The following is a 229,847-nucleotide window of genomic DNA, read 5'->3' on the forward strand; positions in this document are numbered from 1 at the left end:
CGGCGTGGCGCTGCGCCGACGGGATGCGCAGCTTGTCGGCGACCCGGGTGAGGGTGGCGGGGGTGCGGGTCTGCAGGTGCAGTTCGATCCCGGGGAGGGCGGCGAGCACCGGCAGGTAGGCCTTCTGCGCGATGTCGCCGAGTCCGATGCAGCCGACCTTCACGGGATGTGCTCCTCTAACGCTCGTAACGCTCGCCGACCTGGGTCCGCCGGGAAGCATACGGGGGCTGCGGGGGCCGCCAGTCGGCGATGCCGTCGAAGCCGCGCAGGAACAGGGCCGGACCGGCCTTGGACAGGGCGAGGATCGCGGCGTCGCGGACGGCGGTCCCGGGGCGGTTGCGCATCAGGTTGAGGCGGGCGACCCTGACGGCCTGGCGGGCGATCGCGGTGGTGCGGGGCAGCCGGGCGGCCGTGTAGGCGGCGAGGTCCTGGCTGTGGTGGGCGAGCACGACCGCGTCCTCGATGGCCTGGTTGCCGCCCTGGCCGAGGTTGGGCGGCATGGCGTGCGCGGCGTCCCCGAGGAGGGCGATCCGGCCGCGGTGGTGGGCGGGCAGCGGCTGGGCGATGTGGTGCACGTCGTGACGCAGGACGTCCTCGGGGCGGGCGGCGGCGAGGACGGCGGGGATCGGGTCGTGCCAGTCGCCGTAGCGGTGCAGCAGTTCGGCCCGCTCGTCGGCCGCGTGCCCCGCGGCCGGGGTGACGGCGGCGGCGTAGGCGTAGACCCGGCCGTCCTTGAGCGGGTGCGTGCCCCAGATGCGGCCCCGGCCCCAGGTCTCGTGGGAGGCGAATTCCACGCCGGGGACGGGGATCACCACCCGCCAGGTGGTGAAGCCGGAGTAGACCGGGCCCGGGTGGTCGGGAAAGAGCGCGCGGCGCACGACGGAGTGGATGCCGTCGGCCGCGACGACCAGGTCGGCCTCCAGCTCGCCCCGTGGGGTGCGGACCGTGGCCGGACGGTCACGGTCCCCGGGGTCGGCGACCCTCGCGTCGGCGGCCGTGCGGACGGCGTCCGGCGGCAGCAGCGCGGCGAGGCGTTCGACGAGGGTCGAGCGGTGGAGCAGCACCAGCGGACCGCCGAAGCGGGCCGCGGCGGCTTCGGCACTGGAGCGGGACAGCCAGCGCCCGCCGGGGGTGCGCAGTCCTCCGTCGCCCTGCCAGGCGGCGAGGTCGCGGATCTCGTCGCCGAGGCCGATCACGTCCAGGGCGCGCAGGGCGTTGGGCGACAGCGAGATGGCGGCGCCGATCGGCCGGAGCGAGGGGGCCCGTTCCAGGACGGTGACCCGCAGGCCGCTCTGGTGCAGGGCGGCCGCCGCGGTCAGGCCGCCGATGCCGCCGCCGATCACGACGGCCCTCCTCGTGCGTGTCATGGCTCTCCTCGGCGCTCTCCTCGACGCGGGGCTCACTACAGATGTAGTAGCACCTGCCGGCGACTGTACTACAGGCGTAGTGAGGCGGGTAGGTTGATCTCCATGCCCGCACACACCGCACCCCCCGGCGCCTCAGCGGGCGCCTCCCGCGCCGACCTGGTCGCCGACACAGCTCTGGCCCTGCTCGCCGAACGCGGGATGCGCGGGCTCACGCACCGGGCGGTCGACGAGACGGCGGGACTCCCCCAGGGCTCCACCTCCAACGTCGCGCGGACCCGGCAGGCGCTGCTGGAGCTGGCGGTGCGGCGGCTGGCCGACCGGGAGGCCCGGGTGCTGGCGCTGCACGAGATGCCGGACCCGCGCGCCGGCCTGGACGCCCTGGTGGACGCGCTGGCGCTGGCCACGCACCGGGCCCTGACCCACAACCACGCGCTGACGCTCGCCCGGTACGAACTGGCGCTGGAGGCCACGCGCCGCCCGGAGCTGCGGGCGCATTTCGACGCCGCGGGCGCCCGTTTCCGGGAGCAACTGGGCGCCCTCGTCACCGCGACGGGCTCGGCCGACCCGGCCCGGCACGTCCTCTCGCTGGTCGCCTGGGCCGACGGTCTGATGTTCAGTTGCGTAGCGGGGACCTTCCACGCCGAGGTGCCGGGCCTCCAGGCGGTGCGGTCGGGGCTGCGGGAGCTGCTCGACGGCATGCTGGGCGACCTGCCCCACAGCTGAAATCCCCTGGTGGGACCGGCCGTTCTGGGCGAGGATGCCGACATGACGACCGAACGCCACGAACCCCCCGTCGACGCCGACGAACGCACCATGCTGGAGGGCTGGCTCGAGTACCACCGGCGGACCCTCGACTGGAAGTGCGAGGGACTCACCGACGAGCAGTTGCGGACGACCGCCGTGGCACCGTCGACGTTGTCCCTGATGGGACTGGTCCGGCACATGGCGGAGGTGGAGCGCAGCTGGTACCGCAGGGTGCTGGCGGCGGAGGACGCCGGCCCGATCTACTACTCCGACGAGGACCCGGACGGCGAGTTCCGGCTCACCGGGGCGGACACGTTCGCCGAGGCCCGGGCCACCTGGCAGGCCGAGATCGAGGCGGCCCGCCGCAACGCGGCCGGCGTTTCCCTGGACGAACCGACCCGGGGCAGGCACCTGCGCACCGGCGAGCGCTACACCCTGCGCTGGATCCACACCCACATGATCGAGGAGTACGCGCGTCACAACGGGCACGCGGACCTGATCCGCGAACGCCTGGACGGTGCCACGGGCGACTGACGTCACCCCGGGTCGCCCACGGGACTCCGTACGGGGCCGGAGATCACCCGTGCGGGGCAACCTCCGCTTGTCCGGCGCCGGTCGTGCCGCCCGAACCAGCAGAGTGGCGCGGGTGCATCGAACGACGACCACCGCAACGCTTCTCGTGACCGTGGCCGTGTCGGCCCTGACCGGCTGTACGACGGTCCGGGGCCCGGCCGCGGCCGACCCGTCGGCGGTCGGCGCCCGCTCGTCCGCACCGCGCCCGGACGGCGCGGCCGAGCCACGCGTGGTACAGGCCCCGGCCCGGGAGGCGCTGGAGATGATCGGCCCCTCCCCCACCCCGGAGCGCGCCACCGGAGAACCTCGCCGTACCACGGCCCCGACGCCCCCGTCCGCGCGGCACCGTCCCCCGGCCGCCGGCGCCACCGAAGAGCGGCCCGACCGTCCGGCGGCACCCGAGCACACCCGTGCGCCCGCGACCTCCCGGCCCCGGGTGCCCGAACTGCCCGGCGGGTCCGGCGAAGGCACCGGCGGGAAGGCGGACGTGTGCTCCCTCGGCAAGCGGTACGGCGGCTGGCGGCCGGGCAGCCCCGAGGCCCGCATCTGCGAGCACGCGTACGGCCGCTGAACCTGGCACTGCCACGATGACTGACAGGGCCGCGCCGGGCCGCGCCTAGGGTCGCTACCGCGGCGGTCGGCCCCGCTCCTCGGGGCCATCGGGACGGCCGGGCCCGTCGGCGCCCCGGCCGGCGCGGTCCAGGCGCAGCTCCAGCCGGTCGATCGAGGCGCGTACGCCCTCTTCGTAACGCCCGGGGGCGAGGATCCCGGCCGCGGTACGGGCGTGCCTCAGGTGCAGCCGGGCCGCCTCGCGGTGACCGAGCCGGTCGTAGTCGGCGGCCAGGTTCAGGTGGAGCGAGGGGTAGAGGGCGCGGGCGGCGGGCGTGCCCTCGTGCCGGTCGGCGGCCAGGTCCCCCGTCAGTTCCTCGGCGGCCGACAACGCCCGCAGGTCCCAGGCCAGTTCCTCCTGCGGGTCGTCCTGGGTGTCGGCCAGGTAGTGGGCCAGCGTGCAGCGGTGCAGGGCGTCGCCGTGCTCGCCGATCTCCGCCCACAGGGCGAGGTAGCGGTGCCGGGCCTCCTCGCGGTCGCCCGCGTGATGCAGCATGGCGACCTGGCCGATCCGCGTCAGCACGGCATCCGGCGCCGCCTGCTCCTGTCCCTTCGCCACCGCGTCCTCCGTGCCCCTCGTCGGCTGTCCCGACGACGCTAACCGCACGTGCCCGCTTTCCCGGTCAGGCGGCACCGGGGGTGCGCGGGCCGGCCGGTGACGGACCGGCCCGAGCGTCGGGCCCGGCTCAGCCCAGGTTCGGAATGGTCCAGTCGATCGGCTCGTGGCCCTGCCCGGCGACCGCCTCGTTGATCTGCGTGAAGGGGCGGGAGCCGAAGAACTTCTTCGCGGACAGCGGTGAGGGGTGCGCCCCCTTGACCACGACGTGCCGCGTCTCGTCGATCAGCGGCAGCTTCTTCTGCGCGTAGTTGCCCCACAGTACGAACACCGCGGGGTCGGTCCGGGCGGCCACCGCGCGGATCACCGCGTCGGTGAACAGCTCCCAGCCGCGTGACTTGTGCGAGTTCGCCTCACCGGCGCGGACCGTGAGCACCGCGTTGAGCAGCAGGACGCCCTGCTTCGCCCACGGCATCAGATAGCCGTTGTCCGGGATCGGGGTGTCCAGCTCCGCGTGCATCTCCTTGTAGATGTTGCGCAGGGACGGCGGGACCTTCACCCCCGGCCGGACCGAGAAGCACAGCCCGTGCCCCTGGCCCTCGCCGTGGTAGGGGTCCTGGCCGAGGACCAGCACCTTCACCCGGTCGAACGGCGTGGCCTCCAGCGCGGCGAAGACCTCCTCGCGCGGCGGGTAGACGGGGCCGTTCGCCCGCTCCTCCTCGACGAACTCCATCAGCTCCTTGAAGTAGGGCTGCTGCAGCTCGCCGCCCAGCACCTCGCGCCAGGACTCGGGCAGCATGGCGATGTCGGTCACGTCAACTTCCTTACGCTGTGCGGTGGCTTCCAGTGCCCAAGAACCTACCGCCGGCCACTGACAACGGGAGCGGCTACCAGCTCGTCTTCCGCTGGAGCTGCCACATCATCATGATCGTGGACGGGTCCAGGGCCTGCTCCGCGCCCGAGATGTCCGTGCTGGCGGCCACGTACTGCTTGCCCTGCCACAGCGGCAGCAGCCGCGCGTCGTTCACCATGATCTGCTGCGCCTGCTCGAACTCCCGCTCCACGTTGGCGCGGTCGCTCTCCCGGCGGGAGCGCGGCAGCAGGTCGCCGGTGATCTCCGGTGTGAGGTACGGCGTGCCGAGCGCGTTCTGCTCCCCGACGAAGGGCGCGATGAAGTTCTCCGCGTCCGGGAAGTCCGGGGACCAGCCACGCCCGAACACGGGGTACTCGCCCTTCTGGTATCCGGCGACGTACGTCTTCCAGGGACGGCTCTTGAGGGTGACCTTGAACAGGCCGGAGGCGTCGAGCTGCCGCTTGATCTCCTCGAACTCCTTGGCCGTCTCGGAGCCGTAGCGGTCGGTGGTGTACCAGAGGGTGAGCGGGACGGGCTCGGTGATGTCGGCGTCCTCGAGCAGCTCGCGGGCCTTGGGGACGCTGGGGTCGCCGTAGTCGTCGAAGAAGCCCGTGGTGTGACCGGTGAGGCCCTTGGGGACCATCGAGTACAGCGGATCGACGGTGTCCTGGTAGATCTTGTGGGCGATCATCGTCCGGTCGATCACCTGGGCGACGGCCTGGCGCACTTCCTTGCGTCCCGCCCAGGGGTCCTCGGGGTTGAAGACGAGGTAGCTGATCTCCGTGCCGGTGCCCTCGACCAGCTGGAGGCCCTCCTCCTTGCCCTCCTTGCCCTGGAGGGTGATGACGTCGTCGGCGGCGAGACCTCGGTAGGTCACCTGGATGTCTCCGTCGCGCAGCGCCTTCACCATGCCGGCGGAGTCCTTGAAGTAGCGGACGGTCACGGCCTTGTTCTGCCGTTCGGCGAAGCCCTTGTAGTGGTCGTTGCGCACGAGTTCGGCCCGTTCGCCGTCGTCGTACGACTCGAGCGTGTACGGGCCCGAGCCCACGACGCCGCTGCCTTCCCGCAGGGCGTCCGCGGGGTAGTCGCCGGGGGCGACGATCGACATGGCGGGCGTGGCGAGCACGAACGGGAAGGTGGCGTCGGGCTTGTTGAGGTGGAAGACGACCTCGCGTTCGCTCGGCGCCTGGACCCGTTCGAGGCTGCCGAGCAGACCCGCCGGTCCACCGTTGACGTTGATGTCCTTGATCCGGTCGATCGAGTACTTGACGGCCTGGGCGTCGAGGGGATCGCCGTTGGAGAAGGTCAGGCCCTCGCGCAGCTCGCAGCGGTACACCCGGTTCGTGGTGTCGGCGAACGCGCACTGCTCGGCGGCGTCGGGCTGCGGCGCGGTGGCGCCGCTCGGGTAACTGAGCAGCGTCTGGTAGATGTTCCGGAACAGCTCCCAGGAGCCGTCCCAGGAAGCGGCCGGATCGAGGGTGCTGGGGGCGCTGGTCGTCCCGACGACGATCGGCTCCTCGTCCTCCGGACCGTCGGACGACAGGATGCCGCATCCGGTGACCAGTGACGATATGGACACGATGGCCGCGACCCGCCGCAGGCCCCGCTTCCGGTTGAACACGCGCACGCTCCTCGATCCGCCGTACCAAGGTCGGCAGACCATACCGCAGCGCCACGCCCCCTGAACCCCCCTTCTGAGCAGGGGTTTTGATCATTTTGCGATGACTACGTTGTCATCGTGCACCGGGTTCCGATACGCGGACACGGGCGCCGTTCTCGTCAACGGCGCCCGTGTCCGGGATCGATCTTGAGGGGTCCTCGTGGGCGAGATCAGGCCACGCCGGCGTTCAGGAAGATGCCGCCGTCGACGACGAGCGTCTGACCCGTGACCCAGGCGGACTGCTCCGAGGTGAGGAACTCGGCGGCGCCCCCGATGTCGGAGGGCACGCCGAGCCGGCCCAGCGGGTAGCCCGAGGCGGCCTCCTCCTCGCGGCCCTCGTAGAGGGCGGCGGCGAACTTGGTCTTCACGACCGCCGGGGCGATCGCGTTGACCCGCACCTTGGGCGCGAACTCGTGCGCCAGCTGCGCGGTGAGGTTGATCAGCGCGGCCTTGCTCACGCCGTACGCGGCGATGAAGGGTGAGGGCGAGAGGCCCGCGACCGAGGCGATGTTGACGATCGCGCCGCCGTTGTCCTTCTGCCAGGCGTGCCAGGTGCGCTGGGCGAAGCCGAGCGCCGAGATCACGTTGGTCTCGAAGACCTTGCGCGCCACGTTCAGGTCGAGGTCGGCGATCGGGCCGAACACCGGGTTGGTCCCGGCGTTGTTGACCAGGAAGTCGACTCGGCCGAAGGCCTCCATCACGCGCTCGACGGCGACGGCCTGGTGGGCCTCGTCGTGCGCCTTGCCTGCGACACCGATGACCCGCTCGGAGCCGAGCCGGTCGACGGCCTCCTTCAGAGCGTCCTCGTTGCGGCCGGTGATGCAGACCCGGTCGCCACGGGCGACGAGCGCCTCGGCGACGCCGTAGCCGATGCCGCGGCTCGCGCCCGTGACGAGCGCCACCTTGCCGGAGAGGGCGGGCAGTTCAGTCATGTCAGTGGTCCCCAATCCCAGTGTTCCCTAGTCTCCGCGCGCCCTAGTCGAGCGGTCCGCCGGCCACGTACAGCACCTGGCCGGAGACGAATCCTGCGGCCTCGCCGGTGAAGAAGGCGATGGCGTTGGCGATGTCGTCGGGCTCGCCGACGCGCGCGACCGGGATCTGGGTGGCGGCGGCGGCTTTGAAGTCGTCGAAGCCCATGCCGACGCGGTCGGCGGTGGCCTTGGTCATCTCGGTGGCGATGAAGCCGGGGGCGACGGCGTTGGCGGTGACGCCGAACTTGCCCAGCTCCTTGGCGAGGGTCTTGGTGAAGCCCTGGAGACCGGCCTTGGCGGCGGAGTAGTTGACCTGGCCGCGGTTGCCGAGGGCGGAGGAGGAGGACAGGTTGACGATGCGGCCGAACTTGGCGTCCACCATGTGCTTCTGGCAGGCCTTCGACATCAGGAAGGCGCCGCGCAGGTGCACGTTCATGACGGTGTCCCAGTCGGAGACGCTCATCTTGAACAGCAGGTTGTCGCGCAACACGCCCGCGTTGTTGACGAGGATCGTCGGCGCGCCCAGCTCCTCGGCGATCCGCGCGACGGCCGCCTCGACCTGGACCTCGTCCGAGACGTCGCAGCCCACCGCGATCGCCTTGCCGCCGGCCGCGGTGATCTTCTCGACGGTGTCCTTGCAGGCGGCCTCGTCGAGGTCGATGACGGCGACGGCGCGGCCCTCGGCGGCCAGTCGTACGGCGGTGGCGGCACCGATGCCGCGCGCGGCTCCGGTGACTACGGCGACCCGCTGCTCAGTGGTGGACATTCGCTGCTTCTCCTCGTCCTGGGGATGCGGCCCGTGCGGAGCGTGTGCCCTGGGTGAGCGACCGCTTAGTACCTTCCGCAGACGTGACGCTAGAAGCCCTGGCACCCGGTGTCAACGGGACACCGGGCCGGTGTGATCCATTACCTGGTCCTCGCCCTGCGCCGCTCCGCCTCGATCGCCCGATCGGCCCAGCGCTGCGGGCCGCCCGGCCGCCGGGCCCCTAGCGTCGAAGCGCGAGCCACCCGTGGCCGGAAAGGAGGCGTCCATGCGCCGTCGAACCGGTGCAGCAGGCATAGCAGTCGCGATCGCCGCGATCGTGCCGCTGGCCGACCCCGCACCCGCCCAGGACCTCACCGCGAGCCTGGAGCCGGACTGCCGGAGCTTCACCTACCAGGAAGCGGTACCGATCGGGCTGGAGGAGGACCCGGGCAAGGACCCGCTGTGCGCGGACGAAGGGTACGAAGACCCGTCCGGCGAGGCCCCACCGGACGAGGAGGGCCGGACCGATGACGGCCGGCTCGACCCGGGCGGAGCCGACGACGGGCGACTCGACGGAGGTCTGCCCGACGGAAGCGGACCGGGTCAGGTCCGACCGGACGGGAACGGCCCCGACGGAGGCGGACCGGGCCGGACCCGGCCCGACGAGGGCCGCCTCGACGAGGGCCGGCTCGACCAGGACCGGCCCGGTCAGTCGCACTCCGCCGGCCAGGGTCCCTTCGACCAGGGCGGGATCCGTGAGATCCGGGAGGCGGACGACGGCGCGGGCGGCGCGACCCGTCCGGACCGGGACCAGCTCCCGACCATCTCCGCCACCTCCGTGCCGCGTCCGGCCACCACGGCGCCGGCGCCGGCCCCGGTCGTCACCACACCGGCGCCCGTGGCCTCCCCCGCCGTGACGCCGACGCTCGGCACCCAGGGCGGCCTGGGCGGCGCCTCGGGTACCGGTCCCAGCGACTGGGACATCGGCATCGGCCTGAGCTTCGTCACCGGCGCCGCGCTCGCGGCGGGCTACGTGATCAGGCGCCGCCGACGCGTCTGACGCACGGGCCGGGCAGCGCGTGCCCGATCGTCCGGGCGGGCCCCGCCCCTACCACCGCACCAGCAGCTCGAGAAGCCGTTCCGTCTCGACTACCGCACCAGCAGGTCGAGAAGCCGTTCCGTCTCGGCCGCCGGGTCGGCCGTGAGGCCGGTGTGGACGGGGCCCGGCTGGACGATGGTCGAACGGGGCGCGATCAGCCAGCGGAACCGGCGGCCGGGGTCGTCCTCGGCCGCCTGGCCCGCCGCGTCCCCTCCGGCGCACACGCCCTCCACCGCGCGCAGCGCCGCGCGCACCCCGGGCAGGTCCACGCGCGGGTCCAGGGCAAGCAGCCGGTCCTCGTCGAGATGGGTGCGGGCACCGACGTAGGACCTGGCACGGCAGTAGACGAGTACGCCGGCGTTGACGCACTCCCCGCGCTCGACGCGCGGCACGACGCGCAGCAGCGCGTACTCGAAGACGTGGCGGTCGCTCACCGCACCCCCTTGACACGTTCGTGGATCGTGGCGGCCCGCGCGAGCAGCGGCCCTGCGTAGGCGCGACGCAGGTCGTCGGGTGCGGCGAAGCCGGGTTCGTCCCGCAGCCAGACGTCCGGGATCTCGGCGGTGACCTCGGCGAGGAGTTCCTCGGTGACCAGCGGTGCGAGCGCGGCGGCGGCCGAGCGGACGTCCGGCGCGAAACGCGCGAGGGCGTGGTCGGTGGCGTCGTAGGGGCGGGCGGCGGATGCCTCGGCGCCGGGCCAGTTGTGGTGCCAGATCATGGTGGCGCCGTGGTCGATCAGCCACGTCTCGCCGCGCAGGCACAGCAGGTTGGGGTTGCGCCAGGAGCGGTCGACGTTGTTGACCAGCGCGTCGAACCAGACGATCCGTCCGGCCTCCTCCCCGCTCACCTCGAAGGCGAGCGGGTCGAAGCCGAGCGCGCCGGAGAGGAAGCCCATGCCGAGGTTGGTGCCGCCGCTGGACTTGAGCAGTTCCTGCACCTGCTGGTCGGGCTCGCCGAGCCCGAGCACCGGATCGAGGCCGACGGTCACGAGCGGCGGCACCCTGAAGCCGAGCCTGCGGGCGAGTTCGCCGCAGACCACCTCGGCGACGAGCGTCTTGCGGCCCTGCCCCGCGCCGGTGAACTTCAGGACGTACGTGCCGAGGTCGTCGGCCTCGACGAGTCCCGGCAGCGAGCCGCCCTCACGCAACGGCGTGATGTAGCGGGTCGCGAGGACCTCTCTCAACACTTGTGCCGGCCACCCGTCTCTTCAGCCCTGCCCGTCCCCGCGGGGAGACTTCCCCCGGACCCGAGTGAGCATAGTCACCGCGGGTGACCGTCGGCGAGACCGGCCCGGACCCACGCCCGGGAGTCCGTCCGCGGGCTCAGCCCGCGAAGCGGGCCATCCATGCCTCGACCTCGTCGGCGCTGCGGGGCAGGCCCGCGGACAGGTTCTCGTTGCCGTCCGCGGTGACGACGAGGTCGTCCTCGATCCGGACGCCGATGCCACGCCACTCCTCGGGCACGGTCAGGTCGTCCGCCTGGAAGTACAGGCCAGGTTCGACGGTCAGGCACATGCCCGGCTCCAGCACGCCCTCGACGTACTCCTCCGTGCGGGCCCGCGCGCAGTCGTGGACGTCCAGGCCCAGCATGTGACCGGTGCCGGCCATGGTGAAGCGGCGCTGCAGACCCAGCTCGTACGCCCGCTCGGCGGGGCCCTCGATGAAGCCCCACTCCACCAGCCGCGCCGCCAGGTGGCGCTGGGCGGCCCCGTGGAAGTCCCGGTACGCGGCGCCCGGCTTGACCGTGGCGATCCCGGCCTCCTGTGCCTCGTACACCGCGTCGTACACCTCGCGCTGGAGCGGCGTGAAGGTGCCGCTGATCGGCAGGGTGCGGGTGACGTCGGCGGTGTAGAGGGAGCGCGTCTCCACCCCGGCGTCCAGGAGCAGCAGGTCCCCGGGGCGGACCGGGCCGTCGTTGTCCGTCCAGTGCATGATCGTGGCGTGCTCGCCGGCGGCGCAGATCGTGCCGTAGCCCACCGCGTTGCCCTCCAGACGTGCCCGGCGGAAGAAGGTGCCCTCCAGCCACCGCTCCGACGAGGCGACGGCCCGGGACAACTCGCCCACGACGTCGGTGAAGCCGCGCACCGTGGAGTCCACCGCCGCGCGCAGCTCCCCGAGTTCCCAGGCGTCCTTGACCAGGCGCAGGTCGCTCAGCGCGTCCTCCAGCTCGGCGTCGCGCTCCTCGTCGGTGGTGACGGCCGCCTCCAGGGCGGGGTCGACCCCGCGCACGACCCGGGTCCGCACATCGCTGACGGCGGCCAGGTCGGCGGCCGCGGTGCGCACGTCGCGGCACGGCAGGCCGAGCACTCGCTCCGACTCGGCCAGCGAGCGGCGCCGCCCGGTCCACAGTTCGGCGTGGGCGCCGGTCCAGAACTCGTCGTCGTCGCGGCCGTCCCGGGGCAGTTGGTAGCAGTAGGCGTCGTGGCCGCCCTCCGCGCGGGGTTCGAGCACGAGGGCTCCGTCCCGGGCCTGGTCTCCGGTCATGTGCACGTAGCCGGAGTACGGCCGGAAGGGGTAGGTGTCGTCGTTCGAGCGGACCTTGAGGTTGCCCGAGGGGACCACCAGCCGTTCGCCGGGGAACCGCGCGGAGAGCGCGGCACGGCGGAGGGCCGCGTACGGGGCCTGTTCGGCGGGCGGGAGGTCGTGCCGCTCCGTGTCCGCCCAGCCCGTGCGCATCAGGGCGGACAGCTCCGCAGAAAGCGTGGGGTACAGGCTGTTCTTCCGACGGTTCGCCACGTCGTGCACCTTCTTTCGCTGGTTCTTCCGCCGGTTCTTCCGCTGGGCTGCCACGGGGTCGGCGTGCGGGTCCGGGCCGGACCGTATCGCGTCGTGGCGCGCTCGGGGTCTCAGTAGTGCCAGTGGCACCGATCCGCCACATCGGGACCGGTCGGGCCGACAATCGCCTCATGGCGAACGAGAAACTCGGCGAGTCCCTCCGCGTACTGGGGCTCGACCCCACGGCCGGCCGGCTCTACCTGGCCCTGCTGGAGCTGTCCCCCGCCCCGCTGGAGGCGATCGGCGCGGCGACCGGCCTGAGCGGCGCCCGGCTCTCCGCCGCGTACGCCACGCTGGCGGACACCGGACTGGCCAGTGCCGCGGCCGGCGACGCCGACGTCGTGGCCCCGGTACCGCCCGCGGCGGGCCTGGAGGTGCTCGCGCGGCACCGGGCGGCCGAGCTGGAGGAGTCGCGCATCGCCGTCGGGGGTGCGTTCGAGTCGTTCCGTCGTCGGCGCCTCGCCGCCTACAACGACGGCCTCGTCGAGGTTGTCACCGGGGAGGACGTCGGTCCGCGGATGCGCCACGCGTGGGCCAGTGCCCGGGAGCAGATCCGGCAGTTCGAGTCCCCGCCCTACGTCCACCTGGCGGGCGCGACGGACGACGCGCTCGCGACGCTGGCCCGCGGGGTGACCCAGCGTGTCGTCTACGCGCGCGAGGCACTGGAGCGGCCCGGGCAGCTGGAGAACGTCATCGAACCCTGTGTCGAGGCGGGTGAGCAGGCCAGGGTGCTGCCGTCGGTACCGGTCAAGCTGCTGATCATCGACGAGGCGTTCGCGCTGGTGTCGTTGTCGATCAAGGACGCCGACGTGCACAACACCATGCTGGTGGTGCAGCCCTGCGGTCTGCTCTCCGCGCTGGCGGCCCTGTTCGAGCAGACCTGGCGCGACGCGGTCCCGCTGCACGGTCTCGCCGCCCGCCCCGCCGGACTCCCGCCGGCCGACCGCCGCCTGCTGCGGCTTCTGGCCGGCGGTGCGACCGACGAGCTGGCCGCCCGCGAGCTGGGCATCAGCCGGCGCACGCTGTTCCGGCGTCTCCAGGTCCTCATGGCCCGCCTCGGCGCCGCGAACCGCTTCCAGCTGGCCCTGCAGGCCCAGCGCGCGGGCTGGCTGTGAACCCGCCCCGACGGCTGCGTACTCATGACGGAGAGGGTCGGCGGGCGCGCTGCCGCCGACGCCGGTGACCGTGAGGGGGACTCGACGACGGCCCTTTCGCGTCGGCCACGCCTCCCGGGGTGGGGATCGGTCGGCGAGGGACGGCTGCCGGCCTTGAACAACAAGCGCCGCGGGGCCGTACCTCTCGGCAGATCATCACGCATCCACCCCCGGAAGGGACCCAGCATGACCAGCGCATCGTTTCATCCCGCAGCGGGACCGGCCCGTCGTACCGTCGTGGCGGCGGCGGGGGCGGCGGGACTCACCGCCGTGCTGGCCGCCTGCGGAGGCTCGGACGACGACGCGTCCGGCGACACCGGCGGCGCTCCCTCCGGCAGCCCTTCCCAGGAGGCGGGCGGCGGCGGTTCGGGCGGCGGCGAGAACGCGGGCGCCGGGGCCGCCCTCGCGGCGACGGCCGACATCCCCGAGGGCGGCGGGAAGGTCTTTCCCGACCAGAAGGTGGTGGTGACCCAGCCCGCGGCGGGCGACTTCAAGGCGTTCTCCGCCACCTGCACCCATCAGGGCTGCGCCGTGAAGAGCGTGGCCGACGGTCTCATCAACTGCCCCTGCCACAACAGCAGCTTCTCGATCACCGACGGCAGCGTGCAGGGCGGCCCCGCGCCCAAGCCGCTGCCCGCCGTGCAGATCACGGTCAGCGGGGACTCGATCCGGCTGGCCGGATGACCGTGACGCAGCGCCGGGGGCGCCGGATCATGATGACCCCCGGCGAGCTGGAGGCGTTCCTCACCACCCAGCGCACCTGCCGGGTCGCCACCGTCTCGGCCGACGGTGCCCCGCACGTGAGCACGCTGTGGTTCGTCTGGGACGGTGCCTCGATGTGGCTGTACTCGGTCGTGCGCAGCCGGCGCTGGACGGACCTGCGGCGCGATCCGCGGGTGGCGATCGTCGTCGACACCGGCGAGGAGTACGACGAGTTGCGGGGCGTGGAGCTGTCCGGCCGGGTGGCGTTCGTGGGCGAGGCGCCTCGCACCGGTGAGCTGTGCGCCGAACTCGACTTCCCGGAGACGCTGTTCGCCCGCAAGAACTTCGGCCTCCAGGAGATGCCGCACGACGGCAGGCACGCCTGGCTGCGGCTGACGCCGGAGACGGTCGTCTCCTGGGACTTCCGCAAGCTGGCGCCGGTGTAGCCGGGCGCCCGCCCGAGCGGCGTCCGGATGGCCCGGCGCCGCCCGAGTGGGCCCGCCCGCCCCATCGCGCGCCCGCCCGGTCTCACCCCGCCTCACCCACCTCCCGCGCCGTCGCCCGCAGGGCGTCCACCGCCGCCCGGATCGACGGGCGGCGGTCGGCGTCCGCGCGCCAGACGACGTACACGTGGCGGCGCACCCGCTGCTTCAGCGGCACGGTGACGACCGAGGCGGGCATCGGATGGCGTCCGAGCAGGGGTGCGATGCACACGCCGAGTCCGGCGGCGACCAGCCCGAGCTGGGTGTGGGTCTCGGCTGCGCGATGGCCGACGATCGGCTCGATGCCCTTGGAGCGCAGCGTGAACATCAGCCACTCGTGGCAGAACTCGCCCTCGCCCCACGTGATCCATTCGTCCTCGGCGAACTCGGCGAGGTCCACCTCGTCCCGGCCGGCCAGCCGGTGGCCGACGGGCAGGGCGACATCGGCCGGGTCGTCCAGGAGCGGCGCCTTGACGAGTCCGTCGGGCAGCGGCATCGGCTTGTTGTACCAGTCGAGGACGACGGCCAGGTCCAGGTCGCCGCGCACCACGCCGTTGATACCGCGCTCCGGCTCCAGCTCCGAGGAGCGGATGCGCAGGGCGGGGTGCTCGGCGCGCAGGGCGGCCAGCGCGGCGGGGAAGAGTCCGCGGGCGGCCGTGGGGAACGCCGACAGCCTCAGTTCGCCCGCCACCTGGCCGCGCTGCGCCTCCAGGTCGGCCTGGGCCAGCTCGACCTGGGAGAGGATGCGGGCCGCGTGCTCGGCGAGCAGCCGGCCGGCGTCCGTGAGGCGTACGCCCCGCCCGTTCTTGGCGAGGAGCCGCTGACCGGCCTCCCGCTCCAGCTTGGCCATCTGCTGGGAGACCGCCGAGGTGGTGATGTGCAGGCCGGCCGCGGCGCCGCTGACCGATCCGTGCCGGGCGAGGGCGTCGAGGGTCCGCAGGCGCTCCAGGTTCAACATGTAAGCGATACTACGAGATATTCGGTGCGAATTCTCGATTGTGCTACGAGGATGACTGCCTCATCGTTGCCTGCATGAGCTGCGTCCCGTCCCCCTCCGCCCCCTCCCCGGCCCGCCGCGTCCTCGACTGGCGGCTGCGCTTCGGGCTCCTCTCCCTCGTCTGGGGTTTCAGCTTCCTCTTCATGAAGGTGGGCACCGAGAGTTTCGCCCCGTTCCAGGTCACGCTCGGGCGGCTGGTGTTCGGCACGGCGGTGGTCGCCGCGGCGATGGCGGTGAAGCGGGAGCGGCTCCCGCGCGGGACGTGGACGTGGGTGCACCTGACGGTCGCCGGCTTCCTCCTCAACGCCCTGCCGTTCTCGCTGTTCGCCTTCTCGGAGCTGACCATCCCGTCGTCCCTCGCGGGCATCTGCAACGCGACCTCGCCGCTGTGGGGCATGGCCCTGTCGCTGGTCGCGCTGTCCGAGGACCGGCCGACGCGTCGCCGGGTGGCCGGCCTCGGCATCGGCTTCCTCGGCGTCCTGACCGTGCTGGGCGTCTGGCAGGGCTTCCACGGCCTCGACGTCACGGGCACGGCGCTGGCCCTGCTGGCCTCGCTCAGCTATCCGGTCGGCTGGATCTACGTCCGCCGCACCCTGGCGGGCTCCAGCCACTCCCACCTCTCGCTGACCGGTGCCCAGCTGGGCCTGGCCACGCTGCAACTGGCGGTCGTGACACCGCTGTTCACCTCGGTGCCCACCAGCTTCCCGATGCTCCCCCTGTTGGCGGTCGCGGCCCTGGGCGTCCTCGGTACCGGGCTCGCCTTCCTGATCCAGTACGACCTGGTCGCCGAGGTCGGCCCGACGACGGCCCAGATGGTCACCTACTTCACCCCGGTCATCGCGACGGCCGCGGGCGTCGCCCTCCTCGGCGAGTCGCTGTCCTGGTCGACCCCGGTCGGCGCGGCCGTCGTCCTCGCCGGCGCGGCGCTGACCCAGTCCCGGCCCAGGACCGACCGGCCCAGGACCGACCGGCCCGGGACCGACCGGTCCGGGACGGACGGGGGCGGGGCCACGCCCGCGTCGGAGACTCGGGGGGCGGCGGGGGTACGTCCGGGCTCGCGGGTCTGAGGACGGCGGGGCCATGGGCGTGCCTCGCAGGACGCACCCGGTGGGAACGGCTCGCCGGATCGCCCACCGTCCGTGCCGGCAGCCACTCGCCTCCGGGTTCGCCGGGGGCGGTTCAACGCGGCCCGGAACGCCCTGCGGCAGTGCGCCCGGAGCGAAAGCACGCCCCACGCTGCCCTGGCACGCCCCGCACACCCCGCACGCCTCACACCCCTCGCACGGCCGAGCGGGGTGGCGCGCGGTGGAACGCGACGCCACCGGACACCCCGCGCCGTCGGGCCCCGGCCAGGCACGCGGACCCCGGCCCAACGGTCGCCCGCCGGACCCGGGGAGCACCTACCGGACGCCCTGCGACGAGACCCACGGCACCGGCGCGATTCACCGCTCCGGCCACTCCAGCCCCTCGGGGCGCACTGGGCACCCAGCCGCCCTGACCGCCGTACGAGCACGGCATCCGGCACCGCGGCCACCGGCGGCGAAGCCGGCACCCGGGCCGGCGCGAACCCCGCCTCAGACGTAGCTCCGCGGTGCCCCCGACCCCGGCCCCGTCGCCGCGGCGACCGCCTCCGCCAGCGGTCCGAGGTCGTCCTCCGCCAGCGTCGAGACCGTGATCCGGATGCCGGGCGGCGCGCCCAGGCGGAAGCGGGCGCCGGGGGCGACCGCCCAGCCGGCGTGCAGGAGCCGGGCGACGGCACCCGTCTCGTCCGGCACCGGGATCCACACGTTCATGCCGCTGCGCCCGTACCCGGCGACCCCGTGTTCCGCGAGGGCACCGAGGAGACCGTCCCTGCGTCGCCCGTACACCCCCGCCACCGCGCGGGCGTCCACCGCGCCGTCGGTCCACAGCCGGGCCACGGCCCGCTGGGTGATGCGGCTGACCCAGCCGGGGCCCAGCCGCTGCCGCCCGCGCACCCGGTCGAGGGTGACGGGGTCCCCGGTGAGCACGGCGAGCCGCAGGTCGGGGCCGCAGGCCTTGGCGGCGGACCGGACGAAGGCCCAGTGGCGGGTCGTACCGGCGAGGGGGTGCAGCGGGAGGTCGACGATGCCGTGGCCGTGGTCGTCCTCGATGAGCAGCGCCCCGGGGTGCTCGCGCAGGACGGACCGCAGCGCACGCGCGCGTGCCGCGCCCACCGCGGCTCCGGTCGGGTTCTGCGCGCGGTCCGTGACCACCAGGGCGCGGGCACCGGCCGCCAGGACCCGGCGCACGTCCTCGGGCAGCGGCCCCTGGTCGTCGACCCCGACGGGGACCGTGCGCAGGCCGAGCGCGGGCACCAGGTCCAGGAGGCTGCCCCAGCCCGGGTCCTCGACGGCGACGGCGTCACCGGGCTTGAGATGGGCCGCGAGGACCCGCTCCATGGCGTCCAGGGAGCCGGACGTCACCGCCACGGGCCCGTCCGGCACCCCGTCGGCGTCCAGTTCGGCCCGCGCGACGCGGGCCAGCTCCGGGTCCACGGGCGCGTGCCCGTACAGCACCGGTTCGCGGTCGCCCTGTGCGGCCGCCACGGCGAACACGGGCCCCAGCGCGGGCAGCAACGCCGGGTCCGGATTGCCGTCGGACACGTCGCGGACGCCCGCGGGCACGTCGACGCGGATGAACTCCCGCCCGGTGGTCGCCGGTTTCGCGCGCACCCGGCTGCCCCGCCGCCCGGCCGTCTCGATGACCCCGCGTTCGCGCAGGGTGCGGTAGGCGGCGGCGACGGTGTTCGGGTTCACCCCGAGCCGCTGCGCCAACTCCCGCATCGGGGGCAGGGGTTGCCCCGGTTCCAGCTCTCCCGAGCCCACCGCGCGCTCGACGCTCGCGGAAATCTCCGCTGCGCCCCGCCCTGTGATCCGATACTCTCCTAGCACAAAGTCGATTATGCACTAGTGCAATGGAGATCGCCATGCAGGGGACCACGGGGACGCCGGCGCAGCCCGGCGGCACCTACCCGCCCACCGACCGCACCGTCCCCACCCGCTCCCCCGAGCGGGCCGGGTACGACAAGGAGCTGGTGCACGCGATACTCGACGAGGGGTACGTCTGCCATCTCGGCTTCGTCCGCGACGGCGCCCCGGTGGTCCTGCCGACGCTCTACGGCCGGGTGGGCGAGCGGCTCTACGTGCACGGCTCCACGGGTTCACGCCCGCTGCGGATGACGGGCGCGGCCGACCCGGGTCTGCCGGTGTGCCTGACCGTGACGCATGTGGACGCTCTGGTGCTGGCCCGCTCGGCCTTCCACCACTCGATCAACTACCGGTCGGTGGTGGTGCACGGCACGGCGTACGAGGTGACGGATCCCGAGGAGCGGCGCACGGCCCTGGACGCCCTGGTCGACCACGTCGTCCCGGGCCGCTCCCGCGACTCGCGGCCGGCCAACAAGAAGGAGCTGGCCGCCACCGCCGTGATCCGCCTCGACCTGAACGAGGTCTCCGCCAAGCTCCGCACCGGCGGGGTGAACGACGAACCGGAGGACCTCGCCCTCCCGCACTGGGCCGGTCTCGTCCCGTTGCGCAAGGGGTACGACGCTCCGGTCGCCGACCCGGCCCTGACGCCCGGCACGGCGCTGCCGGACTACCTTTCGGCCGGGTGACACCGGCCCGCGCGGGCGGCGCGGGGCCCGAGGAGGCCTCCGCCGTCGCGCGGGCTCCCGTCGTCACGCGGGCGCCGGCCGCGTCCGCGCCTCCCGCGCCGCCCGTGTCTCCGCCACCGCGAGCCCCGCGACCGAGCCGAGCATCAGCAGCGTGCCGGCCAGGGTCGCCGCCGTGAGGTGCTCGCCGAGCAGCAGGACGGCGAGCGCGGCCGCGCTGACCGGCTCCAGGAGCATGATCACGGAGACGGTCGCGGACCGGACGACGGCCGCGCCGGCGAAGTAGAGCCCGTAGGCGAGCGCGGTCGGGACGGCCGCGACGTAGGCGAGGAGCCACAGGAGCCGGACCGGTTCGGCGGTGTGCGGCAGCAGGCCCTCGGCCAGGGCGAGCGGCAGCAGGCACAGGCTCGTGACGGCGAACGCCCCCACGGACGTACCGGCCGCGTCGGCCCCGCCGTCCCGGCCCCACCATCGGGTGAGCAGCGTCATCACCGAGTACCCGGCGGCGGACAGCAGCGCGAGGAGCACACCCGACAGCCGGACGGTGGCACTCCCGCCACCGAGGACGAGCACCAGGAGCCCGGCGAGGGCCCCGGCCACGGCGGCGGCACCCGCCGCTCCCAGATGCTCACCGAGGGCGAGGCGCGCACCGAGGGCGATCAGTACGGGCCCCGCACCGAGGGTGACCACCGTGGCCACGGCGAGTCCGGTGGACTGCACGGCGGCGAAGTAGGCGGTCTGGAACACCGCGAGCCCGATACCGGTGACGACGGCCCGCAGCGACTTGCGGGCGAGCGGTTCGCGGACCGCGGGGCGCACCCGCGGGCGCAGCGGGCGGACGGCGAGCAGCAGCACGAGCCCCACCGCGCAGCGCCAGAACGACAGGGCGACGGGCCCCATGTCGCTGGCGCGGTAGACCAGCGAGGCGGCGGCACCGGCGGTGCCCCAGGCCACACCGGCGACGATCAGACAGAGCAGGCCACGCCCTACGGGCAGGCCGGAGACGGCATTCGACACGAGTTCTCTCCGCAGACGCGCACGAGGCGCGGAAGTTCGGGGCGGCCCGGAACGACCGGGGCGCGAGGACTTCGTCTGCGGGCAGCACCGTCCGGCCCGGCGACAGTGCGCCGGGCTCGCTACAGGGCCCGCCTCAGGCGGCCGGAGGCGGGAGGACGAGCGCGTCGGAATGCATGAACCGCACCCTAGGTCGGCGTCCCCCGGCTCGACAACTCCCTTTCGGGACCGCCACCGGCCACCGGGTCCGCGGAGCCCTTCGCCGGGGTCGAGGACTGGGCGATGAAGGCGCCCGCCAGCACCACGACGCCGCCGACGACCTGCGGGGCGGAGAGGTGCTCGCCCAGCAGCACCCACGCCAGGACGGTCGCGATGACCGCTTCCAGGCAGGCCACGACCCCGGCGACCTGCGGCGACAGCCGACGCACGGCCACGATCCCGGTGACGTAGGCGAGCACCGTGGCGATGAGCACGATCCAGGCCAGCAGCAGGGCGGCGGCGACGGGCGTGCCGTCCATGGGGGCCGTGCCGGCGAGGACGGACCAGTCCATCGACCAGGGGCGGGCAACGACGGTGAGCACGGCGGCGCCGACGAGCAGGCCGTAGGCGATGACGCCGAGCGGGTCGGGCGCCTCCTCGCCGGCGTCGCTGCCCTGGTCGGACAGGACGAAGTAGCCGACCTGGCAGCACGCGGCACCGAGGGCGAGCAGCAGTCCGAGGGCGTCGAATCCCAGCCCCGACCAGACCTCGACCACGCAGGCGAGTCCGCCGACGGCCAGGACCACACCGAGCGCAGCGGCCCGCGTGACCGGCCGCCGCTGCACGAACCGCACCCAGCCGAGGACCAGGGCCGGAGCCAGATACTCGACCAGCAGCGCGACGCCGACGGGGATGCGCGAGATGGCGGCGAAGTAGCAGGCCTGCACACCGGCCACGGCGAACAGCCCGTATCCGGCGACCAGCGCGGGGCGGCGGCGCGGCAGGGCGCGGTGGCGCACGGCGAGCGGCAGCATCACCAGGGCCGCGCCGGCGACGCGCAGCCAGACCACGTGGAGCGGATCGAGTCCGGCCTCGATCAGCGGTTTGGCCGCGACTCCGGAACCTCCGAAGGCGACCGCGGAGGCCAGTGCCAGGCCGAGCCCGGTGCCCTTGCCGCGGCTGCCGCGGACGTTGTCAGACGTATGCACCGGCACATGATGACAGGGGTCGACATGACCGTCACCCCCGATGACACCTGTCTCGCCGGCTGGACGGCGCAGTGGCGCACGCGCGGGAGGTACGCGGGAGGGAGAGGGAAGGGACGCGGGAGGGGACCAGGACGTGCTCAGGGCGTCGGCTCGAAGTGGCTCTCCACTCGGGCGAGCACGGTGTGCGGCTCGACGGCGGCGCGGGCCAGCACCTCGGCGGCGCGCGTCCGCGGGTCCGCGACCAGGGCGGCGAGCAGGTCCGGGCCACCGGCCCGGACCGCCCCGCGCCGGGCCGCCCGTGCGCACGCGTCCTCCATGGCCGCCGCGGCGGGCGGCGAGAACCCGGCGGCTCCGGTCACGACGGGTACGGCGCCGGAGTCCTCGACGGAGCTCTGCCAGCGCAGGCCGTAGCCGATGCTGCGCTGCACGAGGTAGCCGAGGACGCGGACGACCCGCGGGCCGTCCCCGAGCAGCTCGCGGGAGTCCGCGTCGCATTCGAGGAGCGAGTGCAGCAGATGGGCCGTGTCGATCTGCCGGTCCCCGTCCCGCACCGCCCGGCGGCGGGCGCCGGAGACCGCGGAGGCCAGTTCCACGCCGAACCGGTCCTCGAGGTCGGTGCCGTCCGGCCACCGGCCGCCTTGCTCGCCGGCCGACTGCCGGGGGATACGGGGTTGCACATCCCCAGCTCATCAGTCCCACGGAGCCCGGTCATCCCCGAAGGGAAGCATTTCGCCGTCCCACGCCGAGTGGACCCGCCCGGACAGATCTCCTCCTTGCGGATGAGATCAGGCCGTTTCGGCCCGGCGGGCGCGCGCCGTCTTGCCACACGCCCCCCGGGGCAACCGAAACGTGTCCCCGCGGGTCGAACAGGGGCATGAGGAGCAGGTGCTGGCTCGTGGCGCTGCCCGCCGTCGACGGCAGGCAGTACGTGTACCGGGTGGACGCCCCCGCGGAGGCGCTGCTCGCCGACCTGTTCTGGGAGGCGTGGCACTGCCACGACGAGAGCGCCTTCCCGCGCGCGTGGGACGTCTTCGACACGGCGGTGATACGGCGGGTCGACTGAACGCCCCGCGAACGCCCTGCCGGGCACGAGCACCCGGGACGCGAAGGTGCCCCGCGGATCCGCTCCGCGGGGCACCGTCGTCCTCGTCCGCAGCGGTGCTCGCCTGCGTCAGTCCTCGTCGGCGAGGATCAGGTACAACTTCTTGCGGGCGTCGCCGATGACGGCGAGCGCCTTCTCCCGCTGTTCCTTGCTGCCGGTCTTCCAGACCTGGCCGAAGGCCTCCATCAGTCCGAATCCGGCCTGCCGGATGTCATTGAGGGCCTCCCAGTCGACGCCTCGCGAGGCCTCCTCCCAGGGCGCCTCCGGGCCTTCCTCGGCCGCGGTGCGGCCCGCCTCGGTGAGTGCGAAGAGCTTCTTGCCGCCCTCGCTCTCGCTGGCGATCAGCCCCTCGTCCTCCAGCAGCTGGAGGGTGGGGTACACCGAACCGGGGCTGGGCTTCCACGCCCCGCCGCTGCGCTCGGCGATCTCCTGGATCATCTCGTAGCCGTGCATCGGCCGGTCCTTCAGGAGGGCCAGGATCGAGGCGCGTACGTCGCCCCGCCGTGCCCTTCCCCTCGGTCCGCCGCGCCCTCGGCCGCCCCAGGGGCCACCGTGCCCGAAGCCGGGTCCGAAGGGACCGCCGGGGCCGCCGCCGGGACCACCCGGCCCGAAGGGGCCGAACGCCGCACGCCGGCCGTCGAAGCCGCCTCGCCCGAAGGGGCCGCCCTCTCCGTGGCCGGGGCCGTGTCCACCGTGTCCATGCTCGTATCCGTGGTTACGCATCGCCATCACTCCATTCAGTCGTTGATCTGTCGCGATGCCTCAACGATATATCGGAAGAGGTTCCGTGGCAAGGCCTGCCGACCGGGTCGGGTGCCGGCGGTCAGCCGCCTCCGCATGCCGGCACGCGGAGGCGGCCGTCCTGGACCTCGGCGATCCGGTCGGCTGCGGTGAGGTGGGTGCGGTCGTGGGTGACCAGAACGGTGGCGCTCGCCCGCTGGTGGGTGAGGCGGGTGATCAGTGCGATGACGGCGGCGCCGCGCTCGTGGTCGAGGGCACTCGTGGGTTCGTCGACCAGGAGGACGGTGGGGTCGTTCATCAGGGCCCGGGCCAGGGCGACGCGCTGGCGCTGGCCGCCGGAGAGCTGATGGGGACGGCGGCCCGCCTGTCCGGCCAGCCCGACCGCGTCGAGGAGCTCCATCGCCCGGCCCCGGGCGGCGCGCGGCCTGCGGCCGTCGATCCGGGCCATCACCTGCAGTTGTTCGACGGCGGTGAGGGAAGGAAGCAGGTTGGGCTGCTGGAAGACGATGCCGATCCGGTGGCGGCGCAGTGCGGTCAGCTCGCCGCGGCTCAGGCCGGTGGTGGGGGTGCCGTCGACGGTGACGGTCCCGGCGTCGGGCGTGATGAGCGTGGCGGCGACGGCCAGCAGACTGGACTTGCCGGAGCCGGAGGGTCCGACCACGGCGGTCAGGCTGCCCCTGGGGACCTCCAGGCTGACCCGGTCGAGCGCGGTCAGGCGCTCCCCGCCGTCGGGGTAGGTGAGGGTGACGTCGGTCAGGTGCAGGCTCATCGGGCGCTCCCCAGGGCGGTCAGCGGGTCGACGGAGGTGATCCGGCGGATGGACAGGGCGGCTCCGAGCGCGCCGAGGAGGACCATCACGGCGGCCGGGAGGAGCACGGTCGCGGGAGTGAGGAGGAACGGCACGGACGAGCCCGCGGCGAGGGCTCCGAGGGCCGCGGCGGCGCCGGTGCCGAGCAGGGTGCCGCCGACCAGCAGGACGACGGCCTGTCCGAGGGCGTCCTTGAGGAGACCGGCCGTGGAGGCGCCGAGCGCCTTGAGGACGGCGACGTCACCGCTGCGCTGAATGGTCCACACGGTGAAGAAGGCGCCGACGACGAGCGCGGAGATGGCGAACAGGAAGCCGCGCATCAGCTGCAGGGAGCCGTTCTCGGAGGTGTAGGAGCCGATCGCGGACAGCGAGTCGGCGGTGGCGACGGTTGTGGTGCCGGCCTTCTCGTCGACGGCCGCCAGGTCGGCCTCCGAGGTGGTGTGCAGCGCGATGACCGTGGCAGTGGGTCCGTCCTCGCCACCACCGGCGTTCGCGCCGTCGCCGCCGGTGGGAGGCGCGGCCTTCCGCCACACGTCCAGGCTGGTCCAGACGACCGGGGTGTGGCTGAAGAAGGCGTCCCCGCGCACCGCGGCCACCCTCAGCCGCTGCCCGGCCAGGGCGAAGAAGTCGCCGCGCCGCACTCCGAGATCGTCGGCGGCCGTGGTGGACAGCACCGCCGCGCGGTCGTCGATTCCGCCGCCGTCGGGGGCGAGGCGGGAACCCGGCCGCACGCCGAAGGCGGAGACGCCGGCGCTCCGGTCCCCCGCGGTGGCCTTGGTGGTCGTGATGCCGAGCGGTTCGGCGCCCTCGACGCCGGGGGCCTCGGACCACTGCCGCCACTGCCGCTCGGTGACCGTGGAGTCGGCGTACGACAGGTCACCTCCCCCGCCGGGAGCCCGGAAGGCGATCCGGTCGGCGGGCAGGTCCGTGATGGCGGAGGTGTTCTGCCGCCCCAGTCCGGCCGTGAGTCCGGACAGCAGCCCGACCAACAGGGTGATCAGCACGATGACGGTCCCCATCAGGGCGAAGCGCCCCTTGGCGAACTTGAGGTCTCTCCAGGCGACGAACACGGCCTCGGCCTGTCCTTTCCGACGGTGGAAGCGGTACGGCCCCAACCGTCGCCGCCGGCCCCCCGCAGGCGCGTCCGGCGCAGGAGGTCACTTCCCGGGCCGGAAGGCGGCACGCGGGTTGTAACTTTCGATGGAGGCTCCGGGGCGTCGGCCTTTCGTAGCCTTGGACGCACTGTGAACGTTTCCGCCCCCGCCCCGACCCCGACCACCCGGGCCCTGGCCTGGTGCCTGCACCTGCTGGTCGTCGGGCTGCTCGTCCTGGTCGCCGCCCGGGCCGTGACGGACGGCCGGTCCCCCGCCGGACCGATCGTCGCCGTCGCGGCGGCCTGCGGCCTGGTGTACGCGGCCGGGCCGCTCCTGCCCCGGGTGCGGCTCGTCCGGCGGGTCGCCGCCTGGTGGCTGGCGGCGGTGGGCGCCGTCTGGCTGGTGCTGCTGGCGCTGTCGCCCGAAGCGGTCTGGGTCGCCTTCCCGCTGTACTTCCTCCAGCTCCACCTGCTGCCGCGCCGCGCCGGACTGGCCGCCGTGACCGCCACCGCCGTGGCGGCCGTCGCCGGGTTCGCCGCCCATACCGGCTCCTTCGGCCCGGCGATGGTGATCGGTCCGGCGCTGGGCGCCGCGGTCGCCGTGGCGGTGGTGTGGGGCTATCAGGCCCTCTACCGCGAGAGCGAACGGCGCAGAGGGCTGATCGAGGAGCTGACCGCCACCCGCGCCGACCTGGCCCGGGCCCAGCACACCGCCGGTGTGCTCGCCGAGCGCGAGCGGCTGGCCCGCGAGATCCACGACACGCTCGCCCAGGGCCTGTCGAGCATCCAGCTGCTGCTGCGCGCCGCCGAACGCGCGCTGCCCGAGCGGCCCGGTGCCGCCGCCGGCCACGTCGTCGCGGCCCGGCAGGCCGCCGTGGACAATCTCGCCGAGGCCCGCCGCTTCGTCGCCGCCCTCACCCCGCCCGCCCTGGAGGGCACCACGCTGGCCGACGCCCTGGAGCGCCTGTGCGCCACGGCCCGCGTCCGGCACCGGATCACCGCCCGCTTCCACCTCGCCGGCTCCCCGGTCCCGCTGCCGACCGCCCACGAGGTCGCCCTCCTGCGCGTCGCCCAGTCCGCCCTGGCCAACACGGTCCGCCACGCCGACGCCGGCACGGCCGAGATCACCCTCAGCCACCTCGGCGACCACGTCGCCCTGGACGTCGTCGACGACGGCACCGGCTTCGACCCCGACGAGCTGCCCCCGCCCGACCCGGAGGCGGGCGGCTTCGGGCTGGCCGCCATGCGCGCCCGCGTGGACGCCCTGGGCGGCACCCTGTCCATCGAGTCCGCGCCCGGTCACGGCACCGCCCTGACCGCCCGGCTGCCCCTCACCCCGCCCACCGAGCCCGAGGCCCGCCCGTGACCGACAGCCCCGTCCGCCTGCTCCTCGCCGACGACCACCCCGTGGTCAGGGCCGGGCTGCGCGCCGTACTGGAGACCGAACCCGGCATGGTGGTGGTGGCCGAGGCGGCCACCGCCGAGGAGGCCGTCGCGCGCGCCGCGCGGGGCGACATCGACGTCGTGCTGATGGACCTGCAGTTCGGCGGGGGAATGAACGGCGCCGAGGCCACCGCCGCCATCGCCGCCCGCCCCGGGGCCCCGCGGGTGCTGATCGTCACCACGTACGACTCCGACGCCGACACCCTGCCCGCCATCGAAGCCGGCGCCACGGGCTACCTCCTCAAGGACGCACCGCCCGAGGACCTGGCCGACGCCGTACGCACCGCCGCCGCCGGACGCACCGCGCTGGCGCCCGCCGTCGCCGACCGGCTCATGAACCGGCTGCGCACCCCGAGCACCACCCTGACCCGGCGCGAGACGGAGGTCCTGGCGCTGGTGGCCGGTGGTCTGTCCAACCAGGCCATCGGCCAACGGCTCCACCTCACCGAGGGCACCGTCAAGTCCCACCTGGCCCGCGTCTACGCCAAGCTCGACGTCGACTCGCGCACCGCCGCCGTCGCCACCGCGGCCTCCCTCGGCCTGATCCGCCGCTGACCGCACGCGCGCGGCGTCGAAGCCCGCACATTCCGCGAATCCGCAAGAAGACCGACCTCGCAAGAAGGCCAACCCCACGAGACGGCCGACCCCACGAGAAGGCCAACCCGTGAGACGGCCAACCCCACGAGAAGGCCAAGCCGCGAGACGGCCAACCCCACGAGAAGGGGTCCAGCACTCCGGGATTGGCCTTGGTCCACGGCCCGGGGCAGGCTCTAGCGTCGGGCCATGCGCATCCGAATCGTCGACGCCTTCACCGACCGGCCCTTCGCCGGCAACCCGGCCGGGGTCCTGCTCCTCGACGCCTTCCCGGACGACGACCGGCTCCAGCGGGTCGCCCTGGAGGTCAACCACTCCGAGACCGCGTTCGCGCACCGCCTGCCCGCGGGCGGCGAGGCGGACTGGGCGCTGCGCTGGTTCACGCCGGCCACCGAGGTCGCGATGTGCGGCCACGCCACGCTCGCCACGGCGCACGTCCTGCACACCACCGGCGCCCACGAGGGGCCGGTGCGGTTCGCCACCCGCAGCGGCGTCCTGGTGGCGACGCCCCGCGAGGACGGCTCGTTCACCCTGGACTTCCCGACCGCGCCGCTCACCCCGGTCGGGGCACCGCCGGGCCTCGCCGCGGCCCTCGGCTCCGAGCCCCGCACCGTCCTGGACACCGGGCCGAACGTCGGGGACCTGCTGGTCGAGGTCGCCGACGAGAAGACCGTCCGCGGCCTGACGCCGGACCTGGAGGCACTGGCCGCCCACTCCGAGCGCGGCGTCATCGCCACCGCCCGCGCCGAGGACCCGGCCCGCGGGTACGACTACGTCTCCCGCTGCTTCTTCCCCAACGTCGGCATCGACGAGGACCCGGTCACCGGCAGCGCGCACACGGCCCTGGCACCGTTCTGGTCCGAGCGCCTCGGCCGCCCCGACCTCACCGGGCTCCAGGCGTCGTCCCGCTCCGGCCGGGTGCGCACGGAACTGCGTGGCGGGCGCACGCTGCTGAGCGGGCACGCGGTGACGGTGATCGACGGCGAACTGCTGGCCTGACCCGGCGGCGGGCGCGGACCCCGGCCGGTCACGCCGTCGGCAGCCAGTCCACCTTCCCGGCAAGCAGCCCGTAGCCGACGAAGGCCCCGATGTCGAGCAGCGAGTGCGCCACCACCAGCGGGCCCACGCGGCCCCAGCGGCGGTACAGGTAGACGAACACGACGCCCATCACCATGTTGCCGACGAACCCGCCGATCCCCTGGTAGAGGTGGTACGACCCGCGCAGCACCGAACTGGCCGCCAGGGACGCGCCCGCGCCCCAGCCGAGCTGGTCGAGCCGGCGCAGCAGGTAGCCGACGACGACGACCTCCTCCAGGACGGAGTTCTGCACCGCCGAGAGGATCAGGACGGGGTACTTCCACCACACGTCGGGCAGGGCCTCGGGCACCACGGTGAGGTTGAAGCCGAGGCCCCGCGCGGCGAGGTAGAAGGCGATGCCGGTGCTGCCGATGACGGCGGCGACGGCGGCCCCGCGGCCCAGGTCCGGCCACGGACGGGTGCGGTCGAAGCCGAGGGTGCGCAGACTGCGCCCCTCGCGCAGCAGGAAGTGCGCGACGAGGGCGACCGGGACGAGCGCCGTGGTGATCCCGAAGAGCTGCCAGGCCAGGTCGAGCCAGGGGCGGCCGGGCGCGGCGGAGGCGTTGAGGGTGGCCGCCTGGTCCTTGAGCCCGCCCGGCCGGGTGACCGAGCCGATGAAGCTGATGAGTGCGGACACACCGCTCGCACCGAGCGACAGCGCGAGGACGAGCAGCGTCTCGTCACGCAGGATCCGCCGCGTAGACCGCTCCTCGGTCAAGGACTGCTCGCCGAGTCGCTTCTGAGGGAACGCATCGTCCACCGGGCCCGCCTCCGCCATGCACACCTGCCTCCAGCTGGGACGTCACAGCTTGCCCGATCAGTATGGGGCGGCGCGCGGCGGGGGCGGGTCGGGCGGCGGTCAGCTCAGCGGCACCGGTTCCGGAAAGCCCACCGGCCACAGGTGCACCGGCTCCCCCTCGCGCATCAGCTCGACGTACCGCCGGGTCGTGGCGGCCAGCGCGGCCTCCCGGGACAGTCCGGCCTCCAGCGCCCGGTGGAACGTGGCCGCCTGCCAGGAAGCGCCGTTGGCCCGGCGCCGGCACCGTTCCTCGATCACGCCGAGGTAGAGGTCCCGGTCGGCCGGCTCCACCCCCCAGGCGTCGAGACCGGCCTCGGCGAGCGGCAGCAGTTCGTCGCGTACGAGGACGGCGGCGTCGACCTCGGTGGTGCCGCCGAGCCGCCCGCGCCGGGGCCACTCGAAGCGGGCGTCGATGCCGTGGCGGCAGGCGGCCTCGAAATTGGCGGCGGCGGCCTCGAACGGCATTCGGGTCCACACCGGCCGGGGCTCCTCGGCCAGCGCGCGCACGACGCCGTAGTAGAAGGCCGCGTTGGCGATGACGTCGGTGACCGTCGGCCCCGCGGGCAGGACGCGGTTCTCGACGCGCAGGTGCGGGACGCCGTCGGCGATGTCGTAGACGGGGCGGTTCCAGCGGTAGACGGTGCCGTTGTGCAGGACGAGTTCGGACAGGGAGGGCACGCCGCCCGCGTCGAGGACGTCGAGCGGGTCCTCGTCGTCGCAGATCGGCAGCAGCGCCGGGAAGTAGCGCCGGTTCTCCTCGAAGAGGTCGTAGGCGGAGGTCACCCACCGCTCCCCGAACCAGGTGCGCGGCCGCACGCCCTGGGCCTGCAGTTCGGGCGGGCGGGTGTCGGTGGACTGCTGGAACAGCGGGGGCCGCGACTCGCGCCACAGTTCGCGGCCGAAGAGGAAGGGCGCGTTGGCGCCGACGGCGATCTGGGCGGCGGTGACGGCCTGGGCGGCGTTCCACACGTCGGCGAAGCGGTCCGGGGTGACCTGGAGGTGGAGTTGCACCGAGGTGCAGGCGGCCTCGGGGGCGATGGATTTTGATGTGCAGGTCAGTCGTTCGACGCCCTCGATGTCGAGGGTGAAGTCCTCTCCGCGGGCGGCCACGATCTGTTCGTTGAGCAGGGCGTAGCGGTCGACGGCGGAGAGATTGGACGAGACCAGGTCGTCCCGGTCCAGCGTCGGCAGAATGCCGATCATCGCGATTCCCGCGTCGACCTCGCCCGCCTTGCGGTCCGCATATGCCAAGGACGTACGGATCTCCTCGGCGAGCCGGTCGAATACCCGGCCGCCCAGGCGGTGGGGGGCTATGTTGACTTCCAGGTTGAACATGGCGAGTTCTGTCTGGAAGTCACGGCTCGCGATGCGCTCGAGGACTTGTGCATTCAACATTTTCGGCATCCCGTCGGCACCGACGAGATTCAATTCGATCTCCAGCCCCATCAGGTTCTTCGGGCGGTCGAACCGCTTCTCCGCCAGAAGTCGCTCCAGGCCCGTCAGGCACCGCTGGAGCTTCTCGCGGTAGCGCTGGCGATCGGACAGGTCGAACTGACCCGCCACGACCTTCTCCCCCATGGAAGAGTCCCTTCTCGGAGCGATGAGTGGAAGATCCGGCCGCCACTGGCCGGCGGCCGGTCAGGTGGAAGGATGCCCAGCCGAAGCGATCGATAACGTCCCCGCACCGGCCCGGCAGCCGCTACGCTGTGCCGGTGTGACCGGTGGCACATTCACCGGGCATGGCACGTCGAGCAGTTTCCCGGGTCGACAACTCGTGAAAAACGCCGACGACAATTGGCCGACCGCTCGGTGAACATTCCCCGAGGTCACCGCCGTGTACCCGGTCCGAAATGCGGAGGATTACCGCATGTCGACGGCCGAATGCAACCTTGTACTGGTTACCGGAATCGGCTAGCCGAAACACAGTCTGAACACATGTCGTATAAACTCCGCGGACAGGCAGTGGACCGGCGCCCACGGTCGCAGGATCCTGCCGTCGAGCTGACGCGCGGCAGGCCTCTCCCACTTCTCGGTTCCCGGACCCGGCCCCTGCCTCTCCCAGCCCTGTGAGCCGACAACGTCGTCCGCCCAGCTCCGCCCTCGCGCCACCGTGCCTTCGAATGAGAGGCGACCCATCATGCCCCTGCGTGTCCCCCCGGCCCCCGCGCCCGCCCTGCGTTCCGTCCTCACCGCCCTCTCCTCGCCCACCGCGGTCCGCGAGGCCCGGACCCCCGCTCTGCTCGGCGCCCAGGGACCCGCCACACCCGAACTGCCGCTTCCCGTGCACGTCCTCGACCGGGTCACGACGGAGGGCGCGGCGGCGACGCGGCTGGCCGGGTGGCGGTTCCACATCAGGTTGGGCGACCGGGCGGTGGCGGCGGCGGAGACGATGCTGACCCCCGACGGCTGGGCGTTCTCGCACTTCTTCGAGGGCCCCTACGTCGCCTCGACCGAACGCGCACTGCGGCAGGCCGAGGCGGTGCCCCAGCCCTACCAGCCGCGCCTCCTGTCGGTGCCCGAGCTGTACATGCTCACGCTGTGGCTGCACGGCGACTGCACGGCGGACGCCGCCGCGGGACACCCCGCGGCCACCGATCTGCTGGTGCCGCTGGCGCCGGCCCCGCCCGGCATCGCGGCGCACCGGCCGCACCGGGTCGCCGAACTGCTGCCGGTCCTCACGCACCGGGTGACGCCGACGCGGTTGCTGGGTTCTCCCGCCTGACCTGCCCCGCTCCCCGCTCCCCGCGCCGTCGTCCCGTCGCCACCCGCGCGGACTAGCTCCATTCGGCCATGCCGAACCATCCGAAGTGACAGTGCGGTTCGGCTGAACCGTCCGCGCGGGTGATGCGTCATCAACCTGTGAGAAGCGGTGCTGCGAAATGCCTGCGGATCGAGGCCCGCGGGGCAACACTGGGTTCCGAACGACTCGACAACGGGGGGCGGCCATGAACGAGGCTTCACGCCGCAGGACAGACAACACAGCGAACCCATCCATCACCACAGACCGAGAGACCCCACTCATGTGTCAGCACCAGCCACCGTGCCCCTCAGCCGTCTCCGCCGACCGGGAGTCCGCCCGTCTTGTGGCGCACCACCCGGAGCAGGGCTGGAGCCTGCTGTGCAACGGCGTCGTCCTCTTCGAGGACACCGGTGAGCTACTGCCGGACGGTCAGGTCATCGCCCCGCACCGTCCCGTCGGCGCGGGCCTGACCACCGCCGCCTGACCACCGGCCGGGCGAGGACGTCCCACTGCGCCCGGTGCATCACGGGGCCGGCCCGCAGCCACGGCTGCGCACCGGCCCCCACGCGTGTCCAGGGCCGCTCACTCCGCGTAGCCTGCCCGCCCGGACCTGGTGACTGCCCGGTTTCCGGGACCGGAACGCCTTCCCCCGAGCACCCGGTTTCCGGAAGACTCCGGGAAGTCCGGCGGTCGGCGCCGGCGGGAGGTGGGAGGGAAGTGGCAGCAGACGAGGCCCGGGCCGAAACGGCCTCCGGCCGCCGGGGCCGGGTCACGATCACGGACATCGCCCGCCGGGCGGGCGTCTCGGTCCCAACCGTGTCCCGGGTGGTGAACGGCCGCTCGGACGTGTCGCCCGGGACCAGGGCGCGGGTGGAGGAACTGCTGCGCCGGCACGGGTACCGCAAGCGCGCCACGGCGCCCGGCCGCCGGGCCGCCCTGATCGACCTGGTCTTCAACGACCTGGACAGCCCCTGGGCCATGGAGATCATCCGCGGGGTCGAGGAGGTGGCACACGCCGCCGGCGTCGGCACCGTGGTCTCCGCGATCCACGGACGTTCGGGCGACGCCCGTCAGTGGATGCGCAACCTGCGGGCCCGGGCCTCCGACGGCGTCGTGGTCGTCACCTCCGCCCTGGACCCCGTGCTCCACCAGGAGCTGCGAATCCTCGGCGTGCCCCTGGTGGTGGTCGACCCGGCAGGCGCCCCCGCCCTCGACGTGCCCACCGTCGGCGCCGCCAACCTGTCGGGCGGCCGGGCGGCCACCGAGCATCTGCTGGCGCTGGGACACCGCAGGATCGGGCTGATCGCCGGCCCGCCGCTGCTGCAGTGCTCGCGGGCCCGCCACGACGGCTACCGCGCCGCCCTGGAGGACGCCGGGGTCGCCGTGGACGAGTCCCTGGTCGTCCCCGGGGACTTCCGTCACGAGTCCGGCTTCGCGGCCTGTGCCACCCTGCTGGGCCTCGCCGAGCCGCCGACGGCCGTCTTCGCGGCCAGCGACCAGATGGCACTCGGCGCGATCGAGGCGGTGCGCCGCCGGGGGCTGCGGGTGCCGCAGGACATGAGTGTCGTCGGTTTCGACGACCTTCCGGAGGTCCGCTGGTCGGCCCCGCCCCTGACGACCGTGCGCCAGCCGCTCGCCGAGATGGGCCGGACGGCCGCGCGCACGGTGCTCCGCCGTACTCGCGGCGAACGGCCGGACCCGCCGCGGACCGAGCTGGGCACGGACCTGATCGTCCGCTCCAGCACGGCGCCACCACCCCCGCCCGCTTCGGCGACACCCTCCCGCTGAGGTCTCGCGCCGGTCGCGCTACGCCCGGCGCCCGAGCCGGCGGCGCGGCGAGCGCACCACGACCTGGCCCCAGCTGATCGCACCCGCGATCTCCACCCTCAGCTCCACCGGTGCCACGGTGTCGACGGTCCGCGGCGTCTTCACCTCGGCGTAGCTGGTCGCCAAGGAGTCGGTGTCCACCACGATGCCGGGGCGGGTCACGACCTTCAGCACCCCGGCCCGCATGTCGAGGTCGATGTGAAGGGTGTCGTGTGCGATCACGGCCCGGGCGAGGTCGAGAACCACCTCGCCCCAGGCCGACCGGATCTCCATCCGCCGTGGGACCACCCAGCCCTCGCCCCGCCGGGTGGACGCCCCCTCCTGCTCGATGCGCACGACGTCCTTGGCCGCGACGACCGGGCGGCCCTCGGCCGCCGTCGGCAGGTCGGCGGTGAGGGCGGCCAGCTCCCCCTGGGTGCGCGCGGTGAGCGCCGCGCCCACCCGCTCGTCCAGTTCCTCCGGGGTCAGCCGTCCGTCGCCGGCGGCGGCGCTCAGGAGGTCCACGGCCCGGTCCCGGTCCGTGTGCGAGGCCCGGAGTGCGGGCATCCCGCCGTCCGGTGAGGGCTGCACCGACATAGCTCGACCCCGATCTCCCCGGGGCGTCCCGCGAACGCCCCATCCACTGCGGCACACTAACGCTATATCGCGTTATACCCAACGGCCAACCCCGCGTCCACGGGTGCTTCCCCGCGGCGCGGCGCCCTTCACCGGGCTACGGTGCCCCCATGAGCCTGAGCATCCGCAATCAGCTCCCCGGCACCGTCACCGCCGTCACCCCGGGCGAGGCCATGGCGACGGTCGCCGTCCGCCTCTCCGGCGGCCAGGACCTCACCGCGGCGATCACCCGGGAGGCCGCCGAGGACCTCGCGCTCGCCCCCGGCACCGCCGTGCGGGCCCTGGTGAAGTCCACCGAGGTCGCTCTGGCCACCGGGCCCGTCGACGGGCTGTCCATCCGCAACCGGCTGCCGGGCACGGTCACCGCCGTGACCACCGGCGCCGCGATGGCCACGGTCGCGGTCGCCGTCGAGGGTGCCGAGCTGACCGCGGCCGTCACCCGGCAGGCCGCCGAAGACCTGAGGCTGTCCGTGGGCGTTCCCGTCGTCGCGCTGGTCAAGTCGACGGAGGTGTCGCTCGCCACGGCCTGAGACGCCGGGAGGCCCCGCCCGGACACCGCGAGCCCGGACGGGGCCTCTCTCTCGCTTGCGCGGCGGGACTCAGTCCTCGTACGCGTCCAGCGGCGGGCAGGAGCAGACCAGGTTCCGGTCGCCGTAGGCCTGGTCGATGCGGCGCACCGGCGGCCAGTACTTGTCGGCGGCGGACACACCGGCCGGGAAGACGGCCTCCTCGCGCGTGTACGCGTGGTCCCAGTCACCGCCGAGCGCGCCCGCGGTGTGCGGGGCGCCGCGCAGCGGGTTGTCGTCCGCCGGCCAGGCGCCCGAGCCGACCTTCTCGATCTCCGCGCGGATGGCGATCATCGCCTCGCAGAACCGGTCCAGCTCGGCCAGGTCCTCGGACTCGGTCGGCTCGATCATCAGCGTGCCGGCCACCGGGAAGGACATCGTCGGCGCGTGGAAGCCGTAGTCGATGAGCCGCTTGGCGACGTCGTCGACGCTGACGCCGGTGGCCTTGGTCAGCGGGCGCAGGTCGATGATGCACTCGTGCGCGACCAGCCCGCCGGGGCCGGTGTAGAGCACCGGAAAGTGCGGCTCCAGCCGCTTGGCGATGTAGTTGGCGGACAGCACGGCCACCTGCGTGGCGCGCTTGAGGCCCTCGCCGCCCATCAGGCGGACGTAGGACCAGGAGATCGGCAGGATGCCGGCCGAGCCCCACGGCGCCGCCGAGATGGGACCGACGCCGCTCTGCGGACCGGCCGCGGGCTGCAGCGGGTGGTTGGGCAGGTACGGCGCCAGGTGCGACCGTACGCCCACGGGGCCCACGCCGGGACCGCCGCCGCCGTGCGGGATGCAGAAGGTCTTGTGCAGGTTCAGGTGGGAGACGTCGCCGCCGAAGTGCCCGGGCTTGGCGAGGCCGACGAGGGCGTTCAGGTTGGCGCCGTCGACGTAGACCTGGCCGCCCGCGTCGTGCACCTGCGCGCAGATGTCGGCCACGTGCTCCTCGAACACGCCGTGCGTGGACGGGTAGGTGATCATCAGCACGGCCAGCTCGTCGCGGTGCTTCTCGATCTTGGCGCGCAGGTCCTCGACGTCGATCTCGCCGTCCTCGGCGGTCTTGACGACGACGACCTTCATGCCGGCCATCACGGCGCTGGCGGCGTTGGTGCCGTGCGCGGAGGACGGGATGAGGCAGACGGTGCGCTGTTCGTCGCCGTTGGCCCGGTGGTAGCCGCGTACGGCGAGCAGGCCGGCGAACTCGCCCTGCGACCCGGCGTTGGGCTGGAGCGAGACCTTGTCGTACCCGGTGACCTCGGCGAGCCGCTCCTCCAGCTCACGGATGAGGGTGAGGTAGCCCTGCGCCTGGTCGGCGGGCGCGAAGGGGTGCAGCGCGCCGAACTCGGGCCAGGTGACCGGCTCCATCTCGGTGGTCGCGTTGAGCTTCATGGTGCAGGAGCCCAGCGGGATCATGCCGCGGTCCAGCGCGTAGTCCCGGTCGGCGAGGCGGCGCAGGTAGCGCAGCATCGCGGTCTCGGAGCGGTGCTGGTGGAAGACGGGGTGGGTCAGGAAGTCGTCGGTGCGCAGCAGCGACTCGGGCAGTCCCTGTGCGGTCTCCGCGTCCAGCGACTCGATGTCGCCCTCGACGCCGAAGGCGTGCCACACGCCGCCGACCTGGGCGCGCGTGGTGGTCTCGTCGCAGGCGAACGACACGTGGTCGGCGTCGACGAGCCGCAGGTTGATGCCGTTCTCGCGAGCGGCGTGCACCACCTCGGCGGCCCGGCCGGGCACCCGCGCGGTGACGGTGTCGAAGTAGGAGCCGTGGACGATCTCGACGCCGCCCGCGGCGAGGCCGGCGGCGGTGATCGTGGCGTACCGGTGGGTGCGGCGGGCGATGGCCCGCAGGCCCTCGGGGCCGTGGTAGACGGCGTACATGCCGGCCATGACGGCGAGCAGCACCTGCGCGGTGCAGATGTTGCTGGTGGCCTTCTCGCGGCGGATGTGCTGCTCGCGGGTCTGCAGGGCCAGGCGGTAGGCCTTGTCGCCGTCGGCGTCGACGGAGACGCCGACCAGACGGCCGGGGAGGCTGCGGGCGAACTTCTCGTGCACGGCCATGTAGCCGGCGTGCGGTCCGCCGAAGCCCATCGGCACGCCGAAGCGCTGGGTGGTGCCCACCGCGATGTCCGCGCCCAGCTCGCCGGGCGAGGTGAGCAGGGTGAGGGCGAGCAGGTCGGCGGCGACGGTGACGAGCGCGCCGAGCTCGTGCGCGCGGTCGATCACCGGCTTGATGTCGCGGACGGCTCCGGAGGCACCCGGGTACTGGATCAGGACGCCGTTGATCTCCCGCTCGGCGACCTCGGCCGGGATGCCCTCGCTCAGGTCGGCGACGACGACCTCGACGCCGGTCGGCTCGGCGCGGGTCCGTATCACGGCGACGGTCTGCGGCAGGGCGTCCGCGTCGACCAGGAACAGGCCCTTCTTGTTCTTGCCCATGCGCCGGGACAGCGCCATCGCCTCGGCGGCCGCGGTGCCCTCGTCGAGCAGCGAGGCGCCGGAGGTGGGCAGGCCGGTCAGCTCGGCGACCATGGTCTGGAAGTTCAGGAGGGCCTCGAGCCGGCCCTGGGAGATCTCCGGCTGGTAGGGCGTGTACGCCGTGTACCAGGACGGGTTCTCCATGACGTTGCGCAGGATGACCGGCGGGGTGAAGGTGCCGTAGTAGCCGAGGCCGATCATGGAGTCGAGGACCTGGTTGCGGTCGGCCAGCGAGCGGAGCTCGGCCAGGACCTCGGCCTCGGAGCGCGCGCCCGGCAGGTCCAGCGCGTCGGCGTTCTTGATCACATCCGGCACCGCGGCGGCCGTCAGTTCGTCGAGCGAACCGTAACCGACCTGCGCGAGCATCTTGGCCCGGGCCTCGTGGTCGGGGCCGATGTGACGCTGCTCGAACGGCATGGCCTGTTCGAGTTCGGAGAGCGGAGTGCGGTGGGCGGTCATTGCGGAGGCCTCCTGGTCTGACGACCTTCGAGGGGCACCACGGCGCGGGTACCCGGACGGCCTCCCCCTCTGTCATCTCAACCTGAGAGCTTCACCGGGCGAGCCCTGGGGCTCTCCCGGCTTTCACCGTCGGTGAGAGCGGAAGCCGTCGACACCCGCCCTGCTTTCCAGAGTGACCTCGTCCGTGCGGTACGTGAGCCTGAGAGATTCCGGGGAGGATTTGCTCCTTCGGCGCCTCCGGTGGTGTCCGGAGGACTCTCCCGCGCGGGGTCAGCAGCCGTTTGCCAGCGTACCAGCGAGGTCGCCGCACGGACTTCGAGTGGCCGACCGGGCACTTGTGCTCTTTTGTAGTACTTACGGATGATTAGGCGGCTGGTGTCGTGACCCCAGTCCGGCCCAGTGGTGCGATCAAGTGGAGGGCCCCGTGCGTACTGACATCGATCCGCGGAACCTGATCGGCCGCAAGGCGTTCGACCGCGACGGCACCAGGATCGGCACCGTGGACGAGGTCTACCTCGACGATGCCACCGGCGTCCCCGAGTGGGCGGCGATACGAACGGGTCTCTTCAGCCGGGACGCCTTCGTCCCCCTGGAGCCCAGCGAGCTGGTCGACGGCACCCTGCGCGTGCCCTTCGACCGGGCGCTGATCAAGGAGGCGCCCGACTTCGGCGTCGGCCGCCACCTCTCGCCGGAGCAGGAACTCCAGCTCTACCACCACTACGGCCTGGACGTGGCGGCCGCTCCCCCTCCTCCCGATCACGACTTCGGCAAGCTGGCCGGCAAGGGCAACGACGACGGCTGACCGCTCTCGCCGCTCTCCGTCCCGGCGACCAGCGGCAGCGGGTCCGCCGGTGTCAGCTCCGGGTCGTCCACCGGGAAGGTCCGCACCCGCCCGACCGCGGAGTACGGCGTCTCGAAGCGCACGGTGACCCGCCCGAGACCACTGCCCTGCACCCAGCCGTGCCCCAGCTCCGCGTGCCGCACGTCGTGCCCCGACGGCCATCGCCGCTCGGCGGGCGAGGTGCTCTGCTCCTCGGCGGGCCCGGTCCCGGGTTCCTCGGCCGGTTCCTCCGCGCGGTCCCCCGCCGCCTGCGCGAACAGGTCCTCCTGCGTGTAGTCGGCGAGCCCGCTGACACCCACCCCGAGCAGCCGCACTCCGCCCGTGGTGTCCACCGAGTCCAGCAGTCTGGCGGCCGCCTCCCGCACCACCGCGGCATCGTCGGTGGGGCCGCGCAGGGTCTCGGAACGCGTGAGCGTGGAAAAGTCGTATCTGCGCACCTTGAGCACGATCGTCCGCCCGGAGAGGCCGGAGGCGCGCAGCCGCCGCACGCAGCGGTCCGCCAGCCGCCCCACCTCGACGCCGACCCGCACCCGGTCGTGGATGTCCACGTCGTAGGTGTCCTCCACGGACACCGACTTGGTCTCCCGCTCGGCCACCACCGGACGCTCGTCCCGCGCCAGCGCCATGGCGTACAGGGCGTGGCCGTGCGCCTTGCCCAGCAGCCGCACCAGCTCGTCCTCGCCCGCCTCGGCGATCTCGCCGACCGTGGTGATCCCCGCCCGCCGCAGATGGTCTCCCGTGGCCGGTCCCACCCCGGGCAGCGTCCGCACCGTCATCGGCTCCAGCATGGCCCGCTCCGTACCCGGCGGGATGAGCACCAGTCCGTCGGGCTTGGCCGCCTCCGAGGCGATCTTGGCCAGCATCTTGGAGGCGGCGAGGCCCACGGATCCGGTGAGGCCGGTGACGGTGCGGATGTCCGTGCGCAGCTTCGCTCCGGCCAGCTGCGCCGACTCCGCGTCCCGCGCCGCCCCGCCCGCGTCCAGGTCCACGAAGGCCTCGTCCAGGCTCAGCGGCTCCACCAGCGGCGACAGCTCCCGCAACAGCCGCATCACCTGCTCGCTGATCGACCGGTAGAGCTCGAAACGCGGCACGAGGTAGGCGGCGTGCGGCGCGAGCCTTCGGGCCTGGCCCATCGGCATCGCGGAGTGCACCCCGAACACCCGCGCCTCGTACGAGCAGGTGGCGACCACACCGCGCGGTCCGAGGCCGCCCACCACTACGGCCTTCCCGCGCAGGCTCGGCTTGGACGCCTGCTCCACCGAGGCGAAGAAGGCGTCCATGTCGAGATGCAGGATCGTGGGCGCGGTTCTCACATCTACGATGCTGCCCTACGCCACTGACAATGGCGTCGCCGGACGGCTCCGTGCGCCGCGGGGGTCAGACCGCCCGGTTGTTCCGCCGCCGGGCCAGCTCGTCGGCCGGATTGTGCCCGACCAGGGTCTCGCCCGTGTCGATCCGCTCACCGTGCAACTGGGACAGCGCGCTCTCCACGTCCCGCCACACCACGCCGACGGCGATCCCGAAGATGCCCTGCCCGCCCTGGAGCAGGGCGTGCACCTCCTCGGGCGACGTGCACTCGTAGACGGTGGCGCCGTCGCTCATCAGCGTCATCCGCTCCAGGTCGCGGAAGCCGCGCTCCCTGAGGTGCTGGACGGCGGTGCGGATGTTCTGCAGGGACACACCGGTGTCGAGGAAGCGCTTGACGATCTTCAGCACGACCACGTCGCGGAAGCTGTACAGCCGCTGCGTCCCGGATCCGTGCGCGGGCCGCACGCTGGGCTCGACCAGGCCCGTACGGGCCCAGTAGTCGAGTTGCCGGTAGGTGATGCCGGCGGCCGCGCAGGCCGTCGGCCCGCGGTAGCCGATCTGCTCGGACGCCATGGACGTCGCCCCTCCGCTGGTCGGCACGGCTGCCGGTCGCTGTGGACCGGGATCGGCCGCAACACCGTGCTGGGCGTGGCCCGCGCCTGCGCGAAGCCGGGAGCCCGGGGGAGGGTACGGACCACCTGCCCCGAGGCTGTGCCCGGGGCCACCCCCAACCGTACCGTCGCCGCTGATTCTCACGCCGACCTCCGTCCTTGACCTGCCTCCTCGAAGGTAGGCAGTCACCAAGGGTGCGTCAACGATCGCCACACTCGGCACGCCGAGTGATAATCACCCTACGAGTGGTTTCCCGTGTCTCATCCCGGGAAAGGCTAGCCGGATGTGCCCGGACGGGCCCGCGTCTCACTGATTGCTGGTCCCGAAGTCCTCGGGCGAGATCTGGTCGAGGAACTCACGGAACTTCTCCACCTCGTCCTCCTGCTCGTCCGGAATGGCGATACCGGCGTCGTCGAGGACCGTGTCGCTGCCGTAGATCGGCGTACCGGTGCGCAGGGCCAGCGCTATGGCGTCGGACGGCCTGGCACTGACCTCGACCCCGCTCGCGAAGACCAGCTCGGCGTAGAAGACCCCGTCGCGCAGGTCGGTGATGCGTACTTCGGTGAGCTCCTGGCCGACGGCTTCCAGCACGTCCTTGAAGAGGTCGTGGGTCAGCGGCCGTGCGGGAGCCATGCCCTGCTGGGCGAAGGCGATCGCCGTCGCCTCCCCCGGTCCGATCCAGATGGGAAGGTAACGGTCGCCGCCCACCTCGCGCAGCAGCACGATCGGCTGGTTGGAGGGCATCTCGACCCGGACACCTACGACATCGAGCTCGTTCACACAGCAACCCTAGGCCGTGCCCGGGACGTTTGGGTAGTCGGGCCGGGATCGGGTGGGCGATCCGGGTCCGGACCGGGTGGGCACCCCGGGCCTCGCCCCGGTCCACGGCCCGGACCCCGGTCCCGCCCGTTTCAGGGCAGCCGCACGCCAAGGGCGGTCTGCACCAGCGCCGCGTGCAGTTTCACCGCGAGCCCCGCCAGCTCCTTGGTGCGGGCTTCCGCGTGTGCCCTGGTCTGGGGGTTGCGGTGACGCTTCAGCGGGGCCACCACCTGGTCGACGAGCCCGGCCTCGCGGTCGGCTGCGGCCTTCATCACCCGCAGGTGCCGCGGTTCGATCCCGAACCGCCCCAGCTGCACCACCAGCGACGCCACCGTGACCGCCTCGGCGTCGTACGCCCCGTCGGGCAGCGGGACGAGGAGTCCGTACGACTCCCACTCCTTCAGCTCCTGCTCGCCGATCCCGGCCGTGGCCAGCAGCTCGTCGCGCCCGATCCGGGCCACCGTCGGGCTCTCGGCGGGCTCGGGCTCGGCCGCCTCCCCGTCCCGCTGCCGGCCGACCCGCGGCAGCGCCACGGCCTCGCCGCGCTCCACGGCGTCCAGGTGCTCACGGATCACCTTGAGCGGCAGGTAGTGGTCCCGCTGCATGCGCAGCACCTGGCCGAGCCGCTCGACGTCGCGCACGCTGAACTTGCGATACCCGGCCGGAGTCCGCCGCGGCTCGACGAGGCCCTCCGACTCCAGGAAACGGATCTTGGAGATGGTGATGTCGGGGAACTCGTCACGCAGCGCGTTCAGCACTGCGCCGATGCTCATCAGCCCACTGTCCGTGACGGCGGCGCCTTGCCCGGCACCGCCGCTCGGTGTTTGAAACATGGACCTTCCCTGGAGGTTCCCCGGGCGGACGGCCCGGGGGCGGGTCAGTAACCCCGCTGGCTCGCGTAGAACACCAGCCGGTACTTGCCGATCTGCACCTCGTCACCGTTCGACAGGGCGACCTGGTCGATGCGCTCCCGGTTCACATAGGTGCCGTTCAGGCTGCCGACGTCGGCGACCGTGAACGACCCGTCCGGGCTGCGCCGGAACTCCACGTGCCGGCGCGAGACCGTCACGTCGTCCAGGAAGATGTCGCTCTGCGGATGACGCCCGGCCGTGGTCAGCTCGCCGTCCAGCAGGAAGCGGCTGCCCGAGTTCGGCCCGCGGCGCACGACCAGGAGGGCGGAGCCCAGGGGCAGCGCGTCCACGGCCGCCTGCGCCTCGGGAGAGAGCGCCGGCATCGCCGTCTGGCCGGTGACCTCGGCGTCGTAGGCCTCGAGACCGGAGATGGAGATCGTGGAGGTGGTCTCGGACGCACGCTCCGGGACCGCGCCGGGCCGCAGCGGAGCACCGCAGTTGGAGCAGAAACGGCTGTTCTCCGCGTTGCGGTTGCCGCACCTCGTACAGACCAGGGCCGACATGGACGGATCCTCCTGCCGCGACTGCCCCGCCGGGGCGTTCGACGCGTACGGGTCGGGGGTGAACCCTCCACCCGCACCCGGGGCCGAGGGCTGGCCGAAACCTATGCCGCCGGACTGAGCAGGGTCAACAGACGGCGCGCCCGGACCACCCACCTGGTCCCGGTACATCGGGCGTCGGCCCTCCGCGTCGGGCTGTGCGCGATGGCGGGCGGTGGCGTTGTCGCCGCTGCCCTCTCGTGCGCTCTTGCCGAACAACTTCGCAAACAACTTCACGGGCGATTCCCCTTGACCGAAACAGACCCGCCCGTGGGGCAGGACGAACCCTTACTGAACGCACTGGCCGACCCGGACACCTTCACAACGTCCGCCTCCACCAGACAGTTTCCACCACGCACCACCCAATCGGTGCGCCGACCCCCCGCAACCTCATGCCCTCGCCGGACGCCCCCCATGCACCGCAGGTTCACTGGGAGGACGACCGAGCGTAGTCAGGCCGCTCCGCCGCTCGCAAGGCGTCCACGACGATCTTGCTCGACCGCTCAACAGTAACGGTGGCCTGTTCCTTCTCCAGAGTCTGCACCACTCCTCCAGGAATGTTGAGAGCCGGTTCGAGGTCCTGCGGCTTGCCGATGACCTGGAAACGATACGGCGCGTTGATCTTGTTCCCGTCGACGCCGACGGAGTTGTCGGCGTCCGCGAGATACGTGCCTGCGACGACCCGTACGCCGTTCACCTGGATCGCCTCCGCACCCGCCGCGCGCAGCTCCTGGATGGCGTCGAGCAGCATGTCCGCCTCGACCGTCCCCTTCGTGTCCTCGATGGTCACCGTGATGCCGGGCCCCTGCGCGGCCACGGTGCCCGCGAGGATGCCCAGTTGCCGCTCCTTCTCGAGCGTCTGTTTGCGGGCCTCCTCCGCCTGGTCGGAGCTGTTCTCCAGCTCGTCGCGCTGCTTCTCGAGGCCCTGCTTCTCGTCTTCAAGACGCTGAGTACGGTCGTCCAGTTCATCCAGGATGCGGACCAGATCCTCCTGGCGGGCGCCCCGCAGCGCACTGTCGCTCTCACTGTTGGACGCCACCTGAACCGCGAGGCCGAACCCGAGCCCGAACAGGAGCAGGGCGACGATCAGTTGGGCCCGAGTCAGACGCGGCGGCCACAGCCCCTTCAGGAGCCGCTGCCTGCCGGTCCCTTGGTTCGGCTCCGGCTGCGCGCCGCCCGGGACGTCGCCCGCGGGGTCGTCCGCCGACGGTGGCCGCGCCGGCGGCACCTCGTCCGGCAGCTCCTTGCGCAACCTGTTCGCGGGCTGCTCGTCGTCGCTCATCGGCCTCACGCCCGGAAGACGTGGCGTCGGATCGCCGCGGCGTTGGAGAAGATACGGATGCCGAGGACCACCACGACCCCGGTGGACAGCTGGGCTCCGACGCCCAGCTTGTCGCCCAGGAACACGATCAGTGCGGCCACGACCACGTTCGACAGGAACGACACCACGAAGACCTTGTCGTCGAAGATGCCGTCGAGCATGGCCCGCAGCCCGCCGAACACGGCGTCCAGCGCCGCCACGACGGCGATCGGCAGATACGGCTCCACGGCCGCCGGCACCTCGGGCCGGACCAGCAATCCGGCCACGACTCCCACGACGAGGCCCAGTACGGCGATCACGATGTGCCCTTCTCGGTTATCGGCTGTGCTGTACGTACGATCACACTCGGTGCGGCCGGCAGCTTGAGGTCGTCCGCGACGGAGATGGCGGTCCGGATGCCGTAGCTCTCCTGAAGGGCATGCAGGTACAGCCCGTCGGCACTGTCCTGGAACCCCTTGCTCAGCCGCTCCCCGTCCCCCACCGCGAGCACCGTGTACGGCGGCACCAGCGGCCTGTTGTCGACCAGTATCGCGTCACCGGCGGCCCTGATCGCCGACAGCGCGGTCAGCCGCTGTCCGTTGATGGAGATCGCCTCGGCGCCCGACTCCCACAGCCCGTTCACCACACGCTGCATGTCCCGGTCCCGCACCCGTCCCGTGTCGGAGAATCCGGAGGTGCCGCGCGGCTGCCCGTCGGCGCCCGTGCCGCCGACGTCCTTGGCGTCGTTCACCACGAGCTTCACGCCGGGGCCGTGCACTTCCACCGCGCCCGACAGGATCCCCACCAGGTCGGACCGGTCGCCGTCACCGCTCTTCTCCAGCGCCTGGCGCCGGCGGGCGTCCACGTCGTCGCGCAGTTCGTCGACGCTCTTCTCCAGCTCGTCGGCCGCCGAGGTCTCCCCCTCTATGCGGTCGACCAGCTCTTCACGCTCCTTGGCGACGCCGGGAGCGGCGACCCGTGCCTGGGCCGCCCCGACCGTCACGACCAGCGCCGCCAGGACCAGACCGGCCGCCAGGCCCAGCTTGGCGCGCAGCGTCTTGGGCATGCCCCCGCTGCCGTCGGCCTTCTTCCGCGCGGCGGCCTCGGCGTATCCGTCGTCGAGGCTGTGGTCCATGACGTTCGTGAGCAGCGACATGGACGCGTCCGGGCGCGCGGGCCGCGTGGGTGTGCTCCGAACGGGGGGTGGCTGCGGCATGCCGCACATCGTCGCACGCCACCGCCACTACCTCCGAACGGCCCCACCGGCGTGCCGGACCAGCCCCCTTGGGGACACTTGTCCGGCACGCGCGCGTGCGGTGTGTTCTCAGCGGCCCGCGCTGTCCACCACCGCGGCCCACTCGTCCAGCAGCGCCTGCGCGGAGGCGTCGTCGGGGCCCTCCGCCCACAGATGCGTGACCGCCTCCGCGGGGTCGGGCAGGACCATCACCCAGCGCCCGTCGGTCTCGACCACGCGTACCCCGTCCGTGGTGTCCACGAACCGGTCTCCGGCCGCCTCGACGACCCGCCGCATCACCAGGCCCTTGACCGCCCACGGCGTGGCCAGATCACGCTTGAGGACGTGCGCCCGCGGGATCCGCGCGTCGATCTGGCTCAACGTGAGCTGCGTGCGTGCGACCAGCCCGATCAGCCGCACGAAGGCCGCCGTGCCGTCGTAGACACTGCTGAACTCCGGGACGATGAAGCCGCCCTTGCCGTCGCCGCCGAAGATCGCACCCTCCTCGCCCCCCACCCGCGTGAGGTCGTCCGGGGAGGTGGTCGTCCACTCGACCTGCGTGCCGTGGTACGCGGCGACCTGCTCCGCGATCCTGGTGGTCGTCACCGGGAGCGCGACCCGGCCGCTGCGCCGCTCGGCCGCGATCAGGTCGAGCATCACCAGCAGCGCCCGGTCGTCCTCGATGATGCGGCCCTTCTCGTCGACGAGCGACAGCCGTTCACCGACCGGGTCGAAGCGCACGCCGAACGCGGCCCGCGAGGACGCCACGATCTCCCCTAGGCGCACCAGACCGGACCGCCGCATGTCGGCCGATTCGGTGGGCCTGGCCTCGTCGAGACCGGGATTGATCGTCAGTGAGTCCACACCGAGCTTCCCGAGCAGGCTCGGCAGCACCAGCCCCGCGCTGCCGTTGGAGGCGTCGACGACCACCTTGAGCCCGGACTCGGCGATGCCGGTGATGTCGACGTTGCGCAGCAGGGACCCGGTGTACGAGTCGAACACGCTGGACGGGAAGTGCAGGTCGCCGATCTCTCCCGGGAACGCCCGCCGGTACTCCTGCCGCGCGAACACCCGGTCCAGCTTCCGCTGGCTCCCCTGCGACAGATCGGCGCCCTGGCCGTCGAAGAACATGATGTCGACGGAGTCCGGCACCCCCAGGGTGGTCCGGATCATGATCCCGCCGGCACTGCCCCGCGCGGTCTGCTGCCGCGCCACGGGCAGGGGTACGTTCTCCAGGTCGCGTACGTCGATGGCGCTGGCCTGCAGCGCGGAGATCACCGCCCGCTTCAGCGCCCGGGCACCGCGGGAGTGGTCACGGGCCGTCGTGACGGTCGACCCCTTCTTCAGGGTCGTCGCGTAGGCACCGGCCAGCCGCACGGCCAGCTCCGGCGTGATCTCCACGTTCAGGATGCCGGAGACTCCGCGGGCCCCGAACAGGTGCGCCTGCCCTCGGGACTCCCAGATGACCGAGGTGTTGACGAAGGCACCGGCCTCGATGGTCTTGAACGGGTAGACCCGCACATTGCCCTGGATGATCGATTCTTCACCGACCAGGCATTCATCGCCGATGACCGCGCCGTCCTCGATGCGCGCGGCGCGCATGATGTCGGTGTTCTTACCGACCACGCAGCCCCGCAGGTTGCTGTGCGGTCCGACGTACACGTTGTCGGCGACCACGGCCTTGTGCAGGAAGGCGCCGCTCTTGACGACGACGTTGGACCCGATGACCGTGTGTTCCCGGATCTCGGCGCCGGCCTCGACCTTGGCGTAGTCGCCGACGTACAGGGGCCCGCGCAGCACCGCGTCGGGGTGCACCTCCGCGCCCTCGGCCACCCAGACGCCGGGCGAGATCTCGAAGCCGTCGATGTCGACGTCGACCTTGCGTTCCAGAACGTCGGCCTGGGCCTTCACATAGCTCTCGTGGGTACCGACGTCCTCCCAGTAGCCCTCGGCGACATAGCCGTAGATGGGCTTGCCTTCCTTCATCAGCTGCGGGAAGACGTCACCGGACCAGTCCACGGGCACATCGGGGTCGACATAGTTGAAGACCTCGGGCTCCATGACGTAGATCCCGGTGTTCACGGTGTCCGAGAAGACCTGGCCCCAGGTCGGCTTCTCCAGGAAGCGCTCGACCTTGCCCTCTTCGTCGACGATGGTGATACCGAATTCCAGAGGGTTGGGCACGCGCGTCAGACACACAGTGACGAGCGAGCCCTTTTCCTTGTGGAAATTGATCAGGTCGGTGAGGTCGAAGTCGGTCAGGGCATCGCCGGAAATGACGAGGAAGGCATCGTCCTTCAATGCCTCCTCGGCGTTCTTGACGCTTCCGGCGGTACCGAGTGGCTTCTCCTCGTTGGCATAGGTGAGCTCCATTCCGAGCTCCTCGCCGTCACCGAAGTAGTTCTTGACCAGTGAGGCCAGGAACTGGACGGTCACGACGGTCTCGTTGAGCCCATGCCTTTTGAGCAGCCGAAGTACGTGCTCCATGATCGGCCGGTTGACCACCGGCAGGAGCGGCTTGGGCATGCTCGAGGTCATGGGACGAAGGCGTGTGCCTTCGCCTCCAGCCATCACGACGGCCTTCATGTCGGAAGCGTCCTCCTCTGAGAGACGACGGTTTAGCCGACTTCACCAGTCCAGGGTCCCGCACTTTTCCAGCGTGGGCCATCCGGCCACCGGGACCGCACAATCAGCGAGTTCAATCGGCTGCGGCGTCCGCACGAACCAGGCGGCGGACCTGCACCACGTAGAGAACACCTGCCCACCAATACAGGGTTGTACCCCATCCGGCGAACGCCCATCCGAAGACGGCGGCGAGTGACGCGATCCATCCGCTGCCGTCGCTCAGCAGAAGCAGGGGGAAGGCGTACATGAGGTTGAAGGTGGCGGCCTTGCCCAGGAAGTTCACCTGCGGCGGCGGATAGCCGTGCCGCCGGAGGATGCCCACCATCACCAGCAGCATCGCTTCCCTGGCAAGCAGTACAAGGGTCAACCAGAGCGGGAGAATCTCGCGCCAGGTGAGACCCACCAGGGTGGAGAGGATATAGAGCCGGTCAGCCGCCGGGTCCAGGAGCCGGCCGAGGTTGCTGATCTGATTCCAGCGCCGCGCGAGCTTTCCGTCCAGGTAGTCGCTGATCCCGCTCAGGGCCAGCACCAACAGCGCCCAGCCGTCGCTCTGCGGGCCGCCGAACTCGGGCCGCAGGATGAGCCACAGGAACAGGGGCACGCCGGCCAGGCGCGCCATGCTGAGGATGTTCGGGATGGTGAGGACCCGGTCGGTCTGCACGCGGGTCTCCTGGACCTCCACGCGGGGGCCTCCTGGGGGAAACGAGCCAATGATGCTCACTGACCCTACCTCAACGCAAAAAAGCTCTGACTCTCGGGCTGCATGCCCAAGAGCCAGAGCTCTAAGAGGAGTTCGGCGGCGTCCTACTCTCCCACAGGGTCCCCCCTGCAGTACCATCGGCGCTGTAAGGCTTAGCTTCCGGGTTCGAAATGTAACCGGGCGTTTCCCCTACGCTATGACCACCGAAACACTATGAAACACTCAACCGCACCACGCTGTGGACGTGGGGTTGTTCGTGGTTTCAGAACCAACACAGTGGACGCGAGCAACTGAGGACAAGCCCTCGGCCTATTAGTACCGGTCACCTCCACACCTCACGGTGCTTCCAGATCCGGCCTATCAACCCAGTCGTCTACTGGGAGCCTTAACCCCTCAAGGGGGTGGGAGTCCTCATCTCGAAGCAGGCTTCCCGCTTAGATGCTTTCAGCGGTTATCCCTCCCGAACGTAGCCAACCAGCCATGCCCTTGGCAGGACAACTGGCACACCAGAGGTTCGTCCGTCCCGGTCCTCTCGTACTAGGGACAGCCCTTCTCAAGACTCCTACGCGCACAGCGGATAGGGACCGAACTGTCTCACGACGTTCTAAACCCAGCTCGCGTACCGCTTTAATGGGCGAACAGCCCAACCCTTGGGACCGACTCCAGCCCCAGGATGCGACGAGCCGACATCGAGGTGCCAAACCATCCCGTCGATATGGACTCTTGGGGAAGATCAGCCTGTTATCCCCGGGGTACCTTTTATCCGTTGAGCGACGGCGCTTCCACAAGCCACCGCCGGATCACTAGTCCCGACTTTCGTCCCTGCTCGACCCGTCGGTCTCACAGTCAAGCTCCCTTGTGCACTTACACTCAACACCTGATTGCCAACCAGGCTGAGGGAACCTTTGGGCGCCTCCGTTACTCTTTAGGAGGCAACCGCCCCAGTTAAACTACCCATCAGACACTGTCCCTGATCCGGATCACGGACCCAGGTTAGACATCCAGCACGACCAGACTGGTATTTCAACGACGACTCCACCCACACTGGCGTGCGAGCTTCAAAGTCTCCCAGCTATCCTACACAAGCCGAACCGAACACCAATATCAAACTGTAGTAAAGGTCCCGGGGTCTTTCCGTCCTGCTGCGCGAAACGAGCATCTTTACTCGTAGTGCAATTTCACCGGGCCTATGGTTGAGACAGTCGAGAAGTCGTTACGCCATTCGTGCAGGTCGGAACTTACCCGACAAGGAATTTCGCTACCTTAGGATGGTTATAGTTACCACCGCCGTTTACTGGCGCTTAAGTTCTCAGCTTCGCCCCACCGAAATGGAGCTAACCGGTCCCCTTAACGTTCCAGCACCGGGCAGGCGTCAGTCCGTATACATCGCCTTACGGCTTCGCACGGACCTGTGTTTTTAGTAAACAGTCGCTTCTCGCTGGTCTCTGCGGCCACCCCCAGCTCACGGAGTAAATCCGGTCACCGAGTGTGGCCCCCCTTCTCCCGAAGTTACGGGGGCATTTTGCCGAGTTCCTTAACCATAGTTCACCCGAACGCCTCGGTATTCTCTACCTGACCACCTGAGTCGGTTTAGGGTACGGGCCGCCATGAAACTCGCTAGAGGCTTTTCTCGACAGCATAGGATCATCCACTTCACCACAATCGGCTCGGCATCAGGTCTCAGACTATTGCCAGGCGGATTTACCTACCTGACGTCCTACACCCTTACCCCGGGACAACCACCGCCCGGGATGGACTACCTTCCTGCGTCACCCCATCACTCACCTACTACAGGTCTGGATCATCGGCTCCACCACTCCCCATCACTCCGAAGAGATCAAGGGCGGCTTCACGGACTTAGCATCGCCTGGTTCAATGTTTGACGCTTCACAGCGGGTACCGGAATATCAACCGGTTATCCATCGACTACGCCTGTCGGCCTCGCCTTAGGTCCCGACTTACCCTGGGCAGATCAGCTTGACCCAGGAACCCTTAGTCAATCGGCGCAAACGTTTCTCACGTTTGTATCGCTACTCATGCCTGCATTCTCACTCGTGAACCGTCCACAACTCGCTTCCGCGGCTGCTTCACCCGGCACACGACGCTCCCCTACCCATCACAGCCGGCGTTGGCCGTATTGCTGCAATGACACGACTTCGGCGGTACGCTTGAGCCCCGCTACATTGTCGGCGCGGAATCACTAGACCAGTGAGCTATTACGCACTCTTTCAAGGGTGGCTGCTTCTAAGCCAACCTCCTGGTTGTCTGTGCGACTCCACATCCTTTCCCACTTAGCGTACGCTTAGGGGCCTTAGTCGATGCTCTGGGCTGTTTCCCTCTCGACCATGGAGCTTATCCCCCACAGTCTCACTGCCGCGCTCTCACTTACCGGCATTCGGAGTTTGGCTAAGGTCAGTAACCCGGTAGGGCCCATCGCCTATCCAGTGCTCTACCTCCGGCAAGAAACACACGACGCTGCACCTAAATGCATTTCGGGGAGAACCAGCTATCACGGAGTTTGATTGGCCTTTCACCCCTAACCACAGGTCATCCCCCAGGTTTTCAACCCTGGTGGGTTCGGTCCTCCACGACCTCTTACAGCCGCTTCAACCTGCCCATGGCTAGATCACTCCGCTTCGGGTCTTGAGCGTGCTACTGAACCGCCCTGTTCGGACTCGCTTTCGCTACGGCTTCCCCACCCGGGTTAACCTCGCAACACACCGCAAACTCGCAGGCTCATTCTTCAAAAGGCACGCAGTCACGAGGATGGAGCAAGCTCCACCCCGACGCTCCCACGGCTTGTAGGCACACGGTTTCAGGTACTATTTCACTCCGCTCCCGCGGTACTTTTCACCATTCCCTCACGGTACTATCCGCTATCGGTCACCAGGGAATATTTAGGCTTAACGGGTGGTCCCGCCAGATTCACACGGGATTTCTCGGGCCCCATGCTACTTGGGTGTCTCTCAAACGAGCCGCTAATGTTTCGACTACGGGGGTCTTACCCTCTACGCCGGACCTTTCGCATGTCCTTCGCCTACATCAACGGTTTCTGACTCGTCTCACGGCCGGCAGACCGTAAAAGAGAGATCCCACAACCCCGCACACGCAACCCCTGCCGGGTCTCACACGTATACGGTTTGGCCTCATCCGGTTTCGCTCGCCACTACTCCCGGAATCACGGTTGTTTTCTCTTCCTGCGGGTACTGAGATGTTTCACTTCCCCGCGTTCCCTCCACACTGCCTATGTGTTCAGCAGCGGGTGACAGCCCATGACGACTGCCGGGTTTCCCCATTCGGACACCCCCGGATCAAAGCCTGGTTGACGACTCCCCGGGGCCTATCGTGGCCTCCCACGTCCTTCATCGGTTCCTGGTGCCAAGGCATCCACCGTGCGCCCTTAAAAACTTGGCCACAGATGCTCGCGTCCACTGTGCAGTTCTCAAACAACGACCAACCACCCATCACCCCGGAACCTACATCCCGAGTGCACTGGGGCCGGCAACTGAAAGCAGGCCAACGGCCGTACCCTCAGATACCCAACAGCGTGCCCGACACGAACCCCTCTCCGAGACCACGTTCCACGCCGAAGCAGTACTAGTGATCCATCAAGAAGACCCGTGCCGAGTAGTCAACGTTCCACCCATGAGCAACCGTGCAGAACATTTGTCTGCAGTCGGCCATGTGCTCCTTAGAAAGGAGGTGATCCAGCCGCACCTTCCGGTACGGCTACCTTGTTACGACTTCGTCCCAATCGCCAGTCCCACCTTCGACAGCTCCCTCCCACAAGGGGTTGGGCCACCGGCTTCGGGTGTTACCGACTTTCGTGACGTGACGGGCGGTGTGTACAAGGCCCGGGAACGTATTCACCGCAGCAATGCTGATCTGCGATTACTAGCGACTCCGACTTCATGGGGTCGAGTTGCAGACCCCAATCCGAACTGAGACCGGCTTTTTGAGATTCGCTCCACCTTGCGGTATCGCAGCTCATTGTACCGGCCATTGTAGCACGTGTGCAGCCCAAGACATAAGGGGCATGATGACTTGACGTCGTCCCCACCTTCCTCCGAGTTGACCCCGGCGGTCTCCCGTGAGTCCCCAACACCCCGAAGGGCTTGCTGGCAACACGGGACAAGGGTTGCGCTCGTTGCGGGACTTAACCCAACATCTCACGACACGAGCTGACGACAGCCATGCACCACCTGTACACCGACCACAAGGGGGGCACCATCTCTGATGCTTTCCGGTGTATGTCAAGCCTTGGTAAGGTTCTTCGCGTTGCGTCGAATTAAGCCACATGCTCCGCCGCTTGTGCGGGCCCCCGTCAATTCCTTTGAGTTTTAGCCTTGCGGCCGTACTCCCCAGGCGGGGCACTTAATGCGTTAGCTGCGGCACGGACAACGTGGAATGTTGCCCACACCTAGTGCCCACCGTTTACGGCGTGGACTACCAGGGTATCTAATCCTGTTCGCTCCCCACGCTTTCGCTCCTCAGCGTCAGTATCGGCCCAGAGATCCGCCTTCGCCACCGGTGTTCCTCCTGATATCTGCGCATTTCACCGCTACACCAGGAATTCCGATCTCCCCTACCGAACTCTAGCCTGCCCGTATCGACTGCAGACCCGGGGTTAAGCCCCGGGCTTTCACAACCGACGTGACAAGCCGCCTACGAGCTCTTTACGCCCAATAATTCCGGACAACGCTTGCGCCCTACGTATTACCGCGGCTGCTGGCACGTAGTTAGCCGGCGCTTCTTCTGCAGGTACCGTCACTTTCGCTTCTTCCCTGCTGAAAGAGGTTTACAACCCGAAGGCCGTCATCCCTCACGCGGCGTCGCTGCATCAGGCTTTCGCCCATTGTGCAATATTCCCCACTGCTGCCTCCCGTAGGAGTCTGGGCCGTGTCTCAGTCCCAGTGTGGCCGGTCGCCCTCTCAGGCCGGCTACCCGTCGTCGCCTTGGTGAGCCATTACCTCACCAACAAGCTGATAGGCCGCGGGCTCATCCTGCACCGCCGGAGCTTTCGAACCTCGCAGATGCCCGCGAGGGTCAGTATCCGGTATTAGACCCCGTTTCCAGGGCTTGTCCCAGAGTGCAGGGCAGATTGCCCACGTGTTACTCACCCGTTCGCCACTAATCCCCACCGAAGTGGTTCATCGTTCGACTTGCATGTGTTAAGCACGCCGCCAGCGTTCGTCCTGAGCCAGGATCAAACTCTCCGTGAATGTTTACCCGTAATCGGGTGACACCACGAGAGCGGAACAGTCGGAGGAATAATCCGACCGTTCACAGCGTCCTCGCTGTTGTGTTACTTCAAAGGAACCTCAACCCGAACGGAAATCCGATCAGGTCGGGGTATCAACATATCTGGCGTTGACTTTTGGCACGCTGTTGAGTTCTCAAGGAACGGACGCTTCCTTTGTACTCACCCTCTCGGGCTTTCCTCCGGGCGCTTCCCTTCGGTGTTTCCAACTCTATCAGGCTTTCCCGATGCTCTTGACCACCGTCCTGCGGGCATGCAGAAGGCGATCCAGCGATAGGATCTGACGAGTTGGATGCTGCCGAAGCGAGGACGCCTTGCTACGCATCGCTCAACCCCAGGCAGGAGTAACGACTGTACACGGGGCCGCGGAACGGGTGCAAATCCGTGAGGAGTGTGGTCTAGACCTCTAAACGGAACACTCATGCGGAACCGGTACTTCCTATGACATACCCTGCTGCTCAGTGTGCCGTCCGGGACAAGGCAGTGACGGCCCGTACAGATCCCCGCCCTGGGAGGCTTCCCATGACCACCGTCTCGTCCCCGCTCGCAGGACGCGCCATCGGCCTCGCCGCCGTGCCCGATCCCGTCTTCTCCGGGGCCATGGTCGGCCCGGGCACCGCCATCGACCCCGTGCGGGAGCCCTCCGAGGCAGTCGCTCCGGTCGACGGCGTCATCGTTTCCCTGCACCCCCACGCCTTCGTCGTCGTCGACGAGAGCGGGCACGGCGTGCTGACCCATCTCGGCATCGACACAGTGCAGCTCAATGGCGAGGGGTTCGAACTGCTCGTGAACAAGGGCGACACCGTTGTACGGGGTCAGGGCGTGGTGCGCTGGGACCCGGCCGCGGTCGAGGCCGCGGGCAAGTCGCCGATCTGTCCGATCGTGGCCCTGGAGGCCACCGCCGAGGCGCTCACGGACCTCCGTGAGGACGGCGACGTGAAGGCCGGCGAGAGTCTCTTCCTCTGGAAGTGACGTCCGTGCCGTCTCACGGCGGCATCGACTGCTGGTAGGACAACCACCGCGGCGGCGGGACCCGCCGCACTATCGGGACGGGTGAGATGGAGACAACGCTGCGAGGCGTCGGTGTGAGCCACGGTGTGGCGATCGGCGAGGTTCGGCACATGGGGACGGCGGTTCTGGAGCCGCCGGCGAAGCAGATTCCGGCTGAGGACGCGGAGCGCGAGCAGGGTCGCGCCCGCAAGGCCGTGGAAGCTGTGGCGGCCGATCTGATGGCGCGCGGCAATCTGGCCGGCGGCGAGGCGCAGGCCGTGCTCGAGGCGCAGGCCATGATGGCCCAGGACCCCGAGCTGATGGCCGACGTCGAGCGGCGGATCACCGTCGGGAGCACGGCCGAGCGCGCCGTGTACGACGCCTTCGCCGCCTACCGCGCCCTGCTGGCAGGTGCCGGCGAGTACCTGGCCGGCCGCGTGGCGGACCTCGACGACGTGCGGAATCGTATCGTCGCCCGTCTGCTCGGGGTTCCGATGCCGGGCGTTCCGGACAGCGACGAGCCGTACGTCCTCATCGCGCGGGATCTGGCGCCTGCCGACACCGCGCTGCTCGACCCGACGCTCGTCCTGGGCTTCGTCACCGAGGAGGGCGGACCGACCAGTCACAGCGCGATTCTCGCGCGGGCGCTCGGCGTGCCTGCCGTGGTGGCCCTGCCGGGCGCCGGTGAGATTCCCGAGGGCACCGTCGTGGCGGTCGACGGAAGCACCGGTGAGATCTTCGTGAATCCCGCCGAGGAGAAGAAGGCACGGCTGGCGGCCGAGGCCGCCGAGCGCAAGGCCGCGCTGGCCGCCGCGACGGGTCCGGGGGCGACCTCGGACGGTCACAAGGTGCCGCTGCTGGCGAACATCGGTGGTCCCGCCGACGTACCCGCGGCGGTCGAGGCCGGCGCGGAGGGGGTCGGTCTGTTCCGGACCGAGTTCCTCTTCCTCGACGACAGCGAGCACGCGCCGTCGGAGGAGAAGCAGGTCACCGCCTACCGCCAGGTGCTGGAGGCCTTCCCGGAGGGCCGGGTCGTCGTGCGGGTGCTGGACGCCGGCGCTGACAAGCCGCTGGACTTCCTCACCCCGGGCGACGAGCCGAACCCCGCTCTCGGCGTGCGGGGTCTGCGGACGCTGCTCGACCACCCGGACGTGCTGCGGACGCAGCTGACGGCGCTGGCGAAGGCGGCGGAGGGGCTGCCGGTCTACCTCGAGGTCATGGCGCCGATGGTGGCGGACCGGGCGGATGCCAAGGCGTTCGCGGACGCCTGCCGCGAGGCCGGGCTGCGGGCGAAGTTCGGCGCGATGGTGGAGATCCCGTCGGCCGCGCTGCGGGCGCGCTCCGTGCTGCAGGAGGTGGAGTTCCTGTCGCTGGGGACGAACGACCTCGCGCAGTACACCTTCGCCGCCGACCGTCAGGTGGGTGCGGTGTCGCGGCTGCAGGACCCGTGGCAGCCGGCGCTGCTCGACCTGGTCGCGCTGTCGGCCGAGGCGGCGAAGGCCGAGGGCAAGAGCTGCGGTGTCTGCGGCGAGGCCGCTTCGGATCCGCTGCTCGCGTGTGTGCTGACCGGTCTCGGTGTCACCTCCCTGTCCATGGGTGCGGCGTCGCTGCCGTACGTGCGGGCGACGCTGGCGAAGTTCACGCTGGCACAGTGCGAGCGTGCCGCGGCCGCCGCCCGCGCTGCGGAGAGCGCCGAGGAGGCGCGGAACGCCGCGCAGGCGGTGCTGTCCGGCGAGTAGGGCCGGTGCGGTCTGCCGCTCAGGCTGCGGTGCGGGGCGTTCCACCTTCGGGTGGGGCGCCCCGCCCGCGTTCAGTGGTGGTGTCCCGGTGGGAGTCGGTCGGCTCCGAGGTCGGGCGGTGCGCAGTAGTCGACGTTGGATTCCGGGGAGATGAGGTCGCCGGACTCGGCATCGGTGCAGTAGGCGTCGAAGACCTGGGCGGCGGTGAGGGGTTCGAGGCCGTATCCCCGCAGGCTCCAGCCGTGGATGCGGTCGGGGCCGCCCGGGGCGCTGATCCGCATGACGAGTCCGCCGGGGCTGTGCGTCGCCAGGCCGAGAGCGAGGACGCTGGTGAACTCCAGGCCCTCGGCCTCGTCGATGTGCGGGGTGCCGTCGGTCTCCTCGTCGACGAGGAGGACGGAGACGAGGGTCTCCTGCGGATGGCCCGAGACGCTGCAGACCAGGTGCCGGCTGCCCGGTGGTGCCGTTTCGAGAACGCGGCGCAGGAGGCCGGAGGCCCGGGTGAAGGCGGCGCGGCCGAGGTCTTCCCCGCAGGTGGCGCAGTTGCCGAGGCGGGCGAGGAGGGTCGAGGTGTACTCCCAGGTGGCCTGGCGGACGGCTTCGTCGACCAGGGCCGGGAGCAGGTCGGTGAGGGGCTGGCCCGCATAGGGCACGGTGGGGCCGTGGGTGGCCAGTTCGGCGGTGAACCGGGCGCGGCTGGCGGAGGCGTCGGCGTCGAGGCCGGCCGCCGTGCAGAAGTCCGCGTACTCGTCCGGGTCGAAGAGCGCGACCGTGGTGTGGGTGCCCTGGGCAGCGCGGGCCCTGAGCAGGGATTCCACCTGGCGGAGGTAGGCGGTGTGGTCGTGGAAGGTGAAGCTGCGGTAGCGCCGCATGGCGCGGAAGTCGTGTTCGTCGGTGAGCAGTCCGATGGTGCCCGCGATTTCGCGGCGCAGGACGCGTCGCATGGTCTGGTCGGTCTGGTCGGTGTGCGCCATGTTTCCCCCTGAGCACGGTCGATCAATGCTCACTCACAGTAATCGACGGCACTGACAACGGGGCCGGGCGGGCGCGGGGAGCCGGCCGCGCCCGGGGCGGCCGGCTCGTCGGCGTGCTGGTCAGGAGCGTTTGCGGGCGAGGTCCTCGTAGAAGTGGAGCAGGTCGAGGTTGTCGATGGAGCCGGGGTTGACGGCCTTGTCGAGCGGGGTGCCCTGGAGGAGGCGCTTGACCGGGACCTCGATGCGTTTGCCGGTGAGGGTGTGCGGGATGCCGGGGACCTCGATGACCTCGTCGGGGACGTGGCGCGGGGACAGGTTCGCGCGGATGGTCCGCTTGATGCGGTCGAGGAGGGCGTCGTCGAGGGCGGCGCCGGGGGCCAGGTGCACGAAGAGGGGCATCCAGTAGCCGCCGTCGGGCTGTTCGATGCCGATGACGAGGGATTCCCTGATCTCGGGGAGACGCTCGACGGCCTCGTAGATGTCGGCCGAGCCCATGCGCACGCCCTGCCGGTTGAGGGTGGAGTCGGAGCGGCCGTGGATGACCACGGAGCCGCGGGAGGTGAGGGTGATCCAGTCGCCGTGCCGCCAGACGCCGGGGTAGGTGTCGAAGTAGCTGTCGTGGTAGCGGCTGCCGTCGGGGTCGTTCCAGAAGCGGATCGGCATCGAGGGCATGGGGTTGGTGACGACCAGCTCGCCGACCTCGTCGGTGAGGGGGTTGCCGCTCGGGTCCCAGGACTGGAGGTCGGTGCCGAGGCCGGGGGCCTGGAGTTCGCCGATGTGGACCGGGAGGGTGGGGACCGCGCCCGCGAAGCAGGAGCACACGTCGGTGCCGCCGCTGACGGAGGCGGTCCACAGGTCGGCGCCGCTCGCGGCGAACTCGTCGTGCAGCCAGCGGAAGCCGTCGGGCGGGAGCGGGGAGCCGGTGGTGGCGACGCACTGGATCCCGGAGAGGTCCAGGTCGCGGGCCGGGTGGACGTCGGCCTTGCGGCAGGCCATGACGTAGGCGGCGGAGGTGCCGAAGAGGGTGGCGCCGGTGCGTTCCGCGATGCGCCACTGGGCGTCGGTGGCGGGGAAGCCGGGGCTGCCGTCGTAGAGGACGATCGTGGTCCCGGTGAGCAGGCCGGAGACGAGGAAGTTCCACATCATCCAGCCGGTCGAGGTGTACCAGAAGAAGCGGTCCCCGGGGCCGAGGTCGCAGTGCAGGCCGAGTTGCTTGAGGTGCTCGACGAGGATGCCGCCCTGGGACTGGACGATGGCCTTGGGCAGGCCGGTGGTGCCGGAGGAGTAGAGCACCCACAGGGGGTGGTCGAAGGGCACCTGCTCGAAGACCGGTTCCGTGTCCGCGGCGGTCAGGGTCTCCCAGTCCAGCGCGCCGTCGGGGGCCTCGGTGCCGAGGAGCGGGATGTGGATCACCGCGCGCAGGGTGGGCAGTTCCCGGCGGAGTTCGGCGACGGTGTCGCGGCGGTCGTGTTCCTTGCCGCCGTAGCGGTAGCCGTCGACGGTGAACAGGACCACGGGTTCGACCTGCTGGAAGCGGTCCAGAACGCTTCGGGCGCCGAAGTCGGGCGCGCAGGAGGTCCAGACGCCGCCCACGGCGGCGGTGGCGAGGAGGGCGACCACGGCCTGCGGGATGTTGGGGAGGTAGCCGCTGACGCGGTCGCCGGGGCGTACGCCGAGGGCGCGCAGTTCGGCGGCGAGGGAGCCGACCTGGCGGCGCAGTTCGGCCCAGGTGACGGGGGCCGGCTCGTGGGTCTCGTCGACGTACAGGAGAGCGGGTTCGTCCGGGCGGGTGTCGGCCGCGCGCAGGGCGTGTTCGGCGTAGTTCAGCGTGGCGCCGGGGAACCACTGGGCGCCGGGCATGGTCCGGTCGCCGAGTACGCGCGCGTAGGGGGTGGAGAAGCGGACGTCGAACCACTCCGTGACGGCTTTCCAGAAGGTGTCCAGCTCGTCGACGGACCAGCGGTGCAGGGCGGCGTAGCCGCCCTCGGCGGGGGCTCCGTGGTGCTCGGCCGCCCAGGCCTGGAACCTGGTGATGCGTGCCTGGGCGATGCGTTGCGCATCCGGCTGCCAGAGCGGCTGGGCGTTCTCGGTCGACATGGGGCGGCTCCCGGACTGTGCGCGTCGTGTGCGTCCTCCGCGCACGGGCTGGGGTGTGCGCGTGACGCGGCTGACAGGGACGATGCCATGTGATCGACTTCCGCACCAGGGCGCGCCACACATAGTCGGTGACATGAAGATGTGGTCCGGTCACGGGTGAACGGCAGTTGAACGACGCCTCCGGGCGCGGCGGTCGATGGCAGGGTGAGCAGCATGGACGGTCGTGACCTGGTGCGTTCGATGAAGACGGTCGGTTCCGTGGGGGTGGCGCAGGGGTTGCGTACGGTACGGGCGGCGTGGCGCAGGCGGAGCGCGGATGCGGCCGGGCTGCCGCCGCGGGGTGCGGAGCGGGCGCGGGTGCCGGGTCCGCTGCGGGAGGTGGAGCCGGGTCTCGGGGGCGGTGTCCTCCGGTTCGGCCGCTCGGAGCTGCGCGTTCTCGTGGCGGTGAACGGAGCCGTCTTCTGGGGGTGGGACGGGGCCGGTCCCGAGCCTTCGTACGCGTTGACGGGCCGCTGTCCGGAGCCGGATCCGCGGGCGGTGCTGGAGCCGGACAAGGACGGCGGCTGGCGGGTGGTGGCGGAGCGCGCCACGGTGGCCGTGTCCCGGCACGGCGCGGTCGAGGTGCGTACGCCGGGGGGTGTGGTCCTGCGCCGTGAGCTGCCGCCCCGCTGGTGGGAGCCGGTCGGCGGCGGTCCTGCGCGGTGGACGCAGCGGTCGGAGGTGGCGGCCGACGCCCGGTTCTTCGGGCTCGGCGGGCGGTCGGCGGGTCCGCGGCTGCGCGAGGGCACGTACCGGCTGTGGAACACCGGTCCCGGCCTGCCCTTCGCCTCCGCCGAGGGCGCGTCGTCCGTCACGATGCCGGTGCAGCTGGTGGTGGCGGACGCCGGGACGCACCTGGTCTTCCACGACAGCACGTGGGACGGCACGGTGGCGTTGCGGGAGGGTGAGGAGGGGGCCGGGTCGGGGCACGACCGGCCGGGGCGGAGCGTGCTGCGGATGGACGGCGGTCCGCTGCGGTGCTGGGTGACGGTGGGTACTCCCGCGCGCGTGCTGCTGGCCTGGGCGTCGCTGACCGGGGCGCCCTCGCTGCCGCCGGCGTGGGCGCTCGGGCATCATCACGCGCTGTGGGGTTCCGGCGACGAGCAGGATCTGAGGCGGGTCGTGGCCGGCCATCAGGAGCGGGATCTGCCCCTGGACGCGGTGCATCTGGGCGTCGGGCACGCCGATGCCCGGCGGATGTTCACCGTCGACGAGGAGCGGTTCCCGAAGCTGCCCGTACTCGCCGAGGAGCTGTGCAGGGAGGGCGTCCGGCTGGTGTCGGCCGTGGAGCCGGCGGTTCGGGCCGAACCCGGCGACGTCGTGTACGACGGCGGTGCCCGCGGGGACGTGTTCGTGCGGGATGCGGCCAAGGCGGTGGTCCGGGGTGTGGTGCGTCCGGGGGACGTGGTCTTCCCGGACTTCACGTACGCGCGTGCACGCGCGTGGTGGGGACGGCTCTACGAGGAGCGGCTCGGGCAGGGGTTCGCCGGGTTCTGGCACGATCTGGACGGGCCCACCTCGTTCGCCGTCTTCGGGGAGTCGATGCTGCCGCGGTCGGCCCGGCACGCGTTGGAGGGCCGGGGCGGCGATCACAGGGAGGCGCACAACGTCTACGCGTTGTGCATGGCGCGGGCCGGTTACGAAGGGCTGCGGGCGCTGGCGCCCGAGGAGCGGCCGTTCGTCCTCTCCCGTTCCGGGTGGGCCGGTCTGCAGCGCTACGGCGGCGTCTGGTCCGGGGCCGTGGCCACCGGATGGCCGGGGTTGCGGGCGTCGCTGGCGCAGGTGCTGGGGCTCGGACTGTGCGGGGTGCCGTTCTCGGGACCGGATGTGGGCTGCTCCGAGGGCGATCCTTCCCCGGAGCTGTATCTGCGGTGGTTGCAGCTGGCCGCGTACCTGCCGCTGTTCCGCACCCACGCGGGCCCGCGGGCAGGGCGACGGGAGCCTTGGGAGTTCGGGGCCGAGGTGCTGGAGCACGCGCGCGTGGCGCTCGTCGAGCGGCGACGGCTGCTGCCGTACTTCGTGACGCTGGCGCACCTGGCCCGGCGTACGGGTGCTCCGTGTGTGCGTCCGCTGTGGTGGTCGGCGCCGGAGGACCGGGCGTTGCGGGACTGCGAGGACGCCTTTCTGCTGGGCGACTGTCTGCTGGTGGCCCCGGTGCTCGGTGCCGGGACGGACCGGCGTGCGGTGCGGTTGCCGCGGGGCCGCTGGTACGACGTGGTGACGGAGCGGGCGTACGACGGACCGGCGCAGGTTCTGGTCGACGCGCCTTCGGCGCGGATACCGGTGTTCGCGCGCGCGGGAGCGGTGATTCCGGTGCGGGGAGCGGACGGCGCGGCGCAGCTCGAGGTCTGGGCGCCCGCGCCGGGGCGGACCGGCGGTGGGCTGGTCGTGCCGGACGCGGGCGACGGCTGGGTGGAACCGGAGATCGAACGGTACGTGTCCCGCTGGGAGGGGCGGCGGGTCGTCGTGGTGCGGGAGGGCGAGGACGGTCTGAGCGAGCCGTCCTGCCCGGTCCGCGTCCGTGGGCTCGCTGAGCGTCCGGCTCAGATGTAGCGGCCCTCGAAGAAGGCGCGTACGGCCCTGGTGTGGAGCGGGAACGCGAGCTCTTCCGACCTGCGCAGGAGGTGCCACCCCTGGGTTTCGTCCGTGGCGGCCGAGGGCGGCAGGCCCTCGGCCGGCCGCTCGGGCAGCAGCCCGAAGAGGAGCAGGTGGCCGTCGGGCGAGCTCATGGCGTCGGCGAGCCGTACGTCGCGGCTCGCGGCGTCGATGCCGGTCTCCTCCTTGAGCTCGCGGACGACGGCCTGTCGCCAGTCCTCACGGTCGTCGATGTAGCCGCCGGGCAGGGCGACGCCGCCGCGCGCGGGGGGAACGGTGCGGGTGATGACGACCAGGGCGGTGCCCTGGGTGTCGTACACGGGCTGGAGGGCCACCGCGACCGGCAGCGGGTTTCGGTAGGCCACGGTGCCGCACCCGGGGCAGGTGCGGGGCCAGCCGGAGACGCCCTCTCCGTAGGGCGATCCGCAGCTCGAACAGTGGGAGTCGGCCGCGGAGTTGGGAACGGAGGTTTGAGTTTCGGACACGCGGCGGACTGTATCCGATTTACGGAGGGGACGGCTCCGGCAGGCCGGTCAGCGGCGGTCGGAGAGCGACTTCGCGGAGACGGGGAAGTCGAAGTAGGTGTCGGGGTAGGGCTCGGGCTGGTAGGTGAAGTGCCACCACTCCTCGGGGAGGTTCACCAGGCCGAGGTCCTCCAGGGTGTCCTTGAGCAGCAGCCGGTTGGCGCGCTGGGCGCCCTGGACTCGGGGGTCGAGGGTGTGCGAGCGGGTGTCGAAGCAGTCGTAGCCGGTGCCCATGTCGACGGAGTTGTCGGGGAAGCGCTCGTCCTTCGGAGCGAAACAGGACACCAGGGGCTGTCCGGGGTGGTACGGGCGAGTGGGCTTCGCCGGGAGCCGCACGAGGGTGAGGTCCATGGTGGAGCCGCGGCTGTGGCCGGACTTCTCGGCGATGTAGCCGTCGGCGAAGAGGCGGGTCTTGTCGACGTCCGGGTAGAACTCGGCCTTCATGTCCTGGTCGTCGAGGTCTTCGGCCCAGCGCACGAAGTGGTCGACGGCGCGCTGGGGCCGGTAGCAGTCGTACACCTTGAGGGAGTAGCCCTGCCGCAGCAGGCGGGTCTGGGCGAGGTGGAGGGCTTCGGCCGCGGGGCGGGTGAGGATGCACAGGGGCTGCCGGTAGCCGTCGATGCGCTCCCCGACGAAGTTGTGCGCGGTGACGTAGCGCATCTCCTCGATGATCGTCGGGTCGACGGCGCGCAGGGCCACGAAGTCCTCGGGGGCCCTCGGTTCGTGCCGTGCCTGCGCGGTGGCGGGGGCGGACGCGGCGGGGACGGCGGTGACGGCGAGCAGGGCGGCGAAGGTGGTGGCCAGACCGCGGAGGGCGGCGGAGAGTCGTGTCATGTCCCCTGCATTTATCAGGGCGGGGCTCCGGGAGGGAAGTGGGCGGCACCGCGACTCGCCGGACACACGCTGCGTGAGCGCACCGGAATCCTGCGTGAACGTCGCGTGAACCGGGCCCGGGTGGGAGCCTGCCGCGCCATCCTGCTCCCGTGCGCTCCTGGACGGACACTCTCCGCTTCGCCTTCCAGCCGGTGGTCAACCTGATGACCGGCGGGGTCGCGGCGCTGGAGATACTGGCCCGGCCGGAGAGCGGCGACGTGCTCGCCGAGGCGCGGCGCGATCCCGAACTCGACGGCCTGCTGGCGGTGTCGGCGCTGCGTGCGGCGGTGCGCCGGGAGACGCTGCTGCCGCTGCACGTCAACGTGTTCGCGGGCACGCTCGCCGACCTCGGTGGTCTCCAGCCCCTGCACGACGCCGTGCGCGAGGCGGGGCGGCTGCCGTGGGAGGTGACGCTGGACGTGTGCCCGCCGTACACGCACGTGCCGCGGCGGGCCCTGCTCGACGCGGTGGGCGTGTTGCGCGGGCAGGGGTTCCGGATCTCGGCGGACGGGGTCGGTGACGGGGACGCGCCGTTGCGGCTGCTGGCGGATCTGGCACCGGAGCTGGTGAAGCTCGACGCGTCGCTGCTGGCGCGGCCGGCGGCCGTGCGGGCGATGCGGGTGCTGTGCGACGAGTCGGGGGCGCTGCTGGCCGTCGAGGGCGTGGAGACGGAGGCGCAGTGTGCCGTCGCGCGGTCGGCGGGGGCGCAGTTGGCACAGGGCGAGCTGTTCGCACCGCCCGCCCGGCTGCCCGCGGCGGATGTGTACGTTCCGCCCGGCTCCCCCGGTCTCGTGCCGACGCCTCGGCCGGGGCCGCCGGTACGGCAGTTCGTGCGCCCGGCCGCGCTGTTGCCGGCGACGGCCTCGGCGGGGCGGGTGCGGGCGCTGCTGACCGGGTCGCCGGACGTCTCCGGGGTGCTGCTCGTGGACCGGGACGGGATTCCGGTGCGCTCGGTGCACCGCTCCCGCTTCCTGTTGTCGATGTCGGGGCGCTACGGGCACGCCCTGTACGCCGACCGGCCCGCCGCGAGGCTCGGCGACCCGCCGCGGACGGTGGGCGTCGACGCGACGGCGTGGGAGGTGCTGGACGTGGTGGCCGTCGGTGGTCCGAGCCGTACGTCGGACGACGTGGCCGTGGTGGACGCCCGCGGACGGTGCGTGGGCGTCGTACGGCTCTCGGACCTGGTGCGGGCGCTGGCGGAGAGCCGGGTGGAGGAGGCGGCCGGGCTCAATCCGCTGACGCGGCTGCCCGGTTCGGACGCGATCACGTACGAGGTGGACCGGCGGGTCGCGGCCGGGCGGGCGTTCGCTCTGAGCTGGCTCGACGTGGACCACTTCAAGCAGGTCAACGACGGGGCCGGGTTCGCCGCGGGCGACGAGCTGATCCGGTCGGTCGGGCGGACGCTCGTGCGGACGGCCGGCGGGGGGACCCGCGTGGGGCACATCGGCGGTGACGACTTCCTGGTGCTCTGCGACCCGGAGGTGCTGGATCCGCTGGCTTCCGCTGTGCTGGACGTGTCGTGGTCGGCCGGCGGGCGGCCCGTCACGCTGTCCCTGGCGACGGTCCTGTGCGCGCCGGGCAGCGTGCCCGACCACCGGCGGGCGGCGGCCTGCCTGGCGCCGCTGAAGAGGGCCGCGAAGGCGTTGCGCGGGGCGAGTTGGGTGCTGGGCAGGCCGGACCTGCCGGGCCACGAGGTCAGGCGCGGCACGGACCGGACGACGGCGCCGGCCGGCTGAGCCGGCGGGGCCGCCGTTCCGCGGGGGGCCGTGCGGGCGGGGCCGCGGTCGCTGTGCGGGTTCCGGTCGGCCTTCACGACCGACGTGCGCCGGTGGAGAAGGGTGCGGCCGCACGGACGACGGGGACGTGCCCCTGGCGGCGTGCGGCGGCCCGGCCGGCGGGCTCTCAGGTCGGGACGGCCCGGCGGCGGTCCGACGCCTGGGTCATCGCGTGCTGGACGACGCCGATGAGGACCTCCTTGACGGACTCCCGGTCCCGGGCGTCGCACATCACCAAGGGCACGTCCCCGTCGAGATCGAGGGCCTGGCGGACGGTCTCGCCCGGGTAGCGCGCCGATCCCTCGAAGCAGTTGACGCCGACCACGAACGGGATGGAGCGCCGCTCGAAGTAGTCGATGGCGGCGAAACAGTCCTCCAGGCGCCGGGTGTCGGCCAGCACGACGGCACCCAGCGCGCCCTCGGACAGCTCGTCCCACATGAACCAGAACCGCTCCTGGCCGGGCGTGCCGAAGAGGTACAGCACCAGGTCCTCGCGCAGGGTGATCCGCCCGAAGTCCATGGCCACCGTGGTGGTGTGCTTGCCTTCCACGCCGCTGACGTCGTCGACGGGCCGCCCGGCCTCGGTGAGCAGCTCCTCGGTGCGCAGCGGCCTGATCTCGCTGACCGCGCCGACGAGGGTGGTCTTGCCCACGCCGAATCCTCCGGCCACCAGGATCTTGAGCGTGACGGGCTCGACCGGCGGCTTGCCGCGCTGGGAACGCCCGAAGATCATCGGTCTCTTCTCCTTAACCTGCCGCCGCCCGACGGGCCCGGGGGCCGGCTCACAGTGCCCTCAACCCGCTGATCACGTCGCGCAGAATGTTCTCGTCCGGCAGTTCGGCCGGGGGCACGGGGCGGTTGACGTGGACGAGTTCGATGTCCACGAGGTCACCGACCAGGACCCGCACGACCCCGATGGGGAGGTCGAGTCCGGCGGCGAGCTCGGCGATCGACTGCGGGGCGTCGCGGCACAGGCCGACGATGTCCACGTGCTCCGGGGAGAGGGTGACGTCCGCCTCCGGATCGTCCGCGTGCGGTTCCGTGACGACCACCGCGATCAGGTCGAGGCGGTGCTGGGCCGCGCTGCTGGTGCGGCCGCGCGTCATGGCGTACGGACGGACGACGGGGCCGGCCTCGTCGTCGAACCAGTGGTTTCTTCCCTGACCGTCTGCGCTCATGTCATCCCACTTACCCGCCCGAGGGCAGATCGGTGCGCGGCGCGGTGCCCAGATGCACGCCGACCCGCTTGACGAGCAGGGTCATCTCGTAGGCGACCTGGCCGACGTCCGAGTCCGCGTCGGAGAGGACGGCCAGGCAGCTCCCGTCGCCGGCGGCCGTGACGAACAGGAAGGCTTCGTCGAGTTCGACGACGGTCTGCCGGACGCTGCCCGCCTCGAAGTGCCGGCCCACGCCCTTGGCCAGGCTGTGGAATCCGGACGCCACGGCGGCCAGGTGCTCGCTGTCCTCCCTGGTCAGGTCCTTGGACACACCCGTGGCCAGGCCGTCGCCGGACAGGACGACGGCCTTGCGGATGCTCGCGACGCGGTCCACCAGGTCGTCGAGGAGCCAGTTCAGCTCCCCGGACTTGGTCGCGGTGTGGCCGGTCGCCTTCGGTGCGGTCATCGACCGTCCCCCTTTGTCGTTCCTCGTGGTGCTGATGGTGCTGTGCCGCCGGGCGGGTCGTCACCCGTGGCGTTCTCCTTGCGGCCGCGCTGCCAGCCGCGCTGGAGCGAGGCCATGCGGCTGCGTACCTCGTCGGCGTCACGGTCGGCGGGGTCGGAGCGGTCTTCGGCGGCCGGTTCGGGGCTCTGCCTGAGCTGAGGGGCCAGACTGGCCTGCCGGACGCGTCGGGGCAGCGCCCCCGCCTCGGCGTCCGGGGGCGGAGCGTCCGCGCGCGCGGAGGGCGCGCCGCCACTGCGCTCGGTCGTGGGGTCCTCGGTGCGGTCGGTGACGGGATCCCGGGTGCGGTCGGCGGAGCGATCTCCGCGTCGGCGGGCGGGCAGGGCGGGCAGCTCGTCCGCCCGGGTGCGGGACGCGTTCGGGGGCTCCGTCCGGTCCGGGCCGCCCTCGGTCGGCCCGTCGGCGCCGTTCCGGGCGCCGCGTTCGGCGACGGGGCGCCCGTGCGAGCTGACCAGCTTGGGGGTGCGGCGGCGGGGCAGTGCCACCGGTGGGTTCGCCCCGGTTTGGTCCTCGGCCGTCGCCTCACCACCCTGCCGGGGCTCGGGGCGTCGCGGTCCGGTGCGGCGGGCCACCTGGTCGTCGTCGGCCGCGACCAGGGAGCGGCGCGGGCGGAACAGGCCGCCGCGTTCGCTGTCCTGGTCGTCGAGCGCGCCCGGGAGGTCGTCGAGAGCGTCCAGGTCTACGGGCGCCTCCAGTTCGACGGGTCCGTCCAGCAGCGCGGCCGGGCGCTCCGGGAGCCGTGCGGGCACGTGGGAGAGGGCGGAACGGCGGTTCTCCTCCCGCTCCTTGTCCTTGACGTGCTGGGGACGGTCGAGGCGGAAGCCGACGCCGTTGGTGTCCGGGGCGTCGTCGGTGAGCAGCGCGTCGGGGACGAAGACGACCGCGGTGGTGCCGCCGTAGGGGGACGGCTGCAGGGAGACCCGGACGTTCTGCCGCTGGGCCAGCCGGCTGACGACGAACAGGCCGAGCCGGTCGGTGTCGGACAGCTCGAACTCGGGTGTCTCGGCCAGTCGGAGATTGGCGTCGAGAAGGGCGTCGGCGGCCATGCCGAGGCCGCGGTCGTGGATCTCCAGGGTGAAGCCGTTGGCGACGCGTTCGCCCAGGACCTGCACCGCGGTGTGCGGCGGCGAGAACACCGTGGCGTTCTCGAGGAGTTCGGCCACCAGGTGGGTGAGGTCGGCGACCGCGGGTCCCGTGACGGCGACGCGCGGCAGCCTGCGGACCTCGATGCGCTCGTAGTCCTCGACCTCGGCGACGGCGGCCCGCACCACGTCCATCAGCTGGACGGGCTTGCGCCACTGCCGGGAGGGTGCGGCGCCGGAGAGGATGACCAGGCCCTCGGCGTGCCGGCGCATGCGGGTGGTCAGGTGGTCCAGGCGGAACAGGTCGGCGAGTTCCTCGGTGTCCTCGGTCCTGCGCTCCATGGTGTCGAGCAGGGTCAGCTGCTTGTGCAGGAGGACCTGGCTGCGGCGCGCGAGGTTGACGAAGACCTCGGAGACGCCCGAGCGGAGTTCGGCCTGCTTGACGGCGGCTTCCACGGCGGCCCGCTGGAGGGTGTTGAGGGCCTGGCCGACCTCGCCGATCTCGTTCCGGTCGTACTCGAGGCGCGGTACCTCGGTCTCGACGTCGACCTCCTCGCCCGCCGACAGGCGGCGCATCACGCTGGGCAGGCGGACGCCGGAGGCCTCGTGGGCCTCCAGGCGCAGCTGCTTGAGGTCGCGGATGAGGGAGCGGCCGATGCGGACGGAGAGGAAGAGGGAGTACAGCAGGGCCAGCAGGCCGAGCGCTCCGGCGACGACGGCCTTGGCGATGGTGCTGGTGGCGACCGGGTCGACGCGGTCCTGGTAGCGGTCGGCGGCGTTGTCGTCGAGTTCGCCGAGTTCCTTCAGGACGCTCCCGGCGGCGGTGTCCCAGCTCTTGGCGGTGACTCCGCGCGGCGTGCCGGTGTCGGAGGAGACGGCGGCCTGCTCGGCGACCCGGAGCGGGGCGGAGGAGGCGTTCTTCCAGAAGCGCTGGTAGCGGCCGCGTTCGGTGGAGGGCAGCAGCGGCAGGTTGATGTCGTACATCACGGTGCGCTGCGCGACGAGGTCGGAGACGTCCCGTATCTCGGTGCGGCTGAGCCGCCCGGTGACCAGCGCGGAGCCGAGGAGGGCGTCCTCGCGGGAGAGGAACTCCCGGGCGCGGGAGACGTTGACGAGCGCGCGGTACTGCTTGTCGAGGCCCACGTCGTCGACGACGTTGAGGTTGGCGAGCAGATCGTGGCAGGGGTCGACCAGGCGGTTGTAGAGGCCGAGGGCCTGGGCGCGGTTCACCGTGCCGTCCTCGACGCTGCGGCGCAGGGAACCGAGGCCGTCGAAGGCGTCCAGTACCGCGGTGAGCCGTTCGTCCCCGGCCTGGCCGAGGTCGTCCCGTACGCCGGCGTCGGCGGCGTTGCGGCGGATCTCGGCGACGGCCCCGTCGGTGGCGGTGCGGCTGCGCTCCAGCGCGGCCAGCCCGTCGGAGGCGCGGGGGTCGGCGAGGTGGACGAGGGTCTGGCGGCGTTCCTGCTGGAGGACCCGGACGGTGTCCTCGACCGGGTAGCCGATCTCCTCGACGACGGTGGAGACGCTGAACAGCCGTGCCGCCTCCCGGCCCGTCAGTACCGTGGCGAAGGCCCAGATCGCGGTCAGGGACACCAGCGGCACGAGCAGCAGCGCCACGATCTTCCGGCGGATCGACTTCCCGCGAAAGCGCATGGCCTCCCCCAGCTCGACCCCCACCGGCGGGGGTACTCATGTGCGTCAACAAACGGCGCGAGCCTACTACTGACGCACAGGTAACTCGAAGACCCGTCCGGAGGCCGAACTTCCGCACCCGGGGCGGGCGATGGTCAGTTGTCCGGTCATTGCGGGAGATTGCCTCCCGGGATCGCCGGACGGGCGCGACGCGGTCGCGACGGCGTGACGGGGGGATTGGCCGAAATTATTCGACTGCGCGGGACTTTCGGGAATCTTGGGGAGCCGTCGTTCGTCCTTCACTACGGGAAACGGAGGCGGAATCGGCCACAGGAGCCGCGTCCCGCCCCTGGGCGGCGTAAAGCAGTGCAAGCCGGGCAGTCAGAGGGGAGACGTGTCCTCGGACACGGACGAGCGGTCTGCCGGCGGTGGGGAGTGACATGTTGATGGGCACGGCGGAGCGGCGCGGGACGCCCGCGGACGACGGTGCGGCCGAGGTGACCGGGGTGCGGGTGCCCGCACCGGCGGCGCCGGATCGTGACGTTCCGGCGACCGGGCCGGACACCCGGGCGGGCGAGCGGCCGTCGGGGTACCGGCCGTTGTGGAGCGAGGAGCCCGCGCGGCGCCGCCGGATGCCGGATCCGGTGCGTACGGCGGCCGTTCGCGCGGTGCTGGTGGTCGCCGTGACGCTGATAATGGCGATGGTGGCCTTCCTGTGCACGCTGGCGGAGTCCTGGCTGGCGTTCCCGATGGTGCTCGGCAGTGTGGCGGGCACGGTGGTGGCCACTTGGGGCGTGCTGGACGTGTGGGTGACCCGGCAGGTGTGGAACCAGCGGCACGGTGTCGTGTCGGTGCCGAGCAGCACCGCGCGGGCCATGCGCCGCGAGCGTCGCCGGGCGAGGCGGCAGGCGCGGGCCGCCGAGCGGGGCCCGGGGCGGATAGGTCGTCGGGGCGGCGCGGGACAGCTGTCGCACCCCTGAGCGGCCGGGCGGCACCGTCCGGACGGCGGGAGTCGCCGGACTACGCCGGCACGGCCGGGTCGGCCTCGCGGGCGAGTTCGCGGCGCGCCCTCAGGAAGGAGCGGGGGCGGTCCACGGCGAGCACGGCGGTGGTCCGGCCGTTGCGTTCGTAGTGGGCGAGAAGACCGTCCTCGCCCGGAGCGCCGTCGTTCACCCCGCCCTCGACGACGCGGACGGTGTCGCCCACCCGTCGCCGGCCGGCGAACTGAAGGCGGGCGCCGTACTGGTCGGACCAGAAGTACGGAACCGACCTCGCGCTCTCCACCGTGCGTCCGGCGAGCAGGTTGGCCACGGCAGCCCGGGGCTGCCGGGTGGCGGAGGTCCAGTGCTCCGCGCGCGTACCGCCGACGCGGGCCACATCACCGACGGCGATTACCTGCGGCAGGGATGTCACACAGCCGCCGTCGCACAGGACGCCGTCGTTCAGGAGCAGCGGCGAGCCCGCCAGCCAGGCGGTGTTGGGCGTGGCTCCGATGCCGACGATCACCACGTCGGCGGGCAGGGCGCGCCCGTCGGTGAGTGCCACCCCGGTGACGGTCCCGCCGCCCCGCAGCGCGCTCACTGAGGCGCCCGTGACCAGCGCGACACCACCCCGGCGGTGCAGCGCGGCGCACACGGCGGCCATCTCGGGTCCGAGCTGGGGCGCGAGGGGGAGGGCGGCGGCCTCGACGACGGTGACTTCGTGCCCGAGGGCGGCGCACGAGGAGGCGGTCTCCGCGCCGATGAATCCGCCGCCGACGACGACCACCCGGCGTGGCTCGCGGGTGAGTTCGGCGCGCAGGGCGCGGGCGTCGTCCAAGGTGCGCAGGGTGTGGACGCCGGGCAGTCGGTCGCCGGACGATTGGTCGCCGGACGGTCGGCCCCAGGTCAGGGACCGGGCCGACGCGCCGGTGGCGACGACGACGCCGTCGGTGGAGAGGGTGCGTCCGCCGTCGAGCAGGACGGTACGCCCGCGCGCGTCCAGCCCGCGGGCGCGGACGCCGAGCAGCCACTCGGCGTCCAGGCCGGCGGTCTCCTCCGCGTCGGTGAGCGCCAGCCGGTCCTCGTCGGCCCGGCCGGTGAGGTACTCCTTGGAGAGGGGCGGCCGGTCGTAGGGCCGGTGCGGTTCGTCACCGACGATCACCAGTCGGCCGTCGAAGCCCTGGGCCCGCAGTTCCCGGGCGGCGTACAGGCCGGCCAGCGAGGCGCCGACGACGGTCACGGTCCTCATGCGGCGCTCCCCTCCTCGGCGGCGAGGTGGACGTGGACGACACCGTCGCCGTCGACGGAGACCCGGTGGGTGCGCACGGGCCTGCGGGCCGGGAGGCAGGTGGGCCGGCCGGTGCGCAGGTCGAACGAGGCGGCGTGCAGCGGGCATTCGACCAGGCAGCCCTCGAGCCAGCCCTCGGACAGGGAGGCGTCCTGGTGGCTGCAGGTGTCGTCGATGGCGTAGAGACCGCCGTCGTCGGTGTGGAAGACGGCGATCGGCGGAGTGGACGCGACGCGGGCGGACTCGCCCTTGGGGAGGTCTTCGAGGCGGCAGACCGGAATCATGGGGGCTCCCCTCTCGGTCCGGAACGCGGGTCCTGTCGGGCCGCGGTACGCGTGCCCTTCCGGGTTCCGGACGCTTGGGTAACATGATGTTTCACATGGCGCACTGGAGAGCGCTATGCGCAACAGAATCCGGGGCGGGTGCCCGTGCCGTCAAGGGCTTCCCGCGGACGCGGTCCCCACAGGGCCGTCAGGTGATGAGAGTTGAGCCATGACCCGCACACAGAGGCAGCCCGACCATCGTGAGGACCGCGTGGCGAACAAGCAGGCCGGCGGCAGGGGCGCGGCCGGCGCCGTGCAGTCGGTGGACCGCGCCGTGAGCGTGCTGGAGATCCTCGCCCGGCACGGCGAGGCGGGCGTCACCGAGATCGCCGACGAGCTGGAGGTGCACAAGTCCACCGCCTTCCGGCTGCTCGGCGTGCTGGAGAACCGAGGCCTGGTGGCCCAGGAGAAGGAGCGCGGCAAGTACTACCTGGGCGCCGGCGTGCTGCGCCTCGCCGGGGCGGCCGCGGTACGGCTGGACATCTCGCAGGAGGGCGTGCCGCTCTGCCGCGAACTCGCCGACGAACTCGGCGAGACGGCGAACATCGCGGTCTTGGACGACGACGCGGCGGTCAACGTCATGCAGGCCCGCGGCATCGCCTCGGTGACCGCGCAGAACTGGCTCGGCCGGCGCACCCCGCTGCACGCCACCGCCAGCGGCAAGGTACTGCTGGCCCATCTGCCGCCCACGTTGCGCGAGGGCCTGCTGGCCCGCCCGCTGCACCGGTTCACCGAGCACACCGTCACCGGCGCGGCGGTGCTGCGCGGCGAGTTGGAGACCGTGACCGGGCAGGGCTACGCGATCACCCAGGAGGAGCTGGAGATCGGGCTGGCCGCGGTGGCGGCACCCGTCCGGTCCCACGACGGCAAGGTGATCGCGTCGATCAGCGTCTCGGGCCCGGTCTACCGGCTCACGCCGGACCGCCTGCCGGACCTGGCGAAGCGCACCTCGGCGGCGGGGGGCGAACTGTCCCGCCGCATGGGCTACGGCGGCTGACCGGGCGTCAGGGTCCGCGCGGACAGCCGGGCGAGCCGTCTCGGCGCGTTTCGGCCGTCCCGTTCCCTTTTGCCGAGGGGTTGACCCGTACCTCTTGACGGCTCCTGGACAGCGTTCTCACTATGTTTCTCATCGCGCAACCCATCGTGCTATGCGCAACAGCAGAGGAGCTTGTCGTGCCACACGAGGTCCGTGCCGTAGTCGCTGTGAAGAGGGGCGCACCCGTCGAGGTGCAGACGATCGTCGTCCCGGATCCGGGGCCCGGCGAGGTGCTGGTCGCGGTGCAGGCCTGCGGGGTCTGCCACACGGATCTGCACTACCGGGACGGTGCGGTCACGGACGACTTCCCCTTCCTGCTGGGTCACGAGGCGGCCGGCACGGTCGAGGCCGTCGGCGAGGGCGTCGGCGGCCTCGCGCCGGGCGACTACGTGGTGCTGGCGTGGCGCGCTCCCTGCGGGGGCTGCCGGTCCTGCCGGCGCGGCCGCCCCTGGTACTGCTTCCAGTCGCGCAATGCCGCCCAGCCGATGACACTGCCGGACGGCACCCCGCTCACCGCCGCCCTGGGCATCGGGGCGTTCGCGGAGAAGACGCTGGTCGCGGCCGGTCAGGCGGTGAGGGTCGACCCGGCCGCCCGGCCCGAGGCCGCAGGTCTCGTCGGCTGCGGGGTGATGGCCGGATACGGCGCCGCCGTGCACACGGGCAAGGTGGGACGGGGCGACTCGGTCGCCGTCATCGGCTGCGGCGGCGTGGGCGACGCGGCGATCGCGGGCGCCGCCCTGAACGGCGCCGTGAAGGTCATCGCGGTCGATGTGGACGGCCGGAAGCTGGACCGGGCGGAACGGTTCGGCGCCACGCACACCGTCGACTCGCGCGGCACCGACCCGGTCGAAGCGGTCCGCGCCCTCACCGACGGCCACGGCGTGGACATCGCGATCGACGCGGTGGGCCGCCCGGAGACGTTCCGCCAGGCCTTCTACATGCGCGACCACGCCGGAGTGCTGGTCCAGGTCGGTGTCCCCACGCCCGGGACGACGGTGGAGCTCCCGCTCGCCGACGTGTTCTCGCGCGGCGGCGCGATCAAGTCGTCCTGGTACGGCGACTGCCTGCCCAGCCGCGACTTCCCGTTCCTGATCGACCAGTACCTGCACGGACTGCTGGACCTGGGTGCCTTCGTCTCGGAGACGACGACGCTGGACGGGGTGGAGGAGGCGTTCGCCAAGATGCACCGCGGCGAGGTGCTGCGCTCGGTGGTGGTCCTGTGAACACCCGTGACCCCGGCCGCCCGCCCCGCGTGGTGGTCATCGGCGCCGGCATCGTCGGCTGCTCCCTCGCCGACGAACTGACCGCCCGCGGGTGGACGGACGTCACCGTCCTCGAAAAGGGCCCGCTGCCCGCCCCCGGCGGCTCCACCTCGCACGCGCCCGGCCTGGTCTTCCGCACCGGTCCGTCCCGCACCCTGACGGCCTTCGCCCGGTACACCGTCGAGAAGTTCACCTCGCTCACCTCGGCCGGTGTGCCGTGCTTCCAGCAGGTCGGCGGCCTGGAGCTGGCGACCACTCCGGAGCGCCTCGCCGACCTGCACCGCCGGGCCGGGTACGCCGCCTCCTGGGGCGTGCGCGGCGAGATCGTCGGCGCCGCCCGCTGCAAGGAACTCTGGCCGCTGCTCGACGCGTCGGTGGTCCTCGGCGGCTTCCACACCCCGGAAGACGGCCTGGCCCGCGCCCTGCACGCCTCCGGCGCCCAGCTGGACCGAGCCGTCGCCCGCGGCGCCCGTGCCCTGGACCGGCACACCGTCACCGGCATCGAGCGGGCGGACGGCAGGGTCACGGGCGTGGTCACCGACCGGGGCGCCTTCCCGGCCGACCACGTCGTCTCGGCGGCGGGTTTCTGGGGGCCGGTCGTCGGTCGCATGGCGGGGGTCGACGTCCCCCTGCAACCGCTCGCCCATCAGTACGCGCGGACCGGGCCATTGCCCGAGCTGCGCGCCGCCACGGCGGAGGCCTCGAAGCCGATCCTCCGCTTCCAGGACCGGGACCTGTACTTCCGCGAACACGGCGACCGTCTCGGCATCGGCTCCTACGCCCACCGTCCGCTGCCCGTGGACCCCTTCACCGTCCCCGGTCACGACGAGGCCCGCGCCCGGGGCATGGACATGCCGTCGTCGTACCCCTTCACCCGGGAGGACTGGGCGCCCAGCTGGGAGGACTGCCGTCGGCTGATGCCGGACCTGCGCCGGGCCGGGATCGAGTCCGGGTTCAACGGCGTCTTCTCCTTCACCCCGGACGGCATGCCGGTCCTCGGCGAATCCCGCCTGCTGCGCGGGTTCTGGCTGGCGGAGGCGGTCTGGGTGACCCACTCGGCCGGGGTCGCCAAGGCCGTCGCCGAGTGGATGGTGAACGGGCGGCCGTCGATCGACGTGCACGAGTGCGACCTCACGCGGTTCGAGGAGGCGCAGCGTTCGCCGGCGTACGTCCGTGACCGTGGTGCACAGCAGTTCGTGGAGGTGTACGACGTCGTCCACCCGCTCCAGCCGATGGAGCGGCCGCGGCCGCTCCGGGTGAGTCCCTTCCACACCCGTCAGCAGCAGCTCGGCGCCTACTTCCTGGAGGGCGGCGGCTGGGAACGCCCGCACTGGTACGAGGCGAACGCCCCTCTCGCCGCGAACCTCCACCTGCCCGAGCGTGACGCCTGGTCGGCCCGCCACTGGTCCCCGATCGCGGCGGCGGAGGCACACGCCACCCGGGAACGGGTCGCCCTGTACGACATGACCCCGCTGCGCCGCCTGGAAGTCGCCGGCCCCGGAGCCCTGGCCTTCCTCGACCGCATGACCAGCAACAACCTCCGCAAGAAGCCCGGCGCGGTCACCTACACGCTCCTCCTCGACGAAAGCGGCGGCATCCGCTCCGACCTCACCGTCGCCCGCCTCGCCCCCGACCGCTTCCAGGTCGGCGCCAACTCCCCCGCCGACCTGGACCACCTGCTGCGCCACGCGCCGGACGGTGTCCACGTCAGGGACATCACCTCCGGCACCTGCTGCGTCGGCGTCTGGGGCCCGCTCGCCCGCGACCTCGTACAGCCGCTCACCCCGGACGACTTCTCGCACGAGGCGTTCGGCTACTTCCGCGCGAAGGAGACGTACGTCGGCCACGTCCCGGTCACCGCACTGCGTCTGAGCTATGTCGGTGAGCTGGGCTGGGAGCTGTACACCACGGCCGACCTGGGGCTCAGGCTCTGGGACACGCTGTGGGAGGCCGGGCGCGGACTCGGCGTGATCGCCGCCGGGCGGTCCGCCTTCAACTCCCTGCGGCTGGAGAAGGGGTACCGGGCCTGGGGCACGGACATGACCGACGAGGACAACCCCTACGAGGCGGGCGTCGGCTTCGCGGTCCGCATGGACAAGGCGGACTTCCTCGGCAGGCAGGCGCTGGAGTGCGCGGGCGAACCGGAACGGCGGCTCACGCCCCTCCTCCTCGACGACCCCGCCGCCGTGGTGCTCGGCAGGGAACCGGTGTACCTGGACGGCGCCCCCGCCGGGTACGTGACCAGCGCCTCGTACGGCTACACCCTCGGCCGCTGTGTCGCGTACGCCTGGCTCCCGGCGGGTCTGTCGGACGGCACCGGCGTGCACGTGGAGTACTTCGGCGAGAAGGTGCCCGCCACGGTCGCCGAAGAGCCCCTGTTCGACCCGAAGATGACCCGCATCCGCCGTTGACCGCCCCCAGGAGGTCCCGAGTTGTCCCCCACCTACGACGTGATCGTCATCGGTCTCGGCGGCATGGGCAGCGCCGCCGCCCACCACCTCTCCGCGCGGGGCGTGCGCGTGCTGGGCCTGGAGAGGTTCGGCCCGGTGCACAACCGGGGCTCCAGCCACGGCGGTTCGCGGATCACCCGCCAGTCGTACTTCGAGGACCCGGCGTACGTCCCGCTGCTGCTGCGCGCCTACGAGCTGTACGAGGACCTGGAACGGGCCACCGGCCGGGACGTGGCCCTGCTCTGCGGCGGGCTGATGATCGGCCGCCCCGACGCGTGGACCGTCTCCGGCTCGCTGCGCTCGGCCCGCCAGTGGGACCTGCCGCACGAGATGCTGGACGCCCGGGAGATCCGCCGCCGCTTCCCCACGCTCACGCCGGACGACGACGAGGTCGCGCTCCACGAGGCCAAGGCCGGGCTGCTCCGGCCGGAGAACACCGTGGCGGCGCATCTCCAGCTCGCCACCCGGCAGGGCGCCGACCTGCACTTCGACGAGCCGATGACCCGCTGGGAGCCGTACCGGGACGGCGTGCGGGTGCACACCGCCGACCACACCTACACCGCTTCCCACCTGGTGATCTGCCCGGGGGCGTGGGCGCCGCGGCTGCTCGCCGACCTGGGTGTGCCGTTCACCGTCGAGCGGCAGGTCATGTACTGGTTCCAGCCACGCGGGGGCATCCGACCCTTCCGACCCGCGAACCATCCGATCTATGTCTGGGAGGACGCGGCCGGCGTCCAGGTCTACGGCTTCCCGGCCATCGACGGCCCCGACGACGGAGCCAAGGTCGCCTTCTTCCGCAAGGGGCGGGCCACGACCCCCGAGACGATCGAGCGCACCGTGCACGAGCGCGAGGTCCGGGCCATGGCGGACCACATGTCCGGCCGCATCCCCGATCTGCCCGGTACCTTCCGCAAGGCCGCGACCTGCATGTACACCACCACGCCCGACGAGCACTTCGTCATCGCCCGCCACCCGGCGCACCCCGACTCGGTCACGGTGGCGTGCGGTTTCTCCGGACACGGCTTCAAGTTCGTGCCCGTGGTCGGGGAGATCCTCGCCGACCTGGCCCTGACCGGCACCACCGCGCACCCCATCGGTCTCTTCGACCCCGCCCGAGGAGTACGCACGTGACGACGACTCCCCTTCCCCCCAGCCTCGTTCCGACGCTGCCGGGCCACTACTACACCGACCCGGAGATCTTCCGCGAGGAGCAGCGGCACGTCTTCGAGGCGCTGTGGTTCTGCGCCGTGCGGGGTGCCGACCTCGAACGGCCCGGCGCCTTCCGCACCGTGCAGGTCGGCCGCGAGAGCGTGCTCGTCACGCGGACCCGCACCGGCGGACTGCGCGCCTTCCTCAACATCTGCCGGCACCGCGGCGCCCGGCTGTGCCTGGAGGAGTCCGGCGAGGTGCGCCGCACCCTCCAGTGTCCGTACCACGCGTGGACGTACGACCTCGACGGCAGGCTGGTCGCCGCGCCCGACCTGCCGAAGATGACGGACGTCGACCGGTCGGCGTACGGCCTGGTCGAGGTGGCCCTGCGGGAGTGGCTCGGCTATGCCTGGGTGTGCCTGGCCGAGGAGCCGCCCTCGTTCGAGGAGACGGTGTGCGGGGCGGTGGTCGAACGGCTCGGCGATGCGGCGGCCGTCGAACGGTACGGGACCGAGGGGCTCGCGCTCGGCCGGCGTGTGCGGTACGACGTGCGGGCGAACTGGAAGCTGATCGTCGAGAACTTCATGGAGTGCTACCACTGCGCGACCATCCACCCGGAACTCACCGACGTCCTGCCCGAGTTCGCCGACGGATACGCGGCGCAGTACTACGTGGGGCACGGTGCCGAGTTCGGTGAGGGGGTCAAGGGCTTCACCGTGGACGGCAGTGAGGGCTTCGGCAGGCTCCCCGACGTCCCGGACGGCCAGGACCGTCGCTACTACGCGGTCACCGTGCGGCCCGCGGTCTTCGTGAACCTCGTGCCGGACCACGTGATCCTGCATCGCATGTTCCCGCTGGCCGAGGACCGCACGGTGGTCGAGTGCGACTGGCTGTACGCGCCCGAGGTCGTGGCGTCCGGGGCGGACCTGACGAAGTCGGTGGAGCTGTTCCACCGGGTCAACGCCCAGGACTTCGCGGCCTGCGAGCGGACGCAGCCGGCGATGGCGTCCCGGGCCTACCGCGCGGGCGGGGTGCTGGTGCCGACCGAGCACCACATCGGGATCTTCCACGACTGGCTGCTCGGCCGGCTCGGCTCGCGGCCGTCCTAGGCAGGTGACTGGGCCGGACGCTTGAACATGCGGGTCGCGGTGATCTCACTGTGCACCGCCTCGCCCTCCCCCTCGGCGGCGGGCGTCGGCTGGGGCAGGCCGGGCCTGAGGTGCTCCTCCACGCTGATGTACTTCAGGCCCGCCCGGAGGTCGGCGTCGTTGCGCAGCCGGATGACCAGCGGGAACTCGGCCAGCGCGGTCGTGTCGAACAGGCCGGTGGTGTACAGGAGCTGGACGCCGAGGGCGTCGGACACAGCCCGCTGGAGCTCCAGCAGATAGGTGGCGTTGGCGCGGCCGATGGGGTTGTCGAGGAACAGGGTGCCGGCGTGGCGGTGCCGGTCGCGGCCCCGGTCGTTGCTGCGCAGCGCGGCCATCGTGCAGTACAGGGCGATGGCCGCGGTGAGCAGCTGGCCGCCGGAGAAGACGTCGCCCATCTGGCCGACGGGGACGCGTTCGGCGCGCAGTACGGCGTCGGGCTTGAGGATCTCGACGGCGACGCCCTTGGGCTGCAGGGCGGCTCCGACGCCGCGCAGCAGCAGGGACATGCCGTCGCGGCGCAGGTCGGAGTTCTTCTTCACGGCCGCGCGGGTCGCGTCGTCCACGACCTCGCCGAGCCGCTCGGTGAGGACGGCCTGGTCGGGCTCCTCGAAGCGGATGCGCAGGAACTCCTGCCCGGACCACTCTCCGAGGCCCTCCGGCAGCCGGGACAGCCGCTGGGCGGAGCGGAGGGTGGCCAGCGCGGACTCGACCAGGCCGCGCAGCCGGTCCACGATCGAGTCGCGGTTGCGCTCCAGCTGGGCCAGCTCGTCGGTGAGGACACGGAGCCGGGGCGCGAAGGCGTCCGCCCACTTGGCGGCGTGCTCGGGCAGCGCGGCGGCGGGCAGTTCGCGGATCTGCTGGCGGGCGGGCGTGCGGACCTGCTCGTAGCGGGTGGAGTTGGCGTGCCGGACGAGGACGTCGCTCGCCTCGCGCACGGCGGCCTCGGCGGCGGACAGGTCGGCGGCGCAGCCGCGCAGCGAACGGCGGGCCTCGGCGGCCGACCGGCGGGCCTCCTCCAGGTCGCCCGCGTAGGGCTCGGGCTCCTCCTGCTCCTCCTCGGGCGCGTGTTCGCGCAGCAGGTCGCGGAGCATGGCGGCGATCTCGTCGAAGCCGCCGGCCGCGTCCTCGGCGGTGCGGTGCGCGTCGAGCAGTTCGGCGTGGGCCTCGCGGGCCCGGGCCAGGGCCTCGGTGCAAGTGGCCAGTTCGGCGGTCGCCGTGCGCAGCAGGGTCTGGGCGTGCTCGGCGTCGCGCGGCAGGAGCTCCTCGGGGAGGTCGGTGTGGGTGTCGCCGTCCTCGGGCGCGTGCCGTTCGGCCTCGCCGCGCAGCCGGCCGAGCTGTTCGCTCGCGCTCGACATGCGTGTTTCCAGGAGCTGTACCAGTTCCTCCGCGCGGGCGGCGGCGGCCTGCCGGGAGGGTCCGTCCGAGCCGTCGGGCGACTCCAGGAGCTGCGCGGCGCGGGTGCGGACCTTGTTGCTGAGCCGGTCGAGATCCGCGCGGGCGGCGCTCTCGTCGCTCTCCGCGCGGGCCTGTTCGGCGCGCAGGTCGGCGCCGACGCCGACCTTCTCGTACACCTGGGAGGCGGCCCGGTAGGCCTCACGGAGGTCGGGCAGGGACGTCTTGGGTGCTTCGCCGCCGTCCCCGGGTGCCTCTTCGGGTACGTCGTCGGGGGCGCCGGCGATCTCGGCGCGCTCGGCGCGCAGCGCGCGGGCGGTGCGGCGGGCGTCGTCGGCGGCGCGCTGGGCGGCCCGCCGGTCCTCGTCGGCGGCGCGGGCCCGCTCCAGGCGGGCCTGGGCGCGGGCCTCGGCCTCGGCGGCCTCGTCGGCCAGTTCACGGACCTTGACCTGCCAGCCGGCGCGTTCGCGCAGCCGGAAGGCGAGTCCGGCGAGGGCGTCGGCGGCGCGGCGGGCCTTCTGCGCGGCCTCCTGCCGCTCGTCCCGCAGGTGGACGGCCTCGGCGGCGCGCTCGTCGGCCTCGGCGCGCAGGCTGCGGGCCTCGGTCAGCTCGGCCTCGGTCTCCCCGGCGAAGGCGCGGGCCTCCTCGGCGGTCCGGGCGAGCTCGGCGAGGCGTCCGGTGGGGCAGCCGGTGCGCCAGGAGGCGAGCCGGGCCGCCAGCTCGCGGTCCTTGCCGAGGCGGGCGGCGAGGGTGCGGATCTCCTCGTCCCGCTCGCCCGCCCGCGCGCGCAGCGCGTGCCGTTCCTCGTCGGCGGCCAGCTCGTCGTGCATGGCCGGGTTCGGCGGTACGAGGAAGACGTCCCCGGCGCCGGACTCGGGGCCCGGGGCCGGGGCGAGGAGGGCGGCGGCCGTGCCGACGGCGACGGCGGAGCGCGGCAGCAGGGCCGCGTCGCCGAGGATTTCGCGGGCGCGGGTGTGCGAGTCCGGGTCGGTGATGATCACGCCGTCGACCAGCTCCGGGCGGGCGGCCAGCACGCGCGCGTGGTCGGCGGGGTCGACGGCCTGGGCGAGGTAGCGCCAACCCGGCAGGGCGGGGATGCCGTGCTCGCCGAGGAACTCGACGGTGGCCAGCACGTCCGGTCCCGGCGGCAGGAGTCCGCCGTCGCCGAGCGCGCCGAGGATGCGGGAGTCGTCGGCCGCGGCGGTGCGCAGGTCGAACAGCTGGCGTTCGGCGGAGGTGACGGTGTCGTCGAGCAGTTCGCGCAGCTCGTCGGCGAAGCGGTCGAGTTCCTCGGGGGTCAGGGCGCCGTCCGCCGCGTCGGGGGCGGCGGCCCGGTCGTCGCGGTCCGTGTCCCTGCGGGGCTGTGGGATGCCGGGGCGGGCCTCGGCGGCCAGCCCGAGCAGCTCTGCGAGCCGCTCCTCCGCGGCCAGTGCCTCGGCGGTGCGCCGCTCGGCCTCGTGGGCGCGCTCGGCCGCGGTGGCGGCGTCCGCCGCGCGGGCCGCGGTCAGTTCGGCGCGGCTCTCGGCGGCGGCGGCCTCGCGCGCGTGCTCGGTGGCCCGGCGGGCCGCCTCGCGGGCGGTGTCCCAGGCGGCGACGGTGGTCTTCTCCGCGTCGCTGGCCGCGAGGGCGGCACGGGCGGGGTCGGCGTCGGGCGCGCTGTCGTCCAGCCAGCCCGCGCGGACGGCCTCGGCGGTCTCCTGCTCGACCTCGGTGAGGCGCTGGCGCAGGTGTCCGGCTTCGCTGCGGGCGCGCTGCGCCTCGGTGGCGGCGGTGGTGGAGTCCCGGTGGGCGGCGTCGCTGACGTCCTGGAGGGCGGCGGACCTCGCCTCCTCCTCGTTGGCGTGGTACTCGGCCTTTCCGGCCGCCGCGTGCAGGGCGCGGACGAGGGCTACGGCGGCCTTGGCGCGGGCGGCGAGCGCCGGGGCGGCGTCCCGCTCGGCTTCCTGGATGGCCGCGGACACGCGGGCGACCCGGTCGGCGGCCGCCCGGTGGCGCAGGACGGCCTCGGCGGCCTGCCAGGCGGAGTGCAGGGTGCGGGCCTCGGCCAGTTCGCGCTTCTGCGCGGCGGCGGCCTTCTCGGCGCCGGTCAGGGCCAACGAGGCGTGCCGGTAGGCGAGTTCGGCGGCGATGAGGGCGCTGCGGTCCCGGGCGGACTCGGCGTGCGTGACGGCGTACGCGGCGGCCGTGACCCGCTGGGCGAGGTCCGAGGCCCGCACCCGCTCCTGGGCTCCGCGCGCGGTGAGCCGCCGGGCCAGGTTCCTGGTGCGGCGTTCGGCGCCGGTGTGGATGTCACGTGTGCGGGTGCGCGCCTCGGCGGCTTCGACGATCCGGCCCAGGAGGTCGACGGAGCCGGCGGTGAAGTCGCGTTCGGCGATCAGCTCGGCACGTCGGCCGAGCTTGTTGCCGAAGCCCCCGACCAGGTCGGCGAGGCCGTCGGTGTCGCGGGTGTCGGTGACGGCCCGCAGCAGCAGGTCGGTGAAGTCGGAGTCCTTCTTGACCGCGAAGAGGCCGGCGGCCTCGCCCTCGTCCGCGTTCATCTCGCGCTGGTAGCGGAAGAGTTCGGGGTCGAGTCCGAGGTCGCCGAGGTGCTCGATCCAGCGGTCGTGGATCTCCTCCCAGTGCACCTCCAGGTACGGGTAGGCCTTGCCGGCCTCGGTGAGCGCGTCCCGGAAGCCCTTCATGGTGCGCCGCCTGCCCTGCGCGCCGGAGGCTCCCTCGACGGGCGGGCGGACGGCGGTGGCCTCGGCGACCGGCAGGTTGTCCAGGGTCAGTCCGGGGCCGGGCCGGAAGGAGTACCAGGCCTCGGCGAACTTCCGCGGGTCGCCCGAGACCTGTCGCCCGCGCCACTCGCTGACCTTGCCGACGACGACGCACTCGCCGGTCTGCACGTGCTGCCACTCCAGCGCCACGTGACCGCAGTCGTCGGCGAGCAGGAACTTGCGCAGCACGCCGGAGCTGGCGCCGCCCAGGGTGTTGCGGTGGCCCGGCAGCATCACCGAGAAGATCAGTTTGAGGAGTACGGACTTGCCGCCGCCGTTCTCCAGGAAGAGCACGCCGGCGGGCGCGGGCCGGCGTGGCGGGCCGACGGGCTCCTCTTCGAAGAACTCCGCCTGCGTGGGGGCGGGGTCGGGCACGGGTTCGCCCACACCGCGCAGGTCAAGCACGGTGTCGGCGTAGCGCGCACCGGCGGGTCCGATGGAGTAGAGGCGGACCCGGGACAGCTCGTACATGGCGGACTCTCGTAAGTCTTCGGACGTCGGGGACGGTGGGGCGGATGCGGTCGGTTCGGACGGGCACGGTTGTGCGGACGGCGGCGGTTGTGCGGACGCGGGCGGTAGTGCGGACGGGGGCGGATCAGGAGGAGTGGAAGGGCAGGCCGGCGTCGGCGACCAGCTCCAGGTCGTCGCTTTCCTCGGCGGGCAGCAGCGTCGCGGTGCCGTCGGTGACCGGGACGACGCCCAGCTCGAGCAGCTCGGTCATGGCGGCGCTGCCCGCCATGTCGCGCACCTGGAGCTGATAGCGGGCCGTCGTCCGGTAGGTGCCGCCGTGGTCGTCGCCGGTGCGCTGGAGGAAGCCGGACTCGGTGAGGAACGCGGCGGCCTTGCCGACGATGCCGGTGGTGGAGCCCGGGAGTCGGCGCGCGTCCTTGGTGGCGCCGGTGGCGCTGCGCCTGACCCAGATCCGCCAGGCGGCCTCCAGGCCCGGGGCGTCGGTGGCCGGGTCGGTGTTCTCGCCCTGCTGCTCGGCCCGCTCCTCGAGTCTCCGGCAGGCCTGGCGGACGAAGGCGTCCACGCCGTTGACCGTGACGCGGCCGATGTAGCCGTCGTCGGCGAGGTCCTCGGGGCGCGGGTAGGCCATGGCGGCCACGGCGAGGTGGGCGAGGCCGTGCAGGAAGCGGTCGCCGGAGTCGGTGGCGGCCCGGCGCGCGTAGTCGCCCATGCGGACGGCGAAGACCGAGTCCTCGGCGGCGGTCACGGCCATCCCCGCGCGCGGGGACACCTCCAGGACGATCAGCCCCAGGCCGGCCGCCACGGCGTCGGCGAGCCGGGCGAAGGGCGGATCCTCGCGGTAGCGGCGCAGCAGGTCGGCGTACTCCTGGTCGCGGGCGGGCAGCAGCTTGGGCTGGAGGCCGAACGCGACGAGCCGCGCCGCGTCGGCGGCGTCGGCGGGCGTGACGGCCGCCGTGGCCGGCGCGGCGCCCGCCTCCGGTTCGCTCCGGTCGACGTACTCGGTCACGGTCGGTACTCCTCGCTGTGCTCTCGCGCTGTGCCGCGGTGGGGGGTCAGGGGGTGGCCAAGGCGGTCGGAGGGGTGGTGCGGCCCGGTCATGCCGCCTCCGTCCGGTCCGCCGCCATTCCCGCCGCGTCCAGCAGCGCCGTGCCGACGATGAGGTCGGCGCCACCGAACTCGGGGTCGTCCAGCTCGGTGCCGTCGTCGACCGCGAACAGCAGCTTCGGCTCCCCCTGGCGGTAGGCGGTGCCGACCGGCGGGCTGGCCGCGTGGACGGCCAGCAGCGCGACGAGGTACGGCAGTTCGGCGTCGCGGGCACGGGCGTCGGCCAGCAGCCCCGAGAGCCGGCGCGGGGCGTCGTGCGGCAGGTCGAGCAGCTCCATGGCCGCGGCGAGCTGCTCCTCGCTGAAGCGGCTGTCGTCCGGGGTGGCGATCAGGTCGGGCTCCGGCATCTCTGCGCCCAGGTGCTCCCGCTCCACGGGTGGGGTGAGGAGTATGTCGACGAGGTCGCCGACCCGGACGGAGACGGGCGTGCGCAGGCCGGTGCCGCGGGCGAAGAAGGCGTCGGTGACGCGCATCGCCCGCTCCACGGGCAACGGCAGCACGGGGGCGACGAGATGGCCGTACAGGTCGAGTCCCGAGGTGGTCAGCGGGGTGGCGAAGGCCTGCCGGTCCTGTTCGGCGCGGAAGAGCGGGCCGGCCTCCAGGAGGCGGGACTGGAGCTGGGTGTGGCGGCGGATGCAGTCCTTGACGATGTCGACCAGCTCGGCGGCGCGGCGTTTGTGCTCGGCGTCCTCGGTCTCGTCGCGGGCCTTGCGGATGTTGGTCAGGATCGCGTTCTCGTGCCGGTACCGGTCGGCGACGTGGTCCAGAGCCTCGGCGATCATGTCCGGGACGGCGCCGAGCCAGTCGACCGCGCGGACGTTGCGCCGGGTGGCGTCCAGGGCGCGGCGCAGGGTCTCCGAGTACTGCACGGTCCGGTACCGGGCCTGTTCGGCGGCGAGCTGGGCGTCGGCGAGGCGGCCGCGGCTGATCAGCACCTCGAGCTTGACCTCGGCGGCGATCTGGGCGCTGGTGACGTCGGTGTCCAGGGCGCCGACGAGGACGTTGACCGCCTCGTCGGTGGTACGCAGGTAGACGGTGCCGCCGGGGCCGGGAACCTCTTCGAGCAGTTTGAAGTCGTAGTCGCGGCGGACGTAGGTGCCGTCGGGCCCGAAGGTGCCGTACACCGCGCGGAAGCCGCGGTCGACGCTGCCGACGTTGATCAGGTTCTCCAGGACCCAGCGGGCCACCCGTTCGTGCTCGGCGGCGGGGCGGGGCGGTGCCTGGGCGGCGACGCGCGGGATCAGCCTGGCCACTATCTGGTCGTGGTCGGCGCCGGTGTCGAAGTCCATGTTCAGCGTGACGAGGTCGATGGCGGCGAGGGCGACCTCCGCCATGCCGTACACCGAGTACTCGCCGGCGAGATTGGCCTTGCGTGCGTCGAGGTCGTGCAGCGGCGCCGTGCAGGCGAGCGCGCGCAGCCGCCGCGCCAGCCCCTCGTCGGCGGCCGGACCCGGTGCGGGGCGCGGCCCCGCGCTGAGCTGGGGCGGAACGCTGTCCGTCGATGCAGGCGAAGTCACGGTGCACAGACTAGGTCCTCGGTCTGACATCGGCCCAAACGACGCAGATGGGCCCCGGCGGGCACCGTGGCCGGCCGCCGTGCCGCCCGGGGGCCGGCCGCCGTGCCGCCCGGGACCTGCCCTCGCGCCCTACCCCTCGTCCCCGACCCGTCGCAGGTAGACCTCCACGACGCGCTTCAGCGAGTTCTCCAGGTAGACCGCGAGCAGCCGCGCCGCCGCCTCCCGCTCGCCGCTCTCCAGCGTCGCGAGGATCTCCGCGTTCCGGGCGATGTACGGCTCGTGCAGCCGGCGGGGGTCGTCCACGACGTGGAAGGCGAGGCGCAGTTCGGCGAAGACGCTGCGCATCAGTTCGTCGGTGCGCTCGCTGCCGGCGAGGGCCACCAGTTCCCGGTGGAAGTGGATGTTGGCCGTACCCACGCCTTTCCAGTCACCTTCGCGGGCCGACCTCCGCCCGTCCTCGACGGCCTCGGCGAGGCCGTCCAGCGGGTACGGCGGCTCGCCGAGGCCGCGGACGACGGCGCACTCCACGAGGGAGCGGGTGCGGTAGATGTCCTCGACGTCCTCGACGGTGAGGACCCGGACGAAGACGCCCCGGTTCAGCTCGTGGACCAGGAGCCGTTCGTGTGTGAGCAGGCGGAACGACTCGCGCAGGGTGTTGCGGGAGACGCCGAGGGCGCCACCGATGCTGTCCTCGGACAAGCGGGTCCCGGGCGGGAAGTAGCCCTCGGCTATCCGGCTCCTGAGGATGTCCGAGACCCGCTCGGCGGTGCTGGTGCGCCCGAGGAGGGCGCGGTCGTCGGCCAGTCCCGTCAACTGCTCTGCCATGCCCGGAATTCAATCGCAGATACCAGAACGAAACAACAGGGGTATTGAGGGATCGTTGAACGATCCCCTACGGTGCCCCCAGTACGTCGCTGTACCGCTCGACCAGCACCCTCCGTCCTCCCACTGCGAGGTGCACCATGAGCACTCCCCCTCCCCCACGGACCCTCTCCTCCGGCACTCGTCCCCCGGGCACGGCCGAACACCCCGCGGAAGAGGGTCCGTTCGGCTGGCTGCGCGCCCTCGGCCCGCGGGGCCGCCGCGCCTTCGGCGGCGCGTTCGGCGGCTACGCCCTCGATTCCTACGACTACTTCACACTGCCCCTGACCATGGTGGCGCTGGCCGCGTACTTCGGTCTGGACAGCGGCCAGACCGGGCTCCTCACCACGGTCACGCTGGTCGTCTCGGCGGTCGGCGGCGCGCTCGCGGGTGTGCTGGCGGACCGCGTCGGCCGGGTCAGGGCGCTGCTGCTCACCGTGATCACCTACGCCGTGTTCACGGTGGCCTGCGGCTTCGCGCCCAACTACGAGACGCTGCTCGTCTTCCGCGCCCTCCAGGGCCTCGGCTTCGGCGGCGAGTGGGCGGTCGGCGCCATCCTGGTCGCCGAGTACGCGAGCCCCAGGCACCGGGGGCGCACGCTGGGCGCGATCCAGAGTTCCTGGGCCGTGGGCTGGGCGCTCGCGGTGATCGTGTACACGCTGGTGTTCTCGCTGGCCGGGGACGATCTGGCCTGGCGCGTCATGTTCTGGACGGGCGCGCTCCCGGCGCTGCTCGTGGTGTGGGTGCGGCGCAGCGTCCAGGACGCGCCGCGGGCCGCCGAGGTCCGGGAGAAGGGCGCCGGCAAGGGCTCGTTCTCGGCGATCTTCAAGCCCGGCACGGGGGACGCACCCGGCCTGTTGCGCGTCACGCTCTTCGCGAGCCTGCTGTCCACCGGCGTCCAGGGCGGCTACTACACCCTCGCCACCTGGGTGCCGACGTATCTGAAGGACGAGCGCGACCTGTCGGTCGTCGGCACCGGCGGCTACCTGACGTTCCTCATCTCGGGCGCCTTCCTGGGCTACCTCACCGGCGGTGTGCTCACCGACGTGCTGGGCCGCAGGCGCAACATCTGGCTCTTCGCGCTGCTGTCGGCGGTCTGCATCCTGGCGTACGCGAACATCCCCAGCGGCGCCGACACCCTGCTCCTGGTCCTCGGTTTCCCGCTCGGCTTCTGCATGTCGGCGATCTTCAGCGGGTTCGGTTCGTACCTGAGCGAGCTGTACCCGACGGCGGTGCGGGGCGCGGGACAGGGCTTCACCTACAACACCGGACGCGCCGTGGGTGCCGTCTTCCCCACCACGGTCGGCTTCCTCGCCGACAGCTGGGGCGTGGGCGGCGCACTGGTCTTCGGCGCCATCGGCTACGGCATCGCGGCACTGGCCCTGCTGGGGCTGCCGGAGACGCGCGGAAAGGAACTGGCATGAACCGTCCGCACTCCGCGACCGGGGACCGGCCGCTCGCCCTCGTCGACGCGCACGCGCGCGCGTGGAGCCCGAAGACGGCCCGCGCCCGCTTCCGGAAGGGGCTGACCGGCCCCACGGCCGGGGTCGCCGCCGGCCGCACCCAGGCGAACCTGATCTCGGTGCCCGCCGACTGGGCCTACGACATGCTGCTGTTCTGCACCCGCAATCCGCAGCCCTGCCCGGTGCTCGACGTCACCGACGCCGGGTCCTGGACCACCGTGCTCGCCGACGGCGCGGACCTGCGCACCGATCTGCCGCGCTACCGGGTGTGGCGGGACGGCGAGCTGGTGGACGAGCCGTCGGACGTGCGCGAGCACTGGCGGGACGACCTGGTGACGTTCCTGATCGGGTGCAGTTTCACCTTCGAGTGGGCGCTGGCCGCGGCCGGTGTCCCGATCCGCCACGTCGAGCAGGGCCGCAACGTCCCGATGTACGTCACCTCCCGGGCGTGCCGTCCCGCCGGGCGGCTGCGCGGGCCGATGGTGGTCTCGATGCGTCCGGTGCCGCCCGCGCACCTGTCGGCGGCGATCCACGAGAGCAGTCTGCTCCCGGCGGTGCACGGCAGCCCCGTGCACTGCGGGGACCCGTCGGCGCTCGGCATCGACGACCTGGACCGGCCCGACTTCGGCGAGGCGGTGGACCGCGAACCGGACGACATCCCGGTGTTCTGGGCCTGCGGAGTGACTCCGCAGGCGGCGGTCATGGCCTCGCGGCCGCCCTTCGCGCTCACCCACGCGCCGGGGCAGATGTTCCTCACCGACGCCCGTGACGAGCAGTACCGCGTGGCCTGATCCCGGGTGCCACGACACGGCTCGGGGACCGGCTGCGGCAACGGCCGAGCCCGCGCCCTCGCGGCGGAGCGGGGCGTGCCGGTCGCCCGCGCCCTCGCGGCCGAGCGGGGCGTGCCGGTCGGTGCGCGGGTCACCTACGGGACCTGGCCGGTTCCGGGCGGCGGGCACGCGCTTCGTGGCGGTACGCAGACGCCGGAACGGCCACGCGCGAGGTACGCGGCCGCGGGGCTCCCGTCCGTCCGGCGGAGCACGCCTCGGGCTGGGGCCTGTCAGGCTTCGGTGGCTTCACCGCGGCCCGGGCCGCCGGACTGGCCGGGCCACCCGGCGTCGACCGGTTCCCGAGGCTCGCGCAGCGGGTGCGTCTCACGGCAATGCCTCCGGCAGCACGGGACGCGTCGGGAGGGTCGCCTCGTGCGCGGCCAGGAACGCCTCGACGGCCGTGCGCCAGCCGAAGCACTCCGCACGCGCGCGTGCCGCCTCCCGGCGGTCCGTCTCCCGGCGAGCCAGGAGCAGTTCCACGGCGTCCGCGAAGGCGTCCCCGTGATCGGCGGCGACGGCACCGGCGGATCCGATCACCTCCGGCAGCGCCGAGGACGCGCTCGCCACCACGGGCGTGCCGCACGCCATCGCCTCCAGGGCGGCGAGCCCGAAGGTCTCGGCGGGTCCCGGGGCCAGGCACACGTCGGCGGACGCCTGGAGGGCGCCGAGCAGCCCGGGGTCGGCGACGTGACCGAGGAAGGTCACCGGCAGCCCCTGGGACCGCGCCCGCTGTTCGAGTCGCGTGCGCAGCGGCCCGTCCCCGGCCACCACCAGCACCGTCCGCCCGCCGCGCCGCCGGAGCTCCGCCAGCGCGTCCAGTGCCGTACCGGGCCGCTTCTCCACGGACAGCCGGGAGCACATCAGCAGCATCGTCTCGTCCCCGCGCGCGTATCGTGCCCGCAGCCCCGGGTCGCGCAGTACGGGGCTGCGGCCGATGAGGTCGACGCCGAGCGGGGCGCGTACGACGTTGCGGGCACCGACGCGGACGAACTCCCGTTCGGCGAACTCCGTGGTGCACACCACGCGCGCGTAGGCGTGCGCCGTACGGACGTTGAGGGCGTCGGCGGTGCGTCGGGCCGCGCCTTCGGGCAGGCCCCAGGTGCGCAGCACGCCGTCGGTGGTCTCGTGGGAGACCATCACGGCGGGGACCCGGGCCCGCCGGGCCCACCTGCCGGTCCACCGCAGGGTGGTGCGGTCGGACACCTCAAGGCGGTCGGGGGCCAGCTCCTCCAGCAGGGCGGCCAGGCGCCTCCGGTCGGTCAGGACACGGTATCCGCCGGTGCCCGGCAGCAGCGGCCCCGGGAGCGTGATCACCCGGCCCTGCCCGGTCTCCCGGTCGTCGGCGCGCCGGCCGGGGACGACGAGTACGGGATCGTGTCCGGCCGCGCGGAACCCCTTGCCCAGCTCGCGCAGCGCGGTGCGCAGGCCGCCGGACGCGGGCGTGACGAAGTTGGCCAGCCGGACGATCCGCAGCGCGCTCATGCCGCCAGCACCGCCTTCCTGGAGGCGAGCACGTCGGTGTAGTGGCCGATCAGCCGGTCGCCGACGGCGGCCCAGGTCCGTCCCTCCACGGTGCTCCCGGCGGCACCGTAGGCGCCCCGCAGTCCGGGGTCCGCGGACAGGGACCACACGGCGTCCCGCACGGCGGCGGCGTCGCGCGGCGGCACGAGCAGCCCGGTGCGGCCGTGGGCCACGAGGTCCAGCGGTCCGCCCGCCGCCGGCGCGACGACGGGCACGCCGCTCGCCATGGCCTCCTGCACGGTCTGGCAGAACGTCTCGAAGGGGCCGGTGTGCACGAAGACGTCCAGTGAGGCGAAGATCCGGGCGAGTTCGTCACCGGTGCGGCGGCCGAGGAAGACGGCGCCCGGCAGCGTCTGTTCCAGACCGGGGCGGCTGGGTCCGTCGCCGACGACCACGACGCGCACGCCGTCCAGGGCGCAGGCGCCGGACAGCAGCTCCACCTGCTTCTCGGGGGCGAGGCGGCCGACGTAGCCGACGATCGGTTCGCCGTTCGGGGCGAGTGCGCGACGCAGCGCCGTGTCCCGCCGGTCGGGCCGGAAACGGTCGGTGTCCACTCCGCGCGGCCACAGGCCCACCCGGGGCACACCGTGCGCCTCGAGGTCGCGCAGGGCCGCGCTGGACGGGGCGAGGGTGAGGTCGGCGGCGGCGTGCACCGAGCGGATGCGCCGCCAGGCGGCCGCCTCGCCCACCCCCATGTACGTACGGGCGTAGCCGGCGAGGTCGGTCTGGTAGACGGCCACGGCCGGGACGCCGAGCCGGGCGGCGGCGGCCATGCCCCGGACGCCGAGGACGAAGGGACCCGCCAGGTGCACGAGGTCGGCGCGGTGCTCGACGATCGCGGCGGCGACCCGTCGGCTGGGCAGGGCGACGCGGACCTGCGGGTAGCCGGGGAGCGGGAGGGAGGGGATCCGGACGACGCGGCACGGAGCGTGCGGGTCCGCCTCGTCGGCGGCGGAGGTGGCGGGTGCGACGACGAGGCAGTCGTGACCGCGGCTCACGAGGTGCCGGGCGGTCTGGAGCGCGCAGTGGGCGACGCCGTTGACATCGGGGGGAAAGGATTCGGTCACGATGACGACACGCATACCGGTGTTGTCGCCGGACTGGACGTGCTCGCGTCAACGTCGATCTTTCCGGCCGAGGAACGTCCCGTGAGCGTTGCCCCGTCCACCCGGCGGGCCGGACCACGGCCACGCCCGGCTGAGCCGCGGTCCACCGGCCGTTCACCCGGCGCGGCCTCGGGCTCGGGTCGCGCGGCCGGCGCGGCTCGCTGCCGCGCCGGACTCCGGGGCTCTCACACGGCGGGCGTGTCCGGTCCGAAGCGGCTGCGTACCGCCGTCTGGACCTCGTCCTCCTCGGCCGGGTCCGCGGCGAGCCTGCGCAGCCGTTCGACCACGCGGTTGTCGCCGGTCTCGGCGTGGCGGGCGGCGACTTCGCGGGTGGTCTCCTCGCAGTCCCACAGGCACTCGATGGCGAAGCCCGCCGCGAAGGACGGGTCGGTGGCGGCCAGCGCGCGGGCGGCTCGGCCGCGCAGGTGGGAGGAGGCTGTTTCGCGGTAGATGTGGCGCAGTACGGGCGCGGCGCAGGCGATGCCGAGCCTGCCGGTGCCGTCGACGAGGGTCCACAGGGTCGGCGCGTCGGGGCCTGCGCCGCGCACCGCCTCCCGCAGCGCCGCCAGGACGAGATCGCGGTCCTGGGCGGCGCCCCGGCAGGCGAGCACCCGGCCGGCGGCGGCCCCCAGGGCGTCGGGCCGGTGCACCCAGCCGCGGGCCCGGTCGACGGCGGCGAGGCTGCGCATGCGCTCGTACGCGGCGACGGCGGCCTCCACGACGGGTGCCGAGCCCGTCGCCACGGCGCCGTCGATCAGGTCGAGGACGTCCGGGTCGTTGCCGTCGGCGAGATAGCGCAGCGCGGTGCAGCGGGCGCCCTCGGTGCCCGACCGCGCGGCCTCGACGATCTCGGGCCGGTCCTCGGGCCCGGCGACGGCCGTGAGGCAGCGGGCGGCCGGCACATGGAGCGGGGTGCCGCGCTCGACGCCCTGCTCGGCCCACTCGAACACGGCTCGCACACTCCAGCCGGGACGCGGCCCGGAGGAGTTCATCTGGCGCTGCCAGCGGTCGAAGCAGCCCGTCTCCTGGGCGGCACGCACGCGTGTGGCGATCGATTCGCGGGGGTCGTCGGCCCACAGGCGCCAGGGCCTGGGCTCGAAGGCGTCCCGCACGGCGGCGGCCAGCTCGGCCTCGCCCTCGGGGTCGCGCGGGAAGCGCGCCAGGACGGGCGCGGCGAGGGCGCGCAGTCCCGCGTCGTCGTCGCGCAGCGCCAGCTCGTCCAGGGCCCACGCCCAGTTGACGCCGTGGGCGGCGTACCGGCGCAGCAGCTGGAGCGCGTCCAGCCTGCCGTAGGAGGCGAGGTGGCCGAGGACGGCGAGGGCCAGCCCGGTGCGCGACTCGTCGGCGTCCAGGACGTCCTCGGGGTCGAAGAGGTGGGCCTCGATCGCGTCCAGCTCGCCGTTCAGGTCGAGGTAGAGGCGGGCGTAGTAGAGGGAGCGGTTCTCGACCTGCCAGTCGTGGCGGGGGTCGTGGAGCACACAGTGGTTCAGCGCCGCGAGCGCTTCGGCGCGCGGAGCGGTGAGCGCGTGCAGCGTGCCGTCGCCGCGACCCCGCTGAAGCAGGCCGAGCAGCGTACCGCTGGGCGCTATGACCGGATCGAACATGGGAAACAGCCTCACATCAAGCGTCGACGCAACCGGGGAGCACGCGTTACCTGGCCGTGCGCCAACACGTCGGAGCGCCCGCCGTCTCTTGCTTGCTGAAGACCATGTTCCTCTGCCTCTCGTCGGTGGCCCTTGCGGGCCGAGTCACGGCCCGCGCGGTGCGGCAACACCTGCCCAGCCATCACGTCCGTGAACCACGTCGTCATGATGGCCCGGCGGTCACATCTGCCGCGACCGAAATTTCGGCGGCCCTGTACCGCCTCCCCCGTTTCCAGTGTTTTCCCTGGTCAGAAAATGTGGAGCGGGTCCCGTCGGGGCCCTCTCCACCGCCCCGTCACTGGGCGCCGAACAGCTCCAGCAGGTCCGTCCGGGCGAACATCCGGGCCGTGTCGACGGCCGACGGGGTGCCCGCCGCCGGATCCGCGCCCGCCTCCAGCAGCGCCCTGGTCACGTCGATCTCACCCTTGAAGGCGGCTCCGGCGAGCGGGGTCTGACCCCGGTCGTTGACGCGGTCGGCGTCGGCGCCACGGGTCAGCAGCGCGCGCACCGCGTCGGCGTGGCCGTGGTAGGCGGCGAGCATGACGAGCGAGTCGCCGCGGTCGTTGGTGAGATCGGCCGGGACACCGGCGTCCACGTACGCCACCAGCTCCCCGGTCCGCCCCTGCCGGGCCAGATCGAAGATCTTGGTCGCCAGCTCCACGACCTCGGGGTCGGGGGCTTCACTCATCGGCCGGACCACCTCTCACTACCTGCGTGACGCTCGTACGGGGCTGACGAACGCCGGGGACAACGGGTACGCACGGTCACGAGCGGTGTGGCCGTGCGGGTGAACCGCCAGGGTACTGGCTCACGGCGCACCCGAGCGGCCCAAGGACCGCTCCGCCACTTGAGGTAATTCGGTCGAATTTCCCCCATTTGCACCTTTTATCGTATGGATACATGCTGTGAGCCTGGAAGTACTCATGGTGACTGTCCCCGTGAACCAGGAGAACTCACATGATCCTCTCGATCTCAGGCGTGGTCCTGCTCGGCATCGTCGTCTTCATCTTCTTCCGCAAGGACGGCCTCAAGGCCTCGCACCTGCTGGTAGCCGTTCTGTTCGGTTTCTACCTCGCGAGTACGGCCATCGCCCCGAGCATCAAGGCGGGCGGCGAGAGCCTGGCGGGCCTGCTCGGCGGCATCAAGTTCTGACGACCCGCTCCCCCGCCCGACATCCGCACGTACGCACCTCCAGGAGGCAGCAGTGGCCCGGCGGCCCCTCCCCCGCATTCTGAGCAACGGCGGCGCGCAGCTCGCCCGGAGCCGGGAGCTGGCCCGGACGGCGGCCGACAGCGCCACCGACGTCCTCCAGCCGCTGATCACGATCGCCCGCGGTCTGCGCCGACTGGCCGCGGCCGCGCGGCGCAGATGGACCGAGACCCCCAAGGACCGGCGCGGCGCGCTGCTGTTCCTGGTCGCCTCGGTGGTCCTGGTCGTGGCGCTCGTGCCGTACGGCCCGCTGCTCGCCGTCATCGTCCTGATGGCGGCGGCAGCCTGGCAGGGCAGGGATCGCACCCCGCCTGCGCCCACGGTCACCGACGACCAGCGGGCCGGGCGCCTGCAGTCGCTCTACGAGGCGCTGGTCCCGTACTTCTCGATCACCGAGGACCCCGACCCCCTGTACGCCCACGGCGGCGGGTGGGAGAAGGCGTTCCCGGCGCACGAGTTCGACGAGGACGGCCGCGTCGCCCACCTGGTGATCCGCTACCCCGCCTACTTCACCGACGGGGAGGCGGAGTCCCGGGCCCGGATCGAGCATCTGCTCACCGCGAAGTCCGGCCGGGGCCGGGAGTACCGCTTCACGTGGGACGAGGAGGCCAACCACCTCTCCGTCGACGTGCTCGCGGCGCTCCCCACCGACATCGCCGCCCAGCGTTTCGTGACGGCGCCCGGGGAGACCGTCCTCGGCTTCACCGACCCGACGCGCGTCCAGCGCACGCTCCCGCTCACCCACGGCGTGGAGCAGCGGGACGTACCGCCGGTCGTCTGGCGCACCGGCATCCGGTCGACCGAGCCCCACCTGCTGGTCCTGGGGCAACCCGGCACCGGCACGTCCACCCTGCTGCGCTCGGTCGCCCTCCAGGCGCTGCACCACGGCGATCTGCTGATCGTGGACGGCGGCGGCACCGGGGAGTACGCCTGCCTGGTCGGCCGGGACGGCGTCCTGGCCGTGGAGTGCGGCCTCACCGGCGCGCTGACCAGCCTGGAGTGGGCCGCCGCGGAGACGGAGCGGCGGCTGATCTCCGTGAACCGGGCCCGTCAGCAGGGCCTGGCGGCACCGGAGGACACCCGGCGACCCCTGTGGGTCTTCCTGGACCGTCCGACCGCGTTCACGCACCTCGCCGACACGGGCGGGCGCCGCGACCCGCAGACCCTGCTCCAGGTCCCCCTGCGGCACGGCCGGGCGGCGAACGTGACGGTGGTCGTCGCCGACCAGCTCGACGCTCTCGACGGCCTCACCGACGCCGTACGGCAGCACACGCGCGCGCGTGTCGTGCTCGGTCCGGCCACCGCGGACGAGCTGGCGAACGCGCTGGGCGCCCCTCCGCACACCACTCCGCTCGACCAGGTCCCGCCCGGCCGGGGCTACGCCCGTCTGGGCACCGGCCCGATGCACCGCCTCCAGGTTCCGGCAACCCCGGACCCCTACGACGACGCGACGAGCGAGGCGCACCGGCAGGCGGTGCTCGACCTGCTCCCCCCGCGCACCACACCGGCGGACGGGGAGCAGGCACCCCTCCCCCCGGAGGCGGAGGCGGAGGTGGAAGCGAAGGCCGAGGCGAAGGCGAAGGCCGTCTCCATGGAGAAGAAGGACGCCCCGGTCCAGGTGGCGGCGAGCCTGCCGGAGGAGACCGCGGCGGAGGCGGAGCCGACCCCGGTGACGGTGGAGAAGGCGACGGCCGGGACGCCGGCCGAGCCGGCGCCCGCTGAGCCGGTCCCCGCCGAGGCGGTCGCGGCGGAGACCTCCTGACACCCCGGCCGGGACGGCACACCCCACCCCCGTCCCGGCCCTCGCCTCTCAGAGCCGCCCGCCCGCGCCCCTTCCCCCGGGCCCGCGAGCGCCGGCGGCCACAGCACCTTCGGGGCCGCAGGACGGCGACGGGTGCGACCTGCCGGTCCACCGGGTCCCGCCCGTCGCGGGCTCCGTCCCGCTCCCGGCCGAACGCACCGGACGCCACCTGCCCCGGCCCCGGCACGGCCGTCGCCGGCCCGCGTCCCACCCGCGCCTCACGGACCGCGGCCACGACACCCCGGCGGGGCACACCACGGCGGGTGCGGCACGCACGCCGCCCGCATCGCCGGCCGTCGCCCACACCGCACATCACGCCGTCCCTGACGCGGTGATGTGCCGACCGGACGGAGCCCCGCCGGCGGGCACTGCGCGAGCGGTGGCGACTCCCCGGCGCACCGGCGCACCGGCGCACCGGACGGGCCCTACGCCACGAACGTCCGCGGTGCCTCGCCGCCGGCCACGCCCCCGCTCTCCACCAGCCGGGCCGCCGCGGCCAGTCGCACCGCCGCCTCCTCGGCCACCGCGCCGCCGACCGTGAACGGCAGCCGGACGTACCCCTCGAAGGCGCCGTCGACCCCGAAGCGCGGCCCGGACGGGACGCGGACGCCCACCCGCTCCCCCGCCTCGGCCAGTCGGGAGCCGGACAGGCCCCCGGTGCGCACCCAGAGGGTGAGCCCACCGCGGGGCACCTCGAACTCCCAGTCGGGCAGCTCCCGGCGCACCGCCGCCACCAGCTCGTCGCGGTTCTGCCGGGCCTGCTCACGGCGCACCGTCACGGCCTGCTCCCAGCCGCCGGTGCTGAACAGCCAGTTCACGGCGAGCTGCTCCAGCACCGGTGTGCCCAGGTCGGCGTAGGCCCGCGCGGCGACCAGGCTGCGGATCACGTCGGGCGCGGCACGGACCCAGCCGATGCGCATCCCGGCCCAGAAGGCCTTGCTCGCGGAGCCGACGGTGATCACGGTGGAACCGGCCCGGTCGAAGGCGCACACGGGACGCGGCATCTCGACGTCGTCGTCCAGCCACAGCTCGCTCATCGTCTCGTCGGCCACGAGCACCGTCCCCGCCGAGCGGGCCGCGTCGACCAGCCGCCGCCGCTGGTCGTCGTCGGCGAGCGCGCCGGTGGGGTTGTGGAAGTCGGCGACGACGTAGGCGATGCGGGGCGCGGCGTCGCGGAGCACCTGGCGCCAGCGGTCCACGTCCCAGCCGGTGAGGCCCTCGGCCATCGCGACCGGCACCAGCCGGGCCCCTGCCTCGCGCATCAGCTGGAGGATGTTGGCGTAGGACGGGGACTCCACGGCGATGCGCTCGCCGCGCCCGCCGAAGAGGTGGCAGATCGCGTCGATGGCGCCCATCGCCCCCGTGGTCACCATGATCTGCTCGGGCATGGTGGGGATGCCCCGCGCGGTGTAGCGCTCGGCGATCATCGCGCGCAGCGCGGGCAGTCCGGCCGGGTAGTCGCCGTGGGTGTGCGCGTACGGCGGCAGCTCGTCGAGGGCGCCCCGCACCGCGCGGGTGAGCCAGGGCTCGGGTGCGGGCAGCGCCGCGCATCCCAGGTCGATCACCGAGCCGAGCGCCTCCGGAGGCAGCGGTTCGAGTCCGCGCGCCGGCAGCGGGTTCCCGGCCGGAACCGCGGTCCAGCTGCCCGCGCCCCGCCGGGACTCCAGGAAGCCCTCGGCGCGCAGTGCCTCGTAGGCGGCGGCGACGGTGGTGCGGCTGACGGTCAGGGCGAGCGCCAGTTCGCGTTCGGCGGGCAGCCGGGCGGCGACCGGGACGCGGCCCTCCAGCACCAGCAGCCGGATGCCGTCGGCGAGCGCCCGATAGGCCGGCGGACGGCGCGTGCCGGGCCCGGCCGGGCGGTCCTGCTGGGAGCCGAGCAGCCGCGCGAGCTGCCCCGCCCCCACGGCCGAGGTCCACTGCGCCATGAAAATCAGTCCACCTTCCCCGAATTGGCCATGGTTGACTCTTCTTCTCAAGCCACAGGGTGTCATGTGGCAGTCCACTACCACCACCCAGGGGGCACTCCTTGCACTCCTTGTCCAGGCAGTCGCGGCAGTCGAGGCCGTCCAGGCAGTCGGGGCGACTCGCACGGCGGCTGACCCAGCTCTACGGCGGTCTCGTCCTGTACGGGGCGAGTTCGGCGCTGCTGGTCAGGTCCGGGCTCGGCCTGGAACCGTGGAACGTGCTGCACCAGGGCCTCGCCGAGCACACCGGGCTGTCGATGGGCGTGGTGCTGACGGTCGTGGGCGCGGCGGTCCTGCTGCTGTGGATCCCGCTGCGCCAGCGGCCGGGCCTCGGCACGGTCTCCAACGTGCTCGTGATCGGCGCCGCGATGGACGCCACGCTGAGCCTGGTGCCGGACGCCCACGGCTGGACGCTGCGGATCGCCGCGATGGTGGCGGGCATCGTCCTGAACGGCGCGGCGACCGGGCTGTACATCGCCGCGCGCTTCGGCCCGGGCCCTCGTGACGGACTGATGACGGGGCTGAACCGGCGCACGGGGCTCTCGGTGCGTCTGGTGCGGACCGCCGTCGAGATCACGGTCGTGGTGACGGGTTTCGCGCTCGGCGGCACGGTGGGCCTCGGCACCCTGCTCTACGCCGTGTCGATCGGCCCCCTCTCCCAGGTGTTCCTGCGCGTGTTCGCCGTTCCGGCGGCGCCCGACGGCAGCACGGTGGTTGCCGCCGGTCAACCCCGGCGCGCGATACTGCGTCGGTGACCAGCCCGATACGCCACCCCTACCTCGACCATCCGGGACCCATCGCCTTCGCCCACCGGGGCGGGGCGGCGGACGGCCTGGAGAACACGCTGCGGCAGTTCCGCCGGGCGGTCGCGGCCGGCTACCGGTACATCGAGACCGACGTGCACGCCACCCGGGACGGGAAGCTCGTCGCCTTCCACGACGCGACTCTGGACCGGGTGACGGACGGCGCCGGGCGGATCGCCGACCTGCCGTGGGAGAACGTGCGCCACGCGCGCGTGGCGGGCGAGGAACGGGTGCCGCTCTTCGAGGAGCTCCTGGAGACCTTCCCCGAAGTGCGCTGGAACATCGACGTGAAGGCGGAGCCCGCGCTGGAGCCGCTCCTGGAGCTGATCGGCCGGCACGACGCCTGGGACCGGATCTGCGTCGGCTCGTTCTCCGAGGCGCGCGTGGTCCGCGCCCAGCGGCTGGCCGGCCCGCGCCTGGCCACCTCGTACGGCACCCGCGGCGTCCTCGGTCTGCGACTGCGCTCCTGGGGCGTGCCGGCCGCACTGCGCCGCTCGGCGGTGGCCGCGCAGGTTCCCGAGACGCAGTCGGGCATCCGGGTGGTGGACCGCCGCTTCCTGCGGGCCGCACACGCGCGCGGGCTGCAGGTGCACGTCTGGACGGTGAACGATCCGGACCGCATGCACCGGCTTCTGGACCTCGGAGTGGATGGCATCATGACCGATCACATCGACACACTGCGCAAGGTCATGGAGGACCGCGGCGCCTGGGGATGAGCCCCCGGCCGCGCCCCGGGGACGGCGCGTTCACGGGGAAGCGAGGCACGGTGGGCACCGACACCCTGCGGACGGATGCGGCGGACGGGGCCGACCCGGTCGCCGAACGGCGGCGCGAGCAGCGTGGCTGGTACTTCTACGACTGGGCGTGCTCCGTCTACTCGACGACCGTGCTCACCGTGTTCCTGGGGCCCTATCTCACCTCGGTGGCGGAGTCGGCGGCGGACGCGGACGGGTACGTCCACCCGCTGGGGATACCGGTGCGCGCCGGGTCGTTCTTCGCGTACTCGGTGTCGCTGTCGGTGATCGCGGCGGTGCTGGTCATGCCCCTGGTGGGCGCGGCGGCCGACCGTTCGGGGCGCAAGAAGCCGCTGCTGGCCGCCGCCGCCTACACCGGCGCCGCGGCAACGACCGGCATGTTCTTCCTCGGCGGCGACCGCTATCTGCTGGGCGGTCTGCTCCTGGTCGTCGCCAACGCGGCGCAGTCGGTCGCGATGATGCTCTACAACTCCTACCTGCCCCAGATCGCCCCGCCCGAGGAACGCGACGCGGTCTCCTCCCGCGGCTGGGCCTTCGGCTACGCGGCCGGTTCCCTGGTCCTGATCGTCAATCTGGTCCTCTACACCGGCCACGACTCCTTCGGACTGAGCGAGAGCGCGGCGGTCCGCATCTGCCTGGCGTCGGCGGGCCTGTGGTGGGGCGCCTTCGCGCTCATTCCGCTCCGGCGGCTGCGCGACCGGCGCGCGGTGGCACGGGAGGCCGCGCTGCCCGGGTTCCGGCAGCTCGCGGCGACCGTCCGCGACATGCGCCGCCGCCCGCTGACGATGGCCTTCCTGCTGGCCTACCTGGTCTACAACGACGGCATCCAGACGGTGATCTCCCAGGCCTCGGTCTACGGCTCCGAGGAACTGGACCTCGGACAGTCCACGCTCATCGTGGCGGTGCTGCTGGTCCAGGTGCTGGCGGTGGCGGGCGCGCTGGCGCTCGGCCGGCTGGCCCGGAGGTACGGGGCCAAACGCACGATCCTCGGGTCGCTGGTCGCCTGGACGGTGACCCTCGCGGCCGGGTACTTCCTGCCGGCCGGGGCGCCGGTGTGGTTCTTCGTGCTGGCCGCCGGGATCGGGCTGGTCCTGGGCGGCAGCCAGGCGCTGTCCCGCTCCCTGTTCTCCCACCTGGTCCCGCCGGGCAAGGAGGCCGAGTACTTCTCGGCGTACGAGCTGAGCGACCGCGGGATGAGCTGGCTCGGACCGCTGCTCTTCGGGCTGACCTACCAGCTGACCGGGAGCTACCGGGACGCGATCATCTCGCTGGTGGCCTTCTTCGTCATCGGGTTCGTGCTGCTCGCGCGGGTCCCGGTGCGGCGGGCGATCGGCGACGCGGGCAACCCGGTACCCGAAAGGATTTAGCACTCGGCGCGAAAGGGCTGTAGTGTACGCGTTTGGCCTGCCAGGCGTACCGTTACTGCGCGTCAAAGGTGCCGAATCGCTATGTCACATCTGCCAGCAGAGGTGACAAACCGGACGTCGGCGGGTACTGCACTGGTTGCAAGGCTGCGGCTGCGACGGCGACGCAGGGCCCGGATCGGGAGTCGGGACGGGAATCTTTACCGCCGCCCGGACGTTGACCGGATGACGACGACAGCGACACCTGTCCTGTGGGCGACAAGCCCGGGAGGCACGATTCATGAGTGAGCGAGCTCTTCGCGGCACGCGCCTCGTGGTGACCAGCTACGAGACGGACCGCGGTATCGACCTGGCCCCGCGCCAGGCCGTGGAGTACGCATGCGAGAAGGGGCATCGATTCGAGATGCCCTTCTCGGTCGAGGCGGAGATCCCGCCGGAGTGGGAGTGCAAGGTCTGCGGGGCCCAGGCACTCCTGGTTGACGGCGACGGCCCTGAGGAGAAGAAGGCCAAGCCCGCGCGTACGCACTGGGACATGCTGATGGAGCGACGCACCCGCGAGGAACTCGAAGAGGTCCTCGAGGAGCGGCTGGCCGTTCTGCGCTCCGGCGCGATGAACATCGCGGTCCATCCGCGAGACAGCCGCAAGAGTGCGTAGCGGGAAACCGTAGGCGACACAACCGAACAAAAACCGCGGGTGCCGTACATGAGTTCCATGTACGGCACCCGCGGTTTTGCCCTGCCGAGCCCGGGCCGCCGGCTCAGCGCGTCAACGGAGGGCGGGGGTCCTGCGGGGCGTCGTCCGGGTCGTCCCGTATGACCTCGCCCTGGACGACCTTGCCGTCCGGCTGGTGCATCCGGGCCTGTCGGAAGGCGTCGCCCAGGGTGCCGGGTCCGGCGTCGCGGAGCTTGCGCTCCACCGTCCGCTGGGCGTAGCGGCTGACGCCCTTCTGCACCGGGGGCAGCAGCATGAGCAGGCCGAGCGCGTCCGAGATCAGGCCGGGCAGGATCAGGAGCAGCCCGCCCAGCATCATCAGGCCGTTGCCCTCGCTGTTCGGGCGGGCCTCGGGCGGCCCGCCCGCCCGCATGGCCGACTGCTGCTGGTTGAGAGTCTCCGTGAGGTTGCGGAAGGCCCGGCGGCCCGCCGCCTTGATGACCATGGAGCCGAGGACGACACCGGCTACCAGGAGCAGGAAGACCACGAAGCCGCTGGACGCCCCCGCGACCACGGTCAGCAGCCAGATCTCCAGCACGAGCCAGGCGGCGGCGCCCAGCGGCAGGAACGTGCGCAGCCGGGAGCGCGGAGGCCGGGCGGGGGACCTGGGGGTCTGAGCGCCAGTCGTCATACTCCCAGTGTGCCTGGCCCCGGCTCAGTGCGGCATAAGAGGGCGGTCAGGCCTTGGCGTCGGACGCCTTGGCCGACTCGTCACGGGAATCCGTCGACTTGTCGCTCGGGGCCGTCTGCTTCTCGCCCGGAGCCGTCTTCCCGTCGGCCGCCGTGCCGGACTGCCTGTCGCGGCCGAGCACCTTGCCGACCCTCTCCCCCACGCCCCACGTGGTGACCCGCCACAGGGCCTCCACCAGGATGTCCCGGCTCATCTTGGAGTCGCCGAGTTCCCGCTCGACGAACGTGATCGGCACTTCCACGACGTGATAGCCGGCCTTGATCGCCCGGCGGGCGAGGTCGACCTGGAAGCAGTAGCCCTGGGAGGCGACCTCCTCGAGGCCGAGCCCCTCCAGGGTCTCGCGGCGGAAGGCGCGGTAGCCGCCGGTGATGTCGCGCAGCGGCAGGTCGAGCGCGATCCTCGAGTACATGCTGCCGCCGCGCGAGATGATCTCGCGGGACTTGGGCCAGTTCACCACCCGGCCGCCGGGCACCCAGCGGGAGCCGAGGACGAGGTCGGCGCCCTTGAGGGCGGTCAGCAGGCGGGGCAGCTCCTCGGGCTGGTGGGAGCCGTCGGCGTCCATCTCGATCAGCACGCCGTAGCCGTGCTCCAGGCCCCAGCGGAAGCCGGCGAGGTAGGCGGCGCCCAGCCCTTCCTTGCCCTTGCGGTGCATGACCTGGACGTGGTCGTCCCCGGCCGCCAGTTCGTCGGCGAGCCTGCCGGTGCCGTCGGGGCTGTTGTCGTCGGCCACGAGAACGTGTGCCTCGGGGACGGCCTCGCGCACGCGCGTGACGATCGCCTTGATGTTCTCCGCCTCGTTGTAGGTCGGGATGATCACCAGGGCCGTGCCCAGCGGGCCGAACCGCCTCTCCCGCCCCGCAGCCGCGGGCGTCCCGTCGCCGTCGTTCACCACTGCCCCTTCGTGTCCGTACACAGAGGTCCACCATAATCGCCGCGGCCTGCGCCGACGTGACAGGACGGCCGTACGGTGGTGTCGTTTTCCCGGAACCGGGGTAGGGATGGCCGATTCAGGCCGTTTGTGCGACGGATGGGGGCCCGGCGCCCTTCGGGCCGGCCAGGGACCCGCCGGCTGCGGGTCGACCTGAGCCGTTGTCTACTGAGCGCCCGGGCCCCACCCGGGTCACACCTCCCGACCGGCCGGAACGTTCCCTCGTCGCGGTGCGGGCGCTGAGCCTGGCTCCCAGTGGCGGTGTCCCGGTGCGGCACACCGTCCCTGACTCAGCGGCGCCGCGACGCGTATGCGGAAGATTCCCCGGTCGGGCGTCCGGTGGTGGACTCCGCCGAACCTACCGGCCCCCAGCCGTCGCCTGTCAACAGTCGTTCCACCTGCACCTTTGATGCCAATGCGCAGGTCAGCGCGGAGGAGACGCAGGTCGTGGCCGCGCGAAGATCATCGCCCCGTCGGCCGTGGAGATCACTCGCCCGGCCGTACGAAGACGGTCCGGCCGCCCACCACCGTACGCAGGCAGACGGGCAGGTCCCGGCCGGGGGTGAGATCGGGCAGGCCGGGGGTGCCGGAGCGCGGGTCGGTCGACCAGCGCGCGACCCGGTCGTCCGGGGCCTGGACCACGAGTTCGCCGGTACGCCACACGGCGTAGTCCGCGGGCACGCCCGGCACCAGGACACCCGCGTCGTCGCGGCCGATCGCCCGCCAGCCGCCGCGTGTGTGCGCCGTGAACGCGGCTCGGACGGAGACCCGGTGCTCCGGCGTGCGGTGGAAGGCGGCGGCCCGGACGGTCCCCCACGGGTCGAGGGGGGTGACCGGGCTGTCGGAGCCGAAGGCGAGCGGCACGCCGGCCCGCAGCAGGGCCGCGTACGGGTTGAGGGTGCGGGCCCGCTCGGCGCCCAGACGCCGGGCGTACATTCCGTCCTCGCCGCCCCAGAGCGCGTCGAACGCGGGCTGGACGGAGGCGGTGAGGCCCAGCTCCGCGAAGGCCGCGACGGTCTCGGGCGTGAGCATCTCGGCGTGCTCGACGCGATGGCGGGCGGCGCGCACCCGGGCGAGGCCGGTCTTGTCGGCGGCCGCGCGCACTCCCGCCACGACGGCACTCACGGCGGCGTCGCCGATGGCGTGAAAGCCCGCCTGGAGGCCGGCCTCGGTGCAGGCGACGACGTGGGCGGCGACGGCGGCGGCGTCCAGATGTTCGGTACCGGTGTGGTCGGCGTCGGCGTAGGGCTGGTGCAGGCAGGCCGTGTGTGAGCCGAGGGAGCCGTCGACGAAGAGGTCACCGGCGGCCCCGACGGCCCCCAGCTCCCGCGCCTTGTCGACGTCCTGTTCCGCCCAGTAGCCGATCACCCGCGGCCCGGGCTCCTCGGCGGACAGGCGCAGCAGGCCGGTCAGGTCGTCCTCGGAGGAGATCTCCGGGCCTGCGCATTCGTGAACGGTTCCGATGCCGAGGGAGGCGGCGTGCGCGAGGGCGGCACGCTGGGCCCCGGCGCGCTGGGCGGGGGTGACGGCCCCCAGGGCCGCGGCGCGTACGGCGTGGTGGGCGTCGCCGGTGAGCGGGACGTCCCCGGGTGCCGGGTCACCGGGCGCCAAATCGAGCAGGGCGGTGGTGACGACGGCCGAGTGGACGTCGATCCGGCTCAGGTAGAGGGGACGGCCGCCGGTCGCGGCGTCCAGTTCGGCGCGCGTCGGCGGCTGTCCGCCGGGCCAGCGGGCGGCGTCCCAGCCGTGGCCGAGGAGCACCCGGTCGTCCGGGCGGGCGGCGGCGAAGTCCCGTACGAGGGCGAGGGCCGCCTCGCGGGTCGGGACGCCGGACAGGTCTAGCCCGGTGAGGGCGAGGCCGGTGGCGGTGGTGTGCACGTGTGCGTCGGTGAACGCCGGGGTGACGAGGGCGCCGTCCAGGTCGATCACCTCGTCGACCCCGTCCGCGAAGGCGTCCGCGGCGCCCTCCGAGCCGACCCAGGCGACCTGCCCGCGTTCGACGACCATGGCCGTCGCGAAGGGGTCGGCGGGACTGTGGACCTCGCCGCGGCGCAGCAGGACGGTCGAGGACGGGGTGGTGGACTCACTCATGGCACCAGTCTCGCCCCTCGCGGGGGCCGCCCGGCAGCCGGGGCGGCCGGGGCGGGGCCGTGGCCCCGCGCTCTCGTGCGGGCGCCGTCAGATGCGCGGCGGACGGGACTCGTAGGGGGTCGAGAGGACGACGGTGGTGCGGGTCGAGACGCCGGCGAGGGAGCGGACCCGGGCGAGCAGTTCCTCCAGCTCGTGCGGGGTGGCCACCCGGACCTTGAGGATGTAGTTCTCGTCGCCCGCGACGCTGTGGCAGGCCTCGATCTCGGGGACCCCGGCGAGGCGGTCCGCGATGTCGTCGGGGGCGCTGGGGTCGAACGGTTTCACCGAGATGAAGGCGGTCATCGGCAGCCCGACGGCCTCCGGGTCGACGACCGCGGCGTAACCGCGGACGACGCCACGCTGCTCCAGCCGCCGCACCCGCTGGTGCACGGCCGACGTGGACAGGCCCGTGGCCTTGCCCAGGTCGGTGTAGCTCATCCGCCCGTCCTTGACGAGCAGCTGCACGATCTGTCGGTCCAGCTCCTCCATGGCGCAAGAACCTACAGTGCCGTTGACCTCCTCGGACACCTGAGCAGCCCGGCTCATGGCCCGTTCGTGATGTGACGGGGCGTCGGACCGTGTCCGGGCGGGGACAAACCCGCCGCACGGGGCATCTGCGAGCGGCATGTGACGAAGACCACACTGGTTGAACGTTCTCCGTGATGTTCTCGTGATTACCCCGGAGGGGGGACGGGAAGTGCTTGCTGTGGTCGAGGCCGCAGTGCCGTCACGGCCCAGCCCGAGGGGGAGAATCCCATGCAGAGTCTTAAGCGCCCTGGTCGTACCGCGCCCAAGCGGCAGCAGCCGGTCGTCGAGCCCGTACCGGAGGGCGTCGAACCGGACGCCTTCGACGACGAGGAACTGGACACCTACGACACCTTCGAGATGTACCGGGTGTTCTGCCCGGACTGCGCGCAGCCCATCGCCCTGCTGGCGGACGAGGAGACGCTGCCGGAGCACGCCCTGTGCGCCTCCCCGTGGAACCCGTTCGGGCTCACGGTCTGCGCCGGCACCGGCCGCAGGGCCACCGAGGCGCGGCCCGCGGACGAGTCGTTCCGGCCCCACGAGCAGGACACCGCCCTGCTGTTGACGCTCCCCCGGGGCCTCGACTGGCGGACCCAGCCCTTCTCCCACGTCGGCGGCCCGGGCTCGCGCCCGATGCGGGTGCCGACGATGCGGCGCGAAGCGGCCTGAGGCGCCCGGGCTGCCGCTTCGAGGGGCTCGCCGACTCATGGGTCACCCCGCCCGCGTCACGGCTCGCAGGACGCCGTGGCGCGGGCCGGTGACGGACGCCCACGAACTCACGCTCGATTGCCTCCGCCGGTGACCTGTCCGCACTTCGCCGCGTTGCCCGGGTATGACCCCCACGTACTCGTCGACCGGGAGTCGGCGCAGTGTGTTCGTGCCGGTGCCCGCGGGACCGGTTCCCCCGGCCCCGCAGATCCCGGACCCGCCGATCTACCGTGAGCTGATGCGGACCTGGGCCGACGGCGGCCGCACTCTGCCCGGGCGCCACGACCCGGAGTGGGTCAGGCTCGCGGAACCCCCGCGCGGCCTCGGCGACTTCTTCGCCACGGGTGACTTCTTCACCACCGGTGACTTCCGCGTCGGCGGCGACTTCGCCGTCGCGGCCGACCTCACCGCTCCTCGGGACCAGCGAGGTGACGGGCGATGACCATCCGCTGAATCTGGTTGGTGCCCTCGACGATCTGCAGCACCTTGGCCTCGCGCAGGTACCGCTCGGCCGGGAAGTCCGCGGTGTAGCCGTACCCGCCGAGGATCTGCACGGCGTCGGTGGTGACCCGCATCGCCGTGTCGGTGCAGTGCAGCTTGGCCATGGCGGCCTGCTTGGCGAACGGCAGCCCGGCGTCGCGCAGGCGGGCCGCCGTCAGGTACAGCGCCCGGCCGGCCTCGATCTGCGTCGCCATGTCGGCGAGCATGAAGCGCAGCCCCTGGAAGTCGGCGATCCGCTTGCCGAACTGCCTGCGCTCGGCCGCGTAGGACAGCGCCTCGTCCAACGCCGCCTGAGCCACGCCGATCGCGCAGGCGGCGATGCCGAGCCGGCCGGAGTCGAGCGCGGACAGGGCGATCGCGAAGCCCTGCCCCTCGTCGCCGAGGCGGCGGGCGTCGGGCACCCGCACACCGTCGAGGTGGACCTGTGCGGTGGGCGAGCCCTTGAGCCCCATCTTCTTCTCCGGCACCGCGGCGCTCAGCCCCTCGGCGTCGGCGGGCACCAGGAACGCGGTGATGCCGCGTGGACCCTCCTCGCCCGTGCGCGCCATGACGGTGTAGAAGTCGGCGATGCCGCCGTGGGTGATCCAGGCCTTGGTGCCGGTGATCACCCAGTCTCCGCCGCTCTCGCGCACGGCCTTGGTGCGCAGCGAGGCAGCGTCGGAGCCGGAGGCGGGCTCGGAGAGGCAGTAGGCGCCGAGCAGACCGCCGCCGAGCATGGCCGGCAGGTGCTCGGCCTGCTGCTCCTTGGTCCCGTGGGCGGCCAGCGCATAGGAGGCGAGCGTGTGCACGCTGACGCCGAGGCCGACGGTGAGCCGGGCCGCGGCCAGCTCCTCGAGGACCTGGAGGTAGACCTCGTACGGCTGCTCGCCGCCGCCGAACTCGGCGTCGTAGGGCAGCCCGAGCAGGCCGGCGTCGGAGAGGAGGGTGAAGACCTCGCGCGGGAAGCGTCCGGTGTCCTCCTCCTCGGCCGCGCTCGGGGCGATCTCACGCTGCGCGATGTCGCGGACGAGCGAGATCAGGTCCCGTGCCTCGTCCGTGGGCAGTTGCCGGTCCACCGGCTGCGGGGCGCGGTCGGGCATGGCGACACTCTCCTCCCTGTCGGGCACATCGGCGGACGTGCGCCTTGGGTGGAGGCGGCGTCGCCGGGTCGTTCGGGCCTGGCCGATGCTCGCACTCCCGGGTCGCGGAAGCTGCTGACCAGCGGCTGTGCGCTGTGAGTATGCCCGATCGGAGGCATGGAGTCACCAGTTAACGACCGCTTACTCAAAGAATTCCGAGAATGGTCCCGGCCGGTCCGGCGGGGGACGGGATTCCGGATGGGTTCCGGCTGTGGGACTCAAGAATGGTCCGAACCATTGACCACACTGGTCTAGTCCTCCTACGGTGACGAACCGAGCGCCTCACCGCGTTCATGCCAATCGGCGCGCGTTTCCCTCATCCCCCCACGAGGAGACACCCGATGCACGTCCCGCACCTCCCTCGCGTCCGCCCCATCCGGACGCTGTTCTCCGCCCTGTGCACCGTCGCCCTCGGCGCCGGGCTGCTGGCCGGTGCCGGTCCGGCCACGGCCACCGCCGCGCAGGCCGAGGCACCCGCCGCGCAGGCCGCGGCCGGGTCCAAGGTCGTCGGCTACTTCACCGAATGGGGCGTCTACGACCGCAACTACCACGTCAAGAACATCGAGTCGTCGGGCTCCGCCGACAAACTCACCCACATCAACTACTCGTTCGGCAACGTCACCGGCGGCAAGTGCGCCATGGGCGACGCCTACGCGGCGACCGATCGTGCCTACACCGCGGCCGACTCCGTCGACGGCGTCGCGGACACCTGGGACCAGCCGCTGCGCGGCAACTTCAACCAGCTGCTCAAGCTGAAGCAGAAGCACCCCGACCTGAAGATCCTCTGGTCGTTCGGCGGCTGGACCTGGTCCGGCGGCTTCGCGCAGGCCGCGCAGAACCCGGAGGCGTTCGCCCAGTCCTGCTACGACCTCGTCGAGAACTCCCAGTGGGCCGACGTCTTCGACGGCATCGACATCGACTGGGAGTACCCGAACGCCTGCGGCCTGAGCTGCGACACCAGCGGCCGCGACGCCTTCCCGAAGCTGATGGGCGCCCTGCGCGCCAAGTTCGGCCAGGACTACCTGGTCACCGCGGCCATCACGGCCGACGCCACATCCGGCGGCAAGATCGACGCGGCCGACTACGCCGGCGCCGCCCAGTACGTCGACTGGTACAACCCCATGACGTACGACTTCTTCGGCGCCTGGGATGCCACCGGACCGACCGCTCCGCACTCGCCGCTGACCTCGTACTCCGGCATTCCGAAGGAGGACTTCCACACCTCGGCGACCATCGCGAAGCTCAAGGGGCTCGGCGTTCCGCCCTCGAAGCTCCTGCTCGGCCTCGGCTTCTACGGCCGCGGCTGGACCGGCGTCACCCAGTCGGAACCGGGCGGCACCGCGACCGGCCCGGCGAAGGGCACGTACGAGAACGGCATCGAGGACTACAAGGTGCTCAAGACCAGCTGCCCCGCGACGGGCACGGTGGGCGGCACCGCGTACGCCAAGTGCGGCAGCGACTGGTGGAGTTACGACACTCCGCAGACCATCGCCGGCAAGATGGCGTACAAGAACGAGCAGGCTCTCGGCGGCACGTTCTTCTGGGAGCTGAGCGGCGACACCGCGAACGGTGAGCTGATCAAGGCGATCGACTGAACCACCCGGCGCGTACGGGGGGCGGAGGGGCGGAGACCGGCTCGGGTCTCCGCCCCTCCGTCACGCGTCGTCGCGGCGGGCCGGGGCCGGGGCCGGGTAAGCGGGGTCCAGTTCCTCGATGGCGCGCAGCGTGCCGCCGAGCGACTTCACGAGCAGCTCGCGCATGGTCTCGCGGGGCAGTTCGGGCCGTCCGATCCAGTCCAGGGTGGCGCCCTCGACGCTGCACACCCAGGCGAGCAGGCCCATGCGGGCCAGCGGGCCGATGTCCGAACGGCCGTACGCCCCTTCGGCGATGGTGGCGACGATCGCCTCACGCACCCCGTCCCGGATGCCGTGCACCTCGGCGTCGAAGCCCACTCCGCCGCTGACGATGGTGCGGTAGGCGGCCTGGTTGTGCTCGGCGTAGCGCAGATAGCCGTCGATGGTGCGGTGGACGCGGTCCACCTGCGGCAGTTCGGTGCCGCGCGCCGCGGTGGTGACGAGGCCGGCGACGGAGTCCTGGATGATCGCCAGGTAGTAGCCCCGCTTGGACTGGAAGTAGTAGTAGATCAGCCCTTTGGCGACATGCGCGTGACGGGCGATGTCGTCCATCGAGAGCGCGTCGTAGGACGTGTCGGCGAACAACCCCCGCCCGATGGCGATGAGTTCGGCGCGGCGTGCCACCGAGCGCTCGGTGCCACGTGCCCGGGGACGGGCGACAGCACGTTGTTGACTGATATTCAATCTCGACCCTGGTCTCCTACGGGCGGCGGGACCTCCGCAGTATGGCAGGCCGGGTCGTGGGGCAGGTCACACGCGGGTCACGTCACAGAAGGCCCAGCTGGACCACGAGCATCGCGACCACCACGACGAGGGTCCAGCCCATGACGTGTTCCAGGATCTTCGGGCCGTCGTCGTCCTTGGGGCCGCCGGTACGGGCACGGGCTGCTGCTGCGGTGTGTGCGGTCATGGCTTCTCGCTGATCTCGGGTTCGGCTTGGCGGAGTCCCCCCGCTCACGGTGTCCACCTTGCCACCGTGAGCGGCTTTTGCGGCCGAGAGCTTGGTCACAGCGCTGCGATGCCGGTCAGCGCACGCCCACCGCCGCGAGGGCCTTGCGCTGACGTGGGCCGGGGTGGGCGGGGAAGTACAGGTAGCAGACGCCGCCGGTACCGGAGACGACCTTGCCACTGGCGTTGTACCGCTTCGTCCTGAGCCAGATGTTCTCCCACTCGCGCCGCTTGTAGACGCGGCGCACGGCGTCGTTGTCGTCCGAGGCCGGGTCGTTGGCGATCACGTCGCCGTCGGCGGTGAAGCCGACCACGGTCATCAGGTGGCCCGAGGTGCCGTACCCCGATCCGGTCAGCTCCTCCTCCAGGAACGACTGGGACGTTATGGCCGGGATGCCGGCCGCGATCAGCGTCTCCAGGTCGGTGAGGGAGCCGAGGCGGGTGACCACGCCCTGCAGACCCTTGAACGTGGCGGCGTATGCGGCGTTGAAGGGCCAGTTGCCGCAGCCCTCGTACTGGTTGTCGTACGTGTACCGGGCGGCGTGGCAGACCTGCGGGTCGGCGTAGGACGGGTCGACCCAGGCGAGCTGCTCCTCGGTGAGACGGCCGCCCCAGTACTCGATGATCATCTGCGAGGAGGTGGGACTGCACCAGGCCTCGCCGCCGTTGTCGTACTCCGGGTACTGACCCTTGTGGATCTCCTGCGAGTAGCGCGGGACGCGCAGTTCCCCGGCGTACTCGGGGGTGGAGGCCGGCACGCTGAAGCGGTCGGGGACGTCGGAGCCCATCGCGCCGAGCCGCCAGACGGTGGGCGTGGTGCGCGTACCCGGGCGGCGGTGCAGGGTGAGCCGGAGCCGGTAGGAGACCAGGCGCAGGCCGGTGGAGGCGTCGTCGATCGAGAACGTGTCGGTCCAGATGCTGCTCTTACCGTCGCCCTGGTCGTCGACCGAGGTCCGCGAGATGTCGTCGGCGCCGTCGCCGGCCGTCCAGCGGCCCATCACGTACCAGGGCGTGTGTGTGCCGTCGGAGTAGGTGCCCGTCAGTTCGACCTGGATCCAGGTGCCGCCCGGCGTGTGCGCGTTCCAGGAGGCGATGACCTCCGTCGAGGGCACCGTGAGCCGGTGGACGGGCGAGGTCCAGGTCGCGTACTCCCAGGCGGAGGTGGTGCCGGTGTGCGGGTCGGTGTAGTCGACGGTGCCTGCCGGGGTGCCGATCACGACGCCCGGGCGGGTGCCCGCGGCGGGCCGGGCGCCCCGCAGGTTCCCGCGCCGCCAGTCGCCGTAGGTGGTCCAGGCGCGGTAGTCCACCGGCCGCCGGGTGCCGTCACGGTCGGGGTCCGCGGCGCCGCCGTCGCCGCCCGGGCCGGACGCGGCCCGCGCGGCCGCCGGGATCGCTCCGCCCGTCACGGCGGCCGCGGCGACGGCTGCGGCCAGGAGGGCTCTGCGGGACGGCTGTTCGACTCTGCTCATGGGCGGGAGACCCCCAGGTGTCCGGGTCGGGCGGGTCCGTCGTTGCACGGTCGTGCGCCAACTATGGCCGCAGGTGCCCGCTCCTGCCAGCACTTCCACGCACGCCACGCCACCAATATTGGTGTCGACCACTGGCTAGAGTGCGAGGGGAACATGTCCGCCGCCACGCCACTCCCAGGATCCGTCATCCTCGACCTCGCAGCCCGGCTCCGCCGGCTTCCCCCCTCCTGCGGGCCCGTACGCCTGATCGGCGTCGACGGGTACGCCGGGTCCGGCAAGTCCACGTTCGCCGGGCGGCTGGCAGCAGAGCTGGGCGGCGCACCGGTGCTGCACCTCGACGACATCGCCAGTCACGACGAGCTGTTCGGCTGGACCGCGCGACTGCTCGCCCAGGTGATCGAGCCCCTGGGGCGTGGTGAGACCGCGCACTACGCGCCGTACGACTGGCGGACCCGGCGTTTCGGAGTACCGACCCCCCTGGAGCCCGCTCCGGTGATCCTGGTCGAGGGCGTCGGCGCCGGCCGCGCGGCGTTGCGGCCGTACCTGGCCGGGCTCCTGTGGATGGACCTGCCCGCGGAGCGGGCGTGGGCACGCGGACGGGCGCGCGACGGAGCGGAACAGCGGACGTTCTGGGACGGGTGGATCCCGGCCGAGCGCCGGCACTTCGCCGAGGACCCCTCGCGCCCCTTCGCGCACCTTCTGGTACGGCAGCGCGAACAGGGGTACGAGGTGCTGCCGGGGCCGGCGGGAACATTCTCCGGAGCCCACTTCCTCACGCAGGGTGACGGACCTTCCGCAATGTGCTGAACTCGTGAAGATCGCGGCCCGGCAACCCGCCGACGTGCCCCAACTTCGCTTGACCCGGGGGCCGTACAGGTCTTACGTTCTGAATGTGCGGCAGTTCGAAGCCGCCGACAGACGCGAAGCCCCCGGTTGTTCCCCCGTGATCGGGGGCTTCGTTCTGCCCTGAACGCCTCTTCCGGCTCCTCCGCGGCGCCGTACGCTCACCCTCGGTCACCGTCCGGTCGTGCGCCCCGCCTGCTCCCGCCTCGCGGAACGACCCCTCCCGCACCCTTCGGGGGAATGACCGCCACGGGTACGATGCCCTCGGTGCGGGTTACGGGAGATTGCCGCACGCACCTGCAACTCCGGTCCGCGGTACAGCCGTTGGCCGAGGCGGCCGACGAGCGACGGCTCGGCGGCATACCGACGGGGGCACGGTAGGTGGGGGACGTGATGGACTTCGGCACGCAGGGCCCACAGGCCCCGGCCGAACTCGCCTGGCTGCGCGGCGTGGACGCCTACACCATGGGGGCCTACCCGCAGGCGGAGGAGGAGTTCCGGGCGGCGGTGCGGATCGATCCCACGATGGCCGACGGCTGGCTGGGACTGCACGCGCTGCGCGTCGACACCACGAACGCGCTCCTGCGAATGTTCCGCAACCGCGACCGCTTCGGCGAGCAGCGGACCCGCCACCGCCGGACGCTCAACTCCTGGTACTGGCTGGGCTGGTGGGTGCAGCCCGTGCTGGAGAACCCGCGTGACCTGCTGCTGGCGCACGCCTCGCACTGGCTGGACGGCCGGCACGTCCCGGAGCTGGACCGCGCCCTGGCCGGACTGCCCCCGGTGGACTCCGACGTGCAGGTCCGCTTCCTGCACGCCTGCCGCGCCTACCTCGTCAAGGACTGGGAGCAGCTCGTCCGGCACACCGACCCGTTGCTGGGCGACCCCTTACTGGGCATCGAGGCCGGGCTGTTCAGCGGGATGGCCCGGGTCCGCCTGGAGATGTACGGGCAGGCCGAGCCGCTCCTTTCGGCGGCCCTGATGCGGTGTCGCAGCGAGCAGCCGCAGCGCAAGGAACTGCGCTACTGGCTGGCGCGGGCCCACGAGGGCACCGGGCGCAGCGCCGCCGCCCTCCCGCTGTACCGGGCGGTGCACCGCGTCGACCCCGCCTTCATGGACACCTCGGCCCGGCTGGCCGCGATCGCCGAGGGCGACGGCTACGACGACCCGGCCGACCTCGCGGGATACGCGCAGGCGGGTGCGGGGACGGACGGCCTGGACGGGCTCGACCCGCTGTTCGGCGCCGAGGAGCGCGGCGTCAAGGTCTCCGCTCCGGAGCCCTCGTTGTCCGCCCCGCTGCCCCCGCTCGGCGGGCCGTCGGTGCGCGAGAAGGCGGGCGGGCCCGACCCGTCCCTGCCCAGCGGGCCCACCGATCCCGCACTGCTGGAGGAGGCGCTCGCCGAGCTGGAGCGGATGGTGGGCCTCGAACCGGTGAAGCGCCAGGTCAAGGCGCTGTCCGCGCAGTTGAACATGGCACGGCTGCGGGCCGGACAGGGCCTGCCCGTGCAGCCGCCCAAACGTCACTTCGTCTTCTCCGGCCCCTCCGGCACCGGCAAGACCACCGTGGCCCGCATCCTGGGCCGGGTCTTCTACGCCCTCGGACTGCTCGGCGGTGACCACCTGGTGGAGGCGCAGCGGGCGGACCTGGTCGGCGAGTACCTGGGCCAGACCGCCGTGAAGGCCAACGAGCTGATCGACTCCGCGCTCGGCGGTGTCCTCTTCGTCGACGAGGCGTACTCCCTGTCCAACTCCGGGTACGGCAAGGGCGACGCGTACGGCGACGAGGCGCTCCAGGTGCTGCTGAAGCGGGCCGAGGACAACCGGGACCACCTGGTGGTGATCCTGGCGGGCTATCCGGAGGGCATGGACCGGCTGCTGGGCGCCAATCCCGGGTTGTCCTCGCGTTTCACGACGCGGGTGGACTTTCCTTCGTACCGGCCGCTGGAGCTGACCTCGATCGGGGAGGTGCTCGCGGCGGAGAACGGGGACGTGTGGGACGAGGAGGCGCTGGACGAGTTGCGGTCGATCGCCGGGCACGTGGTGGATCAGGGGTGGATCGACGAGTTGGGGAACGGGCGGTTTCTGCGGACGCTGTACGAGAAGAGCTGTGCGTACCGGGATCTGCGGTTGTCCGTGTGTCCGGGGGCGTTGAGCCGGGACGATCTGGCGACGTTGCGGTTGCCGGATCTGATGCAGGCGTACGGGGAAGTGCTGTCGGGGCGGGGGCCGGGGGGTCCGTCGGCCGTGTAGGGGCCGAGCCTCGGTGCGGGGGCGGGGCGGGTGCGCGGCCCGGCGTTGCGGGGTGCCGCTGCGCCCACCCGTGCCGCCCCAGCGGCACGACTGCCCGCAGCGGCGGCGGGGGGCGGCACGACTGCCCTCAGTTATGTGGCCAGGGTTACCTCTCTGTTTCTGTGGGCCGGGTCCCGCACCTCGCCGACCAGGAGTTCCAGTACGTCCTCCAGGGCGACCAGGCCGAGCACCCGGCCCGACGGGTCCGTCACCTGGGCCAGATGGGTCGCCGCGCGGCGCATCACCGTGAGGGCGTCGTCCAGGGGGAGTTCGGGGCGCAGGGTGGTCATCGGGCGCCACAGGTGCTGGGGTACGGCGCGGTCGGACTCCTCCAGGTCGAGGACGTCCTTGACGTGCAGGTACCCCATGAAGGCGCCCTGGTCCGCCGCGATCGGGAAGCGCGAGTACCCGGTGCGGGCGGTGAGCGCGACGATCTCCCCGGGCGTGACCGAGGGGCTGACCGTCACCAGGGCCTCACGCGGGAGGACTACGTCCGTCACCGGGCGGGAGCCCAGTTCCAGGGCGTCCTCGAGGCGTTCCTGCTCCTCCGGGTCGAGCAGTCCGGCCTGGCCGGCGTCCTCCACCAGCCGGTTGAGCTGTTCGCTGGTGAAGACGGCCTCGACCTCGTCCTTGGGCTCGACGTGGAAGAGCCGCAGGATGCCCTGGGCGCAGGCGCCGAGCGCGACGGTGATCGGCCTGCACAGGCGGGCGAAGGCGACGAGGCCGGGGCTGAGCCACAGCGCGGCCTTCTCGGGGGCGGCCATCGCCAGGTTCTTCGGCACCATCTCGCCGATGACCAGGTGGCAGAAGACCACGGCGGCCAGCGCGATGACGTAGCCGAGCGGGTGGATCACGCCGTGCGGCAGGTGGATCCACTCGAAGACCGGCTCCAACAGGTGGGCGACGGTCGGCTCGGCGACGGCGCCGAGGGTCAGCGAGCAGACGGTGATGCCGAACTGGGCGGCGGCCATCATCTGCGGCAGTCGTTCCAGGCCGTACAGCACCTGCCGGGCGCGGGTGGTGCCGAGCGGTTCGATCTGGCTGCGGCGCACGGAGACGAGCGCGAACTCGGCGCCGACGAAGAAGCCGTTGGCGAGCACGAGCAGCGCGGCGAAGAGGAGTTGCAGGACGCTCATCGGGCGGCCTCCAGGGCGGAGACCGCGGCGGTGCGCACCAGGCGTATCCGCTCGGCGCGGTAGTGGCCGACCTGGCGGACGGAGAGCCGCCAGCCGGGCAGCTCGGCCCGGTCACCGACGGCCGGGATGCGGCCGAGCAGGTCGGCGACGAGTCCGGCCACGGTCTCGTACGGGCCCTCGGGCGCGTCCAGGCCGACGCGGCGCAGGGCGTCCACCCGGCAGCTGCCGTCGACGTCCCAGGCGGGCCGGCCGTCCTCGGGCGGGGCGGGGGCCAGTTCGGGCACGTCGAGGCCGTCGTGCTCGTCGCGGACCTCGCCGACGATCTCCTCGACGATGTCCTCCAGGGTGACGACACCCGCCGTGCCGCCGTACTCGTCGACCACGACCGCGATGGGCTGCTCGCTGCGCAGCCGGGTGAGCAGCGGGCGTACGGGCAGGGTCTCGGGGACGAGCAGCGCCGGGCGGGCGATCCGGCCGGCCGGGGTGCGCAGCCGGTCGTGCACGGGGACCGCGAGGGCGTCCTTGAGGTGGACCATGCCGACGATCTCGTCGATCTTCTCCCGGTAGACGGGGAAGCGGGACAGGCCGGTGGCGCGGGTCAGGTTGACGACGTCCTCGGCGGTGGCGGAGGAGTGCAGGGCGCTGACCTTCACGCGGGGGGTCATGACGTGCTGGGCGGTCAGTTCGCCGAGGGAGAGGGTCCGCACGAAGAGGTCGGCGGTGTCCTGTTCCAGGGTGCCGGCCCGGGCGGAGTGCCGGGCCAGGGAGACCAGTTCGCCGGGGGTGCGGGCGGAGGCCAGTTCCTCGGCGGGTTCGATGCCCAGGGTGCGGACCAGGCGGTTGGCCACGGTGTTGAGCGCGGCGATCACCGGGTGGAAGAGCCGGGCGAAGGCGTGCTGGGGTCCGGCGACGAAGCGCGCGACCTGGAGCGGCTTGGAGACCGCCCAGTTCTTGGGCACCAGCTCGCCGATCACCATCTGGACCGCGGAGGCCAGCAGCATGCCGACGACGACCGACACGCCGGACACGGCGCCGTCGGGGACGCCGACGGCGGTGAACGGGCCGTCGAGCAGCCGGGCCAGCGCCGGTTCGGCGAGCATGCCGACGACGAGCGAGGTGATGGTGATCCCGAGCTGGGTGCCGGAGAGCTGAAAGGACAGCTCCTTGAGGGACTCGACGACCCGGTGGGCGCGCCGGTCGCCGGCCGCGGCGGCCTGTTCGGCGTCGGGCCGTTCGACGGTCACCAGGCCGAACTCGGCCGCGACGAAGAAGCCGTTGGCGAGGATCAGCAGGAACGCGGCTGCCAGGAGCAGCAGGGGGGTGGTCATGAGGCCGCCGCCTGTGGGGTGTCACAGCAGGGGGCGGCGCAGGTACTGCAGGACGGTCCGTCCATCGCCGGAGGGAGTCACTCCTCGGGTAGCAGGAACCCCGCGCACCGGGCGGAGCGACGGGGGCGAGGACGCGACGTCCGCGTCCTCGTTCCCAGATTAATCACGAAAAGGGGGCCCGCGGCAGGGTCGGCGGCGCCGCGTCTAGTCACGCGGTGCCTCGGGGAGGGCACCGGAACGGGCCTCCACGAGGTCGCGCAGGGCACGTGCGTCGGCGAGGGCCTGCTGCTTGGCGATGCCGGGCTGGATGCCGAGCGCGGGCAGGCTGGTGCCGTCGCTGAGGTCGAGGAAGACCCAGGGGTCGCCCTGGCGGAGGTTGACCCGGAGGATCTCGGGCCACGCGAGGCGCCGCCTGGCGGTCAGGTTGACGACCGTGACGCCCTCCTCGTCGGCCTCGACCCGGGGCCGGGCCAGCAGGACCAGCACGCCCGCCAGGAGGAGGGCCGTCAGCACGAAGCTGAGGCGCTCCCCCGGGCCGAGGCCGGCCAGCACCATCCCGAGCACCGTGACGGTCACGAAGGTGACGACCGCGAGGGCGATCAGGACGGCACGGGTGCGTCCGGGACGGAAGGTGACGGGCAGGGCCGGCAGGTGGTCCGGCGTGGTGTCGGGCATGGCGTGGCTCCGGGCGTGCTCCTGGGGCGGCGGCGGGTCAGAGCCGGCAGGCGTGGATGGCCGTGGTCAGGATGGCCCGGGCGCCGATCTCGTACAGGTCGTCCATGATCCGCTGGGCCTCCTTGGCCGGGACCATCGCGCGGACGGCGACCCAGCCCTCGTTGTGCAGCGGGGAGACGGTCGGGGACTCCAGGCCGGGGGTGAGCGCGACGGCCTTCTCCAGCTGCTCCACCCGGCAGTCGTAGTCCATCATCACGTAGGTCCGGGCCACCAGGACGCCCTGGAGGCGGCGCAGGAACTGCTGGACCTTGGGCTCGGTGGTCTCGTCGGGCTCCGCGTCCGAGCGGCGGATCACGACGGCCTCGGACTTCATGATGGGCTCGCCGAAGACCTCCAGGCCCGCGTTGCGCAGGGAGGTGCCGGTCTCCACGACGTCCGCGATGACCTCGGCGACGCCCAGCTCGATGGCGGTCTCGACGGCGCCGTCCAGGTGGACGACGGAGGCGTCGACGCCCCGGTCGGCCAGGTGGGCGGCGACGATGCCCTCGTAGGAGGTGGCGACGGTGCGGCCCTTGAGGTCGTCGATGCCGTTCGCGGTGCCGGGCTTGCCGGCGAAGCGGAAGGTGGAGCGGGCGAAGCCGAGCGGGAGGATCTCCTCGGCGTGTGCTCCGGAGTCGACCAGCAGGTCGCGGCCGGTGATGCCGATGTCGAGCTTGCCGGAGGAGACGTAGATCGCGATGTCGCGGGGGCGGAGGTAGAAGAACTCGACCTCGTTGACCGGGTCGACGATCCGCAGTTCCTTGGACTCGCGGCGCTGCTGGTAGCCGGCCTCATGCAGCATCTCCCCCGCGGGGCCTGACAGGGAACCCTTGTTGGGGACGGCGATGCGCAGCATGAGGTCGGCTTCCTTTGTGTGAAGGGGTGGAGAGAAGGGGTCCGGCTTTACAGGTGGGCGTAGACGTCGTCCAGGGAGATGCCGCGGGCGACCATCATCACCTGGACGTGGTACAGCAGCTGGGAGATCTCCTCGGCCGCCGCGTCCTTGCCCTCGTACTCGGCGGCCATCCAGACCTCGGCGGCCTCCTCGACGACCTTCTTGCCGATGGCATGGACCCCCTTGTCCACCAGTTCGGCGGTGCGGGAGGTGGCGGGGTCGCCGTTGGCTGCCTTGTGCTGGAGCTCGGTGAACAGCTCCTCGAAAGTCTTCTTGGACATGGTGCCGCCCACTTTACGCGTAGTGCCGACCGGCCTAGCGCCACGGTTCGGATACCGAGCGGAGCGTGGCCGCCGTGGCGACGGCCGCGGTCACCGCCTCGTGGCCCTTGTCCTCGCTGGAGCCCTCGATACCGGCCCGGTCCAGGGCCTGCTCCTCGGTGTCGCAGGTGAGGACGCCGAAGCCGACGGGGACGCCGGTCTCGACGGAGACCTGGACCAGGCCCTGGGTGACGCCCTGGCAGACGTAGTCGAAGTGGGGGGTACCGCCGCGGATGACGACGCCGAGGGCGACGATCGCGTCGTAGCCGCGGCCCGCGAGGACCTTGGCGACCACCGGCAGTTCGAAGCTGCCGGGGACCCTGAGCAGGGTCGGCTCGTCGATCCCCAGCTCGTGCAGGGCGCGCAGGGCGCCGTCCACCAGTCCGTCCATCACCTTGTCGTGCCACTGCGACGCGATCACGGCGACCCTGAGGTCCCCGACGTTGCGTACGGACAGTTCCGGTGCACCCTTGCCGCTCACGTGTCTCCTCGTAGTACTTGCTTACTGGTTGCCGCAGGTGGACACGGGGGTCGTGTCCAGCCAGGGCAGGTCGTGTCCCATCCGGTCCCGCTTGGTGCGCAGGTAGCGGAGGTTGTGCTCGCCGGCCTGGACGGGCATGGGCTCGCGGCCGGTGACCGTGATGCCGTGCCGTTCCAGGGCGTCGCTCTTGTCCGGGTTGTTGGTCATGAGGCGAACGGCGCGCACGCCCAGGTCCTGGAGGATCTGGGCGCCGGCGCCGTAGTCGCGGGCGTCGGCGGGCAGGCCGAGTTCCAGGTTGGCGTCGAGGGTGTCGCGGCCGCGCTCCTGGAGTTCGTAGGCGCGCAGCTTGGACATCAGGCCGATGCCGCGCCCCTCGTGGCCGCGCAGGTAGACGACGACTCCCCGGCCCTCGGCCTGGATGCGGTCCAGGGAGGCGTCGAGCTGGGGGCCGCAGTCGCAGCGCTGGGAGCCGAAGACGTCGCCGGTGAGGCACTCGGAGTGGACGCGGACCAGGACGTCCCGGCCGTCGCCGATCTCGCCGTGCACGAGGGCGATGTGCTCGACGCCGTCGACCGTGGAGCGGTAGCCGTAGGCCGTGAACTCGCCGTGCTTCGTCGGCAGTCGGACCTCGGCCTCGCGGCGGACGGTGGGCTCCTCGGTGCGCCGGTAGGCGATGAGGTCCTCGATGGAGATGATCGTCAGGCCGTGCTTGCGGGCGAACGGGATCAGCTCGGGCAGTCGCAGCATGCGCCCGTCCTCGCCGGCGATCTCCACGATGGCGCCGGCCGGGCGCAGTCCCGCGAGGCGGGCCAGGTCGACGGCGGCCTCGGTGTGGCCGTTGCGGACGAGCACGCCGCCGGGCCGGGCGCGCAGCGGGAAGACGTGCCCGGGGCGGACCAGGTCGGCGGGTTCGGCGGTGCCGCCCGCCAGGAGCCGGAGGGTGGTGGCGCGGTCGGCGGCGGAGATGCCGGTGGTGACGCCGTGCGCGGCGCCGGCGTCCACGGAGACGGTGAAGGCGGTCTTCATCGACTCGGTGTTGTCGTCGACCATCTGCGGGAGCCGGAGCCGGTCCAGTTCCGCGCCCTCCATGGGGGCGCAGATCAGGCCGCGGCACTCGGTCATCATGAAGGCGACGATCTCCTCGGTCGCCTTCTCGGCGGCGATGACGAGGTCGCCCTCGTTCTCACGGTTCTCGTCGTCGACGACCACGACGGGGCGGCCCGCGGCGATGTCCGCGACGGCCTGCTCGACGGGGTCGAGGACGAGGTCCTCGGGGCCTTCGGGGCTGTAGAGGATGGGTGCCGTGCTCATGCGGGCGCTCCTTCCGGGAGGGGGCGGGCCGCGTTGCGGGAGCGCAGCCACCAGTCGCGCAGGCCCCACAGGACGAGCGCGCCGTAGAGGACGTAGACGAAGCCGGAGAAGGCGAAGCCGTTGGCGAAGTTCAGCGGGACGCCGACGAGGTCGACCAGCAGCCAGGCGAACCAGAACTCGACCATGCCGCGGGCCTGGGCGTACATGGCGACGACGGTGCCGACGAAGATGTACGCGTCCGGCCAGGGGTCCCAGGACAGGGTGGGGAAGGCGGTGAACAGGCCGCCGACCGCGAGGGTGCCGACGGCGGCCGCGGCGGCCAGCGCGGCGCGTTCGCGCCAGGTGGCGAACCGTACGGCGACGGAGCCGTCCTGGGTCTGCTGCCGGCCGCGGTTCCACTGCCAGAAGCCCCAGGCGGCGACGACCATGACGACGATCTGCTTGCCGGCGCTGCCGGAGAGGTGGGCGGTGGCGAAGGCCGCGAAGAGGACGAGGCCGGAGGCGAACTGCACGGGCCAGGTCCAGATCGAGCGCCGCCAGCCGAGGGCCAGGCCGAGCAGACCGATCACGTTGCCGATCATGTCCGACCACTTGATGTGCTGGTCGAAGAGCGTGAACGCCTCGGAGTTGAGCCAGTTCACTTGGTACTCCCCTGGGCTCCGAGCAGCCGCTCGACGTACTTGGCGATGACGTCGACCTCGAGGTTGACCGGGTCGCCGGGCTGCTTGATGCCCAGCGTGGTCAGGGCGAGGGTGGTGGGGATGAGGCTGACGGTGAAGAAGTCGGGTCCCGCGTCGACGACGGTGAGGCTGATGCCGTCGACGGTGATGGAGCCCTTCTGCACGACGTAGCGGGCGAGGGCGGCGGGCAGGGAGATCTTGACGATCTCCCAGTGCTCGGAGGGCTTGCGCTCCAGGATCTCGCCGGTGCCGTCGACGTGGCCCTGCACGATGTGCCCGCCGAGCCGGGCGCCGACGGCGGTGGGGCGCTCCAGGTTGACGCGGGAGCCGACGGCGAGGGCGCCGAGGGTGGAGCGGTTGAGGGTCTCGGCCATGACGTCGGCGGTGAACGCGTCGCCCTCGTGGTCGACGACCGTGAGGCAGACGCCGTTGACGGCGATCGAGTCGCCGTGCCGGGCGCCTTCGGTGACCGCGGGGCCGCGCACGCGGAAGCGACAGGCGTCGTCGAGCGTCTCGACTGCGGTGATCTCGCCCAGCTCTTCGACGATTCCGGTGAACACTTCCCGGGTCCTCCTGCCTCTTCGGGCACGGACTCCGGGGCTGTCGGAACGACAGAGTCACGAACGAGGACACCGGGAGCGACGCCGCACAGGGCGCACCCCTGAGGGGCACGCCCAGAAATCGGCGGCGCGCACGTATGCTCGCCCGCCGCGCACTGCCTCCCATCCGGACTTTAACCGTCGGTCCAGGAATTTCACCTGGTCAACCGGTCGCTGGAAGCGACCGGGTCGCGGACTGTAACCGCCGGTTCGGACTTTCACCGACCCCGGAGTGCGCTGCTTCTGGTACACGGCCAGTGTGCCACGACTGGTCCCCGTCCATGCGAACGGAGGGTGTGGAGTGGCTCACAGAACGCTCTTCCCGCGACCGGGGCCAACTGTCGCGGCCACCCCAACCGGGCGACCGTCCAGCCGCGTTGAGATTGGTCCATACCTATGGACTCACTGGTCTAGTCCTCTCTAGGGTCTGCGCAACTTCCGTGGAGAGGAACCGACTGTGCCTTCCCCGTCACGCTCCAGATCCCGCCACAGAGCGGGGCCGGCCCTGTTCGCGGCCGTCGCCGCCGTCGCCGGCCTCCTGCTCGCCGGTCTCCCGGCGACCGCGTCGCAAGCCGCCGACCAGGAGTCCTGTCGCCCCGACGGGCTCTACGAGACCCCCGGCGTCGACGTCCCCTACTGCTCGGTCTACGACGCCGACGGCAGGGAGAGGATGGGCGCCGACCACCCGCGCCGGGTGATCGGGTACTTCACCGGCTGGCGCACGGGCAAGGACGGCAAGCCGGCCTACCTCGCCTCGGACATCCCGTGGGACAAGGTCACCCACATCAACTACGCCTTCGCGCACGTCGACGGCGGCAACCGGCTCTCCGTGGGCGCGGACGGCGAGAAGAACGCGGCGACCGGCATGACCTGGCCCGGGGTCGAGGGCGCCGAGATGGATCCCGGCCTCCCCTACAAGGGCCACTTCAACCTGCTCAACAAGTTCAAGAAGCAGCACCCGGACGTCAAGACGATGATCTCGGTGGGCGGCTGGGCGGAGACGGGCGGCTACTTCGCGGACGACGGCTCGCGCGTGGACTCGGGCGGCTTCTACTCGATGGCCACCAACGCCGACGGCTCGGTCAACCGGGCCGGCATCGACACCTTCGCGGACTCGGCCGTCGACTTCGTCCGGAAGTACGGCTTCAACGGCGTCGACATCGACTACGAGTACCCGACGACGATGAAGGACGCGGGCAACCCGCTCGACTGGTCCTTCGCGGGCGGCCGCCGGGCCGGGCTGGTCAAGGGCTACGCGGCGCTGATGAAGACGCTGCGCGAGAAGCTGGACCGCGCGGGCGCCGCGGACGGCAGGCACTACCTGCTCTCCGTCGCCGCGCCGTCCTCCGGATACCTGCTGCGCGGCATGGAGACCTTCCAGGTCCAGAAGTACCTGGACTACGTCAACATCATGTCCTACGACCTGCACGGCGCCTGGAACGAGTACGTCGGCCCGAACGCCTCGCTCTTCGACGACGGCAAGGACGCCGAGCTGGCCGCCGCGGGCGTCTACGGCAGCGCCCAGTACGGCGGCATCGGCTACCTCAACACCGACTGGGCCTACCACTACTTCCGCGGCTCGATGCCGGCCGGCCGCATCAACATCGGCCTGCCGTACTACACGCGCGGCCACAAGAACGTCCAGGGCGGCACCGACGGCCTGTGGGGCAAGGCCTCCGCGTCCACCTGCCCGGCGGGCTCCGGTCTGACCAAGTGCGGTGACGGCGCCGTCGGCATCGACAACCTCTGGCACGACCTCGACACCAACGGCAAGGAGTCCCCGGCGGGCTCCAACCCGATGTGGCACGCCAAGAACCTGGAGAAGGGCATCGTCGGCGACTACGTCACCGACTACGGCTTCCCGGCGGACACGAAGCTGACGGGCTCCTACGCCCGCGAGTACGACTCGACGCTGGTCGCCCCCTGGCTGTGGAACGCCGAGAAGAAGGTGTTCCTGTCCACCGAGGACGAGCAGTCGGTCGGGACCAAGGCCGACTACGTGGTGGACCGCGGCATCGGCGGCGCGATGATCTGGGAGCTGGCCGGCGACTACGGCTGGAACGCCGCCAAGGGCCAGTACGAGATGGGCGACACCCTCACCTCGCTGATGTACGACACGTTCAGGTCGGCCGCGCCGTACGGCGCGAAGAAGTCGAACGCGGACCTGCCGGCGCAGGCCGTGGACGTGGACGTGGAGTTCACCGACTTCAAGCTGGGCGACTCCAACTACCCGATCACGCCCAAGCTGCGGATCACCAACAACACGAAGAGCGCGCTGCCGGCCGGCACGGAGTTCCAGTTCGACTACGGGACCTCGGCCCCGGGGAACGCCTCCGACCAGTCGGGTTTCGGCACCAAGGTCATCCACAGCGACCACACGGGCGGCAACGCGGGCGGTCTGAAGGGTGACTTCCACCGGGTGTCGCTGAAGCTGCCGGCGTGGCAGTCGCTGGCGCCGGGCGCGACCGTCGACCTGGCGTTCAACTACTACCTGCCCGTGTCGACCCCGTCGAACTGGACGGTCACGATCGGCGGCACGGCGTACGCCCTGGCCGGCGACCTCGCCCGGGATACGACCGTGGTGGACCCCGGGACGCAGACGCCCACCCCCACGCCCACGGGCACCGAGTCCCCTGGGCCGAGCCCCAGCCCGACGGGCGGCGCCGGGCAGTGCACGGCCCCCGCCTGGGACACGGCCTCGTCGTACGGCGGCGGCACCACGGTGTCCCACCAGGGGCACACGTGGAAGTCCAAGTGGTGGACGAAGGGCGAGGAGCCCGGAACCACCGGTGAATGGGGTGTCTGGCAGGACCTCGGCGCCTGCTGACCCCCGCTCGAACGGGCCCGGCGGCGGTGACGAAGGCCCTTGCCCGCCGCCGGGTCCCCCCAACGCACCTGGCCGCATCGGCGCGCCGGCCGCCGGCGGGGGCCCGCCCCCGGACCCGGGCGTCGCGGGCCGCCACCCCGGTGAGGCCGACGGCCGGGCCGGCCGCGCCCGCCGGGCACCCGCATGGCTCCCGGCCTCCCCCGGCTCCCCCTGCCGGGGGACCCGGGGAGACGGGCAGCCCGGACGGCCCCGCGACGCCGCCCGTCTTCCCACCGGCACCCGCCGGGCCCGCGGGCGGCGAGTCGCCGCAGGCTGCGTGGGCCACGCGCGTTTCCCCTGTGGGGGGCGGCCGAGGGATGTCCCCGCACGGGAGGCGGGCGCCCCTCGTCCCGTGTGTGTGGCGGCCGTGTCCGGGCGCGGACGAGTACCCCGCCGAAGCGTCGCGGGCTACCGCTCCGGCGGTGCGAAGAGTTCGTCCTGCGCGCGGTCGCGGGCGGTGAGCAGGGCGCCGCGCAGCACCGCGCCGCCGCCCAGGGTGCTGGGCCGTACCTCCGTGGCCAGCGGTGACATGCGGGTGAGCCGGTGCTGGACGCGGTCGGCGAGGGCGTCGGCACCGGCCCGGCCGATCTCGCCGGCGAGGACCAGGCAGCCGGGGTCGAGGACGGAGACGACGGCGGCGGCGCCGAGGACGACACGGTCGGCGAGCGCGTCGAGGAACCGCTCGGCGGCCGGGTCGCTCCCGGACGCCGACCGGCGTACCGCCTCCCGGACCAATGCCGCGGCGTGCGGCTCGGGCCCGACGGGTCGTGCCGTCACGCCGTGCTCCGCCGCCAGGGCGGTCACCGCCGCCGAGCCCGCCACGGAGTGGAAGCCCCCGTCGCAGTCGGTGGCGGAGGGCAGTCCGGCGGTGCCCGGCACCGGCATGAAGCCGATCTCGCCCGCGCCCCCGGACACGCCCCGGCGCAGGGTGCCGTCCAGGACCACGGCGGCGCCGATGCCGAGGCCGAGCCAGAGGAGGACGAAGGTGTCCCGGTCGCGGGCGGCACCGTCGCGCTGTTCGGCCAGGGCGGCGAGGTTGGTCTCGTTCTCGACGCCGACCCGGGCCTCGGGGAACTTCTCCTGGAGCGCGGCCATCAGCCGGCGATGCCACTCCGGCAGCCCACTGGAGTCCCGGAGTTCACCGCCGACCGGGTCGATCAGGCCGGGCGCGCCGATGCCGACGGTGTGCAGCCCGTCGGCGCCGGCCTCCTTGACCGCGCGCTCGACCACGCTCACCGCCTGCTCCACCGCGGGACCGGTGCCGGAGTGGTCGTCGATGGGCACGGAGGCCTCGGCGAGGACCCGGCCGAGCAGGTCGGAGACGAGCACGGCGACGCCTTCGGTGCGCACGTCGAGGGCGGCGAGGTGGGCGCGCCCCGCGACGATGCCGTACAGCTTGGCGTTGGGTCCGCGGCGCTGCTCGCCCGACTCCCCCGCCACCTCGATCAGTCCTGAGGCGGTGAGGCGTTCGACGAGGTCGGCGACGGTGGGCCGGGACAGGCCGGTCAGCTGCTTCAACTGCCCTGCCGTCAACGGGCCCTCCCGCTGGAGCAGATGAAGGGCGAGCCGGTCGTTGATGGCCCGGGCGGTGCTCGGGGATGCGGGCATGCCGGGATCCTTCCAGATCGGCGGCACGGAGGCCCGCGCCGGTAATCCACTATCTATCAGGCAGGCTCCCTGATAGTTTACGCCGCGACCTGCAGACACGGAGGGGTGGACCATGAGCACAGGGACCTACGGGCGCAGCGAGGTGAAGCGCGCCCGGTACGCCGTGGCGGCCGTGTTCGCCGTGCACGGCTCCGTCACCGGCTCCTTCGCGACCCGCGTGCCCTGGATCCAGGACCACGCCGGTGTGAGCGCGGGCCAGTTGGGGCTGGCGCTGGCCTTCCCCGCGCTCGGCGCGTCCCTCGCCATGCCGCTGGCCGGCCGCGTCACCCATCGCTTCGGCGCCCGCGCCGCCCTGCGCGGCCTGCTGGCCCTGTGGACGCTGGCGCTGATCCTGCCCTCCCTCGCCCCGAACCTGCTCACCCTGTGTCTCGCCCTGTTCGTCTACGGCGCCACGGCGGGCATGTCGGACGTGGCGATGAACGCCCTGGGCGTCGAGGTCGAGAACCGTCTGGACAAGTCGATCATGTCCGGGCTGCACGGCATGTGGAGCGCGGGCGCGCTGATCGGTTCGGCGGCCGGGACGCTCGCCGCCCACCTGGGCACGGACGCCCGGACGCATCACCTCCTGGCCGCCGCGGCGCTGACCGTGGCGGGCCTGGTCGCCTGCACCTGGGTGCTGGACCTCCAGCCCGCCGAGGACGAGGACCCGCCGCCGCGCTTCGCGCTGCCGCCCAGGTCGGCGCTGCTGATCGGCGCGGTCGGGTTCTGCGCGGTGTTCGCGGAGGGCGCGAGCCTGGACTGGTCCGCGGTCTATCTGCGGGACGAGCTGGAGACCTCGGCCGGTCTGGCGGCGGCCTGCACGACGGGCTTCACGCTGACGATGGCGCTGGCCCGGCTCGCCGGGGACAAGGTGGTGGACCGGTTCGGGGCCGTGCGCACGGTGCGGGTGAGCGGGGTGCTGGCCACCCTCGGCGGCCTGCTCGTCGTGGTCGGCGGCCATCCGGCGGTGGCGATGACCGGCTTCGCGCTGATGGGTCTCGGCATCGCCGTGGTCGTCCCGCTGTGCTTCGCCGCGGCCGGCCGGGCCGGCTCCAACCCGAGCCTGGCCATCGCGGGCGTCGCGACCATCACGTACACCTCGGGCCTGGTCGCGCCGAGCGCGATCGGCGGTCTGGCCCAGGCGACCAGCCTGGTGGTGTCGTTCGGTCTGGTGACGCTGCTGGCCTGCTGCCTGGTGGTGTTCGCGCGGGTGCTGCGGTCCGGGGACCGGAACCGCCCGAAGATCAGTCCGCCGGTCGCAGAAGTGCCCGGCCGGCAGTCCTGAACGCCTCGCTCCACGGCGCCGGACGCAGCGTACGCGCGTCCAGCCGGACCAGCACCCGGGTGCCCCGGGCGTAGGTGGTGGCCCCGTCCGCCGAGCAGAACCGGAAGCCGTAGGTGAGACCGGTGGTGCCGAGCCGGTCCACCCACAGGTGGACGGCGTACGCGCCGGGCCTGGTGACCGGCGCCTCGTAGCCGATCGTCAGTTCCCTGACCGCGTTGCAGGCGTCGCCGGCCGCCTCCCAGTCGCCCTCGAACCGGACGCCGTACCCGGCCCACAGCTCCGTCCAGGCCCGCTCGACCATCACCGGGTAGCGGGCGTTGTGCAGCAGTCCGAGGGCGTCCAGGTCGTCGAAGTGGACGGTCACGGGGACGAGCCGGCCGTGGGGGACGGTGGGCGGTACGGGGGCGGCGGGCGCTTCGGCGGTCACGGCGGACTCCTGGATGGTGCGGGTGGTACGTGCGGTGTGTCTGGGCGCGTACGGGGATCCCCACCATCCTAAGCGGACGCTCAGGACACCCTTCGGGGAAGGGCGCAGGTCAACCGCACGGCCGGGCACCCCTGACAATGGTCCGGTCAGACCTCGGTACAGAGAAAGCGAAACCTCACCATGGACCTCGGCGTGCGTTGGAAACTGCACGGGGACGGGAAGGTACCCGCCCCCGGAGCGGTGGTCCGCCCCGACGAACGGCTCTCGTGGCCCCGCACGGCCGGGCTCGGCGCCCAGCACGTGGTGGCCATGTTCGGAGCGTCCTTCGTGGCTCCGGTCCTGATGGGCCTGGACCCCAACCTCGCGATCATGATGTCGGGCGTCGCAACCGTCATCTTCCTGCTCGCCACCCGGGGCCGGGTGCCCAGCTACCTCGGCTGCTCGCTCTCCTTCGTCGGCGTCGCCGCGGTCATCCGGGCGCAGGGCGGCACCAGCGCCACGGTGACCGGCGCGGTCCTCGTCGTCGGCGTCGCGCTGTTCCTGGTGGGGCTCGCCGTGCAGCGGTTCGGGGCGCGGATCATCCACGCCGCGATGCCGCCGGTCGTCACCGGCGCGGTGGTGATGCTGATCGGCTTCAACCTGGCCCCGGTGACCGCGTCCACGTACTGGCCGCAGGACCAGTGGACGGCGCTGTTCGTGATGCTGTTCACCGGTCTGGCCGTGGTGTGCCTGCGCGGCTTCTGGTCCCGGATCGCGATCTTCCTGGGACTGGTCTTCGGGTACGTCCTGTCCTGGGCCCTCGACCGGGTCTTCGGGAAGATCCACTCGGTGGACGGCAGCGGCAAGCCGACCGACCACTGGCGGCTGGACTTCTCCGCCGTGGGCGGGGCCGACTGGATCGGGCTGCCGTCGTTCCACGGGCCGAGCTTCGAGTGGTCGGCGATCCTGGTCGCCCTGCCCGTCGTCATCGCCCTGATCGCGGAGAACGCCGGGCACGTCAAGGCGGTCGGCGAGATGACCGGCGACAACCTCGACGACAGGCTCGGCACGGCGATCTCGGCCGACGGCATCGGCTCGGTGCTCTCCACCGCCGTCGGCGGCCCGCCCAACACCACGTACTCCGAGAACATCGGCGTGATGGCCGCGACCCGGGTCTACTCGACGGCCGCGTACTGGGCGGCGGCCGGTTTCGCCCTGCTCTTCGGCCTCTGCCCGAAGTTCGGCGCGGTCGTGGCCGCGATCCCGGGCGGGGTGCTCGGCGGCATCACCGTCATCCTCTACGGCATGATCGGCCTGCTCGGCGCGCAGATCTGGATCAACGCCAAGGTGGACATGCGCAACCCGCTGAACCTGGTGCCGGCCGCCGCGGGCATCATCATCGGCGTCGGCAACGTCAGTATGGAGTTCACCGACACGTTCTCGCTCAGCGGCATCGCGCTCGGCACCCTGGTCGTCATCACCGGCTACCACGCGCTGCGCGCCTTCGCCCCGGCGCACCTCAAGACCCAGCAGCCGCTGCTGGACGAGGGCACGTCGTCGTACGACGCGAAGACCGAGTCCGGCGGCGCCGGTGGTGACGGCGGTGACGGTGGGACTCAGCGCGCCAGGTCGTAGGCGTACGAGGGCGTGAACGTCCCGGGCTCGCCGCGGCAGCCGTCCGACTCCCCGGGCAGCTTGACCCACAGGTAGGCGTCGACGCGCCCCATGCCGGTGGTGAGGGTCGGTGCGCGGCCGAGGCTGCGGCCGTCCGGGTCGCACCACTCGCCGTCGGCCGGGGCGCCGTTGCCGTTGCGGCTGGTGTCGATGACGGCGCCGAGGCTCGCCGGACCGCCGAGGGCGTCGAGGACCGCGCGGTCGTAGGCGATCTCGTCGGCGGTGGCGTGGAAGTTGGAGACGTTGCTGAAGACGCCGTCGGAGGAGTCTTCCGAGGCGGCCCCGGCCTGCTTCAGCCAGCCCGCCTGCCTGGCGGGCGCGTGCCAGCCGGAGTGACCCGCGTCGTAGTACACCCGGGCGGCCGGGTCGGCGTCCTTCATGACCCTCCCGGCGCGGGCCAGGGAGGCGAAGCGTTCGGCGCGCCCACCGGCGGACAGGCACTCGGACTGGGCGACCGAGTCGGGCTCCAGCACGATGATCACCTCACTGGAGCCCAGCCCCGCGGCGAACCGGTCGATCCAGGCGTCGTAGGCGTCGAGGTCGGGCGCGCCGCCCTCCGAGTGGCCGCCGCAGTCGCGGTCGGGTATCGCGTACGGCACGAGGACCGGCACCCGGCCCTGGGCGGCGCCCGCGGCGGTCACGGCGCGGACCCGGGAGGTGATGGTGGCCGGTGTGTGGTCGGCGAACCAGACGGCGGCCGGGTGGCCGGCGATCCGGGACGCGATGACGTCCCGGCGCGGGTCGCCCGGGTGGGCCCGGACCCAGTCGAGGACCTGGGACTCGGGGTGCCGGTAGAGCCGGGTGGCGGCGGCCGTCGTCCGAGGCTTCTTCTTCGCGGAGGTCCGCTTCGGCGAAGGCGCGGGAGCGGGCTTCTCGGCGGTCGGCGACGGCGACGCGGGGCGCGACGGCGACTCGGGCGCGGACCGGGACGGGGAGACGGGCAGGGCGTCCAGCCGCACCGAGTGGGTCACCCGCGGGTGGCCGGCGCCGGCACCGCCGCCGTCCTCGTCGCCGATCGCGGTGAGCATTCCGGCGGCGGTCCCCACCGCGACGACGACGGACGCCGCCGCGACCATCGCACCACGTCCCGCGGCACCCCTGCGCCCGGCCCTGCGAGCAGCCCGACGCCGGGCACGACGGCCTGACACGTACGGTCCCCCTCCCCCGCGCGGCGGGCGCGTTCCCCCGTTCTGGGGAAGCGTCGGGCCCGCCGGCACCGCCGTCAGCCTAAAGCTGCGACGCTGCGGCCATGGCGCACTGCGAGCAAGTCCCGACGGCCGCCTTGACGGTGGACACCGTCCTGTCCCGGATGCGCGCCCTCGACACCGCGCTGCCGGCCCGGGACGGAGTGGCGGTATTCAACCGCGTCTACCTCGCCGTCACGGCGGCCGTGGACCGGCACATCGACGGCGGCCGGTTCGCGGACGCCTCGGCCGCGACCGCGCTGGACGTGCGGTTCGCGGAGCGCTATCTGGCCGCCGTGGACGCGGCGGCGGAGGACCGCCGTCCGCCCGCCTGCTGGCGCCCCCTGTTCCAGTTCCGCCGCCATCCCGGGGTACGGCCGCTGCAGTTCGCGCTGGCGGGCATCAACGCGCACATCGGCCACGACCTCGCGCTGGCCGTGGTGGACACCTGTCGTACGCTCGGCTGCGAACCCGTCGACCTGGAGGACGAGTTCGACCGCGTGGGTGATCTCCTCGTCTCGCTGGAGGAGCGCATCCGCGACGAGCTGATGCCGGGTCCCGACCTCCTGCAGATCGCCGACCCGCTGACCCATCTGCTGGGTTCCTGGAGCCTGGACCGCGCCCGCGAGGCCACCTGGGCGGCGGCCCGCGCGCTGTGGGCGCTGCGCCGGCTGCCGGACGTCGCCGGGGAGTTCACCGTACGACTCGACGCCGCGGTGGGCTTCGCGGGCCGCATGCTGCTCACACCGCTGCCGGACTGACCGGCCGGTTCTCGCGTGTGCGGTCCCGGAACACCCGTGCGGTCGCTGTACGTTGAAACTGTTGGGTCCCATGGGCAACCTGGTGGGAACCATGGGCGACATCGCACCCCGACTGCGAAGGAGCACCCCGGTATGACGACCCGGCTCGGACTCGGCCTCCCTCAGATGCGGCAGTACGACATCGGCAAGGACGTCCCCGACGTGGCGCGCGCGGCGGAACGGATGGGCTACGAGAGCCTGTGGGTGTTCGAGCGCGCCCTGTTCCCGGAGCCCGCGACCCAGGGGCTCTACGGCATCGAGGGCCTGCCCTGGCCGGACACGTACCGGGGCGTGGCGGAGCCGCTGGTCACCCTCGCCCTCGCCGCCGCGGTCACCGAGCGGGCCCGGCTGGGCACGAGCGTGCTGGTCGCCCCGCTGCACGTCCCCTTCCAGCTGGCCAAGTCGCTGGCCACGCTGGACGCGGCGAGCGGCGGCCGGGTGGTGGCGGGCTTCGGTACCGGCTGGTCGCACGACGAGTACGCGGCGGCGTCCGTACGGCCGTTCGCCGAGCGCGGCGCCGCCCTCGACGAGCTGATCGGGGTGTGCCGCGCGGTCTGGGGGCCCGATCCGGTGGTGTACGACGGGGAGGTCACGAAGATCGCGTCCGCCGTGGTCGGTCCCAAACCCGCCCGGCCGATCCCCGTCCTGCTGGCGGCGGGCGACAGCGGCCGGGCCCGGCGTCGCCTGGTCGACCACGCCGATGGCTGGCTGCCGACCGGCATCGGTGCCGAGGCCGTCGCCGCGCAGTTGCGCAAACTGCGGGAACTTGCCGCCGAGCGGGGTCGCACGAAGCCCATCCGGACGGTGCTGCGGGTCAACACCCGCTACGGCGCGGCGCACTACGAGGGCTCCGACCGCCGCCCCTTCCAGGGCAGCGTCGACCAGATCGTCGAGGACCTGGCCGCGCACGCCGAGATCGGTTTCGACGTGATCCTCATCGACGTGCAGAGCACCACGCGCGACGCCGAGGAACTCAAGGACGTCGCCGCCGAGGTCTACGAGAAGGCGCGGGCGGCCGGGGTCTAGGCCCCGGCCTAGACCCCGGGGAGCTCCACCGGCGCGATCTCCTCGTACAGGTCGCCCGGTCCGGGGTTGGTCGCGTCGGTCTCCCCGCCGAAGTGGTGCATGACGCCCCAGACCGCGTTGAGCGCGGTCTGGACGGCGCCCTCGGCCCAGCCGGCCGTCCAGGAGATGTCGTCGCCGGCGAGGAAGATTCCCCGCTTGTCCTCCGGCAGCCGTTCCTGCATGAAGTGGGTGAACAGGCGCCGCTGGTAGCGGTAGTGCCCGGGCAGGTTGGCCTTGAACGCGCCCATGAAGTACGGCTCGTTCTCCCAGGAGACCGTCACCGGGTTGCCGATGACGTGCTTCCTGATGTCGACGTTCGGGTAGATCTCGCCGAGCGACTTCAGCATGACCTCCATCCGCTCGTTCGCGGACAGCGGCAGCCACTTCAGGCTGTCGTCGCACCAGGTGTAGGAGAGGCAGATGACGGCGGGCTTGTCCGGGCCGTCGTCCAGCAGGTAGGTGCCGCGGGTCATGCGGTCGGTGAGCGTCATCGACATGACGTCCCGGCCGGTCACCTCGTCCTTGTCGAGCCAGAAGGGCCGGTCGACCGGGACGAAGAGCTTGCTGGACTCCATGTAGTGGGTGCGCTCGATCGCGGTCCAGTGGTCGATCGGGAAGAGCGAGTCGTCGCAGGCGATCTTCGAGAGCAGCATCCAGGACTGGGCGGTGAAGACCGCCGCCCCGTAGGTGCGGATGTCGCCGTCGGCGTCGGTCACGGTGATGCGGTTGCCCGCGGTGCGGTTCAGCCGGGTCACGGCCGGACGGGGTTCGCCGTCCGCGTGCAGGGACTTCAGCGAGGTGCCGTACGGCCAGTGGACGATCTTCTCCGGCTCGCGCTCCCAGAGTCGGAGCGGCAGTTGCTGGGAGCCGCCGACGATGCCGCGGTGGTGGTCGTCGGCCTCGGTGTAGACGACGCGGAGGATCTCCAGGATGGAGTTGGGGAAGTCGGTGTCCCAGCCGCCGGTGCCGAAGCCGACCTGGCCGAAGATCTCGCGGTGCCGGAAGGACCTGAATGCCTCGGAGTCGCACAGGAAGCCGTAGAAGGTCTGGTTGTCGAGCTTCTCGACCAGTTTCGACCAGATCTCGCGGATGCGCGGGACGTCTCGCTCGCGCAGGGCGCGGTTCATGTCGGTGAAGTCGGCGCCCTCTTCGAGGCACTTCGCCCAGGCGTCGGCCACGTCCCGGTAGACCTGCGGCAGGTCGTCGAGCGTCTCGGCGTAGTGCGACTCGCCCTTGAGGTCGACGACGGTCGACGGCGTGGCCTCGGCGAGGGGGTTGGGGAAGGCCTGGGTCCGAAGGCCCACCAGGTCGATGTAGTGCTGGAGGGCGGTGGAGGACGGCGGGAAGCGCATCGCGCCCATCTCGGCGGTCAGCGAGGGGTCGCAGCCGTCGAAGCCGACGGTGCGCAGGCGGCCGCCGATCCGGTCGGCCTCGTAGACGACGGGCCGCAGGCCCATCTTCATCAGCTCGTAGGCGGCCACGATGCCGGACAGACCGCCGCCGACGACGGCGACCTCGGTGCCGTGCTCGGTGGCGGGTATCTGGCCGAGTCCCGCCGGGTGGGCGAGGAAGTCGTCGTACGCGTAGGGGAAGTCCGGCCCGAACATGGTGATCGGCGGCTGCTGCTCGGCTGCGTGCTCGATCGCGTTGGGCACGGTGGACGTCATGGGGTACGGACTCCTTGCACGGGTGGAAGGGTGGAACGGGTGGCGGGACGCGCGGTCCGGTACTCAGCCGAGTGAGCCGTAGAGACCGGGGCGACGGTCCTTCAGGTACGGGTTGGTCTCGCGGGACGCGGCCAGGAAGGCCGGGTCGACGTCGGCGAGGATCAGCTCCTCCGCCCGCCCGGCGCGGGCGCGGGCGACGCCGTCGGGCCCCGCGAGGGTGGACAGGCCGACGAACTCGAACTCGCCCTCCCGGCCGACGCGGTCGACGTACGCGACGTACATCTGGTTCTCGAAGGCCCGCACCGGCACGACCGACTCGGCGACGAACTGGAACGGGTGCATCTGCGCGGTCGGGACGAGCAGCAGGTCGGTGCCGGCCAGGGCGTGGGCGCGGACGTTCTCCGGGAACTCGACGTCGTAGCAGATCATCAGGCCCACGGTGAGGCCGTCCAGCTCGGCCTGGACGACGGGCTGCTCGCCGGAAGTGAAGTGGTCGCGCTCGAAGCAGCCGAAGAGGTGGGTCTTGCGGTAGCCCGCGAGCCGGGTGCCGTCCGCGGCGACGAGCTGGACGGAGTTGAAGACGCGCTCGCCGTCCCGCTCGGGGTAGCCGTACGCGACGGCCAGGCCGTGGCGACCGGCGATCTCCGCGACGGCGTCGGCCGCGTCGCCGTCGGCGGGTTCGGCGAGGACGCCGACGGCGTCGCCGATGGCGTATCCGGTCAGGAACAGCTCGGGGGTGACGAGCAGCGCGGCTCCCGCGGCGGCGGCGCGGCCCGCGGCCTCGTCCAGGACCTTGAGGTTCTCGGCGGTGGAGCCGGGGCGGCCGGAGCTCTGGAGCAGGGCGGTGCGCATGCGTGTTCCTCACCGGTCGCAAGGGGGCTTCAGGGGTCGGATAGACGGTACGGTCGCCGGACTCGGCCGGACAAGACGGACCTGTTGCGCGCCGGTGAGCGGATCGTTGCGTGCCCCGGGCACCCCACGGCGATTCGTTGCGCCCCGTGCGGCGGGTGCGGTTCTCGTCCCCCGGGAGCCGACCGGGACGGCCCTGCCCGCCGCGCGGCGGAGGTGGCTCCCGTCCTGGGCCGGCTGTGGTGCGGGTGCGGCGCCGGGACAGTGGGGACCGTTCGGTTCACCGGCTTCGTTCCACGGGAGACGACCGCCATGAAACGCCGTACCGCGACCGCCGCACTCCGCGCCGCCCCGCTGCTCACCGCCGTCACCACGGGCGCGCCCGTCGCCGCCGGCCCCGACGGGAAGCCGCACGACGGTCCGCTCCCGCGGGAGGCCGCCGCCCTGGCCGGCACCGCCAAGCCGTACCGGCCGGCGGGGGACGACGTCACCCTCACCTTCGACGCCCGTCTGGCGGCCGAGGACAAAGAGGACCCCTGGAGGCGCCCGGGACCTTCGAGTGCAGCCACTGCCTGAACGGTGAGGGGCGCGGGCCGAGGCAACCGTGGACTGTCTCCTGACCGGCGGTGAAGTGGCCGTCGTCTCCGGCGTCATCACCGACTCCGGCCTCCCCGGCGCCGAGGGGAAGCGGGTCGGTCGTTCGGATCAGGTCGGATCCAGGCGACGGTGCCTTGTGGCCCACCGAGCGGGGTCTGGTGCGTGCAGCTGCAAGGCGGAGGAGGGCGGCAACGCGATGGGGCCCCGCGCGAGCGCAGCCGAGCGTGGGGGAGCTGACAACCGACGACAACGCCGCTGGGGGCACCTCCCACGCCCTTCGGGCAGTGGGGAGTGCGTGCCAGACCCCGCGAACCCGGCATGATCCGGACGACACCCCGGTGCGTGGGGCCGGCGCCCTTCGAGAAGGTCAGGAAGGGGACCGGCGACTTCGACGTCGTGCCCCGGCAGCCGCGGCTGTGGTTCGGGCGGCGCCGGCCAGCGGCAGCGCCGTCAGGACGTACGGCAGCGCGGAGAGCGCGAAGGCGGTGCCGTGGCCCCAGGCCGTGGCCGCTGCCGCGTAGGCGCCGTAGGTGGCGAGGTTGCCCAGCTCGGTGCCGAGGCCCGCGACCGAGGTCAGGGTGGCCCGCCCGGTGTCGTCGATGCGCTGCTGGAGACGGGCGTCGGCCAGCACGGTCGCCAGCTGGAAGCCGCCGAAGGCGAGCGCCACCAGGACCAGGGCGGCCGGTGTGCCGGCCAGGCCCCCCACGGCCAGGGCGAGCGCGGAACCGGTGAGCAGCGCGGCGAACCCGTTGGCCGTCAGGCGCTCCGCCGCACCGGCCAGCAGGCTGCCGGCGGTGGCACCGGCCCAGATCACCAGCAGCAGCCAGGGCACGGTCTCGGCCGCGACGCCGGTGTCGCGCGCCAGCAGCGGCGTGTACTCGTCGAGCGCGCCCCACACCGCGGTCACGGCCGGTACGAGGAGCAGCGCCCCACGCACGGACCGGTCGGCGCGGGCGTCGGCGAGACCCGCGCGCAGGGTCGCGGACCAGCGTTCGCCGCCGCCGGAGGGAGTGCGGTGCTCGGGGAAACGGGTGGCCACGGCCGCCGCGGCCAGACAGGCCAGCACGCTCGCGGCGCCGACCGCGTGGTAGCCGCCCCAGGCGAACACCGGACCGGCCAGGCCCATGGCGGACATGGTCGCGGCGATGCCGATCGCCCGGGCCCGGCCCATGACGCGGGCGTAGTCGCCGGCCGCGCCGGCCCGCTCGAGTTCGTCGTAGACCAGCGCCTCCAGCGCGCCCGAGCCGAGCGCGCCGCCCGCGCCCCACAGCACGAAGCCGAGGGCGAAGGCGCCGTAGGAGGGCGCGAGCACCCACAGCGCGAAGCCGGCGGCGGTGAGCAGCGGGCCGAGGATCAGCAGCAGCCGGCGGGAGACGGCGTCGGCCCAGGCGCCGGAGGGCACCTCGAGCAGCACGCCGGTCAGCGACCACAGGGCGAACAGCGAGGCCGTCTGCCAGACGGACAGGCCGGTGTCGGCGAACAGCAGCGCGTACACCGGGTAGAGCAGGACGAACTCGTCGCAGAACGCCGAGGCGTACAGCGTGCGCACGAGCCGGTGGGTGCCTGCGGGCGCGTCGGCGGCACGCGCGGCTGAGGGCGGGGGTGAGACGGTCATGAGGCCTTCCCGAGGGGGCGGATCGGACACCGGAGGTACGGCGTCCGGGGCGGCCCTCGGGAGGAGGCGCTACGGGTGGCGCGGGTGGATCAATGTCGCCAGGTCATGGCACCGATGCTAGAGGGCACGCGGCGCCCTGCCCACCGGATTACGTGGGCGAACCCGACGAGGAGCGCCGCAGCAGTGGCGAGAGCACCAGCACGGACTTGGTGCGCTCCACGAACGGCTCCCCGGCGATCCGCTCCAGGACCCGCTCGAAGTGCCGCATGTCGGAGGCGAAGACCTGGGCGACCGCGTCGGCGTCCCCGGTGACGGTGGACGCGGCCACGACCTCCTGGTAGCGATCGAGGCCCCGCTGGATGGTCTCGGGCGAGGTGTTGCGGCGGCAGAAGATCTCGACGAACCCCTCGGTCTCCCAGCCGAGCGCGGCGGGGTCGACCCGTACGGTGAAGCCGGTGATGGCGCCGGTGGCGCGCAGCCGGTCCACGCGCCGTTTCACGGCGGGCGCGGAGAGGCCGACCGACTGCCCGATGTCCGCGTAGGAGCGGCGGGCGTCCTCGGCGAGGGCGTGCACGATGCGTTCGTCGAGATCGTTCAGCACTGCGGGTCGTTCACTTCGCTTCTGGTGCGTCCGGGCCCCGGGCGGGTCCGGTGTGGCGAGTCGGGGGCGGCGGTGGCCGTACCCGAAGTAGAACACGAGCCGGACGGCCACCCGGACACCGAAGACCACCCGGGTGACGGTGTGGACGGGCCGCCGATCAGGCACCCGCAGCGGGCGAAGCCGAGGGCGGCGGGACCGAACGCTACGAGCCGGACGGTCGGTGACTGTCCGGCTCGCCCGCGGCGGCGCGTGCCTCGGCCGCGTCCGCGGCGTCGAAGCCGATCTGTCCTGGCCGGCCGCGGGCGGCCTCCTGGGCGTCGATCCAGCGCGTGTGCGCCTCCCAGGCGGCCTGCTTGCTGGTGCCGAGGGCGGCTCCGATCTGCGCCCAGGAGGCACCGGCCTCGCGGGCGGCGCGGACGGTGAGTTGGCGCCCGTAGGCGGCCTTGCGGGCGACCACCTCGCTGAGCGCGAGCAGTTCGAGGAGCTGGGCGCGGTCCAGGGCCTCGTCGTCGCTGCCGAACCCGGCGAGGGACTCGCGGGCGCGCAGCTCGTCGAGGCGGGCCACGGCGGTCAGCAGGGTGTGCTGCGGCTCGATGCTCTGCGGTGTGGTCATGCGTCCAGCGTCACGTCAGGACGGCTTGACGTCAAGCCGCCCTGACGTGACTGCCGGGCTTCGGGGCGGGTCAGCTCCAGCTGGCGTGCAGCGGCTTGCCCTCGGCGTAACCGGCGGCGCTCTGGATGCCGACGATGGCCTTCTCGGCGAACTCCTCCAGGGAGCCGGCACCGGCGTAGGTGCAGGACGAGCGGACGCCCGCGATGATCGCGTCGATCAGGTCCTCGACGCCGGGCCGGGCCGGGTCGAGGAACATCCGCGAGGTGGAGATGCCCTCCTCGAACAGCGCCTTGCGGGCCCGGTCGTAGGCCGACTCCTCCGAGGTGCGGTTGCGCACCGCGCGCGCGGAAGCCATGCCGAAGGACTCCTTGTAGGCGCGGCCGTTGGCGTCGTGCTGGAGGTCGCCCGGGGACTCGTAGGTGCCCGCGAACCAGGAGCCGACCATCACGTTGGACGCGCCGGCCGCGAGGGCCATCGCCACGTCGCGGGGGTGGCGGACACCGCCGTCCGCCCACACGTGCTTGCCGTACTTCTTCGCCTCGGCGGCGCACTCCAGGACGGCGGAGAACTGCGGCCGGCCCACGCCGGTCATCATGCGGGTGGTGCACATGGCACCGGGGCCCACACCGACCTTGATGATGTCGGCGCCCGCCTCGATCAGGTCGCGCACGCCCTGGGCGGAGACGATGTTGCCCGCGACGATCGGGACCCGCGGGTCGAGGTCGCGCACCACCTTGACGGCGCTGATCATCGACTCCTGGTGGCCGTGCGCGGTGTCGATGACGAGGGTGTCCACGCCGGCGTCGATGAGCTGCTTGGCCTTGCCGGCCACGTCGCCGTTGATGCCCACGGCGGCGGCGATGCGGAGCCTGCCCTGCGCGTCGACGGCCGGGGTGTACAGGGTGGCGCGCAGGGCGCCCTTGCGGGTGAGGATGCCGGCGAGGCGGCCCTCCTTGTCCACGGCGGGCGCGTAGCGGCGGTTGGCGGCGTCGAGGGTGTTGAAGGCCTCGCGCGGGTCCAGGTCGGCGTCGATGAGGATCAGGTCCTTGGACATGACCTCCTCGAGCTGGGTGAAGCGGTCCACGCCGGACAGGTCGGTGTCGGTGACCACGCCGACCGGCCTGTGGTCCTCGTCCACGACGACGCCCGCGTTGTGCGCGCGCTTGGGCAGCAGGGCCAGCGCGTCGGCGACGGTCTGGTGCGGGGCCAGCACGATGGGGGTGTCCAGGACGTGGTGGCGGCTCTTCACCCAGGAGACGACGTCGGTGACGACCTCGATCGGGATGTCCTGCGGGATGACCACGAGGCCGCCGCGCCGGGCCACCGTCTCGGCCATCCGGCGGCCCGCGATGGCGGTCATGTTGGCGACGACCAGCGGGATCGTGGTGCCCGTGCCGTCCGGGGAGCCGAGGTCCACGCCCTGCCGGGAGCCGACGGCGGAGCGGCTCGGCACCATGAACACGTCGTCGTACGTCAGGTCGTACGAGGGCTGGATGTCATTGAGGAAACGCACGTGCTGCACATCCCAGTCGATCAGAGGTGGCCCCCGGACAGGTCAGCCAGGGGGAAAGAGCACGTACTTCATTGTCCCACGGCGGGTGGCCGATCAGCCCCGGGCAGATCATCCAGGCTGGTCAGCGGCCTGCTTGGAGGATCCTCCAGGGCCGAGGGTGACGAAGAGCCCCGGGCCGCGGTCGGTGGCCTCGGCGAAGACCTCCTCGGCGACGGTCCACTCGTCCGGCCGCGCCTCGGCGTACGCCCGCCAGCCCTCCACGACGAGGACCAGGCCCCGGTCCGCCGCGCCCACGGGCCAGACGGAGGGGTCGGCGAGGGAGTCGGCGAGCGCGTCCCAGTTCCGGCCGAACCGGTCGGGCAGCGCCAGGTCGCGGGCGCAGCGGTCCATCAGGCCCGCCTTGTCCGTGACCCCGCCGAGGTCCAGCGTGACCACGAGCCGTCCCGCGGGGTCCTCGGTCATGTCGCGCCCCTTCTCTCCCGCTTCCGGTGCCGATCGGCCGTCAGATCCCGTCGGGGTCGGTCCGGTTGAGCGTCGACTTCGGTGCCGAGCCCGCCGTCATCAGGTAGTCCGCGGCCGAGGTGTCCGTGACCAGGCTGGTGACGAGGCCGGAGCGCAGCACCGCGTCGATGGCCGCCGCCTTGCGCTGCCCGCCCGCGATCGCGACGACCTCGGGGATACGGCGGAGCTGGTCGGCCTTGACGGTGATGCACCGCTCCCCCAGGTCCCGCCCGACCCGGCGCCCTTCGGCGTCGAAGAGGTGCGCGGACATCTCGGCGGCGACCCCGAGCGAGGCGTAGTGCGCGCGCTCCTCGTCGCTGAGCATGTCGTGCACCGTCGAGATCCCGGGCTCCCAGGAGCCGATGGAGACGCAGGCGACCGTGACCTTGTCGAAGTACTCGAAGGCCCGGGCGATCCCGGTCTGGTGCCGCAGCGCCTGCGCGGTGGCCGCGTCCGGCAGGAGCATCGGCGCGTAGATGGGGTGCGCGTCGCCGCCCGACACCTGGGCGGCACGGCGGACGGCCTCCACCGAGCCGCGCTCGGCGGTCCCGGCGTCGTACACGCCCGTCAGCTGCACCACGGTGCACGGCGGCAGCCGGTCGAGGGCCGCCGCCATGTGGATGGTCGACCGGCCCCAGGCCAGGCCCAGCACGTCGCCCTCGTTGACCAGCTCGCCGAGCAGGTCGGCGGCCACCTCGCCCAGGTTCTCCGGGTCCGGTGTCTCCTCGGCGTCGGCCGGGGACTCCACCACGACGGCGTGCCGGAGCCCGTAGCGGGCCCGCAGGGCGTCCGAGCGCTCGGCGTCCAGCTCGGCCGGCACCCGGATCTCGATGCGCACCAGGTCCCGCTCGAGGGCGGTCTCGAGAACCCTGGCCACCTTGAAGCGGCTGACGCCGAACTCCTCCGCGATCTGGATCTTGGACTTGCCCTCGAGGTAGAAGCGGCGGGCCATGGCCGCCGCCTGGACCAGCTCAGCGGGTCCCATCCGCATGGCTGAACGGCCCGCCGACATACCCGACACGGCGATCTCCTCACTGCTGTTCACACTCTGGATACGCCGTTCATCCTCGCAGATTCGGCGCACTTGATCAGCCCTGGCGGGAGCCGTTCACTTTCTGTTCCTCAGTGGTCGCAGGACCAGGATGCCTTGGCGGTCGCCGCATCCGCCTGCGTGCGCAGTGCACGTACCGCCTCGGCCGGGTCGGACGCCCCGTACACCGCGGACCCCGCGACGAAGACGTCGGCGCCGGCGTCGGCGCACCGCTCGATCGTGGACGCCGAGACACCGCCGTCGACCTGGAGCCACAGCTCCAGACCGTGCTTCCTGATCAGCTCACGGGTGCGCCGGATCTTGGGAAGCATGATGTCGAGGAACGCCTGCCCACCGAAGCCGGGTTCAACCGTCATGATCAGCAGCATGTCGAGTTCGGGGAGCAGGTCCTCGTACGGCTCGATCGGCGTCGCGGGCTTGAGCGCCATGGACGCGCGGGCGCCCTTGGCCCGGATCTCGCGGGCCAGCCGCACCGGTGCGGCGGCCGCCTCGGCGTGGAAGGTGACGGAGCCGGCGCCCGCCTCCACGTACTGCGGCGCCCAGCGGTCGGGAGCCTCGATCATCAGGTGGCAGTCCAGCGGGGTGTCGGTCGCGCGGGCCAGGGACTCGACCACCGGCACGCCGAGCGTGAGGTTCGGGACGAAGTGGTTGTCCATGACGTCGACGTGGAGCCAGTCGGCTCCCTCGACCGCCTTGGCCTCGTCCGCGAGGCGGGCGAAGTCGGCGGACAGGATGCTGGGGTTGATCTGCGCGGCCATGTGCCCAAGCCTGCCATGCCCTCCGGGGGTGGGCGGGGATGGGTCCTCGGGTTGTGGGGGTTGTTCTTCGGGTGCGGGTTGTCCGTGGTTGCTCGCGCAGTTCCCCGCGCCCCATTTGGGGCGCGTCTCAGCCGGCGCTGCATACCGGCAGGTTCTGGGACCTGCGGAGCGCTTCGAGTTCTCGCAGGCGGGTGTTCAGGTCGGTCGGGTCGGCGAAGGTGCGCAGGACTGCCTGGTGGAAGGCGTCGCGGGTGGTGCGGGGCATGGCGTCGGAGGCGTCCCAGCAGCGGGTTCGGCCGGGTTCGCGCAGGATGGCTCCGATCTCCCGCTCGGTGGCGTCCTGGTCGCCGTCGGCCGCGGCCGTCCGGTTCGCCGTGTACTCCGGCAGCGCGGTCGCCGGGTCGGCGAGGTAGCGGATCAGCTGCTCGGCCTCCTCGGTCGGGTTCAGTATGGCCGCGAGGTCGCCGGAGACCTCCCACGCGCCGGCGTCTGCTCCGGCGCCGGGCACGACCTCGGAGGAGTGGACGTGGTCGCCGCCCTCCTGCCGCCAGTGCCCGGCGCGGAAGGAACCCTGGTGCTCCAGGCGGCCCGGCGCGCAGTCCGCGTCGAAGGCGGTGGTCAGCACCTGCCCGACGCGGGCACGGTCGCCCGCGCCCACCAGGTCGGCCCAGGTCGTCCAGGCCCTGCGCACGGCGTCGTCGGTCCACGGCAGCCTGCCGTTGGCCCACTCCTCGTACACCCGTGGGCCGGCCTGCTGGAGCAGGATGTCCTCCACCCAGTCGGTGCCCGGCCAGCCGGAGGTCGCGCCGGACTCCAGGCCGGCGCACCACCGTGCGGGAGGGCCGGCCGTCCCGGCCGTCGGTGCCGGTCCGGCGTACCACACCATGCTCTTGAGGCCGGTCTTCACGGGCAGCCAGTACGTGTGGGCGCCCTGCCCCGGCACGGTGACCTCGGGAGCCCAGAACCGGTCGTAGTCCCGGGCGTCGAAAAGGCCGTCCAGCGGGTGGAGCCGGCCGTCGACGGCGTAGGCGAGCAGTTCGCCGGGGCCGGGCAGCACCGCCACGTCGGGCGGGTTGCCGGCCGCCATGTCGGCGGCCAGCACCTGGCTGAGCGCGGAGCTGCCCTGGTAGACGACGTCGATCCGGTACTTCTCCTCGAACGGCTCGACGACGTGCTCCTCGAACTGCTCGCGCTCCGTGCCGCTCCAGTTGGCGAGCAGGGTGACCGAGCCCTGCCAGCCACGCGCCCAGCGCACCCCGGCGTACACGCCGGCGCCGAGCAGGACCAGGCAGAGGCAGAGGATGCCGAGGGTGCGGGTACCCGGGCGGCTCATCGCTGCCCCCGGAACCGGTACTCGGAGATCCGCGGCCACAGTCCCCACAGCGTCAGCGCCACCACCACGGCCCCTCCCAGCAGTATCCAGTCGGACAGCGAGGCCCAGAACCCGGCGTCCGCGAGCGCGCCCTGCACGTCGTCGGCCACCTTGGGGACGGCCTCCGGGGCGGCCGGCGGCACCCGTACCCCGGCGACGGAGTCGGTCATCGCACGGTGGGCCGAGACGGTCTGCCAGGCCAGTACGGGCACGCCGACGGCGCACACCGCGGTGGCGGCCAGCAACCGCAGTTGCACGGGCCGCCGGAAGCGGCGCCGCAGGAACCGCTGGCTCTCCAGCAGCGCCCCGCACAGGGCCGCGTACAGCACCGCGACGGTGCACCAGCCGAGCCACAGCTCCCAGGGGAAGGCGGCCTGCCGCCGGGCCTCGGCCAGCTGTTCGCCGCGCAGGGCGTCCAGGCGGCTCATGATGTCGCCCTCGGTTCCGGCCTCGGCCTCGAGACCGAGGACCTTCTCGGCGTAGTGGAGGAAGGCGGCGCGCAGCGGTGAGCCGTCCGGTTCGCGGCCCCGGCGCTCCACCCAGCCCGAGTAGACGGCGATCAGCCCGGTGACGGTCTGGACGTCGTGGCGGCCCGCCAGGCCGGTGACGTTCTCCGAGGCGGCCAGGGCGAGGCTCTGCTGGGCTACCGAGACCTGGGTGAGGAATTCGCCGCTGGTGTCGCCCTCGGCGCCGGTCTCGCGGACCACGGCGTTCGCCTGGCGCAGCGCGCTCCGCGCGGTGTCGACGGCGCGGATGCCGGGCGTGCTCGCGGTGGACAGCGGAACGGTGTCGTCGTGCACGCCGCGGTAGGCGAAGAACAGCGCGAGGGTGGTCGCGGTCACCAGGACCAGCAGCAGCCTGAGTCTGCGGATGAGGTCCCGGCCGGTGGTGCTCACGGCCGCGCCTCGAAGCGGTGCCCGCAGGCCGGGCAGAACCGGGCGGCCGCCGGAGCCTTCCGCGAGCAGGCCGGGCAGGGCACGGCGGCCCCGCCGCCCGGCGCGCCGCCTGCCGCACCGGAGCCGGTCCCGGTGCCGGTGCCGGATGCGGGGCCGTAGGTGCTGTGGCTGCTCGCGGTGATCAGGTGCTGGAAGTCGACGGCCGTGACCTCGGGGCGCAGGGTGACCCGGCCGGACGACGCGTCCTCGATCCGCACCAGCCGGGCCAGCCGGGCCAGCTGCTCGTCGGCGCCCATGACGTGCGCGAGCAGCACGGCCCGGCCGAGCTGCTGTTCTGCCAGGTCGCGCTGTCCTCGGCGGTGGGCGTCGGTGGCCGCGGCGACGGCCTCGCCGAGCCGCTGGTGCTGCTCGAAGTGCTCGACCTGGGCGTCGGTGTGCCGGGACAGGGCCGGATCGTCGGTCCAGTGCACCAGGCAGGGCTGCGGCGGCGGCAGCCGGACCTCGCCGCCGCCTGGTACGCCGGGTACTTCGATGGCGACCACGGCGAGCTGGAGGTCCTCCCCACGCGGGCGGCCGGTCGGGTCGGCGGCCAGGCACAGCTGGTAGCGGCGCGTCTCGTCGCCCCAGGCCCGGGTGACGAACCGGCCGGTGCCGTCCTCGGCGGTCAGCTCCGCCTCGGTGGGGAAGACCTGTTTGAGGTAGCGCACGGTGCACCCGGGCATGGCGGTCACGGAGACGACCAGTTCGGGGACGGTCTTGGTGAGCAGGCGGTTCATCAGCTGCTCGTACTCCCCGGGCAGGGCCTCCTCCTCGCGCACGGAGGAGGCGCTGCCGTGCAGCCGGCTGGTGATCCGCAGCAGTTCCCGGCCGTCCCAGCCGTCACCGATGCCCCAGGCGTCGCAGACGAACCGGCCCGCGCACGCGTCGAGCACCCGGGCGAGCGGCATCTGCTCGTCGTGCTGGTTCTTGCCGTCGGTGAGCAGCAGGACGTGCCCGATGGGCGCGTCCTGCTCCGTCAGCAGCCGGCGGCTCAGGTCCAGCCAGGCACCGATGCAGGTGCCGCCGCCCGCGACCGTCTCCCGCACGGCCCGCTCCGCCCGCGTCCGGGTGCGGGCGGAGGCGCGGGCCATGCGCGGGGTGTCGGGGTACACCACGGTCGCCTGCTCGTTGCCCCGGATCACCGCGAACGGGGTGCCGTCGGGCAGCTTGCGGATCGCCGCGACGGCCGCCTGCTGGGCCGCGTGCAGCTTCTCCACCGGCCAGGTCATCGAGCTGGAGCAGTCCATGACCAGCACCTGCGCGAGCACCGGGCCGCCCGGGTGGCCGTCGCCCCCGGTGCCGTCCACGCGCACGCTGAGGATGGCGTGCATCCGCGGGTCGCCCGCCTCGCCGGGCAGGTACTTCCACTGGCTGATCTCCAGTCCGGCGGCCACCTGTCCGGCGGCCTCGCCCGTCCGGGGCGTTCCTGTCTCCACGTGTCCGTGCCCCCTCGCCCACGTCGTCGCTGCCTCGCACCCTCACGTGCTCACGTGCTCATGCTGTACGCCGCCACCCCCGCACCAGCTCGCGCAGCCCGGCCGGTGCCGGGAGCACCGCGTACGCGGTGTCCAGCAGGTCGCCGCGCTCGCCGACGCCGCCCGCCTGGTCGGCGAGGCGCCTGAGCGACCCGGACAGCAGCCTGCGCAGCGCCTCCTCGGTGTCCTCGGGTCCGAACAGCTCGCCGGCAAGGAAGCAGCTCCCCCAGCCGCCGGGCGGGCGGCAGTCGAGCGCGTGCTCGCGCAGTTCGGTCACCAGCCGGTCCCAGGACCCGCTGCCGTCCAGGTGCAGCCCCGCCAGCCGCTCGGCGGCCTCGCGCAGTTCGGCGGCGAGCGGGGCGGGCCGGTCCGGCAGCCTGCCGGTCAGGATCCGCACCGCCGCGACGCGGGCGGCGTCGTAGTGCCGGGAGGTGGTCGGCACGCCGTCCAGGACGTCGACGGCCGCCCGGCGTCCGGCGCGGCGCAGCCGGACGCGGGCCAGTCCGAAGGCGGCGCTGCCCTGGGTGGGGTCGCGGCGCAGGACGGCCGCGTAGAACTCCTCGGCCTGCGCGTGACGGGCCCGCATCCGTGCGGCCGTCTGCCCGTCGGCCGGTCCGGCCGGTCCGGCTGCTCCGGCTGCTCCGGCTGCTCCGGCCGGTCCGGCTGCTGAGGCCGGTCCGGCTGCTCCGGCTGCGGGCTCGCGGTCCCGCTCCGCCAGGTACTCGGCGCAGTAGCCGAGCGCCAGCTTGGGCGCGGCCTCGCCGGGCAGCGCCGCGTAGGTGGCGGCGAACTCGTCCTCCGCCTTGTCCACCGCGCCGCGCGTGAGGTGGACCAGTCCCCGGTGCCAGAAGATCCGCCAGTCGTAGTCGCCGCTCCACCCCTTGGCCCGGGCCACCCACGCCTCGGCCCGCGCGGTGTCCCCGCCGTCCAGGTAGGCGCGGCACAGCCACAGCGCCGTCTCCACGGTCCGCAGCGCCGGGTCGCCCTCCGCCCGTTCGGCGATGCGGTCGGGGGTGTCCGCGGCAAGCCCGCCGAGCAGTACGGCCGCCGGGTCCGAGGCGTCGGGGAGCGGGACCGGCAGGGCGCGGGCCACCGCCCGGGGTTTGGGGGCGCCGGCGGGCAGCTCGGGGGTCCCGGCTGTGGGGCGTCGCGTCCACCACTGGAGCGCCGGGACGGTGCCGAGGGCGGCGCCGAAGACCGCAGCGGTCGGCTCGAAGCGGGTGGAGCGCTCGGGATACGGGTCGTGCCCGCCGAGGGCCTGGTCCTCGCGGAGCACCTCCCACAGCTGGCGGGACATCTCGGCCGCGGAACGGAACCGGGCGGCGGGCTCGGGGTGGGTGGCGCGGCGGATCAGCGCTTCGAAGGAGCGGGCGGCCAGTCCGGCGGGCCGGGTGGCGCGTTCGGCGAGCACCTTGAGGGTCCGGCCGACGGTGTACAGGTCGCTGTCGACGTCGAGCCCGCGCCGGTCGCGTTCGCGCTTCGGCGGGGAGTAGCCGTGGGTGTGGACGAGCCCGGAGGAGCGGTCGTCGATCCGGCGGATGGCGCCCAGGTCTATGACCTTGATCTCCCGGCCGTAGTGGATGACGTTCTCGGGCTTCATGTCGCAGTAGAGCAGACCCCGGTCGTGCAGGTACTCCAGGGCGCCGAGGATCTTGCAGCCGTACGTGATGACGTGCCCGAACTCGAAGCCGCCGGCTCCGAACAGCCGCGCCAGCTCCTCCTCCGGGGCGAAGCGGATCCAGGACAGGGACCGGCCGCCGACGTACTCCATCACGATGTAGCCGGTCGGTTCGGCGTCGCCGGGCGCCCGGTGCTGGACGTGGGTGACGATGCGGACGATGTCCCGGTGGTGCAGCGTGGTGAGCGAGCGGCGCTCCTCGACGGCCGCCCGGCGGGCCACGGCGTCGCCGGTGTTGATCAGCCCCTTGAGGACCACGTGCAGGCCGGGCACCCGGGTGTCCTCGGCGAGGTAGACCCAGCCGTGGCCGCCGACGGCGAGGTAGCCGAGCACCTCGTAGTGCCCGCCGACCCGGTCCCCGGGGCGCAGCTTCGGCCGGAACGAGTACTCCGTCCCGCACTCCGGGCAGAACCCGTGGTCGGGCGCGGGGCCGCCGTCGTAGGAGACACCGATGGTGCCGGCGCAGTTGTCGACGCCGCAGCGCCGGCCGCCGGTGGGGGGCCGGGCGACGGTGTCGGCGGCCTCGGAGGGCTCCGGTGAGGGCAGGTGGGGCAGGACCAGCAGCCCGTCGCGGTCCAGCTCTCCGGCGGTCGGGGCCCCTGAGCTCTGCGCGGGCCGGGCCGGCGCGTCGGGGCCGACCGGGCCGGTGTCGGGCCGTGCGACGGAGGGCTCGGGTGCGAGGGGCCGGCGGAAGCAGGTGTCGCAGAACCCGGTGACCATGATGTGGCCGCCCTGGCAGTCCGCTCTGGCGCAGGCTCTCCCGCTCATGCCGGGGGCTCCCCGTGCGGCCGGGGGTCGTGCCGGGGCGTTCTCGGTGTCATGACGCATCCCCTCCGCCGCGTCCGTCCCCTCCGCCGCAGCCATCCCCTGCGCCGCGGCCGCCCCCTGCGCCGCGGCTGCCCCCAGCGCCCCGTCCGTTCCCTGCGCCGCGGCCATCCGGGGCTCCTCGGCCGTCCCGGGCTGCGTGGCCGTGCCCCGCTCCGTGGCCGCCCCCACCCCCGGCCCCGTGCCCGTCCGCAGCCTCGTGGCCGCCCCAGGCTCCGTAGTCGTCCCGGGCGGCCGGTCCGTCGCCTCCGCCGAGCCCGTCCCGGGCTTCGTAGGCGTCCTGGTCTCCCCGGCCGCCTCCGGATCCGTAACCGGCCTGGGCTCCTGGCCCGTCCCCGGCTCCGTGCCCGTCCCCGGATCCGTAGCCACCCCCGGCGCCGCGGCTGTCCCCGGCTCCGTGCCCGCTCCCGGCACCCGGTCCGTCGCCTTCGCTGTGGCCGTCGACGCGCCGGGTGTAGGCGTCCACCGCCGCTTCAGCCGTGCGCACGTCGCAGGGCCTTGCCCGGAGCAGGGTGTGAGCCCGGAGGTAGAGGCCGTCCACCACCGGGTCCTCCTCGCCCCGCAAGGAGTGCTGGTGCAGGACCTGGTAGCTCCGCAGGCGCCCGGCGAGTTCGTCGCGCCGGTCGCGGAGCCGGTCGAGTGCCGCGACGGCCGCCGCCAGCCGGCCCTCGACCCGGTCGGCCAGCCGCTCGTACCGCGCGAGGTCCGGGCCGGGTCCGGGAGCCGGGTCCCCGAGACCTCCCCCGTCGTGGTCCGCTTCGCCCGCCGCGCGGAGCAGGTCGGCGAGGGCGGCGTGGGCGGCCACCAGGTCGGAGTCGAGGGGACGCACGCCCTGGGGCACCACGGCGGCGAGGCGTTCGCGCAGGTCCTCGGCGCGCGGACCGGTGATCTCCTTCAGCCGCTCGACGAGCCGGGCACGCCGTCCCCGCGCGGGTCCGGTGAGCAGTTGCTCGCGGGCACGACGGTGGCAGTCCCCGGCCGTGCGCAGGACGAGCAGCAGACGGCTGCCGTCGGCGCGCAGCACGTCCAGCAGGTCCAGCACGCCGAGCGGATCGACCGCCTCGTCGACTCCGACGACGACCAGGTTGAGGCTGGTCCTCGCGGCCCGGATCCGGTCGAGCGGAGCTTCCTCAGGGTGCCGCGGCAGTCCCAGGCGTTCGGCGATCCGCTCGGCGATACCGGCCGAGGTCCGCCCCTCCGCGTAGACGGCGAGGTCGTGACCACCGGCCGACGGAACGGTGCCCGGCGGGTCGAGGGAGGCCCGGTCGACGGAGACCGGTGTGCGCAACTCGCGGTCGGCGAGGGTGATGGCGCGGCGCAGGGTGGCCTCGCGCGCCGCGTCGCCGTGCCGGACGACGCTGATCTTCACCTGGCTGCCGTCGTCGCGCAGCCAGGCGGCGAGGCGCTGGGCGAACGGCCGGTCGAGCAGCTCCGGGAGTATGTCCTCGGCGGTGGACCGCAGTTGGGGGTCGACGGCGCTGGGACCCGTGGTGACGAGGTCGAGCCGGGGCAGGTGGCGCACGATGGTCTCGACGGGACTCATGAAGGAGAACCGGTTGCCGTGCCGGTCCTCCTGGCCGCTGAGCACCATGCCGATGACCTCGCCGGTGTCGCTGTCGGCGACGCCCGCACCGCTGCACCCCGGGCTGGCCAGCTCACCGGGACTGGCCGGGATCAGCTGGACCTGTCCGTCGCGTCCGCAGACCCCGACGGCGGTGGCGCGGAACCAGATGCCGCCGTTGTGCTGGTACGGGAAGCCGTACATCCGCACCTCACGGTTGGGTGCGGACAGCCGGTGCAGCCGAACCGTTTCCTCGACGGGGCGGGGCCGCTCCAGCCGCAGCAGTGCCACATCGCCGCTGGGGTCGCCGTCGGCGTCCAGCGTCTCCGGCACGTAGGCGTCGCGCTCCGGCCTGGCGGGGACCGCGGGCACGCCGTGGCCGACCGCGCCGACGAACTCCGCGGTCATCGCGTCCGCCGTCCGGTCCACCACATGGGCGCAGGTGAGCACCCACTCCGGAGTCAGCAGAATGCCGGCTCCCGCGATCTCCCCGTCCGCTCCCCGGATCCGCACCGCCCAGCTCGGCGTCGTCATCGGCGAGGCGGCCGGGCCTCCCCCGCCAGCAGCCATATGCGAACTATACGGGCGTCTGCTCCTGTCGCATACTGCTGCGACAAGAGTGAACGGGCTTTGTACGGAGGCGAATTGACGAACGAACCGGGTTTCGTGGGACTGGCCGAGGTGATCGGCCGGATCCGGGGCGAGCTGGAGGAGGCCCGCGCCGACGCCGAGGGCCGGGACCTCGGTTTCGCCGTGGAGAACGTGAGCCTGACCTTCACCGTGCAGGTCCACCGCGCGGGCAGCGGCCGGGGCGGCGTCCGGATCGGCGTGGTGACGGCGGAACTGGGCGGCTCCGTCGACCACCAGACCACCCATCAGGTCCAGGTGGACCTGAAACCGGAGCTGACGGGCGGGGAGCGGGTGAAGGTGCGCAGACGCTAGACGTGCCGGCGGCCGACGTCGTTCAGGAGGTCCGGCGCACGAGCGCCAGGTACATGGCGTCCGTGCCGTGCACATGCGGCCACAACTGGACGTCGGGTCCCTCGCCCAGGCCGGGCACCCCGGGCAGCAGCGGCCGGGCGTCGAGCAGCTCGGTGCCGGGGTGCTGCTTGAGGACGTCCGTCACGACGGCGCGGGTCTCGGCGAGGTGCGGCGAGCAGGTCGCGTAGGCGACGACGCCCCCGACCCGAACGGCCTCCAGGGCATTGCGGAGCAGGCCGCGCTGGAGCGGGGCGAAGCCGTCAAGATCCTCGGGGCGACGCCGCCAGCGCGCCTCCGGTCGGCGCCTGAGGGCGCCCAGGCCCGTGCACGGCACGTCGACCAGAACGCGGTCGAAGCTCCCGGGCCGCCACGCCGGGCGGGTCCCGTCGGCGGCGATCACCTGGTAAGGGCCGGGATTTCCGTCCAGGGCCCTGGCCACGAGCCCGGCGCGGTGCGGCTGCTTCTCGGAGGCCAGCAGGAAGGCGCCCCGCTCGGCGGCCAGGGCGCCGAGCAGCGCGGCCTTGCCGCCGGGCCCCGCGCACCCGTCCAGCCAGCGCCGGTCCGGTCCGTCCAGGGGCGCGTTGGCGAGGGCCAGGGCGACCAGCTGGCTGCCCTCGTCCTGCACACCGGCGCGGCCCTCCCGCACGGCCTCGACGGCCCCGGGTTCGCCGCCCTCGCTCAGCCGCACCGCGTACGGCGACCAGCGCCCCGGTACGGCGGCCTCCTCGCCGAGCAGTTCCTCGCGGGTGGCCCGGCCCGGCCGCGCGACGAGGGTGACCTCGGGGCGTTCGTTGTCGGCGGCCAGCAGTTCCTCGATGCCCGCCCGGCCGCCGCCCAGCGAGTCCCACAGCGCGGAGACGACCCAGCGCGGGTGCGAGTGCACGACGGCCAGGTGGTCCTCGGGGTCCTGGTCGTAGGGCGGGGCGACCCGCTCCAGCCAGCCGTCCAGGTCGTCCCGGGCGACCTTGCGCAGCACGGCGTTGACGAACTTGGCCCGTCCGTCCCCGAGCACGACCCGCGCCAGCTCCACGGAGGCGGAGACGGCGGCGTGGCTCGGGATACGCGTCCCCAGCAACTGGTGCACGCCCAGGCCGAGGACATCGAGCACCGGCGGATCGACCTCGCGCAGCGGCCGGTCCACGCAGTCCGCGATGATCGCGTCGTACGTCCCCTGCCGCCGCAGCGTCCCGTAGACGAGCTCGGTGGCGAGGGCGGCGTCCCGCGCGTCGAACTTCTCGGGGCCCTCCTTCTCCCGCGCCCTGCGCAGCAGCGGCGGCAGGACCAGGTTGGCGTAGGCGTCCCGCTCGTCCACGGCCCGGAGCGCCTCGAAGGCGAGAATGCGGACGGGGTCCTTCTGGGGTCTGCGGTACGGCTTGCCGGGCTTGCCGGGCTTGCGGGGACGGCGGGGCTGCTCGCTCACGAAAAAGGTGCTCCGGGTGTGGGACGAAGGGCGCTCACCAGCGTACGCCGGGCCGGTGAACGGTGAAGCGGAGGCGTGGAGACGCGGAAGCGCGGAAGCGCGGAGGGGGTGGAGGCGCGGAGACGCGGGTCAGTCGCCGAGCACCTCGCCCTCGGTGATCCGCGCCCCGCGCGCCCAGTCCGCGGCCCGCATCGGCTTCTTGCCCTGTGCCTGCACCCACAGCAGCTCGACGGCGTGCGAGCCGGTGCCGACGTACACGTTGTTCTTCCCGGCGGCGAGCTGTCCTGGGGCGAGGTCGCTCCGGTCGGGCAGCGGAACGGCCTGCACGAGCTTGAGCCGCTCGCCGCGGAAGGTGGTCCAGGCGCCGGGGGCCGGAGTGCAGCCGCGCACCACCCGGTCCACCCGCAGCGCCGGGGCGGTCCAGTCGATCCGGGCGTCCTCGACGGTGATCTTCGGGGCGAGGGTGACGCCGTCGTCCGGCTGCGGAACGGCGTCGAGGCTGTCGTCCTCGATGCCGTCCATGGTGGCCGCGAGCAGACCGGCTCCGGCGAAGGCCAGCCGGGTCAGCAGGTCGCCGCTGGTGTCGGTGGGTCGGACGGTCTCGGTGACCGTCCCGTAGACGGGGCCGGAGTCCAGGCCCTCCTCGATCAGGAAGGTGGACGCGCCGGTGATCTCGTCGCCCGCCATCAGCGCGTGCTGCACGGGGGCGGCGCCGCGCCAGGCGGGCAGCAGCGAGAAGTGCAGGTTGACCCAGCCGCGGGCGGGCACGTCCAGGGCGACGCGGGGCAGCAGGGCGCCGTAGGCGACGACGGGGCAGCAGTCGGGCGCGATCTCGCGCAGCCGCTCCAGGAAGTCGGGATCGCGCGGCTTCGCGGGCTTGAGCACCTCGATGCCCGCCTCCTCGGCCCGCTCGGCCACGGGCGAGGCGACCAGCCGGCGTCCCCGCCCGGCCGGAGCGTCCGGCCGCGTGACGACGGCGGCCACCTCGTGCCGCCCGGAGGCGATCAGGGCGTCCAGGGCGGGAACGGCGACCTCGGGGGTACCGGCGAAGACGAGCTTCATGGGTGGGACGGGCCTCTCGGGCGGGGACGATGGCGGGCAACACCCCAGTCTACGAGCCCAAAGGACACGGAAAGCCGCCGACGGCGCAGCACCACGACGGCAGACGCTCACCTCTCGACCAACGGCGAACGGGTGGTGCGCGGGTGTGAGACCCCCGAGGCCGAAGGCCGAGGGGGCGCACGAACAAACCCCCACGCCCCGCCCCGTGACCAACAGCCCACCCACACGTTGGTCAAGGAAGAGTTGACACACCGGGCCGCCCGCGCGGCCCGATTCCTTTCAACGCCGGTTCGAGAGGCTTGTTCATGGCCGACCACGCAACCCACGACGCCCAGGCTCGGGCCAGCCTGCACTTGCTGGTGCGGGACATCGAGCGGGTCCGCCGGCAGGTGGACGCACTGCGCACCCTCACCGCCCAGTTGGGCAACGTCTACCGCCCGCGCCGCTCCGGCCCCTCCACGGGCTTCGTCGTCTACGGACGTGCCCCCGCCCCGACCGTCCGTCTCGCCCAGGAGCTGCGGGACAGTGTCGAGACCCTGGTCACGGCCGCCGTCGACTTCGACCGTTCGCTCGGCTTCTCGTGGGACGCGGTGGGCTCCGCCCTCGGCGTCACCAAGCAGGCGGTGCACCGGCGCTACGGCTCCCGCCGCCCCGCAGCCCAGACGGCGTCCACCGCCGAGGCCGCCGAGCACACCCCGGAGCCGACGGCCACCCACCCGGTCAACGTGGGCTCGGGCCTCCCCCCGGTGCCCACGGTCCCGGCGGCCCGCTCGATGCCGACCCAGCCGACGTCCGGCAGCCCGTCCCTGCGCGACGAGGTCCGCCCGACCGCCTTCCCCGGCCCGCGCAACGGCTGAGCCGCACCGGCAGACCGAGACGTCGAACCGGCCCCGTCCTCCCCGGCACCCCTCCGGGACGGCGGGGCCGCGGCGTGTCCGCGCCTCACCCGATGTCGGGCGGATCGATGCGCACCCACACCGCCGTGTCGCTCCCGCGTGCCGTCCGCGCCGCCTGAGCGGCCTTCAGCGCACCGGCCAGCGCCGCCCCGCGGCCCGGCGGTACCCGGACCAGCGCACGCTCCCAGTGCTCCCCGGGCGGCGGCGCCCCCACCCGCCGCGGTCGTCCCGCCGGCGTGACCGGCAGTGGCACCGGGCCGAGCACCTCCGCCTCCCGGGGCAGTTCGACCGCGTCGAGGAAGCCGGTCACGGCCTCCGGCGGCCCCGCCACGGCCGCCATCCGCGACACCGGCGGAAAGCCCAGCTCGGCCCGCTCCGCCAGCTCCCGCAGCGCGTGTCCGACCGGGTCCCAGCGCACCAGCGCCTGCACCGGCCGCAGTGTCGGCTCGGCGACCGCGACGACGGTGCCCCCGGCGCTCTGCGGGCGCACCAGGGCGGCGGCGGCCAGCCAGCGCCGCAGCGCGTCCTCTCCGGCACGCAGATCGGGGCGGCCGAGCATCGCCCAGCCGTCGAGCAGCAGCGCCGCCGCGTAGCCGCCCTCCGCCACGGGTTCGGCCCCCGGGGTGCTGACCACCAGCGCCGGGGTCTCGGACACGGTGTCCAGCACGTGCTCCCGCCCGGAGGTGCGCACGGGCACGGCCGGGAAGGCCCGCCCCAGCTCCTCCGCGGTGCGGCGGGCGCCCACGATCTGCGCCCGCAGCCGGAACGCCCCGCACTCCGGGCAGTGCCAGGCGTTCTCCTCGCGCCCGCACCAGCCGCACCGCAGGGCGGGTCCGGACTCCTGCCCCTCCAGGGGCCCCGAACAGTTCCTGCACCGCGCGGGCGTCCGGCACGCCGCGCAGGCCATCCGGGGTACGTAACCCCGCCGGGGCACCTGCACGAGTACCGGTCCGTGCCGCAGCCCGTCCCGCACGGCCTGCCAGGCGAGGGTGGGCAGCCGCGCGGCGCGGGCGGCCTCGTCCCGGGCCAGGTCCTGGTCCCCCACGGTCCGCACCAGCGGCACGGCCGCCCGTACCTGCTCCCGCGCGGCGATCAGCGGCCGGGCCCAGCCGGTCTCCACGAGCTGGGCCGCCTCCACGGTGCAGCTCCAGCCGCCCAGCAAGAAGGCGCACCGGTCCTGGGCGGCGCGCAGCAGCAGCACCTCGCGGGCGTGCGGCTGCGGGGCGTGCGGCTCGCTGTGGCTGTCGTCGCCGTCGTCCCACAGGGCGACCAGACCGAGGTCCCGAACCGGCGCGAACATGGCGGCCCGGGTCCCGATCACGGCCCGTACGGCCCCTCGGCGCACCGCGAGCCACTGCGCGTACCGCTTCTCGGGACCGGCGTCGGCGGTGAGCACCGCGTGCCGTCCCTCGCCCAGGAGCTCGGTGAGCGCGGAGTCGGCGCGGGCGACCGCCCGCCCGTCCGGCAGGACCACGAGGGCGCCCCGGCCGGAGGCCAGCGTCGCCGCCACGGCCCGTGCCAGCTCGTCCGTCCACTGCGGGCCGGGCAGCGCGTTCCACACCGCCCGGGGCGCGCCGCCGGACGCGAGGGCGGCCACGAACGCGGCCCCCTGCTCGTACCGCGACCAGGATCCCGGCTCGGGCACCGGCGGTGCGGACAGAGGCTGCGGCGAGGCCCGCTTCTCGGCGCGCGCGTTGCGCGGTGGTACGGCGAGCTGGAGGACGTCGGCGACGCTGCCCGCGTACCGGTCCGCGACCGCCCGGACGAGGCCGAGCAGCTCTTCGTCGAGGATCCGCTCGGGCGAGACGACCTGGGCCAGCGCGGCCAGCGGCCCCGCGTAGTCGGACTCCGCCAGCCGCTCGACCAGGTAGCCGTCGATGAGCCCGCCGCCCTCGCGCCGCCCGTCCCGCACCCGGTGCCGTCCGGCGCCGAAACGCACCCTCACCCGCACACCCGGCTGGGCCTCGGCGTCCAGCTCCTCGGGTACGGCGTAGTCGAAGTACCGGTCGAGGTGCAGCACGCCCTTGTCGACGAGGACCCTGGCGACCGGCAGCTCCTTGGCGAGCGCTGCCCCGCGCCAGGTGCGCGGCTTGGCCCGCGGGGTCTTCGCCTTGCGCACGGTCTCCCGGATGAGCGCGAGCTGCTCGGGCGGCGCGTCCTGCGCGTCGCCCTGCTCCGGTCCGTTCTCGCTGCTCACGCCTGCATTCTCGCAAAGACCACTGACAGCACGGCCGGCGCCGGAACATGCGGCGAGGCCCGGCGCCCTTCAGGGACACCGGGCCTCGCCACATGCCGTCGGGCGCCGCGCGCCCGGGGCCTTACAGCCCCGCGGCCTCGCGCAGCGCGTCCACGCGGTCGGTGCGCTCCCACGTGAAGTCGGGCAGCTCACGGCCGAAGTGACCGTACGCCGCGGTCTGCGCGTAGATCGGGCGCAGCAGGTCGAGGTCGCGGATGATGGCGGCCGGGCGCAGGTCGAAGACCTCGTCGATCGCCTTCTCGATCTTCTCGGTGTCGACCTTGGCGGTGCCGAAGGTCTCCACGAACAGACCCACCGGCTCGGCCTTGCCGATGGCGTAGGCGACCTGGACCTCGCAGCGCGCGGCGAGACCCGCGGCCACGACGTTCTTCGCGACCCAGCGCATCGCGTACGCGGCGGAGCGGTCGACCTTCGACGGGTCCTTGCCGGAGAAGGCGCCGCCGCCGTGCCGGGCCATGCCGCCGTAGGTGTCGATGATGATCTTGCGGCCGGTCAGGCCGGCGTCGCCCATCGGGCCGCCGATCTCGAAGCGGCCGGTCGGGTTGACCAGGAGGCGGTAGTTCTCCGTGTCGATCTTGATGCCGTCCTCGAGGAGCGCCTTCAGCTCCGGCTCGACGACGAACTCCTTGATGTCCGGGGCCAGCAGCGACTCCAGGTCGATGTCGCTCGCGTGCTGGGAGGAGACGACGACCGTGTCCAGGCGGACGGCCTTGTCGCCGTCGTACTCGATGGTGACCTGGGTCTTGCCGTCCGGCCGCAGGTAGGGGATGGTGCCGTTCTTGCGGACCTCGGACAGGCGCTTGGACAGGCGGTGCGCCAGGAAGACCGGCAGCGGCATCAGCGTCGGCGTCTCGTCGGACGCGTAGCCGAACATCAGGCCCTGGTCGCCGGCACCCTGCCGGTCCAGCTCGTCCTCGTCGCCCTCGACGCGGTTCTCGTACGCCGTGTCGACGCCCTGCGCGATGTCCGGGGACTGGGCGCCGATGGAGACCGAGACACCGCAGGAGGCGCCGTCGAAGCCCTTCTTGGAGGAGTCGTAGCCGATCTCCAGGATCTTGCCGCGGACCAGGTTGGCGATGTCCGCGTAGGCCTTGGTGGTGACCTCGCCGGCCACGTGCACCAGACCGGTGGTGATCAGGGTTTCGACGGCGACCCGGGAGGTCGGGTCCTCACGCAGAAGCGCGTCGAGAATCGTGTCGCTGATCTGGTCAGCGATCTTGTCGGGGTGACCTTCGGTCACGGACTCCGAGGTGAACAGGCGACGGGACACAACGCTCCCTGGGGTTGCAGCGGCTGCTGGCTGATCATTGGTGGACGGCACGGGGAGCTGCACCCGGCGACGTCCGAGAACAGTTTATCGGTCGCACTCTGCCGCGGGCCCACCTGTCTCAGCTCTCGGGAGGGCTGTGACCTGCGGCACGGGCATTCTGCCCAGAAGGAAGCGTCCTTGGCCAGGGGCGCCACGCTCGAATGCGTCGTCTTCGCGGCTCCTTCGAGCAAATGGGTCATTCATTCCAGCCGCCGGACGACGAGGTCCCAGACCGTGTCGGCCAGGGCTTCCTTGGGACCGTGGGCGACCGGTGTCTCGCTGCCGTCGGCGCCCAGGACCACCGCCTCGTTCTCCTCGGAGCCGAAGGTCTTGCGCTCCCCCACCTCGTTCACCACGAGGAGGTCGCAGCCCTTGCGTTTCAGCTTGGCCCGGCCGTTGGCCAGGACGTCGTCGGTCTCGGCGGCGAAGCCGACGACCACCTGGCCGGAGCGAGCCCGGGGCGCGGAGATCTCCGCGAGGATGTCCGGATTACGCACCAGGACGATCGGTGCGGGTTCCTGGTCGTCCTTCTTCTTGATCTTCCCGGTGGCGTACGTCGCGGGCCGGAAGTCGGCCACCGCCGCGGCCATGACGACGGCGTCGGCGTCGGCCGCGGCGCGCAGCATCGCCTCGCGCAGCTCCACCGCCGTGCCGACCGGCACCACGTCCACGCCGGCCGGGTCCGGCATCGAGGCGTTCGCCGCGACGAGCGTGACGCGGGCGCCGCGGGCGGCAGCGGTGCGGGCGAGGGCGTAGCCCTGCTTGCCGGAGGAGCGGTTGCCGAGGAAGCGGACCGGGTCGAGCGGCTCCCGGGTGCCGCCGGCGCTGACGACCACGTGCCGTCCGGCGAGGTCGGGCTCGCGCACACCGCGGGCGAGCACCCGGCGGCAGACCTCGAAGATCTCGCCCGGGTCGGGCAGTCGGCCCTTGCCGGTGTCGACGCCGGTGAGGCGGCCTACGGCGGGCTCGATCACCACGGCGCCGCGGCGGCGCAGCGTCGCCACGTTTTCCTGGGTGGCCGGGTGCTCCCACATCTCGGTGTGCATCGCGGGCGCGAAGACGACCGGGCAGCGGGCCGTGAGCAGGGTGTTGGTGAGCAGGTCGTCGGCCAGGCCGTGGGCCGCCTTGGCGAGCATGTCGGCGGTGGCCGGGGCGACGACGACCAGGTCGGCGTGCTGGCCGATGCGCACGTGCGGGACCTCGTGGACGTCGTCCCAGACCTCGGTCGACACGGGGTTGCCGGACAGCGCGGACCAGGTGGCGGCGCCGACGAAGTGCAGTGCGGAGGCGGTGGGGACGACCCGGACCTCGTGCCCGGACTCGGTGAGTCTGCGCAGCAGCTCACAGGCCTTGTACGCGGCGATGCCGCCGCTGACCCCCAGAACGACCTTGGGCTTGTCCACCGTCTCTCCCCGGCTCGGATAACGCGCTCGGACCACGCGCCGGCTCGGACCACGTGCTCGGGCTGCGTGTACGACCCATCACACACCACAGGCCCGACAGTCGGGCTGCCGGGCCTGTGGATAAGTCAGCGTGAGGCTGAAAATAATACCGCCGATGTTGCCGGTGTTACTGCGCCGGACCCTCGATGGCCTCGGAGGTCAGCAGCCCCGCGTTGATCTCGCGCAGGGCGATCGAGAGCGGCTTCTCGTGGACGTGGGTGTCGACGAGCGGACCGACGTACTCGAGGAGGCCCTCGCCGAGCTGCGAGTAGTACGCGTTGATCTGGCGGGCCCGCTTGGCCGCGTAGATCACGAGGCTGTACTTCGAGTCCGTGGCCTCGAGGAGCTCGTCGATCGGCGGGTTGATGATGCCCTCGGGCGCGGAGATGGAAGAGGACACGCTCTACCTTCCGATGGATGGGAAAGATTCGGTCGGGATGACCACGGGGTGACCAGTGGCGATCACACGACGTTCGTCAAGGCTAGCAGCTCGCGCGCCACGTCCTCGACGGAGGTGTTCACCAGGGTCTGGTCGAACTCCGGCTCGGCCGCCAGCTCGACCTTGGCCGCGGCGAGGCGACGCTCGATCACCTCGGGCGGTTCGGTGCCCCGGCCGGTGAGCCTGCGCACCAGCTCGTCCCAGGAGGGCGGGGCCAGAAACACCAGCCGGGCCTCGGGCATGGACTCGCGGACCTGCCGCGCTCCCTGGAGGTCGATCTCCAGGAGGACCGGCTCACCGGCCTCCAGGCGCTCCAGCACGGCCGTACGCGGCGTGCCATAGCGGTTGCCGGCGAACTCGGCCCACTCCAGCAGCTCGCCGTTGGCGATCAGCTTGTCCATCTCCTCGTCGCTGACGAAGAAGTAGTGGACACCGTGCTGCTCGCCGGGGCGGGGCCTGCGGGTCGTCGCCGAGACCGACAGCCATACCTCGGGGTGTTCCTTGCGCATATGGGCGACGACCGTGCTCTTGCCGACCCCCGAGGGGCCGGAGAGCACGGTCAGCCGCGGACGTGCGTCCGGGGGTACGGGGGACGTCCCCCGGGGTGTTGCAGCCATGCAGCGATTATTCCAGCAATCCCGGAGTGGTCCGGACTCAGCTGCCGGTGCTGCCGAACTCGCGCTCCAGGGACGCGATCTGGTTGGACCCGAGACCGCGCACGCGGCGGCTCTCGGAGATGCCCAGTCGCTCCATGATCTGCTTGGCGCGGACTTTGCCCACGCCCGGCAGGGACTCGAGGAGGGCGGAGACCTTCATCTTGCCGATGACGTCGTTCTCCTGACCCTGCTTGATGACCTCGTGGAGGGAGGCGCCGGAGTGCTTGAGTCGATTCTTGACCTCGGCCCGCTCCCGGCGAGCCGCGGCGGCCTTTTCGAGCGCGGCTGCGCGCTGTTCAGGGGTAAGGGGCGGAAGAGCCACGCCTACGTCACCTCGGATGTCGAACTGTCGGATACGGACCGGTGAGGAACCTAGTCGCCCCTCACCTGGTGAGCCACGAGCAACACGCTCGCCCGTTGACTCTCGACGGAGACTAGCGGTCAAGTCCGCCAGAGTCAGCGAGAACAGCGGAAAAGTCCTGGTCAGCCTCCGTCAGGACGGACATTTGGGACATACTCCCTCTGATTTGAGGATGTATTCAGGGTCAGGACGCCGTGACCGCGGTCCGGATCTCCGCCGCGAAGCGGTCGGCGGCCGTCCGCAAAGCGGCCACGTCGGGGCCGTGACGAAGGACACCCCGGCTGACGTTGGGCACCACGTTGCGCACCGCCGCACCGAACACGCGCGGCAGATCCGCGGGCGTGGCCCCCTGGGCTCCGATGCCCGGCGCGAGCAGCGGACCGTTGATGCCCAGGTCGTACGAGGACAGGTCACCGAGCGTGGCACCGACCACCGCGCCGAAGGAGCCCAGCGGTTCCTCCCCCGCGTTCTCGGCGGCCAGGTGCGCCAGCATCGTCGCCCCTACGCTGCGCCCGTCCCCCCGGACGGCGTGCTGGACCTCGCCCCCCTCCGGGTTGGAGGTCAGCGCCAGCACGAACAGGCCCGCGCCGCTCTCGCGCGCCAGGTCGACGGCCGGCCTCAGGGAGCCGTAGCCGAGGTACGGGGAGACGGTCAGCGCGTCCGAGAACAGCGGCGCGTCCTTGTGCAGGAACGACTCGGCGTACGCGGTCATGGTCGAGCCGATGTCGCCGCGCTTGGCGTCCATGACGACCAGCGCACCGGCCGCCCGCGCCTCCTCGACCGACTTCTCCAGGACCGCGACGCCGCGCGAGCCGAAGCGCTCGAAGAAGGCGCTCTGCGGCTTGAGGACGGCGACCCGGTCGGCCGTCGCCTCCACGACGGTGCGGCTGAAGCGCTCAAGCCCGGCCACGTCGTCGTTCAGGCCCCACTCGGCGAGCAGGGAGGCGTGCGGGTCGATGCCGACGCACAGGGGACCGCGCTCGTCCATCGCGCGGCGCAGCCGGGCACCGAAGGGTTCCATCACCGTCATGCGTGCTTCCTTACGTCGGCGCCGACCGCGTCGGCGAGGGTGGCGTACGGGCTCTGCCGCAGGCGCGCGGCGAGCCCCTTGTGGATCGCACGGCCCCAGAAGGGACCCTCGTAGATGAACGCGCTGTAGCCCTGGACCAGCGTGGCGCCGGCCAGGATGCGCTCCCAGGCGTCCTCGGCCGTCTCGACGCCGCCGACGCCGACCAGGGTGATCCGGTCGCCCACGCGCGCGTACAGACGGCGCAGCACCTCCAGGGAGCGCGCCTTGAGGGGGGCGCCGGACAGACCGCCGGTCTCCCCGACCAGCGCGGGCGAGGAGGTCAGGCCGAGGTCCGCGCGGGCGATGGTGGTGTTGGTGGCGATGACGCCGTCCAGGCCCAGCTCCACGGCCAGGTCGGCGACCGCGTCCACGTCCTCGTCGGCGAGGTCGGGCGCGATCTTGACCAGCAGCGGGACACGCCGGGCGGTCACCGCGCGGTCGGCGGCCTCGCGGACCGCGCTCAGCAGCGGGCGCAGCGCCTCGGTGGCCTGGAGGTTGCGCAGGCCGGGCGTGTTGGGCGAGGAGACGTTGACGACGAGGTAGTCGGCGTGCGGGGCCAGCCGCTCGGCGGACTTCACGTAGTCGCCGACGGCTTCCTCCTCCGGGACGGCCTTCGTCTTGCCGATGTTGACGCCGACGACGGTCCGGAAGACGGGCGTGCGGGAGGCCAGGCGGGCCGCGACGGTCAGCGAGCCGTCGTTGTTGAAGCCCATGCGGTTGATCAGTGCCCGGTCGCCCACCAGGCGGAACAGCCGCTTCTTGGGGTTGCCGGGCTGGGGCTCGCCGGTGACGGTGCCGATCTCGACGTGGTCGAAGCCGAGCATCGCCATGCCGTCGATCGCGACCGCGTTCTTGTCGAAGCCGGCGGCGAGCCCGAACGGGCCGTGCATGCGCAGGCCCAGGGCCTCGGTGCGCAGCTCCTTGTACCGGGGTGCGAGCGCGGCGGCGGCGAAGGTGCGCAGGACGGGGACGCGGACGGCGAGACGGATCCACCGGAAGGCGAGGTGGTGGGCGCGCTCCGGGTCCATGCGGGAGAAGACGAGCTTGAAGAAGATCTTGTACATGTGTCCTCGTGAGGCCTCTGTGGTGCGCTGGGGCTCATGAAGAGGGGGACACCGTTTCCGGTGTCCCCCTCGGGGCTGCTAGTCGCGGGCCGCGATCAGGAATTCGGCGTGTTCCTGGAGTGAGCGCACTCCCACGTCGCCGTGGTTGAGGGCGTCGATGCCCTGCACCGCCGCCGCCAGCGCCTGGACCGTGGTCAGGCAGGGCACGGAGCGGGCCACGGCCGCCGTCCGGATGTCGTAGCCGTCGAGGCGGCCGCCGGTGCCGTACGGGGTGTTGACGATGAGGTCGACCTCGCCGTCGTGGATGAGCTGGACGATGGTCTTCTCGCCGTTCGGGCCGGTGCCCTCGGACTGCTTGCGCACGACGGTGGCGTTGATGCCGTTGCGCTTGAGGACCTCGGCGGTGCCGGAGGTGGCCATCAGCTCGAAGCCGTGGGCGACCAGCTCGCGGGCCGGGAAGATCATCGAGCGCTTGTCGCGGTTGGCGACCGAGATGAAGGCGCGGCCCTTGGTCGGCAGCGGCCCGTACGCGCCCGCCTGCGACTTGGCGTAGGCCGTGCCGAAGACGGAGTCGATGCCCATGACCTCGCCGGTGGAACGCATCTCCGGGCCCAGCACCGTGTCGACGCCGCGGCCGTGGATGTCCCGGAAGCGGGACCACGGCATCACGGCCTCCTTGACGGAGATCGGCGCGTCCAGCGGCAGGGTGCCGCCGTCACCGTTCGCCGGGAGCAGGCCCTCGGCGCGCAGCTCCGCGATGGTGGCGCCCAGCGAGATCCGGGCGGCGGCCTTGGCCAGCGGCACCGCCGTCGCCTTCGAGGTGAAGGGGACGGTGCGCGAGGCGCGCGGGTTGGCCTCCAGGACGTAGAGGATGTCCCCGGCCAGCGCGAACTGGATGTTGATCAGGCCGCGCACGCCGACGCCCTTGGCGATGCCCTCGGTGGAGGCGCGCAGCCGCTTGATGTCGAAGCCGCCCAGCGTGATCGGGGGCAGGGCGCACGCCGAGTCGCCGGAGTGGATGCCGGCCTCCTCGATGTGCTCCATGACGCCGCCGAGGTACAGCTCCTCGCCGTCGTACAGGGCGTCGACGTCGATCTCGATCGCGTCGTCCAGGAAGCGGTCGACCAGCACCGGCCGGGACGGGCTGATCTCGGTGGACTCGGCGATGTACGCCTCCAGCCGGGTCTCGTCGTAGACGATCTCCATGCCGCGTCCGCCGAGGACGTAGGAGGGCCGCACCAGGACCGGGTAGCCGATCTCGTCGGCGATGGCCTTGGCCCCGGCGAAGGTGGTGGCGGTGCCGTGCTTGGGGGCAGGCAGCCCGGCCTGCGCGAGGACCTGCCCGAAGGCGCCGCGGTCCTCGGCGGCGTGGATGGCCTCGGGCGAGGTGCCGACGACCGGCACGCCGTTGTCCTTGAGCGCCTGCGCCAGGCCCAGCGGGGTCTGGCCGCCGAGCTGGACGATCACGCCCGCGACGGGACCCGCCTGCTGCTCCGCGTGGACGATCTCCAGGACGTCCTCCAGGGTGAGCGGCTCGAAGTACAGCCGGTCGGAGGTGTCGTAGTCGGTGGAGACGGTCTCCGGGTTGCAGTTGACCATCACGGTCTCGTACCCGGCGTCCGACAGCGCGAAGGAGGCGTGGACGCAGGAGTAGTCGAACTCGATGCCCTGGCCGATGCGGTTCGGGCCGGAGCCGAGGATGATGACGGCCGGCTTCTCGCGCGGCGCGACCTCGCTCTCCTCGTCGTAGGCGGAGTAGAAGTACGGCGTCCTGGCGGCGAACTCGGCGGCGCAGGTGTCGACCGTCTTGTAGACCGGGCGGATGCCGAGCGCGTGCCGGACCTCACGGACGACGTCCTCGCGCAGCCCGCGGATCTCGCCGACCTGCTGGTCGGAGAAGCCGTGCCGCTTGGCCTCGGCGAGCAGGTCGGCGGTCAGCTCGGGCGCGGCGGCCAGCTCGTCGGCGATCTCCTTGATCAGGAAGAGCTGGTCGACGAACCAGGGGTCGATCTTCGTGTGCTCGAAGACCTCCTCGGGTGTGGCGCCCGCGCGGATGGCCTGCATGACGGCGTTGATGCGGCCGTCGGTGGGCCGCACGGCCTCCCGCAGCAGCTCCAGCTTGTCCCCGGGCTCGCCCACGAAGGTGAACTGGCTGCCCTTCTTCTCCAGCGAGCGCAGCGCCTTCTGGAAGGCCTCGGTGAAGTTCCGGCCGATGGCCATGGCCTCGCCGACCGACTTCATGGTGGTGGTCAGCGTGGAGTCGGCGCTCGGGAACTTCTCGAAGGCGAACCGCGGGGCCTTGACGACCACGTAGTCGAGGGTCGGCTCGAAGGAGGCCGGGGTCTCCTGCGTGATGTCGTTCGGGATCTCGTCCAGCGTGTAGCCGACGGCGAGCTTCGCGGCGATCTTGGCGATGGGGAAGCCGGTGGCCTTGGAGGCGAGGGCCGAGGAGCGGGACACGCGCGGGTTCATCTCGATGACGATCACGCGACCGTCCTCGGGGTTCACCGCGAACTGGATGTTGCAGCCGCCGGTGTCGACGCCGACCTCGCGGATGATCGCGATGCCGACGTCGCGCAGGGTCTGGTACTCGCGGTCGGTCAGCGTCATGGCGGGTGCCACGGTGATCGAGTCGCCGGTGTGCACGCCCATCGGGTCGAAGTTCTCGATGGAGCAGACGACCACGACGTTGTCGTTCTTGTCGCGCATCAGCTCCAGCTCGTACTCCTTCCAGCCGAGGATGGACTCCTCCAGGAGCACCTCGGTGGTCGGCGAGAGGGTGAGGCCCTGCCCGGCGATGCGGCGCAGCTCGTCCTCGTCGTGGGCGAAGCCGGAGCCGGCGCCGCCCATGGTGAAGGAGGGGCGGACGACGACGGGGTAGCCGCCGAGCGCGTCGACGCCCTTGAGGACGTCGTCCATGGAGTGGCAGATGTAGGACCGGGCGGACTCGCCGTGGCCGATCTTCTTGCGGACCTCCTCGACGACCTCCTTGAACAGGTCGCGGTCCTCGCCCTTGTTGATGGCCTCGACGTTGGCGCCGATCAGTTCGACGCCGTACTCCTCCAGGACGCCGTTGCCGTGCAGGGAGATGGCGGTGTTGAGGGCCGTCTGGCCGCCGAGGGTGGGCAGGAGTGCGTCGGGCCGCTCCTTGGCGATGATCTTCTCGACGAACTCGGGGGTGATCGGCTCGACGTAGGTGGCGTCGGCGATCTCCGGGTCGGTCATGATCGTCGCCGGGTTGGAGTTCACCAGGACGACGCGCAGGCCCTCGGCCTTGAGCACGCGGCACGCCTGGGTGCCGGAGTAGTCGAACTCGGCGGCCTGGCCGATGACGATCGGGCCGGAGCCGATGACCAGGACGGACTGGATATCGGTGCGCTTAGGCACGCTGGCCCTCCATGAGCTTCACGAAGCGGTCGAACAGGTACGCGGCGTCGTGCGGACCGGCCGCCGCTTCGGGGTGGTACTGGACGCTGAAGGCCGGCCGGTCGAGGAGCTGGAGCCCCTCCACCACGTTGTCGTTGAGGCAGACGTGGGAGACCTCGGCGCGGCCGTAGGGGGTGTCGGAGACCTGGTCGAGCGGGGCGTCGACGGCGAATCCGTGGTTGTGCGCGGTGACCTCGACCTTGCCGGTCGTACGGTCCTGCACGGGCTGGTTGATGCCGCGGTGGCCGTACTTCAGCTTGAAGGTGCCGAAGCCGAGCGCGCGGCCCAGGATCTGGTTGCCGAAGCAGATGCCGAAGAGCGGGGTACCGCGCTCCAGGACGCCCTGCATCACGGAGACCGGGTGGTCGGCGGTGGCCGGGTCGCCGGGACCGTTGGAGAAGAACACGCCGTCGGGCTCGACGGCGTAGACGTCGTCGACGGTGGCCGTGGCGGGCAGCACGTGCACCTCGATGCCGCGCTCGGCCATGCGGTGCGGGGTCATGCCCTTGATGCCGAGGTCGACGGCGGCGACGGTGAACTTCGCGGTGCCGATCGGGACGGCTTCGCCGTCGGGGCCGATCGCGGGGACGACGTACGCCTCGGTGGTGGCGACCTCGGCGGACAGGTCGGCGCCGCTCATCTCGGGGGCCTGGCGGACCTCGGCGAGCATGGTGCCCTCGTCGGGCAGGGCCTGGCCCGAGAAGATGCCGACCCGCATGGCGCCGCGCTCGCGCAGGTGGCGGGTGAGGGCGCGGGTGTCGATGCCGGAGATGCCGACGACGCCCTGGGCGGCCAGTTCCTGGTCGAGGGAGCGGGTCGAGCGCCAGTTGGAGGGCACGCGCGCGGGGTCGCGCACGACGTACCCGGAGACCCAGATCTTCCTGGACTCCATGTCCTCGTCGTTGATCCCGGTGTTCCCTACGTGCGGGGCGGTCATCACGACGACCTGGCGGTGGTACGACGGGTCGGTGAGGGTCTCCTGGTAGCCGGTCATGCCGGTGGAGAACACGGCTTCGCCGAAGGTGGCCCCCACGGCCCCGTAGGCACGGCCGCGGAAGGTCCGGCCGTCCTCCAGGACGAGTACGGCGGGAGTCCGGTGGGCTCCCCTGGTGGAGGTCGTCATCGTGCGCCTTCCGTTTCCGTCTTGTTGATCATGTCGTTCAGTGTTTCGACCCACTCGTTGTGCTCGGCCGCGTGGTCGGAGCGGAAGCCGGAGTCGATCAGCTTGTCGCCGTGCGCCCAGGTGACGACCAGCAGGCCGCCCTCGGTGAGGACCTTGCCGGCGATGCCCTTGTCGAGCCGGGCCTCGCGCAGCGCGGCGACGGGGACGAAGAAGTCCGCCGCGCCGGGGCGTACGACGTCCAGTCCAGCGTCCGTCAGGGTGAGCTCGACCCGGCTGCGGGTGCCCAGGCCGTGCGCGACGATGCGGTCCAGCCACTGCCCTGCCGTGGTGGAGCCGTGGTAGCGGCCGCTCATGCCCAGTTTCGCCGGACCGGGCTCGTCCGGCGCGCCGGGCAGCTCGGGCAGGTCGCCCTGGAGCGTGCCGCGCCACTTCCAGCCCTCGCGCATCAGCCAGTAGACGAGCGCGACGAAGAGGCCGAGGCCGACGACCCAGCCGGCCCGGGCGGCCCAGTCGGTCACTTCCGCCGATTCCTTCTCGGCGGCCAGCAGGATTACCGGTGCTACAGATGTCACGTGAGCTTCCCGTCGACGAGCGTGGCCTTGCCCCGCAGCCACGTGTGCGTCACACGGCCCGGCAGCTCACGCCCCTCGTAGGGGGTGTTGCGACTGCGCGAGGCGAAGCCCGCGGGGTCCACCTGGCCACGGTATGCCGCATCGACGAGGGTGAGGTTGGCGGGCTCACCGGCCGAGACGGGACGGCCGTGTCCGGTGGCCTGTCCGATCTGCGCGGGCTTGAAGGACATCCGGTCGGCGACGCCGGCCCAGTCCAGCAGGCCCGTGTCCACCATGGTCTCCTGCACCACCGACAGCGCGGTCTCCAGGCCCACCATCCCCATGGCGGCGGCGGCCCACTCGCAGTCCTTGTCCTCGTGCGGGTGCGGGGCGTGGTCGGTGGCGACGATGTCGATCGTGCCGTCGGCGAGCGCCTCCCGCAGCGCCATGACGTCGCGCTCCGTGCGCAGCGGCGGGTTGACCTTGTAGACCGGGTTGTACGACCGGACCAGCTCGTCGGTGAGGAGCAGGTGGTGCGGGGTGACCTCGGCGGTGACGTCGATGCCGCGGGACTTGGCCCAGCGGACGATCTCGACGGACCCGGCGGTCGACAGGTGGCAGATGTGCACGCGGGAGCCGACGTGCTCGGCGAGCAGCACGTCCCGCGCGATGACCGACTCCTCGGCGACGGCGGGCCAGCCGCCGAGGCCCAGCTCGGCGGAGACGACGCCCTCGTTCATCTGGGCGCCCTCGGTGAGCCGGGGCTCCTGGGCGTGCTGGGCGACTACGCCGTTGAAGGCCTTCACGTACTCCAGGGCGCGGCGCATGATCACGGCGTCGTGGACGCACTTGCCGTCGTCGGAGAAGACGGTCACGCCGGCCGCGGACTCGTGCATGGCGCCCAGCTCGGCGAGCTTCGCGCCCTCCAGGCCGACGGTGACGGCGCCGATGGGCTGCACGTCGCAGTAGCCGGACTCCTGGCCGAGCCGCCAGACCTGCTCGACGACGCCGGCGGTGTCGGCGACCGGGAAGGTGTTGGCCATGGCGAAGACGTTGGTGTAGCCGCCGCCGGCCGCCGCGCGGGTGCCGGTGAGGACGGTCTCGGAGTCCTCGCGGCCGGGCTCGCGCAGGTGGGTGTGCAGGTCGACCAGGCCCGGCAGCAGCACCTTGCCGTCGGCCTCGACGACCTCCGCGCCCTCGGCGGACAGGTTCGTGCCGACCGCCTCGACGACCGTGCCGTCGATCAGGACGTCCTGCGGCTCGCCGCCGAGCACCTTCGCACCGCGGATCAGGGTCTTGCTCATGTTCTTACTTCTCCTCGGTGGGGCGGGCGTGGGACACGGCGGGCTCGTTGCCGCCGAGCAGCAGGTAGAGGACGGCCATCCGGATGGAGACGCCGTTGGCGACCTGCTCGACGACGGTGCAGCGGTCGGAGTCGGCGACCTCGGCGGTGATCTCCATGCCGCGGACCATGGGGCCGGGGTGCATCACGATGGCGTGGTCGGGCATCTTCGCCATCCGGTCGCCGTCGAGGCCGTAGCGGCGGGAGTACTCGCGCTCGGTGGGGAAGAAGGCGGCGTTCATCCGCTCGCGCTGCACGCGCAGCAGCATCACCGCGTCGGACTTGGGCAGCGTGGAGTCGAGGTCGTAGGAGACCTCGCAGGGCCAGGTCTCCACGCCGACGGGCAGCAGGGTGGGCGGGGCGACGAGGGTGACCTCGGCGCCGAGGGTGTGCAGCAGGTCGACGTTGGAGCGGGCGACGCGGCTGTGCAGGATGTCGCCGACGAGCGTGATCCGGCGGCCGTCCAGGTCCTTGCCGAGCCCGGCGTCGCGGCCGACCAGGCGGCGGCGCATGGTGAAGGCGTCGAGCAGGGCCTGGGTGGGGTGCTGATGGGTGCCGTCCCCGGCGTTGACCACGGCGGCGTCGATCCAGCCGGAGGTGGCCAAACGGTAGGGGGCGCCGGAGGCGCTGTGCCGGATGACGACGGCGTCGACGCCCATCGCCTCCAGGGTCTGGGCGGTGTCCTTGAGGGATTCGCCCTTGGAGACGCTGGATCCCTTGGCGGTGAAGTTGATGACGTCCGCGGACAGCCGCTTCTCGGCGGCCTCGAAGGAGATCCGGGTCCGGGTGGAGTCCTCGAAGAAGAGGTTGACGACGGTACGGCCGCGCAGGGTGGGCAGTTTCTTGATCGGCCGGTCCGCGACCCGGGCCATCTCCTCGGCGGTGTCGAGGATCAGGACGGCGTCGTCGCGGGTGAGGTCGGCGGCCGAGATGAGATGACGCTGCATCTGTCAGGCTCCGTAGGGCGATTCATGCGGAAGAGCGGGATAATTCGGGCGGCCGGGCGCGTGCGGGGGCGCGCCGAGCACGCGTACGGCACGAAGGGGTGCGTACGCGGGCTGCTACGGGTGGGCGCCCGGGGCGGCCGGCTTGGCACCGAGCAGCACGGTGTCGCGACCGTCCTCCTCGGCGAGCTGGACCTTGACCGTCTCCCGCAGCGACGTCGGGAGGTTCTTGCCGACGTAGTCGGCGCGGATGGGCAGTTCGCGGTGGCCGCGGTCGACGAGTACGGCGAGCTGCACCGCGCGCGGGCGGCCGATGTCGTTCAGCGCGTCGAGGGCGGCGCGGATGGTGCGGCCGGAGAACAACACGTCGTCGACGAGGACGACGAGGCGGCCGTCGATGCCGTCACCGGGGATCTCGGTACGGGCCAGGGCGCGCGGCGGGTGCATGCGCAGGTCGTCGCGGTACATGGTGATGTCGAGCGAGCCGACCGGCATCTTGCGTTCGGTGATCTGCTCCAGCTTGTCGGCGAGCCGCCGGGCGAGGAAGACGCCGCGGGTCGGGATGCCGAGGAGCACCACGTCGTCGGCGCCCTTGGCGCGTTCGACGATCTCGTGGGCGATGCGGGTCAGCACCCGCGCGATGTCGGGCCCTTCGAGAACGGGCCGGGCATCCTGCTGCTTGTCCTGTTCCTTTTCCTGCTGCTTGTCCATACGAAACGGACCCCCTTCTCCGCCTCACGGGACGGACTTTAAAGGACGTCGGATATGCGCCACCTACGGTAGCAGGCTCACAGAACCTCTTCGATGGCCCCCCTGACACTCCCCCGTCACCCGTCTGCCGCACATCGATCACCCGCTCGGCGTAATGGATGGCGAATACCACGGAAGAGTCGGTGCGGACCATTCGGCTTGACGCAGCAGAGTAACGCTGCGTAACCTCACAGTGAGTTACCAGCCGCGCGGCCGACAACACAGCCTGCCGCGTCGACACCTTGTCCGGGGAGCCATATGTCCAGCGAATACGCCAAACAGCTCGGGGCCAAGCTCCGGGCCATCCGCACCCAGCAGGGCCTTTCCCTCCACGGTGTCGAGGAGAAGTCCCAGGGCCGCTGGAAGGCCGTCGTGGTCGGTTCGTACGAGCGCGGCGACCGTGCCGTGACCGTGCAGCGCCTCGCCGAGCTGGCGGACTTCTACGGCGTCCCCGTGCAGGAGCTGCTGCCGGGCACCACCCCGGGCGGCGCCGCCGAGCCGCCGCCGAAGCTGGTCCTGGACCTGGAGCGGCTGGCCACGGTGCCGGCCGAGAAGGCGGGCCCGCTCCAGCGGTACGCGGCCACGATCCAGTCGCAGCGCGGTGACTACAACGGCAAGGTGCTCTCGATCCGCCAGGACGACCTGCGCACACTCGCCGTCATCTACGACCAGTCGCCCTCGGTCCTCACCGAGCAGCTGATCAGCTGGGGCGTCCTGGACGCGGACGCCCGCCGCGCGGTGGCGTCCCACGAGGAGCTCTGAGCCCCCACCGCCTCAGCAGAAACGTGCCGCCGGGGTGGCCGGAACCGTTCGTACGGTTCCGGCCACCCCGGCGGCTTCTTGCGTGTGTGCGGCGCGGGCACGGCTCGTGGAGCTACTCCCGGCGCAGCGACGGCTTCAGGTCCTTCAGCCGGCCCAGCAGCCCGTTGATGAACGCGGGCGACTCGTCGGTGGAGAACTCCTTCGCCAGCTGGACCATCTCGTCCAGGACGACGGCGTCCGGGGTCGCGTCGACCCACAGCAGCTCGTACGCGCCCAGGCGCAGGATGTTGCGGTCGACGACGGGCATCCGGTCGAGCGTCCAGTCCACCGAGTACTGGGCAATCAGCTCGTCGATGCGCTGCGCGCGCCCGGCGTAGCCCTCGACCAGCTCCATCGTGTACTCGCTCACCGGCGGCTGCCGGGTGTCGGACCGGGAGTGCCGGACCCAGTCGGCGAGCACCGTCAGGACGTCGGCGCCGCGCTGATCGCCCTCGAAGAGGATCTGGAAGGCGCGCTTGCGGGCCGTGTTGCGAGCAGCCACGGTTAGCTGTTCACCCGGCCGAGGTAGTCGCTCGTACGGGTGTCGACCTTGATCTTCTCACCGGTGGTGATGAAGAGCGGGACGTTGATCTGGTGACCGGTCTCCAGGGTGGCCGGCTTGGTGCCGCCGGTGGAGCGGTCGCCCTGGACGCCCGGCTCGGTCTCCTGGATGGTCAGCTCGACGGCGGCAGGCAGCTCGACGAAGAGCACCTCGCCCTCGTGCTGCGCGACGGTGGCCTCGAAGCCCTCGACGAGGAAGTTGGCGGCGTCGCCGACGACCTTGCGGTCGATCATCAGCTGGTCGTACGTCTCCATGTCCATGAAGACGAAGTAGTCGCCGTCCATGTACGAGAACTGCATGTCACGCTTGTCGACAGTGGCCGTCTCGACCTTGACGCCGGCGTTGAAGGTCTTGTCGACCACCTTGCCGGAAAGCACGTTCTTGAGCTTGGTGCGCACGAAGGCCGGGCCCTTGCCGGGCTTGACGTGCTGGAACTCGACGACGGACCAGAGCTGGCCGCCTTCGAGCTTGAGCACCAGGCCGTTCTTGAGGTCGTTCGTGGAAGCCACGGTTGCGGAATCTCCTGGACTGGACTGACGTGGACGACCCGGGAGCGTACGCACAGCGCGAGGCTAGAGCGCGAGCAGCTCCTTGGTCGTGATGGTGAGTAGCTCGGGTCCGCCGTCCGCCTCGGGGCGCACGACGAGCGTGTCATCGATCCGGACCCCGCCCCGGCCCGGGAGGTGAACCCCCGGTTCGACGGTGACCGGCACACAAGCGTCCAGTTTACCCATGGCCGCGGGGGCCAACTGAGGGTCCTCGTCGATTTCGAGTCCGACACCGTGCCCGGTGAGTGCCGGAAGGTGCTCCGCGTACCCCGCGGAGTCCAGTGGCTGGCGGGCGGCACGGTCCACGTCGCGGCAGGCCGCGCCGGGTGCGAGGGCCTCCCGTCCGGCGCGCTGGGCCGAGAAGACGAGGTCGTACAACTCGATCTGCCAGTCGGCCGGCGAGGTGCCGATGACGAACGTGCGGCCGATCTCGCAACGGTAGCCGCGGTACGTCGCGCCCAGGCACACGGAGAGGAAGTCCCCCTCCTCGACCCGCCGGTCGGTGGGCCGGTGACCGCGGCGCCCCGAGTTGGGTCCGGTGCCGACGGAGGTGGGGAAGGCGGGGCCGTCGGCGCCGTGGTCGACGAGGCGGCGTTCCAGCTCCAGGGCGAGGTGCCGCTCGGTGCGGCCGACCAGGATGGACTCCAGGAGCTCGCCGAGCGCCTGGTCGGCGATCTCGGCGCCGATGCGCAGGCAGGAGATCTCCTCCTCGTCCTTGACCACCCTCAGCTGCTCGACGGCCTGTCCGAGGTCGGTCAGGCGCAGCGCCGGCGCGACGGAGCGCATGGCGCGGTGCCGGACCACGGTGAGGTGGTGGTCCTCCGTGGCGAGGGAGTCGGCGCCCTGGTCCGCGGCGAGGTCGGTGGCCGCGACGGCAGGATCGCCGCCGGGGCCGGGCAGTGCGCGCACCGGCAGCGACTCGTCGGGGCGGCCCTGCGTCGGCCGGTCGTCCGGCGGGCCCGAGCAGACCAGCAGGTCCTCGGTCCTGCCGAGGAGCAGCACGGCGCCGTGCGGGGCGGGGCCCGCGAGATAGCGCACGTTGGCGGGCCGGGAGACGAGCGCCGCCGCGCTGCCGCCCGCGTTGCAGCGTTCCCGTAGGCGCGTCCGGCGGGCCGCGTAGACCTCTGACATGAGCCGAGCGTATGGCTCCGCCGGTTGGTGTGCCGCTCGGGTGGGCCGAGTGGGCGGGGCCCGGGGACGCGGGGTGCGCCAACTGGGGTGGGTCTTCTTGTCGTATGGCGCCTGACAGGCCGGTGGGGGCTTGTCGCGCCCCCGCGGCAGAGCCGCATGTCGATACAGTCCCGCGCCCCTTCGGGGCGCTCTCCTCCCCGGCGCCTACCAGTTCGGAGGGCTGGCTATCGAGCGGGAGAGGACCTCGTCGAGGAGGTGGGCGGTTTCCGGGATGTCGAGCTGGGAGTTGTCGATGATGGGGAGGCCGGAGCCGTACCAGCCGGCCATGCGGCCGTGGATACGGGCGACCTCCTCGTCGGTGAGGCGCCGGTTGCCGCTGCGTTCGGCATTGCGCTCCAGGACGATGTCCAGGCCCGGCAGGAGGACGACCGGGAGCAGACCGGGGCCGACGTGCCGTTTCCACCCGCCGAGGCCGACGACCGGGCGGTCCGGGAAGACCGCGTCGTCGAGGATGCAGGAGATGCCGTTGGCGAGGAAGTTGCGCGCGGAGAAGCCGCAGGTGCGGCGGGCGAGGCGGTACTGCGCCTCCGAGTGCTCGTTCCACCCGGTCTGGGGGTCGGCGAAGCCGGAGCGGACCCATTCGCGCACGTCGTCGAGGCTGATGTGCGCGGTGGGAACCCGGCGGTGGTCCGCCCAGTACTTGGCCACGCTGGTCTTGCCCGCGCCCGCCGGGCCGATGAGCAGCACCGCGAGAGTGGTCGTGGTGGGGTCGGGGGCGGCGGCCGTGGCGGGGGGCACCCTGGGCACGGCCACCGGACCGCCGGGCGGCAGCGGCACGTGGCCGGTGGTGTCTGGCGCGGGCGGGGCGGGAGCCGGCTGGTGCGGGGCCGGGCCGGGACCCGGGTGCGGGGCGGGGGCCTGCCGCGGTGCCACGGGGTACCCAGGCGCCGGAGGGGGCACGGGGGCAGGGCCCTGGGGCGGGCCGGGGTGGTGTGCGGCCGGGGACCAGCCGAGGACCGGTCCGTGCCCCGGCTGATGGGGCGGCGGCAGCGGAGAACCCACGGGGTGCTGCATCCGGTGCCACTCCGTCTCGTACAGGCGATGGGCGCTGACGACGGGAAGGGGGCCCGTCGTCTTGCTACCGAACGGTACCGCCCCCGGCCGTCGTTTGGTGAACGGCCGGGAGCGGCCCGAAGTGCCCGTCCCGCGCGGCGAATCGGGCGGAACGGCGCACCGGGGTACTACTCGCCCACCTCGCCGTAGGCGGCGAGGAGGACGGCGGGGTCGGGGCCCTCCAGCACGGTGGGCCTGGCGAGACCGTCCAGGACGATGAACCGCAGCAGGTCACCGCGGGACTTCTTGTCGACCTTCATGTTCTCGACCAGCTTGGGCCACTGGTCGTAGCGGTAGTGCAGCGGCAGGCCGACCGCTTCGAGGATGCTGCGGTGGCGGTCGGCGGTGGCGTCGTCCAGCCGCCCGGCCAGGCGGCCCAGTTCGGCGGCGAAGTGCATGCCGACCGATACGGCGGCGCCGTGGCGCCACTTGTAGCGCTCGTTCTTCTCGATGGCGTGGCCGAGGGTGTGGCCGTAGTTCAGGATCTCCCTCAGGCCCGCCTCCTTCAGGTCGGACGAGACGACCTCGGCCTTGACCCTGATGGAGCGCACGATCAGCTCGGCGGTGTGCGGACCGGCCGGCGTCCGCGCGGCCTGCGGGTCGGACTCGATCAGGTCCAGGATCGACGGGTCGGCGATGAAACCGGCCTTGATCACCTCGGCCAGTCCGGAGACGTAGTCGTTGACCGGCAGCGAGTCCAGGGCGGCCAGGTCGCACAGGACACCCGCCGGCGGGTGGAAGGAGCCCACCAGGTTCTTGCCCTCGGCCGTGTTGATGCCGGTCTTGCCGCCGACGGCCGCGTCCACCATGGCCAGTACGGTGGTGGGGACGGCGATCCAGCGCACTCCGCGCAGCCAGGTCGCGGCCACGAACCCGGCCAGGTCGGTGCTGGCACCGCCGCCGACCCCGACGACGACGTCGGTACGCGTGAAGCCGGACTGGCCCAGCGCCTTCCAGCAGTACGCGGCGACCTCGGCGGTCTTGGCCTCCTCGGCGTTGGGCACCTGGATCGCGATCGCCTCGTAGCCCTGCCCGGCGAGGTCGGCGCGCAGCGCGTCACCGGTCTCGGCGAGCGCCTCGGGGTGGATCACCGCGACCCGCTTCGCCTTCGCCCCGATCAGAGCGCCCAGCTCGCCCAGGAGCTGACGGCCCACCAGGACCTCGTAGGGCTCGGACCCCGCGGTGCCGCCGATCTCGATCCTTGTCACGTCGTTCACCACAGCGTCCTCCGGCCCGGGGTCCGGGGGTTGTCCCCCAGGAGATTCAGTCTTCAACTCCGCTGCTTCCAGGGCGGCTTGGGTGACTTCTTCCGGCGTGCGGCCGTCGGTGGCCACCACGGCCGTGGCGACCTCCTCGTAGAGGTGCCGGCGGGCCTCCATCAGCTCGCGCCACTGCTTGCGCGGGTTGACCGTCAGCAGCGGGCGCGCCACGTTCAGGCCGGTGCGCCGCACCGCCTCCTCGACGTCCATCGAGAGGTAGACCACCCGGTGCCCGGCGAGCAGCGCGCGCGTGTCCGCGTCGAGGACCGCGCCGCCGCCGAGGCCGAGGACGCCGTCGTGCTCGCCGAGCGCGGTCCGCACGGCCTCCTTCTCCAGCTCGCGGAAGACCGGTTCGCCCTCGTCCACGAAGATCTCGGCGATGCTCCGTCCCTGCACGGTGACGATGTCCTCGTCGGTGTCCCGGAAGAGGACGCCGAGCCGCTCGGCCAGCAGCTGTCCGACGGTGGACTTGCCGACGCCCATCGGGCCGACGAGGACGACCAGCGGGCCCCCGCTCATCGGATGGCCAGGTGGTCGAGGTAGGAGCGCACGTTACGGCGGGTCTCGGCCACGCTGTCGCCGCCGAACTTCTCCGCCACCGCGTCCGCCAGGACCAGCGCCACCATCGCCTCCGCGACGATCCCGGCGGCCGGCACCGCGGACACGTCGGAGCGCTGGTGGTGCGCCTGCGCGGCCTCGCCGGTGGCCACGTCCACGGTCTTCAGGGCGCGCGGCACCGTCGCGATCGGCTTCATCGCCGCACGCACCCGCAGCAGCTCGCCGGTGGTGAGCCCGCCCTCGGTACCGCCGGAACGGCCCGAGACCCGGCGGATGCCGTCGGGCGTGCCCACGATCTCGTCGTGCGCCTGGGAACCGGGCACCCGGGCCAGCTCGAACCCGTCACCGACCTCGACGCCCTTGATCGCCTGGATGCCCATCAGGGCGCCCGCGAGCCGCGCGTCGAGCTTGCGGTCCCAGTGGACGTGCGAGCCGAGGCCCACCGGCACACCGTAGGCGAGGACCTCCACGACGCCGCCGAGGGTGTCGCCGTCCTTGTGGGCCTGGTCGATCTCGGCGACCATCGCCTTCGACGCGTCCGCGTCCAGACAGCGCACGGGGTCGGCGTCCAGCCTCTCGACGTCGGCCGGCGTCGGGTACACGCCGCGCGGCGCCTTCGCCGAGGCCAGCTCGACGACATGGCTGACGATCTCGACGCCGGCGGTCTCCTTCAGGTACGACCGGGCCACGGCGCCCAGGGCGACGCGGGCCGCCGTCTCGCGGGCCGAGGCGCGCTCGAGGATCGGCCGGGCCTCGTCGAAACCGTATTTCTGCATCCCGGCGAGGTCCGCGTGGCCGGGGCGCGGCCTGGTCAGCGGGGCGTTGCGCGCGAGGCCGGCCAGCACCTCCGGGTCCACCGGGTCGGCCGCCATGACCTGCTCCCACTTGGGCCACTCGGTGTTGCCGACCATCACGGCGACCGGGGAACCCATGGTCAGCCCGTGCCGGACGCCGCCGAGGAAGGTCACCTCGTCGCGCTCGAACTTCATCCGCGCACCGCGGCCGTAACCGAGCCGCCGCCTGGCCAGGTGGTCCGCCACCATCTCCGTGGTGATCGGCACACCGGCGGGCAGCCCCTCCAGCGTCGCGACGAGTGCGGGACCGTGGGACTCCCCCGCGGTCAGCCAGCGCAACCTGCTCAACGGTGCTCCTCAGTACTCGCGCCCCGGTATGCCCCGCGTACGCGCCTTCTTCGCGTACGCGACGGTCCGACCGGGTGCGCGGCCCCGGTCCGCCGCCTTTGATCCTCCCACGTCCGGTCGTCGGACCCGGTCGCCGGTCCATCTGACGGACGCCCGGACGGACGGGCGGACGGCCCCGGGCGACGTCAGTCGGGACGGTTGCCCTGCTGCCGAGGCGGAGCGTAGGAACCGAGGAAGTCGGCGCCGCTCTCCTGCCGCCGCGGCGGAGCGTACGGGCCGAGGAAGTCGGCCCCGCTGCCCTGGTCGTACGGCTCCGTCCCGGGCAGGGCCCGGCCCGCGCTCCTCGCGCGCCGCCGGGCGATCCCGCGCTTCGCCTTGACCACCCAGCTCGCGACGACGGCGAGCACGATCAGGGCGAGCACCGTGATCTGCACCCAGTCGGGCAGGAAGCCAAGGACGGCCTCGAATATCTCGGACTTGGCGGAGGCCAACGGCACGCCTGTGTACATGGATCGTCTTCCCCTCCCGTTCCGCCCCCTGCGGAACCGGACGGGATCCTAGCGATCCGCGAGCGCGTGCTCCCCCGCTTTTCGCATCGCGGCCAGCGGTGCGGGCGTCCGCCCCGTCATCTGCTCCACCTGGAGCACGGCCTGGTGGAGCAGCAGGTCCAGGCCGCTGACGACGGCACCGCCGTGCGCCGACCAGCGGGCGGCGAGCGCGGTGGGCCAGGGGTCGTAGAGCACGTCGAAGAGCGTGGTGGGCCTCTCGGGGACGGCGGCCGCGAGCGCGTCGGTGGCACCGGCCGGGGTGGTGGCCACGACCAGCGGCGCGCGCAGCGCCTCCGCGGCGTCCGCCCAGTCGGCGAGGCGTACGTCGACGCCGAGCCGCTGAGCCCAGCCCCGCATCTCGGCGGCGCGCGCCGCGCTGCGCACGTAGACGGCGATCTCGCCGGTGCAGATCCGGGCCAGCGCGGCGAGCGCGGAGGACGCGGTGGCGCCCGCGCCGAGGATCGCGGCGGACTCGACCTTCTCGACGCCGTGCTCGCGCAGGGCGGCGACGATGCCGGGGATGTCGGTGTTGTCGCCGGTCCGGCGGCCGTCCGCGGTGAGGACGACGGTGTTCACCGCGTCCACGGAGGCCGCCGTCTCGCTGACCGAGTCGAGCAGCGGGATCACCGCCCGCTTGAGCGGCATGGTCAGCGACAGTCCCGCCCACTCTGGTCCGAGCCCCTCGAAGAAGCCCGGCAGGGCCGTCTCGTCCACGTCGAAGCGGTCGTACGTCCAGTCCGCGAGGCCCAGCTCCGCGTAGGCGGCGCGGTGCAGCACCGGGGAGAGGGAGTGGGCGATCGGCGAGCCGAGTACGGCGGCCCGGCGCCGGTCAGTTGCCGGAGCTGGCATCGAACTTGTCCTTCAGCCTCAGGAACTCGTCGTGGGTCTTGGCGAACTCGGTCTTCTTCACGCCGTCGGTGGCCACGAAGTAGATCCAGCCGTCCTCGGTGGGGTTGAGCGCCGCTTGCAGGGCCTCTTCGCCGGGGTTGCCGATGGGTCCGGGCGGCAGGCCCCGGTGGTAGTAGGTGTTGTACGGGTCCGGGTTGGTGTTGATCTCGGACTCGCTGATGTGGATCTTGCTCTGGCGCATGAGGTAGTTGAAGGTCGAGTCGAACTGGAGCTTCTGGTTCGTCTCGGTGTTGGACTCCTTGAGCCGGTTGTAGATGACCTCGGACATCTTGCGGAAGTCGTCATGCGTCTTGCCCTCGGCCTGCAGGAGGCTCGCCACGGTGAGCAGCTCCCACGGGCCCTCCAGACCGAGGCCCTCCGCCTTCTGTTCCAGGCCGATCTTCTCGTACTGCTCGCCGGCCCGTGCCACCATCTGCTTGAGCACGTCCTCGGGCTTCTGTCCCTTGGCCGCCGAGTAGCTGGACGGGTAGAGGAAGCCCTCCAGGGGATCCTTGACGTCCTTGTGGTTCAGCGCCCAGTCCGGCAGGCCGAGACTCTTGTACTCGGACTTGGCGACCTTGGCGGTGGTGCCGTCCTTCACTTCGAGGCGTTTGTCGATGAGCTTGTAGACGTCGGCGTTGCGCTTGCCCTCGGCGATGATCAGGTTGCTGCGGCTCTTCGGGCTGAGCAGGAGTTCGACGGCGCTCTCGGCCGACATCTCCTTCTGCAGCGTGTACACGCCGTCCTGGATGCTCTTGCCGCGGGGGTTGCTCTGCTGGGCGGCGATGAAGGCGTCGACGCTCTTCACCACGCCCTGCCGCTTGAGTTCCTGGCCGATCGTGGAACCGCCCGCGCCCTTGGGGATGGTGACGGTCACCTGCTCGCCGTTGCCGCCGCCCGCGAAGTCCGGGGCCGCGCCGAAACGATCCTGGTAAAACTGGTAACCGAAATATCCGATGCCCGCCACGCCGCCGCCGAGCACCAGGCAGACCACCAGGCAGGCACATCCGCTGCGGCGCTTCTTGGGCTTGCCGCCGCCCCTGGTTCTGCGGTCCTCCCGGCTGTCGCGGCCGTCGCCCGGCGCGTCGTCGTCCTCGTCCGCGTCCCCGCCGGCGAAGAAGGCGTGCTCCCCCTCGTCCGGTCCGGGGTCCCAGTCGGTGCGCTGCGGCTCGGGCTCGGCGCGCCTTCGGGTGGGCGGCTCCGGCGGCGGGTACGCCTCGGGGGTGCCGTAGAAGTCGGGCTGCTCGGCGCCGTAGCCGCCGGCCTGCTGTCCGTAGGGGTCGGACGGGTCGGCCGGGTAGTGCGCCTGGGGGTGTGCGCCGCCGCTCCAGCCGTCGTTGCCGTAGCCCTGCTGCGGCTGGGCCTGGGGCGCGTACTGCTGGTCGTACTGCTGCTGACCGTACTGGTGCTGGTCGTACTGCTGCTGTCCGTACGGGTCGTACTGCTGTTCGGGCTGCTGGTGGGCGTACTGGTCGTACTGGGGCTGTCCGCCGCCGTACGACGACTGGCCGCCATTGCTCCAGTCGCCGTAACCCTGCTGCGCCTGCTGCTCCGGATACTGCTGCGGCTGGCCGCCGTAGGGGGACTGCTGACCCGCCTGGGCCTGCTGTCCGCCCCATCCGCCGTCCCCGTACAACGGGTCCTCCGGATGCCACGGTTCGGAGCCTGGGCCCCGGCCATACTCAGTCATCGATCCCCTAGAGCCGCGAGGCGACGGGGACCGGGGCCCTTGCCGAAGAGCCCGCTTCCGTTCCGCCTCTTGCTGTGCGGTGGCTGTTCGAATGCCTCCGCATCGCGCGGAACGTTACCGTACCGCGATCAGATGACCACTTCGACGCCCTCGCCGGGTGGCCTGCCTGACACCCGTTCGGATTCCAGGGCCTGCTGGAGGATGATCACGGCGGCGGCCTGGTCGATGACGGACCGGCCCTTCTTGGACTTCACTCCGGAGGCGCGCAGCCCCTGGCTGGCGGTGACCGTCGTCATGCGTTCGTCCACCAGCCGGACCGGGACGGGCGCGATGCCCTTGGCCAGCTCCTGGGTGAAGCGCCTGACCTTGGCCGCGGCCGGGCCCTCGCCCCCCTTGAGGGAGCGGGGGAGGCCGACGACGACCTCGATCGGCTCGTACTCCGCGATCAGCTGCCTCAGGCGCCGGTGCGCCGCCGGCACGTCGCGGCCGGGAACGGTCTCCACCGGGGTGGCGAGGATGCCGTCGGGGTCGCAGGACGCGACCCCGATGCGGGCGTCGCCGACGTCGATCGCCAGGCGGCGGCCGCGGCGCATGACCGGGCCGTCCGCCTGGTCGCTCTCGGGCGTGCTCACTTGGCGGTGTCCGCCACGAGGCGCTCGACCGCGGCGACCGCGTCACCGATGGCGGCCGGGTTCTGGCCGCCGCCCTGGGCGACGTCCGGCTTGCCGCCACCGCCGCCGCCGAGGGTCTTGGCGGCGGCGCGCACCAGGTCACCGGCCTTGAGGCCGCGCTCGCGGGCGGCCTCGTTGGTGGCGATGACCGTGAGGGGCTTGCCGTTCACCGTCGTGAACAGAGCCACGACGGCAGCCCGGCCGCCCTGGATGCGGCCGCGCACGTCGAGGACCAGCTTGCGCAGGTCGTCGGCGGTGGTGCCGTCCGGGACCTGGCCGGTCACCAGGGCCACACCGCGCACGTCCTTGGCGGAGTCGGCGAGACCGCCGGCGGCCTGGAGGACCTTCTCGGCGCGGAACTTCTCGATCTCCTTCTCGGCGTCCTTGAGCTTGCCGAGCATGGCGGAGACCTTCTCCGGCAGCTCCTCCGGACGGCCCTTGATCAGCTCCTGGAGCTGGGCGACGACCGTGTGCTCGCGGGCGAGGAAGCTGTAGGCGTCCACGCCGACCAGGGCCTCGATGCGGCGCACACCCGAGCCGATGGAGGACTCGCCGAGCAGCTTGACCAGGCCGAGCTGGGCGGTGTTGTGCACGTGGGTGCCGCCGCACAGCTCCTTGGAGAAGTCGCCGATGGTCACGACGCGCACGCGCTCGCCGTACTTCTCGCCGAACTCGGCGATGGCGCCCTGCTTCTTGGCCTCGTCGATGCCCATGACGTCGGCGCGCACGTCGAGGTCGCGGGCGAGCACCTCGTTGATCTTCTGCTCCACGTCGGTCATCACGGCCGTCGGCACGGCGGACGGCGAGCCGAAGTCGAAGCGGAAGCGGCCGGGCTGGTTCTCGGAACCGGCCTGCGCGGCCGTCGGGCCGAGGGCGTCGCGCAGCGCCTGGTGGGTGAGGTGGGTCGCCGAGTGGGCACGGGCGATGGCCTTGCGGCGGCGGTCGTCGATGGAGGCCTGCGCCTTGGCACCGACGGTGACCTCGCCGACCTGGACGACGCCCTTGTGGACGTACACGCCCGGCACCGGCTTCTGGCAGTCGCGGATCTCGATCACGGCGCCGGTGTCGACCCGGATCCGGCCGGTGTCGCCGATCTGGCCGCCGCCCTCGGCGTAGAACGGGGTGCGGTCCAGCACGATCTCGACCTCGTCGCCCTCGGTGGCGGCCGGGGACGAGGCGCCGTCGACGAGGATGCCGACGATCGTGGACTCGGTCTCGGTGTCCGTGTAGCCGACGAAGTCGGTGGCGCCGGCCTTGTCGGCGATCTCCCGGTAGGCACCGGCACCGGCGTGGCCGGTCTTCTTGGCCTGGGCGTCCGCCTTGGCGCGCTCCCGCTGCTCCTTCATCAGGCGCCGGAAGCCGTCCTCGTCCACGGACAGCCCCTGTTCGGCGGCCATCTCCAGGGTGAGGTCGATCGGGAAGCCCCAGGTGTCGTGGAGCAGGAACGCCTTGTCACCGGCGAGGACGGTGCCGCCCGCGGCCTTGGTGTCGGTGACCGCGGTGTCGAGGATGTTGGTGCCGGCCTTCAGCGTCTTCAGGAAGGCGTTCTCCTCGGCGAGGGCGACCTTCTCGATCCGCTCGCGGTCGGTGACCAGCTCGGGGTACTGCTGCCCCATCATGCCGATCACGACGTCGATGAGGTCCTTGACGACCGGACCGGTGGCCCCGAGCAGCCGCATGTTGCGGATGGCGCGGCGCATGATGCGGCGCAGCACGTAGCCGCGGCCCTCGTTGCCGGGGGTGACGCCGTCGCCGATGAGCATCACGGAGGTGCGCATGTGGTCGGTGACCACGCGCAGCGAGACGTCCGAGGCCTGGGCGTCTCCGTAGGCCACGCCGGTCAGTTCGGTGGCCTTGTTGATGACCGCCATGGAGGTGTCGATCTCGTACATGTTCTGCACGCCCTGCAGAATCATGGCGAGGCGTTCCAGGCCCAGGCCGGTGTCGATGTTCTTGCTCGGCAGCTCGCCGAGGATCTCGAACTCCTCCTTGCCGATGCCCTCGCCCCGCTCGTACTGCATGAAGACGAGGTTCCAGATCTCCACGTACCGCTCGTCGTTGACGGCGGGGCCGCCCTCGGCGCCGAACTCGGGGCCGCGGTCGTAGTTGATCTCGGAGCAGGGGCCGCAGGGTCCGGGGACACCCATGGACCAGTAGTTGTCCTTCTTGCCGAGGCGCTGGATGCGCTCGGAGGGGACGCCCACGACGTCGTGCCAGATGCGCTCGGCCTCGTCGTCGTCCTTGTAGACGGTGATCCACAGGCGCTCGGGGTCGAGGCCGTAACCGCCCTTGTCCTGGGGGCTGGTGAGCAGCTCCCAGGCGTACTTGATGGCGCCTTCCTTGAAGTAGTCGCCGAAGGAGAAGTTGCCGCACATCTGGAAGAACGTGCCGTGCCGGGTGGTCTTGCCGACCTCTTCGATGTCCGGCGTGCGCACGCACTTCTGGACGCTGGTGGCGCGGTCGAAGGGCGGCTTGACCTCACCCAGGAAGTAGGGCTTGAAGGGCACCATGCCGGCCGGGACGAGGAGCAGAGTCGGGTCGTCCGCGATGAGCGACGCCGAAGGGACGACGGTGTGACCGCGCTCCTCGAAGAAGCTCAACCAGCGGCGACGAATCTCGGCCGACTCCATCAGTGGTCCTCATTCCGGTTGTACGAGTGCGTCGTCCTGTCGTCGACGACGTACTTCGGGTTGCTGCTGTTGCTGTTCTCGATGGCGTGGCGGGGCCGCGGGGCGGTGAGTTCCTGGTTGAGGGAGCCCGGGTCGGGGGCCTTCAGGCCCAGCGCGTCGTCCAGTTCGGCCTCTCGCTGGGCCATGTTGTCGCGGACGTCGAGCGCGAAACCCACCGCGCGGTCCCTGACCCGGGTGCCCACGTCCAGCGCCTTGTTCGCCGCGGTGGCGGCGAGGCTGTCGGGGGTGAGCTGCTTGAGCTTCCGGTTGACCTTGGTGGTGGCCCACACACCGGCGGCCACGCCGGTGCCGAACCAGAACGTACGGCGGAACATCGCTCGGTCAGCCCTTCTTCCGCTTCGTCCGCCGCGCGGCCGGGAGCGTACGGCCCACGATCACGTTGCGCCGTGCCTGGGCGGCCGGGGCGGACATGTCCTCCTTGCGACCGCCGAGTGCCCGGCGCACGCCGTACCCGAACGCCGCGACCTTGACCAGCGGGCCGCCGAAGGTGGAGGCCACGGTGGTGGACAGCGCGGAGGCGTTCGAGGTGACCTCCTGGACGTCGGAGGCGATCGCGTCGACCCGGTCGATCTGGGTCTGCGCGCTGCGCACCGCCGCGGAGGCGTCGGCCAGCAGGGGGACGGCCTGGTCGGTCACGTCCGCCACGAGTTTGGTGGTCGTCCTGAGCGTCTGGGCCAGCCTCGCCAGTGCGACGGCGAGGAAGGAGACCAGGATCGCCCAGAAGACGGCCACCAGGATCCCGGCCACCTCGCCACCGGACACTGTGTGCACCCGCTCCCTGAAAGACGTGCCTGAACATCGGGAAAGTCGTGCGGCGAGCCTATCGCGCCGGGCGCGGGGCTCCGTACCGGATTCCCCGTCGCGCGCGGCGCGGTGCGGTCGGGTTCGGTGAAGCGATTGTACGGAGTGAATACGGTTCAGTACGCTCCGTGTTTCATGCGAGACCATCGGAGCGACGGCATCCCGCACGGCAATCTCCCACTGGAGCTCGACACCTTCGTCGGGAGAGGGGCGCAGCTGGCGGAGCTGGCGCGGTCGCTGGACTCCGCACGGCTGGTGACCGTCACCGGTTCCGGCGGTGTCGGCAAGTCCCGGCTGGCCGCGCGGGCGGCCGCGCGCCGCTCGCCCCGGGACGGGGTGTGGCGGGTGCAGCTGGCGCCGGTGCGGGACGAGGAGTTCGTCGACTACGCGGTGGTGGAGGCGCTGGGCCTGACCGACCACACGACCCGGCTGCCCCGCGAGACGCTGCTCGCGCATCTGGCCGAGCGGGAGCTGCTGCTGCTCCTGGACGGGGTCGAGCACCTGGTGGACGCCTGCGCGGCGCTGGTGACCGAGCTGCTGGGCCGTGCTCCGGGGCTCAGGGTGCTGGCCGTGGGGCGCAGACCGCTGGGCGTGGCCGGCGAGCGACTGGTTCCGCTGGCGCCGCTGGGCACGGAGGAGGCGGTGGAGCTGCTGACGGTCCGGGCCGGGCAGCGGAGCGTCACCTGCGGCCACGACGCGGACCCGGACGCGGACCAGCGGGAGGTGCGCGAGCTGTGCCGGCGGCTTGACGGCATCCCGCTGGCGATCGAGCTGGCGGCGGGGCGCCTGGGCGCGCTGTCGCCGGGGCAGGTGCTGCGCCGCCTGGACGACCGGTTCCGGCTGCTGACGGGCGGGGACCGCAGCGCGCTGCCCCGGCACCGGACGCTGCGCACGGCGATCGGCTGGAGCCACGAGCTGTGCACGCCGCCGGAGCGGCTGCTGTGGGCACGCCTTTCGGTGTTCGCCGGGCCGTTCGACCTGGAGGCCGCCGAGTACGTGTGCAGCGGAGACGAGCTGCCGGCCGACGACGTGCTCGACGTGCTCTCCGCCCTGCTCGCCCAGTCCGTGCTGACCCGCGAGGAGTCGCCCGCCGGGGTGCGCTACCGGATGCTCGACACGGTACGGGCGTACGGCGCCGACTGGCTGGCGGCGACGGGGGACGCGGACCGGCTGCGGCGACGGCACCGGGACTGGTACGTGGGCCTGGCGACCTGGTGCGAACTGGAGTGGTTCTCGCCGCGCCAGGGCGAGGTGGCCGCACGGGTGGACGCCGAACTGCCGAATCTGCGCAGTGCCCTGGAGCACTGCCTGGACGAGCCGGACGGCGCCCACCTGGGCCAGTACCTGGCGGGCGCCCTGTGGTTCCACTGGGTGGGCTGCGGGCGGCTGTCGGAGGGGCGGCACTGGCTGGAGCAGGCGGTGCGGCTGGACGCGGAGCCGACGGCGGGCGAGCAGTCCCGGCTGAAGGCGCTGTGGGTGCTCGCCTACGTGGCGATCCTGCAGGGCGACACGGTGCCCGCGCTGGCGGCGCTCCAGGAGTGCCGCGAGGAGGCGGAGCGCTCGGCGAATCCGACGGCGGTGGCGTACGCGGAGCACCGCACCGGCTGTCTGGCGCTGGTGACGGACGACCTGTCGCGCGCGGAGACGCTGCTGCGCTCCGCGCTGCACCGCTACCGGGAGATCGGCGAGCTGAACAGCAACGTGCTGATGGGCCAGGTGGAGCTGGCGATGGCCCGGGCGTTCCAGGGCGATCTGCCGGACGCGGTGCGCCTGTGCGAGGACGTGCGCCAGGTGTGCGAGGACCACGGCGAGCGCTGGGCGCGGGGGTACGCCCTGTACGTGCTGGCGTACGCGGCCTGGAGCGACGGTGAGCCGGTGCGCGCCCGCGCGCTGCTGGCCGACTGCCTGGGCAGTGCGCACCGCTTCCGCGACCAGCTGGGCTCGGTGCTGGCGATGGAGCTGCTGGCCCTGGTCACGGTGGCGGAGGGCGACGCGGCGGAGGCGGCGGTGCTGCAGGGCGCGGCGGGGCGGATGTGGCCGTCGGTGGGGCTGCCGCTGTTCGGCTCGGCGCACTACAACGCGCCGCACGAGTTGTGCGAGGCGGCGGCCCGGGAGCAGCTGGGCGACGAACGGTACGAGGAGTGCGTGCGGCACGGGGCGCGGCTCGGGCGCCGGGAAGCGGTGGCGCGGGCCCTGCGCCGGCCCGGGGCTAGGGCCTCGCTGCCGGCGCCGCGCCCGACGGCCGTGCGACGGGCCGGGGCGGGCGCCCGGACGGCGAAGCCCGCCGCCTCGCCCACCCGGAAGGGCGGGGAGACGGCGGGCTGAGGTACCGCTGGTACTGCGCCTGCTCGTTCAGCGTTTCCGCTGGATCAGCGGGCGTAGTACTCGACGACGAGCTGCTCGTCGCAGATCACCGGGATCTCCTTGCGGTTCGGCTCGCGGTCCAGGCGGAACGCCAGGGCCTTGAGGTTCACCTGGAGGTAGCGCGGGGTCTCGCCGTCGGGGGCGAAGCCACCTTCGCGGGCGATGGTGAAGAGCGTCTTCTCCTTGGAGCGCTCGCGCACCTGCACCACGTCGTCCGGACGGACGCGGAAGGACGGCTTGTCGACCTTCTGGCCGTTGACCTGGATGTGGCCGTGGACGACCATCTGGCGGGCCTGGTAGATCGTGCGGGCGATGCCCGAACGCAGGACCAGCGCGTCGAGACGGCGCTCGAGCTCGATGACCAGGGCCTCGCCGGTCTTCATGTTGGTCTTGGAGGCACGCTCGTAGGCGCGGACGAGCTGACGCTCGCTGAGGTCGTACTGCGCGCGCAGACGCTGCTTCTCGAGCAGACGGACCTTGTAGTCCGAGTTCTGCTTGCGGCCGCGGCCGTGCTCACCCGGCGGGTAGGGGCGGGCCTCGAAGTACTTGACGGCCTTCGGGGTCAGCGCGATGCCGAGGGCACGCGACTTCTTGACCTTGGGGCGGGGCTGGTTCGCCACTGTCTGTGTCTCTTTCCTGGATTTCCGGCTTGTCAGGGTTGAGGGAGGTCGCATCCGCAGCCGGGGAAACCCGCCGGGTCCGCTCGGGACCTGCCGGGCAGCCGCTCCCTGGTCTGGGCACATACGTGCAGCACGCGAGTGGCCCACCGACCGCTCCCGGATCTCCGGGTGGTGGTGGGCTGCCCGCGACACCATCGACGGTGCGCGACGCTCCTGGAACCCGTGAGGGTTCCGGCCGGTCGTCCCGTTCTGACTGCACGGGACACGGCACTCCGAGGGATTCTACAGGCTGTTCAGGACGGCTTGCGACCGAGGTGCCCGCGGGTCCACTCCACCGCGTCCGCGTACCGGGCCTCGGCGCCGTGCCGGGTCGGCGTGTAGTACGTCCGGTCCTTGAGTCCGTCCGGGGCGTACTGCTGGGCGGCGATGCCCTCGGGCAGGTCGTGCGGGTACACGTAGCCCTGTCCGTGTCCGAGCTTGCCCGCGCCCTTGTAGTGGCTGTCGCGCAGGTGGGCGGGGACCGGTCCGGTGTGCCCCTTGCGCACGTCGTCCAGGGCGGCGCCGATGGCGGTGGTCGCGGCGTTGGACTTGGGGGCCAGGGCGAGGGCGATAGTGGCGTGGCTGAGGGTGAGCGCGGCCTCGGGGAAGCCGATCATGGCGACGGCCTGGGCGGCGGCGACGGCGATCTGCAGGGCGTTCGGATCGGCCAGGCCGATGTCCTCGCTGGCCGAGATCATCAGCCGTCGGGCAATGAAGCGGGGGTCCTCGCCGGCCTCGATCATCCGGGCCAGGTAGTGCAGGGCGGCGTCCACGTCGGAGCCGCGGATGGACTTGATCAGGGCGCTGGCGACGTCGTAGTGCTGGTCGCCGTCGCGGTCGTACTTCACCGCGGCCCAGTCGACCGTCTCCTCCAGCGTGGTCAGGCCGATCTCCGCCTCGCCCTTGTCGAGGGCGGCCCCGGCGGCGGCCTCCAGCGCGGTGAGCGCGCGCCGGGCGTCGCCGCCCGCGATGCGCAGCAGATGCCCCTCGGTGTCCTCGGGCAGGGTGACGGCGCCCCCCAGGCCGCGCTCGGCGGTCAGGGCGCGGCGCAGCAGGTCGCGGACGTCGTCGTCGGTGAGGGGTTCGAGGGTGAGCAGGAGGGAGCGGGAGAGCAGCGGGGAGATCACCGAGAAGTACGGGTTCTCGGTGGTGGCGGCGATCAGGGTGACCCAGCGGTTCTCCACGGCCGGGAGCAGGGAGTCCTGCTGGGCCTTGCTGAAGCGGTGGATCTCGTCCAGGAAGAGGACGGTCTCCTTGCCGTACCCGCCGACCGCGCGGCGGGCGCCGTCGATGACCGCACGGACCTCCTTGACGCCCGCGGTGATCGCCGACAGCTCCACGAACCGCTTGTTGGTGGCCTTGGAGACGACGTACGCCAGGGTGGTCTTGCCGGTGCCCGGCGGCCCCCAGAGGATGACCGAGGAGGGCCCCGCGGGTCCGGACGCGCCCTCGCCGACCAGGCGGCGCAGGGGGGATCCGGGCTTGAGCAGGTGCTGCTGGCCGACGACCTCGTCGAGGGTGCGCGGGCGCATCCGCACGGCGAGGGGGCTGCCGGTCGGGTCCTTCTCCTGGCGTTCTTCGGCTGCGGCGGTGAACAGATCGGGCTCCACGCCTTGAACCCTAAATGACCGCACCGACAACGCGGCGGGCCCGGTGGGCCCGCCCTCGCGGAAGACCGGTCAGCTGGTCCAGAAGTCCCACCAGCGGGTGAGGATCATCATGCCGATGATGCCGATGTGCAGCACCGGCAGCACCCAGGTGAACTCGCCGAAGAACCCGCGCAGCCAGCCCGGCGCGGGCAGGAAGCCCTTGCGGACGTTGAAGGACGTCACGTACCAGAACATCAGGATCGTGGCGACCCAGGCCAGGCAGCACCACAGGCACAGCGAGTTGATCCGGTACAGGGACTGGAACTGGAGCCACGAGACGAACGCGACGCCGAAGAGGCAGCCGGCGTTGAAGGTCAGCCAGTACCAGCGCGGGTAGGTGGCACGGGCGAGCAGGCTCACGCCGACGCAGATGACGATGCCGTAGGCGACGAGGCCGAGCATCGGGTTGGGGAAGCCGAAGACGGAGGCCTGGTCGCTCTCCATGATGTTGCCGCAGGAGACGACCGGGTTGAGGCTGCAGCCGGGCGTGAACGTGGTGCCGGCGACCTTGGCCTCGAGGATCTTCTGCTTGTCGATCGTGATGACCCACGCGGCGAGCAGGCCGGCCGCGCCCGTGATCACCAGGAGCAGCGCGAGGGCCCGGCTGCCGCCCTCGGTGCGCGGGGTGCGGGTGCCGCTGTCCGGCGCGGACTCTGCCACGGTGGAGACGTCCTTCACTGTCGTCTTGCTCATCACGCCGATTCCGTCGCTGGGGAGTGGGACCTGCTTCGGGCAGGGGCCATTGTGCCGCACAAGCCTGTATGGGCACCGTTCGATGAGCCTATGAACGGATCGGCGATCACTCCGGAGCGGCGCCTTCCGGCCACCACCCGTTCCCCAGGGGCACGCGCGAGCGAGAACACGTGCCCCTGAAGGGTGTCGGCCCGCTAGCCGAGCCTCGACTCCAGCTCCGCCACGATCTCGTTGACGCCGATCGCGGTCTGCTCGCCGGACTCCATGTCCTTGAGCTGGACGACGCCCTCGGCGAGATCCCGCTCGCCCAGGACCAGGGTGTAGCGGGCGCCGGAGCGGTTGGCCGCCTTCATCGCGGCCTTCAGGCCCTTGCCGCCGTAGGAGAAGTCGGCGGCGACGCCGTTCTTGCGCAGCTCGGTGACCTTGGCGAACAGGATCCGGCGGGCCTCCTCGCCGAGCGGGACCGCGAAGACGGAGGTGGTGGACGGGATGTCCGGTTCGATGCCCTCCGCCTCCAGGGCGAGGACGGTGCGGTCGACGCCGAGGGCCCAGCCGACCGAGGGCAGGGAAGGGCCGCCGATCATCTCGGACAGGCCGTCGTAACGGCCGCCGCCGCCCACCGCGGACTGGGAGCCCAGTCCGTCGTGGACGAACTCGAACGTCGTGCGCGTGTAGTAGTCCAGGCCGCGCACCAGCTTCGGGTCGTCCTCGAAGACCACGCCCGCCGCCGTGATCAGCTCGCGTACCTCCTCGTGGTACGCCTTGCAGGCGTCGCACAGGTAGTCGCGCAGCAGCGGGGCGTCGGTGAGCTGCTTCTGGACGTCCGGCCGCTTGTCGTCCAGGACGCGCAGCGGATTGATCTCCGCGCGGCGCAGGGTCTCCTCGTCCAGGTCGAGCCCCCGCAGGAAGTCCTGGAGCGCGGCCCGGTAGACGGGACGGCACTCCTGGTCGCCCAGGGAGTTGAGCAGGATGCGGAAGTTCTGCAGGCCGAGTGCGCGGTACGACTGGTCGGCCAGGATGATCAGTTCGGCGTCCAGGGCCGGGTCCTCGGCGCCGATCGCCTCGGCGCCCACCTGGGAGAAGTGGCGGTAACGGCCCTTCTGGGGGCGCTCGTAGCGGTACTGCGAGCCCGAGTACCAGACCTTGACGGGCAGGTTGCCCGCCTTGTGCAGGTTGGCCTCGAGGACCGCGCGCAGCACGGGCGCGGTGGTCTCCGGGCGCAGGGCGAGCCGGTCGCCGCCCTTGGTCTCGAAGACGTACATCTCCTTGGTCACGATGTCGGTGGACTCGCCGACACCGCGCGCGAACAGCTCGACGTTCTCGAAGCCGGGCGTCTCGATGTAGCCGTAGCCGGAGTTGCGCAGCGGGGCGGCGATCGCCTCGCGGACCGCCAGGAACTTGGCGGAGTCGGGCGGCAGCAGGTCGTACGTGCCCTTGGGGGCCTTGAAGGTGCTCACGGAAGGTCTCGTCACATTCCTCGTCGGGGCGCGTTCGGAGCGCTGTTCCCTTGGCGGCCTGCGGCCACTTGCCGCAAGTACGGGTTGGTGGCGCGTTCCTGGCCGATGGTCGTCTGGGGGCCGTGTCCGGAGAGCACCACGGTCGAGTCGTCGAGCGGCAGGCACACGCGTGCCAGGGACTCGAGCATGTCGTCCATGGAGCCACCGGGGAAGTCGGTGCGTCCGATGGAGCCGGCGAACAGCAGGTCGCCCGAGAACATCACCGGCGGGATGTCCGCCGCCTCGGGCAGGCCGAAGGTCACCGACCCCTTGGTATGGCCGGGCGCGTGCGCGACGGTCAGCTCCAGGCCCGCCAGCGCCAGCCTCGCGCCGTCGGTCAGCTCCTTGACGTCGTCCGGCTCCCCGACGGTCAGCTCGCCCATGAGCGGCATGCCGATGCTGCGGCCGATCCCCTTCTCGGGGTCGCTCATCATGAAGCGGTCCTCGGGGTGGATCCAGGCGGGCACGTCGTGCGCGCCGCACACCGGGACGACCGAGGCGACGTGGTCGATGTGGCCGTGGGTGAGGACGACGGCGACGGGCTTGAGCCGATGCTTGCGGATCGCGTCCTCGACTCCGGGGGCCGCCTGGTGGCCCGGGTCGATGATCACGCACTCCTCACCGGCGGCGGGGGCGACGAGATAGCAGTTCGTCCCCCAGGCCCCGGCGGGGAACCCGGCAATGAGCACGATCGTCCTTCGTTTGGGTCGGTACGGGTGGGCTTGCGAACGGGTCGCGCCCATGGTCAGAGCCTACCGGCGGTGCCGATTTCTCAGCGAACCCATATACGGTACGGGGCTACACGCCCACGGTCGGCTCATCGCACCCACGCGTACCGGTCGGCACACGAAGACGCATGAGGAGAGAACCCGGTGGTCACCCAGGAGCAGCGGCGGCGTCAGCTCGCCCGGGAGAAGTTCTTGCGGCAGCAGCAGCGACGCACCTCCGCGCGACGCAAGTCACGCATGCGCAACGCCGCGGTCGCGTCGGTGCTCGGCGTCATTCTGATCGGCAGTGTCGCGCTGTACACGACCGGAGTGGTCCTGGGGGACGACGACGACAGCAAGACGAACGCGAGCGCGGAGGTCACGCCGAGCGCCTCGGCTCCGAGCAAGGCGCCGGACCCGTGCGAGAAGCCCGCCGAGGGCAAGGTCAAGACGCAGACCTGGAAGAAGGAACCTGCGACGACCATCGACGAGTCGGCGAAGTACACGATGAAGCTGGCGACCACGTGCGGTGACATAGACATCGCGCTGAAGGCGAAGGCGGCACCGCACACCGTCAACTCGTTCGACTTCCTGGCCGGCAAGGGCTACTTCGACCACACCAAGTGCCACCGGCTCACCACCGAGGGCATCTACGTGCTCCAGTGCGGCGACCCCACGGCCCAGGGCAACGGCGGTCCCGGCTACAACATCCCGGACGAGAACCTGAAGGACAAGAGCCTCAAGGACAACGTGTACCCGGCGGGCACGGTGGCGATGGCCAACACCGGTCAGCCGGACTCCGGCGGGAGCCAGTTCTTCCTCGTGTACCAGGACAGCCAGCTGCCTCCCAGCTACACCCCGTTCGGCACGGTGTCGGAGGAGGGCATGACCGTACTGAAGAAGATCGCCTCCGCGGGAGCCCAGCCCGCGGACCCCACGACCGGCAACACCGCGCCCAACGCGACGGTCGTGATCGACAAGGCGACCGTCACGAAATCCTGACCCTCATCAGCGAAAGTTCGGTCGCGCGGGTGCGGACAGGCCACCCGCCGGTCGCCTATGTTGGCCGTGACGAAACTGTGGACGATGCCCGGGGGTAGCGAAGCCCTCCGCAGGCATCATGTGGAGGAGGCGCTGTGAGCAGCGACCCGTGGGGCCGCGTCGATGAGACGGGGACCGTGTACGTGCGTACGGCCGACGGCGAGCAGGTCGTCGGCTCCTGGCAGGCAGGCTCCCCCGAGGAGGCACTCGCCTACTTCGAACGCAAGTACGAAGGCCTGGTTGTCGAGATCGGCCTCCTCGAGAAGCGGGTGAAGACCACCGACCTGTCGGCCAAGGACGCCCAGACCGCCGTCGACCACCTGCGCGAGCAGGTGGACGCACACCACGCGGTCGGCGACCTGGAGGCTCTGCGGGCCCGGCTGGACCAGCTCGTCGCGCTCGTGGAGACACGGCGCGAGGAGCGCAAGGCCCAGCGGGCCAAGCAGTCCGACGAGGCGCGCGGCGCCAAGGAGGCCCTGGTCGCCGAGGCCGAGGAGCTGGCGCGCTCGGACCAGTGGCGGGCGGCCGGTGAGCGGCTACGGTCCCTGGTCGACACCTGGAAGGGTCTGCCGCGTCTGGACCGCAAGTCCGACGACGAGCTGTGGCACCGCTTCTCGCACGCGCGCTCGGCGTTCTCCAAGCGCCGCAAGCAGCACTTCGCACAGCTCGACGCACAGCGCGAGGAGGCACGGCGGATCAAGGAGCGGCTGGTCTCCGAGGCCGAGGCGCTGTCGAACTCGACGGACTGGGGGCCGACGGCCGCGCGCTACCGCGACCTGATGTCCGAGTGGAAGGCCGCGGGCCGCGCCCAGCGCGAGCACGAGGACGACCTGTGGAACCGCTTCCGCGGCGCCCAGGACGTGTTCTTCGCCGCCCGCAGCTCGGTCTTCGCCGAGCGGGACGCCGAGCAGACGGAGAACCTGAAGCTCAAGGAGGAGCTGGCCGCGGAGGCCGAGAAGCTCGTCCCGGTCACCGACCTCAAGTCGGCCCGCGCCGCGTTCCGTTCGGTCAACGAGCGCTGGGAGGCCATCGGCCACGTGCCGCGCGACTCCCGGCCGAAGGTCGAGGGGCGGATGCACGCGGTCGAGCGTGCCCTCCAGGAGGCCGAGGAGGCCGAGTGGCGCCGGACCAACCCGGAGGCACGCGCGCGGGCCGAGGGCCTGACCGGTCAGCTCCAGGCCGCCGTGGACAAGCTGCGCTCCCAGGTCGAGCAGGCGCGCGCCCAGGGCAACGACGCCAAGGCCGACAAGCTCGCGCGTGAGCTGGAGGGCCGCCAGGCGCTCCTCGACCAGGCGCTCAAGGGGCTGCACGAGTTCGGCGGCTGACCACGGTCGAGGACCGCACACGAGAGGGGCCCCCGTACGCACCGTACGGGAGCCCCTCTCGTGTGTGCGCCTGTACGGCCGCCTACGACGGCCTGCGCGCCGAAGTCACCCGGTACACGTCGTAGACGCCCTCGACGCCGCGTACGGCCTTCAGGACGTGCCCCAGGTGCTTCGGGTCGCCCATCTCGAAGGTGAAGCGGGAGGTGGCCACCCGGTCGCGGGAGGTCTGGACGGCCGCCGAGAGGATGTTGACGTGCTGGTCGGACAGCACGCGCGTGACGTCCGAAAGCAGCCGTGAGCGGTCCAGCGCCTCGACCTGGATGGCGACCAGGAAGACCGAGGACTGGGTCGGCGCCCACTCGACCTCGAGGATGCGCTCCGGCTCGCGGGACAGCGAGTCCACGTTCACGCAGTCGCTGCGGTGGACGGAGACGCCGCTGCCGCGGGTGACGAAGCCGATGATCGGGTCGCCGGGCACGGGCGTACAGCAGCGGGCCAGCTTGACCCACACATCGTCGACGCCCTTGACGACCACGCCCGGGTCGGCGTTCGCCCGGCGCTTGCGGCCGCGGCCGCGGGACGGCGGGACCGACTCGTCGATCTCCTCGGTGGCGGCCTCCTCGCCGCCGAGCGCCTGGACCAGCTTCTGCACGATGTTCGGCGCGGAGACGTGGCCCTCGCCGATCGCCGCGTACAGCGCGGAGATGTCCGAGTAGCGCATCTCGTGCGCGAGCGTCACCAGGGAGTCGCCGGTGAGGATGCGCTGGATCGGCAGGTTCTGCTTGCGCATCGCGCGGACGATGGCGTCCTTGCCCTGCTCGATCGCCTCGTCGCGGCGCTCCTTGGAGAACCAGGCGCGGATCTTGTTGCGGGCGCGCGGCGACTTCACGAAGCCCAGCCAGTCGCGGGAGGGTCCCGCACCGGCCGCCTTGGAGGTGAAGACCTCCACCAGGTCGCCGTTGTCCAGGGTGGACTCCAGCGGCACCAGACGCCCGTTGACCCGGGCCCCTATGGTGCGGTGGCCGACCTCGGTGTGGACCGCGTAGGCGAAGTCCACGGGGGTGGCTCCGGCCGGGAGCGCTATGACGTCGCCCTTGGGGGTGAAGACGAAGACCTCGTTGCGGGACAGGTCGAAGCGGAGGGACTCCAGGAACTCGCCGGGGTCCTCGGTCTCCTTCTGCCAGTCCAGCAGCTGACGCAGCCACGCCATGTCGTTGAGGTGGTCGTCCTTGCTCTTGCCGGACGACCTGGGGGCGTCGGTGCGCACCTTGGAGGCGCCGGCGACGGCCTCCTGCTTGTACTTCCAGTGCGCGGCGATGCCGTACTCCGCGCGGCGGTGCATGTCGAAGGTGCGGATCTGCAGCTCGACCGGCTTGCCGCCGGGCCCGATGACCGTCGTGTGCAGCGACTGGTACATGTTGAACTTGGGCATCGCGATGTAGTCCTTGAACCGCCCCGGAACCGGGTTCCAGCGGGCGTGGACCGTGCCGAGTGCCGCGTAGCAGTCGCGGACGGTGTCCACCAGGACGCGGATGCCCACCAGGTCGTAGATCTCCGCGAAGTCCCGGCCGCGGACGATCATCTTCTGGTAGACGCTGTAGTAGTGCTTGGGGCGGCCGGTGACGGTCGCCTTGATGCGGGCCGCGCGCAGGTCCTGCTGGACCTCGTCGGTGACGACGGCGAGGTACTCGTCGCGCTTGGGGGCGCGCTCGGCGACCAGGCGGACGATCTCGTCGTACATCTTGGGGTAGAGGATCGCGAAGGCGAGGTCCTCCAGCTCCCACTTGATGGTGTTCATGCCCAGGCGGTGGGCGAGCGGCGCGTAGATCTCCAGGGTCTCGCGCGCCTTCTTCTCCTGCTTCTCGCGCTTGAGGTAGCGCATGGTGCGCATGTTGTGCAGGCGGTCGGCGAGCTTGATGACCAGGACGCGGGGATCCTTGGCCATGGCGACGACCATCTTGCGCACGGTCTCGGCCTGCGCGGCCTCGCCGAACTTGACCTTGTCCAGCTTGGTGACGCCGTCGACGAGCAGGGTGACCACGTCGCCGAAGTCGCGGCGCAGGTCCTCCAGGCCGTACTCGGTGTCCTCGACGGTGTCGTGCAGCAGCCCGGCCATCAGCGTGGCCGGATCCATGCCCAGCTCGGCGAGGATGGTGGTGACGGCGAGCGGGTGCGTGATGTACGGGTCACCGCTCTTGCGCTTCTGGCCGCGGTGCCAGCGTTCGGCGACCTGGTAGGCGCGCTCGATCTGGCGCAGGGTCGCCGTCTCGATCTTGGGGTCGTTGCCGCGCACTATGCGCAGCAGCGGCTCCAGGACCGGGTTGTAGGGGTTGGCACGCTGGACGCCGAGGCGGGCGAGGCGGGCCCGGACGCGGTTGGAGGAGCCGGAGCGGGCGGGCTGTCCGGCGGGGGCGCGGACCACGGGCGCGTTCTGCGGGCGCTCGGCGGGCAGCGGCTTGGGGCGCGGCTGCTGCTCGGCGGGCTTGTCGACCGGCCCGGACGCGGCATGCTGGATCGGCCCACGCGTGTCGTTCTTCGCCTGGGGCGCGCTCGGCGCGGGCTTCGCCGCGGACGCCGAGGCGGACTCGGGCTTTGCGGCGGTCAGTGGCTGGGCCTCGTCTGGCAAGAGGACTCCTCGTGCGCGATCCGGGTCCCCCGGTCAGGCTCCGGATACCCCATGGTAGCGATCCTGCCCTCCAGGATCGCCTTCTGGCCAATGTGAGGGCTGTCAACCCGTGCAACGCCTGGGGCGGGCGCCGGATTCCTCCGGGCCCGCCCCAGGGGTGCGGTTCGCACGGTTCAGACCGTGAGCAGTGCCTTCAGCGGTGCCCCGGCCAGGGCGGGCTCCAGACGGGCACGGCCGCCGAGGAAGCCCAGCTCCATCAGGACGGCGAGGCCCGCGACCTCGGCGCCGGCCCGCCGGATCAGCTCCAGCGAGGCCTCGGCGGTGCCGCCGGTGGCGAGGACGTCGTCGACGACCAGCACGCGGTCGCCCGCGGTGAGGTCCTCGGCGTGCACCTCGATCTCGGCGGAGCCGTACTCCAGGTCGTAGGCCTGGCTGAGCGTGGCTCCGGGGAGCTTGCCCGCCTTGCGTACGGGGATGAAGCCGAGGCCCGCCCTCAGGGCCACCGGGGCGCCGAGGATGAAGCCGCGGGCCTCTAGGCCGACGACCTTGGTGGCGCCGGTGTGCCCGGCGACCTCGGCGAGCGCGTCGGTCAGGGCGGCGAACGCGGCCGGGTCCGCCAGGAGGGGGGTGATGTCCTTGAACACCACGCCCGGCTCCGGGTGGTCGGCCACGTCACGGATGCGGCTGAGCAGCAGCTCCGTGATGCCGGTCGTCTCGGTCATCGGCGCTTCCCCGAGGGTCGGCCGCGGCCCCTGCCACGGGACGCGGGCTGGTTGCGGGGGCCGACGACCGCGGGTGCGGCGTCGTCCGGCTCGTCGGCGGCGTACGCCTCCTCGTCGGCCGCGGACTCCGGGCTCTCGCCCTTGGCGGCCGCCTGGGCACGCTTGGCGAGGACCCGCTTCTTGAGGGCCTTCATCTGCGGCTCGGCCTCCTTGAGGTCGGCGACGAGCGGCGTGGCGATGAAGATCGACGAGTAGGCGCCCGCGGCGAGACCGACGAACAGCGACAGCGAGATGTCGTTGAGCATGCCGGCGCCGAGGACACCGCCGCCGATGAACAGCAGACCGCCCACCGGCAGCAGCGCGACCACCGTGGTGTTGATGGAGCGGACCAGGGTGCTGTTGATCGAGCGGTTGGCGATCTCCGCGTAGGTCCAGCGGGTCTGTTTGGTGATGTCCCGGGTCTGCTCCTTGAGGCTGTCGAAGACGACGACCGTGTCGTAGAGCGAGTAACCGAGGATCGTCAGCAGACCGATCACCGTGCCTGGGGTGACCTCGAAGCCGACCAGGGCGTAGATGCCCACGGTGATGGTGATGTCGTGGATCAGCGCGACGAAGGCGGCGAGCGCCATCCGCCACTCGAAGGCGATCGCCAGGTAGATCACCACGAGGACCATGAAGATCCCGAGGCCCTGCCAGGCCTTGTTCGCGATCTGGTCACCCCAGCTGGGGCCGACCAGGTCGGCGTTGATCTTCTCCGCGGAGACGTCCAGGTTCTTGGAGAGGTCCTCCTTGATCTGGTCCGACTGCTGGGTGTCGGTGCCCGCGATCTGGATGCGGAGGCTGCCGTCGCCGAGCTTCTGGACGATGGCGTCGTGGCCGGAGGCCTCCTCCGCCCAGGTCTCGGTCTGGGCGACCGAGGCGCTCATGTTCTTCGGGGTGGTGAAGACCGCGCCGCCCTGGAACTCGATGCCCATGTGCAGGCCGCGCACCGCCAGGCCGACGATGGCCGTGATGGTGATGAGGATCGAGATGCCGTACCAGATCTTGCGGTTCTTGACGAAGTCGTAGCCGACCTCGCCGTGGTGCAGTCGGGCGCCGAGTGTGCCGAGCTTCGACATCTCTCACGCCTCCTTCGGGTCGACAGGGCCGGCGGCAGGACGGGACGGACGGCGGGTGCGGCGCAGCGGCGGCTTGGCACCCAGGGCCTTGGGGTCGAGGCCGGACCACTTGTGACCGCTCGCGAAGAACTTGCGCCGCGCCATCAGCGTCAGCAGCGGCTTGGTGAAGAGGAACACCACCACCACGTCGAGCAGGGTCGTCAGACCGAGCGTGAACGCGAAGCCCTGCACCTTGCCGACGGTGACGATGAAGAGCACCGCGGCGGCGAGGAAGGACACGAAGTCGGAGACGAGGATGGTGCGCCGGGCGCGCGGCCAGGCCCGCTCGACGGCGGGACGCAGCGTGCGGCCCTCCCGGATCTCGTCGCGGACGCGTTCGAAGTACACGATGAACGAGTCCGCCGTGATGCCGATGGCGACGATGGCACCGCACACGGCCGGCAGGTTCAGCGCGAAGCCGATGGTCGGGCCGAGCAGCGCCATGATCACGTACGTGAGGCCGGCCGAGACCAGCAGCGAGCAGACGGCGATGAACGACAGCCCGCGGTAGTAGAACAGCAGGTAGAGGACGACCAGGGCGAGACCGATGGCGCCCGCGATCAGACCGGCCTTGAGCTGCTCACCGCCGAGCGCGGCGGTGACGGTGGTGACGCTGTCCTCCTTGAAGGTCAGCGGCAGCGCGCCGTAGGACAGCATGTTGGCGAGGCTCTGGGCCTCCTCCTGGTCGAAGCTGCCGGAGATCTCCGCGTTGCCGCCGGTGAGCGCCTGGCTGACGTACGGGTCGGAGACGACCTCGTTGTCCAGGACGATGGCGAACTGGTTCTGCGGGGACTGGTTCTGCGCCAGCTTGCCGGTGATGTCCGCGAACTTCTTGCTGCCCTTGTCCGTGAACTTCATCGTCACGGTCCAGCCGGCGGCGGTCTGCGTGTTGTAGACGGCCTCGGCCTCGTCGACCTCGGTGCCGTCGACCGCGGCGGGGCCGAGGATGTACTTCTGCCACTGGCCCTGCGAGTTCTGGCCGCAGGCCACCGTCGCGTCGCCCGGCTTGGCACCGTCACCGGCCTTGGCGCGGGCGTTCTTGTCGGTGCAGTCCAGGGCCGCGTACTGCTGCTGCAGCTTGGCGGTGGCGTCGTCGCCGGAGGCGCTGGCGCTCGGGGACGGGGAGGCTCCGTCGGAGCTCGTCGCGGACGGGCTGGGGTCGGCCTTCAGGGCGTCGCTGGCGGCGCGGCCCTGGGAGGTGGCGCTCGCCGAGGCGGAGTCGGACGGCGTGCCGCCGGCCTTGTCGCCGTCGGTGGCCTTGTCACCGTCGGTGGCCTTGTCACCGTCGGTGGCCTTGTCGGTCGCCTTGTCGGTCGCCTTGTCCGTGGCGCCGCCGGCCTCGCTCGCCGAGGGGGTGCCGGTCGCGTTGGCGCCGGAGAGTTCGGTGGCGAGGACCGGGCGGAAGTACAGCTTGGCGGTGGTGCCGACCTGCTGCCGGGCTTCCTTCGAGTTCGTCCCCTTGGGGATGTTGACGATGATGTTCCGGTCGCCCTGGGTCTGGACCTCGGCCTCGGAAACACCCAGACCATTGACCCGGCGGTTCATGATCTCGACCGCGGTGTCCATGTTGGTCTTGTTGATCGCGGACTCCTGGCCCGCCTCCGGCACGGCCCGGAGCGTGATGCTCGTACCGCCCGCCAGGTCGATGCCGAGACGCGGAGTCGTGTGCCCGGAGGCGAACATGCCCCCGGTGAGCGCCACGATGGCGATCAGAATCAGGGCCAGCGAGCGCCCGGGCTTACTCTGAGCGCTCGCATTCTTTCCCTTTTTAGGTGCTACCACCTTTGCGTACTCCCTCTCGGGCCGCTTCGCGCCCAGAAGGCGTCACCGGCGGCCATCACATGGTGTCCGGATCCGTGCGAGCCGCGCGTCACTCGGGGTGCGCGGGAACCCGTCCCGCGCACCCCGGGGCACGGCTTACTTCGCCTCGGAACCGCCGTCGGACTTCTTCGCCTGCTCGTCCGTCTTCGCCTCGGCGGGCGCGGCGTCGGCCGTCGGCTCGTCGGCCGTCTCGTCGGCGGGCTCGGCCTTCTTGCCGAGGTCGACGGACTTGTCGTCGGAAGCGTCGTCGGCGGGGGCGTCGGTCTCGGTGAGGGAGGAGGCGTCGTCGGGGACGACGTCCGCGTCGGACTTCAGGTCGTGCTCGATGCCGTGGACGATGCGGTTGTACTCGTCGTCGGTGAGGACGGCACCGATGGAGTTCTTGGCGAAGAGCAGCTCGACGCCCGGGCCGGCGTCGAGGAGGACCGTGTCGTCGTTGACCTCCTTGACCGTGGCGTACATGCCCCCGATGGTGCGGACACCGGTTCCGGGCTGCATCTCGTTCCGCATGTTGGCGGCCTGCTGCTGCTTCTTCTTCGCCGACCGGGTCATCAGGAACATGGCCCCGATGAGCACGATGAACGGGAGGAGGGTCACGAGACTCACGGGTCGGTACTTCCTTCACACGACCGCGATGGTGAGCGGCCTGATGGTTGGGGGTGTGTACGCCACCGACAAGGGTGGCATCGGCGGAGTCTAAGGGAGTCCGCGCGCATGGAACAACGCTCAGCATGGCACCGGGGTTCCTGCTCCGGCGAATGTGCCCCTCGTGAGCGGGTCGTCACGCCCCGAACAAGTCCTGTTGTCCGTTTCCTGAACTCTGCGAACGCGGCGGGGTGAGGCCGAGGTGCGCCCACGCGGCCGGAGTGGCCACCCGCCCGCGTGGGGTGCGGGCGAGCAGACCCTCCCGTACGAGGAAGGGTTCGGCGACCTCTTCCACTGTCTCACGCTCCTCCCCCACGGCGACGGCGAGCGTGGACAGGCCGACCGGTCCGCCGCCGAACAGCTTGAGGAGCGCCTCCAGCACCCCCCGGTCGAGGCGGTCCAGGCCCCGGGCGTCGACCTCGTACACGGCGAGGGCGGCCGCGGCGATCTCCTGGGTGATCAGGCCGTCGGCCTTGACCTGGGCGTAGTCGCGGACCCGGCGCAGCAGGCGGTTGGCGATGCGGGGGGTGCCGCGGGAGCGGCCGGCGATCTCGGCGGCGCCGGTGGTGTCGATCTCGACGTCGAGCAGGCCGGCGGAACGGTGGATCACGCGCTCCAGTTCCGCCGGTCCGTAGAACTCCATGTGGGCGGTGAAGCCGAAGCGGTCGCGCAGCGGCGGCGGCAGCAGCCCGGCGCGCGTGGTGGCGCCGACCAGGGTGAACGGGGGCAGCTCCAGCGGGATGGCGGTGGCGCCGGGGCCCTTGCCGACGATGACGTCGACGCGGAAGTCCTCCATCGCCATGTAGAGCATCTCCTCGGCGGGCCGCGACATGCGGTGGATCTCGTCGAGGAAGAGGACCTCGCCCTCCTGGAGGGAGGAGAGGATCGCCGCGAGGTCACCGGCGTGCTGGATGGCGGGGCCCGAGGTGATGCGGATCGGGGCTTCCATCTCGGCCGCGATGATCATCGAGAGGGTGGTCTTGCCCAGGCCCGGGGCGCCGGAGAGGAGTACGTGGTCGGCGGTCGCCCCCCGCGCGCGTGCGGCCCGCAGCACCAGGTCGAGCTGCTCGCGGACCTTCTCCTGGCCGATGAACTCGCCCAGGTCCTGTGGGCGCAGGGCTGCCTCCACGGCCTGGTCCTCGCCGTCGGCGGCAGCGCCCACCAGCCGCTCGGCGGCGGCCTCCGCGTCGGTCGTGTCGTCCCAGTTCACTTCGTTCTCCTTGCCGTGGCGCACCGGGTCGGTGGTGGCGGGCGTGGTCAGCGGGCGCGGTTCAGCGTCTGCAGGGCGGCCTTGAGCAACTGGCCCACCTGCGGCGCGCCCCCGGCGGCCTCGGCCTGCGGCGCCACGGCGGAGACGGCTTCGTCGGCCTCGCGGGTCGCGTACCCGAGGCCGATCAGGGCGGCGTGCAGCTGGTCGCGCCAGCCGCTGCTGACCGGGGCGCCGACGGCGGGGGCGCCGATGGGCTCGCCGAGCCGGTCCTTCAGTTCCAGGAGCAGCTTCTGCGCTCCCTTCTTGCCGATGCCGGGAACGGCGGTGAGCGCCTTCTCGTCGCCGGTGGAGACCGCTCTGCGCAGGGCGTCGGGCTGGTGCACGGCGAGCATGGCCTGGGCGAGGCGGGGGCCGACGCCGCTGGCGGTCTGGAGCAGCTCGAAGATCTGGCGCTCGTCGTCGTCGGCGAAGCCGTAGAGGGTGAGTGAGTCCTCCCGCACGACGAGGGAGGTGGCGAGCCTGGCCGGCTTGCCGAGCCGGAGCGTGGAGAGGGTGTTGGGCGTGCACTGGACGGCCATGCCGACGCCGCCGACCTCGACCACCGCGGCGTCGGGTGCGAGGGCGGCGACGGTGCCGCTGACGAAGGCGATCATGCGGGGCGGCCTTTCGACGGGTGGGGGTTCCGGGGGCGGCGCGGGCCCTGTGAGGTGTGCAGGGCCACGGCCTGCTGGAGGCGGTTCTGCGCGGGGGCGCGCCAGATGTGGCAGATGGCGAGGGCGAGGGCGTCCGCGGCGTCGGCGGGCCTGGGCGGGGCGGCGAGCCGGAGCAGGCGGGTGACCATGGCGCCGACCTGGGCCTTGTCGGCGCGGCCGCTGCCGGTGACGGCGGCCTTCACCTCGCTCGGCGTGTGCAGGGCGACGGGGATGCCGCGGCGGGACGCGCACAGGATCGCCACGGCGCTGGCCTGGGCGGTGCCCATGACGGTGCGGACGTTGTGCTGGCTGAAGACGCGCTCCACGGCGACGAACTCCGGCCGGTGCTCGTCGAGCCACTGCTCGATGCCCTGCTCGACGGCGACAAGCCGGTGGCCGAGGTCGGCGTCCGCGGGCGTGCGGACGACGCCGACGCCGATCATGGTGAGCGGCCGGCCCGCGACACCCTCCACGACGCCGATCCCGCAACGGGTCAGCCCCGGGTCCACCCCCAGCACGCGCACGTACCCGGCCCCTCTCGTCGATCACCTGTTTGTGCAGGCTATCGGGTGCCACTGACAAAGCGACGGGCCGACGGAGTGTGTCCCCGTCGGCCCGCTGAGCAGGGACGCGTTACGCGTCGACCTTCTCCATGATCTCGTCGCTGACGTCGAAGTTGGCGAAGACGTTCTGCACGTCGTCGCTGTCCTCCAGGGCGTCGATGAGCCGGAAGATCTTCCGCGCGCCGTCCTCGTCCAGCTCGACCTGCATGGTCGGCACGAAGTTGGCGTCGGCCGACTCGTAGTCGATGCCGGCCTCCTGGAGGGCGGTGCGGACCGCGACGAGGTCGGTGGCCTCGCTGAGCACCTCGAAGGACTCGCCGAGGTCGTTGACCTCCTCGGCCCCCGCGTCCAGGACGGCGCCGAGGACGTCGTCCTCGCCCAGCTCGCCCTTGGGCACGATCACGACGCCCTTGCGGTTGAACAGGTACGACACCGAGCCCGGGTCGGCCATGGAACCGCCGTTGCGGGTCATGGCGACGCGGACGTCGGAGGCGGCACGGTTGCGGTTGTCGGTGAGGCACTCGATGAGCACGGCGACACCGTTCGGACCGTAGCCCTCGTACATGATCGTCTCGTAGTCGGCGCCGCCGGCCTCCAGGCCGCCGCCGCGCTTGACCGCGGAGTCGATGTTCTTGTTGGGGACCGACTGCTTCTTCGCCTTCTGGATGGCGTCGTACAGCGTCGGGTTGCCCTCGATGTCGACGCCGCCCATGCGCGCCGCGACCTCGATGTTCTTGATCAGCTTCGCGAAGAGCTTGCCGCGCTTGGCGTCGATCACGGCCTTCTTGTGCTTCGTCGTAGCCCATTTAGAGTGGCCGGACATCTGCCTGTCTCCTTCGCGTAACCCATCTCCTGCAACGAACGCAGGAATCCTACAAGGACTGAGCGGCCCGGTTCGCGCGCACCATGTCGGCGAAGAGGCGGTGCACGCGGTGGTCGCCGGTCAGTTCGGGGTGGAAGGACGTGGCCAGCGCGTTGCCCTGGCGGACCGCGACGATGTGACCGTCGTGCTCGGCGAGCACCTCGGCGGCCGCGCCCACGGACTCGACCCAGGGCGCGCGGATGAAGACGCCCTCCACGGGCTCGCCCTCGACGCCCCGGACGTCGACGGCGGCCTCGAAGGACTCGTTCTGCCGGCCGAAGGCATTGCGGCGCACGATCATGTCGATGCCGCCGACCGTCTCCTGTCCGGAGCGCGGGTCGAGGATCTTGTCGGCCAGCATGATCATGCCCGCGCAGGTGCCGTAGACGGGCATGCCGTCCCGCACGCGCGCGCGGAGGGGGTCCATCACTCCGAAGAGGACGGCGAGCTTGGAGATGGTGGTCGACTCGCCGCCGGGCAGGACCAGGCCGTCCACCTCGGCGAGTTCCTCGGGGCGCCGCACCGGCCTGGCCACGGCGTCGGCCACGGCCAGGGCGACGAGGTGCTCCCGTACGTCGCCCTGGAGCGCCAGGACACCGATGACGGGGGTGTCACTCATGGCGGGACGCCCTACCAGCCGCGGTTGGCGTAGCGCTCGGTCTCGGGGAGGGTGTCGCAGTTGATGCCGACCATGGCCTCGCCGAGGTTGCGGGACGCGTCCGCGATGATCTTCGGGTCGTCGTAGAAGGTGGTGGCCTTCACGATGGCGGCGGCGCGCTTGGCCGGGTCGCCGGACTTGAAGATGCCGGAGCCGACGAAGACGCCCTCGGCGCCGAGCTGACGCATGAGCGCGGCGTCGGCGGGGGTGGCGACACCGCCGGCCGAGAAGAGGACGACCGGCAGCTTGCCCAGCTCGGAGACCTCCTTGACCAGCTCGTAGGGGGCGCGCAGCTCCTTGGCGGCGGCGTACAGCTCGTTGTTGTCGTAGCCGCGCAGCCGGGCGATCTCGTTCTTGATCTGGCGCAGGTGCCGGACGGCCTCTACGACGTTGCCGGTGCCGGCCTCGCCCTTGGAGCGGATCATGGCGGCGCCCTCGGCGATCCGGCGCAGGGCCTCGCCCAGGTTGGTGGCGCCACAGACGAAGGGGGTGGTGAAGGCGAACTTGTCGCTGTGGTTGACCTCGTCGGCCGGGGTGAGGACCTCGGACTCGTCGATGTAGTCGACGCCGAGGGACTGCAGGACCTGGGCCTCCACGAAGTGGCCGATGCGGGACTTGGCCATCACCGGGATGGACACGGCGCCGATGATGCCCTCGATCATGTCCGGGTCGGACATCCGGGCCACGCCGCCGTCCTTGCGGATGTCGGCGGGGACGCGCTCCAGGGCCATGACGGCCACGGCGCCCGCGTCCTCGGCGATCTTCGCCTGCTCCGGCGTGACGACGTCCATGATGACGCCGCCCTTGAGCTGCTCGGCCATGCCGCGCTTCACGCGGGCGGTGCCGGTCTCGGGTGCCTGGTTTTCGGAGAGCGTGCTGGACACGGGTACCTCGCTGGGGAGAAGGGGGTTGTGCAGCAACGAGGAAACGTGAGGTGAGCAGGCCACAGCAAGGGCCAATGAGAAGGCGGTGGATCGTTTTCGCCCCCCGGGTGCTAGGCCGCCCGTTCCACCAGGGCGGCCGGCGGCTCGTCGTCCATCTCGAAGGCCAGCGGGAAGGGCGCGTGCCCGGCGAGGCGGAACCAGCGGACCTTGCGGTGCTCGCGCAGCCTGCGGGCGGCGCCCACCGCGTCGTTGTGGAAGCGCCGGGCCATCGGAACCCGCCGTACGGCCTCGGCCAGTTCGTGGGCCGCCGCCTCTCCCCCGGGCGCCTCGCGCACCACGTCCACCTGGGGTGCCTCGGCGAAGACGGCGCGCAGGGCCTGGCTCAGTTCGCTCTCGGAGACCTCCCGCAGCTCCTCCTCGGCCTGCCGGGCGGCGTGTGCGGCCTCGTAGAGGACCATGGAGGCGGCCGGGTCGAGCACGCCGGAGGTGGCGAGTTCCTGGGCCACGGACGCCCTGCGCAGCAACTGGGCGTCCAGGGCGGCACGGGCGGCGTCGATCCGGGCGTGCAGCCGGTCCAGGCGTCCCGCCGTCCAGCTGAGGTACAGGCCGACGGCGACGAGGACGACCAGGATCCAGATGAGGGTTGCGGTCACGGGCCGCAACCCTATCGGTGGGCCGGGCGGGTCCGGTGGGCCCCGTGCGCGCCGCCACGCACGAGCCGGCGGCCCGCGCCCGCCGGCGGCGGTATCGCCCGGCCGCCCCGCGCCCGCCGACGGCCCCCGCCCGGTGACTCCCTGCGCCACGGCTGCCGCCGTCCCCCCCTGCCCGCCCGGGGCCCCGCCCGGTCCGCGGTACCGTCCCCGCCCGCGTCCCCGCCGGTGGCCCCCGCCCGGTGACTCGGTGCACGACGGTGACTCCCTGCGCCACGGCTCCACCGCCCTGCCCGCCTGCCCGCCCGGGGCCCCGCCCGGCCCGCCGTACCGTCCCCATCCGCGCCCGCCGACGGCCCCCCGCCCGGTGACTCCCTGCACGACGGTAACCCCCTGCGCCACGGCTGTCGCCGTGCCCGCCTGCCCGCCCGCCCGGGGCCCCGCCCGGCCCGCGGTACCGTCCCCGCCCCCGCCCGCGCCCGCGCGGGACGGTACCGCCGCGGCCCGCTCGTATCTGCCGCCGTGTACCCGTGCGCGTCGGTGGGTCAGTCCCTCGCCAGGCCGAAGCGGGCTCGCAGGCCCGTCGCCCGGTCGTCGGTCGCCACCGCCGCCGCTCCCGCGGTGACCGTCTCGTAGACGGACAGGATGTCCGCGCCCACCGTGGACCAGTCGAAGCGCCGTACATGGGTGCTGCCCCGCTCCCGCAGGGCGGCGCGCCGCTCCGGGTCGGCCAGCAGGCGTACGGCCGCCTCGGCCAGGGCGTCGGCGTCCTCGTTGGGGAAGAGTTCGCCGGCCGCCCCCTGGTCGAGGACCTGGGCGAAGGCGTCCAGGTCGGAGGCGAGGACGGGGGCGCCGGCCGACATGGCCTCGACGAGGACGATGCCGAAGCTCTCACCGCCGGTGTTGGGCGCCACGTACAGGTCGACGCTGCGCAGGAAGCGGGCCTTGTCCTCGTCGCTGATCATGCCGAGGAACTCCACGCGGGAGCGCAGCTCCTTCGGCAGGCTCTCGACGGCCTCCTCCTCGTCACCGCGCCCGGCGACGAGCAGCCGGGTCTGCGGGCGGGCGGCGAGGATCCCGGGCAGCGCCCGCATGAGCACCGGCAGGCCCTTGCGGGGCTCGTCGATGCGCCCTATGAAGCCGATCGTGTCGCCCTGCCACTCCGGCTCGGGCTCGGCGCGGGCGAAGAAGTCCACGTCGACGCCGTTGGGGATGACCACCGCGTCGCCGCCCAGGTGCTCGACGAGCGTACGGCGGGCGTACTCGCTCACGGCGATCCGGGCGCTGATCTTCTCCAGGGCGGCCTGGAGGATCGCGTACGCGGCGATCATCGCGCGGGAGCGCGGGTTGGAGGTGTGGAAGGTGGCCACGATGGGGCCCTGCGCCGCCCAGCAGGTCAGCAGGCCCAGCGAGGGCGAGGTCGGCTCGTGGATGTGGATGACGTCGAAGGCGCCCTCGTGCAGCCAGCGCCGGACCCGGGCCGCCGACAGGAAGCCGAAGTTGAGCCGGGCCACCGAGCCGTTGTACGGCACCGGCACCGCGCGGCCCGCGGACACGACGTACGGGGGCAGCGGCGTGTCGTCGTCGGCCGGGGCGAGGACGGACACCTCGTGGCCGAGGCGGATGAAGTACTCGGCGAGGTCCCGGATGTGGAACTGGACGCCGCCCGGCACGTCCCAGGAGTACGGGCAGACGATGCCGATCCTCACGACGCGTCGCCCGGCCGGCCGCCCGCCCCCGGCGCCTCGTCCGCCACTCCGTCCGCCCCGGGCGCCTTGGCGGGGTCGAGGTCCTTGAGCCACAAACGCTGCAGCATGTGCCAGTCCTCCGGGTGGTCGGCGATCCCCGTGGCGAAGGCGTCGGCCAGCGCCTGTGTCATGACAGACGTCTTTTCGGCGCGGGTGCCTGACTCGGGCACCTCGACCGGCGGATGCACGCGGCCCTGCATCACGGGCGAGTCGTCGTACCAGAGCGTCACCGGCAGCAGCAGCGCGCCCGTCTGCTGGGCGAGCAGCGCGGGACCGGCCGGCATCCGGGCCGTCTCGCCGAAGAAGCCGACCTCCACGCCGGAGGCGGACAGGTCGCGGTCGGCGACCAGGCAGACCAGTCCGCCGTCGCGCAGCCGCCGGGCCAGCGTGCCGAAGGCGGTGCCGCCGCTGTGCGGCAGGACCTCCATGCCGAGGCCCTCGCGGTAGGCGACGAAACGGTCGTAGAGGGTCTCCGGCTTGAGGCGCTCGGCGACGGTGGTGAACGGGATGCCGAGCTTCGTGGTGACCCAGGCGCCCGCGAGGTCCCAGTTGGCCAGGTGCGGCAGGGCGAGTATCACGCCCTTGCCGGCGTCCATGCCGTCGGTGAGGTGGTGCAGGTCCTTGGGGGCGAAGCCGCCCTTGATCCGCTCGGTGCTCCACGCCGGGAGCCGGAACGACTCCATCCAGTAGCGCAGGTACGAGCGCATGCCCGCGCGCGAGAGGGCGGCGAGCCGCTCGGGGCTCGCGCCGGGCACCACGCGCGCGTAGTTGCTCTCCAGACGGCGCACCCCCGCGCCGCGCCGCTTCCAGGCGACGTCGGCGATGGTGCGGCCGAGACGCACGGCGGCGGGCTCGGGGAGCTTCTTGACGGTGCCCCAGCCGGCGCCGTACAGGCCGTCGGTCAGCCGGTCCCGAGCGCTCACTTCGCCGCCTCGGTGCCCTGGCTCTCCTGCGCGGCGGCGTCCGCCTCCGCGGCCTCCCGGCGGACCGTGACGACCCGCTGGACCAGCGTGACCAGGCTGCCGGCGGCGACGATCCACAGGGCGATCGGCAGCAGGTACTGGATGCCGGGCACGCCGAACTTGTGCAGTCCGGCGAATCCGGCGGCGACCAGCGAGATGACGAGGCGCTCGGCGCGCTCGACCAGTCCGTTGACGGCGACCGGCAGGCCGATCGCCTCGCCGCGCGCCTTGGTGTACGAGACCACCTGGCCGCTGGCCAGGCAGAAGATCGACACGGCGCACAGGACGTTGTCGTCACCGCCGCCCGCGTACCACAGGGCGAGGCCGCCGAAGATCGCGCCGTCGGCGACCCGGTCGAGGGTGGAGTCCAGGAACGCGCCCCAGCGGCTGGAGCGGCCCAGCTGGCGGGCCATGTTGCCGTCGACCAGGTCGGAGAAGACGAAGAGCGTGATCACCACCGTGCCCCAGAAGAACTCGCCCATGGGGTAGAAGACCAGCGCACCCGCGACCACACCGGCGGTGCCGATCAGCGTGACCGTGTCCGGGCTGACGCCCCGGCGGATGAGAAACGCGGCGAACGGTGTGAGGACACGCGTAAAAAATGCACGCGCGTACTTGTTCAGCATGGCCTTCCCGACGGTCGGTGTGGCGCCGCGGCCCTTGCTGGCCACCGGCTGGCCCATCGTAGTCACGCGCGCGCGTGGGCGGTGGCCGGGCACCCTGAGCCCCGGGCGAACGGCAGGTGGGCGCCGGGATCGGGTCCTTCGTATGGACGCGGCGTGACGGGAGTGGAAAGCTCGAAGGACCGCGGGCGTCGCCGGAGCCGCCAGTGCACGCGGTCCCGCGTGTCCGCGCCCACAGCGACCTCACCGTGCACGGGAGGCAAGGACATGGGCGACAAGGCACATACCCATCCCGGAGCCGCCGGAAGGGCAACGGCGGCCGACCACCCCACGTCCGTACGGAACGTGGTGCTGGTCGGCCACTCCGGATCGGGCAAGACGACATTGGTGGAAGCTCTCGCGCTGACGGCGGGAGCGGTGAACCGGGCGGGCCGCGTGGAGGACGGCGGCTGCGTCTCCGACTACGACGACATGGAGCACCGACAGCAGCGCTCCGTACAGCTTTCCCTGGTGCCGGTCGAATGGGACGGCATCAAGATCAACCTCTTGGACACTCCCGGGTACGCCGACTTCGTCGGTGAGCTGAGGGCCGGTCTGCGTGCGGCGGACGCGGCCCTCTTCGTCGTCTCGGCCTCCGACGGGGTGGACGGCTCGACCCGCATGGTCTGGGAGGAGTGCGCCGCCGTCGGCATGCCGCGCGCCATCGTGATCACGCACCTGGAGGCCGCCCGCGCGGACTTCGAGGAGATGACGCGGATCTGCGCGGAGGCCTTCGGCGGCGACGACCCCGACGCCGTACTGCCGCTGTATCTCCCGCTGCACGGCCCGCCCGCCCCCGACGGGCACGCGCCCGTGACCGGGCTCGTGGGTCTGCTGTCGCGGAAGCTGTTCGACTACGCGTCCGGCGAGCGCGTGGCGTCGGAGCCGGGCGAGGCCGAACTGCCGCAGCTCGACGAGGCCCGCTCCATGCTGATCGAGGGGATCATCTCGGAGAGCGAGGACGAGACCCTCATGGAGCGTTATCTCGGCGGCGAGCAGGTCGACGTCAAGACGCTCATCGAGGATCTGGAACGGGCCGTCGCACGCGGGGTGTTCTTCCCGGTGCTGGCCGCCGCGCCCGCCGCCGACGGCGCCCGGCAGGGCCTGGGCACGGTCGAGCTGCTGGAACTGATCACGCGCGGCTTCCCGACCCCGCTGGAACGCACGGCACCGCGCGTCACCACGCCCGAGGGCGTCGGCCGCGAGCTGCGGCTGTGCGATCCGGAGGAGTCGCTCGTCGCGGAGGTCGTCAAGACGTCCTCGGACCCGTACGTCGGCCGGATCTCGATGGTCCGCGTCTTCTCCGGCACCCTGCGCGCCGACGAGACGGTGCACGTGTCCGGACACGGCATGACCGACCGGGGCCACGAGGACCACGACGTCGACGAGCGGATCGGCGCCCTGTCGACGCCGTTCGGCAAGCAGCAGCGGCCGGTCTCGCACGTGATCGCGGGCGATCTCGCCTGCGTGGCCAAGCTGACCCGCGCGGAGACCGGGGACACGCTCTCGGCCAAGGACGACCCGCTGCTCATGGTCCCCTGGGAGATGCCCGACCCGCTGCTGCCGCTCGCCATCGAGGCGCACAGCAAACCCGACGAGGACAAGCTCTCCCAGGGGCTGGCCCGGCTGGTCGCCGAGGACCCGACGATGCGCCTGGAACACAACCAGGACACCCACCAGGTGGTCCTGTGGTGCCTGGGCGAGGCCCACGCCGACGTGGCCCTGGAGCGGCTGCGCAGCCGCTACGGCGTCCAGGTCGACGTCGTACCGCACCGGGTCTCCCTGCGCGAGACCTTCGGCGACCGGGCGGCCGGGCGCGGACGGCACGTGAAGCAGTCCGGCGGGCACGGCCAGTACGCCATCTGCGAGATCGAGGTCGAGCCGCTGCCGGGCGGCTCGGGCATCGAGTTCGTGGACAAGGTCGTCGGCGGCGCGGTGCCCCGGCAGTTCATCCCGTCCGTCGAGAAGGGCGTGCGCACCCAGGCGGCCAAGGGCGTCGCCGCGGGCCACCCGCTGATCGACGTGCGGATCACGCTGCTCGACGGCAAGGCGCACTCGGTGGACTCCTCCGACGCCGCGTTCCAGACCGCGGGCGCGCTGGCGCTCAGGGAGGCCGCGGCCGAAACGAGGATCCACCTGCTGGAGCCGGTGGCCGAGGTGAGCGTGCTCGTCGGCGACGACTACGTGGGCGCGGTGATGAGCGACCTGTCCGGACGGCGCGGCAAGGTGCTGGGCACCGAGCAGACCAGCGGCGGCCGGACCCTGATCAGGGCCGAGGTGCCCGAGATCGAGATCGGCCGCTACGCCGTGGACCTGCGCTCCCTCTCCCACGGCACCGCCCGCTTCGACCGCCGCTACGCACGGCACGAACCGATGCCGGCCCAGGTCGCGGACCGGCTGCGCGAGGAGGTGCGGGTGGCGTCCTAGCGGTGGCAGGGGCTCCGGTGTGCGGTCCGCCGCACCGGGGCCCGCTCCCCCGCACCGGAGGGCCGCCCGCCCCGGCGTGCGACGGCGCGTCCGGCGGTCAACCCGCGCGTGCGGGGGCGCCTTTGGTCGTCCCGTGACGGATGACAGTCCTGGCGGATACGCTGATGACCAGATCAACAGGTGTGCGGGGCAGGGAAGTCGGGAAGGCCGCAGGAGCGACAGTGGTGGCGATCGGGGGCGGGAATGACCGTTGACGGCGGTTACGCGGACTTCTTCGGACCGCAAGTGCCGCGCACGGACGACGGCGGCCAGACGGCCACGTTCGCGCTGGCCTCGGCCGCCTACCGGGACAGCGAGGCCGAGGAGATACTCAAGGCCAACAGCGAGTGGCACAAGTCGGCGGTGAGCAAACCCCGGATCAAGCTCTTCCGGCCCAACCTGGGCGAGGCGTTCTCCCGGGCGATCATCGACCGGATGCTGGGTCCCAAGCGGGCCCCGCTCATCCAGTCCTTCGGCACCCAGCCGCAGGTCGTCGTGGAGCACAGCCTCGCGGCGCACCGCATCCGCAGGGACCGGGACAACTGGCTGAGCGCGGTCATGGTGCTGTGCGGACTGCTGTTCCTGCCCGGACTGCTGATCTGGCTCCTGGTCTTCCAGATCCGCACAACCGTCGCCCGGCGCGAGGACAAGCGGGCCGGCGCGCTCGCCACCGCCCTGCTGCTCGCGATGGCGGTCCTGGCCGTGCTCTTCCTGCTCAAGATGCCCTTCAGCGGCTTCTGGGCCTGGTACGCACGCGCCTGTGTCGTCGCCCCGGTGATCGGCTGGTTCTGGGCCAAGCGGATCTGCGAGCGCACCGCACGGGACCTCCGGGAGCGCTGGAGCGGCCTCCTGTCCGGCGCCGGTGTGGGCGCCAAGGTGCCCGAGGCGGTGCCGAGCAGCCCCGGCGAGACGGCGGCCGAGGAACTGCGGCAGTCACTGGCCCGGCTCAGCGCCGAGCAGCAGTCCAACTCCGTCTTCTACGCCGGTCCCAAGGGGATCCTCGGCATGGGCACTCGCTGGGGCAACTGGCAGCTCGCCGAGGAGCTGGTCCCCGTCGACCCGGACCGGGAGATCAACCCGTTCCGCAGCTGGGACGTCATCAGGGCCATCCACGACCGGCTGCGGATGCTGGAGCGCGGCCCGCTGCACACCGGCGGCTTCACCAAGCCGACGGTGCGGCACTGGATCGTGACCCCGATCGGTGAGAACGCCGACTCGGTGTCCCGGCCCGAGGGCACGGACGTCGAGGCGTACCAGATCAAGCAGCACGCCATACAGGAGATCTGCGACAAGCAGCAGTTCGGCGCGGGCGACCGGCACTACCTGGGCGTCCAGTGGACGCTGTGGGACGGCCAGTTGGTCATCTCCATGCTGATCACGGTGACGGTGCTGCACGAGACGCTGCGGATCGAGGTCACCGGACATGCCCTGGGACCGGTGCACGCCCTGTTCACCAGCAAGCCCGCGGCCAAGGAGAAGCAGGTCCAGAAGTCGGTCAAGTTCTGGGAGACCCGCACGGTGAAGCTCCCGCTGGTCGACACCGACGAGGTGGTGCGGCTGGCCGCACGGGCACCGCTGACCTGGTATCCCCCGCTGCTGTACTGGCTGGGCGGCAAGCTCACGCTGCCCGAGCCCTTCGGGGTGCGGCACGCCTGGGCGGACCGGCCGTGGCGGCACCGCTTCATGGCCGACGACGCGCTGCGCGCGGCCACGCCGGTGCTCCGGGCGGTGCACTCGGCCGCGATCAAGGTGCTGAAGGAGAACGGCGTGGACACGGAGAAGTTCGGTGCCCGCGCGGGCGGTCTGAGCGGGGCGGTGCAGGAGGCCGTGCCGAAGAAGGCGGACGTCTACGACGCCTAGGCCTCCGGCGGTCGGGCGGGGCTGTCGGGGTGGGCGCTCCCGGGGGCCACACCCCAGAGCCCCGCTTCGGCCTGGACGGCCTCGTCCTCAAACGCCGGACGGGCTGGAGGGCCAGGCGTCTGCCAGCATCTTGCGGGTGTCGCCCAGGAGCTGCGGCAGGACCCTCGTGTGGCCAATGACGGGAAGGAAATTGGTGTCGCCGCCCCAGCGGGGCACCACATGCTGGTGCAGGTGAGCGGCGATGCCCGCGCCCGCCACCGCCCCCTGGTTCATACCGATGTTGAAGCCGTGGGCGCCCGACGCGGTGCGCAGGGCCGTCATCGCCTGCTTGGTCAGCTCGGCCAGCTCCGCGGTCTCCACGGTGTTCAGCTCGGTGTAGTCGGCGACGTGGCGGTAGGGCACCGTCATCAGGTGGCCGCCGTTGTACGGGTAGAGATTGAGTACCGCGTACACGTGCTCACCGCGCCGGATGATCAGACCGTCCTCGTCGGACTTGGCCGGGATCGAGCAGAAGGGGCAGCCGTCGTCGGCACCGGGGCCGCTCGGCTTGCTCTCGCCCTGGATGTAGGCCATCCGGTGGGGCGTCCACAGACGCTGGAACGCGTCCGGCGTCCCCACCCCCAGCTGCTGCTCCGGCTCACTCGTCATACGTGCAGCATATGGCGTCGGCGTCGGCACACCGAAAGGGCCCCCGGGAGCTTCTCCCGGGGGCCGGTCCCCGCGTGTGCGGGGAGCGAGTCACACCTGAATCCGGCGCTCCACCACATCGACGAGCTTCGCCAGTGCCTGGTCACGCGGAATGCCGTTCTCCTGCGAGCCGTCGCGGTAGCGGAACGACACCGTGCCCCCGTGCATGTCCTCGTCGCCGACGATGATCATGAAGGGGACCTTCTGCTTCTGCTGCGTGCGGATCTTCTTCTGCATCCGGTCCGAGGAGGAGTCCACGTCGACGCGCAAGCCCTTGCGTCGTGCCTCCGCCGCGAACTCCTCCAGGTACTGCACGTGCGCGTCCCCCACCGGGATGCCCACCGCCTGCACCGGGGCGAGCCACGGCGGCATCGCGCCCGCGTAGTGCTCCAGGAGCACCGCGAAGAAGCGCTCGATGGAGCCGAACAGCGCGCGGTGGATCATGACCGGGCGGGTCTTGGCGCCGTCCGCGGCCGTGTACTCCAGACCGAAGCGCTCCGGCAGGTTGAAGTCGAGCTGGATGGTCGACATCTGCCAGGTGCGCCCGATGGCGTCCTTGGCCTGGACCGAGATCTTCGGGCCGTAGAACGCGGCGCCGCCCGGGTCCGCCACCAGCTCCAGGTTCTGCTTCTCGGCAACCTGGCGCAGCGTCTCGGTGGCCTCGTCCCAGGCCTCGTCGGAGCCGACGAACTTCTCCGGGTCCTTGGTGGACAGCTCCAGGTAGAAGTCGTTCAGGCCGTAGTCGCGCAGCAGGTTCAGGACGAAGGTGAGGGTCTTGTCCAGCTCCTCCGACATCTGCTCGCGGGTGCAGTAGATGTGCGCGTCGTCCTGGGTGAAACCGCGGGCCCGGGTCAGGCCGTGCACGACGCCCGACTTCTCGTACCGGTACACGGTGCCGAACTCGAACAGGCGCAGGGGCAGCTCACGGTAGGAGCGGCCCCGCGCGTCGAAGATCAGGTTGTGCATCGGGCAGTTCATGGGCTTGAGGTAGTAGTCCACGCCCTCGTCGAGCTGCATGGGCGGGTACATGCCGTCGGCGTACCAGTCCAGGTGGCCCGAGGTCTCGAAGAGCTTCCCCTTGGTCGCGTGCGGGGTGTAGACGAACTCGTAGCCCTCCTCCTCGTGGCGGCGGCGCGAGTAGTCCTCCATGACCCGGCGGATGATGCCGCCCTTGGGGTGGAAGACGGCGAGGCCGGAGCCGATCTGCTCCGGGACGGAGAACAGGTCCAGCTCGCTGCCCAGCTTGCGGTGGTCGCGCTTCTCGGCCTCGGCGAGGAACTCCAGGTGCGCCTTCAGCTCGTCCTTGGTGGGCCAGGCGGTGCCGTAGATGCGCTGGAGCATCGGGTTCTTCTCGCTGCCGCGCCAGTAGGCGGCGGCGTTGCGCATCAGCTTGAAGGCCGGGATGTTCCGGGTCGTGGGCAGGTGGGGACCGCGGCAGAGGTCCTTCCAGCACAGCTCGCCGGTCTTCGCGTCCAGGTTGTCGTAGATCGTCAGCTCGCCGGAGCCGACCTCGACGTCCGCGCCGTCGTCGCTGGACGCGGAGCCCTTGAGGCCGATCAGCTCCAGCTTGTACGGCTCGTCGGCGAGCTCCTCGCGGGCGGCCTCGTCGGTGACCACGCGGCGGGAGAACCGCTGCCCGCGCTTCTGGATCTCCTGCATCTTCTTCTCGATGGCCTTGAGGTCATCGGGGTGGAAGGGCTTCTCGACGTCGAAGTCGTAGTAGAAGCCGTCCTTGACGGGCGGGCCGATGCCCAGCTTGGCCTCGGGGAACAGCTCCTGCACGGCCTGGGCCATGACGTGCGCCGTGGAGTGCCGCAGGATGTTGAGGCCGTCCTCGGAGGTGATCTCGACGGCCTCGACGGTCTCGCCGTCCTTGACCTCGTAGGCGAGGTCCTTGAGGTCGCCGGAGACGCGGGCGGCGATGATCGAGCGCTCGCCGGCGAAGAGCTCGGCGGCCGTAGTGCCCGTCGTCACCACGCGTTCTTCCCGCTCGGAATCCCGCTGGATGATCACACGGACGTCTGACACCGGTCTCTCCTGACTGAAGGTGGGGCTGCGGCGCCATACCGGAGCGCGCGCATGAGGGCGATCGTACCGACCCCGGCCCGTCCACCGCGAAATCAGTCTCCGCAGGCCCCTCCGTCGCCGCAGGCCGCTCCGTCGCCGCAGGCCTCCTCGAAGAAGGCCGCGACCTCGACGTGCTCCTGGACGGCCTTCAGCAGCCGGTCCCGCTCGGCGTCGTCGACCTGGACGGGCGCGATCTCGCAGGCGCCGGTGAGCCGGCGGAACCCGCCCCGGCTCTCCAGCCGCCCCAGCATCCGCACCGGCAGCCCGACGAGGTGGGCGTGCCCGGCGATCCGGTAGGCCTCCTCGTCCAGCGCGACGCGCACGTGCGGCACCTCGGCCCCGGCCAGTACCCGCAGCCGTACGGTGCCCGGGCCGCGGGGTCCGGGCCGACGCATACGGACGACGGTGCCGGTGATCCGCACCGGCACGGAGGGCTCCGCGCGCAGGTAGCGGGCGGCGGCCTCGCGCAGCGCGGGCAGGTCGCCCGGCGAGAACTCGACGGGTTCGGTGAGGGTGCCGCAGCCCTCGGGCGCGCCCGTGGCAGGCGCCCAGCCGATGGCTATCCGGGCGCCCTCGGTGCCCCGGACCAGGGCGACCAGGGACTCGGTCAGCTCGTGGCTGACCCCGGCCGCGACGGCCGAGTCGAAGGCCTCCGCACCACCGGTGGCCCGCCGGTAGTCGACGGCCTCGCGGGCGGCGTACAGGGCCTGGTGCAGGCGTACGGCCAGGGGACGGCCGGTGCCGACCGGCAGGAACGCCGTGAGGTGGCGGCCACCGGGGGCGGGGCCCACCAGGACGTGCTCCAGGGCGGTCTCGGCGGCGCGCCGGTGCCGGGCGCCGTAGTAGCCGGCACGCGCGCGGGTGGCGAGCGCCCCGGCGAGGAGCATGCGGCGGGCGGCGGAGCGCAGCTGCTCCTCGGTCGTCCAGGTGGCGGTGGAGCCGGGTCCCGTCGGCATGTCGCGTTCCCAGCGGATCTCGTCGCTGGGGACGGCGAGGGAGAGCAGGATCTCGCGGGCGGCGGGCGTGCCGCTGCGGGACAGGGCGAGCAGCGCCTCGCCGAGCAGGTCGTCGCTGTCGGGGAAGGCGCGGCTGACGGGCACCAGGAGGCTGGTGACACCCGCGGCCGGGCCCGGCGGGGTCCAGCGGCCGTAGCGGCCGGCGGCACCGCCGCGCCGTCGCCAGCCGTGCCGGTGGAGCAGGGCGGTCAGCACGGCCGGGTCGACGGTGCCGGGCTCGGGCGGGGTGCCGTCACGGGGGCGGTCGTCGGGGGCGTCGGCCGGGTGCGGCCGTACGGACCGGAGGGGCTCGACGGGCCGCGGGGGGCCGCCGGTCGGGCGGTGCGTCATGGTTTCCCTCCCGTCCCGACCCGCGTCATGATCTCGCACAGCGCCCGGTCGTCGAAGATCCGCGCGGTCGGCATCCGCACGGTGGTGCGCCGCCGGCCCGTGACGGGGTGTCCGGCGAGGTTCGTCCAGTAGCAGCAGTGTCTGAGGTCGAGCCGGTCGTGTCCGGCGCGCAGCCACTGGTCCCGGGACCGGGGGACGATCATCACGACAAGGATCTTGTGCACCGAGACCGGGGTGCGGGCGAGCTTGGTCAGGTGGTCGTTGTCGAGGGTGAAGGAGAAGGACCGGCCGGGCGGCCCGGGCGCGATCTGGTAGGTCGCCTTGAGCTGCACCTTGATGGTGACCTCGTCGTCGACGGTGTGCCCCGGGGCGCTGTGGCTGACATGCCAGTCGATGCCGTTGTCCGGGAGGGGCTGGGAGAGCGAGCAGCCCGCCGCGGCGGCGACCGCGTGGAGGTAGCCGACCTGCAGGGTCTCCATGCAGGCGGTGGTGGCGAGGGAGCCGCGTGAGGGCGTGGTGCGCTCCGGCAGCAGCCCGCCCCGTTCGGGCTGCGCAATGGCCATGACCAACAGCCTTCCAGAACTGGTGAATCCCCGTTGCGGGTCTGTGAACTGCAAAGACCCGTACTCCTGTTGTGTCCTTCCGGCGTACGTCGCAAACAGCCCGGGTATCACCGAACCCGGACAAGGGACGGCGCGTCAGCTGCCGCGCTCGGACGAGGAGTTGAGTGCCCTATGACGAGCTGGTTCGAGGGGCCGTTGGCCGCCTTCGACACGGAGACGACGGGTGTGGACACCGAGACCGACCGGATCGTGTCGGCCGCCCTCGTCGTCCAGGACGCGCCGGGACTGCGCCCGCGGGTGACCCGGTGGCTGGTGAACCCGGGCGTGCCGGTGCCCGAGTCGGCGACGGCGGTGCACGGGCTGACGCAGGAGTACGTGCAGCGTCACGGGCGGTGGCCGGCGCCGGTGATGTACGAGATGGCGGAGGCACTGACCGAGCAGGCCCGCGCCGGGCGCCCGCTGGTGGTGATGAACGCGCCGTTCGACCTCACGCTGCTGGACCGGGAGTTGCGCAGGCATCGCGCCTCGTCGCTGGGCCGCTGGCTGGAGCGGACGTCGCTGCACGTGCTGGACCCGCACGTGCTGGACAAGCACCTGGACCGCTACCGCAAGGGCCGTCGTACGCTCACCGACCTGTGCGCGCACTACGGCGTGGAGTTGGCGGGCGCGCACGACGCGGCGGCCGACGCCCTGGCGGCGCTGGAGGTCGTACGGGCGGTGGGGCGCCGCTTCCAGTCGCGCCTCGAGCGCCTCTCCCCCGCCGAGCTGCACACCCTTCAGGCGGTGTGGCACGCCGGGCAGGCGCGCGGACTGCAGGCGTGGTTCGCGCTCAACGGCACCGAGGAGGCGGTGGACCCGGCCTGGCCCCTGCGCCCGGATCTGTCGGCGGCGGCGTGACCTTTCCGCTCCGGCCCGGGACGGGGGTGTGGGTGGCGGAGCCCCCACAACGCGCGGCGAAGCCGCGCAGAAACGAAGAGAGCGACGTGGTCCGCGTATTTTTGCGGACACACGTCGCTCTCGCGAGCGTGGGCGATACTGGGTTCGAACCAGTGACCTCTTCGGTGTGAACGAAGCGCTCTCCCACTGAGCTAATCGCCCGGGAACGCACTGAACAATACAGGGCGCCCGGCGATTCCATCAAACCGCTTGCCGGCAGCCTGCCAGGTACACCGCGAGACCCCGTCGTCCCGCCCGCATCATGAGTCGGTGGTTGGCCCGGAACAGGGGCCGTCCCGGTACGGCGAGGCGGCGCAGCAGCGGCTTGCGGACGACGACCTCCTGGTCGTAGCGGACGAGGGTGGCGGAGCCGTGCGGGGCGACCGTCCAGCGTGCCCAGCCCTCCATGTCACCGCTCATCGCGACCTCCAGCACCCCCGCGGCCGGGTCCCGTCGTCCCTCCCGAACGGTGGCGGTCAGCGCGTACGGGAGCAGGGAGCGGAACCGGAGGAGGCCGCTGGTGTCGTCGAGCCGGGTGACCTCGCGGACCTGGGGCCACCAGCGGGGGTAGTCCTCGATGCGTTCCAGGGCCCGGTAGACGTCCGGGGCGGGCGCGGGCAGCGGCCACAGGCTGCGGAAGCGGTAATGGTTCCAGTCCACCCGTGCAGTGTGCCCGCGCCGGCGCCCCGTACGGGCCCGCTACGGCATCCTGTCCCCCAGGAGTGCGAGGTTCTCGATGGCGGCCAGGCCGTAGAGCGCGGTGTCGTTGGTGGACACCCAGCTCGCCTCGGCGCCCGGGACGAGGGTGAGGGGGCCGCTCAGTTTCTGCGTCGTCCAGGGCGCCGACTCCTTGTAGCCGTCGGAGTCGTAGAACTTCTGCCACGCGCGCGTGGCGAGCTTGTCGTCGCCGGTCCGTACGGCCGCGTAGGCGTCGAGGCGGGAGTGGCCCTGGAAGAGGATGAGGCTGCCGAAGTTGGCGCCGTAGCGTTCGGCCTGTTCGGACTTGTTCGCGTTGAAGTAGCGGCAGTAGTCGTAGTACGCCTCCTCGAACTTCGGCAGGTCGACGAGGTCGATCAGTTCGGCGCACAGTTCGTTCAGGCCGAAGACGGCGGACAGGTGGGAGACCTCGACCTTCGGGGTGTCGGCGACGGCGAACTTCCCGGTGTCCAGGTCGTAGAGGCCGCTGCCCTGGACGAAGCCGTTGGGCTGGGCGGCGATGGTCTCCATGGTGGACAGGACGCGGTCCCTGGCCTTCTCCCACTTGGGGCCCTTGCGTTCCCACTCGGTGAGCCAGGCCGAGACCAGGCCGCTCCAGTCGGTGCCGAAACCGACCGACAGGGCGTTGCGGTCGGGGGTGTAGGGCTCGGTGCGGATCTTGCGGAGCGGGTCGAGGGCGAGGAAGGTCTCGTCGGAGTCGACGTTGGCGTGCATGAGGTCGCCGACGCGTTCGTCGGCGGTGAGGAAGTAGTAGAAGCGCCGGTAGGTGGTGTTGGCGATGCGCTGCTGCTTGGCGCTGTCGGCGTAGTGCTGGACGCCGTGCCGGGTGCCGAGCCCGGCCCATTGGCCCAGGTGATAGACGTCCACCTCGCCGGTGTGCCGGGTCATGGCCTCGGCGAAGCGGAAGATGTCGGCGCGGCCGGAGCGCAGGTAGGCGTACCAGAGCCAGAGGTCCGGGGAGAGTTCGGAGTTGCCCCAGGCGTAGCCGCCGATGTCGTACCGCCAGGTGTGCCGGCTGGCGTCGTAGGTGTGCATGATGTCGCCGTAGTCCCAGAAGCCGTACCAACGGCGCTGCTCCACCTGGTCCTTGTAGTAGGTGAAGAGGAAGTCGAGGTGGTCCTCGATCCTGGCCTTGGCGGGAGTGGAGCGGTCGGGCTCGGAGTAGAGGCCCGGGCCGAAGACCCCGGCCTTGATGAGCTGCTTGGGCGGGGCGGCCAGTTGCGGGAGTACGCGCACCGCCTGGACCTGTTCGGCGAGTTGCCCGGCGCTCGGGGTGGCGGCGTTGGCCCAGAAGAGGAGTTCCGAGGTGCGGGCGATGCCGTAGGGGGTGCCGAACTCCGGCTCGTAGTCCTCGTAGGTGATGTTGAGGCCTTCGAGCTGCTCGGGGAACGTGTCCTGGCCCATGCCGTCGTGGTAGAAGCGCAGGTCCATGGGCTGGGCCTCGGGTGACCAGAGCCAGAGGGTGACCTCGGCCTCGTCGGTCTGGGCGTCCCGGATGTCGAGCTGGGCGGGGTGTTTCTCCCAGAAGTCCCGCAGGCCGAAGGAGAGGCCGCCGCTCACGCCGCCGACGTAGCCGAAGCCGGAGGCGCGCCGGCCGCCGCCCGCGCCGATCCAGCCGTGGCCCTTCTTGGTGCGCTTGCGCAGGGTGAAGCCGTCGGCGGACAGCTGGGCGAGGGTGTAGTCGCCCCATTCGGGGATGTACTTCAGGCGGGTGGTGACCCGCTGGTCCCAGGTGGCGGGGTCGGGCAGCTTCTCGCCGGCGAACTGCGCCGCCTGGACGGCGGCCCCCGGGTCGCGGCGCAGGCCGGTGATGCCCTTGACGGCCTCGCGGAGCAGGCCGGTGCCCTCACCGCCGATGCGGATGTGGCGGTCGTAGGCCTCGTCGCGCATCGGGACGGTGAAGCGGACGCCGAGGCCGCGGATGAAGTCGCCGCTCGCCTTTCCGGGCTCCTGCTTCCCGTCGAACGTGATGGTGTGCACCATGCGGAAGGAGTCGGCTCCCGCGTAGAAGTAGAGGCGGATGGAGAAGGGGAGCCAACCGCGGTGGCCCTTGCGGTGCTTGCCGTCGATGCGGACGACGGCTCGGACCGGGCCCTCCTGTTCGACCTTCACCTCGTCGATCGCGCCGTCGAAGCGCTCGTACTTCACGGTGCCCTGGTCGCCGTCCTCGATCTCGGGCTGGCGCAGCAGGACGAGGCGGCCGTTCTTGGCGATCTCGGTGGAGCCCCGGGTGACCGACTTGATCAGGGCCGATCCGGTCGTGCCGATTCTGGCGGTGACGACGCCGGTCGATATGTCGATGGTGCCGCCGTGCCGCGTGACGGTGACCTTCTTGGCGGGGGCGGCCGGGGTTCCGGCCGCGAGGGTGAGCTTGCCGTTGCCCGAACCGACGGCGTGGGCCGTCCACTTGAGGGAGCCGTCGGGCCAGTGGGCGAGCGGCCAGGACTGTACGGGTACGGCCTTGCCGTCCGCGTCCGTGACGGCGAACGGCTGGTCCTCCCGGAAGGTGCCCCTGGGCCAGGGGACGCCGACGGTGGAGCCGGGGGCGGCGCCGAGGCCGCCGTCCTCCAGCCAGGTCAGGGTGACGGGGCCGTCGTCGGCGGCCGGGGCGGCGGCGGGCGCGGCCTGTGCGTTCTTCGTGCCCAGTGCCCAGCTGAACTGGGCGGCGGCACCGGCGACGGCGGCCGCCTTGAGGAGGGACCTGCGGGGAATCGGGGACATGGCCTTTCCTTTCCGTGCGGGGATGGCAGGGGTGTCAAAGGCATGAGGGGTGTCAAGGGCATGACAGATAGAGGTACGGCTTGGAGACACCGACCTCGGTACGCAGGGGGGCCGCCGCGGCACGGGGCCACCCCGGGGCGAAGGCGCCGGGTCAACGGCGCCGGTAGCGCTCCTCCACCGCCACGGCCGCCGCGGCGACGGCGCCCAGTACGGCGACGGCCAGCGGTGCGCTGAACCAGGCGGAGCAGACCACGACGGCCAGCCCGCCGACGAGGAGGAAGGAACCTGCGGGGTCGAGCACGGTGCGCCGGCCCGCCCGGGCGAGCAACGACCGCCAGGAGGCGCCGGGGTGCCAGTCCGCCGCCGCGCGCAGCCCCGCGACGGCCGCGCCGATCAGGGCGAGGACGCCGACGGCGCCGACCAGCGGGCCACCGGGCAGGCCGTCCCGTACGGCCCGTACGTCGATCCACACCACCGCGAGGGCGGCCCAGCCGGCGACCCCGACGAGCCACCCGTGGCGTACCGCCGCCCGGAAGTCGGAGGCGAACTCCCGCCAGCCGCCCCGCTCGTGGGCCAGCCGGCGCCCGAGGTGCCGCGCGCCGGCCGCGAACGCGGCGGGGTAGGTGACCAGCCCCAGCGCCGCCACCGCGATCCACACTCCGGTGAGCAGGCACTCGGCGAACAGGGCGAAACCCTGGGCGAACCGGGACTCCCCCGGCTCCGGACGGGCCTTGGCACGCGCTTCGGTCATCGGAAATCCCACCTCAGCCCTTCAGGCCGGACGTCGCCATGCCGTCGATCAGATAGCGCTGGAAGGCCAGGAAGAAGGCGAGGACCGGCAGCAGGGCGACGAGCGACATGGCGATCATGCCGCCGTAGTTCGCCAGGCCCTCCTGGTCCACGAACATCTTCAGGCCGAGGGAGATCGTGTACTTGCCGGGCTCGTTGAGGTAGATCAGCGGGCCCATGAAGTCGTTCCAGGAGTTGATGAAGGTGAAGATCGCGCTGGTGATCAGCGCCGGCCTGCACAGCGGGAGCACGATCGACCAGTAGATGCGGAAGTGCCCGCAGCCGTCGAGGCGGGCCGCCTCGTCCAGCTCCCGGGGGAGGTTGCGCATGAACTGCACCATCAGGAAGACGAAGAACGCCTCGGTGGCCAGGTACTTTCCCAGCAGCAGCGGGGTGTACGTGTTGATCATGTCCAGGTTGCGGAAGAGCACGTACTGCGGGATCAGCAGCACGTGGTACGGCAGCAGCAGCGTGCCGATCATCAGCGTGAACAACAGGTTGCGGCCGGCGAACCTGATCTTGGCGAAGGCGTAGGCCGTCAGCGAGCAGGACACCACGATCCCGATCACGGAACCGACGGCGAGGAAGAGCGAGTTGACGAAGAACGTGGAGATCGAGATGTCCGCGATGCCGTCGGCGAGGCTCGTGTAGTTGTCCGTGATCGGGTCGCCGGGGAAGAGGTCCAGGCTGCCGACGATGTCGCCGCTCTCCTTGAAGGAGCCGCCGATCACCCAGAGCACCGGGTAGAGGATCACGGCGAGGACCGCCAGCGACCCGAGGTGCCAGGCGAGCGACCCGGGCAGCCCGCGCCGGAGTACGGCCGTCCTGTCGGTCCGGGGCGGTGGGGCCTCGGTGGCCGGTGTGGCGTCGGTGGCCTGCGCGCTCATCGGCCGCCCTCCTCGTAGTGCACCCAGCGCTTCTGGGACCAGAACAGCACCGCGGTGACCAGGGCGACCGCGACCAGCAGCATCCACGCCATGGCGGAGGCCAGGCCCATGCGGCTGTTCTCGAAGCCCTGGACGTACAGGTAGCAGGTGTAGACCATCGTGCCGTCCGCGGGACCGCAGGCGTTGCCTCCGGCGCCGCCGCCGACGATGTAGGCCGAGCTGAAGATCTGGAAGGAGTGGATGGTCTCCAGCAGGACGTTGAAGAAGAGGACCGGGGAGATCATCGGCAGGGTGATGTTCCAGAACTGCCGCAGCCTCCCCGCGCCGTCCACGTCGGCCGCCTCGTACAGCTCGCGCGGGACCTGCTTCAGACCGGCCAGGAAGATGACCATCGGGGCGCCGAACTGCCAGACGGTGAGTGCCACGAGACTGTAGATGATCAGTTCCGGGTCGCCGGTCCAGCCGCCGGCGTCGATGCCGAAGAGCTGCTGGGTACGGTCGACGACCGCGTCGTCCGAGAAGATCGCCTTCCACACGATGGCGACGGACACGCTCGCGCCGATCAGTGACGGGGCGTAGAAGGCGGCCCGGTAGAAGGCCTGTCCGCGCCGCTTCTGGGCCAGCAGCAGCGCGACACCGAGCGCCGCGATCAGCTTGATCGGCGTGCCGACGACGACGTACCAGAGCGTGATCCTGACCGAGTGGCGCCAGCGCGGGTCGCCGAACATCTCGGAGAAGTTGTCCAGGCCGATCCACCTGGGGGCGTCGAACAGGTTGTAGTCGGTGAACGCGAAGTAGAGCGAGGCGACCATCGGGCCGGCCGTCAGCAGCAGGAACCCGGCGATCCAGGGGGACATGAACAGGTATCCGGCCAGGTTCTCCCGGCGGCCCCGCCGCTTCAGCTCGGCGGGGCGCGGAACCTTCACCGGGCCGTGCCGCGGCCCGGGGTCCGCCCGGTCCTCCAGCGCGGGAGCGTGTGTCACGGCGCTTCCCATCAGCCGGCGAGAGCCGTCTTCGACTCGGTGAAGAACTGCTCGACGGCCTCCTCGACGGACCGCGAGCCCAGCGCCATCTCCTCGGCGATGCGCAGGAACGCGGCCTCGCAGATGTCGGCCCCGTTCGGGTGCGGGGTGATCTGCTCCAGGACACCGGCCTCGACGAGCGACTCCTCGTAGGCGGCGATGGCCTTGTTGACCGGGTCGGTGGGCCGGTAGGCGTCGTACTGGGCCT

At 72.2% G+C, this 229,847-nt stretch carries 199 protein-coding genes, 1 tRNA gene, 3 rRNA genes, 1 pseudogene and 2 riboswitches (2 of these 206 running past the window's edge); of the genes and pseudogenes, 56 read left to right on the forward strand and 148 right to left on the reverse strand.

What is annotated here, in order from left to right; translation table 11 throughout:
* Together C4J65_RS03410 and C4J65_RS03415 are read right to left on the reverse strand one after the other, a co-directional pair.
* Positions 1-163: the 5' end (the start) of a Gfo/Idh/MocA family oxidoreductase gene (locus C4J65_RS03410; protein ID WP_115741033.1), read on the reverse strand. The gene continues 743 nt to the left of window position 1, outside the view; 163 of the gene's 906 nt are visible here — the first part of the coding sequence; the start codon lies at positions 161-163; its stop codon lies off the left edge, out of view.
* 13 nt (positions 164-176) lie between these two features.
* Complete coding sequence (locus C4J65_RS03415; protein ID WP_346265858.1) at positions 177-1,481, reverse strand: FAD-dependent monooxygenase; 1,305 nt, start codon at positions 1,479-1,481, stop codon at positions 177-179.
* On the opposite strand from C4J65_RS03415, the gene C4J65_RS03420 reads away from it, so the two are divergent.
* The 3 genes from C4J65_RS03420 to C4J65_RS03430 all read left to right on the forward strand — a co-directional run bounded on the left by C4J65_RS03420 (position 1,470) and on the right by C4J65_RS03430 (position 3,255).
* On the forward strand, positions 1,470-2,090 hold the full coding sequence (locus C4J65_RS03420) for a TetR/AcrR family transcriptional regulator (protein WP_115741035.1): 621 nt from the start codon (positions 1,470-1,472) through the stop codon (positions 2,088-2,090). The genes C4J65_RS03415 and C4J65_RS03420 overlap by 12 nt on opposite strands.
* Positions 2,091-2,132: 42 nt before the next feature.
* Positions 2,133-2,645 (forward strand): DinB family protein, encoded by a 513-nt coding sequence (locus C4J65_RS03425; RefSeq protein WP_115741036.1) that lies wholly within the window; start codon positions 2,133-2,135, stop codon positions 2,643-2,645.
* Positions 2,646-2,748: 103 nt separating this feature from the next.
* Complete coding sequence (locus C4J65_RS03430) at positions 2,749-3,255, forward strand: hypothetical protein (protein ID WP_115741037.1); 507 nt, start codon at positions 2,749-2,751, stop codon at positions 3,253-3,255.
* Between the two features lie 54 nt (positions 3,256-3,309).
* Here C4J65_RS03430 and C4J65_RS03435 read toward each other — a convergent pair whose 3' ends face one another.
* From C4J65_RS03435 to fabG, 5 genes are all read right to left on the reverse strand, one after another.
* A complete protein-coding gene (locus C4J65_RS03435) occupies positions 3,310-3,852 on the reverse strand; it encodes a hypothetical protein (RefSeq protein ID WP_115741038.1) in 543 nt (180 codons plus the stop codon).
* A gap of 127 nt (positions 3,853-3,979) precedes the next feature.
* Positions 3,980-4,663: a uracil-DNA glycosylase gene (gene ung, locus C4J65_RS03440; protein ID WP_115741039.1), complete on the reverse strand. Its 684-nt coding sequence runs from the start codon at positions 4,661-4,663 to the stop codon at positions 3,980-3,982.
* A 73-nt stretch (positions 4,664-4,736) separates the two neighbouring features.
* Positions 4,737-6,323 carry an ABC transporter substrate-binding protein gene (locus C4J65_RS03445; RefSeq protein WP_162832998.1) on the reverse strand — a complete coding sequence of 529 codons (1,587 nt, stop codon included), beginning with the start codon at positions 6,321-6,323 and terminating at the stop codon, positions 4,737-4,739.
* A 209-nt stretch (positions 6,324-6,532) separates the two neighbouring features.
* Entirely contained in the window at positions 6,533-7,294 is a 762-nt protein-coding gene (locus C4J65_RS03450) for an SDR family oxidoreductase (RefSeq protein WP_115741041.1), read from the reverse strand.
* Positions 7,295-7,337: 43 nt separating this feature from the next.
* Positions 7,338-8,099, reverse strand: a complete 762-nt coding sequence (fabG, locus tag C4J65_RS03455) for a 3-oxoacyl-ACP reductase FabG (RefSeq protein WP_115741042.1) — start codon at positions 8,097-8,099, stop codon at positions 7,338-7,340.
* A 265-nt stretch (positions 8,100-8,364) separates the two neighbouring features.
* Between fabG and C4J65_RS03460 the strand changes: the two genes are divergently transcribed.
* Positions 8,365-9,138 carry a hypothetical protein gene (locus C4J65_RS03460; RefSeq protein WP_115741043.1) on the forward strand — a complete coding sequence of 258 codons (774 nt, stop codon included), beginning with the start codon at positions 8,365-8,367 and terminating at the stop codon, positions 9,136-9,138.
* A gap of 89 nt (positions 9,139-9,227) precedes the next feature.
* Here the strand turns inward: C4J65_RS03460 and C4J65_RS03465 are convergent, their stop codons facing one another.
* The 3 genes from C4J65_RS03465 to C4J65_RS03475 form a co-directional block, all read right to left on the reverse strand.
* The gene (locus C4J65_RS03465; protein ID WP_115741044.1) at positions 9,228-9,611 is read right to left on the reverse strand and encodes a DUF3037 domain-containing protein; all 384 of its coding nucleotides are present in this window, start codon (positions 9,609-9,611) and stop codon (positions 9,228-9,230) included.
* Complete coding sequence (locus C4J65_RS03470; RefSeq protein WP_115741045.1) at positions 9,608-10,363, reverse strand: HipA family kinase; 756 nt, start codon at positions 10,361-10,363, stop codon at positions 9,608-9,610. The genes C4J65_RS03465 and C4J65_RS03470 overlap by 4 nt, the downstream gene beginning before the upstream one ends.
* Positions 10,364-10,499: 136 nt before the next feature.
* Complete coding sequence (locus C4J65_RS03475) at positions 10,500-11,912, reverse strand: aminopeptidase P family protein (protein ID WP_115746279.1); 1,413 nt, start codon at positions 11,910-11,912, stop codon at positions 10,500-10,502.
* A gap of 170 nt (positions 11,913-12,082) precedes the next feature.
* Here C4J65_RS03475 and C4J65_RS03480 point away from each other — a divergent pair, with 170 nt between their 5' ends.
* From C4J65_RS03480 to C4J65_RS03490, 3 genes are all read left to right on the forward strand, one after another.
* The gene (locus C4J65_RS03480) at positions 12,083-13,066 is read left to right on the forward strand and encodes a LuxR family transcriptional regulator (RefSeq protein ID WP_162832999.1); all 984 of its coding nucleotides are present in this window, start codon (positions 12,083-12,085) and stop codon (positions 13,064-13,066) included.
* 225 nt (positions 13,067-13,291) lie between these two features.
* On the forward strand, positions 13,292-13,789 hold the full coding sequence (locus C4J65_RS03485; RefSeq protein ID WP_115741047.1) for a Rieske (2Fe-2S) protein: 498 nt from the start codon (positions 13,292-13,294) through the stop codon (positions 13,787-13,789).
* On the forward strand, positions 13,786-14,253 hold the full coding sequence (locus C4J65_RS03490) for a pyridoxamine 5'-phosphate oxidase family protein (protein WP_162833000.1): 468 nt from the start codon (positions 13,786-13,788) through the stop codon (positions 14,251-14,253). Before C4J65_RS03485 ends, C4J65_RS03490 begins: the two co-directional genes overlap by 4 nt.
* 82 nt (positions 14,254-14,335) lie before the next feature.
* Here C4J65_RS03490 and C4J65_RS03495 read toward each other — a convergent pair whose 3' ends face one another.
* The gene (locus tag C4J65_RS03495; RefSeq protein WP_115741048.1) at positions 14,336-15,247 is read right to left on the reverse strand and encodes a LysR family transcriptional regulator; all 912 of its coding nucleotides are present in this window, start codon (positions 15,245-15,247) and stop codon (positions 14,336-14,338) included.
* A 74-nt stretch (positions 15,248-15,321) separates the two neighbouring features.
* On the opposite strand from C4J65_RS03495, the gene C4J65_RS03500 reads away from it, so the two are divergent.
* Positions 15,322-16,353, forward strand: a complete 1,032-nt coding sequence (locus C4J65_RS03500) for a DMT family transporter (RefSeq protein ID WP_115741049.1) — start codon at positions 15,322-15,324, stop codon at positions 16,351-16,353.
* 507 nt (positions 16,354-16,860) lie between these two features.
* Here C4J65_RS03500 and C4J65_RS03505 read toward each other — a convergent pair.
* A complete protein-coding gene (locus tag C4J65_RS03505; protein WP_115741050.1) occupies positions 16,861-18,198 on the reverse strand; it encodes an aminotransferase class I/II-fold pyridoxal phosphate-dependent enzyme in 1,338 nt (445 codons plus the stop codon).
* A gap of 35 nt (positions 18,199-18,233) precedes the next feature.
* On the opposite strand from C4J65_RS03505, the gene C4J65_RS03510 reads away from it, so the two are divergent.
* Complete coding sequence (locus C4J65_RS03510; protein WP_115746281.1) at positions 18,234-18,920, forward strand: pyridoxamine 5'-phosphate oxidase family protein; 687 nt, start codon at positions 18,234-18,236, stop codon at positions 18,918-18,920.
* A 63-nt stretch (positions 18,921-18,983) separates the two neighbouring features.
* On the opposite strand, the gene C4J65_RS03515 is transcribed toward C4J65_RS03510, so the two are convergent.
* The 3 genes from C4J65_RS03515 to C4J65_RS03525 all read right to left on the reverse strand — a co-directional run bounded on the left by C4J65_RS03515 (position 18,984) and on the right by C4J65_RS03525 (position 21,795).
* Positions 18,984-19,934 carry an EamA family transporter gene (locus C4J65_RS03515; RefSeq protein WP_115741051.1) on the reverse strand — a complete coding sequence of 317 codons (951 nt, stop codon included), beginning with the start codon at positions 19,932-19,934 and terminating at the stop codon, positions 18,984-18,986.
* A 185-nt stretch (positions 19,935-20,119) separates the two neighbouring features.
* On the reverse strand, positions 20,120-21,124 hold the full coding sequence (locus C4J65_RS03520) for an EamA family transporter (protein WP_115741052.1): 1,005 nt from the start codon (positions 21,122-21,124) through the stop codon (positions 20,120-20,122).
* Positions 21,125-21,255: 131 nt separating this feature from the next.
* A complete protein-coding gene (locus C4J65_RS03525) occupies positions 21,256-21,795 on the reverse strand; it encodes a Clp protease N-terminal domain-containing protein (RefSeq protein WP_115741053.1) in 540 nt (179 codons plus the stop codon).
* Between the two features lie 197 nt (positions 21,796-21,992).
* Here C4J65_RS03525 and C4J65_RS03530 point away from each other — a divergent pair, with 197 nt between their 5' ends.
* The gene (locus C4J65_RS03530) at positions 21,993-22,181 is read left to right on the forward strand and encodes a hypothetical protein (RefSeq protein WP_162832940.1); all 189 of its coding nucleotides are present in this window, start codon (positions 21,993-21,995) and stop codon (positions 22,179-22,181) included.
* A 108-nt stretch (positions 22,182-22,289) separates the two neighbouring features.
* Here the strand turns inward: C4J65_RS03530 and C4J65_RS03535 are convergent, their stop codons facing one another.
* The 3 genes from C4J65_RS03535 to C4J65_RS03545 form a co-directional block, all read right to left on the reverse strand.
* Positions 22,290-22,943, reverse strand: coding sequence for a PadR family transcriptional regulator (locus C4J65_RS03535; RefSeq protein WP_115746282.1), 654 nt, complete (start codon positions 22,941-22,943; stop codon positions 22,290-22,292).
* A 100-nt stretch (positions 22,944-23,043) separates the two neighbouring features.
* Positions 23,044-23,730 (reverse strand): ABC transporter ATP-binding protein, encoded by a 687-nt coding sequence (locus C4J65_RS03540; RefSeq protein WP_115741055.1) that lies wholly within the window; start codon positions 23,728-23,730, stop codon positions 23,044-23,046.
* Positions 23,727-24,839: an ABC transporter permease gene (locus C4J65_RS03545; protein WP_115741056.1), complete on the reverse strand. Its 1,113-nt coding sequence runs from the start codon at positions 24,837-24,839 to the stop codon at positions 23,727-23,729. Before C4J65_RS03545 ends, C4J65_RS03540 begins: the two co-directional genes overlap by 4 nt.
* Positions 24,840-25,013: 174 nt before the next feature.
* On the opposite strand from C4J65_RS03545, the gene C4J65_RS03550 reads away from it, so the two are divergent.
* From C4J65_RS03550 to C4J65_RS03560, 3 genes are all read left to right on the forward strand, one after another.
* Complete coding sequence (locus tag C4J65_RS03550; RefSeq protein ID WP_115741057.1) at positions 25,014-26,228, forward strand: sensor histidine kinase; 1,215 nt, start codon at positions 25,014-25,016, stop codon at positions 26,226-26,228.
* The gene (locus C4J65_RS03555; protein WP_115741058.1) at positions 26,225-26,860 is read left to right on the forward strand and encodes a response regulator transcription factor; all 636 of its coding nucleotides are present in this window, start codon (positions 26,225-26,227) and stop codon (positions 26,858-26,860) included. The genes C4J65_RS03550 and C4J65_RS03555 overlap by 4 nt, the downstream gene beginning before the upstream one ends.
* A 228-nt stretch (positions 26,861-27,088) precedes the next feature.
* Entirely contained in the window at positions 27,089-27,898 is an 810-nt protein-coding gene (locus tag C4J65_RS03560; RefSeq protein WP_115741059.1) for a PhzF family phenazine biosynthesis protein, read from the forward strand.
* Positions 27,899-27,926: 28 nt separating this feature from the next.
* Here the strand turns inward: C4J65_RS03560 and C4J65_RS03565 are convergent, their stop codons facing one another.
* Both C4J65_RS03565 and C4J65_RS03570 read right to left on the reverse strand, forming a co-directional pair.
* Positions 27,927-28,754, reverse strand: coding sequence for a type II CAAX endopeptidase family protein (locus tag C4J65_RS03565; RefSeq protein WP_115741060.1), 828 nt, complete (start codon positions 28,752-28,754; stop codon positions 27,927-27,929).
* Between the two features lie 81 nt (positions 28,755-28,835).
* Positions 28,836-30,353 carry a glutamate--cysteine ligase gene (locus C4J65_RS03570; protein WP_115741061.1) on the reverse strand — a complete coding sequence of 506 codons (1,518 nt, stop codon included), beginning with the start codon at positions 30,351-30,353 and terminating at the stop codon, positions 28,836-28,838.
* Positions 30,354-30,912: 559 nt separating this feature from the next.
* Between C4J65_RS03570 and C4J65_RS03575 the strand changes: the two genes are divergently transcribed.
* The 3 genes from C4J65_RS03575 to C4J65_RS03585 all read left to right on the forward strand — a co-directional run bounded on the left by C4J65_RS03575 (position 30,913) and on the right by C4J65_RS03585 (position 33,303).
* The gene (locus tag C4J65_RS03575) at positions 30,913-31,497 is read left to right on the forward strand and encodes a hypothetical protein (protein ID WP_162833001.1); all 585 of its coding nucleotides are present in this window, start codon (positions 30,913-30,915) and stop codon (positions 31,495-31,497) included.
* A gap of 298 nt (positions 31,498-31,795) precedes the next feature.
* Positions 31,796-31,999, forward strand: a complete 204-nt coding sequence (locus C4J65_RS03580) for a DUF5999 family protein (RefSeq protein ID WP_030401952.1) — start codon at positions 31,796-31,798, stop codon at positions 31,997-31,999.
* A 233-nt stretch (positions 32,000-32,232) separates the two neighbouring features.
* Complete coding sequence (locus C4J65_RS03585; RefSeq protein WP_115741063.1) at positions 32,233-33,303, forward strand: LacI family DNA-binding transcriptional regulator; 1,071 nt, start codon at positions 32,233-32,235, stop codon at positions 33,301-33,303.
* 18 nt (positions 33,304-33,321) lie between these two features.
* On the opposite strand, the gene C4J65_RS03590 is transcribed toward C4J65_RS03585, so the two are convergent.
* Entirely contained in the window at positions 33,322-33,888 is a 567-nt protein-coding gene (locus C4J65_RS03590) for a DUF1707 domain-containing protein (protein WP_240330371.1), read from the reverse strand.
* A 179-nt stretch (positions 33,889-34,067) separates the two neighbouring features.
* Between C4J65_RS03590 and C4J65_RS03595 the strand changes: the two genes are divergently transcribed.
* Complete coding sequence (locus tag C4J65_RS03595) at positions 34,068-34,487, forward strand: TOBE domain-containing protein (RefSeq protein WP_115741065.1); 420 nt, start codon at positions 34,068-34,070, stop codon at positions 34,485-34,487.
* 69 nt (positions 34,488-34,556) lie between these two features.
* Here the strand turns inward: C4J65_RS03595 and gcvP are convergent, their stop codons facing one another.
* Positions 34,557-37,442: an aminomethyl-transferring glycine dehydrogenase gene (gene gcvP, locus C4J65_RS03600; protein WP_115741066.1), complete on the reverse strand. Its 2,886-nt coding sequence runs from the start codon at positions 37,440-37,442 to the stop codon at positions 34,557-34,559.
* Positions 37,443-37,619: 177 nt separating this feature from the next.
* Positions 37,620-37,715, reverse strand: a riboswitch (glycine riboswitch).
* Between the two features lie 151 nt (positions 37,716-37,866).
* On the opposite strand from gcvP, the gene C4J65_RS03605 reads away from it, so the two are divergent.
* A complete protein-coding gene (locus C4J65_RS03605) occupies positions 37,867-38,244 on the forward strand; it encodes a PRC-barrel domain-containing protein (protein WP_205350950.1) in 378 nt (125 codons plus the stop codon).
* Here C4J65_RS03605 and C4J65_RS03610 read toward each other — a convergent pair.
* The 13 genes from C4J65_RS03610 to C4J65_RS03670 form a co-directional block, all read right to left on the reverse strand.
* Positions 38,199-39,596: a DNA polymerase IV gene (locus tag C4J65_RS03610; protein ID WP_115741068.1), complete on the reverse strand. Its 1,398-nt coding sequence runs from the start codon at positions 39,594-39,596 to the stop codon at positions 38,199-38,201. The genes C4J65_RS03605 and C4J65_RS03610 overlap by 46 nt on opposite strands.
* 64 nt (positions 39,597-39,660) lie before the next feature.
* Complete coding sequence (locus C4J65_RS03615; protein WP_205350951.1) at positions 39,661-40,347, reverse strand: MerR family transcriptional regulator; 687 nt, start codon at positions 40,345-40,347, stop codon at positions 39,661-39,663.
* Between the two features lie 162 nt (positions 40,348-40,509).
* The gene (locus C4J65_RS03620) at positions 40,510-40,983 is read right to left on the reverse strand and encodes a bifunctional nuclease family protein (protein WP_030189411.1); all 474 of its coding nucleotides are present in this window, start codon (positions 40,981-40,983) and stop codon (positions 40,510-40,512) included.
* A 131-nt stretch (positions 40,984-41,114) separates the two neighbouring features.
* Complete coding sequence (locus tag C4J65_RS03625; protein ID WP_115741070.1) at positions 41,115-41,855, reverse strand: MerR family transcriptional regulator; 741 nt, start codon at positions 41,853-41,855, stop codon at positions 41,115-41,117.
* A 44-nt stretch (positions 41,856-41,899) separates the two neighbouring features.
* Positions 41,900-42,751, reverse strand: coding sequence for an FHA domain-containing protein (locus tag C4J65_RS03630; RefSeq protein ID WP_238698001.1), 852 nt, complete (start codon positions 42,749-42,751; stop codon positions 41,900-41,902).
* A gap of 148 nt (positions 42,752-42,899) precedes the next feature.
* Positions 42,900-43,754: a DUF881 domain-containing protein gene (locus tag C4J65_RS03635; protein WP_115741072.1), complete on the reverse strand. Its 855-nt coding sequence runs from the start codon at positions 43,752-43,754 to the stop codon at positions 42,900-42,902.
* A 5-nt stretch (positions 43,755-43,759) separates the two neighbouring features.
* Positions 43,760-44,092: a small basic family protein gene (locus C4J65_RS03640; RefSeq protein WP_003977440.1), complete on the reverse strand. Its 333-nt coding sequence runs from the start codon at positions 44,090-44,092 to the stop codon at positions 43,760-43,762.
* Positions 44,089-44,997, reverse strand: a complete 909-nt coding sequence (locus tag C4J65_RS03645; protein WP_115741073.1) for a DUF881 domain-containing protein — start codon at positions 44,995-44,997, stop codon at positions 44,089-44,091. Before C4J65_RS03645 ends, C4J65_RS03640 begins: the two co-directional genes overlap by 4 nt.
* 99 nt (positions 44,998-45,096) lie before the next feature.
* A complete protein-coding gene (locus tag C4J65_RS03650) occupies positions 45,097-47,592 on the reverse strand; it encodes a mannose-1-phosphate guanyltransferase (protein WP_011027759.1) in 2,496 nt (831 codons plus the stop codon).
* Positions 47,593-47,704: 112 nt separating this feature from the next.
* The gene (locus C4J65_RS03655) at positions 47,705-48,313 is read right to left on the reverse strand and encodes a CDP-alcohol phosphatidyltransferase family protein (protein WP_115741074.1); all 609 of its coding nucleotides are present in this window, start codon (positions 48,311-48,313) and stop codon (positions 47,705-47,707) included.
* A gap of 109 nt (positions 48,314-48,422) precedes the next feature.
* A 5S ribosomal RNA gene (gene rrf / locus C4J65_RS03660) occupies positions 48,423-48,539 on the reverse strand.
* 84 nt (positions 48,540-48,623) lie between these two features.
* A 23S ribosomal RNA gene (locus tag C4J65_RS03665) occupies positions 48,624-51,745 on the reverse strand.
* 281 nt (positions 51,746-52,026) lie between these two features.
* Positions 52,027-53,553, reverse strand: a 16S ribosomal RNA gene (locus C4J65_RS03670).
* The 16S, 23S and 5S rRNA genes sit together here, the layout of an rRNA operon.
* Positions 53,554-54,113: 560 nt before the next feature.
* Between C4J65_RS03670 and C4J65_RS03675 the strand changes: the two genes are divergently transcribed.
* Positions 54,114-54,563 carry a PTS glucose transporter subunit IIA gene (locus C4J65_RS03675; RefSeq protein ID WP_115741075.1) on the forward strand — a complete coding sequence of 150 codons (450 nt, stop codon included), beginning with the start codon at positions 54,114-54,116 and terminating at the stop codon, positions 54,561-54,563.
* 86 nt (positions 54,564-54,649) lie between these two features.
* On the forward strand, positions 54,650-56,320 hold the full coding sequence (ptsP, locus tag C4J65_RS03680; RefSeq protein ID WP_115741076.1) for a phosphoenolpyruvate--protein phosphotransferase: 1,671 nt from the start codon (positions 54,650-54,652) through the stop codon (positions 56,318-56,320).
* A 71-nt stretch (positions 56,321-56,391) separates the two neighbouring features.
* Here ptsP and C4J65_RS03685 read toward each other — a convergent pair whose 3' ends face one another.
* Positions 56,392-57,294, reverse strand: coding sequence for a hypothetical protein (locus C4J65_RS03685; protein WP_115741077.1), 903 nt, complete (start codon positions 57,292-57,294; stop codon positions 56,392-56,394).
* Between the two features lie 120 nt (positions 57,295-57,414).
* Positions 57,415-59,391 (reverse strand): acetoacetate--CoA ligase, encoded by a 1,977-nt coding sequence (locus tag C4J65_RS03690; RefSeq protein WP_115741078.1) that lies wholly within the window; start codon positions 59,389-59,391, stop codon positions 57,415-57,417.
* Between the two features lie 213 nt (positions 59,392-59,604).
* Here C4J65_RS03690 and C4J65_RS03695 point away from each other — a divergent pair, with 213 nt between their 5' ends.
* Positions 59,605-61,983 (forward strand): glycoside hydrolase family 31 protein, encoded by a 2,379-nt coding sequence (locus tag C4J65_RS03695; protein ID WP_115741079.1) that lies wholly within the window; start codon positions 59,605-59,607, stop codon positions 61,981-61,983.
* On the opposite strand, the gene C4J65_RS03700 is transcribed toward C4J65_RS03695, so the two are convergent.
* Together C4J65_RS03700 and C4J65_RS03705 are read right to left on the reverse strand one after the other, a co-directional pair.
* The gene (locus C4J65_RS03700; RefSeq protein WP_115741080.1) at positions 61,974-62,510 is read right to left on the reverse strand and encodes an NUDIX domain-containing protein; all 537 of its coding nucleotides are present in this window, start codon (positions 62,508-62,510) and stop codon (positions 61,974-61,976) included. The two genes, C4J65_RS03695 and C4J65_RS03700, sit on opposite strands and share 10 nt — an antisense overlap.
* 48 nt (positions 62,511-62,558) lie before the next feature.
* On the reverse strand, positions 62,559-63,383 hold the full coding sequence (locus C4J65_RS03705; protein WP_115741081.1) for a M15 family metallopeptidase: 825 nt from the start codon (positions 63,381-63,383) through the stop codon (positions 62,559-62,561).
* Positions 63,384-63,532: 149 nt separating this feature from the next.
* Here C4J65_RS03705 and C4J65_RS03710 point away from each other — a divergent pair, with 149 nt between their 5' ends.
* A complete protein-coding gene (locus C4J65_RS03710; RefSeq protein ID WP_115741082.1) occupies positions 63,533-65,158 on the forward strand; it encodes a GGDEF domain-containing protein in 1,626 nt (541 codons plus the stop codon).
* Between the two features lie 166 nt (positions 65,159-65,324).
* Here the strand turns inward: C4J65_RS03710 and C4J65_RS03715 are convergent, their stop codons facing one another.
* The 4 genes from C4J65_RS03715 to C4J65_RS03730 are packed head-to-tail and all read right to left on the reverse strand — an operon-like array spanning position 65,325 to position 69,612.
* Entirely contained in the window at positions 65,325-65,930 is a 606-nt protein-coding gene (locus tag C4J65_RS03715; protein WP_115741083.1) for an ATP/GTP-binding protein, read from the reverse strand.
* Positions 65,931-65,979: 49 nt separating this feature from the next.
* Complete coding sequence (locus tag C4J65_RS03720; RefSeq protein WP_115741084.1) at positions 65,980-66,375, reverse strand: DUF742 domain-containing protein; 396 nt, start codon at positions 66,373-66,375, stop codon at positions 65,980-65,982.
* 10 nt (positions 66,376-66,385) lie between these two features.
* Positions 66,386-66,820, reverse strand: coding sequence for a roadblock/LC7 domain-containing protein (locus tag C4J65_RS03725; RefSeq protein WP_052837959.1), 435 nt, complete (start codon positions 66,818-66,820; stop codon positions 66,386-66,388).
* The gene (locus C4J65_RS03730; protein ID WP_115746283.1) at positions 66,817-69,612 is read right to left on the reverse strand and encodes a nitrate- and nitrite sensing domain-containing protein; all 2,796 of its coding nucleotides are present in this window, start codon (positions 69,610-69,612) and stop codon (positions 66,817-66,819) included. The genes C4J65_RS03725 and C4J65_RS03730 overlap by 4 nt, the downstream gene beginning before the upstream one ends.
* 419 nt (positions 69,613-70,031) lie before the next feature.
* Between C4J65_RS03730 and C4J65_RS03735 the strand changes: the two genes are divergently transcribed.
* Positions 70,032-70,571: a hypothetical protein gene (locus C4J65_RS03735; protein ID WP_115741085.1), complete on the forward strand. Its 540-nt coding sequence runs from the start codon at positions 70,032-70,034 to the stop codon at positions 70,569-70,571.
* Between the two features lie 40 nt (positions 70,572-70,611).
* Here the strand turns inward: C4J65_RS03735 and C4J65_RS03740 are convergent, their stop codons facing one another.
* Positions 70,612-71,820, reverse strand: coding sequence for an FAD-dependent oxidoreductase (locus C4J65_RS03740; protein ID WP_205350952.1), 1,209 nt, complete (start codon positions 71,818-71,820; stop codon positions 70,612-70,614).
* Entirely contained in the window at positions 71,817-72,143 is a 327-nt protein-coding gene (locus tag C4J65_RS03745) for a bifunctional 3-phenylpropionate/cinnamic acid dioxygenase ferredoxin subunit (protein WP_115741086.1), read from the reverse strand. The genes C4J65_RS03740 and C4J65_RS03745 overlap by 4 nt, the downstream gene beginning before the upstream one ends.
* A 292-nt stretch (positions 72,144-72,435) precedes the next feature.
* On the opposite strand from C4J65_RS03745, the gene C4J65_RS03750 reads away from it, so the two are divergent.
* From C4J65_RS03750 to C4J65_RS03770, 5 genes are all read left to right on the forward strand, one after another.
* Positions 72,436-73,179, forward strand: a complete 744-nt coding sequence (locus C4J65_RS03750) for an IclR family transcriptional regulator (RefSeq protein WP_115746285.1) — start codon at positions 72,436-72,438, stop codon at positions 73,177-73,179.
* A gap of 176 nt (positions 73,180-73,355) precedes the next feature.
* Positions 73,356-74,441, forward strand: a complete 1,086-nt coding sequence (locus C4J65_RS03755) for an S-(hydroxymethyl)mycothiol dehydrogenase (protein WP_115741087.1) — start codon at positions 73,356-73,358, stop codon at positions 74,439-74,441.
* Positions 74,438-76,891: an FAD-dependent oxidoreductase gene (locus C4J65_RS03760; RefSeq protein WP_115741088.1), complete on the forward strand. Its 2,454-nt coding sequence runs from the start codon at positions 74,438-74,440 to the stop codon at positions 76,889-76,891. Before C4J65_RS03755 ends, C4J65_RS03760 begins: the two co-directional genes overlap by 4 nt.
* Positions 76,892-76,912: 21 nt before the next feature.
* On the forward strand, positions 76,913-78,061 hold the full coding sequence (solA, locus tag C4J65_RS03765; protein WP_115741089.1) for an N-methyl-L-tryptophan oxidase: 1,149 nt from the start codon (positions 76,913-76,915) through the stop codon (positions 78,059-78,061).
* Complete coding sequence (locus tag C4J65_RS03770; RefSeq protein ID WP_115741090.1) at positions 78,058-79,188, forward strand: aromatic ring-hydroxylating dioxygenase subunit alpha; 1,131 nt, start codon at positions 78,058-78,060, stop codon at positions 79,186-79,188. The genes solA and C4J65_RS03770 overlap by 4 nt, the downstream gene beginning before the upstream one ends.
* Here C4J65_RS03770 and C4J65_RS03775 read toward each other — a convergent pair.
* From C4J65_RS03775 to C4J65_RS03790, 4 genes are all read right to left on the reverse strand, one after another.
* A complete protein-coding gene (locus C4J65_RS03775) occupies positions 79,185-83,849 on the reverse strand; it encodes a hypothetical protein (RefSeq protein WP_115741091.1) in 4,665 nt (1,554 codons plus the stop codon). The genes C4J65_RS03770 and C4J65_RS03775 overlap by 4 nt on opposite strands.
* Before the next feature lie 124 nt (positions 83,850-83,973).
* Entirely contained in the window at positions 83,974-84,855 is an 882-nt protein-coding gene (locus tag C4J65_RS03780; RefSeq protein ID WP_115741092.1) for a hypothetical protein, read from the reverse strand.
* An 88-nt stretch (positions 84,856-84,943) separates the two neighbouring features.
* Positions 84,944-86,470 (reverse strand): hypothetical protein, encoded by a 1,527-nt coding sequence (locus C4J65_RS03785; protein WP_115741093.1) that lies wholly within the window; start codon positions 86,468-86,470, stop codon positions 84,944-84,946.
* 129 nt (positions 86,471-86,599) lie between these two features.
* On the reverse strand, positions 86,600-87,295 hold the full coding sequence (locus C4J65_RS03790; protein ID WP_115741094.1) for a GntR family transcriptional regulator: 696 nt from the start codon (positions 87,293-87,295) through the stop codon (positions 86,600-86,602).
* A 137-nt stretch (positions 87,296-87,432) separates the two neighbouring features.
* On the opposite strand from C4J65_RS03790, the gene C4J65_RS03795 reads away from it, so the two are divergent.
* Complete coding sequence (locus C4J65_RS03795; RefSeq protein ID WP_115741095.1) at positions 87,433-88,755, forward strand: MFS transporter; 1,323 nt, start codon at positions 87,433-87,435, stop codon at positions 88,753-88,755.
* Positions 88,752-89,585, forward strand: coding sequence for a putative hydro-lyase (locus C4J65_RS03800; RefSeq protein ID WP_115741096.1), 834 nt, complete (start codon positions 88,752-88,754; stop codon positions 89,583-89,585). The genes C4J65_RS03795 and C4J65_RS03800 overlap by 4 nt, the downstream gene beginning before the upstream one ends.
* A gap of 363 nt (positions 89,586-89,948) precedes the next feature.
* On the opposite strand, the gene C4J65_RS03805 is transcribed toward C4J65_RS03800, so the two are convergent.
* The 4 genes from C4J65_RS03805 to C4J65_RS03825 all read right to left on the reverse strand — a co-directional run bounded on the left by C4J65_RS03805 (position 89,949) and on the right by C4J65_RS03825 (position 94,582).
* A complete protein-coding gene (locus C4J65_RS03805) occupies positions 89,949-91,106 on the reverse strand; it encodes a glycosyltransferase (RefSeq protein ID WP_115741097.1) in 1,158 nt (385 codons plus the stop codon).
* Complete coding sequence (locus C4J65_RS03810) at positions 91,103-92,227, reverse strand: glycosyltransferase family 1 protein (protein WP_115741098.1); 1,125 nt, start codon at positions 92,225-92,227, stop codon at positions 91,103-91,105. Before C4J65_RS03810 ends, C4J65_RS03805 begins: the two co-directional genes overlap by 4 nt.
* A gap of 209 nt (positions 92,228-92,436) precedes the next feature.
* Complete coding sequence (locus C4J65_RS03815) at positions 92,437-93,855, reverse strand: HEAT repeat domain-containing protein (RefSeq protein ID WP_115741099.1); 1,419 nt, start codon at positions 93,853-93,855, stop codon at positions 92,437-92,439.
* A gap of 334 nt (positions 93,856-94,189) precedes the next feature.
* Positions 94,190-94,582, reverse strand: coding sequence for an ankyrin repeat domain-containing protein (locus C4J65_RS03825; RefSeq protein WP_115741100.1), 393 nt, complete (start codon positions 94,580-94,582; stop codon positions 94,190-94,192).
* 269 nt (positions 94,583-94,851) lie between these two features.
* Here C4J65_RS03825 and C4J65_RS03830 point away from each other — a divergent pair, with 269 nt between their 5' ends.
* Positions 94,852-95,046 (forward strand): hypothetical protein, encoded by a 195-nt coding sequence (locus C4J65_RS03830; RefSeq protein WP_115741101.1) that lies wholly within the window; start codon positions 94,852-94,854, stop codon positions 95,044-95,046.
* 52 nt (positions 95,047-95,098) lie between these two features.
* Complete coding sequence (locus C4J65_RS03835; RefSeq protein ID WP_115741102.1) at positions 95,099-96,865, forward strand: hypothetical protein; 1,767 nt, start codon at positions 95,099-95,101, stop codon at positions 96,863-96,865.
* 464 nt (positions 96,866-97,329) lie between these two features.
* Here the strand turns inward: C4J65_RS03835 and C4J65_RS03840 are convergent, their stop codons facing one another.
* Positions 97,330-98,829, reverse strand: a complete 1,500-nt coding sequence (locus C4J65_RS03840; protein WP_115741103.1) for a PLP-dependent aminotransferase family protein — start codon at positions 98,827-98,829, stop codon at positions 97,330-97,332.
* A 64-nt stretch (positions 98,830-98,893) separates the two neighbouring features.
* Between C4J65_RS03840 and C4J65_RS03845 the strand changes: the two are divergent.
* From C4J65_RS03845 to C4J65_RS03860, 4 genes and pseudogenes are all read left to right on the forward strand, one after another.
* Positions 98,894-99,623, forward strand: a pseudogene (locus tag C4J65_RS03845) (hypothetical protein).
* Entirely contained in the window at positions 99,620-100,387 is a 768-nt protein-coding gene (locus tag C4J65_RS03850) for a glycerophosphodiester phosphodiesterase (protein WP_115741104.1), read from the forward strand. Before C4J65_RS03845 ends, C4J65_RS03850 begins: the two are co-directional and overlap by 4 nt.
* Before the next feature lie 50 nt (positions 100,388-100,437).
* Positions 100,438-101,793: an MFS transporter gene (locus C4J65_RS03855; protein ID WP_115746287.1), complete on the forward strand. Its 1,356-nt coding sequence runs from the start codon at positions 100,438-100,440 to the stop codon at positions 101,791-101,793.
* A gap of 277 nt (positions 101,794-102,070) precedes the next feature.
* Complete coding sequence (locus tag C4J65_RS03860) at positions 102,071-102,445, forward strand: RNA polymerase-binding protein RbpA (RefSeq protein WP_003977404.1); 375 nt, start codon at positions 102,071-102,073, stop codon at positions 102,443-102,445.
* Between the two features lie 103 nt (positions 102,446-102,548).
* Here C4J65_RS03860 and fxsA read toward each other — a convergent pair whose 3' ends face one another.
* The 4 genes from fxsA to C4J65_RS03880 all read right to left on the reverse strand — a co-directional run bounded on the left by fxsA (position 102,549) and on the right by C4J65_RS03880 (position 106,740).
* On the reverse strand, positions 102,549-103,133 hold the full coding sequence (gene fxsA, locus C4J65_RS03865; protein WP_115741105.1) for an FxsA family membrane protein: 585 nt from the start codon (positions 103,131-103,133) through the stop codon (positions 102,549-102,551).
* Between the two features lie 46 nt (positions 103,134-103,179).
* Complete coding sequence (locus tag C4J65_RS03870) at positions 103,180-104,082, reverse strand: polyprenol monophosphomannose synthase (protein ID WP_115746288.1); 903 nt, start codon at positions 104,080-104,082, stop codon at positions 103,180-103,182.
* A 525-nt stretch (positions 104,083-104,607) separates the two neighbouring features.
* Positions 104,608-106,212 carry an amidohydrolase gene (locus C4J65_RS03875; RefSeq protein WP_115741106.1) on the reverse strand — a complete coding sequence of 535 codons (1,605 nt, stop codon included), beginning with the start codon at positions 106,210-106,212 and terminating at the stop codon, positions 104,608-104,610.
* A gap of 87 nt (positions 106,213-106,299) precedes the next feature.
* Positions 106,300-106,740, reverse strand: coding sequence for an Lrp/AsnC family transcriptional regulator (locus C4J65_RS03880; RefSeq protein ID WP_104633953.1), 441 nt, complete (start codon positions 106,738-106,740; stop codon positions 106,300-106,302).
* A gap of 267 nt (positions 106,741-107,007) precedes the next feature.
* On the opposite strand from C4J65_RS03880, the gene C4J65_RS03885 reads away from it, so the two are divergent.
* Together C4J65_RS03885 and C4J65_RS37155 are read left to right on the forward strand one after the other, a co-directional pair.
* On the forward strand, positions 107,008-107,445 hold the full coding sequence (locus tag C4J65_RS03885) for a hypothetical protein (RefSeq protein WP_115741107.1): 438 nt from the start codon (positions 107,008-107,010) through the stop codon (positions 107,443-107,445).
* 277 nt (positions 107,446-107,722) lie between these two features.
* A complete protein-coding gene (locus tag C4J65_RS37155) occupies positions 107,723-107,926 on the forward strand; it encodes a hypothetical protein (RefSeq protein WP_346265859.1) in 204 nt (67 codons plus the stop codon).
* Here the strand turns inward: C4J65_RS37155 and C4J65_RS03895 are convergent.
* On the reverse strand, positions 107,889-109,064 hold the full coding sequence (locus tag C4J65_RS03895; RefSeq protein ID WP_115741109.1) for an acyl-CoA dehydrogenase: 1,176 nt from the start codon (positions 109,062-109,064) through the stop codon (positions 107,889-107,891). The genes C4J65_RS37155 and C4J65_RS03895 overlap by 38 nt on opposite strands.
* A gap of 380 nt (positions 109,065-109,444) precedes the next feature.
* On the opposite strand from C4J65_RS03895, the gene C4J65_RS03900 reads away from it, so the two are divergent.
* Positions 109,445-110,698, forward strand: a complete 1,254-nt coding sequence (locus C4J65_RS03900) for a glycoside hydrolase family 18 protein (protein WP_115741110.1) — start codon at positions 109,445-109,447, stop codon at positions 110,696-110,698.
* Positions 110,699-110,758: 60 nt separating this feature from the next.
* Here the strand turns inward: C4J65_RS03900 and C4J65_RS03905 are convergent, their stop codons facing one another.
* The 3 genes from C4J65_RS03905 to C4J65_RS03915 form a co-directional block, all read right to left on the reverse strand.
* Entirely contained in the window at positions 110,759-111,421 is a 663-nt protein-coding gene (locus C4J65_RS03905) for a TetR/AcrR family transcriptional regulator (protein WP_115741111.1), read from the reverse strand.
* An 82-nt stretch (positions 111,422-111,503) separates the two neighbouring features.
* A complete protein-coding gene (locus C4J65_RS03910; RefSeq protein WP_115741112.1) occupies positions 111,504-111,647 on the reverse strand; it encodes an SCO1431 family membrane protein in 144 nt (47 codons plus the stop codon).
* 115 nt (positions 111,648-111,762) lie between these two features.
* Positions 111,763-113,154, reverse strand: a complete 1,392-nt coding sequence (locus C4J65_RS03915) for a peptidase C39 family protein (protein WP_162833004.1) — start codon at positions 113,152-113,154, stop codon at positions 111,763-111,765.
* A gap of 153 nt (positions 113,155-113,307) precedes the next feature.
* Between C4J65_RS03915 and C4J65_RS03920 the strand changes: the two genes are divergently transcribed.
* Together C4J65_RS03920 and C4J65_RS03925 are read left to right on the forward strand one after the other, a co-directional pair.
* The gene (locus C4J65_RS03920) at positions 113,308-113,961 is read left to right on the forward strand and encodes a hypothetical protein (protein WP_162833005.1); all 654 of its coding nucleotides are present in this window, start codon (positions 113,308-113,310) and stop codon (positions 113,959-113,961) included.
* A 429-nt stretch (positions 113,962-114,390) separates the two neighbouring features.
* On the forward strand, positions 114,391-116,247 hold the full coding sequence (locus C4J65_RS03925) for an AAA family ATPase (RefSeq protein ID WP_115741114.1): 1,857 nt from the start codon (positions 114,391-114,393) through the stop codon (positions 116,245-116,247).
* Positions 116,248-116,378: 131 nt separating this feature from the next.
* On the opposite strand, the gene C4J65_RS03930 is transcribed toward C4J65_RS03925, so the two are convergent.
* The 9 genes from C4J65_RS03930 to C4J65_RS03970 all read right to left on the reverse strand — a co-directional run bounded on the left by C4J65_RS03930 (position 116,379) and on the right by C4J65_RS03970 (position 123,711).
* Positions 116,379-117,422, reverse strand: a complete 1,044-nt coding sequence (locus C4J65_RS03930) for a hemolysin family protein (RefSeq protein WP_115741115.1) — start codon at positions 117,420-117,422, stop codon at positions 116,379-116,381.
* Positions 117,419-118,750 (reverse strand): hemolysin family protein, encoded by a 1,332-nt coding sequence (locus C4J65_RS03935; protein ID WP_115741116.1) that lies wholly within the window; start codon positions 118,748-118,750, stop codon positions 117,419-117,421. Before C4J65_RS03935 ends, C4J65_RS03930 begins: the two co-directional genes overlap by 4 nt.
* Positions 118,751-118,954: 204 nt before the next feature.
* Positions 118,955-119,425, reverse strand: a complete 471-nt coding sequence (locus C4J65_RS03940; protein WP_115741117.1) for a PH domain-containing protein — start codon at positions 119,423-119,425, stop codon at positions 118,955-118,957.
* A gap of 37 nt (positions 119,426-119,462) precedes the next feature.
* Entirely contained in the window at positions 119,463-120,320 is an 858-nt protein-coding gene (gene hisG / locus C4J65_RS03945) for an ATP phosphoribosyltransferase (RefSeq protein WP_115741118.1), read from the reverse strand.
* 47 nt (positions 120,321-120,367) lie between these two features.
* Complete coding sequence (locus C4J65_RS03950; RefSeq protein WP_011027788.1) at positions 120,368-120,640, reverse strand: phosphoribosyl-ATP diphosphatase; 273 nt, start codon at positions 120,638-120,640, stop codon at positions 120,368-120,370.
* Positions 120,641-120,674: 34 nt separating this feature from the next.
* Entirely contained in the window at positions 120,675-121,160 is a 486-nt protein-coding gene (gene ribH, locus C4J65_RS03955) for a 6,7-dimethyl-8-ribityllumazine synthase (protein ID WP_003977385.1), read from the reverse strand.
* 21 nt (positions 121,161-121,181) lie between these two features.
* Positions 121,182-122,471: a bifunctional 3,4-dihydroxy-2-butanone-4-phosphate synthase/GTP cyclohydrolase II gene (locus C4J65_RS03960; protein WP_115741119.1), complete on the reverse strand. Its 1,290-nt coding sequence runs from the start codon at positions 122,469-122,471 to the stop codon at positions 121,182-121,184.
* Positions 122,468-123,112: a nicotinamide mononucleotide transporter family protein gene (locus C4J65_RS03965; protein ID WP_115741120.1), complete on the reverse strand. Its 645-nt coding sequence runs from the start codon at positions 123,110-123,112 to the stop codon at positions 122,468-122,470. Before C4J65_RS03965 ends, C4J65_RS03960 begins: the two co-directional genes overlap by 4 nt.
* Positions 123,109-123,711, reverse strand: coding sequence for a riboflavin synthase (locus tag C4J65_RS03970; RefSeq protein WP_115741121.1), 603 nt, complete (start codon positions 123,709-123,711; stop codon positions 123,109-123,111). Before C4J65_RS03970 ends, C4J65_RS03965 begins: the two co-directional genes overlap by 4 nt.
* Before the next feature lie 148 nt (positions 123,712-123,859).
* A riboswitch (FMN riboswitch) is annotated at positions 123,860-123,990 on the reverse strand.
* Positions 123,991-124,207: 217 nt separating this feature from the next.
* Here C4J65_RS03970 and C4J65_RS03975 point away from each other — a divergent pair.
* Positions 124,208-126,577, forward strand: a complete 2,370-nt coding sequence (locus tag C4J65_RS03975; RefSeq protein WP_115741122.1) for a chitinase C-terminal domain-containing protein — start codon at positions 124,208-124,210, stop codon at positions 126,575-126,577.
* A gap of 447 nt (positions 126,578-127,024) precedes the next feature.
* Here C4J65_RS03975 and C4J65_RS03980 read toward each other — a convergent pair whose 3' ends face one another.
* Positions 127,025-128,224 (reverse strand): ROK family transcriptional regulator, encoded by a 1,200-nt coding sequence (locus C4J65_RS03980; protein ID WP_115741123.1) that lies wholly within the window; start codon positions 128,222-128,224, stop codon positions 127,025-127,027.
* A gap of 112 nt (positions 128,225-128,336) precedes the next feature.
* Between C4J65_RS03980 and C4J65_RS03985 the strand changes: the two genes are divergently transcribed.
* Positions 128,337-129,548, forward strand: coding sequence for an MFS transporter (locus C4J65_RS03985; protein ID WP_115741124.1), 1,212 nt, complete (start codon positions 128,337-128,339; stop codon positions 129,546-129,548).
* On the opposite strand, the gene C4J65_RS03990 is transcribed toward C4J65_RS03985, so the two are convergent.
* On the reverse strand, positions 129,508-129,975 hold the full coding sequence (locus C4J65_RS03990) for a thioesterase family protein (protein ID WP_115741125.1): 468 nt from the start codon (positions 129,973-129,975) through the stop codon (positions 129,508-129,510). The genes C4J65_RS03985 and C4J65_RS03990 overlap by 41 nt on opposite strands.
* Positions 129,976-130,155: 180 nt before the next feature.
* Between C4J65_RS03990 and C4J65_RS03995 the strand changes: the two genes are divergently transcribed.
* Positions 130,156-131,589 (forward strand): solute carrier family 23 protein, encoded by a 1,434-nt coding sequence (locus C4J65_RS03995; protein WP_115741126.1) that lies wholly within the window; start codon positions 130,156-130,158, stop codon positions 131,587-131,589.
* Here the strand turns inward: C4J65_RS03995 and C4J65_RS04000 are convergent.
* On the reverse strand, positions 131,571-132,704 hold the full coding sequence (locus tag C4J65_RS04000) for a glycoside hydrolase family 6 protein (protein ID WP_115741127.1): 1,134 nt from the start codon (positions 132,702-132,704) through the stop codon (positions 131,571-131,573). The two genes, C4J65_RS03995 and C4J65_RS04000, sit on opposite strands and share 19 nt — an antisense overlap.
* A 173-nt stretch (positions 132,705-132,877) precedes the next feature.
* Here C4J65_RS04000 and C4J65_RS04005 point away from each other — a divergent pair, with 173 nt between their 5' ends.
* The gene (locus C4J65_RS04005) at positions 132,878-133,573 is read left to right on the forward strand and encodes a DUF5995 family protein (RefSeq protein WP_115741128.1); all 696 of its coding nucleotides are present in this window, start codon (positions 132,878-132,880) and stop codon (positions 133,571-133,573) included.
* Positions 133,574-133,705: 132 nt separating this feature from the next.
* Positions 133,706-134,638, forward strand: a complete 933-nt coding sequence (locus C4J65_RS04010; RefSeq protein ID WP_115741129.1) for an LLM class F420-dependent oxidoreductase — start codon at positions 133,706-133,708, stop codon at positions 134,636-134,638.
* A gap of 8 nt (positions 134,639-134,646) precedes the next feature.
* Here the strand turns inward: C4J65_RS04010 and C4J65_RS04015 are convergent, their stop codons facing one another.
* Together C4J65_RS04015 and C4J65_RS04020 are read right to left on the reverse strand one after the other, a co-directional pair.
* Positions 134,647-136,344: an NAD(P)/FAD-dependent oxidoreductase gene (locus C4J65_RS04015; RefSeq protein WP_115741130.1), complete on the reverse strand. Its 1,698-nt coding sequence runs from the start codon at positions 136,342-136,344 to the stop codon at positions 134,647-134,649.
* 63 nt (positions 136,345-136,407) lie between these two features.
* The gene (locus tag C4J65_RS04020; protein ID WP_115741131.1) at positions 136,408-137,196 is read right to left on the reverse strand and encodes a carbon-nitrogen hydrolase family protein; all 789 of its coding nucleotides are present in this window, start codon (positions 137,194-137,196) and stop codon (positions 136,408-136,410) included.
* A gap of 309 nt (positions 137,197-137,505) precedes the next feature.
* On the opposite strand from C4J65_RS04020, the gene C4J65_RS35980 reads away from it, so the two are divergent.
* Positions 137,506-137,769 (forward strand): hypothetical protein, encoded by a 264-nt coding sequence (locus C4J65_RS35980; protein WP_346265860.1) that lies wholly within the window; start codon positions 137,506-137,508, stop codon positions 137,767-137,769.
* Positions 137,770-138,157: 388 nt separating this feature from the next.
* Here the strand turns inward: C4J65_RS35980 and C4J65_RS04030 are convergent, their stop codons facing one another.
* The 12 genes from C4J65_RS04030 to C4J65_RS37015 all read right to left on the reverse strand — a co-directional run bounded on the left by C4J65_RS04030 (position 138,158) and on the right by C4J65_RS37015 (position 152,858).
* Entirely contained in the window at positions 138,158-139,405 is a 1,248-nt protein-coding gene (locus C4J65_RS04030; RefSeq protein WP_115741132.1) for an MFS transporter, read from the reverse strand.
* A 148-nt stretch (positions 139,406-139,553) separates the two neighbouring features.
* Positions 139,554-140,006 carry an Lrp/AsnC family transcriptional regulator gene (locus C4J65_RS04035; protein WP_115746290.1) on the reverse strand — a complete coding sequence of 151 codons (453 nt, stop codon included), beginning with the start codon at positions 140,004-140,006 and terminating at the stop codon, positions 139,554-139,556.
* A gap of 202 nt (positions 140,007-140,208) precedes the next feature.
* The gene (locus tag C4J65_RS04040) at positions 140,209-140,619 is read right to left on the reverse strand and encodes a hypothetical protein (RefSeq protein WP_115741133.1); all 411 of its coding nucleotides are present in this window, start codon (positions 140,617-140,619) and stop codon (positions 140,209-140,211) included.
* A gap of 70 nt (positions 140,620-140,689) precedes the next feature.
* Positions 140,690-142,132, reverse strand: coding sequence for a GuaB1 family IMP dehydrogenase-related protein (locus C4J65_RS04045; protein WP_162833006.1), 1,443 nt, complete (start codon positions 142,130-142,132; stop codon positions 140,690-140,692).
* 108 nt (positions 142,133-142,240) lie between these two features.
* Complete coding sequence (locus C4J65_RS04050) at positions 142,241-142,594, reverse strand: barstar family protein (RefSeq protein WP_115741135.1); 354 nt, start codon at positions 142,592-142,594, stop codon at positions 142,241-142,243.
* 40 nt (positions 142,595-142,634) lie between these two features.
* Positions 142,635-143,678, reverse strand: coding sequence for a sugar-binding domain-containing protein (locus C4J65_RS04055; RefSeq protein WP_087810377.1), 1,044 nt, complete (start codon positions 143,676-143,678; stop codon positions 142,635-142,637).
* A gap of 77 nt (positions 143,679-143,755) precedes the next feature.
* A complete protein-coding gene (gene rpe, locus C4J65_RS04060; RefSeq protein WP_115741137.1) occupies positions 143,756-144,442 on the reverse strand; it encodes a ribulose-phosphate 3-epimerase in 687 nt (228 codons plus the stop codon).
* Between the two features lie 127 nt (positions 144,443-144,569).
* Positions 144,570-145,775 (reverse strand): extracellular solute-binding protein, encoded by a 1,206-nt coding sequence (locus C4J65_RS04065; protein WP_115741138.1) that lies wholly within the window; start codon positions 145,773-145,775, stop codon positions 144,570-144,572.
* Complete coding sequence (locus C4J65_RS04070) at positions 145,772-146,710, reverse strand: hypothetical protein (RefSeq protein WP_115741139.1); 939 nt, start codon at positions 146,708-146,710, stop codon at positions 145,772-145,774. The genes C4J65_RS04065 and C4J65_RS04070 overlap by 4 nt, the downstream gene beginning before the upstream one ends.
* Positions 146,707-148,185: a VWA domain-containing protein gene (locus C4J65_RS04075; protein ID WP_115741140.1), complete on the reverse strand. Its 1,479-nt coding sequence runs from the start codon at positions 148,183-148,185 to the stop codon at positions 146,707-146,709. Before C4J65_RS04075 ends, C4J65_RS04070 begins: the two co-directional genes overlap by 4 nt.
* 58 nt (positions 148,186-148,243) lie before the next feature.
* Entirely contained in the window at positions 148,244-150,670 is a 2,427-nt protein-coding gene (locus tag C4J65_RS04080; protein WP_162833007.1) for a tetratricopeptide repeat protein, read from the reverse strand.
* 49 nt (positions 150,671-150,719) lie between these two features.
* Positions 150,720-152,858: a serine protease gene (locus C4J65_RS37015; protein ID WP_115741141.1), complete on the reverse strand. Its 2,139-nt coding sequence runs from the start codon at positions 152,856-152,858 to the stop codon at positions 150,720-150,722.
* Positions 152,859-152,933: 75 nt separating this feature from the next.
* Here C4J65_RS37015 and C4J65_RS04090 point away from each other — a divergent pair, with 75 nt between their 5' ends.
* Positions 152,934-153,230 carry a trypco2 family protein gene (locus C4J65_RS04090; protein WP_205350953.1) on the forward strand — a complete coding sequence of 99 codons (297 nt, stop codon included), beginning with the start codon at positions 152,934-152,936 and terminating at the stop codon, positions 153,228-153,230.
* A gap of 22 nt (positions 153,231-153,252) precedes the next feature.
* Here C4J65_RS04090 and C4J65_RS04095 read toward each other — a convergent pair whose 3' ends face one another.
* Together C4J65_RS04095 and fmt are read right to left on the reverse strand one after the other, a co-directional pair.
* Complete coding sequence (locus C4J65_RS04095) at positions 153,253-154,689, reverse strand: transcription antitermination factor NusB (RefSeq protein WP_115741143.1); 1,437 nt, start codon at positions 154,687-154,689, stop codon at positions 153,253-153,255.
* Positions 154,690-154,818: 129 nt separating this feature from the next.
* Positions 154,819-155,751 carry a methionyl-tRNA formyltransferase gene (gene fmt, locus C4J65_RS04100; RefSeq protein WP_115741144.1) on the reverse strand — a complete coding sequence of 311 codons (933 nt, stop codon included), beginning with the start codon at positions 155,749-155,751 and terminating at the stop codon, positions 154,819-154,821.
* A gap of 305 nt (positions 155,752-156,056) precedes the next feature.
* Between fmt and C4J65_RS04105 the strand changes: the two genes are divergently transcribed.
* Complete coding sequence (locus C4J65_RS04105) at positions 156,057-156,608, forward strand: hypothetical protein (RefSeq protein ID WP_115741145.1); 552 nt, start codon at positions 156,057-156,059, stop codon at positions 156,606-156,608.
* A gap of 85 nt (positions 156,609-156,693) precedes the next feature.
* Here C4J65_RS04105 and C4J65_RS04110 read toward each other — a convergent pair whose 3' ends face one another.
* From C4J65_RS04110 to pyrR, 14 genes are all read right to left on the reverse strand, one after another.
* Positions 156,694-158,844: a primosomal protein N' gene (locus tag C4J65_RS04110; protein ID WP_115741146.1), complete on the reverse strand. Its 2,151-nt coding sequence runs from the start codon at positions 158,842-158,844 to the stop codon at positions 156,694-156,696.
* 121 nt (positions 158,845-158,965) lie between these two features.
* Positions 158,966-160,174 carry a methionine adenosyltransferase gene (metK, locus tag C4J65_RS04115; RefSeq protein ID WP_087810371.1) on the reverse strand — a complete coding sequence of 403 codons (1,209 nt, stop codon included), beginning with the start codon at positions 160,172-160,174 and terminating at the stop codon, positions 158,966-158,968.
* Between the two features lie 239 nt (positions 160,175-160,413).
* Positions 160,414-161,616, reverse strand: coding sequence for a bifunctional phosphopantothenoylcysteine decarboxylase/phosphopantothenate--cysteine ligase CoaBC (gene coaBC, locus C4J65_RS04120; protein ID WP_115741147.1), 1,203 nt, complete (start codon positions 161,614-161,616; stop codon positions 160,414-160,416).
* A gap of 166 nt (positions 161,617-161,782) precedes the next feature.
* A complete protein-coding gene (gene rpoZ / locus C4J65_RS04125; protein ID WP_003977348.1) occupies positions 161,783-162,055 on the reverse strand; it encodes a DNA-directed RNA polymerase subunit omega in 273 nt (90 codons plus the stop codon).
* Between the two features lie 62 nt (positions 162,056-162,117).
* Positions 162,118-162,711: a guanylate kinase gene (gene gmk, locus C4J65_RS04130; protein WP_003977347.1), complete on the reverse strand. Its 594-nt coding sequence runs from the start codon at positions 162,709-162,711 to the stop codon at positions 162,118-162,120.
* 37 nt (positions 162,712-162,748) lie between these two features.
* Positions 162,749-163,072, reverse strand: coding sequence for an integration host factor (locus tag C4J65_RS04135; RefSeq protein WP_003977346.1), 324 nt, complete (start codon positions 163,070-163,072; stop codon positions 162,749-162,751).
* A gap of 223 nt (positions 163,073-163,295) precedes the next feature.
* Positions 163,296-164,141, reverse strand: a complete 846-nt coding sequence (pyrF, locus tag C4J65_RS04140) for an orotidine-5'-phosphate decarboxylase (RefSeq protein WP_162833008.1) — start codon at positions 164,139-164,141, stop codon at positions 163,296-163,298.
* A complete protein-coding gene (locus C4J65_RS04145) occupies positions 164,138-165,244 on the reverse strand; it encodes a quinone-dependent dihydroorotate dehydrogenase (protein ID WP_115741148.1) in 1,107 nt (368 codons plus the stop codon). The genes pyrF and C4J65_RS04145 overlap by 4 nt, the downstream gene beginning before the upstream one ends.
* A 78-nt stretch (positions 165,245-165,322) precedes the next feature.
* Entirely contained in the window at positions 165,323-168,631 is a 3,309-nt protein-coding gene (carB, locus tag C4J65_RS04150; RefSeq protein WP_115741149.1) for a carbamoyl-phosphate synthase large subunit, read from the reverse strand.
* Positions 168,624-169,793, reverse strand: coding sequence for a glutamine-hydrolyzing carbamoyl-phosphate synthase small subunit (gene carA / locus C4J65_RS04155; protein ID WP_115741150.1), 1,170 nt, complete (start codon positions 169,791-169,793; stop codon positions 168,624-168,626). Before carA ends, carB begins: the two co-directional genes overlap by 8 nt.
* Positions 169,790-170,365, reverse strand: coding sequence for a hypothetical protein (locus C4J65_RS04160; RefSeq protein WP_115741151.1), 576 nt, complete (start codon positions 170,363-170,365; stop codon positions 169,790-169,792). Before C4J65_RS04160 ends, carA begins: the two co-directional genes overlap by 4 nt.
* Positions 170,362-171,648 carry a dihydroorotase gene (locus tag C4J65_RS04165; protein WP_115741152.1) on the reverse strand — a complete coding sequence of 429 codons (1,287 nt, stop codon included), beginning with the start codon at positions 171,646-171,648 and terminating at the stop codon, positions 170,362-170,364. The genes C4J65_RS04160 and C4J65_RS04165 overlap by 4 nt, the downstream gene beginning before the upstream one ends.
* Positions 171,649-171,652: 4 nt before the next feature.
* Positions 171,653-172,633 carry an aspartate carbamoyltransferase catalytic subunit gene (locus C4J65_RS04170; RefSeq protein ID WP_052837878.1) on the reverse strand — a complete coding sequence of 327 codons (981 nt, stop codon included), beginning with the start codon at positions 172,631-172,633 and terminating at the stop codon, positions 171,653-171,655.
* 114 nt (positions 172,634-172,747) lie between these two features.
* A complete protein-coding gene (gene pyrR / locus C4J65_RS04175; protein ID WP_115741153.1) occupies positions 172,748-173,341 on the reverse strand; it encodes a bifunctional pyr operon transcriptional regulator/uracil phosphoribosyltransferase PyrR in 594 nt (197 codons plus the stop codon).
* A 297-nt stretch (positions 173,342-173,638) separates the two neighbouring features.
* Between pyrR and bldD the strand changes: the two genes are divergently transcribed.
* Entirely contained in the window at positions 173,639-174,142 is a 504-nt protein-coding gene (bldD, locus tag C4J65_RS04180) for a transcriptional regulator BldD (protein WP_007447547.1), read from the forward strand.
* A 112-nt stretch (positions 174,143-174,254) separates the two neighbouring features.
* Here bldD and nusB read toward each other — a convergent pair whose 3' ends face one another.
* The 13 genes from nusB to C4J65_RS04250 all read right to left on the reverse strand — a co-directional run bounded on the left by nusB (position 174,255) and on the right by C4J65_RS04250 (position 187,752).
* Positions 174,255-174,683: a transcription antitermination factor NusB gene (gene nusB / locus C4J65_RS04185; protein WP_115741154.1), complete on the reverse strand. Its 429-nt coding sequence runs from the start codon at positions 174,681-174,683 to the stop codon at positions 174,255-174,257.
* A gap of 2 nt (positions 174,684-174,685) precedes the next feature.
* Positions 174,686-175,252 carry an elongation factor P gene (efp, locus tag C4J65_RS04190; RefSeq protein WP_003977335.1) on the reverse strand — a complete coding sequence of 189 codons (567 nt, stop codon included), beginning with the start codon at positions 175,250-175,252 and terminating at the stop codon, positions 174,686-174,688.
* A 63-nt stretch (positions 175,253-175,315) separates the two neighbouring features.
* Positions 175,316-176,422 carry an aminopeptidase P family protein gene (locus tag C4J65_RS04195; protein WP_115741155.1) on the reverse strand — a complete coding sequence of 369 codons (1,107 nt, stop codon included), beginning with the start codon at positions 176,420-176,422 and terminating at the stop codon, positions 175,316-175,318.
* A 204-nt stretch (positions 176,423-176,626) separates the two neighbouring features.
* Positions 176,627-177,496: a Pro-rich N-terminal domain-containing protein gene (locus C4J65_RS04200; RefSeq protein ID WP_115741156.1), complete on the reverse strand. Its 870-nt coding sequence runs from the start codon at positions 177,494-177,496 to the stop codon at positions 176,627-176,629.
* 167 nt (positions 177,497-177,663) lie between these two features.
* Complete coding sequence (aroB, locus tag C4J65_RS04205; protein ID WP_115741157.1) at positions 177,664-179,313, reverse strand: 3-dehydroquinate synthase; 1,650 nt, start codon at positions 179,311-179,313, stop codon at positions 177,664-177,666.
* Complete coding sequence (aroC, locus tag C4J65_RS04210) at positions 179,310-180,494, reverse strand: chorismate synthase (protein ID WP_115741158.1); 1,185 nt, start codon at positions 180,492-180,494, stop codon at positions 179,310-179,312. The genes aroB and aroC overlap by 4 nt, the downstream gene beginning before the upstream one ends.
* A gap of 185 nt (positions 180,495-180,679) precedes the next feature.
* The gene (locus tag C4J65_RS04215) at positions 180,680-181,003 is read right to left on the reverse strand and encodes a hypothetical protein (RefSeq protein WP_115741159.1); all 324 of its coding nucleotides are present in this window, start codon (positions 181,001-181,003) and stop codon (positions 180,680-180,682) included.
* A gap of 48 nt (positions 181,004-181,051) precedes the next feature.
* Positions 181,052-181,891, reverse strand: coding sequence for a shikimate dehydrogenase (locus C4J65_RS04220; protein ID WP_115741160.1), 840 nt, complete (start codon positions 181,889-181,891; stop codon positions 181,052-181,054).
* Positions 181,872-183,620, reverse strand: a complete 1,749-nt coding sequence (mltG, locus tag C4J65_RS04225; protein WP_115741161.1) for an endolytic transglycosylase MltG — start codon at positions 183,618-183,620, stop codon at positions 181,872-181,874. Before mltG ends, C4J65_RS04220 begins: the two co-directional genes overlap by 20 nt.
* A 128-nt stretch (positions 183,621-183,748) precedes the next feature.
* The gene (ruvX, locus tag C4J65_RS04235) at positions 183,749-184,213 is read right to left on the reverse strand and encodes a Holliday junction resolvase RuvX (protein ID WP_240330618.1); all 465 of its coding nucleotides are present in this window, start codon (positions 184,211-184,213) and stop codon (positions 183,749-183,751) included.
* Positions 184,214-184,248: 35 nt separating this feature from the next.
* Positions 184,249-186,921 carry an alanine--tRNA ligase gene (alaS, locus tag C4J65_RS04240; RefSeq protein ID WP_115741163.1) on the reverse strand — a complete coding sequence of 891 codons (2,673 nt, stop codon included), beginning with the start codon at positions 186,919-186,921 and terminating at the stop codon, positions 184,249-184,251.
* Positions 186,921-187,295 carry a hypothetical protein gene (locus tag C4J65_RS04245; RefSeq protein ID WP_115741164.1) on the reverse strand — a complete coding sequence of 125 codons (375 nt, stop codon included), beginning with the start codon at positions 187,293-187,295 and terminating at the stop codon, positions 186,921-186,923. Before C4J65_RS04245 ends, alaS begins: the two co-directional genes overlap by 1 nt.
* Positions 187,296-187,302: 7 nt before the next feature.
* Positions 187,303-187,752: a DUF948 domain-containing protein gene (locus tag C4J65_RS04250; protein WP_115741165.1), complete on the reverse strand. Its 450-nt coding sequence runs from the start codon at positions 187,750-187,752 to the stop codon at positions 187,303-187,305.
* A 165-nt stretch (positions 187,753-187,917) separates the two neighbouring features.
* Between C4J65_RS04250 and C4J65_RS04255 the strand changes: the two genes are divergently transcribed.
* Positions 187,918-190,107, forward strand: coding sequence for a regulator (locus C4J65_RS04255; RefSeq protein WP_162833009.1), 2,190 nt, complete (start codon positions 187,918-187,920; stop codon positions 190,105-190,107).
* A gap of 44 nt (positions 190,108-190,151) precedes the next feature.
* On the opposite strand, the gene rpsD is transcribed toward C4J65_RS04255, so the two are convergent.
* The 5 genes from rpsD to C4J65_RS04280 form a co-directional block, all read right to left on the reverse strand.
* Positions 190,152-190,766: a 30S ribosomal protein S4 gene (rpsD, locus tag C4J65_RS04260; RefSeq protein ID WP_003977321.1), complete on the reverse strand. Its 615-nt coding sequence runs from the start codon at positions 190,764-190,766 to the stop codon at positions 190,152-190,154.
* A 293-nt stretch (positions 190,767-191,059) separates the two neighbouring features.
* Complete coding sequence (locus C4J65_RS04265; protein WP_115741167.1) at positions 191,060-192,415, reverse strand: replication-associated recombination protein A; 1,356 nt, start codon at positions 192,413-192,415, stop codon at positions 191,060-191,062.
* A 69-nt stretch (positions 192,416-192,484) separates the two neighbouring features.
* On the reverse strand, positions 192,485-193,147 hold the full coding sequence (locus C4J65_RS04270) for a vitamin K epoxide reductase family protein (RefSeq protein WP_162833010.1): 663 nt from the start codon (positions 193,145-193,147) through the stop codon (positions 192,485-192,487).
* 194 nt (positions 193,148-193,341) lie between these two features.
* Positions 193,342-194,604, reverse strand: a complete 1,263-nt coding sequence (gene hisS, locus C4J65_RS04275; protein WP_115741169.1) for a histidine--tRNA ligase — start codon at positions 194,602-194,604, stop codon at positions 193,342-193,344.
* 11 nt (positions 194,605-194,615) lie between these two features.
* Positions 194,616-195,332 (reverse strand): MBL fold metallo-hydrolase, encoded by a 717-nt coding sequence (locus C4J65_RS04280; protein WP_115741170.1) that lies wholly within the window; start codon positions 195,330-195,332, stop codon positions 194,616-194,618.
* A 183-nt stretch (positions 195,333-195,515) separates the two neighbouring features.
* On the opposite strand from C4J65_RS04280, the gene C4J65_RS04285 reads away from it, so the two are divergent.
* Both C4J65_RS04285 and C4J65_RS04290 read left to right on the forward strand, forming a co-directional pair.
* A complete protein-coding gene (locus C4J65_RS04285; protein WP_115741171.1) occupies positions 195,516-196,352 on the forward strand; it encodes a peptidylprolyl isomerase in 837 nt (278 codons plus the stop codon).
* Positions 196,353-196,486: 134 nt separating this feature from the next.
* Positions 196,487-197,716 (forward strand): DUF349 domain-containing protein, encoded by a 1,230-nt coding sequence (locus tag C4J65_RS04290; protein ID WP_115741172.1) that lies wholly within the window; start codon positions 196,487-196,489, stop codon positions 197,714-197,716.
* An 82-nt stretch (positions 197,717-197,798) separates the two neighbouring features.
* Here C4J65_RS04290 and relA read toward each other — a convergent pair whose 3' ends face one another.
* The 15 genes from relA to pgsA all read right to left on the reverse strand — a co-directional run bounded on the left by relA (position 197,799) and on the right by pgsA (position 213,599).
* Positions 197,799-200,342, reverse strand: a complete 2,544-nt coding sequence (gene relA / locus C4J65_RS04295; RefSeq protein WP_115741173.1) for a GTP pyrophosphokinase — start codon at positions 200,340-200,342, stop codon at positions 197,799-197,801.
* Between the two features lie 173 nt (positions 200,343-200,515).
* Positions 200,516-201,064 (reverse strand): adenine phosphoribosyltransferase, encoded by a 549-nt coding sequence (locus C4J65_RS04300; protein ID WP_115741174.1) that lies wholly within the window; start codon positions 201,062-201,064, stop codon positions 200,516-200,518.
* A complete protein-coding gene (gene secF / locus C4J65_RS04305) occupies positions 201,061-202,182 on the reverse strand; it encodes a protein translocase subunit SecF (RefSeq protein WP_115741175.1) in 1,122 nt (373 codons plus the stop codon). Before secF ends, C4J65_RS04300 begins: the two co-directional genes overlap by 4 nt.
* Before the next feature lie 3 nt (positions 202,183-202,185).
* Positions 202,186-204,003 (reverse strand): protein translocase subunit SecD, encoded by a 1,818-nt coding sequence (gene secD, locus C4J65_RS04310; protein WP_162833011.1) that lies wholly within the window; start codon positions 204,001-204,003, stop codon positions 202,186-202,188.
* A gap of 135 nt (positions 204,004-204,138) precedes the next feature.
* Entirely contained in the window at positions 204,139-204,648 is a 510-nt protein-coding gene (yajC, locus tag C4J65_RS04315; RefSeq protein WP_115741176.1) for a preprotein translocase subunit YajC, read from the reverse strand.
* A gap of 175 nt (positions 204,649-204,823) precedes the next feature.
* The gene (gene ruvB / locus C4J65_RS04320) at positions 204,824-205,897 is read right to left on the reverse strand and encodes a Holliday junction branch migration DNA helicase RuvB (protein WP_115741177.1); all 1,074 of its coding nucleotides are present in this window, start codon (positions 205,895-205,897) and stop codon (positions 204,824-204,826) included.
* A gap of 47 nt (positions 205,898-205,944) precedes the next feature.
* Positions 205,945-206,550: a Holliday junction branch migration protein RuvA gene (gene ruvA, locus C4J65_RS04325; RefSeq protein WP_115741178.1), complete on the reverse strand. Its 606-nt coding sequence runs from the start codon at positions 206,548-206,550 to the stop codon at positions 205,945-205,947.
* Entirely contained in the window at positions 206,547-207,113 is a 567-nt protein-coding gene (gene ruvC / locus C4J65_RS04330) for a crossover junction endodeoxyribonuclease RuvC (protein ID WP_115741179.1), read from the reverse strand. The genes ruvA and ruvC overlap by 4 nt, the downstream gene beginning before the upstream one ends.
* A gap of 109 nt (positions 207,114-207,222) precedes the next feature.
* On the reverse strand, positions 207,223-207,975 hold the full coding sequence (locus tag C4J65_RS04335) for a YebC/PmpR family DNA-binding transcriptional regulator (protein ID WP_115741180.1): 753 nt from the start codon (positions 207,973-207,975) through the stop codon (positions 207,223-207,225).
* 49 nt (positions 207,976-208,024) lie between these two features.
* Entirely contained in the window at positions 208,025-208,633 is a 609-nt protein-coding gene (pdxT, locus tag C4J65_RS04340) for a pyridoxal 5'-phosphate synthase glutaminase subunit PdxT (protein ID WP_115741181.1), read from the reverse strand.
* Positions 208,634-208,644: 11 nt separating this feature from the next.
* Complete coding sequence (gene pdxS / locus C4J65_RS04345) at positions 208,645-209,556, reverse strand: pyridoxal 5'-phosphate synthase lyase subunit PdxS (RefSeq protein ID WP_109033919.1); 912 nt, start codon at positions 209,554-209,556, stop codon at positions 208,645-208,647.
* Positions 209,557-209,666: 110 nt separating this feature from the next.
* Positions 209,667-210,209 (reverse strand): hypothetical protein, encoded by a 543-nt coding sequence (locus tag C4J65_RS04350; RefSeq protein WP_115741182.1) that lies wholly within the window; start codon positions 210,207-210,209, stop codon positions 209,667-209,669.
* A gap of 542 nt (positions 210,210-210,751) precedes the next feature.
* Positions 210,752-211,915: a glycosyltransferase family 4 protein gene (locus C4J65_RS04355; RefSeq protein WP_115741183.1), complete on the reverse strand. Its 1,164-nt coding sequence runs from the start codon at positions 211,913-211,915 to the stop codon at positions 210,752-210,754.
* Positions 211,912-212,877 (reverse strand): phosphatidylinositol mannoside acyltransferase, encoded by a 966-nt coding sequence (locus tag C4J65_RS04360; protein ID WP_115741184.1) that lies wholly within the window; start codon positions 212,875-212,877, stop codon positions 211,912-211,914. Before C4J65_RS04360 ends, C4J65_RS04355 begins: the two co-directional genes overlap by 4 nt.
* Positions 212,874-213,599: a phosphatidylinositol phosphate synthase gene (pgsA, locus tag C4J65_RS04365; protein WP_115741185.1), complete on the reverse strand. Its 726-nt coding sequence runs from the start codon at positions 213,597-213,599 to the stop codon at positions 212,874-212,876. The genes C4J65_RS04360 and pgsA overlap by 4 nt, the downstream gene beginning before the upstream one ends.
* 207 nt (positions 213,600-213,806) lie before the next feature.
* Between pgsA and C4J65_RS04370 the strand changes: the two genes are divergently transcribed.
* Both C4J65_RS04370 and C4J65_RS04375 read left to right on the forward strand, forming a co-directional pair.
* Positions 213,807-216,005 carry an elongation factor G-like protein EF-G2 gene (locus C4J65_RS04370; protein ID WP_115741186.1) on the forward strand — a complete coding sequence of 733 codons (2,199 nt, stop codon included), beginning with the start codon at positions 213,807-213,809 and terminating at the stop codon, positions 216,003-216,005.
* Positions 216,006-216,248: 243 nt separating this feature from the next.
* A complete protein-coding gene (locus tag C4J65_RS04375; protein ID WP_115741187.1) occupies positions 216,249-217,904 on the forward strand; it encodes a hypothetical protein in 1,656 nt (551 codons plus the stop codon).
* 87 nt (positions 217,905-217,991) lie between these two features.
* Here C4J65_RS04375 and C4J65_RS04380 read toward each other — a convergent pair whose 3' ends face one another.
* From C4J65_RS04380 to C4J65_RS04395, 4 genes are all read right to left on the reverse strand, one after another.
* On the reverse strand, positions 217,992-218,552 hold the full coding sequence (locus tag C4J65_RS04380) for an HIT domain-containing protein (protein ID WP_115741188.1): 561 nt from the start codon (positions 218,550-218,552) through the stop codon (positions 217,992-217,994).
* A 90-nt stretch (positions 218,553-218,642) separates the two neighbouring features.
* Positions 218,643-220,619, reverse strand: coding sequence for a threonine--tRNA ligase (gene thrS / locus C4J65_RS04385; protein WP_115741189.1), 1,977 nt, complete (start codon positions 220,617-220,619; stop codon positions 218,643-218,645).
* Between the two features lie 92 nt (positions 220,620-220,711).
* Positions 220,712-222,004, reverse strand: a complete 1,293-nt coding sequence (locus C4J65_RS04390; RefSeq protein WP_115741190.1) for a hypothetical protein — start codon at positions 222,002-222,004, stop codon at positions 220,712-220,714.
* Positions 222,001-222,567, reverse strand: a complete 567-nt coding sequence (locus C4J65_RS04395; RefSeq protein ID WP_115741191.1) for a DUF4365 domain-containing protein — start codon at positions 222,565-222,567, stop codon at positions 222,001-222,003. The genes C4J65_RS04390 and C4J65_RS04395 overlap by 4 nt, the downstream gene beginning before the upstream one ends.
* Positions 222,568-222,738: 171 nt before the next feature.
* Here C4J65_RS04395 and C4J65_RS04400 point away from each other — a divergent pair, with 171 nt between their 5' ends.
* Entirely contained in the window at positions 222,739-223,464 is a 726-nt protein-coding gene (locus C4J65_RS04400; protein WP_115741192.1) for a 3'-5' exonuclease, read from the forward strand.
* 129 nt (positions 223,465-223,593) lie between these two features.
* On the opposite strand, the gene C4J65_RS04405 is transcribed toward C4J65_RS04400, so the two are convergent.
* The 7 genes from C4J65_RS04405 to C4J65_RS04435 form a co-directional block, all read right to left on the reverse strand.
* Positions 223,594-223,665 (reverse strand) — tRNA-Val (locus C4J65_RS04405).
* A gap of 39 nt (positions 223,666-223,704) precedes the next feature.
* Entirely contained in the window at positions 223,705-224,163 is a 459-nt protein-coding gene (locus C4J65_RS04410) for an SRPBCC family protein (protein WP_115741193.1), read from the reverse strand.
* Positions 224,164-224,202: 39 nt separating this feature from the next.
* The gene (locus C4J65_RS04415) at positions 224,203-226,941 is read right to left on the reverse strand and encodes a Tat pathway signal sequence domain protein (RefSeq protein ID WP_115741194.1); all 2,739 of its coding nucleotides are present in this window, start codon (positions 226,939-226,941) and stop codon (positions 224,203-224,205) included.
* A gap of 151 nt (positions 226,942-227,092) precedes the next feature.
* Positions 227,093-227,692: a hypothetical protein gene (locus C4J65_RS04420; RefSeq protein ID WP_115741195.1), complete on the reverse strand. Its 600-nt coding sequence runs from the start codon at positions 227,690-227,692 to the stop codon at positions 227,093-227,095.
* Between the two features lie 13 nt (positions 227,693-227,705).
* Positions 227,706-228,617 carry a carbohydrate ABC transporter permease gene (locus C4J65_RS04425; protein ID WP_115741196.1) on the reverse strand — a complete coding sequence of 304 codons (912 nt, stop codon included), beginning with the start codon at positions 228,615-228,617 and terminating at the stop codon, positions 227,706-227,708.
* Entirely contained in the window at positions 228,614-229,612 is a 999-nt protein-coding gene (locus C4J65_RS04430; protein ID WP_162833012.1) for a sugar ABC transporter permease, read from the reverse strand. Before C4J65_RS04430 ends, C4J65_RS04425 begins: the two co-directional genes overlap by 4 nt.
* Positions 229,612-229,847 carry the end of an extracellular solute-binding protein gene (locus C4J65_RS04435; RefSeq protein WP_115741197.1) on the reverse strand. It continues 1,066 nt past the right edge of the window, so the window shows 236 of its 1,302 coding nt (coding positions 1,067-1,302); the start codon falls outside the window, past its right edge; it ends in the stop codon at positions 229,612-229,614. Before C4J65_RS04435 ends, C4J65_RS04430 begins: the two co-directional genes overlap by 1 nt.

The organism is Streptomyces sp. CB09001, from assembly GCF_003369795.1.
Lineage (GTDB): Bacteria > Actinomycetota > Actinomycetes > Streptomycetales > Streptomycetaceae > Streptomyces.

Excerpts from the sequence above, each read along its gene's own strand:
- C4J65_RS03950 (WP_011027788.1), bottom strand. The coding sequence starts at position 120,640 with ATGTCCAAGAAGACTTTCGAGGAGCTGTTCACCGAGCTCCAGCACAAG.
- C4J65_RS03715 (WP_115741083.1), bottom strand. The coding sequence starts at position 65,930 with ATGATCTTCGGGCGTTCCCAGCGCGGCAAGCCGCCGGTCGAGCCCGTC.
- C4J65_RS03930 (WP_115741115.1), bottom strand. The coding sequence starts at position 117,422 with ATGAGCGTCCTGCAACTCCTCTTCGCCGCGCTGCTCGTGCTCGCCAAC.
- ptsP (WP_115741076.1), top strand. The coding sequence starts at position 54,650 with ATGGAGACAACGCTGCGAGGCGTCGGTGTGAGCCACGGTGTGGCGATC.
- C4J65_RS03840 (WP_115741103.1), bottom strand. The coding sequence starts at position 98,829 with ATGGCGCAGTGGACCTCGGCCGTGGGGGCGGGGCAGCTCGCGCGGCTG.
- C4J65_RS03735 (WP_115741085.1), top strand. The coding sequence starts at position 70,032 with ATGTTGATGGGCACGGCGGAGCGGCGCGGGACGCCCGCGGACGACGGT.
- C4J65_RS04195 (WP_115741155.1), bottom strand. The coding sequence starts at position 176,422 with ATGTCAGAGGTCTACGCGGCCCGCCGGACGCGCCTACGGGAACGCTGC.
- C4J65_RS03490 (WP_162833000.1), top strand. The coding sequence starts at position 13,786 with ATGACCGTGACGCAGCGCCGGGGGCGCCGGATCATGATGACCCCCGGC.
- fmt (WP_115741144.1), bottom strand. The coding sequence starts at position 155,751 with ATGAAGCTCGTCTTCGCCGGTACCCCCGAGGTCGCCGTTCCCGCCCTG.
- C4J65_RS03645 (WP_115741073.1), bottom strand. The coding sequence starts at position 44,997 with ATGTGCGGCATGCCGCAGCCACCCCCCGTTCGGAGCACACCCACGCGG.
- fabG (WP_115741042.1), bottom strand. The coding sequence starts at position 8,099 with ATGTCCACCACTGAGCAGCGGGTCGCCGTAGTCACCGGAGCCGCGCGC.
- C4J65_RS03650 (WP_011027759.1), bottom strand. The coding sequence starts at position 47,592 with ATGAAGGCCGTCGTGATGGCTGGAGGCGAAGGCACACGCCTTCGTCCC.
- C4J65_RS04420 (WP_115741195.1), bottom strand. The coding sequence starts at position 227,692 with ATGACCGAAGCGCGTGCCAAGGCCCGTCCGGAGCCGGGGGAGTCCCGG.
- C4J65_RS04430 (WP_162833012.1), bottom strand. The coding sequence starts at position 229,612 with ATGGGAAGCGCCGTGACACACGCTCCCGCGCTGGAGGACCGGGCGGAC.
- C4J65_RS03980 (WP_115741123.1), bottom strand. The coding sequence starts at position 128,224 with ATGCCCGCATCCCCGAGCACCGCCCGGGCCATCAACGACCGGCTCGCC.
- C4J65_RS35980 (WP_346265860.1), top strand. The coding sequence starts at position 137,506 with ATGAAACGCCGTACCGCGACCGCCGCACTCCGCGCCGCCCCGCTGCTC.
- C4J65_RS03720 (WP_115741084.1), bottom strand. The coding sequence starts at position 66,375 with ATGAGCGCAGACGGTCAGGGAAGAAACCACTGGTTCGACGACGAGGCC.
- C4J65_RS03740 (WP_205350952.1), bottom strand. The coding sequence starts at position 71,820 with ATGAGGACCGTGACCGTCGTCGGCGCCTCGCTGGCCGGCCTGTACGCC.
- pgsA (WP_115741185.1), bottom strand. The coding sequence starts at position 213,599 with ATGGGCCAGCCGGTGGCCAGCAAGGGCCGCGGCGCCACACCGACCGTC.
- C4J65_RS03705 (WP_115741081.1), bottom strand. The coding sequence starts at position 63,383 with ATGACACGACTCTCCGCCGCCCTCCGCGGTCTGGCCACCACCTTCGCC.
- C4J65_RS04030 (WP_115741132.1), bottom strand. The coding sequence starts at position 139,405 with ATGACCGTCTCACCCCCGCCCTCAGCCGCGCGTGCCGCCGACGCGCCC.
- C4J65_RS03485 (WP_115741047.1), top strand. The coding sequence starts at position 13,292 with ATGACCAGCGCATCGTTTCATCCCGCAGCGGGACCGGCCCGTCGTACC.
- C4J65_RS03635 (WP_115741072.1), bottom strand. The coding sequence starts at position 43,754 with ATGAGCGACGACGAGCAGCCCGCGAACAGGTTGCGCAAGGAGCTGCCG.
- C4J65_RS03535 (WP_115746282.1), bottom strand. The coding sequence starts at position 22,943 with ATGCGTAACCACGGATACGAGCATGGACACGGTGGACACGGCCCCGGC.
- C4J65_RS03695 (WP_115741079.1), top strand. The coding sequence starts at position 59,605 with ATGGACGGTCGTGACCTGGTGCGTTCGATGAAGACGGTCGGTTCCGTG.
- C4J65_RS03570 (WP_115741061.1), bottom strand. The coding sequence starts at position 30,353 with ATGGGGGAGAAGGTCGTGGCGGGTCAGTTCGACCTGTCCGATCGCCAG.
- C4J65_RS03685 (WP_115741077.1), bottom strand. The coding sequence starts at position 57,294 with ATGGCGCACACCGACCAGACCGACCAGACCATGCGACGCGTCCTGCGC.
- C4J65_RS04040 (WP_115741133.1), bottom strand. The coding sequence starts at position 140,619 with ATGACCACACCGCAGAGCATCGAGCCGCAGCACACCCTGCTGACCGCC.
- C4J65_RS03595 (WP_115741065.1), top strand. The coding sequence starts at position 34,068 with ATGAGCCTGAGCATCCGCAATCAGCTCCCCGGCACCGTCACCGCCGTC.
- aroB (WP_115741157.1), bottom strand. The coding sequence starts at position 179,313 with ATGAGCGGGGGCCCGCTGGTCGTCCTCGTCGGCCCGATGGGCGTCGGC.
- C4J65_RS03825 (WP_115741100.1), bottom strand. The coding sequence starts at position 94,582 with ATGAGTGAAGCCCCCGACCCCGAGGTCGTGGAGCTGGCGACCAAGATC.
- bldD (WP_007447547.1), top strand. The coding sequence starts at position 173,639 with ATGTCCAGCGAATACGCCAAACAGCTCGGGGCCAAGCTCCGGGCCATC.
- pdxT (WP_115741181.1), bottom strand. The coding sequence starts at position 208,633 with ATGAGTGACACCCCCGTCATCGGTGTCCTGGCGCTCCAGGGCGACGTA.
- C4J65_RS04015 (WP_115741130.1), bottom strand. The coding sequence starts at position 136,344 with ATGACGTCCACCGTGCCCAACGCGATCGAGCACGCAGCCGAGCAGCAG.
- ruvA (WP_115741178.1), bottom strand. The coding sequence starts at position 206,550 with ATGATCGCCTTCGTCAGCGGCACCGTCGCCGCCCTCGCACCCGACGCC.
- C4J65_RS03675 (WP_115741075.1), top strand. The coding sequence starts at position 54,114 with ATGACCACCGTCTCGTCCCCGCTCGCAGGACGCGCCATCGGCCTCGCC.
- C4J65_RS04380 (WP_115741188.1), bottom strand. The coding sequence starts at position 218,552 with ATGACGAGTGAGCCGGAGCAGCAGCTGGGGGTGGGGACGCCGGACGCG.
- C4J65_RS04170 (WP_052837878.1), bottom strand. The coding sequence starts at position 172,633 with ATGCAGCGTCATCTCATCTCGGCCGCCGACCTCACCCGCGACGACGCC.
- C4J65_RS04145 (WP_115741148.1), bottom strand. The coding sequence starts at position 165,244 with ATGTACAAGATCTTCTTCAAGCTCGTCTTCTCCCGCATGGACCCGGAG.
- C4J65_RS03800 (WP_115741096.1), top strand. The coding sequence starts at position 88,752 with ATGAACCGTCCGCACTCCGCGACCGGGGACCGGCCGCTCGCCCTCGTC.
- gcvP (WP_115741066.1), bottom strand. The coding sequence starts at position 37,442 with ATGACCGCCCACCGCACTCCGCTCTCCGAACTCGAACAGGCCATGCCG.
- C4J65_RS04270 (WP_162833010.1), bottom strand. The coding sequence starts at position 193,147 with ATGAGCAAGACGACAGTGAAGGACGTCTCCACCGTGGCAGAGTCCGCG.
- C4J65_RS04375 (WP_115741187.1), top strand. The coding sequence starts at position 216,249 with ATGACCGTTGACGGCGGTTACGCGGACTTCTTCGGACCGCAAGTGCCG.
- C4J65_RS04200 (WP_115741156.1), bottom strand. The coding sequence starts at position 177,496 with ATGCAGCACCCCGTGGGTTCTCCGCTGCCGCCGCCCCATCAGCCGGGG.
- C4J65_RS04400 (WP_115741192.1), top strand. The coding sequence starts at position 222,739 with ATGACGAGCTGGTTCGAGGGGCCGTTGGCCGCCTTCGACACGGAGACG.
- C4J65_RS03450 (WP_115741041.1), bottom strand. The coding sequence starts at position 7,294 with ATGACTGAACTGCCCGCCCTCTCCGGCAAGGTGGCGCTCGTCACGGGC.
- C4J65_RS37155 (WP_346265859.1), top strand. The coding sequence starts at position 107,723 with ATGCGGACCTGGGCCGACGGCGGCCGCACTCTGCCCGGGCGCCACGAC.
- pyrF (WP_162833008.1), bottom strand. The coding sequence starts at position 164,141 with ATGACGGTGATGGAACCCTTCGGTGCCCGGCTGCGCCGCGCGATGGAC.
- C4J65_RS04080 (WP_162833007.1), bottom strand. The coding sequence starts at position 150,670 with ATGAGCGGGAGAGCCTGCGCCAGAGCGGACTGCCAGGGCGGCCACATC.
- C4J65_RS03995 (WP_115741126.1), top strand. The coding sequence starts at position 130,156 with ATGGACCTCGGCGTGCGTTGGAAACTGCACGGGGACGGGAAGGTACCC.
- C4J65_RS03875 (WP_115741106.1), bottom strand. The coding sequence starts at position 106,212 with ATGAGTGAGTCCACCACCCCGTCCTCGACCGTCCTGCTGCGCCGCGGC.
- C4J65_RS03495 (WP_115741048.1), bottom strand. The coding sequence starts at position 15,247 with ATGTTGAACCTGGAGCGCCTGCGGACCCTCGACGCCCTCGCCCGGCAC.
- C4J65_RS04415 (WP_115741194.1), bottom strand. The coding sequence starts at position 226,941 with ATGTCCCCGATTCCCCGCAGGTCCCTCCTCAAGGCGGCCGCCGTCGCC.
- C4J65_RS03795 (WP_115741095.1), top strand. The coding sequence starts at position 87,433 with ATGAGCACTCCCCCTCCCCCACGGACCCTCTCCTCCGGCACTCGTCCC.
- C4J65_RS03420 (WP_115741035.1), top strand. The coding sequence starts at position 1,470 with ATGCCCGCACACACCGCACCCCCCGGCGCCTCAGCGGGCGCCTCCCGC.
- C4J65_RS03915 (WP_162833004.1), bottom strand. The coding sequence starts at position 113,154 with ATGAGCAGAGTCGAACAGCCGTCCCGCAGAGCCCTCCTGGCCGCAGCC.
- C4J65_RS03960 (WP_115741119.1), bottom strand. The coding sequence starts at position 122,471 with ATGAGCACGGCACCCATCCTCTACAGCCCCGAAGGCCCCGAGGACCTC.
- C4J65_RS04215 (WP_115741159.1), bottom strand. The coding sequence starts at position 181,003 with ATGTACACAGGCGTGCCGTTGGCCTCCGCCAAGTCCGAGATATTCGAG.
- C4J65_RS03805 (WP_115741097.1), bottom strand. The coding sequence starts at position 91,106 with ATGAGCGCGCTGCGGATCGTCCGGCTGGCCAACTTCGTCACGCCCGCG.
- C4J65_RS04220 (WP_115741160.1), bottom strand. The coding sequence starts at position 181,891 with ATGCCAGCTCCGGCAACTGACCGGCGCCGGGCCGCCGTACTCGGCTCG.
- C4J65_RS04105 (WP_115741145.1), top strand. The coding sequence starts at position 156,057 with ATGGCCGACCACGCAACCCACGACGCCCAGGCTCGGGCCAGCCTGCAC.
- C4J65_RS03940 (WP_115741117.1), bottom strand. The coding sequence starts at position 119,425 with ATGCCCGACACCACGCCGGACCACCTGCCGGCCCTGCCCGTCACCTTC.
- C4J65_RS03725 (WP_052837959.1), bottom strand. The coding sequence starts at position 66,820 with ATGACCGCACCGAAGGCGACCGGCCACACCGCGACCAAGTCCGGGGAG.
- C4J65_RS04050 (WP_115741135.1), bottom strand. The coding sequence starts at position 142,594 with ATGACCGAGGACCCCGCGGGACGGCTCGTGGTCACGCTGGACCTCGGC.
- C4J65_RS03860 (WP_003977404.1), top strand. The coding sequence starts at position 102,071 with ATGAGTGAGCGAGCTCTTCGCGGCACGCGCCTCGTGGTGACCAGCTAC.
- C4J65_RS37015 (WP_115741141.1), bottom strand. The coding sequence starts at position 152,858 with ATGGCTGCTGGCGGGGGAGGCCCGGCCGCCTCGCCGATGACGACGCCG.
- C4J65_RS04255 (WP_162833009.1), top strand. The coding sequence starts at position 187,918 with ATGCGAGACCATCGGAGCGACGGCATCCCGCACGGCAATCTCCCACTG.
- C4J65_RS03910 (WP_115741112.1), bottom strand. The coding sequence starts at position 111,647 with ATGACCGCACACACCGCAGCAGCAGCCCGTGCCCGTACCGGCGGCCCC.
- pyrR (WP_115741153.1), bottom strand. The coding sequence starts at position 173,341 with ATGGACAAGCAGCAGGAAAAGGAACAGGACAAGCAGCAGGATGCCCGG.
- C4J65_RS03745 (WP_115741086.1), bottom strand. The coding sequence starts at position 72,143 with ATGATTCCGGTCTGCCGCCTCGAAGACCTCCCCAAGGGCGAGTCCGCC.
- rpe (WP_115741137.1), bottom strand. The coding sequence starts at position 144,442 with ATGGCCGCGCAGATCAACCCCAGCATCCTGTCCGCCGACTTCGCCCGC.
- C4J65_RS03425 (WP_115741036.1), top strand. The coding sequence starts at position 2,133 with ATGACGACCGAACGCCACGAACCCCCCGTCGACGCCGACGAACGCACC.
- C4J65_RS04165 (WP_115741152.1), bottom strand. The coding sequence starts at position 171,648 with ATGAGCAAGACCCTGATCCGCGGTGCGAAGGTGCTCGGCGGCGAGCCG.
- C4J65_RS04020 (WP_115741131.1), bottom strand. The coding sequence starts at position 137,196 with ATGCGCACCGCCCTGCTCCAGAGCTCCGGCCGCCCCGGCTCCACCGCC.
- C4J65_RS03510 (WP_115746281.1), top strand. The coding sequence starts at position 18,234 with ATGCAGGGGACCACGGGGACGCCGGCGCAGCCCGGCGGCACCTACCCG.
- C4J65_RS03880 (WP_104633953.1), bottom strand. The coding sequence starts at position 106,740 with ATGGAGGAGCTGGACCGACAGATCGTGCAGCTGCTCGTCAAGGACGGG.
- C4J65_RS03690 (WP_115741078.1), bottom strand. The coding sequence starts at position 59,391 with ATGTCGACCGAGAACGCCCAGCCGCTCTGGCAGCCGGATGCGCAACGC.
- C4J65_RS03985 (WP_115741124.1), top strand. The coding sequence starts at position 128,337 with ATGAGCACAGGGACCTACGGGCGCAGCGAGGTGAAGCGCGCCCGGTAC.
- fxsA (WP_115741105.1), bottom strand. The coding sequence starts at position 103,133 with ATGACGACTGGCGCTCAGACCCCCAGGTCCCCCGCCCGGCCTCCGCGC.
- mltG (WP_115741161.1), bottom strand. The coding sequence starts at position 183,620 with ATGACTGAGTATGGCCGGGGCCCAGGCTCCGAACCGTGGCATCCGGAG.
- C4J65_RS03575 (WP_162833001.1), top strand. The coding sequence starts at position 30,913 with ATGCCCCTGCGTGTCCCCCCGGCCCCCGCGCCCGCCCTGCGTTCCGTC.
- C4J65_RS04010 (WP_115741129.1), top strand. The coding sequence starts at position 133,706 with ATGACGACCCGGCTCGGACTCGGCCTCCCTCAGATGCGGCAGTACGAC.
- C4J65_RS04335 (WP_115741180.1), bottom strand. The coding sequence starts at position 207,975 with ATGTCCGGCCACTCTAAATGGGCTACGACGAAGCACAAGAAGGCCGTG.
- C4J65_RS03815 (WP_115741099.1), bottom strand. The coding sequence starts at position 93,855 with ATGTTCGATCCGGTCATAGCGCCCAGCGGTACGCTGCTCGGCCTGCTT.
- C4J65_RS03730 (WP_115746283.1), bottom strand. The coding sequence starts at position 69,612 with ATGCGCTTTCGCGGGAAGTCGATCCGCCGGAAGATCGTGGCGCTGCTG.
- C4J65_RS03580 (WP_030401952.1), top strand. The coding sequence starts at position 31,796 with ATGTGTCAGCACCAGCCACCGTGCCCCTCAGCCGTCTCCGCCGACCGG.
- C4J65_RS04390 (WP_115741190.1), bottom strand. The coding sequence starts at position 222,004 with ATGACGCACCGCCCGACCGGCGGCCCCCCGCGGCCCGTCGAGCCCCTC.
- C4J65_RS03625 (WP_115741070.1), bottom strand. The coding sequence starts at position 41,855 with ATGTTTCAAACACCGAGCGGCGGTGCCGGGCAAGGCGCCGCCGTCACG.
- C4J65_RS03790 (WP_115741094.1), bottom strand. The coding sequence starts at position 87,295 with ATGGCAGAGCAGTTGACGGGACTGGCCGACGACCGCGCCCTCCTCGGG.
- C4J65_RS03920 (WP_162833005.1), top strand. The coding sequence starts at position 113,308 with ATGTCCGCCGCCACGCCACTCCCAGGATCCGTCATCCTCGACCTCGCA.
- C4J65_RS04065 (WP_115741138.1), bottom strand. The coding sequence starts at position 145,775 with ATGAGCCGCCCGGGTACCCGCACCCTCGGCATCCTCTGCCTCTGCCTG.
- C4J65_RS04395 (WP_115741191.1), bottom strand. The coding sequence starts at position 222,567 with ATGGCCATTGCGCAGCCCGAACGGGGCGGGCTGCTGCCGGAGCGCACC.
- gmk (WP_003977347.1), bottom strand. The coding sequence starts at position 162,711 with ATGGCTGCAACACCCCGGGGGACGTCCCCCGTACCCCCGGACGCACGT.
- C4J65_RS03590 (WP_240330371.1), bottom strand. The coding sequence starts at position 33,888 with ATGCCCGCACTCCGGGCCTCGCACACGGACCGGGACCGGGCCGTGGAC.
- C4J65_RS04005 (WP_115741128.1), top strand. The coding sequence starts at position 132,878 with ATGGCGCACTGCGAGCAAGTCCCGACGGCCGCCTTGACGGTGGACACC.
- C4J65_RS03480 (WP_162832999.1), top strand. The coding sequence starts at position 12,083 with ATGGCGAACGAGAAACTCGGCGAGTCCCTCCGCGTACTGGGGCTCGAC.
- C4J65_RS04425 (WP_115741196.1), bottom strand. The coding sequence starts at position 228,617 with ATGAGCGCGCAGGCCACCGACGCCACACCGGCCACCGAGGCCCCACCG.
- C4J65_RS03565 (WP_115741060.1), bottom strand. The coding sequence starts at position 28,754 with ATGGCGGAGGCGGGCCCGGTGGACGATGCGTTCCCTCAGAAGCGACTC.
- C4J65_RS03775 (WP_115741091.1), bottom strand. The coding sequence starts at position 83,849 with ATGTACGAGCTGTCCCGGGTCCGCCTCTACTCCATCGGACCCGCCGGT.
- C4J65_RS04000 (WP_115741127.1), bottom strand. The coding sequence starts at position 132,704 with ATGGTCGCGGCGGCGTCCGTCGTCGTCGCGGTGGGGACCGCCGCCGGA.
- C4J65_RS03540 (WP_115741055.1), bottom strand. The coding sequence starts at position 23,730 with ATGAGCCTGCACCTGACCGACGTCACCCTCACCTACCCCGACGGCGGG.
- C4J65_RS03560 (WP_115741059.1), top strand. The coding sequence starts at position 27,089 with ATGCGCATCCGAATCGTCGACGCCTTCACCGACCGGCCCTTCGCCGGC.
- C4J65_RS04300 (WP_115741174.1), bottom strand. The coding sequence starts at position 201,064 with ATGACCGAGACGACCGGCATCACGGAGCTGCTGCTCAGCCGCATCCGT.
- alaS (WP_115741163.1), bottom strand. The coding sequence starts at position 186,921 with ATGGAGTCGGCCGAGATTCGTCGCCGCTGGTTGAGCTTCTTCGAGGAG.
- C4J65_RS03895 (WP_115741109.1), bottom strand. The coding sequence starts at position 109,064 with ATGCCCGACCGCGCCCCGCAGCCGGTGGACCGGCAACTGCCCACGGAC.
- C4J65_RS03925 (WP_115741114.1), top strand. The coding sequence starts at position 114,391 with ATGGACTTCGGCACGCAGGGCCCACAGGCCCCGGCCGAACTCGCCTGG.
- C4J65_RS03935 (WP_115741116.1), bottom strand. The coding sequence starts at position 118,750 with ATGACCACCCCCCTGCTGCTCCTGGCAGCCGCGTTCCTGCTGATCCTC.
- C4J65_RS03885 (WP_115741107.1), top strand. The coding sequence starts at position 107,008 with ATGCAGAGTCTTAAGCGCCCTGGTCGTACCGCGCCCAAGCGGCAGCAG.
- C4J65_RS03900 (WP_115741110.1), top strand. The coding sequence starts at position 109,445 with ATGCACGTCCCGCACCTCCCTCGCGTCCGCCCCATCCGGACGCTGTTC.
- C4J65_RS04370 (WP_115741186.1), top strand. The coding sequence starts at position 213,807 with ATGGGCGACAAGGCACATACCCATCCCGGAGCCGCCGGAAGGGCAACG.
- C4J65_RS03460 (WP_115741043.1), top strand. The coding sequence starts at position 8,365 with ATGCGCCGTCGAACCGGTGCAGCAGGCATAGCAGTCGCGATCGCCGCG.
- hisG (WP_115741118.1), bottom strand. The coding sequence starts at position 120,320 with ATGCTGCGCATCGCCGTCCCCAACAAGGGTTCCCTGTCAGGCCCCGCG.
- carA (WP_115741150.1), bottom strand. The coding sequence starts at position 169,793 with ATGACGACCTCCACCAGGGGAGCCCACCGGACTCCCGCCGTACTCGTC.
- C4J65_RS03500 (WP_115741049.1), top strand. The coding sequence starts at position 15,322 with ATGAGCTGCGTCCCGTCCCCCTCCGCCCCCTCCCCGGCCCGCCGCGTC.
- ruvX (WP_240330618.1), bottom strand. The coding sequence starts at position 184,213 with ATGCGCCGCGGCCGCCGCCTGGCGATCGACGTCGGCGACGCCCGCATC.
- C4J65_RS03830 (WP_115741101.1), top strand. The coding sequence starts at position 94,852 with ATGATCCTCTCGATCTCAGGCGTGGTCCTGCTCGGCATCGTCGTCTTC.
- C4J65_RS03810 (WP_115741098.1), bottom strand. The coding sequence starts at position 92,227 with ATGCGTGTCGTCATCGTGACCGAATCCTTTCCCCCCGATGTCAACGGC.
- C4J65_RS04245 (WP_115741164.1), bottom strand. The coding sequence starts at position 187,295 with ATGTTCCGCCGTACGTTCTGGTTCGGCACCGGCGTGGCCGCCGGTGTG.
- secF (WP_115741175.1), bottom strand. The coding sequence starts at position 202,182 with ATGTCGAAGCTCGGCACACTCGGCGCCCGACTGCACCACGGCGAGGTC.
- C4J65_RS03530 (WP_162832940.1), top strand. The coding sequence starts at position 21,993 with ATGAGGAGCAGGTGCTGGCTCGTGGCGCTGCCCGCCGTCGACGGCAGG.